The following is a 229,788-nucleotide window of genomic DNA, read 5'->3' on the forward strand; positions in this document are numbered from 1 at the left end:
GAACTCCTGCTTCGACCTCCAAGTCCCCACGACACCGAAAAGAACCTCATCGTTCTTCCAGCCGCAGGAGAGAAGCTCTCCCGGTCGATCGTTGTAAAGCTCTTCAACCTCCTCAACCGGCCCCCCGACCCCCTGTTCCACCGCCTCGATCGGGATCTCCGCGCACGGGTCGAATAGCGCGGGCCGCTGCTCGATCGGCAGATCCCAGGGATTGCTCGGCGACTCGGTGACGACCGGGCTCGTCGTCGTCGCCTGGTCGCCCCCCTGAACCGACGCGCACCCGGACAGCACCACGCACGCCGCGAGCGCGGCAGCTACTCCTCTGAATGTCCCCACGATCTGTATGACGCCCCGTCGAGCCGAGTGGTTCCACCCGATTCGTGGCGGCACCGCAGGAAAGTCCGACCAGCGATGGAACCGGTCCGCGCCCTGTCCCGTCGTACCTGTTGACGGAACAAAGGTCGCGGGAGGGCAATCGGGTGAGCTATTCGGTGGGCGCGGTGCGGCAGTGGGATACCGGTGGTGTGACGACGGCGAGTCTGGCGACCTCAGGCCGACACGACATTGCCGAGAAATCGCGGGAGGCTCTGTCCCAGGGTCGCCAAAACCTTGCAGCTGGATGGGAGGGCGTCGCCGCGGACGCGGTCCTGGACGCCGCCGATGCCGAGCACCGCCATGTCGCCGCGCTCGCCGGGCACCTCGATGAACTGACCCGGACTCTCGAACAGGCCCGCGACGCGCTCGGCCCCGCGGTGCAGGTGGTCCGCGACCGCCTCTCCCAGGCGCAGACGTGCGGCCTGGTCGTCGTCGAGGACTCCATCTCGCCCGCACCCGGCCGCGACGACATCACCGAGGCCGAAGTCAATGGCCACGCGGAGGCGATAGAGCAGGCGCTCGACGTAGTGGCGTCACTCGACCAGCTCTACGGGGGCCGACTCGACGAGATCGCCACCCGGCTACACGAGGTGATCCCACCGGAGGTCGACAAGGGGCCGATCCCGGGCCCGGACGATCCCTGGCCCGGTGTCGCAGTCGATGCGATCACCAGCGCCATGTCCAATGGCCATCCCAGGTTTGCCGATGAACTCGACCCCCTCACCCGCGGCCGGCACGTGCTCAACCCCGCCCCGGACGACTACGGCCGCCGGGCCAGCGCCGGGTTCCGCTTCGTCGGGAGGGTTGCGGGCCCCCTGGGCACCGGGATGACCTTGTACGACGGCCTGAATCGATACGCCCGTGGCGAAGTCGGCGCCGTCGAGGCCACGGTGGAGACCGGTGGAGCTCTCGGCGGCGGTGCGGTCAGCGGGACGCTGATCGGAGCTTCTGCCGGTTCCTACCTCGGACCGTACGGCGCGCTGGTCGGTGGCGGGATCGGCGCCGCGGCGGGCTCCCCGCTGGGCAAGAAATTCGGCGACCTTGCCTACGAATCCGTGACCCAACACCATGACCTGCTGCTCCGGCAGTATCACTACGCAATCTAGAGAGGACCCCAGGATGAACGACTACCAGGACGGAAGCGAACTCGCGGACGTTGTCGAAGGCGAGGAAACGGGCCTGGACGACGAGGCTGAGCGGAAGCGCCGAGCGAAGCTCGAGCGCCGGGAGAGGAACGTCAGACTGGCGTTCAAATCGGCCTTCAACCCCCACAACGTCACGGTCATCATCGCGTCGTCCGTGGTCTTCTATCTCGCGCTGGCCTGGTTGTTCATCTCGCCGATGATCGAGGCCTTCTGGCCCTGGTAGGGGCGGCCGGGTCGATCGAACCTCCCCTGAACTGCGTCAACGCACCGTGTCGTACCCAGATGATCTAATCGAACACATGAGCGAGAACGGTAATGGTGTCGCGGCGGGTGGCGAGATGGCAGCCATCCTTGCCGCGCTCGATCAGCACCTGCAACGCGACTGGCGAGACACGTCGCCGGCACAGCTGCATTCCGAGCTCGTCGCGCTCGAACAGGCCCAACGCCGGATCCGCGCCACCCAGGCCCGCGTCATGGCCGCGGCCCGAGAATCGGGCACCGCTCGCGAGATGGGCTTCATCAACGACCGCCAGATGCTCACCGGCGGCCTCGGCCTGGCCCCCGGGGAGGCCCGGGGACGGCTCGACGATGCCGGGATCGCCGATTCCGCCCGTATGAGGGCCAGCGGCACCGGCAGGGTGTCGGCCGGGCAGCTGCGGGTCATCGGCAAGGCGCTGGATGCGCTGTCCGATGAGTGTGACGACGAGGTACGCGCCCGCCTGGAACAGCAACTGCTCGCGGCTGCCGAGAAGTCCACCACCCGGCAGTTGCAGGCACACGCGCACCGGCTGCTCGACACCCTGGACCCGGGGCGCACCGAACGCGGGCCCGAGGAGCGGGCACGCCGCAGGTCGGTGTCCTGTGGCGGCCAGGGATTGGATCGGATGGCCAGCGCCAGCATGACCATGGACCCGCAGTTGGCGGCCCTGATGCGCGAGGTACACGCCCGCTGGGGCCAGCCCGGCCGACTGTGGCCCGACCCGGACTCACGAGACACCCGCACCGACGGCCAGAGAATGCACGACGCGATGGTCCACGCCTTGCAGCTGGCTCTGTCCGCCGACGCCCGCAAGACCGGAGCGCCGGCAGCGATCGTCGTGCGCATGAATCTCGACCAGCTCACCACCCTGGCCGGCTGCGGTAAGACCGACGGAGGGATCCGCGTCCCCGTGCCCCAGGCTCTGGCCATGGCGCGCGGGAACCACTGGTTCCTGGCGCTGTGTGACGACGAAATGCAGCTGAAGCTCTACCGCAGCCGCCGAACCGCCTCGCGCTATCAACGGCTCGCATTATTCGCCGCGTACGGAGGCTGCACCCACCCGGACTGCGACCAGGACGCCAGACACTGCGAAGCCCACCACAGCGGGAAACCCTGGTCAGCCGGTGGGCTGACGAACATAGACGAGCTTGCCCTGGCGAGCGGCGACTGCCACGCCATGATCCACGACACCGGCTGGTCCACGGTCCCCGACCGCAATGCACCTCAAGGGGTCAGGTGGATCCCGCCCGCGGGCACAGCGCGGTCCGCTCATCCACCACCGGCCAAGGCCGGACCGCCACCACTGTCACCGCTCGAGGCGCAGATCTTGCCCTTCGCGCTGCTCCACGACCTCGACCGGGCTATCCACGCGCGCCTCGGCGCGGCCAACATCAGCGAGGAGGCCGCGTGACCCCGAGGGCGGTGGGGCGCTGTCTAGATGGGCAGGGTGGTGTCCGAGATGGCGAAGTCGCGGAGCCAATCGATGAACAGGGCCCAGGCTCCGGAGAGCAACAGCAGGCCCACGATGATCAGCATGACGCCGCCGAACACCTGGATGGCGCGGGTGTGCTTCTGCAGCCACCCGACGGTCCGCATCGCCCAGGTGGAGCCGAAGGCCACCAACACGAACGGCAACCCCAGACCCAGGCAGTACGCCACGATCAGCAGCACGCCTCGGGCCGCGTCGACACCCGTGCCCGCGGCCACCGAGAGCGCCGCGGCCAACGTCGGTCCGAGGCACGGCGTCCAACCCAACGCGAACACGGCGCCCAGCATCGGGGCGCCGACCCACGTCGAGAGCGCCTTGGGCTGCATGCGCGTATCCCGCTGCAGGGTGGGCACCAAGCCGATAAAGACGAGCCCCATCATGATCGTCACCACACCGCCGAGACGCTGCAGAAGCTCCTGCTGCGGCGCCAGGTACTGCACGGTGCCCAGCACCATGGCGCTGAGCGCCACGAACACCACGGTGAAGCCGCCCACGAACAGCAGCGATGCCACCACCACCCGCGTGCGCGAGGCACGGCGGGTACGGCGTTCGTCCACGGTCAGGGTCGCCGTGGCGGCTCGCTGGCGTTCGGCGGCGGCCACGGTGACCGGGGGACGGTCGGCGCCCACCACGCTGGCCAGGTACGCCACGTAGCCGGGCACCAGCGGGATCACGCACGGCGAGGCGAAGGACACGAGCCCCGCCAGGACGCAGGCGCCCAGCGCCAACAGGATCGGGCCGCTGGCCACGGTCTGCTGGAATGTCTCTCCCACGCTCTGCGCGAGAATGATCATCTCCGGGTTCACACCGGCTCGACCTCCTCGGCCAGGATCGCGGACACGGTGTCCCGCAGACTGTCGTCGGTGATCTCCGCCAGGTACACGGCGGCAACCCGGTGCTGCTTGTCCAGGATGATCGTCGCCGGCACCACGGACGTCGGGAAGCCGCGCAGAGCGGCCACCGCGGCGTTGCTCGGATCCCAGATCGAGGGGAACGTGATGCCGTTGTCCTCCACGAAGTCGACGGGTTTCTGCCGGTTGGGGTCACGCAGGTTGATGCCGAACACGGTGGCGCCCTGTGGCTCGAACTCCTCCTGCAGCCGCTGCAGGTCGTCGGACTCGGCGCGGCACGGGCCGCACCACTGGCCCCACAGGTTCAGGATCACGACCTGCCCCTCGAAGTCCTCCTGGACGTTGAGAGTGCGGTCGGGGTCCAGCAGGTCCGGGCCGGTCAGTGTGGCGACGGGTTTGCGCTCGGCAGGGGGGTCGTAGTGGATCTCGAGCTGACCGTCCGGGCTGACGAACTCGAACGTCTCGGGGCCCGTCACCACGGCGTCGGTGCCGGTCGCGCACGCACCGGTGACCAGGGCGCCCGCGAGGAGCAAGGCACCGAGGGCCGCCTTGGGGCGTCGCATGGTTCAGGCTCCCGTCTGCGACGGGTCGGACGCACCCGCCGGCTCGGAGTAGACGATGTCGCGCAGCGTGGTGCCCTCGAAGACCAGAGAGGTGATCGAGGCCAGCGAGCACTGCCGCGACCGGGGGTCGTGCCACAGTCGCCGACCTTCGAGGAACCGACGCGTCGTGTACACGGGCAACTGGTGGCTCACCAGGACCGCCTCGTGGCCGCGGGCGGCATCGAGCGTGGAGTAGACGGCACCGATCATCCGGTGCGCGATCTGCAGGTACGGCTCACCCCACGACGGCCGCAGCGGGTTGATCAGGATCGGCCAGTACTGGGGGTTGCGCAGCGCGCCGCCCCGGCCGCCGACCTTGTTGCCTTCGAAGCGGTTGTCTGCCTCGATGATGTCGGCGTCGATCCCCACCGGCAGGCCCAGCGCCTCGGCCAGCGGGGCAGCGGTCTCCTGGGCGCGCTGCAGCGGCGAGGCCACGATCGACACGATGTCGTGCCCCTGCCCGAGCGTGCGGGCGACGGTCTCGGCCTGGCTGCGCCCCAGCTCGGAGAGCCGGAAGCCCGGCAGGCGGCCGTACAGCACGCCCTCCGGGTTGTGCACCTCCCCGTGTCGGACCAGGTGGACGATGGTCTGCGTCTCGGTCCCGCGCGCCGACGAGTCACGAGGTGCCGACGACGACGACGACGAGACCGGCTCGCCCGGAGCGGAGATCGTCCCCGGCTCTGCCCCGTACGCCTCGGCCCCCTCCTGCTGCTGCGGGGTGGAGACCTCCGCCGGGCGCGCGGAGGCCGCGGACCCGCCCAGCGACGGCGGCGCCTCGGCGGGTGCGGGGTGCTCTCCACGAAGGGGTATCGGCAATGAGGTGGGGCCCGTCGACGGGACGTCGAGACGCCCGCGCAGCCCTCGACCGCGCAGCCCGCCCCCTGACCGGCTCATCGGGTGGCCTCCGGGGCGGACGCGGCGGCAGCGGCCTCGGCGGCCACGGGCAGGGAATCCGAGAGGTGCTGGAAGTCGTCGTCGGTGAGCGCGGTGGAGACGAACCAGGTCTCGAAGGCGCTCGGCGGAGCGTAGATGCCGCGGTCGAGCAGGGTGTTGAAGAACGGGGCGTACCGGAACGTCTCGGCGGCCTTGGCCCCGGCGTAGTCGGTGACCTGCTGGTCGGTGAAGAACACGCTGAGCATGGTCCCGGCCCGCTGGATGGTGTGCGCCACCCCCGCGGCCTGCAGGGCGTTGCTCAGCAGTGCCTCGAGGCGGTCCGCGTTGGTCTGCAGCGTGTAGTAGCAGGAGTGGTCGGCCAGCCGGAGCGAGGCGAGGCCCGCCGCCACCGCCACGGGGTTACCCGACAGCGTGCCCGCCTGGTAGACGGGCCCGGCGGGAGCGAGGGCGGACATCACGTCGGCGCGGCCACCGAACGCGGCGGCGGGCAGGCCGCCGGACATGACCTTGCCGAAGGTGGTCAGGTCGCCGGCCACGCCGTCGATCCCCCACCAACCGCGGTCGCCGGCCCGGAAGCCGGTCATGACCTCGTCCATCACCAGCAGCGCACCGTTCTCGGAGCACAGGGTGCGCAGTTCCTCGTTGAAGCCGGGCAGCGGCGGGACGGTGCCCATGTTGCCGGCGGCCGCCTCGGTGATCACGCAGGCGATCTCGCTGCCGTGGTTGGCAAAGACCAGGCGGGCCGCCTCGACGTCGTTGTACGGCAGCACGATCGTGTCGTGGGCGCTCGCACCGGTCACGCCGGGCGAGTCGGGCAGGGAGAAGGTCGCGACGCCCGACCCCGCGTCGGCCAGCAGCGCGTCCACGTGACCGTGGTAGCAGCCGGAGAACTTGACCACCTTGGACCGGCCCGTGAACCCACGCGCCAGGCGCACCGCGCTCATGGTGGCCTCGGTACCGGAGTTGACCAGGCGCACCTCCTCGACGGAGGTCCGCCCCACGATCTCGCGGGCCAGGTCGACCTCGCCCTCGGTGGGGGTGCCGAAGCTCAGACCGCGGGTGGCGGTGTCCCGCACGGCCTCGACGATCGCGGGGTGGGCGTGACCGTGGATCATCGGGCCCCAGGAGCAGACCAGGTCGATGTAGGTGTTGCCGTCGACGTCCGTCATGCGGGAACCCCGCGCTTCACGCATGAAACGCGGGGTTCCGCCGACGGAGTTAAAGGCGCGGACCGGGGAGTTGACCCCGCCAGGGATCAGCTCACAGGCCTCGGCGAAGAGCTCGGCCGATCGGGTGGTGCCGGACAGGCCGGACGGGGTCGGGAAGGCATCGCTCGCAGACGTCACCCGTCCAGTGTCTCAAAGACCGGCCGTGAGTACCCCTTCGCGGTGTCAGCCCTGCGGCGGGGCGGGCTGTACGTGCGGTGCGAACATCGCCTTGACGGCGGTGTCGACCTGCCCGGCCACGTCCTGCAGAGCCTTCTCGGCCTGCTGGTGCAGCTCCTGCGGGGTGGGCAGCGGGGCCGGAGCCGGGATCACCGGCGCGGGGGCTGGCGCTGCGACGGGGGCGGCCGGGGCCGCCACGGACCCCGTCACGGGGGCGGGCGCGGCGGCAGCCCCTGCGTCACGATGGGTGCCGTACCAGTCGTCGGCACCGGCGACAGGGGCGGACATGCCCTGCTGCGCGGCGGCCGCACGCTCGGCCTGACCCCACCTGGGCAGCGGTTCCGGCGAGGGCTTGCCCTCGATGTGGCCCGGGGTGGCGGCGCCGGTCTCGAGGAACTCCATCACCACGGCGTCGACGGCCGCGTTTCCGGTGCGGAAGGTCCCGTGCTGGCCACCGCCGACCACGACCAGCGTTCCGTCGAGCGTCTCGACGACCCGGTGGGCGCCGGCGATCGGGGTGACGGCGTCGTTCTCCGAGTGCAGCACGAGCGGCTTCTGGTCGAGCGCGTCGCCGTTCGGCTGGATGGTCCGCGCGACCGGGGCCCAGCCCACGCAGTCGTCGCCGGCAGCCTCGGCCGCGGCGCGGGTGGTGAGCTTGTTACCGCCCGTGTACCGGTCCGCCTTGGCAGCCATGACGCCCAGCTCGTTGGACGGCGAGGCGGTCTCGTTGCACGTGATGATCGAGTTCATCTCGATGTCGGTGCGGAAGACCGGCGAGCGGCTCTCCTGCGCGGCGACGATCCGGGCCGCGGTCGGGTAGTCGACGCGGGCGATGTTGCCACCGTCGTTGTAGTACTTGAGCATGTGCGCCAGCATCGGCCACGCCTGCTCGGAGTACGTCGCGCCCACAGTGGCGTCGTACAGCCCGGTGGTGGCGTTGTTGGTCAGACCCTGCAACGCGACGGCACGGCCGAAGCCCTCGACGCGCGCGAGGGTGGGCGCAGTTCCGTTGATCGTGTCGATCGCGGGCCGCTCGAGCGCGGTGCCCCGCAGCTCGACGGGCAGGTCGCGGGTCTCGGCCGGCGGCGGGGTGAGGTTGGCGGGGCCCCCCACCTCCTGGTCGGTGACCCACTTCCAGGAGTGGAACACCTTGAGCGGGGTGTCCCCGAGTCCGTAGTAGTCGTCGCGCTCGGCGATCCACGCGAAGATGTCGTTCAGCCGCCGCTCCTGGGCCAGCGCGCCCTGCTCGGCCTGCTGGGACCACCGCCAGTCGGGGTGGGTGTTGGAGTCCAACACCATGCGGCCGGTCTGCTCGGGGAACAGAGTGGCGAAGTCGGTGCCGATCGCCGTTCCGTAGGACACGCCCACGTAGTCGATCTCGGCGAGCCCGAGCGATTCGCGGACGGCGTTCATGTCGCGGGCGGCGTTTTCGGTGGTGAACGAGGCCATGTAGGCCGGGTCGGTTCCAAAGCACGCGTCGTGCAGAGCATTGGCGGTGGTGGGGCCGACAAAGGCGACATCACAGGTCATCGGGTTGGAGCCGTACAGACCGCGGGGCTGCACGGCCACGAGATCGTGGTTCTCGTACAGGCCGGCGGGCGCAGTGCCGTCGAAGGCGGGGCTCCAGAAGTTGAGCGCGTAGTTGCCGGGGCCGCCGGGGTTGCCGAAGACGGCCGACCGGGCCTGCCCGGAGGAGGCCTTGATGCGGGTCAGCGCGACCTCGGTCTTGGCGCCGTCGGGCGCGGTGTAGTCGACGGGGACCTCGACGGTCCCGCACTCGAGTCCGGCCGGCACGTACTCGGCCTCGACCCCGAGCATCTCCGTACAGTCCTGCCACTGGACCGGGGCGGCGGCAGCCACTCCCGTCCCAAGAAGTGCGATCGCCCCGACGACCGCGGTGGTGCCAACGAAAGTGCTAGACGGCTGCACCGATCCCCGATTCCATGTTCTGTAGATGACTGCCATACAAATCGGACGCCGCGACCACTCAAGTTCACGAGCGTCACAAGCGTCCGAACCGCTCCAAATGTAGCCTGCGGCAGGGGCCCCGAAGTACCAACTCGCACCGACACAGGGAACCGTCATCCGATCGTTACCGCGCGCGTGGCCGGGGGTGAAAAACTGCAGGCAGAAGTAGATATATCACGGTCCCTGCCGGGAGCGACGCCCCAGAACGGCGAGCGTCGTCGACACCATCGCGAGGCCGGCCGACAGTGTCGCCGCCAGCAGCAGCCAGGGCTCGGTGTAGGTCCGCAGGATCACACCCTCGACGGGCGGGTCGACCACCGGCGGCCGGACGGCCACCAGGTCGCGCGACAGCCACCACAACACCACCGCCAGGACCGCCGCGGTGACGGCCAGCACGGCGTGGCGCCGGGCGGTCACGCCGGGTCCGCGGCGGTGCCCATGCCGGTGTCAGTGCCAGTGCCGGTGTCAGTACTGGTGCCAGTGCCGGTGTCAGTACCGCTGTCGGTACCCGGGCCGGTGCCGACGGAGCGGACCGCGGCCTCGAGGGCGGCGTGCAGGGCGGCGGGGTCGCGGGTCCAGGCCCGGACCTCGCCACCGGTGTCCAGACGTAGTCCCACCGATCGCCTGCGGCGCGGGACCTCGCGAAGCTCCCCCAGGGTGCGGGCGGTCTCCCACGACGCCTCGGGGCGGCCGTCACCGGGCAGCGGCAGAACCTCCTCGATGCGGTCCAGCTCGAGTTCCTCGGTTCCCTGGATGTACGTGTTCGGGGTGAGCCGGACGCGGCCGTGGACGCGGGTGGCGGCGATCATCACGCCGTGGCACATCGCCGAGGCGACCGCGCAGACGGTGAGCATGAGCCAGTGGACGGGAGCGCCGGTGGCCAGCTCGAACACTGCGGCGCTGGCACAGAAGAGCGGCGCGGCGAAGATCCACGCCCAGCTCCACCCGTCCTCCGCGAAGAGGACGGGGCCCTCGGGTTCCAGCCCGGGCCGCTCGGGTTCACTCGCCGGCACGCGCACCGCCGCCGGTCGTGAACTTCATGGCCTCGGCGGTGTGCTGGCGCCACACGGCGGTCGCGGCGCACAGCCCCGCGAGGATCTGGAGCGAGATGACGATAAAGGTGACGACCTCGCCACGCTCCCCCGCCACGGCGACGCCGCCGAACACACCGATCACCACGGAGACCGCGTCCACCACGAGGAAGATCGCGACGATGTCGAGCATCGTCCGGGCCCAGCCCTTGCCCGCCCGCAGCCGATAGGCCAGCCACACGGTCACAACGGAGACGAGCACCGCCAGGACCGCACCCACGATCCGGGCCATGCCGAACAGCACCTCGACGGAGATGTCCGTGGACCCGGCGGTCTCGACGGCGTCGCGGAAGGCGTCACGCGTGGCCACGGGCAGGTCACCGAACCGGGAGGTGGCGGCGTTGAGCAGCATCCCGATCAGAGCGAACCCGGTGGCGGCGAGCCACAGGCCCCAGGCCGAGTGGACGTCGTCGGGCACCGGTCCCGCGGGGCCCTCCGGCCGACCGTCGGCGCGCTCGGACATGCCGTCGGTCCGATCGGGTGGCCCGTTGGTCCCCTCGGTCTGGCCGTTGGTCCGCTCGGGAGGGCGCCACGGCCCGTTGCTGGTCACCGGGAGCCCCACCCGTCGGCGAGGAGGCGTGCGGCGTGCAGCGCCCAGTAGGTCAGGACGATGTCCGCGCCGGCGCGGCGGATCGAGGTCAGCGACTCCATCACCGCCGGGTCGTGGTCGATCCACCCGCGTTCGGCGGCGGCGGAGATCATCGCGTACTCGCCGGAGACCTGGTAGGCGGCCACGGGTACGTCCGAGATCTCGGCGGTCTGGCGCAGCACGTCGAGGTAGGACATGGCGGGCTTGACCATCACCATGTCGGCGCCCTCGTCCAGGTCCAACCGGACCTCGCGCAGCGACTCGCGCAGGTTGGCGGGGTCCTGCTGGTAGGTGCGCCGGTCGCCGCGCAGAGAGGATCCGACGGCCTCGCGGAACGGCCCGTAGAACGCGCTGGCGTATTTGGCGCTGTACGCCAGTACCGCTACGTCCTGGTAGCCCTCGCGGTCCAGCGCCTCACGGATGGCGACGATCTGGCCGTCCATCATCCCGCTCGGCCCCACCACGTGGGCGCCGGCGGCGGCCTGGGCCACGGCGAGATCGTTGTAGGCGGCCAGGGTGGCGTCATTGTCGACGATCTGCTCGCCGCGCGGGTCGGTGCCGAGGACGCCACAGTGGCCGTGGTCGGTGAACTCGTCGAGGCAGGTGTCGGCCATCACCACCAGGTCGTCGCCCACCTCCTCGCGCACTGCGGTGAGTGCGCGGTTGAGGATGCCGTCGGCCGCCGCCCCGCAACTCCCGGTGGCGTCCTTGTCCGCGTCGAGCGGGACGCCGAACAGCATGATCCCGCCGAGTCCCGCCTCGGCGGCGGCGACGGCCTCCCGGCGCAGCGAGTCGACCGTGTGCTGCACGACCCCGGGCAGCGAGGAGATGGCGTGCGGCTCGTCGAGGCCGTCGGCGACGAACACCGGCAGGACGAGCTGCCGCGGGGCGAGCGTGGTCTCGGCGACGAGCCTGCGCATCGCCGGCGTCGAACGCAGCCGTCGCGGGCGCACCAGTGGTGCCGGAACGGAAGCGGTGTCGGTCTCACGCGAAGTGGTCACGGGCTCCACTGTACGAAAGACGCCGGTGGCGCGGTGCGGCGCAGGTCGGTATCAGCGACGCCGGGCGCGACGACGCGGGGGCGGCAGCTCTCCGGCCTCACGCAGCTGGTCGGCGTGTGCGGCGAGCGCGTCCACCAGATCCAGCACCGACGCGTTCTCCGGCTGCACGTCCACGCGCAGTCCGAACTCGACGGCGGTCTCGGCGGTGCGCGGGCCGATGCAGGCGATCAACGTGCGGGCGTGCGGCTTGCCGGCGATCCCCACGAGGTTGCGGACCGTGGAGGAGCTGGTGAAGCACACGGCGTCGAACCCGCCGCTCTTGATCATCTCCCGGATCTCGGCGGCCGGCGGGGCCGCGCGGACGGTGCGGTACGCGGTGACGTCCTCGATCTCCCAGCCACGGCCGGTCAGGCCCTCGGCGAGGGTCTCGGTGGCGATGTCGGCGCGCGGCAGCAGGACCCGGTTGACGGGGTCCAGGACGTCGTCGTACGGCGGGAAGACCTCGAGCAGGCCCTGGCTGGACTGCTCGCCCGACGGCAGCAGCTCGGGCTGGATGCCCAGCTCGCGGACGCGCTCCGCGGTGCCCTCGCCGACGCAGGCGATCTTGACCCCGGAGAACGCGCGCGCGTCCAGACCGAACTCGCAGAACTTCTCCCACACCGCGCGGACGGCGTTGGAGGAGGTGAACACGACCCACTGGTAGCGGCCGTCGACCAGACCCTTGACGGCCCGCTCCATCTGGGCGGGGCTGCGCGGCGGCTCGACGGCGATGGTGGGGACCTCCACCGGGACGGCGCCGTGCTCGGCGATCCGCTCGCTCATCTCGGCGGACTGGGCCTTGGTGCGGGGCACGAGCACGTTCCAGCCGAACATGGCGCGCGACTCCCACCACTGGTGACGGTGGCGCTCGCCGGCGGACTTGCCGATGGTCACCACGAGGTCACCGTCCATCTCGCGCCCGACCTCGGCCATAGTGGCCAGGGTACCGTCGGCGGACTTCTGGGCACAGAGCGAACCGGCGCAGGTCACGGTGACCGGGGTCGCCGCCGCCAGGCCCTGCTCGGCCAGCCCGGAGGCGGCCTCGGCGAGGTGCCGGCCGGTAGTGCGCAGGACGATCGGGCCGGGCGAGTTGACCAGGGAGGCCCAGTCCACCTTGCCGCGGCCGTCGGCGAACACGTACCCGGACCCCAGCGCGATGCCGGCGAACGCGGGCACGGCGGTGGCCTCGGCGACACCCGGCACGACCTCGAACGACACCACGGTGCGTCCGACGGCCGCGATCTCGGTGACGGTGGCGTCGGTGGTCATGGGGTCACCGGTGACCAGCCGCACCACGTCGTGGCCCTTCTTGGCCTCGGCGACGAGTTGCTTGGCCACGGCGGCGGGCTCACCCAGGACGGGACGCACGTCCGCGGCGGTGGGCGCCGGCAGGGTCTTGAGACGCTTGATCTCCGCCTTGTCCTCGGCGGCGACGGCGGCGTCCATCTCGGCGCGGCGCGCGTCGAGCAGGTCCTCCGGGACCGGGACGTCGCCTGCGACGAGCGCGAGCACCTCGGTGGAGACGTCGGCGTCGGCGAAGACCAACGCGTTACCGGCGAGGACCTCACGGGCCCTGCAGGTGAGCATCCCCGCGTTGCCTGGACCGCCGCCGACGAAGCGGACGGTTCCGGGGCGGGTGGTGCGTGCTCGAGTCATTGTTCGTCTCTCCGTGGGGTGGGTGTCGCGCGCTGGCTGCGCGCGACGGGGAGCTTCAGGGGACATGGATCAGGTCTCGGTGACGGTCGGGGGCGCCGTCGTCGACTCCCTCGGTACGAGCGGGGCCCGTTCCTCGGGGGACTTCTCGGACATCAGGTCACGTGCGCCGCGGCCGAGCAGGTCCGCCGCGAGCCGGCGACCCAACTCGTCGGCCGCGGTGACGGGACCGTCGGGGTGGTCTGCGGTGGCGGCGGTGCCCTCGGTGCGCAGGACGGTCGAACCGTCGTGCGACGCGGCGACCGCGTGCAGCGTGAGGACTCCCCCGTCGAGTTCGGCGCGCGCCCCGACGGGAGCGGTACACCCGGCCTCGAGCTCGGCGAGCAGACGGCGCTCGGCCGTCACCCGGATCCTGGAGGGCAGGTGGTCCAGCAGCGCGATCGCCTCGGCGGCGCCGGCGTCGTCGGCCCGACATTCGACGGCGAGGGCGCCCTGCGCCGGGGCGGGGAGCATCTCGTCGATGCCGAACCGCTGGGTGGCCCGTTCACCCACGCCCACGCGGTCGAGCCCGGCGGCGGCCAGCACGACCGCGTCGAGATCGCCACTGGTCACGTAGGACATCCGGGTGTCGATGTTGCCGCGCAGCGGGTGCAGGTCCAGATCCGGCCGGAGCGCGGCGAGTTGCGACCGCCGACGGGGCGCGGAGGTGCCCACGCGGGCCCCGTCGGGCAGCGTGGCCAGGGTCAGCCCGTCGCGGGCGATGAGCACGTCCGAGGGGTCGACCCGCGGCGGCACCGCGATCGGGGCGAACCGGTCGTCGGGCGCGGTCGGGAGGTCCTTGTACGAGTGGACGGCGACGTCGCAGTCGCCACGTTCGAGCGCCGAACGCAGCTCCATGGTGAACACGCCCACGCCGATGCGCTCGACCGGAGCCATCACCACGTCGCCCTTGGTCCGCACGATCACCAGTTCAGCCGGGTAACCGGCGGCGATGAGGGCGTCCCGCACGTGCCCGGCCTGCGTGGTCGCGAGGTTGCTCCCGCGCGTGCCCACCTTCAGGGTCCTGCTCATGACGCCTCCTCGTCCACACTGGTCTCGGTCACACGGGTCTCGTCCAGGCGGTCCACGCTGTCCAGGTCGAACAACGTCCGTACGACCGCCGCCAGGTTCTCGCCGTCCGGTTGGGCCGCGAGCTCCTTGAACCTCACCGTCGGCGGGTGTAGCAGCTTGTCCACCACCCGGCGGACGGTGTTGGCCACCTCGTCGCGGACCTTGTCGTCCAGTTCGGGCAGCCGCGAGTCCAGCCGACGCATCTCGGCCGCGACCACCTGGCCTCCGCGGCCGCGGAGCTGGCCGATCAGCGGCCCGACCCCGGCCATGCGCTCGGCCTGCGTGTACGCGGCGAGCTCGGTGTCGACGATCGTGCGCGCGGCATCGGCGTCGGCGGCCGCGGCCGAGGTGGCCGGGTCGGCGTTGAGCTCCTCGATGCCCAGCACGGTCACTCCCGGCAGGCCCGAGACCGAGGGGTCGACGTCGCGCGGCATCCCCAGGTCGCAGATCACCAGCGGGCGGCCCGGTCCGCGGCGGGCGAGGGCCGTGTGCACGTCGCCCAGGGTCACGACCGCGCCCACGGCACCCGTACAGGTGAAGAGGATGTCGGCGGCGGCGATCCCGTCGGCCAGGTCCCCCATGGGGAACGCCGAGGCCGGGGTCCCGGAATCGCGGGCGATCTCCGAGAGGCGGTCGGCGCGCTCCGGGGTGCGGTTGGTGACGTCGATATGAGAGATCCCGGCCCGACCGAGGTGGGCGACCGCGAGTCCGCCCATCGCACCCGCTCCGAGGACGACCGCGCGGCGACCGTCGAGACGGCGGGACGGGCTCACGGTGTTCGCGGTGGACGACCCCGCGGGTCCGCCCTCGGCGAGGATCTCCGCCGCACGGTCCAGCGCCACCGACACCACCGACGACCCCGCCGAGTCGATACCGGTCTCGGTGTGGACGCGTTTGCCCACGTGGAGGGCCTGCTGGGCCAGTCGGTGCAGCGTGGTGCCGGCCGCGCCGATATCGGACGCGGACTGGTAGGCGGTGCGGATCTGGCCGATGATCTGCTGCTCGCCCACGACCATCGAGTCCAACCCCGAGGCCACGGAGAACAGGTGCTCGGCAGCCGACTCGGAGTAACGGACGTAGAGGTGGCGGCTGAGTTCGTCGGGCGAGAGCCCGGAGTGCCGCGAGAGCAGGCCCACGACGTCGTCGAGCGCAGGGTGGAACGCCTCCACCGCCGCGTAGACCTCCACGCGGTTACAGGTGGTGACGATCATCGCCTCGTCGACGTTGCTGCCGCTGATCAGGTTCTCGGTGAGGGAGTCGCGATCGGCCTCCGCGACGGCCACCGACTCCAACAGGGCGACCGGGGCGCTGTGGTGGGACAGGCCCACCAGGAGAATGCTCACAGCCGACCCCCGGACGCGAGTGCCGTAGGCGCCCATGCCAGAATGGACACCGAAGAGTCAACTCGGGACACCGGGAACGACGGGACGACACTGGACGCACACGCGGAACAGTGGTCCACAGTCGGTCGTCTCCTGTCGGTGTGCACGGCTGCATACAGGTCGATTCCCAGTGGAATCCCCTGCCGGGACGGCCGTGGCCTGAGCCTGCGATCGACCCGCAACGAACTCCACCGTAACCCGCATGGCACCCCGGGACAAAACCGTCGCCGGGGCGGATGCTATGCCCGGGCAACGCCGCGCGGCCGCCATGAGCAGCGCGGACCCTCACCGCCCCGAGCCCGGATCCCGGCGCGCGCGTGCAGCGGACAGCAGTGCGCGCGGGGTCGACGTACGGTTGCGCCGTGCCACCTCGCCGCAGATCCTCCTCCAGCATGTCCGCGGCGACACGCGCGCGCTACGCGAAGCGACGGCAACGGCGACTCTCCCGCGTCGACAACGACCTCACCACCCCGCAGTGGGCGGACCTCCTCCACGCCTGGGGCGGGTGCGCCTACTGCCTGGCGCCCGGCCCGAATCTGCAGCGCGACTGCGTCATGCCCGTGTCCCGCGGCGGGCGCTACACGCTGGCGAACGTGGTCCCCGCGTGCGCGTCGTGCAACGCGAGCAAACACAACAGCGAGGTCACCGGGTGGCTGCGGCGTAAGAAACTCGACGAGCGCACCTTCCTGCTCCGGCACGCGACGATCCTGCAGGTCCTGCTGGCCGAGGACTAGTCCCAGCCCCGGAACGGCTCGGGTGCTGCGAGGTCGGCGATCAGCTCGTCGTCGTCGACCTCCCAACAGGAGTGCTCGGCGCCGTCCACCAGGACCACCGGCAGGCGGTCGCCGTACTCCACCGCGAGCTCGGGGTCGGCCGCGCGGTCCACGTCCACCACCTCGAGCCGCGCGTGCGCCCGCGTGCAGAGCGGGATCAACTGCCCGTGGACGCGGACGCAACTTCCACAACCCTCGCGGGTAAGCAGGGTCACCGTGTGCACCATGCTCTGATAGTGCCCGACCCCCTCTGGGCTCCCCTAGGATGGGGTCCCACCCCCACTAGGAGGTCCACCCGGTGAACGACCACACCGACGCCACCGACGACTCCGACTCCGGGGGCAACCGTCTCCGGCTCCCCGGACGGGCGGACGTCACCAGTGCGATCGGCCGGCTGGCCTGGCGCCGGCGCAACGCCCGCGACCAGCGAGTCGCCGGCGAGGCCTCCGCGAGGAACGCCGTCAAGCTCGAGCCCGGGGCCGAGCCCGGCCCTCCGCTGGCAGACGCCACGGGCACCGAGGACGACGACGACCACGCGGCCACGCGGTTCGTCCCCGACCCGCAGGCGGCAGCGTTCTTCGACGTGGACAACACCCTCATCCAGGGCGCCTCGATCATCCTGCTGGCCCGCGGGCTGGCCAAGCACAAGTTCTTCACCGCGCAGGACGTCGCGGGGATGGCGTGGTCGCAGATCAAGTTCCGGGTCTCGGGCAACGAGAACGCCGACGACGTGGCCGCCGGCCGCGACAAGGCGCTGAGCTTCGTCAAGGGCCACACCGTCGCCGAACTGACCGCGTTGAGCGAGGAGGTCGTGGACACCTCGATGCTCGACCGCGTCTGGCCCGGCACGCGCTCGCTGGTGCAGATGCACCTCGACGCCGGGCAGCAGGTCTGGCTGGTCACCGCCACGCCGGTCATGCTGGCGAGGGTGATCGCGTCGCGGCTCGGGCTCTCGGGAGCGCTCGGCACCGTGGCCGAGGAGGAGGACGGTGTGTACACCGGCCGGTTGGTGGGCGACATCCTGCACGGGCCAGGCAAGGCTCACGCCATCTCCAGCCTTGCCGAGGCCGAGGGTTTCGACCTGTCCAAGTGCTACGCGTACTCGGACAGCTTCAACGACATGCCCATGCTCACGATGGTCGGCAACCCGGTGGCGATCAACCCGGACGGGCGGTTGCGCAAGTACGCCTCCGAGAACGGCTGGGACATCAAGGACTTCCGCACCGTGCGCAAGGCGGCCAAGAAGGCGATGCCCGGGGTCCTCGCGGTGGGTGGGCTCGCGGGAGCCCGGGCTGCGGTCCGCTCCTCGTACGGAGTGCGGACGATGGGGCAGATCCGCCGGATCTTCTGAGTCGGCCGGGCATGCGGGTGGCGCCGGCGAGCACGCGCCCCGCATGCCACGCATGGCCCGGACGCACCCCGGACGCACCCTGGACACGCCGAGCACGCGGCCGGCACGCTGCTCAGCCGAAGAAGACGCTCCCGCGGCGCGCGAGGTTCCTGAACAGCGTGTTCTGGATGGTCTCGCGGACCTGGTCGGTGATCTCGAAGACCACCATCGGGTCGTCGCCCGCGTCCGGACCCAGATGCGAGGTCTCGATGGGCTCGCCGAACTCGATGGTCCACTTGGTGGGCAGCGGGATCCCACCGAGCCCGCCGAGCAGCGGGAACATGGGCGTGATGGGCAGATACGGCAGCCCGAGCAGCCGCGCCAGTGGGGGGAACTCGCCGATCTTGGGGTAGATCTCCTCCGAGCCCACCACCGAGCACGGGATGATCGGCACCCCGGCGTCCAGTGCGGTGGACACGAACCCGCCGCGGCCGAAGCGCTGCAGCCGGTACCGGTCCGCGAACGGCTTGCCCAATCCCTTGTAGCCCTCGGGCCACACCGCCACCACGTGACCGCTCCCCAGCAGGCGTTCGGCATCGGCGGCGCAGGCCAGCGTGGCACCGGCCCGCCGCGCCAGTGGCGCGGAGACGGGCAGCGTCATGGCCAGGTCGGCGGCCAGGAGCCGTAGGGCGCGTCCGGCGTGGTCGTGGACGGCGACGGTGGTCATCATGGCGTCCAGGGGCAGGACGCCGGCGTGGTTGGAGACGATCAGCCCGGCGCCCTCGGCGGGGATGTTCTCGGCGCCGATCACCTCGACCCGGAACCAGTGCTCGAACAGCGGCCGCCAGAGGGGCAGCCACACGGTGCTGTGGAAGTGCTCGTCAAAGCCGAACTCGTCGACGTCGTAGCCGCCGGTGACGCGCGTGGCGATCAGTTCACCGGCCCCGTTGATGGCGTCGACCAGGCCCGACATCGCGCTGACGTCGCCGGTCGCGAGCATCACGTCGACGTTGCGCACGACCTCGCGGACGGGCCCCAGCATCTCTGCATCGACGGGCAGCGCCTCCAGCACCTGGCCGAGCGAGTCCCGCACGGAGGTGAGGAAACGGTCGACGATCCGGCCGATCTCGGTGGCGGCGGCGTCGCTGTGGCTGGTGGTGCCGAGGAAGCCCTCGCCCACGATGCGGTCGCTCCGTGAGTCGCGGCGGCCCTCCCCCCAGCGAGGCCCACCGAGTGGCTGGCTCAGGTCGAATTCAGGGCCCTTCACAGCGCCTCCTCCTCGATCGGGTCGGACTCGCTGGCGTGGGGCTGGTTCGGGACGTGCTCGCTCGGGTCGGGCTCATTCAGGTCGTTCTCGTCCGGGTCGTCCTCGTTCGGGCCGGGCAGAGCGCCGATCGCCTCGAGCTCGCACAGGGTGGTGTCCACCCCCGCGCGCAGCCGGTCGGCCACCGGCGCCGGGAGCATGGCCGCGATCTTGGCGGTCTTGCGTTCGAGCGTGGCGCGGGTGATCAGCGGTTCCGTGCCCGAGTCCACCAGGTAGGCGTGGAGTGCCTCCTCGGTGGTGTACCGGGGTGTGAATCCAAACTCGTTGCGCATGCGGGTGGTGTCCACTGCGCGGCCGAAGCGCAGGTAGCGCAGCTGCGAGGCCCCGATGTCGCGCAGCCCCTGACTGGAGAGCAGTCGCACGGCGAGCTTGAACGTCTGCGGCGGCACCGGCAGCGGGACGTGCCCGGCTCGCCGGATGGCCTGGGAGAGCGTGAGGATGCCGTCGCCGGCGATGTTGAACGTTCCCGGCGCGGCGCCCATCGTGGCGTGCAGGAGGGCGTCGAGTGCGTCTTGCGGGTGGAGCAGCTGGATGCGGGGGTCGTAGCCCCCCAGGACCGGGGCGATCGACGGTGCCAGCAGCTCGCCGAACACCGTGGGCTCGGGCAGTCCGAGGATCGCGGGGATCCGCAGGATCGTCACATCGATGTCCGGCCGCTTGCGGGACATCCCCCGCACGTAGCCCTCGACAGACAGGTGGTCCAGGGGGATGCCGCCGCTGGGCTGGCGGCGGGCGGCCATGTCCTCGGTGAACATGGCCGGGTCCACGCCCGAGGAGCCGTAGACGGTGGTCGAGGAGATCAGCACGAACCGCTTGACCGTCGCGGCCCGCCCACAGGCGGCGATCACGTGCATCGAGCCCATGATGTTGGACTCCTTGACGGCCGCGCGGCCGCCCGGGGCGAAGTCGGTGTGGTGCAGTCCGGCGTGGACCACGGTGTCGATGCCGGCATCGCGCAGGATGCCCTGCAGGCGCGGCGACTGCGGGTCGAGGCGGACGAACTCGGCGTCCCTCATCCGTCGGCGGTGCTGTGGCGACGGTTTGACGGAGTCGATGGCCAGGACTCGCTCGACGGAGTCACTCCGGAGCAGCATCCCCACCAGGTGGGCGCCGAGGTACCTGCTTCCGCCCACGACAGCGACCGCCCGGGCGGGCCGACGGGTTGGCGCTTCGGGGTTCACCCGGCCCACTGTAGTCGTGGACCCCCCGGCTCTGTTGCCCGGTACGCGTACCCCGGACACACCGATGCCCGCCACCGCTAGTGGGTGACGGGCATCTGCTGCAGGCGTGAGTCCGGGCGCTATCGAGGCGCCGCCGGACTCACTTACCGAGCTTGCGACGCTGCACGCGCGTCCGGCGGAGCATCTTGCGGTGCTTCTTCTTGGACATACGCTTGCGACGCTTCTTGATCACAGAACCCATATCGGGGGTCACCTACCTGTCGATTACTGGTCTGGGGCCTTACGGCGGACTTACTGCGCTCCGGCAACTAAGCGGGCTCGGAAGCCGGTACGGAACCCGTCCAGACTACCTGCAGGTGGGGCCGCGACGAAAACGGGCCCGGGGGCTGACTCGGAGTGGGTCAGCCGGCCGAGAAGTACGAGGTGTCCAGGTACTCGTGGACCGCCTTGGAATGCACGCGGAACGACCGACCCACGCGCACCGCAGGCAGTTCGCCCGAGTGGACGAGCCGGTACACCGTCATCTTGGACACGCGCATCAGCGCAGCGACCTCGGCAACGGTCAGGAACTGGGAACCCCCCGCCGCCTGTGCGCCGCCTTCGGTCTTGTCGGTAGTCGCCATCTCACAACCCTTCGTGGCACGCGTCGTGCCGCAGGCTTCCCCTCCTGCGGTACGGACACGCACGTGCTGGGTATGAGCCTAGCGTGAAGGGTGTGATCAATGCGACGGGAGTGGGTAAATAACTTTGACGACACGCCGTCCGACCGCTGCTTCACCCACCCTGATCAGGGCTTGTGCTAAATACGACGTCCCGCCAGGTGGCTCATGTCTCACCTGGCGGGACGGGTGGGCTCCGGCGCCCGGTTCTCGCGAACGGCGCTGCGGGCTATGGCGGGATGGGCGGTCAGTCGTCGCGCTCGTCGTCGTTGGCCTTCTGTGCCGCCCGGGCCAGCTCGAGCGACCTGGTCGCGGACGCTTCCACGGCGTCAGCCACCGCGGATCTGAAGCCCCCCGCCTCGAGTCGCCGGATCGCCGCCGCCGTGGTGCCACCCGGTGAGCAGACGGCCCCGCGGAGGTCGGCGGGTCCGTCCCCACCGGCGGTGAGCATGGCGCCCGCGCCCAGGGCGGTCCCGGTCGCGAGCCTCAGCGCGACGTCACGAGGCAGGCCCTGCTCCACCGCCGCGTCCACCATGGCCTCGGCCAGGAGGAAGAAGTAGGCGGGGCCGGAGCCCGACACGGCCGTCACGGCGTCCATCTTGGACTCCTCGACGACGACGACGGCGCCCACGCTCTCCATGATGTCGACGACCTTCTCCAGGTGCTCGTCGCGCGCGTAGCGACCCTTGCAGGCGGCCGAGACGCCCTGCCCCACGAGCATCGCCGTGTTGGGCATGACCCGCACCACCGGGGAGCCCGCGCTGAGCTTGTTCTCCAGCACCGCCGTGGGCACGCCGGCTGCCAGCGACACCACGATCGACTCGTGGACGCTGTCGGAGATCGCGTCGCCGATCCTGTCGACGACCGCGGGCACGTCGCCGGGCTTGACGGCCACCACGATCACGTCCGCACCCTCGCACCCGATGTCCAGGCTGGTCGAGAGGATGCAGTACTTCTTGGCCAGTTCGGCGGCGCGGGCCTCGACGGCTTCGATCACCACGATGTCCGAGGGCTCCGTCCCCGAGTTCCGGAGTCCTGCGATGAGTGCCTCGCCGATGCGTCCGCCACCGACCACTGCGATTCTCGTCATGCCCACCACAGTGCCACACGCCCGTGGTGGTCCTGCAGGGCTCGTCCTGCAGGGCTCGGCGGGCACCCGCGCAGACGACTCCGCCCGCACCGTGAGAGGCGCGGGCGGAGCGGGGCCGGAGCGGGGCCGGAGCGGGCGATCCGGCTAGGTGACCACTCTGAGCAGCAGCGGCCCGCAGGTCACGCCCAGTCCGACGATCACCGCGAGGGCGATGCTGACCATGTCGTTCGACCGCCGCAGGACGCGGACCATGGCGACCAGCCCCACGATCACCACGACCGCGAGGGCCATGGCCACCCACGGCAGGTCGCGCCACAGCAGCTGGAAGCCGACGAACAGCGCTGCACCCGCGACACCCGAGGCCAGCACCTGCGCCACGAGTACCAGCCACTCCGTGGTGGAGGAGCGCTCGGCCGGCTCGTCGCCGTGGGGAGCGTGATCCGGGTGGTGGTCCGGGTCGAGATCCGTCGAGGTGTCGGGCCGGGCCGACGCCCGGTGGTGGGCCGGGTCCGCCTGGGCAGGCGCACCCTGCGGCTGGGTTGCCTGCGCCGGGGTTGCCTGAGTGGGGGCGGCCTCCTCGGTCCGGGCCTGGCCGCTCGCTGCCAGGCCGGTCGCTGTCGCTGCAAGGCCGGTGGCTGCCAGACCGGGAGCGGTCTCCCCGGTCGGGGCGTCCGGTGCCCGATGGGCGGTCGAACCGCTGCCCGACGGAACACCCCAGCTCGCCGATTCGCCAGCGGGAGCGGTCTTCGGCGCGGACTTCGGCTCCGCGGTTGTCGACTCCGCGGGCTTCTGCTCAGCGGCCTTGGGGTCGGTGGGCTTCTGCTCGGTGGGCTTCTGCTCGGTGGGCTTCTGCTCGGCGGGCATTGACTCGGTGGGCTTCGGCCGCACTGGCGCGGACGTCGTCGCAGCTGCGGAAGCCGCCCCCGCGACGGGCGCAGTCGCAGTCGGTGCATTCGCAGTCGGTGTGGCCGCCGTCGGTGCTGATGCCGACGGTGTCGACGCGGCCGGCATCGACGCTGTCGGCGCGTCTGCCTTCTTCGCCGGCGCCGTCGGAGCAGTCCGGTCAGCGGCCGGTCCCGTCTGCCGCCCGGCGGTATCCGGCGTGACCGAACCGGACTTGCCCGCATCGGGCGTGGTTGCGGCCGCTCCCGCAGCGGCGGTCCCGGCAACTCCTGCCGCGGCGCCCGCGGCGATGCCGGGCGAGGTCTCCGACCGCCCCGCGGGGGCCGGACGGAAGGCGGGAGCGTCGAACTGCGCCCGCTCGGTGTCCTTGCCCTTGCGCTTGCGACCGAGCAGCCCGCGCAGGCCGCCCTTCTTTCCGGAGTCGGCGGACCGCTCGTTGCTGACCGGCGGCTGAGTGTGCTGCTGGGGCGGGGTCTGATGCGGTGGGGTCTGTTGCGGCGCGGCCGGAGCGGCTTGAGTCTGCGGCTGCGGAGCGGTCGGTGCTGCGGGGGCCTCCGCACGACGCTTCCCCGACGCGTCCGTCTCCGGCGCCCGTCGCCTACCCGGCGCATCCGACTCCGGCGCATCCGTCTCCGGTGCACGTCGTCTGCCCGGCGCATCGGCCTCCGGCGCCCGTCGCCTGCCCGGCGCCCCGGACTCCGGCGCCCCGGACTCCGGCGCATCCGTCTCCGGCGCCCGTCGCCTGCCCGGCGCCCCGGGAGCCGGGCTCGCGGCCGTGGGAGCGTCCGCGGACTTCGCCGGCACCTCCGCGGCGGGGGTCGCGGGTCGGTCCGCGGTCTTCTGCGGCTGCACGGGTGGGGAGGTGGCCGGCCTCGTCGTCGTCTCGGTCCCCGCGTCCTCGGCGGCCGACTCCTCCGCCTCGCGGGCCCGTCGGCGCGCGGCACGGCTGCTGAGTTCGGTGTCGTCGGTGATCCGCGGGATCTCGCCGGTGAGCTCAGAGACGCTCACGCCGCTACCGCTCTCGTCGGCCCGCCGGTGACGGCGACCTGTCGGTGCGGCCGCGGCCGGCTGCTCCGCGCCCATGCGCTTGAGCAGCTCCGCCACGGTGATCTGCTGACCGTCCTGATCCTCGGCCATCTCAGCTCCCCTTTCCGTCGCCGCCCGCGTCCCGGTCGAGACGCTGCAGAATGAGCCCCTCCCGCAGAGCCCACGGGCAGATTTTCACACTTTCCAACCCCAGAGCCCTCATCGACGCCTCCGCCACCAGCGCTCCCGCGACCACCTGATGGGACCGGTCAGAGCTGATGCCCTCCAACTCTGCCCTGTCGGCGGCCGTCATGCGAGAGATAAAGGCGATCACCTGCCGCAGACCCGACGCGGTGAGGATCCGCTCCACCCGCGGCCCCTCCGACGAGGGCGCCGCTCCGGTGAGCCGCGCCAGCGTGCGGAACGTCTTGGAGGTGGCGCAGGCCAGGTCCGGTGTGCCGGCCGCGCGCAGCTCCCTGGCGGGACCCTCCAGCTCGGCGTCGATGAAGTCACGCAACTGGTTGATGCGCTTGCGTTCCGGCGGATCGGTCTTGAACCAGTCGTGCGTCAGCCGGCCGGCGCCCAGCGGCAGGCTGTAGGCGTGTTCCGGCAGCTCGTCCTCGCCGCTCGTGAGTTCGAGCGACCCACCACCGATGTCGAGGTTGACGATCCGACCGGCGCTCCAGCCGAACCAGCGGCGGGCGGCCAGGAAGGTCATGCGCGCCTCGTCCTCGCCGGAGAGCACACGCAGCTCGATGCCGGTCTCCTTCTCGACCTTCTCGAGCACCGCGTCCGAATTGGCGGCGTCCCGCACGGCCGAGGTCGCCAATGCCATGACCTCACGGCACTTGGTGGCCTTGGCCAGATCGGCGGCCTCGTTGACCGCGTCGATCAGCCGGGCGATGCCGGTCTTCGAGATGTTGTCGTCCTCATCGAGGTACTCGATCAGGCGCAACCGGGTCTTGGAATCGTTCATGGGCGTGGGGTGCCCGCCCCGATGGGCGTCGACCACCACGAAATGGACCGTGTTGCTCCCGACGTCCAGGACACCTAATCTCACACGCCCACCCTAAACGGTCTACGGTCGCAGGTTGTGACCGCCACCGAACGCACCTCCACCCCGGGCGCGCCCGCCGCGGAAGTCCCCCTCGACTTCCCCCGCGAGTGGTACACGTTCCCGGACCCCGCGAACGACGAACACCTCGTCTCCGCGGACATGACCTGGCTGCTGTCCTCGTGGACCTGCGTCTTCGGCACCCCGGCCTGTCACGGCATCGAGGCCGACCAACCCGACTCGGGATGTTGTACCCACGGGGCGTTCCTGTGCGACGACGACGACCGCGAGCGACTGAAGGTCAACGTCGAGCTCCTGGGCCCCGGGGACTGGCAACACCGTGAGGCCGCTCTGGAGGCGGCAGTGGCCGAGGGCGGCGATCTGGAGCCGTGGCTGGAGGAGGACGAACTCACCGGGGACGACGGCGAGCCCGAGCCCGCTCTGCGTACCCGTCGCCACGGCGGCAGGTGCGTGTTCTTCAACGACGTCGACTTCCCGGCCGGCTCCGGCTGCGCCCTGCACCACATGGCCCTGCGGACGGGGCGGACCCTGCCCGAGTCGAAGCCCGACGTGTGCTGGCAGCTGCCCATCCGCCGCACGCAGGAGTGGGAGACGCGGCCCGACGAGGTGGAGGTCCTCCACACCCGTATCGGCGAGTACGACCGCCGCGGCTGGGGCCCCGGCGGCCTGGACCTCGACTGGTACTGCACCGGTTCTCCCGAGGCTCACGTCGGGGCCGAGCCGGTGTACGTCTCCCTGCGCGTCGAGCTGGTGGGCCTACTGGGGGCCGAATGCTACGAGGTGCTGGCCGCGGCGTGCAGGCGCCGTGGCCAGCTGGGAATCGTCGCCGTGCACCCCGCCACCGAGCGTGCGCAGGCCGGACGGGCCTGCGGCGCCTGACCTGGGAGCCCGGGCCGGGCGGGTCAGCCCTCGAACTTGTAGCCCAGGCCGCGGACCGTCACCAGGTGGACCGGCTTGCCCGGGTCCTGCTCGATCTTCGAGCGCAGCCGCTTGACGTGCACGTCCAGCGTCTTGGTGTCACCCACGTAGTCCGATCCCCACACGCGGTCGATCAGCTGACCGCGGGTGAGCACCCGGCCCGAATTGCGCAACAGGTATTCGAGCAGGTCGAACTCCTTGAGCGGGAGGGTCACGACCGACCCGCGAACGGTCACCGTGTGCCGCTCGATGTCCAGGCGCACCGGACCCGACTCCAGGACCCCGATGTCGTCCGGCTGGTCAGACTCCGAATCGGCGCCGCGCCTCAGGACCGCCCGGATGCGGGCGATGAGCTCGCGGGCCGAGTAGGGCTTGGTCACGTAGTCGTCGGCGCCCAACTCCAACCCGACCACCTTGTCGATCTCACTGTCCCGGGCGGTCACCATGATGACCGGGACGCTCGAGGTCACCCGCAGCCGCTTGCACACGTCGGTTCCGGACATGCCCGGGAGCATGAGGTCCAGCAACACGATGTCCGCACCCTCCGCGTCGAAGCTCTCCAGCGCGGTCGGGCCATCGGGGGCGATGGTGACCTCGAAGCCCTCCTTGCGCAGCAGGAACGCCAGCGGGTCCGCGAGCGAAGCCTCGTCCTCTACGATCAGCACCCTGGTCACGGCACCTGGTCCTCTCCTTGTTGGTCGTGCTCGGAAGGGGGCGGGGCCCCCTCGCCACCCGGCTCGACATGGGCCGGAAGTTCGAGTGTGAACGTCGACCCGGTCCCGGGTCGGCTCCAGATGGTGACGAGACCGTTGTGGTTCTGGGCGACGTGCTTGACGATCGCCAGCCCCAGGCCAGTCCCACCGGTGGCCCGGGACCGGGCCTTGTCCACGCGGAAGAAGCGTTCGAAGACGCGGGTCTGGTGCTCGGGCGCGATGCCGATGCCCCGATCGGTGACCCGCAGCATCACGGTGTCCCCGTCGATCGCCCGGGTGATCGAGACCGGGGTGCGCTCGGGCGAGTAGTTGACGGCGTTGGAGATGAGGTTGGTCAACGCGGTGACCAGCAGCGTCCAGTCGCCGGAGATCTCGAGCCCGGAGGGCGAGTCGGTGATCAGCTCGATCCCGGCCGCCTCCGCCGCGGACGCCGACCTGCGCATGGCCTCGTCTACCACGGCGTCCACGTCCACCGGCTCGGCGTCGCGGATCCGCTCGGCCCCCTGCAGCCGCGACAGCTCGATGAGCTCGGAGACCATCTTGCCCAGCCGGTGCGCCTCGCTCACGACGCGGCCGCCGAAGTACTCGACCGATTCCGGATCGTCCTTGGACTCCAGCAGCGCCTCGGCCAGCACGGCCATCGCCCCCACCGGCGTCTTGAGCTCGTGGGAGACGTTGGCCACGAAGTCGCGGCGGGCGGCCTCCATGCGCCGCTGCTCGGAGTCGTCGTCGGCAAACACCACCACGAACTGCTCGTGGTGGCCGCCGAGGATCTCGCTCCGCCCGCTCACCGAGGGGATGCGGCGGCGGCCGGTGATGATCTTGGCGGGCAGGTCGAACGCCGAGGGGTCGCCGTCGGTGAAGGTCGCGCTGGCGGCGCGCCACACCGGGTCCACCAGGAGTCGGTCGTCCACGATCCCCAACTCTGCGGCTCGACGGTTGTAGAGGACCACGTCCTGGTACCGGTCGACAACAGCGAGGGCGTAGGGCGCCTGGTGGTACACCTCCCGTAGGACCTCCAACCTGCTGGGCCCCTGCTGTTCGGCCAGCCGCAGCTCACGGCGGGCGTTCAGCCGGGGGACGACGAAGCCACCCACGACGAAGCCGACCACTGCGGCGATGATCGCGAGGGCGATCCCGAGACTGACCTGCACGAGGCAGATACTACGGTGCGGCGTATCGGCTTCCACAACGGCGAACCCCCGTCCATCTGCGGTAAGTCCGCAGGTGGACGGGGGTTCGCCGCGTGTTCACCGGCGCGACACCTACTTCTCGGCGCCCTGGCTGGCGACGGCCGCGGCTCCGGCGGCCGCGGCCTCCGGGTCGAGGTAGGTACCACCCGGGTTGGCGACCAGACCGGAGTCGTCGAAGCGGTAGACCAGCGGGATGCCGGTGGGGATGTTCAGGCCCGCGATGTCCTCGTCGGAGATGCCGTCGAGGTGCTTGACCAGCGCGCGCAGGGAGTTGCCGTGCGCGGCCACCATGACCGTCTTGCCCTCGGCCAGCAGCGGCGCGATCTCGGCCGCGTAGTACGGGATGAACCGGTCCACCACGTCCTTGAGGCACTCCGTCAGCGGAACCTCCGGCAGGTCCGCGTAGCGGGCGTCAGCGGACTGCGAGTACTCGTTGCCGGGGTCGATCGCCGGCGGCGGGGTGTCGTAGCTGCGGCGCCACAGCATGAACTGCTCGTCGCCGAACTCGTCCTTGATCTCGGCCTTGTTGAGGCCCTGCAGCTTGCCGTAGTGCCGCTCGTTGAGCTTCCAGTGCCGCACCACCGGGATCCAGTGCCGGTCACAGGCGTCGAGCGCGATGTTGGCCGTGGTGATGGCCCGGCGCAACAGCGAGGTGTACAGCACGTCCGGCAGGATGCCCTCCTCGGCGAGGAGCGTGCCGCCGCGGACGGCCTCCTCACGCCCGAGGTCGGTGAGGTCGACGTCGACCCATCCCGTGAACTGGTTGGATGCGTTCCACGTGGACTGCCCGTGACGCAGGAGGACGAGGGTTCCGTAAGCCATATCCTCATTATGGCCTGACCCCCACGGACTACGGTGCAGACATGACCACACACGCCGGAGACACCCCCGAACGACCGGACCGGCCGTGGACCGCCCACTACACCCCGGGCACCACGCACGACCTCGACTACGGCACCACCACACTGATCGACCAGTTCGACGACGCCGTGCGCACCTACTCCGACGAGCCCGCGACCGAGTTCTTCGGCCGCCTGACCCCCTACTCCGAGATCGGTATGCGGGTCCGCCGCGCGGCCGAGGGACTGCGCCGCCTCGGGGTGGGCAGCGGAGACCGGGTCGCCGTCCTGCTGCCCAACTGTCCGCAGGGGATCGTGGTGTTCTACGCGGCCCTGCGGATCGGCGCGATCGTGGTGGAGCACAACCCGCTCTACACCGCCGACGAGCTGGAGGGTCCGTTCGCCGACCACGGCGCCGAGGTGGTGGTGACCTGGAATGTTGTCGCCGGCATGGTGCGCGAGCTGGCCGACCGTCCCGGGACCGCGATCGAGCACATCATCGCCGTCGACCTGCTCGACGAGCTCCCCGCCACCAAGCGCCTGGCCCTGAAGTTCCTGCCCGTCCCCTCGCTGCGCGCCTCTCGCGCCAAACTCTCCGCACCCGCCCCCGGAACGCTGGACTGGCGCGGGTTCGAGACCGGGCCGGAGCTGGACTTCTCCCATCCCCGCCCGCAGCCCGACGACCTCGCACTGATCCTGTACACCTCCGGCACCACTGGCACGCCCAAGGGAGCCACGCTCACCCACGCCAACCTGGTGGCCAACGCCAAGATGGGCCAGGCGTGGGTGCCGGAGCTCGAGTTCGGGCGGGAGCGCTTCCTGGCGTCACTGCCGATGTTCCACGCCTACGGGGTGACCCTGTGCGTGGTGATCGGGATCGCGGTGGGCGCCCGGCTGCAGCTCGTGCCCGCGCCGGAGATGGACCTCATCATGCCGATCCTCGCCAAGGACCTGCCCACCTTCATCCCGGCCGTCCCGCCGATCTACGCCAAGATCCTCGAGGAGGCGGGGAAGCGGAAGATCCCACTGCACGGCATCCGGCACTCCCTGTCCGGCGCCATGAGCCTGCCGGAAGAGCTCATCGAGAAGTGGGAGGCCGCGACCGGCGGTCTGCTGGTGGAGGGATACGGCATGACCGAGACCTCACCCATCACCGTGGGGAACCCCATGTCGACGGCGAGGCGGGCCGGCAGCATCGGCGTCCCCTTCCCGGACACCGACATCCGCGTCGCCCACAAAGACGACCCCTCCACCGACGCGTCCCCGGGAGAGCCCGGCGAACTGCTGGTCTCGGGCCCGCAGGTCTTCCCCGGTTACTGGCGCAACCCCGCGGCCACCGCCGAGACCTTCCACGAGGGCTGGCTGCGCACCGGCGACGTGGTGGTCCAGGACGTCGATGGCTTCCTCCACGTGGTGGACCGCATCAAGGAGATGATCGTCACCGGCGGGTTCAACGTCTACCCCTCCGAGGTCGAGGCGGTCCTGCGCAGGGCCCCGGGCGTGGCCGACTGCGCGGTGGTCGGTCGACGCGGGCCGGACGGGGGCGAGCAGGTCGTGGCCGCGGTGGTCACCGAGCCCGGCGCCGAGCTCGACCCGGACGCACTGCGGGCCCACTGCAAGGCCTCGCTGGCCGGCTACAAGGTCCCGCGCGAATTCGTCCAGGTGGCCGAGCTGCCCACCAACCCGATGGGCAAGGTGCTGCGCAAGAAGGTCGCCGAGCAGCTCTGACCGCCTACTCACCGTCGAGAAGAGTGTTCCGCGCGTATCGACCGAGAAGGAGGTGTGCGAAACGCTCTTGTCGATGGGCGGGCGAGGCTACTCGGAATCCGGCTGGGGCAGGTCCTCGGTGAGGTGCCGGAACGCGTCGAGGTTGCGCATCGGCTCACCGCGCGAGACTCGCCACTCCCACTCGCGGCGGATCGAGGTGTGGAAGCCGGTCTCGAGCAGGATGTTGAAGTCGTGGTCCGCGGCCTCGAGGACCTGACCCAACACGCGGTCCAGCTCTTCCTCGGTCACCGCGATCAGCGGCATCCGGCCCACCAGGTAGATGTCGCCGTTGTTGTCCAGCGTGTACGCCACCTGGTACAGCCGACGGTTCCGCCGCAGCAGGTACTTGTAGACCTTCTCGAAGTCCTCGTCGGGTTTCCGGCAGACGAATGCCTCGACGCGCACGCTCTCCCGGTTCACGGTCAGATGGCAGGCGGTCTTGAGCCGCTTCTCCCCCGGCAGCTGCACCACGAAGACCCGTCCGTCGGCCAGCGTCGACTCGATGTCCCGCGACACCAGGAACTCGCGGATCCGCTCGAGGGTGGGGCCGTCGACGTCGGCGTCCCTGGTCTCATCGGTCATGGTGTGACTCCTTCGGCGATCGTGTGGTGCTGGGCGAGCGTGCGGTGCCGGGCGAGCGCGATGCTGGTCCACCAGGGGTTCGTCGTGTCGGGGTGGGTCGGATGGGTTTGGGTATCGCTCCGAGGGGTCGGGGTCGATCGGGCCGGTCGGAGTGGACGCCGCCCGCCAAGTGCGGTCAGGACGCCGCGGCAGCCTCCCGCCGGGCCCGGTAGGCCGCCATCGTGCCCGCGTACGAGGCGAGCAGTCCGTCGGCCGTGGAATCCCAGGAGAACGCCGAGGCATGAACCGGGGCGGCCCGCGACATCGACAGGCGGCGGTCGTCGTCGTCGAGCAGTCCCACCAACGTCTCCGCCCACACCCGCGGATCGTGACCGTCCACGGTGATCCCGGTGCGACCGTCGTCGACGGCCGTGGTCAACCCGCCCACAGCGGCGGCCACCACCGGCGTGCCACAGGCCTGGGCCTCCAGGGCGACGAGCCCGAACGACTCCGAGTACGACGGCACGGCCACGATGTCGGCGGCGCGGTAGACGTCCACCAGCTCGGACGGCGGACGAGGGGCGAGGAAGCACACGCGGTCGGACACGCCGAGCTCCTCGGCCAGATCCATGAGCGAGTGCGGGCGCTCCAGCCCGGACCCGCTGGGCCCGCCCACCACCATCAGGCGCACGTCGCGGTGAGGCTGGGTGCGCACGATCTCGGCCAGCGCGCGCACGATCACGTCGGGGGCCTTGAGCGGCTGGATCCGGCCGACGAACGCGATCACCTCCGACCGCTGCGACAACCCCAGTGTCCGGCGGGCACGCTCGGTCCCGCGCTGCGTGCCAGGGGTGTACTGCTCGAGGTCGGCGCCCGGGGGCACCACGTCGATGTGGGCGGGGTCGGCGTCGTAGTAGCCCACCAGCTCGTCGCGCTCGCCGGTGGTGTTGACGACGAGCCGGTGCGCGGAGTCCACGATCTGCTGCTCCCCGATGCGCCGGGATTCCGGCTCCGGGGTGTCGCCGTCGGCCAGAACCGCGTTCTTCACCTCCGCCAGGGTGTGGGCGGTGTGGACCAGCGGCACCCCCCAGTGCTCGGAGGCCACCAGCCCGGCCTGCCCGGACAGCCAGTAGTGGGAGTGGATGAGGTCGTAGTGCCCGGGCGCGTGACCGGCCTCCGCCCGCATCACGCCGGCGACGAACGGGCACAGCTGCGTGGGCAGGTCCTCCTTGCGCAGCCCCTCGAACGGCCCGGCCACGATGTTGCGCACCAGCACGCCGTCGCCGGCCTCCTCGACCGGCGGCTGCGAGGAGTGGGTGGCGCGGGTGAAGATCTCGACCTCCACGCCCCGGCGGGCCAGTCGGCGCGCGGTCTGCAGCACGTACACGTTGAGCCCGCCCGCGTCGCCCGTGCCCGGCTGGGCCAGCGGCGAGGTGTGGAAGGACAGCACGGCGATTCGTCGAGGGAGGGGGGCCTCGGTGCCGGTGCGGAGATCAGAGACGGTCACCCCACCGATTGTGCCCGCGACGACGACGAGGCGCACTCCGGCTGGGGAGGACCTCCCCGTCTCCGCGTCGCGGACAGGCGGTTACAGTCCGGCGGCGAAGGCGTCGAGTTCGGACAGGAACCGCGGCATCTCCTCGAGGAACGGCGCGTGCGCCGACTCTGCGAAGCCCACGTGGCGTGCGCCCGGGATCATCTCGGCGTTGGCCTGACCGGCGGACGGCAGCACCACCCCGTCGTGCTCCCCGTGCATCACCAGCGCGGGGACGGTCAGGCCGCGCAGGGTGTCGTCGTGGTCCACTCGCCGCGTGAGCAGCTTCTGCCGCACGGCGGGCGGCGTGGCCAGGGACAGCCCGAGGATCCGCTGCCGGTCGGTGCCACTGCCCGAGCGCATCATCGCCTCACCGAAGCTCGTGAACGCCTCGAGCGCGACAGAGGGCTTCTCGTCGAACGCGCCGCCCGAGGTGACCTCCTTCATCGCCGGCCCGACCGCCCCGCCGGCCGAGCGGGAGAGCGAGGTCACCGCGCCACACAGCACCAGGCCGGCGACCCGGCCCTCACCGCGCGAGGCCAGGTAGTCGGAGACCACGACCCCGCCGTACGACCAGCCAAGCAGGATCGCGCCGGCGTTGGTTCCATCCCCGCTACCCCCGCCCTCACCGATCCCGGCGGCGTCGAGCACCGCCTCCAGGTCGTCGGCCCACTGCTGCGACGAGTCGTACCCCGCCTCCGGGACGCCGGAGTGCCCGTGCCCGCGCAGGTCCACCGCCACCACCCGGAACCGCCCGGCCAGCGCCTCCAGCAATTCCGGCCCCCAGCAGGCGCTCGACTGGGCCCAGCCGTGGACCAGCACCAACGGGCGGGCGGCGGGGTCGCCGAGGACGCGGTAGGCGAGGACGGTGCCGTCCGAGGAGACAGCGGAGGCGAGGGCCGGTATGGGTGTGGGCGTGGGTGCAGAGCTCATGGGGCTCATCGTGCCAGCCGCACATCTGCCGGGAGGGCGGCTCGGCGGCGCCACCCCTGGGCCCGCCGGTACGGCATGTCAGTCCTGCTCAGTGCACCGAGCGAACACGCGGCCCACTCCACGCCGGGTGCGCTGCCGGAATGGGCCACTCGGCACCCGCAGGTCGGCCGAGGCTGAGCGTTCCGGCAGCGCGAGCCGGACCGGGGCGGCTACCGTGGGCCAATGGCAACCACCACCACCCAGATCGACGCCGACGTCGTGGTCCGCGACTTCTTCGACGCCCTCATCTCGGGCACCGTCCCCGCCGCCGCCGACCTGCTGGCCGACGACGTGTGGTGGGCCAACATCGGACTCCCGACCATCCGGGGCAAGCGCGACGTGGTCAAGGCGCTGGCGGCCATGGGCGCCAACGTGGACTTCGACGCGGAGATCCACCACCTCGCCGTGGGCGCACCGGCGGACCCGTCCGCCCCCGGATCACCGACGATCGTCCTCACCGAGCGCACCGACTACCTGGGGGTCGGGCGTTTCCGCTGCGGCTTCTGGGTCTGCGGGCGCCTCGAGGTCCGGGACGGCCAGATCTGCGGCTGGCAGGACTACTTCTCCAAGTCCGACATGGCCCTCGGCGCGGTGCGCGGCCTGGTGGGGATGGTCACCGGCCGGGGCCGCTGACCTCGTCGTCGTCCGACTGTTCCCCCCCGCGGTCGCGGTAGCAGGCCAGCCGCCAGACGTTGTCGCCCCCGCGTCGGCGGTACTCCAGCTCGTCGAGCGCCTCCAGCGCGATCGCCAGTCCCCGGCCGCGTTCGGCGAAGACGTCCGGCATCTGCACGGCACGCAGGTCTACCCGGGCGGGGCTGCCGTCGTCGGTGAAACGGGCCTCGAGTCGGTCCGGCGCCAGTTCCAGCACCAGGTTCAAGGTCACAGGAGCACCGTCCCCGGCGTGCTCGATGATGTTCGCGCCGATCTCGGCCACAGCCACTTCGAACCGCAGCCGGACCTCCTCCTCGACCCGGCCGGCCGAGAACATCTCCCCGACCAGATCCAGGACCGGGTCCAGCGTTCCCTCATCGGTGGTGAGGGTCAGCTCCCAGCGATCGTCAGTCGCCATCGAAGGCGGTGTTCGCCGACTCGTACGCCGTGAGCACCCGGTCGAGCCGGGTGAGCTTCAACACGCTGCGGACCTGCGTGTTCGGGGCGGCGATACGCAGGTCTCCCCCGGCCTGACGCGCGGCCTTGAGTCCGGAGATCAGCGCTCCGAGGCCGGAGGAGTCGATGAACTCCGTGGCGCTGAGGTCCACCACCACCCGGCGCGAGCCGCCGTCGACCAGGTCGCGCAGTTGGTCGCGGAGGCCGGGCGCGGCCACCATGTTCAGTCGACCGGTCGGCTGCACCACCACCGCGGTGCCGACCTCCCGGATGTCGTAGGCGGTCATGACGCTCCTTCTCTGTCGGGTCCACGGTAGCGAGCGGCCCGGATGACCACCGACAGAATGAACAGGTCGAACACCACCCAGACCAGATTCACCGTCACCCCCAGGACGGAGATTGCCCCCAGGTACAGGCGCACTGCACCGATGAGAGCCGCCACCACCAGGAACACCATGACGGTCAGCTGCGGCCGGAACAGGTACCACGGGGTCGCGCCCTCGCCCTGACGGGTCTTGGGAGTGACCGCGAAGTCGAGGGGCTTACCGAAGTACACATTGCGCGCGGCAGTCCAACACGCAGCGATCCACACCGGGAACAGGGCCAGACTGTACTGCTGGCCCCGCCACGTCGGGCTACCCCGGCCGGCGATGTAGAACAAGAGCTGACTGAGGACGAGGAACGGGATCAGTCGGGCGAAGAAGTCCACACTCCAGGCCTGGACGGGCAGTATCCCGAAGGTCAGGTAGATCACCGGGGCGGCGAAATACGCCAGGGCCGCGAAGCCCGACAGATAGCTCCACATGGTCGACCAGTACATCAACCGCTGGGCGAGTGTCAGACCCCGTTGCACCAGCGGGTTCTCGCGCAACATCACCTGGATCGTGCCCTGCGCCCACCGCAGGCGCTGGGTGAGCATCGTCTTGGGGTCCTCGGGCGCGAGGCCGTAGGCCAGGATCTCGTGGTGGTAGGCGGTCCGCCAGCCCGCGGCGTGCAGACGCATCGCGGTGGCCATGTCCTCGGTGACCGAGATCGTCGCCAGGGCCTGCGTCGGTTCCGCCTCGTCGGCCCGGTCGATGTCCACGGCGCGGATCAGCGCCCGGACCGACTCGAGCGCCCCCAGCGGCGACCACTCCCGATCCGACAGCTGGTCGAGCACCACCTCGTCGAGGACCATCGCGTCTGTCCCGTGCTCGTCCAGCGCCGCGATCGCCTCGAGGTCCGCCCGGATCGCACCCATGTCGGCGTCCACCACCGTGCGGGCGGCGGCGTCCACCGTCTGCTGGAACCCGTAGGTGATCTCCGCCAGGGACCCGCCCGCCTTGAGGTCGGCGCGGGCAGTGCGCACGGCCCGCCGGACGGACCCGAGCGCCGCCCCCACCTCCGGCTGGTCGGCCGGGACGTTGCGCTGCGCCCGCCTGATCACCCTGCCGGCCGTCCGCAGGGCGCGATCCACCCCGTCCTCGACCGCCTTGACGTACCCGGTGATGCCGAGCTGCATCAGCGCCTCGCGGCGCAGTACGGCGTTCGATCCGCAGAAGAACGCCGCGTTCCAGCCGTCCTTGCCCTGCTGGATGGGGCCGTAGAACAGCGGGGCCTGGCTACCCAGCGGGTCGGATCCGGGGACGTTGGTGAAGTACTGCGGCGTCTGGACCAGCGCCATCCCGTCATCCGTGAAATACCCGAGGGTCCGGTCGAGGATCTCCGGCTCCGGGATCTGGTCGGCGTCCAGGATCAGCAGGAACTCCCCGTCGGTGTGGAGCAGGGCGTTGATGAGGTTTCCGGCCTTGGCATGGCGGGGCTTGTTGGTCCAACTCGCCGACCGGGTGAGGTAGTCGACCCCCAACTCCTCGGCGGCGGCCGCCAGTTCCGGACGTGCGCCGTCGTCGAGGATCCAAGTGCGGTGCGGGTAGCGGATGCGCTTGGCCGCCGCCGCCGTCTTCAGCACCAGGTCGAGGGGCTCGTTGTAGGTGGTGATGAAGACGTCGACGCTCAACCCCTCCGGCGCGGGCGACGGCTCGGGGCGTCGCCTCAGCCGCCACATCGTCACGGCGAACAGAATCGAGTCGATCAGGCTGTACGTCTCCGCGAGCACCAGCGGGACGGCGATCCACCAGGCATCCCAGTTCACCGAGAACAACCACCGCCACACGATGTAGTTCAGCCCGACGATCACGGTCACCACGATGAGCAACCGCAGGTACGGCGACGGGTACTCGCTCCGCGGCACCGTCGGTGCCGGGACCGTGCTCATGCCGACTCTCTCCGGACCGCCACCACGGTCACGTCGTCCAGCGGAGGCCTGCCCGCCACCAGCTCGCGTGTCGCCGCTACCAGATCGCCCGGGCGCGTGTGAGGGGCAACGAACTCCCACAACGCCTCGCGGTCGCTGTTCTCGTCCAGCAGATCGAGCAGGCCGTCCGAGCAGATCACCACCATGTCCCCCGGCTCCAGCACGGCTTCGTCCGAGGTCCAGGTGGTCCCGGGGAGGATGCCGATCGGGGGACCGCCTTCCTCGAGGGGGTCGATGCGCCCGTCGGCACGCCGGATCAGTGCCAGGCCGTGGCCGGCATCGGTGTAGTGGATCGACCCGGTGGGCATGTCGATCGCCGCGAGGAGTGCGGTGACGAAGGTGGAGGTGTGCTCGCAGTCCTCGGTGAGGTGCTCGGCCGCGAGCGTCGTGACCGCACCGGTGTCATGCGCCCCGGCGGCCGGGCCGTACCGCTCCAGCACCCGCGACGCCCCACGCACCGAGGCGCGGACCGAGGAGGACAGAATCGCGGCCCCGAGCCCCTTGCCCATCACGTCGGCGACGGTGAGCATCAGGGCGTCCCCCCGACTGTAGTGGTCGAAGAAGTCCCCGCCCACCGTGAACGCCGGCAGGCAGGCGGCGGCCAACTCGTAGCCACGGAGCCCGACGAGGGGGCGCGGGAGCAGCTGCGTCTGGATCTCCGCGGCGCGGTCCAGCTCCGCGGTTCGTTCGAGTTCCCGTTGCGCCCACTCCGCGAGTTCGGTGAACGCCTCGATCTGCTGGGCGTCGAGGTGCCGGGGTTCGGTGTCGTAGACGCAGAAGGTACCCACGGGGTGACCGGTGGGACCATACAGCGGGTAGCCGGCGTAGAACCGGATCCCGTCCGGGCCTCCGATGCCGGGGATCTCCATGAACTCCGGGTCGGCGGCAGCGTCGGGGATCACGAGCACCGGGTCCTCGGGCCGGTTGTACGCCCGCGCGATGGTGGTGCGACAGACCGTCTTCTCCCTCGGCACCTCGTCGACCTCCAGACCCCGGATCGACTTCATCCACAGCCTGTCGCTGTCCATGAGGGCGAGCGACGCCGCCGGCACGCCCATTACCCGGCGGGCCATGCTCGTGACCTGGTCGAACCGTCCCTCGGGCGGGGTGTCGAGCATTCCGAGCCGCTCCACGTCGCGCATCCGCTCCGCCTCGACGGGGTCGGGGATGCTCCACGGGTGGGGGGTCATCACGGGCGGCCCTCCCTGGTCAGGGCGCCCGCCATGGCCTCGGAGGACTCAGGGCTGCTGGCCAGGCGCCAGTCAGTCTCCTTGTTGTGGTCGAACCACACGAACGCCGTTAACTCGTCTCTGGAGTCAAGATAGCCGACGAGGTCCCGGATCCACTCCGACTTGGACCCACCCGCCTCCGCGCCGGCCACCTCCGTGACCATCACCGGCAGCCCGGGAGCGAGGGTCTCCAGCTCGTCCAGGGTGGCGCCGAAGATCTCCTCCGGCCCCTGCCACGAGCTCCACTCCTGTGTGGTCCCCCAGTTGTAGCCGTCGACGCCCACTACATCCACGTAGTCCCCGCCCGGGTACAGCTCGGCGATCGGGCTGCTGCCCGGGTGGGGGACGTTGACGGTCCAGACCCACCTCACGTTGTGTACCCCCTTGTCCTCGAACAGGTCGTGGACGTGCCGCCACCCGTCCACGTAGGTCTGCGGCGGGGTCCCGCCCGCCGGACTCCACGGGTACCAGTCGCCGTTGGCCTCGTGCGCGAACCGCAGATACACCGTGTCGCCCCAGGCGGCCAACTCGTCGGCCCAGCGGTAGAGATGGTCGTCGTGGACCCCCGCCGCGATCTGCTCCATCGGGAACGCCGCCCGGTCGTACTCGCCGTCCGCGACCCACCGCCACGGCTCCCACGTGATGATCGGGTCCGCTCCCCACTCGCTCACCTGCGCGAGTTCGGCGATCGGGGGCGGGGCGGTGAAGTCCACGAACCACAACACCACGCTCGGCTGCGTACCCACGGTGTCGGCGACCGCCCGGAACTCCCCCGGTGCCGCCGGCCCGCCGGGGGTGCTCACGCCGAAGCGCGGACACGCCTGGCCGGGGGCGTCGAGGGGCGCCGCCACCGGGTCGGCGGCGACATCGCACTGCCGGGGGGATCCACACGCCACGCACATCGCCGCCATCACCACCGAGACCAGGACAATCCACACCGCACGCATCGGGGCCCATTGTCGCCGCCGCGCGCCGTGCCGGGCGCTGTTCTAGCCTGATCCCATGAGCTTCGATCACTCCGCCGCCCGCGAGCGCCTGGCCACCCTCCCCGCCCAGGCCGGGCACGAGCTCCCGCCAGCCAGCAGGTGGACATCCGCCACCTCGCCGTCAGCGTGCCGGGGCTGCGGCTGGCAGGACTACTTCTCGGGAGCCGACATGGCCCTGGGCATGGTGCGCGGTCTTCACCGGATGATGCTCGGTCAGTAGCGGCCCCGGGACCCCACAGACCGTAAGATGAGACGTTCTTAATCTGCGACTCGGGCTTCAAGCGACCGCCGATCTCCCCTCACCCCGTGCTTTTACACTGTTCAGTCTACCTAACAAGAATGTTGGATGAACGGTAGGCCACCACAAAACCATGGCCCCAGTCTAACGTCCTCAGGCAACACTCAACGTCGACTTACCAGTTTCGGTCGACACTCGAGGACAGGACTGATTGCAATGACCAACTCGGTGGCCCGGACGAACGGTCTCGCCCCCCACAGCGTCTCCCGACCCGTCCCCCGATTCGTCCGCCCCCGATCCCGGAGGACCGCCTCGGCGCTCCCGAGACTTCTCGCAGGGGTGGGCGCCGCGACGGCGATGGTGATCGCCTCCGCCGTCCCGGCCTCCGCCCAGTCCCCGACCACTCAGTCCCCGACCGAGGGGCCACTCCCGGTCCCGTTCGACATCTCCGCCGGGGTCCGGGCGGCGATCTTCCCGGAGATCGCCCCGCCCGGCGCCAACGATCCGACCTGCCGGACCACCCCCGAGCGCCCGCGGCCGGTCGTGCTGGTCAACACCACCGCCTCCACCCAGGCCATGGCGTGGCAGGCGGGCGCGCCGCTCCTGAAGAACGCCGGGTACTGCGTCTACACCTTCAACTATGGCAACGTCACCGGCCTCCCGGGGATGCCGATCCAGGCACTCGGCGACATCCGGGAGTCGGCCCGCGTCCTGCAGACCGTGGTCGACCGGGCGCTCGCCGAGACCGGCGCCCGGGAGGTCGACCTCGTCGGGCACTCCCAGGGCGGCGGCATCCTCTCCGACTACTACCTGAAGGTCCTCGGGGGGCACGAGAAGGTCCACACCAAGATCGCCATCTCCCCGTCGTCCGGCACCACGCTCAGCATGCTGGCCTACTTCCGGTCCCTGATCCCCGTGCTGGGGCCGATCGTCTACGGGAGCCTGGAGGATGCGACCCCGGGCCTCATTCAGCAGGTCGTCGACTCGCCGCTCGCGACGGAGGTCTACCCGGGCGGCGTCGTGAGCGTGCCCGGCGTCCGGATCTACAGCATCATCACCCAGTACGACCAGATCATCACCCCGTTCGTCCGCCAGTTCTACTCGGGCCCGGACGCGACGAACATCGTGCTTCAGGACGGGTGCGCGGCGGACCTGTCCGAACACGTGGCGACCATGTACAGCGAGCGGGCGCTGCGCCACGTCCTCAACGCGCTGGCCCCCGCCGAGGCCACGCCCGTGCCTTGCTTCCCCGTCGCCCCGTACGCGCCGTTCGTGAAGTGAGCGGCTGAGCAGCACGCGGGTGGCCGGGCGGAGCCGGCAGGTTCTGGATACGGTGAGACGATGACCTCCACTGAACACACCGCCGATGTCCGGGCCGCCCGCGAGCGCCTGGCCACCCTCCCCTCCGACACCCGCGTCGCGGTGGTGACCGGCGCCTCCTCGGGGATCGGCGAGGCCACCGCGCGCGAACTGGCGCAGCAGGGGTTCCACGTGATCGTCGGCGCCCGGCGACTCGACCGACTGCAGGCGCTGGCGGACGAGATCGGCGGCACCGCGATGCCCCTGGACGTGACCGACCCCGCCTCGTGTGAGGCGTTCTGCGCGGCCGTCCCGCGACTGCACGTGCTGGTCAACAACGCCGGCGGCGCCAAGGGCACGACCACCGTCATGGACGCCGACGAGGAGCAGTGGCGGTGGATGTGGGAGACCAACGTCCTGGGCACCCTGCGACTCGTGCGCGGCCTCATGCCGGTGCTCGTGGAGACCGGTGACGGTCTGGTGGTGACCATCACCTCGATCGCCGCTCTGGAGTCCTACGACAAGGGCAGCGGGTACACCACGGCCAAGCACGCGCAGGCCGTGCTGCACCGGACGCTGCGCGGGGAGCACCTGGGCCAGCCCGTGCGGTTCACCGAGATCGCGCCCGGCATGGTGGAGACCGAGTTCTCGCTCGTGCGGTTCGACGGCGACGACGACAAGGCCGGCGCCGTCTACCAGGGATTGACCCCCATGGTCGCCCGCGACATCGCGGAGATCGTGGGGTTCGTGGCGAGCCGGCCGTCGCACGTCAACCTCGACCAGATCGTGGTGAAGCCGCGGGACCAGCACTCGGCGATGCGCGCGCACCGGCGCTGAGCAGCGCGGTTTCTCTCTCGGCCGGATTCTCTCTCGGCCGGTCTCGCGGTGGCCGCCTCGCGCCCGTGCCCCTGAGGGTGCGGGGTGAGACCGGCCACCGCGTGCCCCCGCCAGGCGCTACTCGCCCGCCAGGCCCGCAGCCCAGTCGTACGACTCCAGATACGGATCGGGGTCGATCGCATCGTCGGACTCCCACACCGTGTAGATCAGGCCGTCGCCGCGGATCTCACCGATACGGGCGGTCTTGGTGATGTGATGGTTCTCGCCGTCCACGGTCACCTCACCGCTGGGGGCGGACACGGACACTCCGTCGGCCGCGTCCTGAACCGCACCGACGTCGAATGATCCGGCCTTCTCCACCATCGCCTTCCACAGGTACACGCCGGTGTAGGCGGACTCCATCGGATCGGAGGTGACCCGGGTGTCGCCGAAGCGGGACTTGAACTGCGAGACGAAGTCACTGTTCTCGGGACTGTCGATGGTCTGGTAGTAGTTCCAGGACGCCAGATGGCCCTCGACGTTCTGTGTCCCGATGCTCCGGACCTCCTCCTCCCCGACGCACATGGAGATGACCGGCATGTCGTCGCTGGTGAGGCCTGCGTTGGCGAACTCGCGGAAGAACGCGACCAACGAGTCGCCGACCACCACGTTGAACACCGCGTCGGCGTCTGCGGTGCGGATTTTGTTGATGATCGTCGAGAAGTCGGTGGCCCCGAGCGGGGTGTAGTCCTCTCCCAGGATCTCTATGCCGTTGGCCTCGGCGTACTCCTTGACGATCCGATTGGCGGTATGCGGGAAGACGTAGTCGCTCCCGACCAGGTAGAGCGACTTCACGCCCGTCTCCTTGAGGTAGTCCAGGGCCGGCACGATCTGCTGGTTGGTCGTGGCGCCGGTGTAGAAGATGTTCGGCGACGACTCCAGGCCTTCGTACTGTTGACCGTAGTAGAGCAGGGCGTTGTTGGACTCGAACACCGGCAGCATCGCCTTCCGGCTGGCCGAGGTGTAGCCGCCGAAGACGGTCGCGACGCAATCGGATCCGATGAGCTTCTCGGCCTTCTCGGCGAATACCGTCGGCTCGGAGGCCCCGTCCTCGGAGATGAGCTGGACCTGCTTGCCGAGGACTCCCCCGTCGGCGTTGATCTGTTCGACCGCAAGGGTGATGGAGTCGCCGATGACGGTCTCGTTGATGGCGGTGGCGCCGGACAGCGAGTTGATGGCGCCGACCTTGACCGTATCGCCGCTGGTGTCGACGCATGATTCGGCGGCGCTCGCTGTGTCGGTGGTCCTGCTCCCGCAGGCCGTCAGGAGCGCGGCGATGGTGATGACTCCGGTCGCCGTGACGAAGGGTCGAGTGAGTCGTGACATAAGGGTGCCTTTCGGTTGTAGAGCAACAACGGGATCCGGCTCGCGGTGTCGGAGCCGGATGGTCGGGAAGAGTGGGAGGACCTAGGTGCTGAACAAGCGTGCCGAGGTGGTCTCGTGACGCATCGCAGCGATCTCCAGCTCCGGGACGAACGAGCTCACCGTCGCGAGCGGCGCACATTCGGCCGTGCGTGCCAGGTCCGCGATCCACGGGGTGTCGTCGAAGATGAGCTGCTGCGCGCGCATCGGGCCCAGTCGACCGAGGCGCACAGCCGCCGAGAGCAGTCCCGAATAACTCGAGCGGATCGCGCCCGCGATCGCGCGACCACGCTCGATCCCCAGGGCACGTTGGACCACACCGTCGACGACCGCCTGGTTGCCGGGGGTGTGACCTGTGACCACGAGTCCGAGATAGTCACTGTCGGCGACCACCCTGAGCACGCGCCGTGCAACCGTCGCGAGCTGACCCCCGCAGGACTCGGAGGAATTGCGAGCCGAGCGGGTGATCTTGTGTGCCCGGTCCAGGTGATCGAGCCGGACAAGGGTCTCGGTCGAGTCCGCGAGCCAGGCGTGGCCGAGGACGACGGCGTCGAGGGTCGCCACGCTCCCGCCGATGTAGGCACGGACCGCGGCGTGGATCTCCGGCTCCCCTGCGGCGGGGTGAGACGCCAGCCACGCCTCCAGTCCGTTGGAGTGGACGAAGCGCCCCGAGGGGAACGCGCTGTCGTGAAGTTGGAGCCACGCCAGGTCGGCGAGCAGCGGTTCAGTGCCCATGGTCGCGCCCGTGTTCGTGCGCGTGCGCGTGCACGTGGTCGTGCGCGAGCGCGTGCACGTGGTCGTGGTCGTGCGCGTGCGCGTGCACGTGGTCGTGCGCGTGCGCGTGCGCGTGCGCGTGGTCGTCGTCGTGCGCGTGGTCGTGGCCCGAACCGTGACTGTGGTGGTGGTCTGCCGAGGTGTTGGTCCACCCGTGCGCGGCGAGGGCGACCGCGTCGACACGACCGTTCAGACGCAGATCGCGCAGCATCTCCTCGGCGGTACCCGCACTGGTCATGAGCGGCGTCCGGAGCTGGTGCGCAGAAACCTCCAACGGGGCGTGCTGGTTGCCCAGGATGTACCCGAAGACCAGCGCTCGCCGTACCGCGTCGACTCCCACGTTGTCGGCGAACTCCACGACCACGGCATCCTCGGCCGGCCGGGAGACGGCGACGATGGTCGTCCCGTCGTCGGCGATCACCGCCCCGTCGGACAGAAAGGTACCCCGCGGGAGAGTCAGGAACAGCTGCTGCCCGTCGAGGGTCGTCAGAACCTGTCGGTGCTTCCGCGCGTCGCCCCAGGGAACCAGGACGGTGTCGACCGATCTGTTCGCGTACTCGGGGTCGGTGATGTGTCCGAGGACCGTTGTCGCTTCCATGTCACATCCTTGGGTTGAGTGGTCCGAGCTGGAGAACTGATCGTCGGACGATGGTCCGGAGATCGTGGTGAGCCCGGTGGAGGAGGGGCGCGCGGTGTGCCAGAAGTCGTACGGATATCCCGAGTTCGCCAGGAAGTGCGCTCGCTGCCCCGCTGACGCCCGGAGCCGCATCCAGTGCGTCGTGGACGTCCCCGACGAGGCCGGAGAGATCGCGCCCGGGGGCGACGACGAGCATCGTGGCCACGTAGTCGTGTCCACCCAGTACGCCGGGGGCCCGCGGATCGCTGTCGGGGGGAGCCAGATGAACGGTGTCGCGCGCCATCAGCTGACCGTCGAGGCGGATATCCGTCTGGGCGGTGAGCGTGCGGTAGGAGAACCGTTCACCGCGGCCGATCCGACCCGAGGCGAACGCCTCCCACCCGATGTACACGGACGTGTCGTGGACGCTGACCTCGTTGAACTGGCGGTAATCGGAACCGGCGTGGGGGATGACCGTCTTCGAGTCGTACTCGACCACTGAACCGGCGCCGATGTCGATAGCCGTGGTCTGCGTCGCACCCGCCTCTCCCGCGAAGACCTGCGTGGCCGACTGGTAGGTGAGGTAGAGCCACGTGTCGTCACCGGTGGCGAATCGGGTGACGAGGTTGTCCCCCGGGAAGACACCGCCGGACGGGTTCTGAATGCACAGGAACGCCGCCGACGCGTTGTCCGGGTCCGCGTACATCGGCACGGTGATGCGCTGCGGGAACTGCTGCCGGAGCGAGGCGATCTGGGTCCTCCCCGTGCGCCCACGCACGAGCGAGCAGTCGAGCAGGCTCTCGGTGATGTCGTCGGTTCTCGTGGAACTCACGGCGCAGCGGCCATGTCTTCCAACATCGCGTCGCGCACGATGATCCGGAACAGGTCGTCGAGCCCTCCACCCGAGCCGAGGTCCGTGAACACCGACGCCTTGCCCGGTCGGGCGAGCTCGACATCCGACCGCATCCGCCCGAGATCGGCACCGACGAGCGGAGCGAGGTCGATCTTGTTGATCACCAGCAGGTCCGCCTGGAGCATCCCGATACCTTTCTTACGCGGGATGTCATCACCTGCCGCCGTGTCGATGACGAAGATCCAGTAGTCGACGAGGTCCGAGGTGAAAGTCGCCGCCAGATTGTCCCCGCCCGATTCGATGAGGACGACCTGGAGTCCGGGAAAAGCCCCCTCGAGTTGCGCGACCGCCGTGAGGTTCGCCGAGGGATCCTCCCTGATGGCGGTGTGCGGGCACGCGCCGGTCTCGACGGCGAGAACGCGCTCGGGATCGATCAGACCGCTGCGGCGCACACGCTGCGCGTCCTCGTCCGTCATGAGGTCGTTGGTGATGACCGCGATCTCGATCCCCGACGACTGGAACATCGGTAGCAGCCGCTCGAGCAGCCGGGTCTTGCCCGACCCGACGGGTCCGCCGATACCGATACGAATAGCTTCGGCCATGGTGAGCTCCTATTTGATGGTGTATCTGCGCCCGAGTGGGACGGTCGACATGGGAGTGCTGGTGCAGTGCTCTCCGTCCACTTCGACCCGGTAGGTATCCGGCTCGATCCGTATGTCGGGGCAATAGTCGTTGTGGAGCAGATCGCTCTTGGTCCTCGACCGGGCGTCTACGCACGGGACCAGGGGCGTATCCAGCCCGAGCCGGCCCCCCAGACCGTCCTCGATCGCCGCGCCGGCGACGAAGTTGACCGACACATCGGCCGGGGTCTTGCCGAACGCCGCCCACTGGGGTCGGTACTTGAGGGGCTCGCACGTCATGAGCGAGGCGTTCGCCTCTCCCATGACGGACCACGTGGGGAATCCCCCCTTGAACACGACTTCGGGGCGGATGCCGAAGAACTTCGGTTCCCACAGCACGAAGTCGGCGAGCTTCCCCGGCTCGAGGGATCCCACCTCGTGGTCGATCCCGAACATGCGGGCCGGATTGATGGTGATCTTGGCCAGATAGCGGAGGATGCGGTGGTTGTCAGCGCCGGTTCCCACGTCCTCCGGCAGTGCTCCACGGGTGGCGCGCATGTGGGAGGCGAGTTGCCAGGTCCGGGCGATGGTCTCCCCGATCCGGCCCATGCCCTGCGAGTCCGACCCCATCGCGGAGATCGCACCGATGTCGTGAAGGACGTCCTCGGCCGCGATGGTCTCGCGCCGGATACGGGACTCGGCGAACGCGACGTCTTCCGGAATCCGGGGATTGAGGTGGTGGCACACCATGACCATGTCGAGGTGCTCGTCGAACGTATTGATCGTGAAGGGATTCGTCGGGTTGGTGGACGACGGGAGGCAATGGGACTCACCCACCACCTGCATGATGTCGGGTGCGTGACCGCCACCGGCGCCCTCGGCGTGATAGGTGTGGATCGTGCGACCGGCGATCGCCCGCATGGTGTCCTCGTAGAATCCCGCTTCATTGAGGGTGTCGGAGTGGATCTGCACCTGCAGACCTAGTTCGTCGCCCGCGTCCAGAGACGCCCGTATCGCGGCCGGCGTCGCGCCCCAGTCCTCGTGGATCTTGTATCCGATGGCACCCGCTAGGCCCTGTTCGATGAGTGGCGCCACATGCGCGGCGCTGCCGTTGGCCAGGAATCCGAAGTTCACCGGGAACTGCTCCACCGCCCTGAGCATCCGGGCCAGGTTGGTCGGGCCGGAGCTGGTGATGCCCACGGTGACCGGTCCCAATCCGCCGCCGATCATGGTGGTGATCCCGCTGGAAACCGCTTCCTCGACCAAGCCGACACTGTCGAAGTGGACGTGCACGTCAATCGCCCCGGGAGTGACGATCATTCCTTCACCCGAGCGGACGTCTGTACCGGCCCCGATGACCAGATCGGGATGGACACCGTCCATCAGCCTCGGGTTCCCGGACTTACCGATCGCCGCTATTCGCCCGTTCTTGACTCCGATATCGGTTTTTCGAATGCCGAGTACCGGATCAATGAGAAGTGCATTGGTGATGACAAAGTCCAGAGCGCCCTCAGCATTGGTGATCGAATTGTGGACAGCCATGCCTTCACGCATGGTCTTGCCGCCACCGAATACGGATTCGTCTCCATAAACGGTGTCGTCGGCCTCGACACGGGCGAGCAATTCCGTGTCCGCGAGTCGTACCCGGTCCCCTGTGGTGGGACCGAAGAGTTCTGCATAGTGGTGTCGCGATACGCGAATAGACACTGGGTAATTCCCTTCGCGTGAGTGTCAGGCGGAAGTGGAGCGGAGGAAGCCCGCGTGATCGAGAGCGTCCAGGAGTTCCTCGGACGGGTGGTCACGCAGCGCCTCGTTGGTCATGTCGTTGAGTCCGTACAGTTCCCGGGTACCGCCGAAGTCCGTCAGCTGGACTTCTCGTTCCTCGCCGGGCTCGAATCGGACCGCTGTGCCCGATGCGATGTCGAGGTGCATTCCGTACGCCTCGCGACGATCGAACGACAGGGCCCGGTTGACCTCGAAAAAGTGGAAGTGAGAACCCACCTGAATAGGACGATCACCGGTGTTGACCACTGACACCGTCGCGGTCTTCCGTCCACGGTTCAGTTCGATCTCGCCGGGCTCGACCAGGATCTCGCCGGGTGTCACCTGTGGTTCGGTCGAGTCGGAGTGCGTTCCCGGGCGGATGGGATCGTGGATGGTGACCAGCTTCTGTCCGTCGTCGAAGAACCCCTCAACCTGGACGGTGCCCACGAGAGCCGCGACGCCCGGGAGCAGGTCGTCCTCGGTGAGCAGGTGGGCTCCTATCTCAGCCGCCTCCGCGACGGTAGAGCCGGCTCGCGCGGCCTCGACCACCTCGTCCGCGATCAGTGCGCGGGCCTCCGGATAGCTGAGTCTGAGGCCTTTGTCTCTATGGCGCCGTGCCAACTCTGCAGCAAGGAAAAGGAGAAGTCGATCCTCTTCCTTAGGGGTCAAGTGCACAGCACATCTCCTCTGCTACGGGAATCCTGACAAAGCCGCCCGGAACGTTGCGGCGTTGCCAGTGATCATTGTCCACCAAGGGTGAACAGATCAAGATGAATTACCCTCGAGGGCCAGAAGTTAAGTGATCGAAACAATGGCGACACATCGCGGCCGAAGAAGCCTATTAATCCCGTATTCGCGTTAACGTGGCCGCAAACAATCACGAATGTCCGTGGGGAGCGTCAGCCCGACTCGCGCCCGCCTCGCGCCCGGTGAGCCGAGCGGTGAACATCGTCTACGAGTGGGAGCGGCGGATCTGCAGTACGACTCTGCCGTACGTCGAACCCGCGTGACCCTCGGACTCTCGTCCGGCGAACCCGCTCAGCCGCTCAGCCGCGCACCCGCTCACCCGCGTACGCGTGCCCCTCGGACTCTCGTCCGGCGCACCCGCTCACCCGCCCGCCTCCGCGCACCGTCGGCCGCCTCCGCGCACCGTCGACCGACCTAGGTTAGGCTTACTGACCTGGCGAAACGCTGTGGGCCTGCATACGATGGTGACTCCCGGGCGGACGTGACCCCGGGCGAACCTCGACACCCGTCGAGGTCCCCGAGAGGAAGGGTGCCATGATCATGGCCAAGAAGTCTTCGTCGTTCACCGAACTCCTGTCCGCGCAGGTCGGACACGAGTTCGCCGCGAGCCAGCAGTACATCGCGATCGCCGTCTGGGCCGACGCCAAGGACCTGCCCCAGCTTGCGGGCCGCTTCTACCAGCACAGCCTGGGCGAGCGGAACCACGCCATGATGATGGTCCAGTACATGCTCGACCGTGACATCCAGGTGACCATCCCGGCCGTGCCCGGTCCGCAGGCCCACTTCGAGGGCCCCGTCGCCGCGCTGCACTCTGCCCTCGAGCAGGAGCGGCAGGTCACCCGACAGATCGAGTCGCTGTTCCAGGCGGCCCGCGCCGAGTCCGACCCGCTGGGCGAGCAGTTCATGCTGTGGTTCCTGCGTGAGCAGGTCGAGGAGGTCGCCAACATGAGCACCCTGGTGGCGATCGCCGAGCGCGCAAACGACGACTGGTTCCGCATCGAGGAGTACCTCGCACGCGAGACCGACTCGTCCTCCAACACCGGCACCCCGCCAGCCGTCGCCGGTGGCGCAGTCTGACCGAGCACCCTTGGTCGGCGGCGCAGTCTGACCGAGCGCCGCTGACCAGCCGGCTGCGCCGTGTGACTAAGCGCCGCCGACCAGCCGGCTGCGCCGCGTGACCGGGCCCACCCCGTTCGGTCGACATCGCGCCGAGATTGATTGACAGATTCCGCGTTCCGGACAAGTCCGGGCGCGATGACCGTCGACCAACCCCGGCGCGATGTCGCTCAGCCGCAGAGGAAGTGGTTCGGCACGGGGAAATGGCCGGTCAGGAGCGCGTGTACTCCACGTAGCTCACCCCACTCCCGAACTCCCGGCGCATCCGCTGAACCAGTGGGAGCGCGCGCACATCACCCCTGGCGTCGACGTCTCCTGCTCGTCCCCCACTTCCAGCGGGGCCCGCAACCAGCGGAATGCCGTCCCCCAGGACCACCGGGTTGACCTTGAGCCGGAACTCGTCGATCTCGTCCACCAACTCCCCCGCCAACGCCCCGCCGCCGCACAGCCAGATGTCGAGTGGTGAGTCCTCGGCCTTGAGCCGGCGGGCCATCGTGACGGGGTCCTCGTCGGACGCCGAGAGCCCCTCCTCCGCGGGCAGGTCACCCGGCCGGTGCGTCACCACGTACTGGCGAAGGTGCGGGTAACCGCTGGAAAGGCCCTCGTCGACCGCGATCTGATGTGTGGCACGGCCGAGCAGGACCGTATCGAACGCGCGCGGGGGCGTGTCCGACAGCCCGAGGGGGCCCCGGAAGTGCCCGGGGATCGTCTCCGGGTAGTGCTCGACGATCCAGGCCATGTGGTCGCCCTCGGCCAGGAAGAAGTCGGTCCGGCCATCAGGGTCTGCGATGAACCCGTCGACGGTCACGGCGATGTAGTAGATGAGCTTGCGCATGAGGTGTGTCCTTTCGTGGTCACCTGTCGGGTCGGGGGACGTGGGATCAGCCGAGCCGGATCACGTCGTCCACCCCCACCCGGTCGCAGAAGCCGTCGTCGTGCGTCACCAGGAGCAGCGCCCCGCGCCACTGCGCGAGGGCATCGGCGAGCACCTCCACGCCGGCGAGGTCGAGATTGTTGGTGGGCTCGTCCAGCACCAGAAGCTGCGGGACCGGCCGCGCGAACAGCCGTGCCGCCAGCGCGGCGCGCAGTCGTTCGCCTCCGGAGAGCTCGGCGAGTCGGCGGAACCCGGCGTCGCCGGTGAACAGCATCCGCGCCGCGTGGGCGTGGACCTGCTCGGGATCGGCGTCGGGGCGCACGGCCCGGATCGCATCCACCACCGACCACTCCGGATGTTCGACGCGCAGATCCTGCGGCAGCAGCGCCCAGGGCACGTGCACGACCTCGTCGTCGTCCGGCCCGCTCATACCCGCGCCGCCCACCGCCAGGCCTCCCGAGCCCGGCTCATCCATACCCGGGTCACCCACGAGCGGGGCACCCGCGCCCGAGTCGTGTCGGCCCAACAACCGCCGCAGCAGCGTTGTCTTGCCGCTGCCGTTGGGCCCGGCCAACCGCACCCGCGCCGGCCCCGCCAGGTAGACCCGACCCGCGACCGGATCGAGGGCGTCCAGCACGATCCGGCCCGCCGGCAAGCCAGGATCCGGCATCGGGATCCGCAGCAGTTCCTCGCGACGAACCGCGGCGTCGGCGTCCTGCATCCGTGCGCGCGCCTCCTCGACACCCTGCTCGTGAACCGCCCGCAACCTGCCGGCCGACTCCTGCGCGGAACTGCGGCGAGCGTTCATGAGGATCTTGGGCATCCCACCCGCCGCCTGCACCCGTCGCCCCTGCGCGGCCCGGTGGCTGGCCCTCTCCGTGGCCTCCACCCGGTCCCGCCGCTCGGCGCGAAGGTCCTTCCGGGCACCCGTCAGCGACTGCAGTGCTGCCGACTGCTCCGCGTCGACCACCTCGCGATAGTGCGGATACGGCCCCCCGAACACCCGGCATCTGCCAGCGCGCAGCTCCACCGTGGAGTCGACGCGCTCGAGCAGCTCCAGGTCGTGGCTCACCACGAGCGCGATACGCTCCCCGCCGGAGACGAAATGGTCGAGCGCGCCGAACAGACGCGCCCGTGCCCGCTGGTCCAGGTTGTTGGTCGGCTCGTCGAGCAGCAGCACCCGCGGCCCCGGAAGGAGTCGACCCGCCAGCGCGGCGAGCGTGCGTTCCCCGCCGGAGAGCGCCCTGAGCGGTCGATTCAGGTCCGTGGGCAGGCCCAACTCGGAAAGCAGCGCGACGGTCCGCTCGGCTACCGCCCAGTCGTCTCCGATCGTCGTGAAGTCGTCGTCGTCGCCCCTTCCCTCCTCGATCCGTTCGAGCGCCGCCAGGCGTGGGCCGACCCCGAGTTCGTCGGCGAGGACGCGCGCTACCGGGGCGTCCGCGAGCTGCTGCGGCAGGTAGGCCACGGCGGGCGGCCGGGCGGGCTCGGAGTCGACGCTGATCGCGCCGCGCGAGGGTGGGAGGTCCCCGGCGGCCAGGCGCAGCAAAGTGCTCTTGCCTGCGCCGTTTCGACCGACCAACGAGGTCAGACCGGGGCCCACCGCGAGGTCGAGGCCGGTGAATAGTGGGGTGTCGTCGGGGAACGCGTACGCGACGTCCGACAGGACGAGGGAAGACATGTGTGCTCCAGGGAGGTGGCGGATGGGCCGGGTCTCACCTGGGGTCGAGCACTGTCCTGGAGTCTCCTCGTCTCGGGTTCTCGGCTCACGCCCCTCGCCACCGAGATCTCTCCGCGGTCGCGCCGTGCGTCTGCCGACTTCCGATGTGCAGGCTACGCCCAGGGACGCGCGGCGGCAAGGGTGGAGAGGGACAGCCCGCAAAGCGACAGAGGCGGCGTACTGCGTGCACCGACGACTCGCGGGACCCATCGCGGGTGATAGGACCATCCGGTTTTGCGTGAGCAGGGTGGGCTCCGGGCCGGATACTGGTCGCAGCTAGCGCGGCAAATCGGCCTGATCACCTCGGCAACTGCAACCAGCGGCGCGGTGATTGCGACCACTTGAGGTTCGGTGCGGGCGGCGAGGCTGGGCGGGGAGGGTCGACGCGGGGCGGGGATGATCGCGAGCAAGTGGGGACGACGACGGGGTCCGCTACATGAAGGCGCTGGGGGGCAGGCCCTCGCGGCTGGACATCGGCAACTCCTTGTCCAGCTTCTCCATGAAGAAGTGCGACTGCACCGCGGTCCAGATGTTGTTGGTGAGCCAGTAGATGCCGATCGCGATGGGGAAGTTGAAGAAGTACGCGCCCACGATCGGGAAGAACGGGAACAGGTACATCATGATCTTCATCGACTGGTTCATCGACTCGGTCATGGACTCGGCGATCGACTGGAAGTCCTGCGGCTTGCCGGTCGCGCCCGCCGCGCCGGCCGGACTGACCGTGGCGGACGTCCCCGGGGTGCCGGCCGTGTCGTCCGCCTTCGTGGTGGTCGCGGGCTCGCCGTCGACCTCGACCACCTCGCCGTCGACGACGGGGCCACCGGCACGCTCCTCGGCGTCGACCTGCGCGATCGCCTCCTGCTCGGCCTTCTTCGCCGCGGCCTGTCGGCGGAAGGAGTTCCACATGTTGATGAAGGTGGCGATGCCGGCCAGCACGAACAGCGGCACGGCCAGCATGAGGATGTCCTCGCGCACGAGCCCCGGGTGCAGGGAGTCCATGACGTCCTGCGGCATCCGGATGTACGAGGCCAGCGGGACCCCGAAGATCTCGGCGTTGAGGAAGGAGGCAACCTGTTCGGGCTGGAACGCCCCGTTGGTCATCTGCGAGGCCTCCTCGATGGACTTGCCGGGAGGCGAGAAGTTCAGCAGCACGTAGTACAGGCCCAGGAACACCGGGATCTGCACGAGCAGCGGCAGGCACCCGGCGGCGGGGTTGACCCCGGCGTCGGCGTACAGGGCCTGCATCTCCTTGGCCTGCTCCTGGCGGTCCTCGGGAGACTTACGGTCCTTGTACTTGTTCTGCAGTTCCTTCATCTTGGGCGCGATCTGCGCCATCTTGCGCATCGAGTACTGCTGCCGGTACATCGACCGCATGAGCAGCAGTCGCACGGTCACCACCAGCAACAACACCGAGCCCACCCAGGCGATGCCCGAGTTGCCGTCCACGACGAAGCTCAACGCCCAGTGCCAGAACTTCATGACGAGCGACACCGGATACGCGAAGAGGTCCACGGGCGAATCTCCAGATGGGACGGTGGCGCCGGAGCAGGCGCACGGGGTGGGGCGGGACAGGGCGGGTCAAGACTAGAAGGCCGTCCCCCAGCGTGCCAGGGTCGGCGGCAATGGCGGGGGCCGGGGTCGGACGCGGCGGGTCAGATGCTGCAACCCACCCACACCGGCTCGGGGTGCAGTTCCACGCCGAACGCCTCCCGGACACCGTCGCGCACCTCGCGGGCCAGCGCGATCACGTCGTCGGCGGTGGCCGAGCCCCTGTTGGTCAGCGCCAGCGTGTGCTTGGTGGACAGTCGGGCGGGCGACGACGACGAGGGGTGCCCCTTGCCGAACCCGGCCCGCTCGATCAACCAGCCCGCGGAGAGTTTGACCCCTCCCGCCGCGGCGAACGCGGGCATCTGCGCGGCCTGCTCGGCCCCCAACCGGTCGGTGACCCGGGACCGCACGGTGGGGAGTTCGTCCTCGCGGACCACCGGGTTGGTGAAGAAGGACCCGGCGCTCCAGGTGTCCTCGTCGTCGTCGTCGAGCACCATCCCCTTGCCGCGACGCAGTTCCAGTACGGTGCGCCGCACCAGGGCGGGGTCGGCCCTCTCCCCGGGCGCGACACCCAGCCGGCCGGCGAGCTCGGCGTAGCGGATCGGTTCACTGCGACCTGCCGGGTCGAGGCGGAACTCGACCTCCAGGACCACGGCGCGGTCGGAGTTCTTGAGTACGGAGGTGCGGTAGGACAGCCCCAGCGCGGCCGGGAGGACCCACTCGTCGGTGCCGGTCCCACGGTCGTACCAACGCACGCGGTGCAGCACCTGGGCCACCTCGACGCCGTAGGCGCCCACGTTCTGGACCGGGGTCGCGCCCACCGAGCCGGGTATCCCGGACAGGCACTCCAGCCCGCCGTACCCGCGCCCGACGGTGTCGGCCACCAGGTCGTCCCAGTTCAGGCCGGCGCCCGCGCGGACGATGATCCCGCCGGACACGGACTCCCCCGGCCCGGTTCCGCCAGAATCCGCGCCGCCGGGGTTCGCCTGCCCCGGCCCGGCCTCGCCGGGATCAGCCTCGCGGTAGCCGACCTCGCTGTTGCGGACGGCCACCACCACCACGTCGAGGTCGCCGCCGGCCACCACCAGGTTCGACCCGCCGCCCAGCACGAGCACCGGCACGCCGGCGGCGTCCAGGGCGCCGACCGCGGCCGTGACCGCCTCGGCCGTCGCGCATTCCAGCAGCGCGCGAGGCCGACCGCCGATGCGCAGCGTGGTCAGATCGGCCAGGCGGGGGTCGGGGACCACGAGGAGATCAGCCACGGAGGACAGCCCGCGGATCACATCGTCTGCGTGGTCAGCGGCGCGGCGATCGGAGGAGGGCGAGAGCACCAGTCCGAGGGTAGCCGCCCCCTTGTAGTGTCTGGGTTCATGGCGACCCACTTCACCCACTCGGCCCACATCGACGCCCGTCTCGAGACCGTGTTCACCTCGTACGGCGACGAGGCCTTCTGGCGCGACCGATTGGCCGCCATCGGCAGCCCCCGGGACACCCTGGACGACTTCGCGACCACCGGAGACTCCACCACCGTGACCATCACGCAGCACATCCCGGACGAGGACATCCCGGACGTGGCCCGCAAGGTCCTCCCCGGCCAGCTGGTCATCGTGCGCACCACCACCTTCGCCGACTTCGACGGCGAGCGGTTCTCGAGCTCCGCCCGCGCGGAGGCCGCCGGTGGACTCGGCGTGATCAAGGGCGGCTCGGAGGCCGTCAGTGAGGGTGGCGTGGTGGTGGAGTCCGCAACCGGGCAGGTCAAGGTGTCGGTCCCGCTACTGGGCGGCAAGCTCGAGAAGCTGGTCGTCACCCACCTCACCCGCTTCTTCGACGCCGAGACCCGTCACCTCAACCGCTGGACCGCCACGCGCTGACACGCCTGCCGACCTGGGGTTCTGCGATCCGGGCCGGCTTCGGCGACAATTGGCGGAATGCACCCGCGGCACGACACCCAGCGATTCCCCGCCCACGACCGACCCGGCGTCCAGAACGCCGAGACCCAGCAGTTCGCCGCAGCACCGGGTGGTTCCGGGTACGGCGATTCCGCGTCAGGGGATTCCGGAACCCCTGGAACCGGTCGCTCTGACCGGGCCGACTCCGGCGGGCGACGTCGCGGTCCGATGATCGCCCTGATCGCCGCAGTCGCGGTGGTCGGGCTGGTGGCGGGCGTGGTGGGGCTCGAGTTCGGCACCCGCAACGCGGTCGAGAACCGGATCCAGGACGAGGTCACGGCCTCCCTTGGCAGCCCGGCGCAGGTCGAGCTGGGCGCGCGACCGGTACTCCTCACGTACTTCGGCGGCGACCTGGGCAGCGTCCGGATCACCACCGACGGCACCGCCGCGGAGGGCTCGAACGGTCCCGCCCCGGCGATCGACATCGCGGCCGACGGGGTGCGCGCGGAGGGCGACCTGACCTACGTGGACTCGCTGACCGGGACCGCCTTCGTCTCAGACCAGGCCATGTCCACCGCGGCGCAGCAGGAATCCACCGGCGGGATGCTCGGCGGTCTCGTCCAGGTTCAGGAGATCGTCTCCGACCCGGCCTCCGGCACGCTCCGGGTCTCCATCAGCGGCCTGGCCGAGGCGGTCGTGACACCCAGGCTGACCGGCGGAAACCTGGAGATGGAGCCTTCCCAGGCCACAATCCTCGGTTTCCCGCTGCCGTCCGAGCTGCTCGGGGGCACCGTCTCGATGATGGACTCCGCGCTCGCCGAACTCCCGGAGGGCGTCCAGCTGACCGGGGTGCGCGTGGTCCCGGGCGGCATGATCATCGACCTCAGTGGGCGCGACGTCGTGCTGGAGGCGGCCGGGTAGCTGGTCGGGCGCGGCACACTGGGCGCATGCGACTGTTGCTCCTGGCCGACACCCACGTACCGACGCGCGCCCGCGAGCTACCGAGTCAGGTGTGGGACGAGGTCGACCGCGCGGACGTGGTGGTCCACGCGGGCGACTGGATGGATCTCGCTCTGCTCGACGCGTTGGAGGAACGTTCCACGCGCCTGGTCGCATGCTGGGGCAACAACGACGGTCCGGCGGTGCGTGAGCGGTTGCCCGAGGTGGCTCGAGCGACGCTCGAGGGTGTGCGTCTGGCGGTGGTGCACGAGACCGGACCATCGGCGGGCCGGGACACGCGCATGGCCGCGGCCTACCCGCATACCGACGTACTGGTGTTCGGGCACTCGCACATTCCGTGGGACACCACAGCGCCGGGCGGCGTGCGCCTGCTCAACCCGGGGTCCCCGACCGATCGCCGTCGGCAGCCGTACTGCACCTACATGACCGCGACCGCCGCAGACGGCGTGATGAGCGGCGTCGAACTGCACCGGCTTCCGCGGAGCCGGTAGATCCTGCGGGGCGGGGTCCGGGCGGCGGGCGGCAGGGTCCGGGCAGTGGGCGGCAGCGTCCGGGCGACGAACAGCAGGGTCCGGGCGGCGGGCACCGGACGGCGGGCGCGGGATTCTGCCACCCTGGGACGTATGACCACAGAAGCCACCATGCGTGCCGTCACCCAGCAGGCCCTCGGCGAGCCGGACGTCCTCGTCGTCGCCGACCACCCGCGCCCCGAACCGCGTACCAACGAGATCCTGGTGCGCGTCAAGGCCACCAGCGTCAACCCCACCGACTGGAAGCACCGCGAGAACGGCGGCTTCCTCGGTCAACCGCCGTTCGTGCTCGGCTGGGACCTGTCGGGGGTGGTCGAGGCCGTCGGAATCGGAGTGGCCCGCTTCGTCCCCGGCGACGAGGTCTTCGGCATGCTGTCCTACCCGTTCGGACACGGCGCCCACGCCGACTACGTGGCCGCGCCCGCGGCCTGGTTCGCCCCCAAGCCCGCCTCGCTCGACCACGTGCAGGCCGCCGCACTGCCCCTGGTGTCGCTGACGGCGTGGCAGGCGCTCGTGGAGTACGCCGACATCCAGCCCGGGCAACGGGTGCTGATCCATGCGGCCGCCGGCGGGGTGGGGCACGTCGCCGTCCAGATCGCCAAGGCCCGTGGGGCGTACGTGATCGGCACCGCCAGCGCCGGCAAGCACGACTTCCTGCGCGAGTTGGGCGTCGACGAGGCGATCGACTACCGCGAGGTGGACTTCGCCGAGGCGGTCAGCGACGTAGACGCCGTACTGGACACCATCGGCGGCGAGACGTCCACGCGTTCCCTGCGCACCCTGAGGCCGGGAGGGATCGTGGTGTCGATCCTGCCGGTGGGGTCGAACGACTTCTTCCGCGAGGCCGAGGAACTGGGCGTCCGGGCGATCCGCATGCTGGTGGACGCCTCCCGCCACGACCTGGTCTCCATCACCGAGCTGGTGGAGCAGGGCGCACTGCAGGCCAGGATCGCCGACGTCTTCCCGCTCGAGCAGGCCGCGGAGGCCCACCGGCTCGGAGAGACCGGCCGTACCGCCGGGAAGATGGTGCTCACCACCGACTGACACCCGGGGCAGGGGCCGGGTCCTGGGCCTGGGCAGCGGGATGCGCGCTCCGGTCGAGCCAGCGCTCGAGCGGATCAGCCCTCCGGTCGAGCCAGCGCCCGGGCGGATCAGCCCTCCGGGAAGCCCTCCAGAACGGTGCGGCTACCGCTCAGCCCCAGGCGGGTGGCACCCGCGGCGACCATCGCCCGGGCGGTGTCGGCGTCGCGGATCCCGCCCGAGGCCTTGATGCCGAGCTGCCCGCCCACCGCCCGGTGCATCGCGGCGACGGCGCGCACGCTGGCGCCGCCCGCGGGATGGAAGCCGGTGGAGGTCTTGACCAGGTCGGCCCCCGCGCGGGCGACTGCGTGGCACAGCTCTTCGATCCGCTGGTCCCCCGCCTCCTCGCCCAGCGCCCGGTGGATGGCGGCGGACTCGAGGATCACCTTGATCACGGTGGGCGGGGGCACTGCGTCGCGCATCGTCAGCACGTCGGCCATCACCTCGTCGACCAACCCGGAGATCGCGGCTCCCACGTCGATCACCATGTCCACCTCGACGGCGCCCTGGTCCACCGCCAACCGCCCCTCCATCGCCTTGACCAACGAGTGGTGCTTGCCCGAGGGGAAGCCGGCCACCGTCGCCACTGTCAGGCCCTCCGCCCGCACCGGGAGCATCGCCGGGCTCACGCACACCGCCTTGACCCCCAGTTCGCGGGCCTCGTCCACACAGGCCTGAACATCCTCGCGGGAGGCGTCCGGGGAGAGCAGCGTGTGGTCGATCATCGCGGCGACGCGGCGCCGGGTCAGGCCGTCCGTCGGCGTGGTCGGGGCGCCCTGCTGCGGGACGTTCTGCGGGACGTTCTGCGGGACGTTCTGCGGGGCGTTCTGGGAGGCGTTCTGCGGGGCGTTCTGGGGGGTGGCGTCCATACCGGTCAGCCTAGCGGGGCTCCCCTGCACCCCCTGCTGGCACAATGACCGTTCATGCCACGCCGCTTCGTCCTCTCACTGGGTTGCCCCGACCGCATCGGCATCGTCGCCCGCATCGCCACGTTCCTCGCCGAACTCGGCGGCACCATCGTGGAGGCGGCCTACCACGCGGACGAGAACTCCAATTGGTTCTTCACCCGGCAGTCCGTGGACGCCGAGTCGATCGGCATGGAGCTCGACGAGTTGCGCCGCCGTTTCTCCCGGGTGGCCGCCGAGCTGGGCCCGGAGACGGACTGGCACATCGCCGACTCCGGCGAACCCAAGGACGTCGTCGTCCTGGTCTCCAAGGAGGGCCACTGCCTGCACGACCTCATGGGCCGGGTGGACAGCGGCGACTACCCCGCGCGCATCCGCGCGGTGATCGGCAACCACGACACCCTCCGCGGGATGACCGAGGCGCACGGCATCCCCTTCCACCACGTGCCGTTCCCGACGGATCCGGCCGAGCGGGGGCCGGCGTTCGAGGAGCTGGCCTCGCTCGTCGACGACATCGACCCGCAGGCGATCGTCCTGGCCCGCTTCATGCAGGTCCTGCCCGATGAGCTGTGTGCCCGCTGGGCCGGTCGCGCCATCAACATCCACCACAGCTTCCTGCCGAGCTTCGTGGGGGCACGCCCTTACCATCAGGCGCACGTCCGCGGGGTCAAGCTCATCGGCGCGACCTGCCACTACGTCACCGCCGACCTCGACGAGGGACCGATCATCGAGCAGGACGTCATCCGTGTGGACCACGCCGCGACAGTGCAGGACATGGTCCGGCAGGGCCGCGACGCGGAGAAGCTGGTGCTGGCCCGCGGCCTGCGGTGGCACCTCGAGGACCGCGTCCTGGTGCACGACGCCCGGACCGTCGTCTTCACCTGAGGAGGCTCAGCCCCGGGAGAATCCGTGGCGCTCGGTGAGAAGGGTCTCGGCGGCGGACAGGAAGATCAGCCGAGCGGCCGCGCCGGCCCGGGGCAGTACCGACCGGACCCGCTTCTCGAGCACGGCCTGGTCCCACCCGGCCGTGCGGACTGTCTCCACGAGCACGGTGATCGCCTCGGCCGCCGTGCTCTGGCCCTCCATGAACAGTCGACCGATCTTCTCGATCCCCTCCTCGTCGACGCCCAGGACGATCAGGTCGCGCAAGAGCTCGGACATGTAGACGTCGGAGAAGAAGTGGTCTGCGGCACCCGGTTCGGTGACCAGGCCGATGGACTCCCCCACGTCGACCAGCTCCTCCGGCATGTCGAATGCGGCGACGGCCTGGGATTCCGACCGGGTGAGGCGCCTCCGGGACCCCGTGGGCCTGCGCTCTCCCCGCACACTCTCGACCTCGAGCAGCTCCGCGAGCGTGAACCCGTGCCGCTCGGCGATGAGCAGTTCCTCGATCGTGGCGAACGTGTATCCCCGGTTGAGCAGACGAAGGATCAGCTCGAGTCGGCTGCGGTGATCGGGCCCGTAGAGCGCGGTCCGCCCCTGACGGATGGGTGGCGGGAGCAACCCGCGTTCCTGGTAGACGCGGATATTGCGAACTGTCGCGCCGGAGGTCTCCGCCAGCTCTTCTATGCGCTGCAGCGGCGCGGACCCCCTGGAACTCACCTGCGTCTACCGCCGACGGCGGGCCTGACGTCCGCGAAGAACACCCCGACCGCGACCATCGCGACTATGCCGAGGATGCCGAACGGCCGGATCGCGAAGAAGAGCGCGGCGCCGGCACAGATACCGATCCAGGCCGGCTTGGGCCACTTGCCCTCGATCGAATACGCCGAGGCGGGCGGCAGGACGGCCAACACGAGTCCGACCAGCGCCCACACCACGAGAGCTGCCTGTACCGCCAACTGAATCAGGCCCCAGGTTCCGGGCAACGCATCTATCACGGTGGCCAGTGTAGTCGGCCCCTCCGACAGCACCGGAATCGATGTTCACGGCGTGGAGTTGACGCGACACCCACACCCTCGACGAGAACCGCCCCCGGCCCGCTCTCATCGAGCGGGCCGGGGGCGGTTGTCTGCGGCCTCAGCCGCGGTGACTCACTTGTTGCCGGAGGATGCCGGCTTGTCGGCGGACGTCGAGGACGACGACGACGCGGACTTGCTCGTCGAGGACGGCGACGGCTTCGGAGCCGACGTGGACTCCTGCTTCGGCGCCGCGGACGACGACGTGCTGGCCGAGGTCGAGCCCGAGGTCGACTTGGTCGCCGAGGTCGAGGTCGACGTCGACTTGTTGGCCGAAGTCGACTTCGACGCCGCGGCCGGCTTGTTCGCCGAGGCCGACGTGGACTTGGAGGCCGTGGTCGACTTGGCGGCGCTCTTGGCGGGCGCCTTCTTGGCCGGAGCCTTCTTGGCGGGCGCCTTCTTGGCCGGAGCCTTGCTGGCGGTCGCCTTCTTGGCCTGGGCCGTCTGGGCCTCGACCTTCGCGGCACCGCTCTGGACCTCGTCCGACACGGCGTACGCGGCGTCCTCGACCCTGTCGGCGGCCTTGTCGGCCGTGGTGCCGGCCTCCTCGGCAGCCTGACGGGCGGCCTTGGAGACGCGGCCCGCGGCCTTCACGCCGATCGAGCGGGTCTGGCGGGCGACCGTGCCGAGGGCGTCCTCGCCGAGCTCGACCTGCTCCTCCATCGCGCCTGCGGCGCGGGCGACCTGCTCGTTGACCCGGGCGAGACCGGCCTCGAGCTGCGGGTTCTCCTCGCGCAGGCGGGACACCACGTCCTCGCCACGGGCGGCGAGCCCGCCGTAGATCCCGGCAGCGACCTCGACGTAGGCGTCGGCGACCTTGCGCAACTCATCGGGACGGAACCGGTTCACCAGCTCCTCCACCTCGGACGGCAGCGCCTGCACGCGGTCGGGGACCTCGGTGACGCGGGTCTGCACGCCGGCCACACGCTCCGTGACCCGGTTCTGCACGTCGGAGACGCGCTCGTTCACCCTGGTCTGGGCATCGGTGACGGCCTCCTCCGCACGACGACGGAGGTCGGAGACCAGACCGGACACCGCCTGCACCGCCAGGTCGTTGACGCCGACGTAGGCGTAGACCGGGGTACGCACGGCGGACAGTGCCTGACCCAGCGGGCCACCCGGGGCGTTGTCCTTCGGGTTGGACTGCGACTCGGCCTGCGCTGCGGCGGCCTCGGCGGGGGTCTTCTTGGAAACGGGCTTCTTCTGGCTCATGTCGACTCCTTGATCGTTGTCATGCAGGTGTTCTGGGGTGGGATGTCACGTGGCCCTCCCGGGCCGCCGTCGGACGGGCTCACTGCACGTCGACGACCTGTTCGGCGGCGGTCGCGTTGTTGGACCGGAACGACTCGTAGATCTCCACGAGCACCTCCCTCTGACGCTCGGTGAGGTCGGGCGCGGTGAGGATGGCATCCCGCACCGGACTCCCCACCTTCAGTTCGAGGATCCCGGCGCGGGCGTAGAGCACCTCGGCGGACAACCTCAGACCTCGTGCGATCTGACCCAGTACCTCAGCGGACGGCTTGCGTAGCCCCCGCTCGATCTGACTCAGATACGGATTCGAGACGCCGGCACGCTCCGCGAGCTGCCGGATGGACACCTCGGCGGCCTCCCGCTGCGAGCGGATGAACGACCCGATGTCCTGCGACTCGGACGAACGTTTGTCGTCGTCACCCTGTGGGGCGACGTCGCCGTGACGGGGGACCTCGCCTGTCGGCTTGGCCCTCCGCGCAAGGGTCGCGGCGGTCGGCTCGACCGTCGGCGCGGAGGTGGACTCGGTCTTGCGATCGCGCTCCCGGCCACGTTTCTCGGCCATGGAGTCCACCTCCTCTCGCCGTCCGTTTCACGTCGTCTGCAGACAACGCTAGCAACGAGTGCTAGCTACAGCAAGCGGTAGCGGCGGTGTGATGGATCACAGGCGTGTGGACTGCCGGGAGGTGGTGCGCGTCAGAAGACGAGCAGGGTGAACTGGTGGATCACCAGGCCCACGAGGGCACCCACGAGGGTGCCGTTGATGCGGATGAATTGCAGGTCCTTGCCGGCGAGCAGCTCGATCTTCTCGGACGCCTCGTCTGCGTCCCACCGCTCGACCGTCTCCGCGATGATCGAGGTCACCTCGCCGGAGTAGTTCACCGCCACATACGCCGCGGTACGGGTCATGTAGTCGTCGAGGCGCGCGCGGACCTTCTCGTCGTCGACGAGCAGGTCGGCCAACCGACGCAGGAGGTCGTCGATCTTGACGCGGAGGGTCGAGGAGGAGTCCTCGGTGGCCTCGACGATCATCCGCTTGGCGGCCGTCCATGCGGACGCCGCGGCCCGACGGACCTCCTCGCGGTTCATCACCTCCGCCTTGAAGACCTCGAGCTTGTCCATGGTGGCCGGGTCCTGCTGGAGGTCCCGGGCGAAGTCCTCGACGAACCCGATCAGGGCGAGGCGGACCGCGTGCTGCTTGTCGACCTTGATCTGCCAGGTCCACTCGACCAGTTCGCGGTACGCGCGGTCCGAGAGCAGTTCGTTGACGAATTGCGGCGCCCAGGTGGGCGCCTTCTCGCGGACCCAGCGGTCGACGGTCTCCGGGTTGGCCTCGACCCACCCGTGGGCGCGGTCGGCCATGAGGTCGAGCAGTGGGAGGTGGCGACCCTCGTCGAGGAGTTCGGCCAGGATGCGACCCGCCGGCGGGCCCCACTTCGGCTCGGCGATCCGCGCGACGATGGTCCGCTCGATGATCGCCGTGGCGTCCTCGTCACGCAACACCGCCAGGACGGACCGGATGGCCTTGGCCGCCTGGTCGGAGGCGATCTCGCGGTGGGCCTCATCCTGTAGCCACTCACCCGCCCGCGCGGGGATCCGGGCGCTGCGGACCTTCTCGCTCACCATGTCGGGATCGAGGAAGTTCTCCCCGACGAAGGTGCCCAGCGAGGTACCGAGCTGGTCCTTCTTCTTGGGGATCAGCGCCGTGTGGGGAATTGGTATCCGCAGCGGGTGCCGGAAGAGGGCGGTGACGGCGAACCAGTCCGCGAGCCCGCCGATCATGCCTGCCTCGGAGGCCGCGCGCACGTACCCGGCCCAGGCCCCGGCCCCGTTGGCCAGCGAATACTCGGCAAAGAGGAAGATGATCCCGGCGACGACCAGGAACCCCGTCGCGACGAGCTTCATGCGGCGGAGGGCAGACCTGCGCTCCGCATCGGTTGCCGGGTCGCCCGCCATCAGAGCGGGCCCGCCCGCCGCGGTGACCGGGTCGAGCGTCAGTGTGCGTCCTTGCGTCCGTACTTGCGGAATCCGATCATGCACACCGCGAGTCCGATGACGAAGACGACGACGGTGGCCACGACCGCGGCCACGACCAGACCCAGGGAGACATCCATGTCGTCGGTGTAGAAGGCGAGCGCCGTGATGGGCAGGCCCAGCATGCTCATGGCCAGCAGCATGATGGCCGAACCGGCGTAGATCTCGGTGGCGTACAGCGGGTAGACCGGCGCCTCGTCGGTCGCGTACTTGGGGTAGTACTCCTCGACGATGGCGGCACCAGTGTGCTCGAGGTTCTGACCGGCCATGATGTCGTCCTCTTTCGTCTACTGCCGATCCCGGACTCACGGCCCGGGAGTTGCTTGCTCCGATTCTATTGGAAGCTCAGGTCCCGCGGGCAACCGCCCGGCGGATTCGTCGAGCCGCGGTGACCAGGTTGCGCAGACTCGGCTCCAACTGCCACGTGTAGCGGGTCTTGAGCCCCCCGTCCGGTACGGCCCACAGCCGCTCGACCCCCACCGCCGCCACCGCCTCGAGCAGCCTCTCGTGCAGCAGGTCGATGTCCGGGACGAACCCCGACCTCGACTCGTAGACACCGGGGGCCACCTGCCGGGTGAGGGTGTGGTCGGTGAGGGCGTCCAGCACCCAGTCGATCGACCGGGTCGCGACGATCGCGGTCACGTCCGCGTCCAGACCCTCGATCGCCTCCTTCATCACCTGCAGCGAGGAGTAGCTGAGGTGGGTGTGGATCTGGGTGTCCGGCCGGGCCCCCGCCGACGCCAGGCGGAACGTGGCCACCGCCCACTCGAGATAGCCTCGCCTGTCCGCTCCGCGCCGCGGCAGCAGCTCGCGGATGGCCGGCTCGTCGATCTGCACGATCGCCAGCCCCGCCTGCTCCAGGTCCGCCACCTCGTCGCGGATCACCAGGGCCAGCTGGGTGGCCACCTCGGGCAGCGCGAGGTCGGTCCGGGAGAAGGACCGTGCGAGCATCGTCACCGGCCCCGTCACCATCCCCTTGACCGGGCGGTCGGTGAGCGTCTGCGCGTACCCCGTCCACTCGACCGTCATCGGCGCGGGCCGGGCGACGTCCCCGTAGAGGATCGGCGGGCGCACGCAGCGGGACCCGTAGGACTGCACCCACCCGTGCCGGGTCGCGGCGAACCCGTCGAGCAGTTCCGCGAAGTACTGCACCATGTCGTTGCGCTCGACCTCGCCGTGCACCAGGACGTCCAGGCCGATGTCCTCCTGCAGCCGGACCACCGAGGCGATCTCCTCCCGCAGGTACTCGCAGTAGCGCTCGTAGTCGATCCGGCCGTCGGCCAGGTCCCGGCGGGCCCGCCTGATCTGGACGGTCTGAGGGAAGGACCCCAGCGTCGCGGTGGGCAGGACCGGCAGCTGCAGCCGATCCGCCTGCAGGGGAGCCCGCTGTGCGTAGGGCATGCGGACCCTGTCGTCGTCGTCGACCCCCGACGTCCTGGACCGGACGTCCTCCCGGCGCGCACTGGGCCGCACCGGCAAGGGTCGCCAGCGCGGAGTGGGGCCGTCGACGAGCGCGTCGGCCAGCGACACCACCTCCGCGACCTTCTGTTCGGCGAAGGCCAGCGAGTCCTCGAGTTCCGCCGGCAGGTCCACCTCGGCCAGGACGTCGTAGGGCACGTGCAGCAGCGTGCAGGAGGTCGACACCACCAGGTCCTCGAACGTGGCCTTGAGTTCCCTGAGGTAGCCCAGGACCTCGAACTTGTCCGTGCGCCAGACGTTCTGGCCGTCGACCACCCCGGCGTAGAGCCGCTTGCCGGCCAGACCCGGGATCGCCGCGAGCTCGGCGGCGGGCCGGTACCCGTGCACCAGATCCAGGCCGATCGCCTCGATCCCGGTGGCCGCGAGCGCCGGCAGCGCCTCGCCCAGGTCCCCGTACTGCCCCGTCACCAGGATCCGGGGACGCGTGGGGACCGCGGACAGGCGGTCGTAGGCATGCCGCAGCCGCTCGATCTCGTGGGGCGTGCGTTCCATGGTCATGCACGGCTCGTCGAACTGCACGCAGGTCACGCCGGCCTCCGCCAGCGTCACCAGCACCGCCTCGTACTGGTCGAGCACCCGGTCCAGCAGCGCGATCGGTCTGAAGTCGGGAGCGGCGGTGGCTGCGGGCTTGCTCAGCAACAACAGCGACACCGGGCCGGTGATCACGGGCCGGATGTCGACCCCCAACTCGTGGGCGCGGGCCACCTCCGCCAGCAGTTCACCCGGCCGCAGCCCCAGGACGGAGGAGTCCTCGAACTCGGGCTGGCGGTAGTGGTACGGCGTACCCTGCAGGGCGACCAGTTCCAGTGGCGCCATGTCCGCACGCCCGCGGGCCAACGCGAACTGGGTGTCCAGCGGGGACAGCCCCTCGACCAGGTCGCGGAACCGCTGCGGTACGGCACCCACGAGCAGGGCGTCGTCCAGGACGTGGTCGTAGAAGGAGAAGGTGTTGCCCGGGATCTGCGTGAGGCCGGTGTCCTGCAGATCCTGCCAGGTCGACTCCCGGATCCGGCGCCCTACGGCCAGGAGCTCGGACCGGGTGCCGTCGCCGTGCCAGTACCGTTCCAGCGCGCGTTTGAGCTCGCGGCGCGGGCCGATCCTGGGGTAACCCAGCACGCTGGACGCGCGGCTGAGCGCGAGGTGCGAGCGTTCGAGCTCCGAGGGCCCCGGGCGCGAGCGTCCGGCTTCTCGCCGCGAGACGCGATCCGGCGGGGCCACGGCGGTCAGCGGGCGGTGCGGGTAGCCGCGCGGGGGACGTCGTAGCGGTAGAAACCGTGGCCGCTCTTCTTGCCCAGACGCCCGGCCTCGACCATGCGCAACAGCAGGGGCGGCGGTGCGTACAGCGGCTCCCGGAACTCGGTGTACATCGAGTCGGCGATCGCCTTGACGGTGTCCAGGCCCACGAGGTCGGCCAGCGAGAGCGGGCCCATCGGGTGGGCGCATCCCAGCACCATGGCCTTGTCGATGTCCTCCGGGGTGGCGAAGCCGGACTCGGCCATCCGGACGGCCGAGAGCAGATACGGCACGAGAAGCGCGTTGACCACCGCGCCCGAACGGTCCGCGGAGTGCACCACCTGCTTGCCCAGGACCTGTTCGGCGAACCGCTGCGCCCGCTCGCGGACGGCCTCCCCCGTCTCGAGGGTGCTCACCAGCTCGACCAGCGGGAGCACGGGGACGGGGTTGAAGAAGTGCATGCCGATCACGCGCCTGGGCTGCGCGGTGCACGTGCCGAGCTTCATGATCGGGATGGAGGAGGTGTTGGAGGCCAGGACCGCCTCCGGATCGGTGACCACCTCGTCGAGTTCACGGAACACGGCCGTCTTGGCCGCCACGTCCTCGACGATCGCCTCGATCACCAACTGCCGATCGGCGAAATCCCCGAGATCGGTGGTGAACCGAAGTCGCAGGGCGGCCTGATCCCGCTCGCGTCCCGTGATCTTCCCGGAGGAGACCCCCCGGTCGAGTGAGGCCAGGATGCGGGACCGGCCCGCCGAGGCGAGTTCCCGGGTGGATTCCCACACCAGCACGTCGACGTGGGCGCGGGCGCACACCTCGGCGATCCCCGCCCCCATCTGTCCGGCACCGACCACACCCACGCGGGTGATCGACCCCTGGCCGGGGGCTACCTCGCGGGTGGTGGGCATGTGGGACACGTCCTTCTCGAACCGGGGGATCGGTCCGGGCGTGAGCCCGGGTGTGCGCCCGGGTGTGCGCCGGACACGACCGGGGGCCGGGGCCGCCTCGACGAGACGGCCGCGGCCCCCGGTGTGTTCATGTCATGGTGCTGGCCGCCCTACGGGAGGGCGACCCTGGGGGTCAGTGGAACTGACCCTCTTCGGTGGAACCCTTCAGCGCCGCGGTGGACGTGTTGGGGTCGACCGTGGTGGCGATGCGGTCGAAGTACCCGGCGCCGACCTCGCGCTGGTGCTTGACGGCGGTGAAGCCACGCTCCTCGGCGGCCTTGAACTCGCGCTCCTGCAGCTCGACGAACGCGCTCATCTGGTTGCGGGCGTAGCCGTAGGCCAGGTCGAACATGCCGTAGTTGAGCGAGTGGAAGCCGGCCAGGGTGATGAACTGGAACTTGAAGCCCATCGCGCCGAGCTCCTTCTGGAACTTGGCGATGGTCTCGTCGTCCAGGTTCGCCTTCCAGTTGAAGGAGGGCGAGCAGTTGTAGGCCAGGAGCTGGTCCGGGAACTCGGACTTGACGGCCTCGGCGAACTTCTTGGCGTACTCGAGGTCCGGGGTGCCGGTCTCCATCCAGATGAGGTCGGAGTACGGGGCGTAGGCCTTGGCGCGCTCGATGCAGGGCTCGATGCCGTTCTTGACGTTGTAGAAGCCCTCGGCGGTGCGCTCGCCGGTGATGAACGGGCGGTCACGCTCGTCCACGTCGGAGGTGATGAGCGTGGCGGCCTCGGCGTCGGTGCGCGCGATGATGACCGACGGGACGTTGGCGACGTCGGCCGCGAGACGGGCCGAGGTCAGGGTGCGGATGTGCTGGTTGGTCGGGATGAGCACCTTGCCACCGAGGTGGCCGCACTTCTTCTCCGACGCGAGCTGGTCCTCCCAGTGCACACCGGCGGCGCCGGCGGCGATCATGGCCTTCTGCAGCTCGTAGGCGTTGAGGGCGCCACCGAAGCCGGCCTCGGCGTCCGCGACGATCGGGGCGAGCCAGTTCTCGACCGAGGTGTCACCCTCGATGCGGGCGATCTCGTCGGCACGCAGGAGCGCGTTGTTGATGCGGCGCACGACGGTCGGGACCGAGTTGGCCGGGTATAGCGACTGGTCCGGGTAGGTGTGGCCCGAGAGGTTGGCGTCGCCGGCGACCTGCCAGCCGGAGAGGTACACGGCCTCGAGGCCGGCACGGATCTGCTGCACGGCCTGGTTGCCGGTGAGCGCGCCGAGGGAGTTGACGAAGTCCTTGTTGTTGACCTTGTCCCAGAGGATCTCCGCGCCACGACGGGCGAGGGTGTGCTCCTCGACGACGGTGCCCTGCAGCTCCGCGACCTGCTCGGCCGTGTAGTTGCGGGTGATGCCCTTCCAGCGGGGGTTGGTGTCCCAGTCCTGCTGGATCTCTGCAGCGGTACGTGCCTTGCCGACGTTCGACATCGCGACTCTTTTCTGTCTCGGGGGCGGAGCCGACTTCGCATAGATGCGAGTGCGGCGTCCTGTACTTGGAAAGAATGCCACACCCATCGCAGCGCGTCTACCTGGGAATTGTGCGAATCTGGCGAGTTTCCTTGCGTTGCTTGCAAACTTTGCGAAGAATGTGTGGCACACCACCGAGCCGCGGGAGCCGCATATGACCGCCAACCACATGGGTGCTCGCCTGCGCCGCCTGCGCGAGGAGCACGGCCTCACCCAGGCCGCCTTCGCCGAGACGCTGGGCCTGTCGTCCAGCTATCTCAACCAGCTCGAGAAGGACGCACGCCCGGTCACCTCCCGGGTCCTGACCCGACTGTCCGAGGAGTACGGCGTCGACTCGACCTTCTTCGCCTCCGACGCCGACACCCGCCTGATCGCGGAGCTCACCGAGGCCCTGTCCGACCCCCAGGTGTCCGCCGGGATCCCCGCGGGGGAGGTGATCGACCTGGTCCGTGCCCACCCGTCTCTGGCGCGGGCCTTCGCCGTGTTGAACCAGCGCTACCGCAACTCCGCGGATCTGCTGGCGACGCTCACCGAGAGCCGCAACGCCCTGTCCGACGAGGTGGACCACTTCGCGCTGGCCATGCCGCACGAGGAGGTGCGCGACTACTTCTACCAGCGCCAGAACTACATCGACTCCCTGGACATCGCGGCCGAGGAGCTCACCACCCGCATCCGCATGAACCGCGGTGACGTCCGGGCCGAGCTCGAGAACCGGCTCTCCGAGACCCACGGGGTGCGCGTGGTGCGCCGCGTGGACCTGCCCGACGGGTTGTGGCACCGCTTCTCCGCCCAGGACCGCCGGCTCGACCTGTCTGCGCACCTGACCGGCGGGCAGCAGGCCTTCCGGGTGGCCTCGGAGCTGGCCTTCCTCGAGCACCACGAGCTACTCGACGAACTCGTGGCCGACGGCGCCTTCAGCTCCCCCGCCGCCAGCGCCCTGGCCCAGCGCGGACTGGCCAACTACTTCGCGGCCGCCGTGCTCATGCCCTACCAGCGCTTCCTCGACACCGCCGAGGACTTCCGCTATGACGTCGAACGGCTGATGACCTTCTACGCGACCGGCTACGAGACCGTGTGCCATCGCCTGTCCACGCTCCAGCGCCCGGGTGCCTCCGGGGTGCCCTTCAGCTTCGTCCGCGTCGACCGCGCGGGGAACATGTCCAAGCGGCAGTCGGCGTCCGGAGTCCACTTCACCACCTCGGGCGGCACCTGCCCGCTGTGGAACGTCTACGAGACCTTCTCGTTCCCCGGCAAGATCATGCGTCAGGTCGCGGAGCTGCCCGACGGACGCCTGCACCTGTGGGTCTCGCGGACCGTGACCACCCGGCCCATGCGCTTCGGTCAACCACGCAAGACGTTCGCGATCGGCCTGGGCTGCGAGGCCCGCCACGCCCACCGCACCGTCTACGCGCAGGGGTTGGACCTCGCCGACGCCGACGCCGCCACCAAGATCGGGTCCGGGTGCCGCATGTGCGAGCGTCCCGCCTGCCCGCAGCGCGCCTTCCCGCCGCTGAACAGGACGCTCAAGGTGGACGCCCACCGCTCGGCGCTCTCGCCCTACCTGCTCGACGAACCCCACTCCCCGGGCGTCTCGCCTGCCCTACCCTGACGGCCATGAGCCAGCCGCACAGCAGCAGCGACAGCACCCCTCGGGACCCGGTACCGCCCCGCATCCGGCCCGGCGGGTTCCGTGAGCTCGGACCGGTGGGCTGGGCCGTCAACCGCCTCGGCGCCCGCGTCACCGGCAGCCGCGACGTGCACCTGTTCGCCACGCTCGGCCACGCCCGTCGACTGTTCCCGGCGTGGTTGGCCTACTCCGGAATGATGATGCCGTTCGGCGTCCTGGACCGCCGGACCACCGAGCTGGTGATCCTGCGTGTGGCCCACCTGCGGGGCAGTGTGTACGAACGGGCCCACCACGAGCGGATCGGCGCGAGGGTCGGACTCGACGACGACGAGATCGCCCGGACCCTCCAGGACCCCGCCACCGCCGGGTGGACGGATCGGCTCGAGGCCGTGCTGTGCTCGGTCGACGAGCTGGTGCGGACCAAGGACATCGCGGACGACACGTGGGCGGCGTTGGCCGCCCACCTCACCGAGTCGGAGCTCGTGGGCTTCGTGCAGCTGGTGGCCCAGTACGACGGCCTGGCCACCTCCCTGCACACCCTGCGGATCCAACCCGACCAGCCCCGCTGACCACTCCTGCCACCCCGCCCAGCCCCGCCGGGGCCGAGCCGGGGCAGGGCCGGGCAGGGGCAGGGCAGGGCAGGGCGCCCGGGTCGGGCACTGCGCGGGCTGCGCGCCGGGTCGGGCACTGCCCGGGCTGGGCGCCCGCCTCCCTGCTCCCCCTCAGCTCTCCGACGCGGAGCGCTCGGCGCGGGACAGGCAGGCGCGGGCCCGCTCGTCCAGCCCCAGCGTCAGGGTCTGGCCGGCGGGCACCGTCACCGGCTGCCCCTGCACGGTGCACGCGAAGTCCGCACCGTTGAGGTTGACGATCGTGATCTCGGTGTGGGTGCACCGGACCCGCACGTGCGTGCCGCGCACGGTCAGCCGGAACGTCAGCGCGCCCCACTCGGCGGGCACCCGGGGGTCGAACGAGATCACGCCCCGGTAGTCGCGCATCCCGCCGAACCCGCTCACGAGCGCCGACCAGACGCCACCCGCGGAGGCCACGTGGATCCCGTGGGCGGCGTTGCCGTGTACGTCCGCCAGGTCCACCACGAGCGCCTTGGAGAAGTGCTCGAACGCCTCGTCGCAGTACCCGATCTCGGCGGCGATGATCGACTGCACGACCGCCGAGAGGGTTGAGTCACCGGTGGTGAGCGGGTCGTAGTACTCGAAGTTGGCCCGTTTCTGCTCCTCGGTGAACTCGTCACCGCGCAGGAACATCGCCAGCACCACGTCGGCCTGCTTGAGCACCTGATGCCGGTAGATCACCAGCGGGTGGAAGTGCAGGAGGAGCGGTCGGCGCGGGTGCTCCAGGTCCTGGTCCCAGACCTCCTTGGCCAGGAAGTCCTGGTCCTGGGGATGCACCCCCAGCGTCTCGTCGTACGCGATCACCATGTTCTCGGCGGCTCGCCGCCACTCGGCGATCTCGCTGTCGTCGATCTTCAGGCGCCGACAGATCCCCGCCCACCGGCCGTCACCCAGTTCGGCGATGCGCTTGCAGGCGATGGTCGCGGCCACCAGGTTGAACCGCGCCATGGCGTTGGTGAACAGGTTGTTGTCCACCACGGTGGTGTACTCGTCGGGCCCGGTGACGCCGTGGATGTTGAAGCAGCCGTCGTCGGCGAAGAACCCGAGCGAGACCCACATCCGCGCGGTCTCGACCAGCACGTCCACGCCCTCGCGGATCATGAACTCCTGGTCCTCGGTGGCCCACAGGTACTTGACCATGGCGTGCGCGATGTCGGCGTTGATGTGGTACTGCGCGGTGCCGGCCTCGTAGTAGGCGGAGGCCTCCTCGCCGTTGATCGTGCGCCACGGGTACAGCGCGCCGTTCACGGACAGGAAGCGTGCGCGCTCGCGGGCCTTGTCGAGCATCGAGTACCGGAAGCGCAGGGCGTTCCGGGCGAACCGCGGCATCGTGTAGGTCAGGAACGGCAGGACGTAGGTCTCGGTGTCCCAGAAGTAGTGACCGGAGTAGCCGCTGCCGGTGACACCCTTGGCGGGGATCCCGTTGGTCTCGGCGCGGGCGGAGGCCTGGGCCAGCTGGAACAGGTTGAACCGGATGGCCTGTTGGGTCTCGGCCGGGCCGTCCACCTCGACGTCCCCACGGTGCCAGAAGTGGTCGTACCAGTCACGCTGCGTGCGGTGCAGCTCGTCCAGACCGCGGTCGCGTGCGCGGGACAGGGTGCGCGCGCACCGGTCGGCCAGCTCGCCCGCCGGAACCCTCTCGGAGGTGTGGTAGGCCGCCAATTTGGTCAACTTGAGCACACGGCCCGGGGTGACGTGGGCGTGGTAGATGACCTTGGACGCGTCGTCGTCGACCTCCACGCTCATGTCGACCTCGTCCTCGGTCTCGACTTCGTGGTCCACGGCCACGGCGATCGTCATCCCGGAGTTGGCACAGCGGTAGCCGTGCACGTGGTAGCCACGCTGCCCCTCGGAGACCTTCGGCTCGAGCACACGGTGTTCCAACCCGTCCGAGCGCCGCGGGTCGAAGCCCTCGGGCACGACCTCGGCGGAGTGGTACTCGTCCTCGCCGTCCTGCCGGTTGAGCACCTGCGAGGAGATCACCACCGGCGCGGTCTCCTCGGGCAGTTCGATCTCGTAGGTCATCACCGCGAGGTGCTTCTCCACCATGGAGACCATGCGGGTGGTGCGGATGACCACCTTCTTGCCGGCCGGCGTGCGCCAGACCAGCTCGCGACGCAGGATGCCGTCGCGGAAGTCGATGCTGCGTTCGTAGTGCTCCAGGTCGGCCTCGCTCACCCGGAGTGGCTCGTCGTCCACGTACACGCGGATCGTCTTGGTGTCGGGGACGTCGACCATCGTCTGGCCCTCGCGCGCCAGCCCGAACGCGTCCTCGGCGTGCAGGATGTGCCAGGTCTCGTGGAATCCGTTGACGTAGGTGCCGTGCGTGTGGGAGTCGCGGCCCTCCTCCGGATTGCCGCGCATGCCCAGGTAGCCGTTGGCCACGGCGAACTGCGTCTCGGAGACCCCCAGCGGGGAGGCCTTGGGGTTGGTCTCCACCCAGCGCCACGGGTCCGCGGGGTGCGTGGAGCGGTTGATCTCCGGCACCTCGAGGTGGCTGCGGAGGTTGACGCCGTACGTCGTGCGGATGTTGCCGGGGACGGACTGTCCGATGGTGTCGTGGACCGGGCCGCGCCCGGGGGGGACCGGGTTCATGACCGTGCCCCCGTCAGTCCGGGGATCAGCTCGGCCAGGTCGACGACGACGAGGTCGGCACCCTCCCGGAGCAGAACGTCACGGCCCGCGCCGCGGTCCACGCCGATGACATGCGCGAACCCGCCGGCGGCACCGGCCTGCACGCCCGAGACGGCGTCCTCGATCACCACGCAGCGCTCCGCGGGCACGCCAAGCAGTTCGGCACCCCGCAGGTACGTGTCGGGCCGGGGCTTGCCGGGAATGCCCTCGGCAAGCGCCACCAGTCCGTCGACGACGATCTCGAAGCGGTCCCGCAGTCCCGCCGCCTCGAGCACCGCGGTGGCGTTCTTGGAGCTGGAGACCACGCAGGAGGCGATCCCGGCGGCGTCGAGGGCGTCGAGGTAGGCGACCGACCCCGGGTAGGCCTCGATCCCCTCGTCGAGCAGCTCACGGAAGATGACGTTCTTGCGCAGACCCAGACCGGTGATCGTGTCCGCGTCGGCCGCGTCGTCGTCGTCGCCCTCGGGCAGGGTGATGCCGCGCGCGGCGAGCATCGACGCGATGCCCTCCACCCGCGGTTTGCCGTCGATGTAGCGGAAATAGTCCTCGTCCGAGTACGGGTCGATCCCGCGGTCGGCGAAGTACGCGGAGAACATCCGGTTCCACGCCTGCATGTGCTTCTCCGCCGTCGGGGTGATGACCCCGTCGAGGTCGAAGAGCACGGCATCAATGCCGTCATGGTCCATGTCGAATCCTGCTTCCGGGTCGGTGGGCCGATCGGGCTCGTCCGGTGACGCATCAAGGGTAGACACCCGGCCGTCGTACCGAACCCCTCACCTCCCCCCCGTGCGGCCCATCTCACGCCCGCGCGGGCGTGATGTGGTGTCCACCTCGCCTCCACGCGGGGCGGAATGCACTGTTGCCGGGTGCCCGGTGGCACTATGGACGGTGACTCTGGACTAGAAGGAGAGAGATGCGACTTCGCACCCGCAATCCCCGCCGTGTCGCGATCGCCGGCCTCGCACTGGTCACCGCGGCCGCACTCACGGCCTGCACGTCGGACTCCGACGACTCCGGGAACGGCGACGCCTCGGGCGACACCCAGACCACGGCGACCGTCGACGAGTCCGCGCCCCAGGCTCCACTCGACCAGCTGGTGCTGGCCGAGGGCGAGGCCCCCGGCGGTGGTGTCGTGCAGGTGATCGAGCCGAATCTCCTCCAGGAGGCGGTCGACAAGCTGGTCTCGGACCAGGGCAAGCAGCTCATGGAGGACCCGGCGTGCGACAGGGTCTCCCGCCTGGAGACGGTGTCCAACTTCGCGAGCACCGACGGGCTGACCGCAGCGGTGCGGTACAAGCAGTCGGAGGAGGACGAGACCGAGCACCGCTTCGGGATCGGCCTCGTGAGCCAGAAGCTCGACGACTTCATGGACCGCTCGCTGTACGAGGCCTGCACCACCTCGCGTAGCTCCACGAACCCCGACGTCGAGCTCGTCATGACCGTGGCGGACGCCCCGGCGCTCGAGGGCACCGAGGGTTTCCGGGTCACCAGCGACTTCATCACCACCCGGCCGGACGGCACCCGCTCGCTGAGCCGCGCCGTCGCGATCCACGGTTTCACCCGCGACACCACCGTGAGCGTGGAGTACGCGGCCCGGGGCAACAATCCGGATGCCGATCCGGTCCTGCCCTCCGCGGCCGGCGCCCTGGACGCCATCTACGAGGCGCAGATGGCCAAGATCGTGGTGGCCGAGTAAACCGCCCCGAGCGTCGTCGACGCCCCCGAGGCGTAGACCCCAGCCATCGAAAAGAGCGTTCCGCGCACGTCGCCCGAGTGGCGGTGCGCGGAACGCTCTTCTCGTTGACCGAGGCCAGGCCCAGCCAGGGCCGGCGGCCTAGAGGTTGATCATGTGGCCGCTGACGCCCTCGACTGCTTCCTTCATGGCCTCCGACAGGGTCGGGTGGGTGTGCACGTTGCGTGCGACGTCCTCGGCGGTGAGGTCCCACATCTGCGCCAGGGTCAGCTCGGGCAGCAGCTCGGAGACGTCGGGACCGATGAGGTGCGCGCCGAGCAGTTCGCCGTGTGTCCCGTCGGCCACGACCTTGACGAACCCGACCGCGTGGCCGAGCCCGTGGGCCTTGCCGTTGGCCGAGAAGGGGAACTTGCCCACCTTGACGTCGTAACCCTCGTCGCGGGCCTGGGCCTCGGTCAGCCCGAACGAGGCCACCTGCGGCTGGCAGAAGGTGGCGCGCGGCATCATCCGGTAGTCGCCCAGCGTCTGGGTCTCGGCACCGGCCATGGTCTCGGCGGCCACGACGCCCTGCGCCTCGGCCACATGGGCCAGCTGCAGCTTGGCGGTGACGTCGCCGAGCGCGTAGATGCCCTTGACGTTGGTCCGCATGTTGTCGTCGATGGCGATGGCGCCGCGGTCGGTGAGCTCGACGCCGGTCTTGTCCAGGCCGTAGCCCTCGACGCGGGGCGCGAACCCCACGGCCATCAGCACCTTGTCCACGGTCAGGGTCTGGGACTTGCCCTCCTCACCGTTCTTCTCGACCTCCACCTCCACCGAGTCGCCGTTGTCGGTGACCTTGGTGGTCTTGTGCCCGGTCAGGACCTTCACCCCGAGCTTCTTGTAGTGCTTGGCGATCTCCTTGGAGACCTCCTCGTCCTCGTTCGGCAGGAGGCGGTCCATGAACTCGACGATCGTGACCTCGACGCCGTAGTTGGACATGACGTACGCGAACTCCATGCCGATGGCCCCGGCGCCGACGATCACGACCGAGTCCGGCAGCTCGCGGGAGAGGATCTGGTCCTCGTAGTCCACCACGTTCTCGCTCAACTCGATCCCGGGCAGCGTCTTGACCACCGAACCGGTCGCGATGATGCAGTTGTCGAAGGTGTACGAGGTGCCGTCGACGTCGATCGTCTTGTCGTCGGTGAACTTCCCGAAACCGTCGATCTCGGTGATCTTGTTCTTCTTCATGAGGAAGTGGACACCCTTGACGATGTTGTCCGAGACCTTGCGGCTGCGGTCGTGGGCGACCCCGTAGTCGAAGGAGACGTCACCGGAGATCCCGAACGTCTTGGCGTCACGCAACACCGTGTTGGCGAGCTCGGCGTTGCGAAGCAGCGCCTTCGAGGGGATGCAGCCCACGTTGAGGCACACCCCACCCCAGTACTTCTCCTCGATCACGGCCACCTTGAGGCCGAGCTGCGAGGCGCGGATTGCGGCGACGTAGCCGCCGGGGCCCGCGCCGAGGACGATGAGGTCGTAATGAGTGTCAGCCACGACACACAGGGTAGCGCTCCCGACGGCCGCTGAGCGGCGGAGCGGTGCGGAACTGCACCCGAAATGAGCGTCGCCGCCTCCTCCCGGGGGGAGGGGCGGCGACGGTACTCGCGTCGGGCGCGATCAGGACAGGTTGCCCAGGACCGACTTGAGGGCCGTGGCGATCAGGTCGCCGATGGTCTCGGCGATCTGGTCGGTGATGTTGTCGGTGGAGCTACCGGTACCGGTGGCCTCGCCGAGGGAATCCGTGAGCGAACCGAGGCTGAGTGAACCCATTGTGTGTCTCCGTTTATCTAGTGCATTCCCGACGAGCTCGGGAATGGCCGGGTCATTCGACCCCTGCATGCCGCTGATGGTACTTACGCTACGGCTCGGTAACAAGAGTCTGTGGATTTCTTACACCGGGGCGCCGCCCGTCCCGCCGGTCACGGCATCATCGGGGCATGACCGCATCCGCGACGCCCGACCCCTTCCTCCACCTCGAGGACGTCGACTCCGCCGGGGCCCTCGACTGGGTCCGCGAACGCAGCGACCGCACCGTGGCGGACCTGGCCTCCGGGCCGGCCGCCGAGTCCGCCTACGAACGCGCCCTCGAGATCCTCGACGCCTCCGACCGCATCGCCTGGCCCGTCCTGCGGGGCCGATACGCCTACACCCTCTGGCGGGACGCCGATCATCCCCGCGGGCTGTGGCGCCGGGTTCCGTGGTCCGTTCTCGCGGGCGGTGCACCAGGGGTGGACCACCCCGCCTGGGAGACGCTCGTGGACGTGGACGCCCTGGCCGCCGAGGAGGGAGTGAACTGGGTCTATTCGGGAACGGTGGTGCGGCGCCCCGCCGACGACCGGGCGCTCATCCGGCTGTCCCGCGGGGGTGCGGACGCTGTGGAGGTCCGAGAGTTCGATCTGGCCGCCCGACGATTCGTCCCGGCGTCCGAGGGCGGGTTCCGATTGACCGAGGCCAAGTGCTCGGTGTCCTGGGTGGACCGGGACACACTGCTGCTGTCCTCGCCGCTGGCCCCCGACGGTTCGGACGCCACCGAGTCCGGGTACGCCCGGTTGGCCCGGGTGTGGCGCCGCGGGACCGACCCGCTCCAGGCTCCGGTGATCTTCGCCGGGGAACCCGAGGACGTGGCCGTGGGCGCCTCGTACGACCTCACCTCGGGCCGGTACACGGCCAGCCGCGCCCCCGACTTCCACACCTCCCAGGAGTGGTTCTGGGCTCCGGGCGTCGACCCCACGACCACGCGACCCCACCTGCTGCCGGTTCCCGAGGACTGCCGGGTGGGGTCCTGCGGGGACTGGCTGCTGCTGCGACCGCGCACCGATCTCGAGGTCTCGGGCCGTACCCACGCCGGCGGATCGATCCTGGTCCTGCCGTGGGCCGCGGTCGACGACGACCCCGCGCGTCTGCCCGAGCCGGTGGTCCTGTTCTCCCCCACCCCCTCCACCACCGTTGAGGACGTGACCTGGGGCCGGGGCCGGATCCTGCTGACGATCCTCGACGACACCGAGTCCCGGCTCGAGGCGTTCACGATCCCCGACTCCGCGGACGGGTCGTGGGAGCCCCGACCCGTCGAGGGTCTTCCGGACCACGTCTCGGTGGACGTGCTGTCCTGCGACCGCCTGTCCGGCACCGACACGGGTGACGGTGAGGAGGGTGCCGACGACGAGCGCCCACATCCCGACGACGCCGTCCTGGCGGTCTCCGGTCCGATCGTCCCGCCGTCGCTGGTGCTGCTGCGCGCGGACGGCACCACCACCACGCTCGGGTCCACCCCCGACCGCTTCGACACCACCGGTATCGAGGTCACCCGGCACACGGCGGTCAGTGACGACGGCACGCTGGTGCCCTACACCGTGATGCGCGGTCCCGGCCCCGACGGGCCGAGGCCGACCATCCTCTACGGCTACGGCGGGTTCGAGGTGTCCATGCGGCCCTCGTACGCGGCGTTGCGCGGGGAGCTGTGGCTCACCGGCGGGGGCGTCTACGTGGTGGCGGGGATCCGCGGTGGCGGCGAATACGGGCCCGCCTGGCACAAGGCGGCCGTCCGCGAGAACCGCCCCCGCGCGTTCGAGGACTTCGCGGCTGTCGCCCGGGACCTCGTCGACACGGGCGTGACCACACGCGATCAGCTCGGCGCGACCGGCGGGTCCAACGGCGGCCTGCTCATGGGCGTCATGCTCACCCGGTACCCGGAGCTGTTCGGGGCGTTGGCGATCGCGGTTCCGCTCCTCGACATGCGCCGCTACCACCTGTTGCTGGCCGGGGCGTCCTGGATGGCCGAGTACGGCGACCCGGACTCCGCGGACTGGGACGACTTCCTCGGTGCGTACTCGCCGTACCAGCACGTCCGGCCCGCCTCGGAGGTCCGTTACCCGCAGGTCCTCATGACCACCTCGACCCGGGACGACCGAGTCCACCCGGGGCACGCCCGCAAGATGACGGCCGCGCTCGAGGCCGCGGGGCACGAGGTGGCGTACTACGAGAACGTCGAGGGCGGCCACGCCGGCGCTGCCGACAACTCGCAGGAGGCCCGGAAGGCGGTCCTCACCTACGAGTTCTTCAGGCGTCGGCTACCTCGTCGTCGTCCAGTGACGGACTGAGCGCCACCTCCCGGTCCATCCACGCCAGCACCCGGGCCACCACCTCGGCGGGCTTGCGCGCCCACGTGTTGTGGCCGAGCGCCTCCGGCTCCACCTCCAGGCTCGTCCGGGCGGCGGGCAGCATCGCCAGCAGGCCGCGGGCCGCGCTCTCGGGGGCGAGCGGGTCCTCGGCGATCACCACCGACAGCGCCGGGACCGTCACGCGGGCCAGGCCTGCCCGGTAGTCGAGGTCGGCGCGCGCCGGCTGCATGGCGCCCGTGGCCGCGAGGCGGGACCAGTCGCTGATGCGGTCGGCCGGGATCCTGCCGCTCGCGCCGAAGAACTGTCCCGGCACGTGCCCCGCCAACCAGCCGATGGCGGGGAGCAGGATCGCGCCCAGGCGCAGGCGCCGGCCCACTCGCCGGGGATATCCGCGGTGAAACGGGGACTGCGCCGCCACCGCCACCAGGCCCACCACGCGGGGATCGTGCCGCGCCAGGTGATAGACCCCGATCTGGGCGCCCATGCTGTGGCCCAGAAGCACCACGCGCCGCACCCCGAGCTCGCGCTGGATCGCGTCCAACGCCAGCGGGACGTCCTCGGCGGCGCTCTCGTGGTATCCCGCCGCTCCCCCGCCGCGGCCGATGCGGTGGGTGCTCTCGCCCTGCCCCCGCAGCTCTGTGATCGCCACGTCCACCCCCCGGGCGGCGAGCGCCCGGGCCAGCGGGAGGTAGTACCGGGCGCCGACGGCGATGCCGGGCAGGACCAGGACGGCGGGTCTGCCGGAGTCCCGCGCATCGGCTTCCACGATCAACAGTGGGCTCGTGCTGCCGTCCGCGTGCCGGAGTTCGATCCGGTGGGGGTCGTCGGTCTTGGTCATGTGTACAGGATGCCGCAGCCCCCTGCCCGATCCGCACTCGACCCGACCCCTCCGCACGCCGCCGCCCATCTCCACGCCGCTGCCCGCCCGACGACGACGGACCCCGCCCCACGCATGTGGTGGGACGGGGTCCGTCGGAGCCGGGACCGGAGAGGGGCCCTCGCGTCAGCCGATCAGATCGGGCCGTAACGCGCGTTCATCGCCTGGGCCATCATCGGCCAGGACTGCTTGAGGTCGTCCTCCCAGTAGCCCCACGAGTGCGTGCCGTTGGGCGCGAAGTCGAACTGGGCCGGGATCTGCAGCTCACCGAATCGGCGGGCCAGGTTGGCCGTGCAGTACTGCGTGGCCGCCTCGATGATTCCGCCGACGATCGCCTGGTTGGCGAGTGCCGGGATGCTGTTGCGCAGACGCCAGTTCTCCAGGGACTCGTGCGGGCCGGGCAGGCCGTTGCCGGTGGAGATGAACATGGCCGGCAGGGTGCCGTTGTCGCGCTGGGCGACGAACTTGTGCGCCTGGGCGACCGGGTCGTTGGCCACCCAGCCCGGACCCGGGTACGGGCCCCACATGTTGTCGAGGTTGGCGCCACCACGCATGCCGGTGACGATGTTGATGAACTGGTAGCCGATCGGGGTCGACGTCTCGGCACAGCCGGAGTACGACCCGATGGCCTGGAAGCGGCCCGGGTGGTTCTGGGCGATCGTCAGGACCGACGTGGCGGTCATCGAGATCGCGGCGAGGCTGCGCTTGCGGTTCTGGTAGTTGCCGCCGTATCGGCCCTCGAAGAGGTTCGGGAGCTCCTGGGCGAGGTAGGTCTCGAACGCCATCGGGCGGTCGGTCTCGCGGGCGTAGCGGGTCTGGACGTTGGGATCGTGACGCTGCCAGTCCGTGTAGTAGGAGAAGGCACCACCGATCGGGGTGACGGTCCATACGTCCTTGTCGGCCATGAAGGCCTTGACGTCGGACTGCGCCTGCCAGGTGGCGGAGTCCTCGCCGCCGCCGGCGCCGTTGACCAGGTAGAGGACCGGCGCGCCGGCGTTGCCGTCACGCGGGCGCTGCACGATGTTGGGAACCTCGATGGCCATCTTGTCCGACCACACCGACACGATCAGTCGACCGTCGGGGAGCTGGGTCTCGACGACCTTGTTCTGGGCCGTGGCCTTGGAGTACTGGATGCTGCCACCCTGGGCCTGGGCCGTGCCCGTGGCAACGACGGGGACCATGGCCGCGGCGATGGCCGCGGCAGCGACCTTGGTGCCCAACCGGCCGCTCTTGACTGAACGCATATTCCGACGCCTTACCTTCTCGTTGTTCACAGACGGACCCGGGCAGACCCTCGCTTGAAAGCTAACCCGATTCCCAGTAGTCACACAAGTCCCACTAAGCACAGCTTTTACTCAAGCATGCGTGCAGGACCGAGTCTTGCGCCCGCCGGGCACCCTCCGAGGATTCCATACCCGGGTGGCCCGCAGGTAACCGCGGAACCGCCCTTGCGGCTCACGTCAACATTATCGACGCTACCCGGCCGCCCGTTACCGATATGAACAAATCCCGATACACACTCCACAGGGCGGGTGCGGGCACCACGCCGGACGGGGTACGAGAAAGGGCCCCGGGCGTGGCCCGGAGCCCTTCCTCGTGCAGCCGTACGACTCAGGCCATGAAGCCGGCGTCGAAGGCCTCCTGGAAGTCACCGCCGGCGAAGTAGCCGATGCCCTTGACGACGTTGTTGACGGCGCCGAGCAGTCCGCCCGCGAGGTCAACGAGACCCTTCGGGCCGAGCAGCTCGCCGACAGAACCGAGATCGATACCCATGCTGTACTCCTAGAGAGGTGTGGTCCGGACAGATCCGGGCCGAAGTTGTTTTTCGGGGGGTCGGCTGCTTTACGCCGCAACCGGGGCGTTGGCCGTAGCGCTACGGCCGGAAGCCGATCAGAGAACGTCGACGTCGCCGCCGCCGAGGCTGCCGAGCGCGCCCAGCGCGTCGAGGGTGCCCTCACCCGTGAGCGAACCCGTGAAGCTGACGGCTCCGTCGATGAGGTTCTTGACCGCGGTGAGCGCGGCGCTGATGGCGCTGAAGTCAGGCATGTGTATCTCCCTTTGAAAGTGGTGCCCCGGCTCATGGGGCCAGGGTCAGCGTAATCTGAGTGGACCCGAAGTCAATTGTGACCTCGGTCTCGGTGGCGACCGGGGGACGCGAAGCCCGCTCAGAGCATCCATCGTGACCCAGATCACTGGATGCAAGGAAACCCTAGCACCTTGATCTGCCTGCGCAAATACTATTGAGTCATCGACTTAATCAGGCGCATTAACTTTCCCTCACCAAGTCCGGGGTCCGTCGATGTCGCCTGGTCACCTCTAGGTCGATAAACATTCATCTAGACAAGCGCCCACAACACAGCGGTGCGGCCCGCGCGAGGGAGATCGCGCGGGCCGCACTCGGGTCGCCGAGGGCATGGCCGCCCCCGGCTAGCTCGGGTCACATCATGAAGCCGCCGGTGAAGGCTTCGTCGAAATCGCCTCCGGTGAAGTAGGCCAGACCGGAGAACAGGTCTCCGAAGGCGCCGAGGAAGTCGTTGACATAGCCGAGGGCGCCGCTGACGCCGGCGAGGGATCCGAACTCGGGGAAGAACATGGTGTGCTCCTAGGTCTGCTGGGTGGGTATCCGGGTGATGGGCTGGCGTCAGTCGGCGCTGATGCTCGACACAGCCTCGAAGAAGTCGTTCATGCCCCCCTCGCCCCCCAGCGACCCGGTGAATGTGACGACGGCTCCGAGGATGTCGGTGATGCCTCCGAAGAGGTCGGACAGCTGACCGAAGTCGGGCATGGTGTTCTCCGTTCTCGTTTGCTCACGGCGCCCTCCGAGGCGCCTGAGGGCAACACTAAGAAGGACACACGTCCATGACAAGATCCGAAACCGGAGCTTTACCGCTGGTCACAGGCTATTTACGCATGGCCAATCAGATTACGTTCCTGTTACGGGCCCACCGGCCCCAACCGCGCCCCAACCGCGCGCTAGCCGCGCGCTAGCCGAACCCACAGACACGGAAATAGGCCGTGGCCCGCACCGGAGTTCTCCGGTGCGGGCCACGGCCCGGTGATCTGCGTGGGCTAGATCAGAAGCCCATGCCACCCATCTCGTCGCCACCCGGCATCGCCTGACCGGCGGGCTCGGGCTTGTCGGCCACGACGGCCTCCGTGGTGAGGAAGAGCGCCGCGATCGAGGCGGCGTTCTGCAGCGCGGAGCGGGTCACCTTGACCGGATCGTTGATGCCGGCCTCCAGGAGGTCCTCGTACTCGCCGGTGGCGGCGTTGAGGCCCTGGGCACCCGGGAGGTTCCGGACCTTCTCCGCCACGACGCCCGGCTCCAGGCCGGCGTTGAAGGCGATCTGCTTGAGCGGGGCGCTCAGCGCGAACTTGACGATCTTCGCGCCGGTGGCCTCCTCGCCCTCGAGGGACAGAGCATCGATGGCGACCTCGGACTTGACGAGGGCGACGCCGCCGCCGGCGACGATGCCCTCCTCGACCGCGGCCTTGGCGTTGCGGACGGCGTCCTCGATGCGGTGCTTGCGCTCCTTGAGCTCGACCTCGGTGGCCGCGCCCGCCTTGATCACGGCGACGCCGCCGGCGAGCTTCGCGAGACGCTCCTGGAGCTTCTCGCGGTCGTAGTCCGAGTCGGAGTTCTCGATCTCGGCGCGGATCTGGTTGACCCGACCCTCGATCTGACCCTGGTCGCCCGCACCCTCGACGATGGTGGTCTCGTCCTTGGTCACGACGACCTTGCGGGCCTTGCCCAGCATGGAGATGTCAGCGGTCTCGAGCGAGAGGCCGACCTCCTCGGAGATGACCTGGCCACCGGTGAGGATCGCGATGTCCTGCAGCATGGCCTTGCGACGGTCACCGAAGCCCGGAGCCTTGACGGCGACGGACTTGAAGGTGCCGCGGATCTTGTTGACGACGAGCGTGGACAGTGCCTCGCCCTCGACGTCCTCGGCGATGATCAGGAGGGACTTGCCCTCGCCGATGACCTTCTCCAGCAGCGGGAGGAGGTCCTTGACGGTGGAGACCTTGCCCGAGACGAGCAGGACGTACGGATCCTCCATGACCGCCTCCTGGCGCTCCGGATCCGTCATGAAGTACTGCGAGATGTAGCCCTTGTCGAAGCGCATACCCTCGGTGAGCTCGAGATCCAGGCCGAAGGTCTGCGACTCCTCGACCGTGATCACACCCTCCTTGCCGACCTTGTCCATGGCCTGGGCGATGAGCTCGCCGATAGCCGGGTCGGCGGCGGAGATGCCGGCGGTCGCGGCGATCTGCTCCTTGGTCTCGATCTCCTTGGCGGAGGCGATCAGGTGCGCGGTGACGGCCTCGACGGCCTTCTCGATCCCGCGCTTGATGCCCATCGGGTTGGCACCGGCGGCCACGTTGCGCAGGCCCTCGCGCACGAGCGCCTGGGCCAGAACGGTGGCCGTGGTGGTGCCGTCGCCCGCGACGTCGTCGGTCTTCTTGGCGACCTCCTTGACGAGCTCCGCACCGATCTTCTCGTACGGGTCCTCGAGCTCGATCTCCTTGGCGATGGAGACCCCGTCGTTGGTGATCGTGGGGGCGCCCCACTTCTTCTCCAGCACGACATTGCGACCCTTGGGGCCGAGCGTGACCTTGACGGCGTCGGCGAGCTGGTTGAGACCGCTCTCCAAGCCGCGACGGGCCTCTTCATCGAACGCGATCATCTTTGCCATTGGGTGAATCATCCTCCGGGTGTGGGGTGACACGTATGTGGTCGGCGTCGGCGCCCGCGACGGACGGTGCGGACCGTGTCAGATCCGCGCCTCACCTTGCGACCTCAATTCAGGTTCGTACTGGCACTCAGGGTAGCCGAGTGCCAACCGCTTTTCTAGCACTCGCCCCCCACGAGTGCAAAGGGTGCGCCCCGGTGTTCGCGACGGGCGAACGACACGCACGGCCGTGCCCGGTCCCCTACCATCGAGACGCCATCACGCCCGTCCCCGTTGGAAGGCCAGTCATGCCCACCGAGTCCACGCCCGTCGGCGCCATTGAGAGTTCGATCGAGATCGACGCCCCTCCGGCCCGGGTCTGGGAGGTCATCTCCGAGGTCCGCAACGCCCCTCAGTGGAGCAGTCAGGCACACAAGGTCGTCGCTCTCGGGGGCCGCACGACCGCCGGGACGAGGGCGCTCAACATCAACAAGCGCGGTCCGCTCTTCTGGCCCACCACCAGCCGCGTGGTCGAGTTCGAACCCGGTCGACGGTTCGCCAACCGCATCACCGAGAACACCACGGTCTGGGTGTTCGAGCTCGAACCCACCCCGGGCGGCGGCACCCGCCTCACCGAGCGTCGCGAGGTCCCCAGCGGACTGACCTTCATCTCCAAGTTCCTCACCGACAAGCTCTTCGGCGGCCAGCCCTCGTTCACCAAGGAGATGGACAAGGGCGTGTCAACGTCACTGAAGCGGATCAAGGCACTCGCCGAGCAGGGCTGACCGACATGTCCGGGGTGGGCGTGGGCGCGAGGGCCCGGTTCGGGTTCACGACCGTCCTCGCCGGCTCCCTCACAGTGGCGCTCACCGGCTGCGCGCTCTGGGCCGACGACGCGGACGGTCCCGCCACCCCCGACCGCGAGGAACCCGGCCCCACCCTGGCCGCGGGGCCGCCGCCCGGTGACTGGCAGGACGTCCGCAGCCCGACCGGTCTGGTCTACTCAGTCCCACCGGAGTGGGAACTGGGGGATCCGTTCGGTTCGCCCGACCCCGACGGTTCGGAGGTCCCGCAGGACGCGGGATCGGACTGGGGCTCGGGTTACGTCACCACGGCCAACGCGATCGCCGACCGCGGTTACTGCGCGTCGGCCGGGTTGTCGTTCCGCACCCTGGCCGGCATCAGCACGGTGCTTCCGGGCGACGCCCGGGAGCAGGCAGAGTCCGCCTCCAGGGCCATGGCGGACTCCATAGACCGACGCTTCACCAGGAACGGCGCTGACGTGCCCGTTCCCGAGGCGCGGAGCATCGGCGTCTCGGGCGTTCCGGCCTGGTACGTCTCGCTCCGCGGCGCGGTGCGGCCACCCCGCGACTCCTGCACCCCGCCGACCATCCGGTTCGACACGGTCGCGGTGTCCACGAGGGCGTCGGACGGGTCCCCGGCCTCGCTCGTGTTCGTGCTCATGTCCGACGAGGACGAGCCTGGGGTCCAGCCGGAGGCGACGATCGACGCGGTTGTGGCGTCTCTGCGCTACGACAACTCCGTCTGACCGCGCCGCCACACGGCCTCGGGACGCGCAGGAACTCAGGTCCGGACGACCCTGGGCCGACGGTCCTCAGGCCGCGGTGACCCCACCGGTCACCAGGGCGCCACTCGCGGAATCCTCACCCACCGCGACGTCGCTGATCTCCGTCGCGTCACTGATCTCCGTCGCGTCACTGTGGGGACCGCCCGCTGCACCGTTACCGAGTACACCGTCATCGAGCGCACCGATCCAGTCCCGGTCACCCCGAGCCCATGCCCAGCCGGCGGCGGCCACGTCTCCGGCACACCCGGTCGGCAGAGTCCGATCCACCGGCGGGACCCCGGGGCCGTCGGCGACCTGGATCAGGAGGGACGCCCCGGCCAGCTCGTACCGGAACCAACGGTCCTCGTCGACCTCCAGCTCCAACCGGTCCCCGTCCACCTCGAGCGCGCTCACCAGCTGATGCAGCAGTTCGTGGGTCACCCACGGCAGCGTCCCGTGCGGGCGACCGCGGACCGCGTGGTCGGTGATGCACGCGCCCGCGGTGGTCGGTCGGCGGTGGACGTCGACGTCGATCCGGACCCGCGGGTCGGCCACCAGGCCGAGTTCCGGCGTGGTCACCAGTAGTTGGTGGGGTGCCGCGAATCGCATGACGGCGTTGACCACGAGGGGGCGGGTGATCACCCCGGGGTGGATCACCACACCAACGCCCTCGATTTCCGGGCGCCGGGTGAGAGCCCCGGTCTCGCCCACCGCGTCCGCCTCGGGGAAACGCGCACTGACCTGGTCGCGGAGTTCCTCGAGGTCGGTCCGGACGCGCTCGGGGAGATCGTCGAGGTGGGCCGCGCCGCGGAGATCCGGATCGGCCGGGGTGACGACAATCACATAGCTCATGCCGACTACTCTACTTCATCCCCGGTTCATCTGCCGTTCATGTTCTCAGGGAGTGTCGCACCGCGGATCTAGGCTGACCCCATGTCCGACCCATCCCCGTTCTCCGCCCCGCATCCGGTTCTGGCCCCTCTCGCCGAGGCGGTGGCCGCGCAGCTCGACCGCGCGCGCTCCGACCTCGCCGACCTGGTGTCCCTGCCCTCCGTCCACGGCGCCGAACCCGAGGCGTGCGCGCGGGCCTGTGAACTGGTGCGCACCCTGTTGAGCGAACTGCCGGTCCCCGGACTCGGCCCGGACGCGGTCGAGGTGGTCGAGACCTCCGACGGTTCACTGGCGGTGTTCGCCCATCGGCCCGCCGCCCCCGGCCGCCCCACCGTGCTGCTGTACAGCCACTACGACGTGCAGCCCTCCGGCGATCCCGGCGAGTGGACCACGTCGCCGTGGGAACTGACCGAGCGCGACGGCCGGTGGTACGGCCGCGGGGCCGCCGACTGCAAGGGCAACCTGGTCGCCCACCTCACCGCCCTGCGCGCCCTGGCCGCCCCGGGCGAGCCCGGGCCGGGTGCGACCGGTCACCGTGCGGGTGACGACGACGAGGCGACCCCCGGCCCCGCGGACCCGCTGAACGGTCTGGGGATCAGGATCGTGGTGGAGGGCTCGGAGGAGACCGGCGGTGGGGGCCTGGACGATCTCGTGTCGTCTCGGCCCGACCTGGTGGCCGCCGACGCGATCCTCATCGCGGACTCCGGGAACGTCTCGGTGGGCGTCCCCACGCTCACGACGAGTCTCCGGGGGATCGCGAACCTCGTCGTCGTGGTGGACACCCTCGAGGCCGGGGTCCACTCGGGCCAGTTCGGCGGCGCGGCGCCCGACGCACTGGGCGCACTCGTCTCGATCCTGGCCTCGCTCCGGGACCCCGGGACCGGCGCCACGACCGTCGACGGCCTGGATTTCACCGGCGAATGGGCCGGACAGCCGTATCCCGAGGAGACCTTCCGCGCCGACGCCGGGATCCTCGACGGGGTGGATCCGTCCACGGCGGCCCCGGTCGCCGACCTCGTGTGGTCGCGCCCGGCGGTCACCGTGCTGGGAATCGACTGCCCGCCGGTCGAGGGGGCGATCGCCGCCGTCCAGCCCCGGGCCCGCGCCCTGGTCAACCTCCGCGTGCCGCCCGGGATGGACCCACTCGAAGCGCAGGAGCTCCTCGCGGCGCACATCGAGCGGCGCCGACCATGGAACGCGCGCGTGACGGTGGAGAAGGAGACGGTCGGGTATCCGTTCAGTTCGATTCCCGCAGGCGGCTCGGACCCGGTGCACGACCTTCTCTCGGAGTGCCTGGCGCAGGCGTACGGCGCCGCGGAGGTGGCGCAGGTCGGCTCCGGCGGGTCCATCCCGCTGTGCACGGCACTGCGCGAGGCCCATCCGCGGGCCAGCATCGCACTGTTCGGCGTGGAGGATCCGGCCGCCGCGATCCACTCCCCCGACGAGAGCGTGGACCCGCGGGAGATCGAGCGCATCGCGCTGGCCGAGGCGGCGTTCCTGCAGCGCTTCCGCTGACCCGGGGCGCTGCGCCCGCACTGACCCGGAGTGCTGCGTCCGCACTGACCCGGGGCGGCGGAATGCGGTGCGCGGCGCTGCCGGAGCGGGATCGGCGATACGCTCGCACGCGTGAACCACCGCCCGGATCTGGATCTGACCCTCCGTCTCTCGGCGTCCGCCGCCGACTCCCGCCGAGGGATCGTTCGCGCGCACCCCGAGGTGATCCTGGCGCTGGGGATGCGCGAGTGGGATGCGATCGAGATCGTGGGCGCCCGCACCACCGCGGCCGTGGTCGCCAAGACCGGATCCCGGGCCCCCAGCGGAATCCTGGTGGTGGACGAGGTCATCGCCGCCAACTGCGGCCTGGGCGAGGACGCGCGGGTGACCGTCCGGGCCGCCCGGGTCACGGGTGCCCAGTCCGTGGAGGTCCAGGGTCTTCCCCCCGCCGGCCGGGGCGTGGCCGAGCGGGTGCTGCGCTCGGCGCTGCTGGGCAAGGTGGTGCGCGTGGGTGACTCGGTCACGCTGCTGCCCCGCGACCTGGGCCCCGACTTCCCCACCGCCGACACCTCCCGCACCCTGCGCAACACCATGGGCGTGCAGTGGAGCACCGAACTGCTCACCGTCACCGCGACCGTGCCCGACGGGGTCGTCTCGGTCCAGCCCACCACCGCGGTGGTCGCCACGGGCGCCTCGCTCCCCGGTTCGGGGGCGACGACGACGGGTCCCGCCGCCCCCGCCGCGAGAGCCGCCGCGGGCTCCGGCGCCGGCGCGGGCACGGGTGTCGGCGCGGGCACGGGCACGGGTGTCGGCGCGGGCTACAACGCCGGCATGGGCACCGGCGTCGGTGCCACCTCAGGCGGCGGGGAGCAGTCCTCTGCGGGCGCGGCGATCACCGCGGTCAGCCGCGACGACCTGGTGGGCGTTGTCGACCAGGCCGAGGTGTTGGAGCAGTGGCTCTCCCTGGCTCTGGACCGGGCCGAGCTCCTTCGCACCCTGGGCGCCTCCCCGCACCTCGGTGTGCTGGTGGCGGGTCCGCCCGGGGTCGGCAAGGCCACGCTGGTGCGGTCGGTCGCCGGTGACCGACGACTCGAGGTGCTCGACGGACCGTCCGTGGGGTCTCTGGACCCGGCGGGCCGACTCGAGGCCGTCCGGGCCGCCGCCGAGCGCGCCCGCGTGAACGGCGGGATCCTGCTCGTCACCGACGTGGACGCCCTACTGCCCGCGCAGACCGAGCCTGTGTCCACGCTGGTGCTGGACCGGTTGCGTTCCGTCGTCGCGAATCCGGGTTCGGTGCTGGTGGCCACGTGTGTGCGCCCCGAGGACGCCGACGCCCGGTTGCGGGATCCCGACGTCTGCGACCGCGTCCTGGACCTGCCCCTGCCCGGCTCGGCCGACCGTGCCGCCCTGCTCGAGGTGCTCCTGCGGGACGTGCCCACCGGGGAGCTGGACCTGTCCGCCGTCGCCGACCGGACACCCGGATACGTGGCGGGAGACCTACGGGCGCTGACCCGCGAGGCCGCGCTGCGCGCTGCCGGCCGCGCCGCCGGCAACAGCAACGGCAACGGAGCGGGCAGCGGCGGGGGCGGGGTCGGAGTCGGCGAGGGCCGCGAGGGCAGCGGCAGCGGCAGCGGCAGCGGCGAGGAAGGTGGCGGCGAGAGCCACGGTCGCGCCGATAGCGGGCCCGAAGCCGTCACGGTCCGCCTGGAGCAGGACGACCTCATGGGCGCGATCGCCGTGATCCGGCCACTGTCACGCTCGGGAACCGAGGAGCTGAGCCTGGGATCGATCACCCTCGACGACGTCGGCGACATGGAGGAGGTGCGCCAGGCCCTCACCGAGACGGTGTTGTGGCCGCTCCAGCACCGCGAGTCGTTCGAGCGCCTGGGGGTGCAGCCCCCGCGCGGGGTCCTGCTCTACGGCCCACCCGGCTGCGGGAAGACCTTCGTGGTCCGGGCGCTGGCGGCGAGCGGACGGCTGACGGTCCACATGGTCAAGGGCGCCGAGCTCATGGACAAGTGGGTCGGCTCGTCCGAGAAGGCGGTGCGGGACCTGTTCCGCAAGGCGCGGGACTCGGCACCGTCGCTGGTGTTCCTCGACGAGATCGACGCCCTCGCCCCACGTCGCGGCCAGTCCGGGGACTCCGGGGTCGGCGACCGCGTGGTGGCGGCGCTGCTCACCGAGCTCGACGGCGCCGAACCACTGGGCGACGTGGTGATCCTCGGCGCGACCAACCGCCCCGAGCTCATCGACCCGGCGCTGCTGCGGCCGGGGCGGCTCGAGAAGCTGGTCTTCGTCCCGCCGCCGGACGCCGCGGCGCGGGCGGACATCCTGCGCGCCGCCGGTCGGAACGTCCCGCTCGCGGAGGGCGTCGACCTGGTCGACCTCGCCGGGGACCTGGACGGGTACTCCGCAGCGGACTGCGCCGCACTGCTTCGGGAGTCGGCCCTCACCGCCATGCGTCGCGACATCGACGCCGCCGAGGTCACCGCGGACGATGTGGCCCGCGCCCGACGGGTGGTCCCGCCCTCGCTCGACCCCGGCCAGGTCGAGAGCCTGCGGCTGTACGCCGAGCGACGCGAGAACTAGACGCAGGGGGGCACTCGGGGCGGAAGGATCTATGCGCGCTGAGCGACTGGCGTGCGGAGCGACGGGCCGGGAGTCCGGTCACGTCGGGTTGCCGTGGTAAGTCACCGCCGTCTACAGTTCTCCGTCATGCGGAAGATTCTCGTAGTAACCGGACGTAACGGGGCCTGAAGACCGGCACCCCCGTTGCGTGGTTGCACGAACTCCGTCGGTCCCCACACCGACGTCAGAGGCGAGAACACCATGCACACCACCACACCGAGCTCCACCAGAGGCTCCACTGAAGGCTCCGCTGAAGCCACCACCCGGTCCACCACCCGGTCCACCACCCGTTCCACCACCGGGTCGATCCCCTGCCCCTTCGGCGACCGGTTCGGTCGTCGGTTGCCGCGCGGTTTCGCCGACGAGGCCGCGGGGATGGACTGGCGCACCCTGATCGACACCTACGCGCCGTCGACCGACCACTTCCACCTGGCCGACCTCTCGCGCCGACCGCTGGGCCGCGGGATCACCGCCTACGAGGCGATCCTGGCCACCCGGGACCCCTCCGCCCCGGGCGAGTTCACCGCGCACCGCCTGACCACCGAGTCCTGCGGCGACCTCACCGCCATGTCCGAGATGCTGGGCCGGATCGGGGCCCGCGTGGAGATCGAGCGATTCCACCAGTACGAGGGCCACGCGTTCGGCCAGACCGAGTCCTGGTGCACGATCCTGCGGGCCACCTGCGGCCGCCGCGCGACGTGGGCGCTGGGCTTCGGCGGGTCCCCCGCGGAGGCCTCGATCGCCGCTCTACTGAGCGCGGCGACCCTGCTCCACCTGCGCTGAGAGAGTTCACGTCGGCCGCTTTCTGTAAAGTGATCGACGAACCCCGATCCTGGTCGACCACCGGCATCCCGCCCCTTCCGGCGGGGGTGTCCGTGCGTCGTCGTCCGGGCTACACGTCGTCCGGTCCACACAATGAGAGGAGCCGCCGGTGATCGCGATCCTCTCGGCCCACGCCGTGGCCGCCCTGATCGCGATCCCGCTGGTGCTGCGGTTCGGCCGCCGCGCGTTCCTGGCCCTCGCCCTGGTGCCGGCAGCGGGCGCGGTGTGGGTGGCCGCCAACCTGGGTCACGTCCCCACCGAGTCCATCCAGTGGGCGCCCGGCATCCACCTCGCGCTCGACCTCCGGATGAACGCGCTGTCGGCACTACTGGCACTCATCGCGCTCGGCGTGGGCGCACTGGTCCTGGTGTACTGCACCTGGTACTTCAAGGACGACGAGCCCCGCCTGCACCTGTTCGCCGCCGAGCTCGTGGCCTTTGCCGGCGTCATGTTCGGCCTGGTCGTGGCCGACAACATGATCCTCCTCTACATCTTCTGGGAGATCACCTCCGTCCTGAGCTTCCTGCTCGTCGGTCACTACGCCGCGCGGGCCTCGGCTCGTCGCGCGGCCACCCAGGCCCTGCTCGTGACCACCCTCGGTGGTCTGGCGATGCTCGTCGGGATGATCATCCTCGGCCAGGCCGCGGGCTCCTACCTGATCAGCGACGTGGTGGCGGCGCCGCCGTCGGGGCCGCTCATCCACTGGGCCCTGGTGCTGGTGATCATCGGCGCGGGCAGCAAGTCCGCCATCGCCCCACTGCACTTCTGGCTCCCGGGCGCCATGACGGCCCCGACGCCGGTGAGCGCGTACCTGCACTCCGCGGCCATGGTCAAAGCCGGGGTCTTCCTCGTCGCTGCCATGACCCCGGGGCTGTCGGGCTCGTCCACCTGGCAGCTCCCGCTCATCGTGCTGGGCCTGGTCTCGCTCCTCATGGCCGGGTGGCGCGCACTGCGCGAGACGGACCTCAAGCTCGTGCTCGCGTTCGGCACCGTGAGCCAGCTGGGTTTCCTCCTCGTCCTGGTGGGCATCGGCTCGCGCGACACGATGCTCGCGGGGCTCACGATGCTGCTCGCGCACTCCCTGTTCAAGTCGGCGTTGTTCATGTCCGTCGGCGTGATCGACAAGACCACCGGCACCCGGGAGATCCGGGATCTGTCGGGGTTGGGGCGCCGGCGGCCCGCCCTCGCGGTCGTCTTCACCCTCGCCGCCGCCTCGATGGCCGGGCTGCCGCCCTTCCTCGGGTTCGTGGGCAAGGAGGCGGCGTTCGCCACCGTCCTGTCCGAGGAGCGACTGCACGGGATGCCGTCGCTGGTCGTCACCGCGGGTCTCGTGGCGGGGTCCGTCCTCACCTTCTCCTACACCGCGCGCCTGGTCATGGGCGCGTTCCGGTCCAAGCGGTCTTTCCCCGACGGCATCAGCCCCGCCGTCGCCCGATCCCGGCCGGCGGGGCCGCTGTTCCTCTCCGTCCCCGCGGTCCTGGCGGTCTCCGGCCTGGCACTGGGGCTGTGGAGCGCACCCGTCGAGGACATCGTCGCCCGGTACGTCGACGTGGCGTTCCCACCCGGCAGCCCGTGGCGCGACCCCGAGGCCTACCACCTGGGGCTGTGGCACGGGATCGGCGTCCCCCTCGCGCTCACGCTGGTGGTCTACGTGCTGGGCACCCTGCTCTACGTGGCGCAGCGGACCGTCGAGAGGATGCAGTTCGAATCGCCGGCGCTCGGTAACGCCGACCGCATCTACGACGCGGTCCTGAAGTTCTTCGACGTCCTCTCGCTGCGCCTGACCGCGAGTATCCAGCGGGGATCGCTGCCGCTCACCCTCGGGATCATCCTGGTGACGCTCGTGGTGTTCCCGTTCGTCTCGCTCCTGGCCGGCACGCGCGAGGGCCTGCGGATGGAGCTGTCCGCCAACCCGGTCGTGCTGATCGTCACGATTCCCATGGCCCTGGCCGCCGTGGCCGCCACGGTGCTGCGCAACCGCCTCGCCGCGGTGATCTGCATGTCCGTCACCGGATACGGCCTCGCCGTGATCTTCGCGTTCCACGGAGCCCCGGACCTCGCACTCACCCAGGCACTGGTCGAGACGCTCCTAATGGTCGCGTTCGTCCTGGTCCTGCGCACGATGCCCGCCGAGGTCCCGCTCTCCAACGGGTTCCGCCGGCTCCGGGCCTGGCTCGGGATCGGCGTCGGGCTACTCGTGGTGGTGACCGGCGCGTACGCGATCAACGCTCGTCAGCACCCCGCCGTGTCCCTGGTCTTCCCCGACATCGCCTACCGGATCGGCAACGGCGCCAACGCCGTCAACGTCACCCTGGTCGACATCCGCGCGTGGGACACCCTCGGTGAGATCACCGTCCTGCTGGTCGCGGCCACCGGTGTGGCGAGCCTGGTGTTCCGCAACCGGCGCTACGGATCCGGACCGCGCCTGGCCGACGTGGACAAGACCCGCTCCGGTCGGCGCGGCGTCGAGGCGGCCCGGATCGTCATCGACGCACCGGGGGCCACTCCGGGCCGGTGGCTGGTCGGCGCCACCGTCCGCGACCCGCGCGCGCGATCGCTGGTCCTCGAGGTCACCACCCGGCTCGTCTTCCCCACCATGATGATCCTCAGCCTGTTCTTCTTCTTCGCCGGCCACAACAACCCCGGCGGCGGGTTCGCCGGCGGCCTGGTCGCCGGCCTGGCCCTGGTGCTGCGCTACCTCGCCGGCGGACGCTACGAGCTCGGCGAGGCCATCCCGATCGACGCGGGCCGCATACTCGGCCTCGGCCTGCTCCTGGCCGCCGGCACGGCCACCGCCTCCATGTTCTTCGGCGCCCCCGCCCTGTCGAGCGCCACGTTCGAGGCCACGCTCCCCGTGTTCGGCGACGTCAAGTTCGTCACGGCACTCCTCTTCGACGCCGGCGTCTACCTCATCGTCGTGGGTCTGGTCCTGGACATCCTGCGCAGCCTGGGCGCCCGTCTCGATCTGGACGCCGAGGATCTCGAGGAACTCCGCGCGATCTACGTGGACGCCACCGCGCTGCCGTCCACGGCCGCTCTGCGCAGCGTCCCCGGCGTGGACGCCGACGGCGCGCGGTCCGACCTGGCCGCCCACCGCGCCGCCCGCCGAATGGCCGCCGAGAACCAGGGCACCACCTCCGGGGGGAAGCCATGACCGCGGACTTCGGACTGCTGATGCTCGCCGGGCTCCTCTGCGCCACCGGCGTATACCTGCTGCTGGAGCGGGCGATCATCAAGATCCTGTTGGGGATCATGATCTTCTCCAACGGCATCAACCTGCTCCTCCTGGCCGCGGGAGGTCCGCCCGGCAGCCCACCCATCATGGGTCGCGGCCGGAGCCCGGACGCCGCCGACTCGGACCCGCTGTCCCACGGGATGATCCTCACCGCGATCGTCATCACCGCCGGCGTCGGAGCGTTCATCCTGGCGCTGGCCTACCGCTCCTACCAGTTCACCACCGTGGACGAGGTCGCCGACGACGCCGAGGACACCAAGATCGCCAAGCGCTCGCCCGCCGACGCCTGGTCCGCACCCGACCGGGATCTGTCCGACGACCACACCACCGGTCAGCCCACCGAGTTGGGAGACCACGTCGACTACGACGACGAGGACCTGGAGGAGGCCGAGGCGGAAGCCGAAGCGGAGGCCCGCGCGAGGGCCGTGGCCAAGGCACGCTCCCGCCGACAGGACAAGAACCCCGACGACGACAAGGAGGGTGGCCGGTGATCTCCCCCGAACTGTTCGGCTTCCTCATCCCGTCCGTCGTCCTGATCCCCCTGCTCGCCGCAGCCCTCTGCCTGGTGGTCTCCCGCCGGCCCCGGGTGCAGAACATCATCACGATCGTCACCCTCACCGGGGTGCTCGTCATCGCGGGCGTCCTGCTGGTGCTCACCGACCAACACGGCGTACACACCGTGCAGGTGGGCGGCTGGGACGCGCCCGTGGGCATCACCCTGGTGGCGGACCGGCTCAGCGCGCTCATGCTCTGCGTGTCGGCCATCGTGTTGTTGACCGTGATCATCTACGCCGTGGGCCAGGGCGTCCGAGACGGTGACGGCGACCAACCCACCTCGATCTTCCTGCCCACCTACCTGGCGCTCGCGGCGGGACTCAACGCCGCGTTCATCGCCGGGGACCTGTTCAACCTGTTCGTCGGGTTCGAGATGCTGCTGGCGGCGTCCTACGTCCTGCTCACGCTCGGCGCCAGCCAGGAACGGGTCCGCGCGGGTGTCTCCTACACCGTCGTCTCGATGGTGTCCTCGATGGTGTTCCTGCTGGGCATCGCGCTGACCTACTCGGCCGCGGGCACGCTCAACCTGGCGCAACTGTCCGTGCGGATGGCCGAGGTCCCCGAGGGGCTGCGGAACACGATCTTCGCCGTCTTCCTGGTGGCGTTCGGCATCAAAGCCGCCGTCTTCCCCCTCTCGACCTGGCTCCCCGACTCCTACCCCACCGCACCCGCACCCGTCACCGCGGTGTTCGCGGGCCTGCTGACCAAGGTCGGCGTCTACGCGATCATCCGCTTCCACACTTTGGTGTTCCCCGGCGGCTCCATGGACGGCGTCCTGCTGGTGGCGGGGCTGCTCACGATGGTGATCGGCATCCTCGGCGCGATCGCGCAATCGGACATCAAACGAATACTGTCCTTCACGCTGGTCAGCCACATCGGGTACATGATCTTCGGCATCGCCTTGTCGACCGGGTACGGACTGAGCGCGGCGATCTACTACGTCGGCCACCACATCATCGTGCAGACCACCCTGTTCCTGGTGGTCGGTCTGATCGAGCGGCAGGCCGGGTCGTCCTCCCTGCGCCGCCTGGGGTCGCTCGCCGTGGCCAGTCCCGTCCTCGCCGTCGTCTTCCTCATCCCGGCCCTCAACCTCGGCGGAATCCCGCCGTTCTCCGGCTTCATAGGGAAGCTGGCGGTGGTCCAGGCCGGAGCCGAGGTCGGTGGCCCACTCATGTGGGTCCTCATCGCCGGAGCCATGGTCACCAGCCTGCTGACGCTCTACGTCGTGGTCCGCGTGTGGTCCAAGGCGTTCTGGCGGCCCCGCGCCGACGCCCCCGAGGGCGCCGTTGCCCTGGCCAAACCGCTGGCCCTGCTGCCCTCGGACGAGTACGTGGAGTTCGACGAGCGTGAGGAGGTGGGCAGGATGCCGTTGAGCATGCTCGCGCCCACCATGGCCCTCATCGTGGTCTCCTTGTTGATGACCGTGTTCGCCGGCCCGCTACTCGGGGTCACCGACCGGGCTGCCGAGAGCCTGATGGAGCGGCACGACTACCTGGACACCGTCCCGGTGGACTCCACGCCCGAACGCTACGTCGACTCCGTGACGGGGGTGCGCTGACATGGCCCGCAAGGTCAGGGACCGTGTCGATCCACGGGTCATCGGTTCGCGCGTCTTCATGCTGCTGTGGCTGACGATCGCCTGGGTCATGCTGTGGGGGCCGATCGAGGTCGGCACGATCGTTGCCGGGGTGCTCGTGTCGATCGTGGTGATGGTCCTGCTCCCGCTGCCCCGCGTCCCCGTCGAGGGCCTGGTCCGACCGGTGTCCACCGCGTGGCTGGTGATCGTGGTGGCCTACTATCTCGTCCGCTCGTCGATCGCCGTGGCGTGGTTGTCCGTCCGGCCCCAGGCGCCGCCCCGTTCCGCCGTGCTCAGGGCCCCGATGCGGCTGAAGTCGGACTTCACCCTCGCGCTGGCCGTCAACACCCTGAACCTCATGCCCGGCGGCATCGTCGTGCGCGTCGACCCGGTGGCCCGGTACGTGTACATCCACGTCCTGGACGCCGGGAGCCCCGAGGCGGTCGAGAGGTTCCGACGCCAGACCGCTCACGTGGAGCACCTGTACGTCCGGGCGTTCGAGCGACCCGAGGACTGGAAGCCCAGCCCCGAGCACTACTCCGCCCCGGCCGAGGAGTACAGGAGTCGCGTCCCCGACCGCGTCAAAGACCGCGCACCAGAACCCGTGCACGACAGCGAGGAGCACCGATGAGCCTGTCACTGCTGATGTGGAGCGCCGCCGTCGTGGCGCTGACGCTCGCGCTGTTCACCACCATGATCCGCCTGATCGGCGGACCCAACACCCTCGACCGGCTGATCTCCCTCGACATGTTGGCGGCCATCGCGCAGTGCGGTGTCGGTGTCTACATCGCGTGGTCCAAGGACACCACCGCCGCGGCCGCCCTCGTGGCGTTGGCCCTGGTCGCCTTCCTCGGATCGGTGTCCGTGGCCCGGTTCCGGGTCAGCGACTCCACCGGAGTGCACAAGGAGGCCCTCACATGACCGACGACCTCAGGGAGATCATCTCGGCGCTGTTCGTCCTCGCCGGGGCGTTGCTGACCCTGGCCAGTGCCATCGGCCTGGTGCGCTTCCGCGACACCCTCAGCCGGATGCACCCCGCCGCCAAGCCGCAGGTGCTGGGCCTGGTGCTCGTACTGTTCGGGGCCAGCGTCCGGATCTTCCCCCACATCGACCTGGGAATGCTCCTGCTGGCCGGGATCGTGGCGGTGTGCACCGCGCCCGTGATCGCCAATCGTGTGGGCAATCTGGCCTACCACGAGAGCGTCGAGGACGGCACCATCACCCACGAGGCGCCGGTGCTCGAGAAATTCCAGGCCAGCGAGGCCAACCGGAAGAACGAACCCTGACGGCACCCCGGTCCCGCAGGACCCGGCATCCGCTCCCGCGCCACCGACGACTCGAGCCCCACTCCCCTCGCGGGGTGTGGGGCTCGTTCGGTGGTGCTCGTTCGGTGGTGCTCGTTCGGTGGTGCGGCGCTCGCCGGTTGAGGACTGGCCCTGGCGCGGCGCCGGCTACCGGGGAAGGCGTCGGCTACAGGGAGTTCAGTGCGCCGGGTCGACCGGAGATCAGGGGGCGGGCTGCGCGGGCGGGGCGGCGGGATCGGCCTGGCCCTCGACGGGCTGCTCCTCCACCGGGACCTCCACCACGACGACTTCCTCGCCGTCGACCGCGGCCTCGTCCTCGGCATCCTCGACCGCGGCCTCTTCAGCATCCGCCTCTGCCTCGGACCCGGGCTCCTCCGTGTAGGTGGGCAGGGTGTACGGGGCGTCGGGATCGGCCGGCTGCTCGTTGGGCGGGGTGCACGCGCTCACGGCGAACGCGAGTGCGAGTGCGGGAACCGCGACCATGAGGCGGCGGGCGGTCTGACGCGGGGCCATGAGGGCTCCTTCGATCTCGGAAAGCTGCAGGTCGCAATGAGCACGCGTCCCGCTGGGCGGAGTGCGTGGGCTCATCATATCCTCAGGCGTCAGCGGTCGAGGTCCTGGGTGACGATCACGATCACGCCGGGGGCCCCCACCTCCAGGTCGGCCGGCCGGGGCAGGGCGGGGATGCCCAACTGGGCCGCGACGGCCTGCGCGGCCTGCTGCTCACCGGCGCCTGTACCGAAGTAGACGGTCGACTCGGACACCACCGGCCGGTTCGAGGGCAGGTTGGCCACCTCGCCGACGGCGAAGCCGGACTCGCGGAGGGCTTCCCCGGTCCTGCCGGCGAGTCCTGAGACGTTGCTGTTGTTGAACACCTGCACGGGCACCGAGGTCACGGCCGACGCGGCGCCGGGTTGACCGGCGGGCGGCTGCTCTGCGGGTTGCGCGGGCTGCGCTGGCTGTCCGGGCGCCGCCTGCTCCTGGGGCACACCCTGCGGGTCCTGGCCGGCGGGGGCGTCCCCGGGTTGGCCGGGTTCGGCGGCCTGGCCCGGCTGCTCGGACTGCTCGACCTGCGACGTCTCCTCGTCGGTGGCGGTCGGCGTCTCGTCGTCGCCCCCGAAGAGCTGGACGAGCCCGATGCCGATCGCCAGGACCACAGCGGCGAGGAGCACCATCGCGATGGCCCGGTAGGGCGGACCGGTCGGCTCATCCGGGTCGGGACCGGCGCCGGGTTCGCCACCGGGCGCGCCCGGGCCGTAGGGATCGTACTGCGAGGTTTCGGGCTGGGAGCTCACGCCGGTGAGTGTAGGTCAGTCGAGTCGCATTCCCAGGTTGCGCGCCGCGCGTGCCTTCTGACGGCTGCTCCGCATGCGACGCAGGCGCTTGACGAGCAGCGGGTCCGCGGCCAGCGCTTCGGGGCGATCGATGAGGTCGTTGAGGATCTGGAAGTAGCGCGTGCCGGACATCTCGAACTTCTGCCGGATCGCCTCTTCCTTGGAGCCGGCGAACTTCCACCACTGGCGCTCGAACTCGAGCATGGCCTGGTCACGGTCGGAGAGGACCGGGTCGGCGGCGTGCAGTTCGGACGCACCCTGTTTCCCGACCTCGACCTGCAGCTCGCGTGCCGCAGTAGCTGATCGACCCATGCGCGCGCCTCCTGTGATGTCGGTGCCGGTCTGTCGGTGCTGGTCTGTAGGTGCCGGTCTTTCGGTGCGGGAGTGAGGATCACACCGTTGTGATTCCCCCGTAGTGAACCACACGGATCCGACACACTGCCAGGTGCGCACTAGGATCGTCTGCCATGGCCGTCCTGCCCATCGTCATCCTCGGCGATCCCGCCCTCCACGCCCCCACCGAGCCCGTCACCGGGTCCCCGGAGGAGATCCGCGACCTCGTCCGCGACCTCTACGAGACGATGGACGCCGCCAACGGCGTGGGGCTGGCCGCCAATCAGGTGGGCGTGCGCAAGCGGGTGTTCGTCTACGACTGCCCCGACCTGGACACCGAGGACGGCGAGGGCGTCTCCCGCGAGGATGTCGAGGCCCGCGGCGGCTGGATCACCCGGCGCGGCTGCGTGGTCAACCCGGTGTTGGAGACCTCCGAGATCCCGGAGACCATGCCGGACCCCGAGGAGGACCTCGAGGGGTGCCTGTCCGTCCCGGGCGTGAACTTCCCGCGTGGTCGCGCGTGGTGGGCCCGGGTCACCGGTACCGACGAGAACGGCGAGCCCGTCTCGGTGGAGGGCTACGGCCTGTTCGCGCGGTGCCTACAGCACGAGGTGGGCCACCTCGACGGCTTCCTCTACACCGACCACCTGATCGGCCGGAACCGCAAGGCCGCCAAGAAGCACATCCGCGACGCCGGCTGGGGCGTGCCCGGGCTGAGCTGGGACCCCACCACCGATCCGGATCCGTTCGCCGACGAGGAGGACGAGGACGAGGACGGATGGGACGGGCCGGACGGCCACGGCGACAACCGCGACGACCACAACCACGACGACGAGGCCATCCCCTTCCATGGCTGAGCAGGACCGGGGCCTGGCGGACCGGTCCCGGTGGAACGCCGGCCGACGCGTGGAGGTGGGCGAGCGCGTGGTGGTGCGTCGTCACCTGGAGGCCGGGCAGAGCTCGCACCTCTATACCGACGTCATCGGGCACGTGATCGCGCTGGATCCCGAGCTGGTGGTGCGCCGTGAGTCCGGCGAGGAGGTGCGGATCCCCGACCCCGACATCGCCGTACTCAAGGTGTTGCCGCCCCGGCCGGTGCGGGCCCGCGACATCCGGGCGCACGAGTACGCGGGAGCCCTGGCGTGGCCGGGGACCGAGTTCGAACTGGTCGACGGCTGGTTCTGCCGCGCTGGGGACGACTGGTCCTACCGCGGGAACTCGGCGGTCCCGGTGTTGCCGTGGGCCAGCTGCGGGGAGCTCGACGGGGTCCGCGACTGGTACGCCGCCCGCGGCCTGCCGTTGCGCCTGGTGGCCGTGGACCGGTTGGTCGACGCCGACCGGATGATGCTCGACGGTGTGCCTGTGGATCACTCCCGGGTGAGGGCCGACCGGGAGTTGCTGCTGTGCACCGCCGACAGCCGCGAGTTGCTGGCCCGGGTGGACGCCACGGTCCCCGCCGACGCCCGCCCGGAGGTGGTGCTGGCCGACTCCCCCGACGACGACTGGCTCGCGCTGTACCACGCCACCGCCGGTCTGGACCCCGAGCGCGTGCGGCCCGCGATGCTGGCGACAGCGGGGCTGGGCGGCACGGCACCAGACAGTGTCGGACCCGGCGGCGTGGGACCAGACAGCACGGCACCAGATGGCACGGCACCAGACAGTGTGGGAACAGACAGTGTGGGAACAGAAAGCGTGCGACCTGTCGGTGGCGAGCCGGGGCCCGGCGGGCACGTGGTGTTCGCACGGGTCGAGCACGGGGGCGACCTGGCCGCGATCGCCCGGGGCGCCGTCACCGCCGGGCCCGACGGGGAGCCCCGGATCGCGGTCTCGTGCGTGCAGACCGCCGACGCCCACCGTCGCCGCGGGCTCGCCGAGGTGGTCACGGGCGCGCTCGTCGACTGGGGGCGTTCGCTGGGCGCCGAGGAGTGCCACCTCCACGTGTTCGCGGACAACTCGGCCGGCCGCGGCCTGTGGGCCAAACTCGGGTTGGCCCCGCACCATTCGATGCGTCACCTCGTCGTCGTCGAAGGTTCTACTCCGCGGTCCGCGCGATCCGACCCGGGGTAATAGACTGCTCGCCATGCGCCTGGCCACCTGGAATGTGAACTCGATTAGGGCTCGACGGGACCGCGTCGTGGCCTGGCTGGAACGCTCGGACGTGGACGTCCTGGCGATGCAGGAGACCAAGTGCAAGGACGACCAGTTCCCCCACGAGGCGTTCGAGGAGATCGGGTACCAGGTCGCCCACCACGGACTCAGCCAGTGGAACGGTGTGGCCGTGGCCTCACGCGTGGGGCTCGACGACGTCCGGCTTGGCTTCGACGGCATGCCCGGCTTCCACAAGGACCCCGAGGTCACGCAGGATCCTGAGGCGCGCGCCATCTCGGCGGTGTGCGACGGCGTCCGGGTCTACAGCCTCTACGTGCCCAACGGTCGCGAGCTCGCGGACCCGCACTACACCTACAAACTCGAGTGGCTGGCCCGGCTCCGGGACCACGCCGCCGCCGAACTCGCCGCCGACCCGGCCGCGCAGGTGGCGCTGGTGGGTGACTGGAACGTGGCGCCGCACAGCGACGACGTGTGGGACATGGAGGTCTTCGACGGCAAGACGCACGTCTCGGAGCCCGAGCGCCAGGCCTTCGCCGCCTTCGACGGAGCCGGATTCCGCGAGGTCACGCGCGAGTACACGCCCGGGCCCGGTGTCTACACCTACTGGGATTACACCCAGCTGCGCTTCCCCAAGAAGCAGGGCATGCGCATCGACTTCCAGCTGCATTCGCCGGAGTTGGCGGCGCGGGTGACGGGCGCGTCCATCGACCGTGAGGAACGCAAGGGCAAGGGCGCCTCCGATCACGCCCCCGTCGTCGTGGACCTCGACTAGTACCGCCACCCAGCCCCACCACCAGGAGCTCTCACCGATGTCCACGTTCCAACTCCGTCACTACATCGACCGGCTGCGCGCCGAGGGTTTCACCGTCCGCGACGACCACGGTGAGGACCCCGACCTGATCGACATCAACGGCAGGGCCGTGGACACCTGGCGGGAGAACTACCCCTATGACCACCGACTGGACCGCAACCAGTACGAGGTGGAGAAGTACCTGCTGCAGATCGAGCTGCTCAAGTTCCAGAACTGGCAGGCCGAGTCGGGCCACCGGCACGTGATCGTCTTCGAGGGACGGGACGCCGCCGGCAAGGGCGGGACGATCAAGCGGTTCACCGAGTACATCAACGTGCGCCAGGCCCGCGTGGTGGCACTGATCAAGCCCACCGAGACCGAGCTGTACCAGTGGTATTTCCAGCGCTATGTCCATCACCTGCCCACCCGTGGTGAGCTCGTGATGTTCGACCGATCCTGGTACAACCGGGCCGGCGTCGAGCGCGTGATGGGGTTCTGTACGGACGCGCAGTACGAGTCGTTCATGGAGCAGGCGCCCAACTTCGAGAAGATGCTCGTGGATTCCGGCATCGGGCTGACCAAGTTCTGGTTCTCCGTCACCCGGGAGGAGCAGAAGACCCGGTTCGCCATCCGTCAACTGGACCCGGTCCGCCGGTGGAAGCTCTCCCCCATGGACCTCGAGTCCCTGGACAAGTGGGACAAGTACACCGCCGCCAAGGAGGAGATGTTCCGGCGCACCGACACCGATTGGGCGCCCTGGATCACCATCAAGTCCAACGACAAGAAGCGGGCGCGCATCAACGCGATGCGCCACTTCCTCAACCAGTTCGACTACCCGGAGAAGGACACGCAGGTCGTGTTTGATCCCGACCCGAAGATCGTCCGTCGCGGCAAGGACGCCGCCGGGGACTGATCCCCGAGGTAGCGGATCTCTGGCCCGCGGGCGGTCGCCGGCCCGGTCGAGCGAGTGCGCCTGGGGAATGTCTCCGCGCCGGCGCGCCTTGCACTGGGTATGAGCCACACGAATGATCCGACCGTCATCAAGCGCCTGCTCTCGGACTGCGGGCGGTGGGCCGTGGTGGGCCTGTCCGCGAATACCGGACGCACCGCGTACGGGATCGCCGCCTACGTCCGGGACCTGGGCCACGAGATCGTGCCGGTCCATCCCAAGGCGGAGGCGGTCCACGGTCAGCAGGGGTACCCGGATCTCGCGTCGGTACCCGGTGAGATCGACGTCGTGGACGTGTTCGTCAACTCGCAGCTCGCGGGCGGCGTGGTCGACGACGCCATCGCCCGTGGGGCGAAGGCTGTCTGGCTACAACAGGGCGTGATCGACGAGGACGCGGCCCAGCGCGCCACGGACGCCGGGCTCGATGTGGTGATGGATACGTGCCCGGCGATCGAGGCGCCGCGGGTGGGACTGATCTGACGATCAGAATCCGGATGCGGTCAGTCCCACCATGGCGATGATGAAGACGAAGTAGAGCACGACGAGCCCCCCGAAGACGGCGAGCGAGATGAGACCCAGCTTCTTTGCGGAGGCGCTTGCGGCCTCGGCCTCGGCGTGGTGCCCGGCCGCCCACAGCGGGTAGACGTCCGCGGCGCGGGTCATCGCGACGAACGACAGCGGCCAGAAGAACAGTAGGGAGGCCACCGCCCACCCGATGTTCGACGGCGGGCCGGGTCGAGTGGCTCCGGGGGAGCCGGTGAACGCCCCTGTGCCCTGACCCCCGTAGCCGGGGTTCTGGCCGTACGAGGGTGCGCTCTGGCCGTAGGACGAGTCCTGCCAGTAGCCGGACTCCTGTCCGTGGGACTGGCCCGCCCCGAACGGGGAGTCGGAGGGGGAACCGGGGTAGCTCGGGTTCGTCATGACCGAATCGTATCCCCGGAGTGAGGTCGGCCGATACACCCTCCTACCGAACGGATGGCCCCCATCCTGACGGTGCCGGGCGCGCCACCGTCAGGTCGGATGTCTGCGGTACGCCCGGTCGATCCCCGTCGACTGCGCCTTGGTCAGCGGAGCGAACGGCGCGGCCTCGATGCGTCGCCGAGCGCCCGAGCCCACTGTCTTCCACGTGGCGATCACGTGGGCCCTGTGCACCACGGTCCGCCGGAACACTCCGTTGTTGCCGGGAACGATCAGCTGAGCATGATCGGGCGCCACCGCATGGGACCGGTCGCCGTAGCCGAGGAGGTACTCGTCGAAGCCCGGAAGCAGGAGCACGGCGTCGGCGGAACGACCCGCAGTGGCCAGCCGGTCGGCCGCGCCCGGGTCCATCCAGTAGGTGGCTCCGTCGAACGACACCGCCTCGAGACGCTCTGACACGGCCTCCAGAGCTGGGCGGATGTCCCTCAGCGGGAGGGTGGTCCACCGCCGGAAGTCCTCGGCACGCGCGGGTCCGTGCGACCGCAGGAACCTCTCCAGCCACTCCGCGACGGCCTGATCCCGGGTGGGTGTGCGTGGGGTGATCCCGTGCGCTGCCAGCCACCGCTCGTGGTGGGCGAAGCCGTGCACCACACCGCCGGACCCGGTGCCGCCTGAATCGGTGCAGCCGGACCCCGTGCCGCCTGAATCGGTGCCGCCGGACCCCGTGCCGCCGGACCCCGTGCAGTCCACCTGGCTGACGAGCCCGTCGACGACGAACAGATACAGCAGGTGATAGCCACGTCCCCCCGACACATCCAGCCCCTCGGCCCGCCAGCGCTCCTGCAGCTGTTTACGACTGCGGACACGGGTCCCGGCGACCTCCTCCATGAGTACCCGGTGGGCGCGGTCGATCTCGTCGTCGTCGACCCCGAGCGCGGCGAGCCGCGCGACCTGTGCAGAGCGCGACCGACCTGCGGCCAACCGAACCATCCACCCGAGGTCCTCGCCGGGCACGAGGTGGAGGGTGCCCCGCATGGGCCACGAGCGGACCACGGAGCCATCGGCGAGGGCGGCGCGGACATCGGTGATCGTGGCGGGAGTGCCGGCCGGACCGAGTGAGCGCAGCGCGACCGACTCCAGGGCGCCGGGCAGGTCCTGTCCCTGCACGCACGCCATCCACCGCACCGCCTCGGCGGGCGAGGTGCAGCGTTCACCCACGAGCCGCTGGGAGGCCAGGCGGAACCGGGCGAGATCGCGGCGGGTTATGGGAGTGGGGCCGGACGCCTCCCTCACCGACGTCAGCGGGGAGCGACGAGCAGTTGGTACTCGGGGAAGCGGATGAGGAAGCGACGGACGTAGCTACACACCGGGCGGATCTTGCGACCGTCGAGCCGCATCCGGGTGAGGACCATACTCACCAGCAGTCGGGCGATGCCCTGCTGGCCGAAATGCTCCTCGATGACGGTGTGGAGCAGGATGTAGACCTCGCCGTCCTTCTCGTACCCCACCAGGCCCATGAAGGTCTCGCCGTCCCACAGTTCGAACCGGTCTCTATCGGTGTTGTGGACCAACACCAGTGACTTCTCTCCGGACATGGGACTCCTTCGGGCAGGGTGTGTTCCACCTGCGATGCTACGCGCCGGGGTACGCTCGGCCGGCACAATTCCATAGTCATCCACACGGGAGTCCGCATCGGAGCGCGGGCTGAGAGGACGACCAGCCGGGTCGTCGACCGTAGAACCTGTCCGGGTCATGCCGGCGTAGGGAGATCAGAGAACACCATGGGTACACACGCGTCCGCCAACGGCACCGACACCGCCCCGATCGGGGCCGTGACCTGCGGACCCATCCAATCCAGCACCAAGTCCTACCTCGAGATCCAGGCCGAGGACTGCACTCTGCGCGTGCCCGTCCGTCGGATCTCGCTGACCGACGACACGACGTTCGACGTCTACGACACCTCCGGCCCGTACACCGAATACTCGGCCGCGGACGAGTGCCATGACCTCGCCTCCGGTCTGCCGCCCACCCGCGACGGTTGGGCCCGCCCGGACGCCGTCCCCGCCTCGGCGGACGACCCCACCCGGGTGCGCACCCAGCTGGCCTGGGCCCGCGCGGGCCACATCACCCCGGAGATGCGCTTCATCGCCGCGCGCGAGGGGATCGACGTGGCGGTGGTGCGATCCGAGGTGGCCGCCGGCCGTGCGGTGATCCCGGCCAATCACCGCCATCCGGAGAGCGAACCGATGATCATCGGCAAGCGCTTCCTGACCAAGATCAACGCCAACATCGGCAACTCCGCGGTCACCAGCTCGATCGCGGAAGAGGTCGAGAAAATGGTGTGGGCCTCCCGGTGGGGCGCGGACACCATCATGGACCTGTCCACCGGCCGCGACATCCACGAGACCCGCGAGTGGATCCTGCGGAACTCCCCCGTCCCCGTGGGCACGGTGCCGATCTACCAGGCACTCGAGAAGGTGGGCGGCGATCCCACCGCGCTGACCTGGGAGCTCTACCGGGACACCGTCATCGAGCAGTGTGAACAGGGCGTGGACTATATGACGGTCCACGCGGGGGTGCTCCTGCGGTACGTGCCTCTCGCCGCGAAGCGCGTCACCGGGATCGTCTCGCGGGGTGGCTCGATCATGGCCGCATGGTGTCTGGCGCACCACCGCGAGTCCTTCCTCTACACCCACTTCGCCGAACTGTGCGAGATCCTGGCCCGCTACGACGTGACGTTCTCCCTCGGCGACGGACTCCGGCCGGGATCGATCGCGGATGCCAACGACGAGGCGCAGTTCGCCGAGCTCCGCACACTGGGGGAGCTCACCAGGATCGCCAAGAGCCATGGCGTCCAGGTGATGATCGAAGGCCCGGGACACGTTCCGATGCACATGATCGTCGAGAACGTCCGGCTCGAGGAACTCTGGTGCGAGGAGGCCCCGTTCTACACTCTCGGTCCCCTCGCCACGGACATCGCGCCCGGCTACGACCACATCACGTCCGCCATCGGGGCCGCCCGGATCGCCGAGGCGGGCACCGCGATGCTCTGCTACGTCACCCCCAAGGAACACCTGGGCCTACCGGATCGCGACGACGTCAAGACCGGCGTGATCACCTACAAGATCGCCGCCCATTCGGCGGACCTGGCCAAGGGCCACCCGGGCGCCCAGGCCAGGGACGACGCGCTGAGCACCGCACGGTTCGAGTTCCGCTGGCGGGACCAGTTCGCACTGGCCCTCGACCCGGACACAGCGCTCGCCTATCACGACGCGACACTGCCCGCCGAGCCCGCCAAGACCGCCCACTTCTGCTCGATGTGCGGGCCCAAGTTCTGCTCGATGCGGATCTCGCAGGACATCCGGGACTACGCCGCCGAGCACGGGATGGAGACGGTCGAGGCGATCGAGGCGGGGATGGCCGAGAAGTCGGCGGAGTTCGCCGAGCAGGGTGGACGTGTCTATCTTCCGATCAGTCAGCAGTGACCCGCTGATTCGGCGTCGGAACTGAGACGCTGAGGACCAGGACGCTCAGGCGCTGCCGCCGCAACGTGAGCCGACCCGGGAGTGCGTGCACTCCCGGGCCGGTGAGACCTACTTCCTCAGGCGTCGCGGCCGGCGAGGTCACCGGGCCGAGACATGCTGCCTCAGGCGTCGCGGCGCAGCGTGATCACCAGGCCCACGGCCCACAGCGCAACGCAGACCGTGGCGAACCAGGCGAAGGCCGGCCACTCGCCCCACGTGATGAACCCGCGCACGGACTCGCCCTGGGTCCAGTAGTCGCCGTTGGCGAACGGCATCCAGGCGGCGATGTCCTGCCCCACCCGGGGGATCAGGGAGACCATGCCCTCCAGGGCGAGTGTCCACACCAGGAACAGCGAGATGGTGCCGGCGGCGTTGCGCATGATGTACGCCAGGCCCATCACCGCGATGGTGCCCAACCCCGCGTAGACGGGGAACCGCAGCAGGTACGTCAGGCCATCGCCCGAGAACGGGGTCCATGAGTCCTGCCCGGACAGCGCACCGGCCACCAGCAGGGAGATGACCACCGCGACGGCGGTCACGACCATGGACATCACGGTGAACAGCAGCGTCTTGGCGAGCACCGCCGGCCACCGCGACGGCGAGGCCAGGAAGGTGGCCTTGTTCGTGTGGTAGCGGAACTCGCCTGTCACGGCGACGATCGCCGCGATCCAGGCGAGGATCACGGTGAACGCGCCGACGCCCAGGATCGCGAACAGCGGGTCGCTGCCGCCGCCGGGTGCGCCGACCATCGGGTCCCCGGATGAGGTCTGCTCGAACTGGCCGATGATCACGGCCAGGCCGATGGCGAGGGCGATCCCGAGGCCGTACAGCCAGTACGCGCTCTTGGTCGTGGTGACCTTGATCCACTCGGATTTCAGCAGGTTCATCGGGTGGTCTCCTGACCGTGGTACTCGACGTCCTGGTCGGTGAGCGCCATGAAGGCCTCCTCGAGCGACGCCCGCTTCTCGTGCAGTTCGTGGACGGTGATCCCCAGGCTCGCGGCGAGCTCCCCGACCTTCGGGGCCGGCAGATCCTCCACCAGGAACACACCGGCCTCGGGGTCGAAGGTGGCGGTGATGCCCTCTTCCCGAGCGGCGGCGGTGAACTCGTCGACGTGCGGCGTCCGGAAGACGACGGAGGACGTGGCGGCGGAGAGGAACTCCTCGACGGAGGTCTGGGCGCGGAGCACCCCTCGACCGATGACGACGAGATCCTGCGCAGTCTGTGCCATCTCCGACAGCAGGTGGCTGGAGACCAGCACCGTCCGGCCCTCGGCCGCGCGAGCGTGCATGAAGCGGCGGATCCAGAGGATTCCCTCGGGGTCCAGACCGTTGACCGGCTCGTCGAACAGCAGCACCTCGGGGTCTCCGAGCATTGCGGTGGCCAGACCGAGCCGCTGGCGCATGCCCAGCGAGTAACCGCCGACCTTGCGGCCGGCCACGTCGGTCAGGCCGACCAGCGACAAGACCTCGTCGACGCGGGTGGCGGGCAACCCGCCCGCGGCGGCGATCATCTTCAGGTGTGAACCCGCGGACCGGTTGGCGTGGGTCCAGGACGCGTCCAGCAGGCACCCGACGGTGTGGGTCGGGCGCTCGAGTTCCCGGTACGGCCGGCCGTTGATCAGCGCCTCACCGGAGGTGGGGGTGTCCAGGCCGACGATCATGCGCATGGTGGTGGATTTTCCGGCCCCGTTGGGGCCGAGGAAGCCGGTGACGACGCCCGGCCGGACCACAAAGCTGAGGTCCTCGACCGCCGTAGCGGCGCCGAAGCGTTTGGTGAGATTGCGTACCTCGATCATGATCACCAGTGTGCCTGCCGGGGCGCGAGAAGCGGGCTCCTCCCACTCAGCTCCCGTACAGCTGTGACAGGGCTTACCCTCGTGCCATGGATGACGCCCGCCCTGATCCCGGTCCCGACCTACCATCGATCCGCGCCTCTGACCACGAACGTGAGGCGACGGCGAGGTTCCTCCAGGGGGCGTTCTCGGAGGGCCGACTGACCCTGGCCGAGTTCGATGAACGGACCACCAAAGCGTACGGAGCTCTCTTCCAGTCCGACCTGGCCGAGCTCACCCGTGACCTGTCACCCGCCCGCCGCGAGTTCGAGGTCAGTCCCGCGACACACCACGATGCGGCACCCGCGCGCCGGGTCACCGGCGGGAGCGGGCCGTCGACGTCCCTGGCGTTCATGGGCGGGTGCGAGCGCAAGGGCGTGTGGACACTGCCGGCCGACCACACCGCGTTCGCGATGATGGGCGGCGTCGAGCTCGACCTCCGCGAGGCTGCTCTGCAGGCCCACGAGACCACGATCCGCGCCTTCGCGATCATGGGCGGGATCGAGATCTATGTGCCGGACGACATCCACGTCGTGGTGGAGGGCCTCGGCCTGATGGGCGGATTCAGCGAGGAGGCGGGGAGGTGGAAGCCCGACCCCCGGCCGGTCCGCCAGGCTCCCCCGGGCGCACCGGTCGTGCGGGTCACCGGGCTCGCGCTGATGGGCGGCGTGGAGGTGCGCCGGGTCCCCCGCGCGAAGTAGGCGCACCGGGTCAGTCCACCGGAGCCGTACGGGCTCAGTCCACCGGAGCCGTACCGGGTCAGTCCACCGGCGGGCTGGACGCCTGTGCCCAGAACCGTTTGGGGATCCGCCCGGCCAGTCGAGCGGCGTGACCTGCGCGGACGGCCTCGCGCATCGCGGCCGCCATGAGCGGCGGGTTCTCGGCGCGGGTCACCGCGGTGGCCAGCAGGACTCCGTCGCAGCCGAGTTCCATCGCCAGGGCGGCGTCCGAGGCGGTGCCGATCCCGGCGTCGCAGATCACCGGGACCCCGGCGCGCTCGACGATCATCTCCAGGTTGTGCGGGTTGCAGATGCCCAGCCCGGTTCCGATGGGGGCGCCCAGGGGCATGACGGCCGCGCAGCCCACGTCCTCGAGACGGCGGGCCAGCACCGGATCGTCGGTGGTGTAGGGCAGGACCACGAACCCGTCGTCGACCAGGTCCTCCGCGGCCTCCACGAGTTCCAGGGCATCGGGCAGGAGGGTGCGCTCGTCGGCGATCACCTCGAGCTTGACCCAGTTGGTGCCCAGCGCCTCGCGGGCGAGTCGCGCGGTCTTGACCGCCTCGGCGGCCCCGCGACAGCCCGCGGTGTTGGGCAGCGGACGGATGCCGAGTTCGCGCAGCAGCCCGAGCAACCCGAGCCCGTCCGACCCCAGTCGTAGGTCGACCTTCCGTATGGACACGGTGGTCAGGGCGGTCCCGGAGGCGACCAGTGCCTCGCGCAGCACCTCCTGGTTGCCGGCCCCGCCGGTGCCCATGATGAGGCGGGAACCCAGCTCCTCGCCGGCGATGACCAGTGGGGAGTCCAGCACCACGGCAGGTGAGGTCGTGGGCGACCCGATGACGGGGCTTCCCGCGTCGCAGACGCGGCCGGACTCAGCCACCCTGGACCGCCGTGAGGACGTCCACCTCCGCGCCTGCGCCCAGTGCGGCCTCGTCCCAGCCCGAACTGGGCACCACCACGCCGTCGACCGCCACGGCCACGCCCTCCTCGGGCAGGTCGAGCTCGGTGACGAGTGCGCGGACGGTCGCGCCGTCGGCGAGCGTGCGGTCCTCGCCGTTCACGGTGACGATCATGGGGCCTCCTGCTTCACTGTCGTGACGTCCTGAGGTCGTGACGTATGGCTCCACCGTAGTCGCCGGCGTCGGAGCTCTCACCCGCGCGTGATGCCCGGCGCGGCCGGGGCTCTCACCCGCGGCTGAAGCGGTCCGGTGCGGCCGCGCGCGCCGCCGCCGGGACGGGCACGGAATGCAATTCTGCCCAGACCGCGGCCACCGTGACCGGTGTCAGTGCGATGCCGTTGCGGCCGTGCCCGGTGGCGTGGATGAGGCGCGGGTCCGTGGCGTCGACACCGAGGAAGGGCAGGTTGTCGGGGGACATCGGTCGCAGCCCGGCGATGGCCTCGGTCAGCTCGTACTCGCCCACCCCGGGGAAAATCGTCTCGGCGTCGGCGAGCAGATCGCGCACCCCCGCGACGGTCACCTGCCGGTCGTCGCCGTGTTCGTACTGGGTCGCACCCACGACCAGGCCACCCTCGCGCGGGACCAGGTAGACAGGCCGGCCGCGCACGAACGCCCGCACCACCCCGCGGGGTGGGTCCTCGCAACCGGGCCGGGCGCGCAGCCGGAGCACTTCACCTTTGACCGGGCGCACGGGCAGCCCTGCCAGTTCGGCGGACCCGGCGCCCGCGGCCAGGACGACGCGGTCCGCGTCGACGTCGTCGAGCGAGGTCACCGCGTTGCGCTCCCACGTCACCCCCTCCGCGCGGCAGGCGCGGGTCAGGGCGGCCAGCAGGACGCGGTTGTCGACGGCCCCCTCGGAATCCATGCGGTAGACGGCCCGGGCGACGCGGGCCAGTGACGGCTCGGCCTCGCGGAGTTCGCGCCGGGTGACCCGGCGCAGGTCGGCCCCGGTGATGGCGGTAGTGGCACCCGGGTGGGAGCCGGAGCCGGGGCCGACGGCGTCTCGGGTGGGGTCGGGTTGGCGGGCGGCCCAGTTTATGGCCATGTCGAGGTCGCGTGCGTCGGCCTCGTCGACGGCCAGCATGTGGGTGTGGGTGGCGGTGCGGACGGGCGGGCCGGGCGGGACGTACGGCTCGAGGGCGCGCAGGAACTCCGGCCAGCGGCGGAGCGAATCCACACCGAGCGCGAACACCGCCTCCTCCCCCGGCCATGCCTCGCTGAACGGGGCGAGCATGCCGCCGGCCACCCACGCCGCGGCCGAGGCGGGCACGCCGTCGGGCCCGGAGTCGTCGGGCTCGTAGACCACGACCTCCCGAGCCAGGTGGGTCCTCGCGATGGACCACGCGCAGGCCAGACCGATCACCGACCCGCCGACGACCGCCACGCGACGGGCGCCGATACGCGCGATACCGGCGTCGGCGGCCCCCTGGGCCGCGACGGCAGCAGCACCGGCAGCGACACCGGCACCGTCAGCGGCGGGGCGGGAACCGTCGTCGGTGGCGGCGTGCTCGGTCATGGCGGCCAGCCTAACGGGGGCATCGCCTACGGTGACAGGCATGACCGCTCGCGCCGACCGCCTCCGCTCCCGCCTCGCCGACGCCCGCCTCTACCTCTGCATCGACGCGCGCCGGCATCTCGACGATCAGGCCCGGACCGAGGGATGGTCCGGCGAGTTCCCCGCGCTGCGCAGGGACGTGGACGCGGCGCTGGCCGGCGGGGTGGACATCGTTCAGCTACGCGACAAGAACTCCTCCGGCGAGCGCGAACTCGGACCGCTCGAGGCCGCCCACGAACTGCGTGCGCTCGCGGTGATGCGGCAGGTGTGCGACGAGCACGGCGCGCTGCTGGCCGTCAACGACCGGGCCGACGTGGCCGCCGCCTCCGGCGCCGACGTGCTGCACCTGGGCCAGGACGACCTGCCGCTGGACTGGGCGCGCCGCATCGTGGGTGACGACGTGGTGATCGGCCGCTCCTGCCACGCGGCCGGGGAGGTCGACACTGCGGCGGCTGACCCACGCGTCGACTACTTCTGCACCGGACCGGTGTGGCCCACGCCCACCAAACCCGGTCGCCACGCGCCGGGTCTGGACCTGGTGCGCCATGCCGCAGACCTGGGCGGCGAGCAGAGCGCGACGCTCCACGACCCCGCCGGGAAGCCCTGGTTCGCCATCGGCGGGATCGACCGGGACAACCTCCCCGAGGTGCTGGCCGCGGGCGCGGGGCGGGTGGTGGTGGTCCGCGCGATCACCGGCGCGGTCGACCCCACGGCCGCCGCCCGCGAACTCCGCGCGGAACTGGTCTGAACGGCCGGAGTGGCGGGAGAACCCGGTGATCAGTCGGTGAGCTCCTTGGTCAGGGTCCGGCGCAACACCTGACGAGGCTTGGCGTCGAGGTCGTCGCCACCTCCTCGTCGTCCTCTCCGGCCCCAGGACTCCGGCGCCAGGCCGGGCAGCAACGTGAGCACCCGCCCCAGACCACCTGCGGGCCACTCGACGTGGGCGTGCTCGACCTTGACGGTGGCGCGACGGCCGCGCATCACCAGGGTCATGACCCCGTTGTGGAACCAGATCCCGTCGGTGACCGCCCACCTCACCTGCGGCTCCCGCACGCCCACCGCACGGGAGAGCCGACGGGTCAACGCGGGCACGGGTTGCCGCACCGAGATCCGGTTGACCATACGGATCGACTTCTGTAGCGGATTGCGGAACGGCGACATGACCAGTTGGTGCACCCGGGTCGTCGAGTCGGAAACCCGCGGTGCGGTGAGCTCGACCTCCTCCAGGTACGAGCAGTGGACGTCGCCGCCCAGCATGAGGATCGAGGCGGGCGCGCGCCCGTGGTCACCGGCGGCCACCTCGGTGAGCAGCCCGATCAGGTCGTCGAAGCTGTTCCGGAAGGCCGCCCAGTGCTCGAGGTCCACGGCCAGTCGGATCCGCTCGCCGACCCGCGCGCTGAGCGGCTTGTCCGGGCGGTCGCGGCTCACGGCCTCGTTCCACCCCTCGAGGTGATGCAACGCCGGCAGCATGAACGCGGGCAGGGACGAGGCGATCACCAGGTGGTCCACCTCGGCGCCCAGACAGGCATCCCGCGTCCACTCCCACTCCTCGGGATCCATCACGCGCCGGTCCCGGGGGTCCAGATGTCGGGAGGCCCGCACGTCGAGCATCACCACCCGCACCCGCCCGAAGTCGCGTTTGAAGCTCCACTGCGCGGTGCCTCGGTCGGCGTCGGCGGACAGGGCGAAGTCGGCCAGGATCCGTTCACGTTCGGCATCGGAATCGGCCGCCCGCAACGCCAGGTACACCTCGTTGTTCTCCAGCTCCTGCGGCGCGAGGTTGCCCAGGTGCTGGTAGACGAAGTAGCTGGCGAACGCCCCCCTCACCCGGTCGGGCCACCAGGGCTGGGCGGTCATCTCGCGGCGCCAGGCGAACGAGGAGTTCCAGTCGTCCCGCAGGTCGTGGTCGTCGAGGATCATGCAGCTGGGGACGGTGGACAGCAGCCAGCGCACGTCCGGGTCGCGCCACGACTCGTGGTACAGCCAGGAGTACTCCTCGAAGTCGCAGATCTCGCCCGAGACGTCGCGGTCCCCGCCGGCCCCCGCCGAGTCGCACACCGACCGCGGACCCTCTCCGGCCCGACGGCGCGCGGCCAGGCGCTCGGTGATCTGGCGACTGGGGATGTCGGCGTACACCTGGTCGCCCAGCAGCAACATGGCGTCGGGCCAGTCGGCGTGCGAGGTGTGGGCCATCTGGTGCGCGAGGGCCACCAGGGCGTCCGCGCCGATCCTGCGCAGCGCCACCGGAGTCTGGCTCTCGCCGCGGCGGCAGGACCCGAAGGACAGGCGCACCGTGTCGCCCGCCCGCGGGGTGCGGATGACGCTGGGGCGATCCGGCTCCAGGGGCCAGGCGGGCACGTCGTCGAGCGTCACCTCGTACGGCGTCGCCTCGCCCGGCTCGAGCTCGCGCAGGTGCAGCACCGCGAAGTGGTGCCCGTGGACACCCCACGACTGTTCGGAGACCTCGCTGCTGCCGGCGCGGATCGTCACCCGGCAGGGTGCGGACACCTCGACCCACACCGTCGCGTCGGTGCTGTCGACGTACCGCAGCATGGGGCCGACCAGGATCTCGGGCGCCGTGGGGGGCTGACTCATTGCACCAGTGTGCACGCGGTCCGGCGGGTGCCGTGGGCGACGGGTCCGGAGAACGGTCGTCCGATCTACCCCAGAAGGGTCCGGGGCCCGACGACGACGACGTCCTCCGGCAGCCTGGCCCGCAGTCCCCGGTCGGCTGTCACCACCACCACCCGGCGGGACCCGCCGGATACGGATGGGTCGGACGGGACGGGCCCGGCGGGGTCGTTCGCGGCCACACTGCCGGGGTCGCCCGCGGCCAGACCGGCGGGGTCGCCCGCGTCGCCCGCGGCCAGTCCGGCAGCCAGCTCGACGATCGCGTCATCGCCCGAACCGGGCGCGCGGTGGACGACGAACGGACCGGAGTGCTCGGCCCGGCGCGCCGCACCCTCGATCACGGCGTGCGCGCGGGCCACCCAGCCGAAGCCGTCAGGCAACTCGACCGTCCGTGGCATGGCCGCGCTCAGCTCGTCGAGCAACTTGGTGGTGGCGCCGGGCCGGTCGCGCCACCACCCGTCCGGCCGGGAGCCCAGGACATTGGCCACGTCCACCACGAGTTCCACCGGTCGCGAGCGGAGCCCGTCCGCCCAGGCCTGCGCGAACGCGGGCATCAGCGGCAGCTCGGCGACCCTGGACTCGGGCACCCAGCGCAGTTCCAGACTCTCGTTGTTGGGCACTGTCTCCAGCGCCCGCGGGGCGTCGGCCACTACGGTCGTGTAGGTCCACTCCACCGCGTCGGGCGACTCCTGCACCAGCGGGGGGATCGTCCGGCCGCGGGCCCCGGGATCGTCCGAGTGTTTCTGGTCGGGACGCAGGCGACGCATCATCTCGGCCACGTGCCGCATGTCCAGGCCGGGCCGGTGCCACACGGTGCCCGGCATCCTCGAGGTCACGCGCACGGCCCGGACCACCACATCGGCGGGTTGGATCTCGGCCTCCTCCTGGGTCTCCCGGAGGGCCGCCTGCGGCGCGTCCTCGAAGGAGTCGCGGGCGCCACCGGGCAGCGCCCAGGTGTCGCCGGAGGCAGTCCACACCGCGCGGTGCTGCAGCAGGACCAGCGGGGTGTCGGGGTCGGTCGGATCCGCCGCGCGCAGGAGCAGCCCCGCGGCCCCGAAGCGGCCCCACCGCCGATCACCGCCGGCAGACACCACCCAACCGTTTCCGTCACCCTCGTTCGTGGCCACTGGTCCTCCACTCCACCGGACGCCACACCGGACCGGATCCGCCCCGGATAGGGCGGAACTGCGTACTCCTCGACCAGTCTGCCCGACGTCGCCCCGCCACTTCACTAACCTGGGACACACGCCCACCGGATCCTCAGCACCGGCGGCCGAGAATCGGGAGGTGAGACACGAGATGGGCCTCCCGACTCTCACGAAGAGCCGCGACGCCGACCCGGGTTCACGTTCCGGTTCCGGCCCGGGTTCACGCTCCGGCTCGCGCTCCGGCCCGGGCAACGGTTCCGGCACCGGCTCGGGTTCGGGTTCGGGCCGGGGTTCGGGGATGTCCGGCGGCTCCGCGACCGAGGACATCACCATCAGCCCCCGGCGACCGGTCCGCCGCCGGGCCGCACGTTTCTGGAACGACGTCCTCACCACGCCGGGGCGGATGTCGGTGTTCGCGGTCCTGGCGATCGTCACGGTGCTGCTCGGCGGGACCGTGGCCTCGCAGACCATCACCATGCGTCAGAGCCACCACGAGACACTGCTGGCCGAGGTCGAGCCCGTCGCCAACGCCTCGCAGACGCTGTACAGCTCCCTGACCATCGCCGACTCGGCGGCCAACACCGCCTTCATCACCGGCGGTATCGAACCCGCCGAGCTGAGGGAGCGCTACCTGCAGGCCATCGCCACCTCGTCGGCGTCGATCATCGCCGCCTCCCAGGGCCTCGACCGCTCGGACGAGGAGTCGGTCAACCAGCTGGCGGACATCAACGCCCAGTTGACCACCTACACCGGCCTGGTGGAGACGGCGCGGACCAACAACCGGCTGAACAACCCGGTCGGTTCGGCGTATCTCGCGTCGGCGTCGACCCTCATGCAGGACACGATCCTGCCCGCGGCGGCAGACCTCTACGACCGCCAGTCCACCTCGGTGGGCGAGTCCGACCGCGAGTGGTCCTCGCCGCCGTGGGGTTCCTTCATCCTGCTGGGGATGGCGATCGCGGTGCTGGTGCTGCTGCAGCAGTGGTTGTGGAAGATCACCGGACGGCGGGTCAACCCCGCGTTGGCACTGGCCTCGCTACTCATGGTGGCGACCTTCCTGCTCACCATGATCGCCGGGTTCCTGGCCGCCAACAACAACGCGCGCGGCCTGTCCGAGGGTGCGGCGCCGATGAACGAACTCACCCGGCAACGGATCAACGCCCAGAAGGTACGCGCGCAGGAGACACTCAACCTGGTGCGCCGCACCGATCCCGAGGGGTCGGCGGCCGAGCGGGCGGCCACCCTCGGCGACGTCCGCGACTCGTTGACCGTCTACCTCGACCCGGACGAGCAGTCCCGCAGCCGCATCAGCCTGGACGGCGACGGAGCCGTCACCAACGCGATCGAGGCCCTGGACGACTGGATGGCGGCCCAGAACCGCGCCGATTCGCTGTATCAGCAGGGCGACTACCAGGGGGCCATCACCATCTCCTCGGGGCAGGACGAGGGCGATTCCGGTGCCGCGTTCGACGAGTTCGACGAGTCCATGCAGGACGCCATCGAGGAGGCCCGCGACACGCTGCGCACGCGCATCGACAGTGCACGGCGCACGTCCTCCAACGGGCCGGACCTGATCATCGCGCTGTCCGCCCTGGCCGCGTTCGCCGTGGTCGTGGGGATCGCGCCCCGGATCAGGGAGTACCTGTGAGCCCGCGGATTCTTTGGGGAGCAGGGCGGCGGGCCGCCCGCGTGGTGACCGGGGGTGTGGTGGTCGCCGCCCTGGCGATCGGTGGCGCGTGTGGGGTCGACGACGAGGCGCGCGGTGGCGACGGCGGGCCGGACCGGGACGCGATCGCGGCGGCCACGGAATCCGATCACGTGGGCATCCCGGAGGTGTCCGCGGTGATGCCGCTGCCGGCGGGCGCGGTGGTCGGCACGGAGGGCCCGTCCGGCCTCCCCCAGGTGACCCCCGACGAGTCGTGCGACCCGCTACCGAGCCTGCGCCCGGACGACGCCTCACCCGAGGAGCGCGTCCCCCGCATCAGGCAGCGGGGGCGGTTGATCGTGGGGCTGGACCAGGGCTCCAACCTGTTCTCCTTCCGCGACCCGGGCACCGGCCAGCTCACCGGCTTCGACGTGGATCTGGCCCGCGAGATCGCCCAGGACATCTTCGGCGATCCCAGCCAGGTCGAGTTCCGGTCACTCACCTCGGTCAACCGGATCGAGGCGTTGGAGAACAACGAGGTCGACGTGGTGATCCGGTCGATGTCCATCACGTGCGCGCGTCGCGAGCGGATCACCTTCTCGGCACCGTACTTCCAGGCCTACCAGCGGGTGTTGGCCGTCCGGGGCTCCGGGATCACCGAGATCGAACATCTCGAGGGCCGGCGGGTGTGCGTCGCTGCCGGCACCACCTCGGCCTCACGCCTGTGGGCGGAGCTGGACCGGCTCACGGTGCTGTCGGTCAACACGTGGGCCGACTGCCTGGTGGCCATCCAACAGAACCAGGTGGACGCCATCACCACCGACGACGCCATCCTGGTGGGTATCACCGCGCAGGACCCGTACCTGGAGATCGTCGGCCCGCAGCTCAACGCGGAGCCGTACGGGGTGGGAATCGCCAAGTCGACCCCAGACGACAACACCGACGGGCTGGTCCGGCAGGTCAACTCGACCCTCGAGCGGATCAGGACAGACGGCACGTGGAACCGCATGTACTCCACGTGGCTCTCCGGGCTCGGCCCGAGCCCCGGGATGCCGGTACCGACATACGTGCCGGAGGAGCCGCGATGAGCTACCGGAAGTGGGACGACGGGCCCGCAGTCGACGAGCCGACCGCCGGGACGCAGGCCACCTTCCGGACGGAGGCGGTACCGGTCACCGGCGCGCTCGAGGTGACGGGAGCGACGGAGGAGACCGGGCCGACCGAAGAGACCGGGTCGATGGAGGCCACCTCGGCGGTCGCGGCCACGGGGGCGATCCCGGCCACGGGGGCCGTCTCCATGACGGGGTTCCTCGACGACACCGCGGGGTCCGCGACGGAGGTCGCGGGCAACTCTGGCGCAGCCGGCACCAGCGGCGCGTCCGGCAGCTCTGGTGCGTCCGGCATCTCTGGTGCGTCCGGCAGCTCGGACACGGGCGCCGTCGAGGCTGTGGCCATCACCGGGCCCGTGGACAGAGGGGACGACGACCCCGAGTCGAGCACCCGGTCCGTCCCCGGGGTGCGGCCCTCGGCCCGGACCGGCGAGGTCACCAGCGGTGACCGCAGCACCTCGGCACCGTTCCGGCTGCGTCAGCCCAGCAAGCCCGAGGACCGGCCGAGCCCTGCCTCCGAGGGCCTGGTGGACCTGCCCTACATCATTCCGGTGGACCCCAACTCGGCCATGCTCTCACCGGAGGAGATCGAGGCGGAGTGCGAGGCCTCCGACGGTCGTCTGCCACGGCCCGAGCTACGACCGGACGACATCGTGGCCGACCAGTACGAGGTCCGCGGCGCCCTCGCCCACGGCGGGATGGGCTGGATCTACCTGGCCGTGGACCACAACGTGTCCGACCGGTGGGTGGTGCTCAAGGGACTGCTCCACGCCGACCAGGCGGAGGCGCAGGAGGTGGCGGTGGCCGAGCGGGAGATCCTGGCCGAGCTCTCCCACCCGTCGATCGTGCGTATCTACAACTTCATCCACGACGACTGGGCCACCTCACCCACGCACGGCGGGTACATCGTCATGGAGTACGTCGGCGGGCCCAGCCTGCGGGACGTGCGGCGCTCGGCGCCCGGCCGGGTCCTGCCCGTGGAGAAGGCGATCGCGTACGTCCTCGAGGCCCTCACAGCGCTGTCCTACCTGCACTCGGTGGGACTGGTCTACAACGACCTCAAGCCCGAGAACATCATGCTCACCGAGGACCACGTCAAGCTCATCGACATGGGCGCCGTCTCGGGCGTGGGCGACTACGGGCACATCTACGGCACACCGGGTTTCCAGGCGCCGGAGATACCGAAGACCGGCCCCACCATCGCCTCCGACCTGTACACGGTGGGGCGCACCCTGGCGTCGCTCATCGTCCGACTGCCGGTCGTCGACGGCCGGTACGCCGACGGGATCCCCTCCCCCGTCGAGGAACCGGTGTTCAGCCGGTACGACTCGCTCTACCGATTCCTGCTCCGCTCCACCAACGAGGACCCGAGCATGCGGTTCCGCAGCGCCAACGGGATGGCCGGGCAGCTCATGGGCGTGCTGCGCGAGGTCCTGGCGCTGCGCACCGGGATCCCGCACCCCGCGTTCTCCTCGGTGTTCTCGCCCCAACGGTCCACCTTCGGCACGCTGTTCACGGTGGAGCCGACCGACTTTCTCGTCGACGGCCACGCACGCGACACCACCCTGACCGGCGCCGAACTCGTCGACGCCCTACCCGTGCCGCTGATGGAGTCCTCCGATCCCGCCGGGCGCATCCTGGCCGCCACCTCCTACACCTCGGTCGAACAGCGGATCGACACTCTCCGCGAGTTGTACTCCGACTCCGAGTCCGAGGCCCACGAGAGCGTGGGCGTGATCATGTCGCTGGCCCGCGCGTACCTGGAGAGCGGCGACCTCGCAGCTGCCGAGGCGCTGCTGGAGGAGAACGCCCACCGACTGCGCTCGGAGTGGCGACTGGTCTGGTACGTCGGGGTGATCGCGCTGCTCAAGGGCGACCCCGTGGGCGCATACCCCATGTTCCAGCAGGTGTTGTCGGCGATGCCGGGCGAGAACGGCCCCAAGTTGGCGCTGGCCGCGACCGCCGAACTCATCCTCGACGTGTGCCCGGAGGGCGACCGGACCCGATGGGCGCGCTCCAGCGAGCACTTCTACCGCACCGTGTGGTCGGTGGACCGGTCGGTGGTCAGCTCCGCGTTCGGCCTGGCGCGCCAGTTGCAGCGACGCGGTGAGGTGACAGCCGCGATCGAGGAACTGGACCGGGTGCCGCCCAATTCGCGCTACTCGGCGCTGGCCAACCTCACCGCGATCCTCCTGCTGTGCCACGGGCGGCCGCTGAAGGAGACCGAGGAATCCCACCTGCGCGAGGCCGCACGGCGAGTCACCAACCTGTCCGCAGGTGAGCACCGGGCGTTCCAGATCCGCCTGACCGTGCTGACCACCGCGCTCGCGTGGATCCAGCTGCCCGGCAACGAGCCCTCGCCCTCACCGTTAATGCGCGGGGTGCCGTTCACCGAGTTCGGGCTCAGGTCGGGAGCCGAGACCGTGTTACGGACCCTCGCCCGATCCACGGAGACCCGTCAGCAGCGTTTCCGGCTGGTGGACCAGGCCAACAGCATCCGGCCGCGAACGTTGTTCTGACGCCTGCGGGTGGCGGACGCTCACCCCTCGGGGTCGCCGCGCCGTCGTGAGGCCAGCAGGATCAGTGTCACACCGGCCGCGGCGGCGGTGAGCGCCCACAACAGCAGGTCAGTCGCTCCTACACCCGTCTCCGCCAGGGATCCGCGGACCTGCGAGTTGGCGCGTGCCCACTCCGACGACGGCGCACCCTCGCGCGGTGTCACAGAGTTCACGGCGACCTGACCGGTGCCCTCTATGCCATCAGGGCTGGCGGATTGCGACGGGGGACGCGGCGTGGTGGCGGGCGTCGAGGTGGCGGGGGTCGAGGTGGCGGGGGCGGCCGGGACCGAACCGGATCCGGTCGAGCCTCCCGGGCCGAACAGGCCACCGAGCAGGTCCCCTGCCGCACTGCCGGAGGAACCGCCGAAGGGACCGCTCCAGGACCAGCTCGAGGACCCGCCGAACAACCCACCGAGCGATCCGCCGATCGAGTCTCCCAGGGATCCGAGCCCCGGCCCGAGGATGATCCCGATCACCCCGACGATCACGACCGGCCAGATGAGGTCGGGAAGATCCGATGAGCCGCCTCCCGACCGGGAGTCGATCACCACCCGTCGTACGGAGGTGTACGGGGCACCGCCGGGCATGGTGACGGTGAACTCGACGTCATAGGTCCCGGCTCCGGTGGGTGTGCCCACCAGGACCCCGTCCTCGAGCCGCAGGCCCGGCGGCAGGGTCGCGAGATCCACGGCGAGCTCTGTCCCCTCGGGCGTGAGCGGCAGGAACGGCTCGGGCCCGAAGCGCTGGCCGACGGTGCCGCCGGGCAGTCGGTTGAGAGGGTCAGTGGGGTCGGTGCCGATTTGGTTCTCGACGAGGTCGGGCAGGCCGTCCCCGTCGGTGTCCACGACCCCGATGTCGGAGAAGGACACCCAGATCATGGGGCTCACGCTCTGGCGCTGGGCGTAGTTCTCCACGTCGAGGGGAACGGACACCTCGTCGACGACCCTCGCGGCCTGCCCGGGCGAGAGGTCGAGCGCGGCCACCGTACTCCCGCGGGCCGGACTGTCGGTGGCCTGAGGAGTGTCGGCGCCGTACAGGGTCACGGTCCGGGAGTCGGTGCCGACCGATCCGGTGATGGTGCTGCTCACGTCGAATTCAGCTTCGCTCGAGACGAGGTACTCGCCGACCCCCACCGCGTACCGGCCGGTCCGACCCGTGTCGGTGGCGTTGCGAACGTAGTAGGTCCTGTCGATCGACTCGCCCGGCGACATCGAGCACGGATCCACCTCGGGGGTACCGCTGATCACGCCCTCGGGGTCGGAGAGAGCGGTCCCGCCGGCCAGGTCACAGCCCCACGATCCCAGGACGACGTCCGGAGCATCCGACCAGGTGGCGCCGTCGAGAGAGAACTCCAGGTCGGCGTGGGCGTCCAGCGGCGTGGCAGTGACGGCCCGGGCGACGGATGCCCCGCCGAGTATCAGCGTGACCGCTGTCGCGAGCGCGACCGGGATCAGACTCGTCTTCCGACGACCTCGCGACCGGCCGGGCCGCGTACCGCGGACGGGCTCGGTGTCACCTGGAGATCGTGTGGGGTTCGGCATCGACCAACTTCGTCAGGCCCGAGCTGGACCCGGGGGAGGCCCCAACTGTAAGTGTAAGTGTGTTCTTAAGTAAAGGCCGTCCGGCTACTCCCCCAGCCCCAGAACCTCATCGCACGCCCGGGCGATCGCTAGTTCCTCGTCCGTCGGCACCACCAGTACCGTGACGCGGCTGTCCGGGGTGGAGATGACGCGTTCCCCGGAGCCGTTCTCGTTGGCTTCCGGGTCGAGCTCCACCCCCCAGCTGCCGAGGGTGGACAGCGCGTCGGCTCGCAGTCGGGCGACGTTCTCGCCCACTCCGGCGGTGAACGTGATGGCCCCGACCTCGCCGAGGATCGCCCAGTAGCCGCCGATGTAGCGGCGGAGGCGATGGATCACCACGTCGTAGGCGAGCACGGCGTCGTCGTCGCCGTCGTCGACCCGTGCGAGAAGCTCCCGGAAGTCACGGGCGCCGGCCAGCCCCTCCAGCCCCGACTTGCGGTTGAGCAGGGTAGACACGTCCTCGGGCGACATACCGCGGTCACGGATGAGGTGGATGATCAGTCCGGGGTCGAGGTCGCCGGGGCGGGTGCCCATGACCAGACCCTCGAGCGGGGTCAGTCCCATGGAGGTGTCAACGGCCCGGCCGGCCGAGATCGCCGAGGCCGACGCCCCGTTGCCGAGGTGCAGCACGATCTGGTTGAGCTCGTCGTACGGACGGCCCAGGACCTCGGCGGTGCGGCGCGAGACGAACTCGTGGCTGGTGCCGTGGAAACCGTACCGACGCAGGTCCCATTCGCTCGCCACCGCGCGGTCGATCGCGTAGGTGTGAGCGGCGGCGGGCAGGGTGTGGAAGAACCCGGTGTCGAACACCGCCACGTGCGGGAGGCCGGGTAGAAGCTCGCGGGCCACGCGGATCCCACGCAGGTTGGCGGGGTTGTGTAGCGGGGCCAACAGTTCGAGCTTCTCGATTCCCGCCTCGACCTCGGGCGTGACCTCGACCGGTTCATGGAAGGCCGGCCCGCCGTGGACCACCCGGTGGCCGATCGCCTCGACCCCCAGGTCGGTGGGGTGGGCGTCGAGCTCGCCCGCCAGTTCGAGGACCCGGCCGAGCGCTGCGGTGTGGTCGGGGAACGCGGCCTCCGCGGTGCGCTCCTCGCCCGGCGAACCAGGCAGGTCGCTGCGGCGCACGGTGAGGGTGCCGACGGGCTCACCGATGCGCTCGACCAGCGCCCACGCGAGCTCGGTCTCGACTGCGGTGTCGAGGATCTGCAGCTTGAGCGAGGAGGAGCCGGAGTTGATGACGAGGACGCGGGTCACGAGTCGCCTTCCCGGTCGTCGGTGGTTCCCTGCGCTTGAACGATTGAGCCCTGCGCCTGAACCGCTGAACCCTGCGCTTGAACAACTGAGCCCTGCGCCTGAACGGCGGTGATAGCGACCGTGTTGACGATGTCCTCGACCAGGGCGCCGCGCGAGAGATCGTTGATGGGCTTGCGCAGTCCCTGCAGGACCGGCCCGATCGCGACGGCGCCGGCGGTGCGCTGCACTGCCTTGTAGGTGTTGTTGCCGGTGTTGAGGTCGGGGAACACCAGCACAGTGGCGCGGCCGGCGAGCGGTGAGTTCGGCATCTTCTTGCGGGCCACGGTGGGGTCGACGGCGGCGTCGAACTGCAGGGGCCCGTCGACGACGAGGTCCGCCATCGGGTCCCCCTCGGCGGCCTCGGCGATTCGCGAGCACACGATCTCGGTGGCCTCACGCACCTTGTCGACATCCGCCCCGGTGCCGGAGTCGCCGGTGGAGTACGAGAGCAACGCGACCCGCGGGTCCACGCCGAACCGGGAGGCGGTCTCGGCGGAGGACAGCGCGATGTCCGCGAGCTGTTCGGCGGTCGGGGTGGGCACGACCGCGCAGTCGCCGAAGGCCAGGACGTGGTCGGACAGGCACATGAGGAACACGCTGGACACGGTCTTCACACCCGGCCTCGTCCGGATGATCTCCAGCGCCGGCCGGATGGTGTGCGCGGTGGTGTGCGCGGCACCGGACACCATGCCGTCGGCGAGGCCGGTGTGCACCATCATCGTGGCGAAGTAGGAGATGTCGAGCATCCGGTCGCGGGCCACGTCGAGGGTCATGCCCTTGTGCTCGCGCAGCTCGGCGTATTCCCTGGCGAACCGTTCGGCGTGCTCACTGGTTCGGGGGTCGAGGATCTGCGCCGCGGACAGGTCTATGCCCAGTTCGTCCGCGCGGCGGCGCACGGCTTCGGGATCGCCGAGGATCGTCAGGTCGGCCACATCACGGCGCAGCAGTCGGCCGGCGGCGTGCAGGATGCGGTCGTCGTCGCCCTCGGGCAACACGACGTGCCGCTTGTCGGTGCGGGCGCGCTCGAGGAGTTGGTGCTCGAACATCTGCGGCGTCATCACGTCGGGTGTGTCCACGCGCAGGCGGGCGAGCAGCTCCTCGGTGTCGACGTGCTTCTCCATCAGGCTCAGGGCCGTCTCGACCTTCCGTCCGGTGCCGGAGTAGACCCGTCCTCGGGTATCCGCGGCCAGCCGGGCGGTGTCGTAGGTGCCGTGGGAGGTGCAGACGATCGGCAACGTCGACCGCATCCCGTGGACCAGCCGGTCCATCGCCGCGTTGGGCATCAGGCCGCCGTTCCAGATCATCCCGGCCAACGAGGGGAAGCCCTCCGCGGCGTGCGCGGTGAGCACCGCGAGCACGGCGTCGGTCCGGTCCGCCGGGACGATGACGACCATGCCGTCCACCAGCCTCTCCAGGATCCGTTCGCCGGTCATCCCGCCCACCATCAGGGCCATGACCTCCCGGTCCAGTAGGGCAGGGTCTCCGGAGTAGAGGGTGCCGTCCACGGCCTCCACCAACTCGCCCATCGTCGGCGCGGTGAGAAGAGCCTGGCTGGGCAGCGTCCAGGCGGGCAGGTCCAGGGGCGCGAGCTCGGACTGGATGGCCTCGAGCGCTTCGGGGTCGCACCGGTTGACCACGATCCCCACCGGGTGCGCGTGCTCCACACGCAGCTCTTCCAGCGTCAGCCGGGCGTTGGTGCCGATCTCCCCGGGCGTGCGGTCGGCGCCACGGATCACCAGGAGGACTGGTGCCCCGAGGTTGACGGCGAGGGTGGCGTTGAAGTCGAACTCGGTGGGGCTGGGCACGCCCGTGTAGTCGGTCCCGAGGATCACCACCACGTCGCACTGCCCGGCCACCACGTGATACCTGTCCACGATCTCCGCCAGCGCGGAGTCGCGGTCCTCGTGCACCCGGTCGTTGGTCACGCCGATGCAGTCCTCGTAGTCGAGGTCGACGGTGGTGTGCTGGAGCAGCATCTCCACGATGCGGTCACGAGCGGGCTCGGTGGCGGAGCCCGAGTCGGTGTCGGAGCCTGAGCCTGGGCCGGAGCCCGTGTCGCTGCCGGCGCCAGAGCCGGTATCGGTGCCGGAGCCGGTGTCGACGAGGCGTGGCGCGACGGTGACCGGGCGGAACACTCCCACTCTCTGCACGGTTCCGGCGAGGATGCGTAGGAGGCCGAGTGCGACGGTCGACTTCCCGGTGTCGCCCTCGGGAGCCGCGACGTAGACCGCGGACGACGAGAGGGGCACGCCGGTCACAGGGGACGGAATCGTGGGTGCGGCGGACTCGGGCGGGAGAGTCTCGGAAACGGGGGAATCGGGCACGTGGGCATTGTGACAGCGCGAACCGTCCGGCACACCTCGTACACCCCGTGGGGACCCATCACCCGCCTGACGCGAACCGGCACGCACCGGCGCTGCCGAGCTCATGGGAGGTCTCGGGTCAGACATCGGAGAGCCTGTCGACTCCGGGTGGCAACCATGTACAGCGACCCGGCGAGTCCGGATTCGCGACGGTCTTCCACGCCGACGGCCCGTCGCCGACGAAGGCGTGGTGCACGGGACACCCCAACGCGCCGTTTCCGACTGTCGTGGGTCCGCCTCGGGACCATTCCTCAACGTGGTGGAACTGGCTCCTCCTGGCCGGTGCGGTGCATCCCGGGAAGGTGCACCCGCCGTGCGCGGCGTAGAGGACCAGGCGCTGGATGGCGGAGGCCAGGCGCCGCTCGGGGTGGGCGTCGACGTCTATCCGGTGCAGTTCTTCGCGGCCGCCGCGCAGCATCGAGACGAACCACGGCATCGACCCGGCCATCGAGACGGCCTGGCGGACGCTGAGCTGCGTGCCTGAGTCGGTCTCCACGAGAGCGTCGGGCTCCTCGAGTTGCTCCGGCGTCACGCGCACCACGATGGAGGCGATTCCCTTGGGCCGGGCGGGGTCGACGGTCGAACCGAGGGCCCATTGGTGCACGAGCGCGTCGTGCGCCCGCTGCTCCGGGGCGCGCTCGTCCGACCCGGGTTCACACGGCACGGCACCGCCGGGTCCGCCGAAGTCGCACAGCGCGCGCTCGACCAGCGCCCGGGCGCGTGGCGTCAGCGTCATGGTCAGGGTGCTCGTGCCGTCGGGCCGAACCGCGCCGAGTCGGGCCGAACGCTGCCGCTCCTGGTGCTCCTCACGGCCCTGCCCACGGTCGGGACACAGTGCGGCCACCCGACGGGCGGCTTCCGCCCGCAACTCCGCCGGGGCGACCGCGCGCGCGAACTCCGTGAGCGCCTCTGCGAATCGGGCCTTGGCCGTCCCGCCTATCGTCCCGGGCAGCCCGGAGACCGCCTTGGCGATGATCCGCTCGTGCTCGGCGGTGATCTCCCCGACCGCCGCCGCCCGCCCGGCAGGGGTGGCCCGCCTTCCGCCCGCCTCGATCCGCCCGTGCACCACGCCTCTGGCCAGGCCCAACTTCTCCGCCAGCATCGTGGCGACTCCCCCGGCGGAACGACCCTTCTGCCGGTGCAAGCCAGCCAGTTCGGCCGTGGCGCGCGATCCGGCGGCCTCCAGCCGGCGGGCCACGATCTCGGCACGCCCCACGGCGTCGACCAGCTCGTCCGCGTCATGGTCCGACCAGTCGACCTCGCACAGTGTCTCCACGGAGGCCTCGAGAAACGCGAGAACGTCAGCCAGTGGGGCCGTCTCCGACCCCTGCTCCGACGCGTCCCACACTCCCTGTTCCATGGCTCGAATTATAGAACACATGTACGACACCGAACGGGCGTCGACGCGGGACAGCCGGTTCAGAATCCGCGGGAGACGGTCGGTGCCGACGAGAAGCCGCCGGGTCAGAACCCAGGGGATACTGCGGGAGCCCGCGGGAGACGGGCGGGGCGACACGCCTAGTCGACGACGACGAGGGCCAGCCCGAAATCTCCGGCCGCATCGGTCCAGACCGCCTGTCCGCCGAAGCCGTGCCCCGCGAGCTCGTCGACGAGGGCGTGGGGCTCAAACTTCCGGGCGATCTCGGTACGGATCCCCTCACCTGCGGCAAGGGTCCGCACGCGCCCCAGGGTCGGGAAGTCGATCCGCACGTCGCGCACCGCGCGCAACCACATCTCGACCCGGCTCTCCCCGGCGTTCCATACGGCCTCGTGCCGGAAGTCGCGGCGGTCGAGTCCCGCACACTCGACGGTCCGGGCGATCACGTCGAGCATGTTGAGGTCGAACTCGGTGGTCACGCCGGCGGCGTCGTCGTATGCGGCCACCAGCCGCTCAGGACTCTTGACCAGGTCGAATCCCAGCACCAGCCGGTCCCCCGGGTCCATGATTCCGCGCAGCATGGAGAAGAACCCGGCGCGCTGCGACTCGCTGAAATTGCCGACGGTGCCACCGAGGAACAGCACCAGCCGCCCGCCCGGCTCACCCGGTAGTGGACCGTCCAGAGCGGTGAGGTCGCCGATGACCGGGTCGATCCGCACGCCCGGATACTCCTGAGCGAGCGCGCGGGCGGACTCGAAGAGCATCTCGGTACTGATGTCCACGGGCACGAACCGCGCCTCGCCCGGCCCCGCCTCACCCTGCCCCGTCTCGCCCGGCGCCTCCGCTCCCGGCGCCTCCGGCGTTCCCTGTGTCCCCGCCGCGCGCCCGGCCGCCAGCACGTCGAGCAGCACCCGCGTCTTCTCGCAGGTCCCCGCCCCGAGCTCGACCACCGTCGACGAGGCGCCCACGATGTCGACGGCGCGGGCCCGCAGGATCTCGGCCTCCGCCCGGGTCGGGTAGTACTCGGCCACCCTGGTGATCTGGTCGAAGAGCAGGCTGCCCTTCTCGTCGTAGAACCAGCGCGGCGGCACGGTCGGCGGGTCGGAGAAGAACCCCTCGCGCAGGTCCGACTCCAACGCGGCGGTGTCGGGGTCGGTGTCCGGCGGCGTTGTCGTCATCGTCGTTGTCGTGGTTGTGGTCGTCGTCGCTGCCGTCGTCGTCGGATTCTCGGAGCCGGTCATCGGGCGAGCCTCACTCCCGTGGCCGCCCACCGCGACGAGGCGGGGAAGAAGTTGCGGTAGGTGGGCCGCGTGTGGCCCGCCGGTGTGAGGGCGCTGCCGCCGCGCAGGACGTGCTGGTCGGACATGAACTTGCCGTTGTACTCACCGGCGGCCCCCTCCTCGGTGACGAACCCGGGATACGGCAGGTAGGCGCTGGCGGTCCATTCCCAGACGCCGCCGATCGCCCTCTCGGCGGCAGCGCGCGGGTGGCAGCGGTCGGGGTCGAGTTCGTCGCGCGCCTCCCAACCGGTGGTGGCGACCTCCCACTCGAACTCCGTGGGCAGGCGCGCGCCGGCCCAGCGGGCGTAGGCGTCGGCCTCGTAGAAGGAGACGTGACAGACGGGTTCGGCGTCCACGACCGGCCGCCGGCCCGAGAGGGTGAAGGTGGTCCACTCGACGGCGGCGGCGGCGGACGCGCCGCCCGAGGCGCTACCGACGTCATGGCCCTCGCGCCGCCAGTACCCGGGCGCGTCCCAGCCCTCGGTCTGCACGGCGGCCCACCCGTCGGAGAGCCACAATTCTGGGCGGGTGTACCCGCCGTCGGCCATGAACTGCTTCCAGTCGGCCACCGTGACCTGGCGGGTGGCCACCTCACCGCCGGGGATCCACACGCGGTGACGCGGGCGTTCGTTGTCGTAAGAGAAGCCGTCGTAGGAGACGCCGTCGCGAGAGACTCCGTCGCGGGAGCCGCCGTCACGGGTGAACCCCGCACGGTGGGCGGGGTCCGCGGCGCCGACCTGCGCGACCCCCTCGACGACGACGATCCAGTCCGTCTCCCCCCGCACCGCGGCCACCGGGTCCGCGGGCCGGTCCACGTAGACCGGGTCTGTCGGATTGTGGGCGAACAGGTGCTTGGCGTCTATGAGCATCAGCTCCTGGTGCTGCTGTTCGTGGTGGCAGCCCAGCTCGAGCAGTTCCAGCCCACGCTCGTCGACCCGGCCCGCCTCGAGCGCGGCCACCACGGCCTCGTCCACCCGCGCCCGGAAGTCGCCTATCTCCGCCACCGACGGGCGGGTGATGAGCCCGCGCTGGGGCCGGGGCTGACGCGGGCCGACGGCCTCGTAGTAGGAGTTGAACAGGAACCGGAAGATCGGCTCGGGCGAGGAATAGCCGGGCAGCCCGCCCAACACGAACTCCTCGAAGAACCAGGTGGTGTGCGCGCGGTGCCAGGCCGCGGGACTGGCGGCGGTCATGGACTGCGGGATCTGGTCCTCGGGGCTGAGCCGGGAGGCCAAGAGGTCGGTGAGCTCGCGGACGCGCAGGAACTTCTCGATCGCACTCTGGGGGCGCGTGCGCGCGTCCGGGCCGGGCTCTGCGGTGACGTCTCCGACTGTCATGGTTCCCCCGGGGTGTCGTGGTCGGCGGTCGGACTGCCGCCAGATTAACCACGGTGTAGTTCGGAGCCCACCGCTATTCGGATGCCACCGCCATTCAGGTGCCACAGGCCACCAGGTGCTGCAGCACTTTCGAGTGCCACGGGCCTTCAGGTGCTGCAGCTTCTCACGTGCCATAGCCGTCTAACCACGGTTGCTGAACGGCACCGGCGCGGCGGCGGTGAGGTTGCGCCGCTCGTGCTCGAGGAGCCGGAGGCGGTACTCGGGACAGTTCCCCATCCCGCCGTCGGCGCGGATCACCCGGTGCACCGGGATGACGAACGGCACCGGCACCAGGGTGCACAACCGCCCCACCCGGCGGGCGTTGCGCGGCCTGCCGGCGTCCAGGCTGATCTGTCCGTAGGTCGAGGTCTCACCGTAGGGGATGCGCTGGATCTCGAGGTAGACCTCGCGCGAGAACTCGTCGTGGACGCCGGCGGCCGCCCAGTCCACGGGGACGTCGAACTCGCGCAGTCGGCCGGCGCAGTAGGCCTCGAGCTGATCCGCTACCCGGTCAAGGTGCTCAGCGGCCGCGCCGGGCTCGGAGTCGCCCACCTCGTCGTCGTCATCAAGGTGGGTCACGGTGAACCACGACGCGAGGTCCTCGTCCGCGACACCCTGGTCCGGACCCACCTGGTCCAGTCGTGCCAGGCCACGCGGGGTGGCCTCGGCGACCATCCGACCGGCGGCGGTGTCGAGCACCCGCACGGCCCTACCGTCGGTCCTGCGGGGCGACGCCACGCCTCACACCACGCTCGGCCGGTCCGGGTTGGTCACGTCGGCGTCGGCCGTGTCGAGAAGCTCGAACAGTGCGTCGGCGCCGTCGCGGGCCACCGAGGACATCTCGGCGGTGGTGATGGGCACGGCCTGGAGCCGCGTGAGCAGTGGTCCGGTGCCGTCCGGGCCGCCGGTCTCGTCGACGACCTGCAGGTCGGGCCACAGGAACGGCGGGGTCAGGACCAGGTGCTCGCAGCGCCGGCCGGAGTCGACGAGACCCACCGCGTTGGGTATCACCGCGCCCGGCGCCACGTGGATGGACCCGGTGGCCACGGCCAGCGCGCACGCGTCCAGCACGTCGGCCATGGCGCGGTGCCCGGTGCGGCCGACGGTGACGAACTCACTGCGGATCTGCCGCCCGTCGGGCGTCGTGACGTTGGTGGGGAGCTCCCGGGCGCCGACGGTGGCGTAGGTGGTGAATCCGGGCGCGGGGACGTTGTCGACGACGACGATGTCGCAGTGCCACTCCGTGGTCTGACCCTCCTCGTCGGCTTCCGTCTCGTGCGGGTAGCGCAGGACACGAACCGACTCGGCCACGTCGAGAAGGCCTTCGAGGCCGGAGAGGTCAGCCTTGTCCGGGCCCGGGACGGTGCTACCGCCGCTCACGCCAGGTCACGCAACCGCGGCTCGAGGTCGGTCTTGAACAGGTCCAGGAACCGCTTCTGGTCGTGGCCCGGCGCGTGGAAGACCAGGTGGTTCAGGCCCGCGTCGACATACTGCTTGACCTGCGCCACCGCATCGTCCGGGTCGGAGGCGACGATCCACCGCTTGGCGACCTGCTCGATGGGCAGCTCGTCGGCCAGGCGCTCCATCTCCCGCGGCGAGTCCACAGAGTGCTTCTGCTCGGGGGTCAGCGACAGCGGCGCCCAGAAGCGGCAGTTCTCCAGCGCCGCGGCCGGGTCGGGGTCGTAGCTGATCTTGATCTCGATCATCCGGTCGATCTGGGAGGAGTCACGGTCGTTGATCCCCGCGCCCTCCTCCACGGCCGGCAGGAGCTTGTCGGTGTAGAGCTCCATGCCCTTGCCCGAGGTGCAGATGAAGCCGTCGCCCACGCGGCCGGCGTACTTGGCCACCACGGGACCGCCGGCGGCGATGTAGACCGGCACCCCGTCGGAGGGCACGTCGTAGAGGAAGGCGTCCTTGGTGGTGTAGAAGTCGCCGTCGAAGTTGGTGGTCTCGCCGGTCCACAGCTCGCGCATGAGGCGGACCGACTCGCGCAGGCGGGCGAACCGCTCCTTGAACTCGGGCCACTGCCCCTGGTGGCCCGTCGCGATCTCGTTGAGCGCCTCTCCGGTACCCACACCGAGGAAGATGCGACCCGGGTAGAGGCACGCCATGGTGGCGAAGGCCTGCGCCAGCACTGCCGGGTTGTAGCGGAACGTGGGCGTGAGCACGGAGGTGCCCAACTGCAGGCGCTCGGTGCGCTCCCCCACCGCCGTCATCCACGCCAGGGAGAACGGTGCGTGGCCGCCGTCGTGGCGCCAGGGCTGGAAGTGGTCTGACACCGTGGCCGAGTCCATGCCCGCCTGCTCCGCCAGGACCGCGTACTCGACCAGATCACGCGGGCCGAACTGCTCGGCCGAGGCCTTGTAGCCGAGCTTCAGGGCGGAGGTGGGGGGCATCGACGACTCCTCATGGGTTGTGTGAGTGATTTCACCGACGCGGTGGTCGGGCACTACATCCGAGTATGCCAGTGCACCCCAGAGGTCCGTCCGGGCTGGACAACGGGACGTAAACAATCGCTGACCACCGGGGATGCGGAACTACACATAAGAAACTCTACATAACCCTCATGTTTCGAACCTGATCTTTCGACCAGCTAACGATCGACTTTTCGTTAACTTGAACTTACTTCTGCTGTTCAAGACGCTTTTCAATTGGAAAAGATTCTGTAACATTCGGTCGGGTCACAAACTGGGCCCGGTGTCGATCAGCGTCCAACTTCATGTGCGAGGCCGACACACCAAATACCTCTGGGCCCAATCGGCGGCCCCCATGGAAAGGCGCGACGCTTGAACGCCAACGACCCCATCACCCCAGACGCCCAGCAGAAGCAGGACCGGGCCCGCAAGCGCAAGGCCATCCTGGCCGGCGGCGTGGTCCTCGGCCTCGGCGCCGCGGTGACCCTGGCCGCGTGGTCGGACGATGTGTTTGCCGACGGCATCTTCAATACCGGTTCGTTCGAACTCCAAGGCTCGCTCGATGGAACGACGTTCCTCGACTACGACGGGCCGGCGTACGACCCCACCGAATCGGCGTCTCTCGAGTTCCAGCTAGAGGCCGAGGAGATGGCTCCCAGCCAGACCGTATACGCGCCTTTCACCATTGGCACCGAGGAAGACACCTCCCTTGACGGCACGTTCACACTGCAGAGCGTCTCTTCAAGTGGCACCTACGCGGGCGTGCTCTCCTACCAGATCTTCGAGGTCAATTCACACTCCGAGAACTGCAATCCCGACGATGCTGAAAACCTCCCGACGGTCGCATGGGTTGGCGGGCCAACGGCGAAGGTCAACGAGACCACCGTCACCGGCCTCAATGACCCGCTGGAAGTCGTTGCCGACAACCAGGCCCCGTACCAACACCTTTGCATCGCCGTGACGTTGGGGAACGTGTCAGCCACGGCCACTGAGAACCAGGCTGCAGTACTCGCCGCAGGCGTTCCCGCCGCAGCAACTACCGTCTCGTGGGTCTTCAACGGCCAGTCCACCGACGCCTGATTCCTCGCGAAACCCGCGGCACAGTTCTGAATCAAAAAGGGAACGTCGAGCAGTCGCTAGCGCACTCCCGCTTCAGTCAAGAATCGACCAATTAACGCCGCCCTGAGCGGAGCGGCTGCTGCCGCTCCGCTCACCGCGTCCACCTCGAACTGTCAAAGGCACCTCAGTGACCGAATCCAACCTCAGTTCCACCGACCACCGTCGTCGCGTCCGCGCGCTTCTGGCTGGTGGTCTCGTGTGCGGAATCGGCGCCGCCATGACGCTCGCTGCATGGTCGGACGACATCTGGGTCAATGGTCAGTTCCGGGCAGGCCAGTTCAACGTCCAGGGAAGCCCGAGTACCACCTCCACTCACACGTGGGGCGAGTACTCGACGCAGGGGAATAGTGCGCCCCTCGCTTTCTCGTCAGTGGTACCCACGATTGTCTCGCCGGGGACCAGCTACTACGCACCGTTCAGTCTGGCAATAGACTCGACCAAGGCCGACTTTAACGGAAGCGTCCGAATCACTGAGTACCTCGGGACGGGCGATCCAGCGCTTCGCTCCAAGCTCACGTGGAGCGCCGCCGTCGTCCCCGGTCCCAGCAACTGCACTGAGGCCGGGTACCTTGCCGGCACCACGCTCGTACCCAGTGCTCAGGGCCCGGCCACGGACATGCTTCAGCCGGTCTCCCCTGCTTCCGGCACGGTGACTCTGGACAAGACGCTGAACACCACGGCCACCACTCCCAAGACGGTGTGTTTCAAGGTCACGGTGGCGCCCCAGGGCTCGGGCGTCGATCCGTCGACCAACCCGTATGGCACTGGGTCCGCTGGGCTCGTCTGGCACTTCACCGCGACTTCTGTGTAAGTACCTGTCGCCAATTCGCAGTTCGGAGGGAGGAGCGGGATGAGCACACACTATCGTTGGTGGCGCCAGACCCGTGTCCTCGCCGCAGCGGGCCTCGTGCTGGGCTTGGGCTCGCTGGCTACCGTCGCAACCTTCCAGGACGGCACATGGGCGAACGGCCAGTTCGCCTCGATTCGCGGCGGGATCGAAGGATCGACGACCTCGACTAACGGGGCCAACGGGACATGGAGCAACCACTTCACCTCCGGCAGTGCCGCGGTGATGGAGGTGAACCCCTCCACAGGCCTGGTTCCCGGCGCGACGGTGTATTCCAAGTTCGCCCTGCGGACAAGTTCTGGCGTGACGAATCCGGCCACGGTCACCATGGGGACCGGCGTTGTGGCCTTGAGCGGCAATTCGACCCAGACAATGGTCGACGCGGTTCGGTTCCGTGCGTACCTGTCGGGCAACCACACCTGCAACTCCACCACGGTGACCCAACCCGGGGGAGTCTCCTATCTGCGGGGCACCGCCACGACCTACACCACCGCAGGAGCGTCAATCACCGGGCCTACGATCACGCTCCCGAAAGGGACGGACACCACCGCCGGCCCGGGCCGCACCGTCTGCTTTGAATTCAGCCTCGCCAACGACGCGACCGCCGACGCTGCGAACGGCGCCGACTTCTCGGTCACGTGGCCATTCACCACCTTCATCGGAACGTGACGACGTTGACCCACACCACACTCGGCCCTCGACACGCGGCTCCGACGACCCCACGCGGTACCCGCATCGGGAGGTGGATCGGCGAGCGAATTCTCGACCTGCTCGCGCTCGGTGGAATCATCTGCATCATCGCTGTGGTCGCAGCGTTCGCGTTCAACATCTCGCTCATCATGTTCAAAACCGGCTCGATGAGCCCCACCATCACGACGGGTTCCCTGGCAATCGTCCGCGAGATACAGGCCTCGGAAGCAGAGGTCGGGGACGTCCTCACCATCGACCGCCCCGGGCAGCTCCCCGTTACACACCGCGTCGTGTCGACTACCGAAGTTGGTGGCGGCAAATACTCCATCGAGATGAAGGGCGATGCCAATGACAACAAGGACCCCGCCCCTTATCAGGTGACTCAGGCACGAGTGGTGATCTTCTCGGTCCCCAAGCTTGGTTACTTCGTTTCCAGGGTTTCTAATCCCCGCGTCATGGCGGGCACGACCGTCGCCATGACACTGCTCGTCACCTGGTCATTCTGGCCACGGAAGAGGAGGACCTGATGTCCGTCCACACCCGATTCCGCTCCCTTGGCCTCGCCACCCTGGCCGCCGCCACCGCACTGTCAGTGGTCTCCGCGAGCACCGGTGATGGCCTCATCGCACAGACCGAAGCCGCCTACACGGACAGCGAATTCGCCAGGGCGGACGTTGCCGCACAGTGGCCGCTTGCTTTCGCCTCCGTCGTCGCAGGGTCGGCGAAGTCTTCCAGTGAGACGGTCACTGGGGGTTTTGGCAATATGACCTACGAGGCCAGCTCCCAGTGGACGCAAGAGTTGACTGGAAGCGCAAACACAACAGACACCACCACGGCGTGGCCTTCGTACTCCCGGAAGCTCAATCAGCGCACTCGCGGACCGCAGTTAATCTCAGATGCTACCGCGAACTTTCTTCCCAAGGATTCCACTTCGCTCGCACTCTTTAATGCCTCAGCTGTCCGGGCTTTCACCAATCCGGGTACACAATCTGACCCGCAAAACTTCCGCTGCATTGTAATCAACGAGAGCTACGGGCCGGCCAGCAATGATTCACGGTGCTCACTCGGAAACAACTTCGTCGCAGCAACGAACAACACGGCGGCTTATGGATTCTCCGCCGACATAACTGATACCTACCATGGTTTTCTAAACTCGGCGGACATAAGGACGGCGGTCCGTTGCGGATTGAATTCGGCGGACGCAGACCCTCCGACAGGTCGAGTTGACCTTGGCCGAGAAATCACGGTATTTGGCAATACCTACCTTCGCTATAACAACACCGACTCACTGCGAACAATCTGGGCCAACGGGATCGATCGAAATCCAGAAGGGTTTTCAGCTGCTGAGCTAGTTAGTGGGCAGATATCTCCGATGTACAGAATCGGGGTCTTGAGTACCGAGATGCATGCCAGAGTCATGCCGGTGATCACACGCACATCGCAGACCTCTCCCCCTTATGCAATATCGGAGGTCGCCGTGTATGTCGAGTACTACGACAACAGCAATAGCAACTCGCTTCGACTAAAAATGTACTTCGTCCTATCCCGCTCGGAATGCGGCGTGAAGCGCACGACCGATGCCACTCTTCCGTCCAAACGTCCGGTGTTCCCGGCGACGTTGCCCGGTGGCAACGGCCTGACCCCGTACTCGGGTACGGGCTTCACCGTGGCCTCCGCGCCTGCGCCCGTGAAGCGCATGGCACTCCAGGACAATCCCGAGACCACCGCCACTACCTCGCTCCCTCCGACCATCACTCTGACCTCTCCGCTTGAGTCCGCCACCGCTGCGGTCACCACGACCTCTGCACCTCCGGACCCGTCGGCATCCGACCCCACCGAGTCCTCCGGAACCATCACCGCGACGTCCACCAATCGCGAGTCCACCGCAACAACGAACGACACCACCACCGTGCTGACCGCCTCCACGACGTCCGCACCGCCAACGATCGTCATCCCCACCGACCCCGGCACACTGTCACCGACCGCGCAGACCGAGAAGGTCGGAACCGTCGAGGTGGACGGCACCGCGACCGACGTCGTCGTCAAGGGCAGCGCCGCCCCCGCCGACTCCCGCACCTCCGAGCAGGCACTGGACACCTGGATCAACGAGGGCACCCGCCTGGCCGGCGACTGGAAGACCTTCACGTCGACCGACCCGGACTCGGACGGTTGGCGCTGGGCCGCCATCAACCAGGAGACCGGCACGGTGGTGTACGTCCGCTGACACAGAGGTCGGCCGGGTCGCGCCCCTGCCGGCTGGCGCGCGTCGACACACCGCCACAGCACGCGGGATCGAGTGAGATTCGCCACTCGCCGAAGCCAAATGTAACGATTCGGCCACTGGCGGCCATACCCTGAATGAACCGGCGATCATCGCGGGCCAGCCCGCGCCGGAGTCCCCTCCTCCGGACCGATCGCCGTGTGACGGCTTTCGGAGGAGCTATGCGGATACGACACGCGGCCACCGCGCTGGTCGCCCTCGGTTCCACCTCCGTCTGCGCGCTGGGCGCCACCCTGGTCCTGCAGGACCGCGAGGACGACGCCCGGGAGTCGGAGCTGCGCAGCTCCTCCTGGTCAGTGCAGGCCTCCACCGACTTCGGCACCACCTGGACCGCGCCCATCTCCACCTACGGCGGACACTTCCCCGTCCGGGTGGACACGGCCGGTCTCCGTAACCGCTCCGCCTACCAGCCGCTGACCCTCCGGACGAGCGTCGACTCCCGCTCGGAGGCCCACGTGATGATCGGCGAGGGCATGCTGGTGGACGGCGACCCCACGACGGCCGCCGACGTTCGGATCCGGGCCGTCACCACCAGCGGAGGCGCGTGCGCCGCGCCCACGTTCACCAGTGGCACCCCCAGCATCCTGGCCGGCGACGGCATCCGTCCCGAACCCGTGGACGCCGCCACCGCCGACGAGCCCCTGGTCCTTCCCGCCGCCACCCGCACCACCCCGGGAGCACCCGTCACCGTGTGTCTGGAGTTGAGCATGGACTCGGCGTCCCCGGCCCCCGACTCGGTGCTGATGCTCGCCTGGCCCATCGAGATCACCCGCGCGGACGCCGGAACCTGACCTGGTCGGGGCCCGACCGACCCCGGCGCGCACGCCGGAACCTGATCGGCGCCCGGGTCATCCTCACGCGCCGTTCCGGCTCGCCTTCCTCGTGCGGGCGGCCATCCGGTACACCTGCTCGTGGGCGGCCATGATCTTCGTCGGATCCGCGCCCTCGACGCGTGGCGGCGCCGACCGGGGTTCGTCGATCGCGGTGCGCACCGCCCAGGTCAAGGTGCCGGGGTCCCGGGGGTCGTACACCTCGCCGGAATGCTCGTCCGGATCACAGCGATCGAACCACTGCTCGCGCAGGAAGCCCACGGCCGGGAGCACCGGCGTCACCCCCAGATCCCGGCACAGCTCCAGCCAGGTGGAATGGGTGGCGAACCGATACGGCAACACGCACACGTCCAGGGCGGCGAACTCGGCGAGCACAGGCCCCAGGTCCCGGGCCTCGTAGCGGATCAACCGCACCGATTCCCATCCGCCCTCCGCCGCGAGCTCGGCGACCAGGTGGTGCCCGCCGCTCTCGCGGTCCTCACCGCACGCGTCCCGCCACGCCTGCGCCTCCACGACGATCCGCAGGTGCGCGCCCCGCCGACCGGTCGCCACGGGTGCCAGCAGGTCGAGGAGTTCGGGCCCCTCGATGTTCTCGCCCATGCGTTCCAACAGGACGCCCACGATGGTGTCCCCGTCGCCCCTGAGGTGCTTGGAGGCGCGGACGGCAGAGGAGATCTCCGCCTCGTCGAGCAATCGCGGATGCGGCACCACCATCGACTCCACACCCCACCGGACCCACAGTTCCCGCGCCGCGACCTCGGTGAGCGTGAGCACCTGTGACGCAGCCCCGACAAGCGTGCCGGTGTTACCCCGGTGCGGCTGCGAGTCCTCATGCGAGGGGTAGACGATGTCGTGCACGGTCAGCACCATCGGGACCCCGGCGCGGGACAGGTGCTCGGTCACGTCCCGGGCACTCTCCGGATCCAGGTAGTCGTAGCCGAAGTGCACGTGGGCCACGTCCACGTGCTCCAGGTCGCGGTCGAGGATCGGGGCGGGGCCCTTCACGTAGGTACCCGGGTGGGATTCCCCGTTGACCACGCCCGGCCGCACCGGGACCAGCTCCACGTGGCCCGACCACGCCAGTCCCGTGATCCGGCGGACAGCCGGATGGGCCGCGGGTAGCACCGCCACCCGGGTCCGGGACGCGCCCACATGTGACCGCATAAAACTTAGTTTAGCCCCCTACGCAAGTCCTCGATGAGGTCTCCGGCAAACTCCAGCCCCACCGAGAGGCGGACCACGTTGTCGGTGATGCCGACCGCGGCACGGGCCTCCGGCTCCATGGACGCATGGGTGGTGGTCGCGGGATGGGTCACCAGCGACTTGGCATCCCCGAGATTGTTGGAGATGTCGATGACCCTCAGCGCGTTGAGGAGTGAGAAGCAGCGTTGCTTGCCGCGATCCGCCTCGTCGTCGTCGTATTTCAGACCGAACGTCACCACCGACCCACCACCAGACATCTGGGCCTGCGCCAGGTCGTACTGCGGGTGCGAGGGCAGCATCGAGTACCGGACCCAGTCCACCGCGTCATGCGACTCGAGGAACTGCGCCACCTCAAGCGCGTTGGCGGACATCCGCTCAACCCGCAGACTCATGGTCTCCAGGCCCTTGAGCAGCACCCAGGCGTTGAACGCGTTCATACCGAAACCCGCGTGACGCATCAGGTTCTGCACGGGCCCGGAGATGTATTCCTCGGTCCCCAGCACGGCGCCGCCCAGGACGCGGCCCTGGCCGTCGATGTGCTTGGTGGTGGAGTAGACCACGATGTCCGCGCCCAGCTCGAGCGGCTTCTGGTGCAGGACGGTGGCGAAGACGTTGTCCACCACCACCTGCGCGCCGGCCGCGTGCGCCAACTCGCAGACCGCGCGCACGTCGACCAGCTCCTGCATGGGGTTGGAGGGGGTCTCGAAGAACACGGCGTCGGTCGGCTCGCTGAGCGCCTCGCGCCACTGGTCCAGGTCGGCGCCGTCCACGAACACCGTCTCCACGCCCCAGCGCGGCAGGATCTCGTTGCAGATCACGAAACAGGAGCCGAACAGCGCCCGCGAGGCCACCAAACGGGAACCGTTGCCCAGGAGCGCCGCCAGCGACACGAACACCGCCGACATGCCCGAGCTGGTGGCGAAGCACGCCTCGGCGCCCTCGATCTGCCGCAGGCGCTCCTGGAACATCGCCACGGTGGGGTTGCCGTAGCGGGAGTACACGAACCGCTGGATGTCCCCGTTGAACGACGCCTCGGCCGCCTCGGCCGACTCGTAGACGTAGCCGGAGTTGAGGAACATCGGCTCGGCGGTCTCCTCGAAGCCGGTGCGCATCTGCCCGGCCCGCACGCCCAGGGTTTCGGGGTGGAGACCGTCGGGGAGCTCGTTGTTTCTCATCCGCTGCTTTCTTGTGCTGTCGGTGGTGCGGGTGGCGGGATCGGGCCGGGTCAGGACTGCCGCCAGGCCAGGCCCGCGACCTTCCACCCGTTGACCGAGCCGCGGTGACCCGCCGCGTCAGGGTCGCCCTCGAACCCCTCGGCCACGTTGTAGGCCGGGCCCAGGCCGGCGGCGGTGGCGGCGCTCGCGGCGGCGGCCGACCGGGCCCCGCTGCGGCACAGGAACAGCACCGGCGTGTCGGCGTCCACGCCCGCCTGGCCGAGCTGCTCGAGGAAGCGGTGGTTGGGCTCGCCCGCCGAGGTCATCCACTCGATGCCCACCGCGCGCTTGCCCAGCTCCGACAGGTCCGCGCCACCGACCCACTGCCACTCGGCGCTGGTGCGCACGTCCACCAACACCGCGGAGGGATCGGAAGCGAGCAGATCCCAGGCCTGCTGTGGGACCAGATCCCCGGCGTAGTCACTCATGGGCCCTGATTATGCTCCTCCTGCCACGAGTCCGTCCGGTCGAGGTCCGCCGGGCGCGCCCCCGTGTCATGATCGGGCCATGTCCCCCACCCCCTCCGCCGCCCCCGTCCGAGTGGCCGTCGTCGGATCCGGACCGGCGGGCGTCTACGCCTGCGAGGCCCTCCTGGCGTGGGCTGACCAGCACGGCAGGGACATCGTCGTGGACTGCCTCGACAAGCTGCCCGTGCCGTACGGCCTGCTGCGCCACGGCGTGGCCCCGGACCATCCACGGATCAAGGGCATCGCCCGCACGCTGGAGTCGATCGTCACCGACCCGCGGATCCGCTTCCTCGGCAACGTCGAGTTCGGGCGTGACCTGACCCTGGACGACGTGCCCCGGCTCTACCACGCCGTCATCCTGGCCACCGGCGCCCTCGCCGACCGCGAACTCGGCATCCCCGGCGAAGACCTCGAGGGCTCCTACGGGGCCGCGCAGTTCGTCACCTGGTACGACGGCCACCCGGACGCCGACCGCAACTGGGCCCTGACCGCCGAGCGCGCCGCGGTGGTGGGCGTGGGCAACGTCGCGCTCGACATCGCGCGGATGCTGGTGCGTACCCCCGAGCAGCTCGAGGCCACCGACATCCCGGCGCACGTCCGCGAGGGCTTCGGGACCAGCGCCACCCGCGTCGTCACCGTGACCGGCCGCCGCGGCCCCGCCTACGCCAAGTTCACCCCCCTGGAGTTGCGGGAGATGGACAAGGTGGAGGGTGTCACCATCGTGGTGGAACCGGCCGACCTGAAATACGACGACGAGGCCCGCGACCACCTGGAGAACGATCGCCGAGCCGGGCAGGTCTGCGATCAGCTGGCCAAGTGGGCGGCCGCGCAGGCGGAGGCGGGCCACGAGTCCGCCGACGCGGCCGAGGAGGCCGCGCTCGCCGCCGGCGGTCGCGTGGTGCGTTTCCGCTTCCACCGCAGCCCCGTCGAGGTCCTCGGCCCCGACGGGTTCGTCACCGGCCTCCGGCTGGAGCGCACCGAGCCGGACGGAACCCGGGTGCGGGCCACCGGCGAGTTCGAGGAACTGGCCGTGGACGCCGTCTACCGGGCGGTCGGCTACAAGTCCGACCCGCTCGAGGGCGTGCCCTTCGACGAGACCACCTCCACCATTCCCAACGACGGCGGACGGGTGCTCACCAAACCCGGTGGCGAGCCCGTGCAGGGGCTGTTCGCCACCGGGTGGGTCAAGCGCGGACCGACCGGGGTGATCGGCACCAACCGGCACTGCGCGGTGGACACGGTGCACGCCCTCACCGACGACATCGAGGCCGGCACCCTGTTCGACCCCGCCGACACCGACCCGCAGTCCGTCCGCGATCTGCTCGCCGAGCGGGGCGTGGCCGTGGTCGACGGCACGGGGTGGGCGGCGATCGACTCCCGCGAACGCGCACTGGGGCAGGCCGCGGGCCGCGAACGCACGAAGCTCGGGGGGCGGGAGGAGATGCTCGCCGCGGCCCTGGAGTCCCAGCCCGGCCCCCTGGACTCCCCCGTTTCTCCCGTCTCCCCCCAACCCTGAGTCCTCTGGGTCAGTCGGTGTCCGCCACGAGCCTGCCGATCTCCTCCAACGACACCGTCCCGCGGTCGAAGTAGGTCGAATGCGCGTCCCGGGTCGATCCCGGTCCGGAACCCGGTTCGGTCACGTCCACCGCGAGCCCGCCGAACTCCTCGGTCCCCGGCCGCTCGCCCAGCACCCCGGTAGTAGACCACCACGGCACCGGATCCCACCGCGTGGCCACACCCACCACCTCGTGATGAGCGGCCTGCCGCGCGGTCCCGCCCTCGTCTACCCGTTGCTCCGCCAGTGAGTCGACGGTCGCACCGGGGCTGCCCACGTGGATCATCCGGTCCGCGGCCAGCCCGCTCGGGTCCGCCGACGCCGCACCCAGGACAGCTGAGCCGTAGCTGTAGCCCACGACGGCGTGCGGGGAGTCCCGACCGTCCATGCTCTCGACCGCGTCCAGGCCCGCCGCGAAGGTCCGCAGGTCCTGCGCATGCTCGCGCGCGGATGCGGTGGAGAACCCGGCCGCGGCGACGTCGTCCGGGGCGTCGTAGCCCTGCCACGACACGGACACGCACGACCCGGCGGTCGGATCGCCGGGACCGGCGTCAGGACGTGCACTCGCCTCGCACACCGCTCCCGCGCGATCGGCGGTGCGATCGATCGACTCCAACGACGAGCCCGTGCCGGGGATCAACGTGACCACGCTGTCCGCGCCGTCGGGATCACCACTCGCCACCACCGCCCGGCCGTCCGGGTGCAGCGCGAGCAGGTGACGGGCGGGGTCCTCGGCCAGGTGCGCGGTCAGTTCAACGAGCCCCGGGCCCTCACCCGCCTCGAGCAGCCTGCGCAGCCGCGTCCGGTTGATCGCGTCCCGCGTGGCGGAGGAGACCCCGGCGACCGACCCCAGTTCCGGGTGGTCGCGCGCGAGTCGCTCCCGTTCTGCCGGGCCGAGCGAGTGCCAAAGTTCGGCGACGTCGCGGGGATCGTCGTCGGTCGACCCTGAGAGATCGATGCAGGCCACTGTCTCGGCGTCCGTGTAGCCGGCGAGTGATTCCGCCGCTTCGCGCAGTCGGACCGTCAGGGCCAGATCGGCATCGGCGACCGCCGTGACGTCGCCCCGGCCCGGGCGCACCCGCTCGTCGTCAACCCAGTTGATCAGCGCCCTCGACAGTCTCGAACCCTCCACCCTCAGGACGTCCGCCAGGTAGAGGCAGGCGCCGGAGACCATTCTGGCCTCGGCGGCCGCGTCCCCCACGCGGCTGCGGGCCTGCGCCCCCGCGTGGCCCGACCAGCCGCCGCCGACCGCAGCGTCTCCCTCAGAACCTGTACCTCCTCCGAGCCTGCGGGCCACCGAGTCCAGGTCAGCAGCCGTGTCCGCAACCGCCCGGCCCACCGCCGCGGCCCGGGACTCGGCGTGGTCGAGGGCCACAACCAGCGCCTCAACCCGCTGCGCCGGCGACACGGCGGGCCACCTCCTCGTCGGTCTCCAGCAGTAGCTGCGCCGCACTCTCCATACGCTCGGCGATCTGCTCGGTCTCCACAGCCGAGTCCTGCGCCCTTCGTGCCAGCAGCGCAGCGCACTCCTCCAGCGCCGCCCCGCTGAGCACTCCACCGGGCGGCGCGGCACCGGCCCCTCCCGCCGCGGCGGACGCCTCACCGAGCGCCGCGGCCAGCGAGCTGGTCTCTCCGAGCACGGCGGCCAGCGATCCCGCCTGCTCCGCCGCACGCACCCCGGCCTCACGAACCCGGGTCGCCTCGGCCACCACCGCGACCCGCTCGAACGCCACCAGCGCCGCCGCGACCGGCCCCACTCCCGCTCCCGCGACTGATCCCGGGCCCACTCCCGCTCCCGGGCCTGCTTCCGGCCCTGCTCCCGCGACCGGCCCCGCTCCCGCTCCCGCGACTAATCCCGCCATCAACCCCGCCCCCTCCCGGCCCGACAGTCCGGGCCGCTCGGGACCTCACGCTAGGTGCACGGCCGGGCCGGATGCGGCCCGTGAGAGGGGTCGGTGGATTGATCGGACGACCATCCACAGGCTCAGTCCAGGACGCGGTGGACGCGCCTGCCGGGGGTGCGCGTGAACCCGAACCGGGCATAGGCCCCGGCGAGCGACTCGTCGGCCGCGACCGCCACCACCACGTCTCCGGCGGGCAGTGACGCGATCAGCCTGCGGGTCAGGAGCAGTGCCGAACACCGCGTCCCCGGGCGCTGGGCCAACGCCATGATCGCCCACCGGCGACCATCCGGGGTGTCAGGTCCCACGGCATCCGTAGGAGACAACCCCACGGACATCAGCAGTGCCCCGGCCAGGACCACTCCGAGGATCCCACCCAGGACCACCAACACCAGGGGACGGTGATCGAACTCCGCCACGAACGCGCTGAACCCGAGACCGAAGAACGCCAGCCCAAGCACTGTTGCCACCACGACGTCGAGGACGGGCCGGTACCGGCAGAAGATCACCATCCCGTCCCGGTCCGCCGATTCGTACACGGCCCGGCGCAGCACATACGGGGCGATGGTCGCCAGCGCCGCGGCCCAGGCGAGTGCCGCCGCGGGACGACTGCGGGTGTATGCCCTGGCCACGAGCCAGGCCAGGGCACCGGTGTGCCACCAGGGTGCCGGATCACCGGGTGCAGACGTCACGGCGGGGTTTCCTCTTTCCGGGCTCAGAGCAGGTGGGAGCTCAGAGCAGGTCGGGCTGTTCGGCGTACCGGCTGCCGGCGTACATGCGCACCATCACCGCGACGATCCCGGCGCCGAACACAGCCAACCCGCCGAACAGGAACTCCTCCGGCATCCGCTGATCCGGAGTCTCGGCTGCGCGCACGATCCCCACCTGCATCGCCACCAGCAGCGCCAGGGTGACCACCGTGATCAACCACAGATCCTCACGCAGTAGCCGCTCGAACCGGCGAAGCCTCGGCGCCGTGGCCGTCCACCACTCCTTGTTGGGTCCGTTGATGAACTCAGGCGCCCGGAGAACGATGAGCGTGGTCAGCAGCGGGAGAGGCAGCACCATCAGCAGCGGCAACAGCGCCGAGAACGCCAGAGCGCCGGCTTTGCTGGACCAGCCGTCAGGCTCCCCGCCAGAGCGGAAGTGAATAGGGACGCGCTCCGGCAAGACCACCACCTGCCAGGCCAGCACCGCCAGCCAGACCACAACCGTGGCCACGACCAGGATCAGGATCCAGGTGCTGGTCGGTTCCTTCGGGAGGTCGCGGGCCTCGTCGGCAACCGAATTCGTCGTCGTCATGGCACTCTCGTCGTCGTCATATGGCGGGCCGTCCCGCCCCGGGGGCGGTGCGGTGCACGCCTACCTCACCACCGTCACACGAGAGGCGGCTTCGCGGGCCCGCCCACGGGCGGTCTCCACGTCCTCGGCGGTGGCCACGGCCACGCCCATGCGGCGGAACTCGCTGGCCGAGGGCTTGCCGAACAGCCGCAGATCCGTCTCCGGCACCGCGAGCGCGCGGGCCACACCCTCGAACCCGACCCCCGCGGTGGTCCCCTCGCCCGCAGAGCAGCCGCCCCCGGTGCCCTCTCCCCCGGCGCCGTCCCCGTTGACACCGTCTCCGTTGACACCGTCGTCGCCGATTCCGGCGCCGCCGTAGATCACCGCCGACGCGCCCGGGCTGGACATGGTCGTGACCACCGGTAGGCCCAGGACAGCCCGCGCGTGCATGTCGAACTCGCTGAGTACCTGACTGCGCAGCGTCACCAGACCGGTGTCGTGGGGCCGCGGGCTGACCTCGGAGAAGTACACGTCGACCCCCTGGACGAACAGCTCCACGCCGAACACGCCTACCCCGCCGAGCGCGCCGGTCACGCGCGCCGCCACCGAGCGCGCCGAGTCGTAGGCGTCTTGCGTCATGGCCTGCGGCTGCCACGACTCCACGTAGTCCCCGCGTTCCTGGCGATGACCGATCGGCTCGCAGAAGTCGGTCCGGATGCGCCCCGTCTCCGGGTCCACGCTGCGGACGGTGAGCAGGGTGATCTCGTACTCGAAGTCCACGAACGACTCCACGATCACACGCGCCCCCGCCACCCGCGCGCCGGACTGCGCGTAGGTCCAGGCGCCGTCCACGTCCTCGGGGCCGTGGAGGGAGGACTGCCCTTTGCCCGACGACGACATCGTGGGCTTGACCAGGCACGGGAACCCGATCTCGGTGCACGCCAGCTGCAGTTCCTCCAGGGATGAAGCGAACGCGTACCTGCTTGTGGGCAGGCCCAACTCCTCGGCCGCCAGGCGCCGGATGCCCTCGCGGTCCATGGTCAGCTGCACGGCCCGGGCGGTGGGCACGACACGAGCCAGGCCGTCCTGCTCGATCTGCGCCAGCGCCGCCGTGGCGATGGCCTCGATTTCCGGCAGGATCACCTGCGGCTTCTCCAGTTCCACCACCCGGCGCACCTCGTCGGCGTCCGTCATGTCGATGGTGTGGCTGCGGTGCGCGACCTGGTGGGCGGGGGCGCCGGCGTACCGGTCCACCGCGATCACCTCCACGCCCAGGCGCTGCAGCGCGATCGTCACCTCCTTACCGAGCTCACCCGAGCCCAGCAGCATCACGCGGGTGGCCGAGTCCGAACCCGGCGTCCCGAAGCGGTCGACGACTGGCGGGGCGAGGGGATCGTGCGCTGCGGTCATGCCGCCCACGCTAGTAGACCTGCGGCGACTGCCGGAACGCGGATGATCAGACGCCCGGGCCCGACACCGTGGAGGTGCCGGGCCCGGGCGGTGACGCGACGAGGAGAACCGGAATCACTCCACGGTCTCGACCGGGATGTCGCCGTCGTCGGTATCGTCACCGGCGTCGCCGAGTGAACCCAGCAGGGTCGCACCCGTCTCGACGCTCCCGCCCGAGATCATGTCGGGGCTGACGATCTCGAGGGAGCCGCCCGGGATCCGGCCGTTGATCTGGTCGGCGACGACCTGCGGGTCGATGCCGAAGCTCACGTCGAGGCCCTCCTCGTCAGCGCCCGGCGGAACACAGATCGTCGCTGCCGCCGCGGCCTCGGTGGGCGTCGGGGCAGTCCACGTCACGTCTCCGTCTGCAGCGACGGCGACCCCGCCCGTACCGAACAGCGCGAGCGGAGCCACTGCGCCGACGACTCCACCGTTGTCCACTGTGCCCTCGTAGGCGAGGGGATCGCCGTCGCCGTCAACGCCGAGAACCGACACTCCGCCTGCACCTTCGATCGCGGTGATCAGGTCGATCGCCGCGACCAGATCGCTGAGATCCAGACCGGAGGGGTCGACGCCAAGCGTCTCGACTGTGCTGTACGGCATCGTGAAGCCCAGACACTGCTGATCGACACCCGTCTCATTGGTGTACGTGACCGTCGGACCGCCTTCGGCGTTCCCGGAGACGGTCACGGGGCCGTTGAGCGCGGTGGCGGCGAGTCCGAGGTCGGCTGCGATCTCGGACGAGCCCTGGGCACCTGCGATTCCGGCGCCCGCGAGGACTGCTCCGGAGGCCAAGGCCACCGCGGATGCGCCGGCGACGAAGCGGGTACGTGAGAACATGGATGCTCCTTGGAATGAGGGGATTCCACCGCGTTGAGGACCGCGGTGACACTTGCGGACGTTCGGGGAACGCCTGAGCGGAGTGTCACACAGATCACAGCTACGTTTCAGGTAAGCGGCGAAAACTTCCTCGAGAGTGAGTTCATACTAACTTTCTTATTAACCCTGGCCACAGCCGCACCAAGAGCAACATCGCCGTCACATCGGACCGCACCACGACCGAAGCGATAGCGTGTGTGCAAAGCCACACGAAAGGGCACACCTGTGACCACTGCCTCCTCCGGCCCCCTGGCCGGCATCCGCGTCGTCGAACTCAACGGCATCGGCCCCGGCCCCCACGCCTGCATGATGCTCGCCGATCTGGGCGCCGACGTCGTGACCGTCATGCGCCCCGGCGAGCTCGCCAAGTCCGCCGACGGCTGGGCGCACATCACCCGACGGGGCCGGACCGTGGTGGAGGCCGACCTCAAGAGCGAGGACGGGCTGGCGCAGGTCCAGGGCCTGATCGCCAAGGCCGACGTGTTGGTCGAGGGCTTCCGCCCCGGTGTCACCGAGCGCATGGGCCTCGGTCCCGACGAGTGCCTCGAGTCCAATCCGCGGCTGGTCTACGCGCGGATGACCGGCTGGGGCCAGTACGGCCCACTCGCGCACACCGCCGGACACGACCTCAACTACATCTCGCTCACCGGGCACCTCAACGCCACCGCCCGCAAGGGCGAGCGCCCGGTGCCGCCGCTCAACCTCGTCGGCGACTTCGGCGGCGGCTCGATGTTCCTCATCCAGGGCATCCTCGCCGCGATCATCGAGCGCGCCACTTCCGGCAAGGGCCAGGTCATCGACACCGCCATGACCGACGGCGCTTCCGTGCTTGGCCAGTTCCAGTGGGCCATGCGCGCACGCGACCAGTGGTCGGACGTCGCCGGGACCAACATGCTCGACACCGGGTTCCCGTTCTACGACGTCTACACCTGTTCAGACGGCAAGTTCATGGCAGTGGGCTGCCTCGAGCCGCAGTTCTACGCGGAGTTCGCGCGACTGCTGGGTATCGACGGCGAGGGCATGCCCGGCCAGTTCGACATGGACCGCTGGGACGAGCTGCGCGAGGTCATCGCCGGCAAGTTCGCCGAGAAGACCCGCGACGAGTGGGCCGAGCTCTTCGACGGCACCGACGCGTGCACGACCCCGGTGCTGACCTACACCGAGGCCCTGTCCCATCCCCATATGACGGCGAGGGAGACCTTCGTCGAGGTCGGCGGGGACATGGGGCCGTCGCCCGCTCCGCGATTCTCGCGCACACCGGCCGGTGTGCCGGTCGCGCCGCCGCATGAGGTGACGTCCGTCGATCAGGTCTGGGCCTGAGCATGAGCGAGCCGGGTGCTGCGGCCGGGGCGCAGGGCGCTGACCCCCGCGGCCCCGGCTCGGCCCCGGCAGCGGCGGGCACTGCTCCGGCAGCGGTGGGCTCTGCTCCGGCAGCGGTGGGCTCTGCGCCGGTGGCGCGCGGCTCGGCCCCGGTAGCGGCGGGCTCTGCGCCGGCGGCGCGTGGCTCGGCCCCGGCAACGGAGGGCTCTGCGCCGGCCGCGCGCGGCTCCCGGGTGGCCGGAATGTCTCTCGCCGTGGACCCCGCCTCGGCTGAGCCGCCGTTTCGCCAGCTCAAGGGGCAGATAGTCGAGGGTGTCAAGCGGGGCGCGCTGACCCCGGGGACGCGTCTGCCCGCTGTGCGGAAGCTCGCGGAGGAGGTCGGTGTCTCCACCGCCACCGCCGCGAAGGTCTACCGCGAACTCGAGGAGTCGGGGGTACTGGAGGGCCGCGGCCGCTCGGGGACGTTCGTCTCGGCCGCCGATCTACCCGGCTCTGTGCTGGCCCGAGCCGCGGAGGAGTTCGCGGAGCGTGCCGCGGGCTCGGGTTTCGGTGCCGAGGAGGCCGTGGCCGCGGTCCGCAACGCCTTCGGGAATCTCGGCTGACCGGGCTTGGGCTTGGGTTGCGGATTGGGCTTGGGTTACGGCTTGGGCTTGGGTTACGGATTGGGCTTGGGTTTCTCGAGCCCACCGATCCGGCGCGTTCCTGGATGCATCGGCCGAGTAGATGCGTCCCAGATAGTGACGGATCTGCACGAAACGCAACCGATTTCCACGGAACGCGATCAGCTCAACCTCGGCGCCCGGCCCCTTGGCCATCCCACCCCTGCTTCTCGAACGCCCCGCGGACGAAGCGGGTCAGCGTCTGAGGGGTGTGGAGCATCCCCTGCGTCACCCGCCTCACCTCCCACCCCAGGGCGGGGAGCCGCAACATCGCCACCGAGTCCCCGTCCCGGCGGGCCCGTGTCAGATGCTCATGGCCGTCGTACTGCAATCCGACCTTCCATTCTCGATTCCCGAGATCCAGTCGAGACACCAGGGCGCCGACCCCGTCACGAACCTCCACCTGTGACTCGAGTGCCGGGAGATCGGTAGACCTCATGATCAACCTCAGCTCGGATTCCTTGGGCGATTCGGCCAGTGGATCCACTCTCGGCAGCAGCTCCAGCACGCGACGGACTCCGACCTGACCCGACATCGTGAACGCCTCTGCTGCGATCGCATCCGGATCAGTCCTGCCGGTGCGGCACATGGAATCCAGAGCGGCAACAGCCCGAACATCTGAGGTCAGGTGCCGCGCCAGGTCGATCGCCGTCCGGGCCGGAGTCGTCACTGCCATGCCGTGGTACTGCACCCATTCCGGAGCGCTGGACCACTTGCGGACCACAATGCCGGCCGGTGCGTGTCGCCACGTCGACCTCCACAGTTGAACCTCGTCGTCGACGAGTTCTTCCCCGAAGTACTCCTCCCCGGTCAGATAAGCGGCAGCACCGCCGCAGATGACGGAGCCGGAACCGCCCCACAGCCAGGCCGCGCGAATCTTCTGCGCCGGGCTCAGCTCGGTCGACTTCCGCACATAGACCCTCGGATGGACACGCCGGAATCGCGAACGAATGTCCTGACGGGTGAGAATCCCTGCGTCTAACGCGATCTTGACGAGAAACGGCTCGCCGCCGTGGACTGCTCTGACGAACGCCGCCTCTCGCCGTTGCGGTGGTGTCGCTCGGTCTGTGCTTCTCGCGGGCATGTGGGCATGGTGCTACGAGCGTGGCCTCCGACAGCCGGAGGATGAACCCAGTGTGGAAGAACTGCGCGACTCTCCACAGCCCCTGAACAGCGCACACCGTGGTCGAGCCAGAAGATCGAGCCAGAACCGTGGAAATTCGGAGCCGATCGAAGATCCCCGGCACGCTCCGGGACGGGCTCACTCAGCCGATGCATCCGGAAACGCGCTCAATTCCGGAGCTGCACGCGCGAGTGGCAACACCGTCGGTAATGCAGGATCGCCGGGGAACGATACGGAGGCATGACCATGACCAATTCGCGCCCTCTCCGCTCCGCCGCAGCGGCTCTCGCGCTCGCCACGGCGACCTCGGTGGCGGCCGTCCCCGCCCACGCCGCACCCGCCCACGCCGCACCTGCCCAGGGAGGTCACGTCGCCTACGTGGCGCAGGCGTCGGGGTCTGCAGACGGCGGCTCCATGGACAACCCGATCGTCGGGGCCGGCCTGATCATCCTCGCGGGCGTGGGCGTCTCGATCGCTCTGGCTGTCAGTGCAGGAGTGGCCGGCGGGGCATTCGAGCTCCCCCAGATCCCGGGCCTCCCACTCTGAGCTGACACCCGATCGCGGACCGCGAGGAGACTCAACCTGCGGGCCCTCGACGGGTCCCGCGATTCACGTCGCAGGGCCGATCAATTCACGTCGCGGGGCCGATCGATTCACATCGCGGGGCCGATCGAGCCGTGGGCGCCGGACGCGATGCTGGACACCGGCGGTGACGTCAGCGAGCGAGAGACCCGAGCTCCAGCGATCCTCCCGCAGCGGACTCGTACGCGAACTCGTACACGTAGAGATAGTCGTGTCCGCACAGTGCCATGGCGCCTGCGTCGAAGTCTGCGGTGGCGGAGAGCTCGACTTCCCATCTGCCGGCTTCACCAGCCGAGAGCCCGAGGAGATCGATGCCGACGGCCCCCGCACTCGTCGCGGCCGCGAGCGCATCCTCGTACCCTGCCGGTCCGTCCATTCCGCCCCCGGCTGCGAGGTGCTCCTCGAGACTGCGTATCAGCGGGGCCGGACCCACGAGCACTTCGCACTCGACGTCCACATCGGTGTTGTTGACCAGCATGCCCGCGGCACCGTCCGCGCCCGCAGAGGCGAAGGACAGTGACAGGGCCCTCTGGGCCTCCGACGCGGCACTGAAGGAACCCGTGTCGAGCGATTGTGCCTGGGCTATCCCGGCTCCACCGACGAGGGAGGCGGCACCGAGGGCGACTGAGGCTGCGATGGACGCTATGGACGCGAGGCGATTGACTCGCATGGGGGGTGTCCTTCCGTCCGCGATAGACCGGCGAGGGTGGATCCCGTGGGGACGACCGCTCCGAGCGGCCGCCTCACCCGTTGGCCGTAGGCCCGGACTCTGGTGAATATAGCCCCGCTTCCACAGCTGCGCGGAGGATGCGAGGGCAGCGCCTCGTCCCACGCCGTTCTGCCACGTCACCAGCGGGACTCGGACCCCTCAGACATGGTCGAGCCCCGGCGCAGGTTGACCCGCGACGGGGCTCGACCGCGAACTCGTGGTCCGCCGCTGAGGTCAGCTCATCGACCCGAAGACGCCCTCGATCGATCCGATGATGCCCTCGTCGTCATCGTCCCCGCCGCCGGCATTCGTGCCTTCATCGACGCGCTCGATCTCGATGTAAGTGGTCTCGGTGATCGTCGCGGTGCGGTCTACACCGTTGAAGCAGGTGACGATCCCACCTGCCCGCTCGCCCTCCGGGAGGGCCTCGTCCATCGTCGCAGTCCATTGCGCTGTCGCACCATCGTCCACGAAGTTCACGAGGTTCTGGTTCACGAAGCCCGGCCCGAGACCAGGGAAAACGACCTCGGCGTGCTCGAAGTACTCGTCAAGGAGCTCCTCGATCTGCTCGTCGGTGTAGTCGTCGTCGTCACCCATCTGCCCCAGGAAGATGACCCGCATGTAGTCCCGGTAGCTCAGGCCGTCGTCTCCCACAGCCATCGCGATGTGGCCGTTCTCCACCGCCTCCTCGTACGCTGCCTGCAGTTCGGGACTCAGCTCCGCTCCACCGGCCTCCGGGTCCCCCTCGTCGTCCCCGGTTCCGGGGAACAGTGCGCCGGGCTCCTGCATCTCCTCGTAGAGCCCTTGGGCGACCGCGCGTGGCAAGACCATGGCGGCGCAGGCGAGGTCCTGACCGGAGCGATTGGTGTAACCGACCCGGTAGATGCCTTCGCCCAGAGGTGTGAGAGCTCCCTCGCTCTCCGAGTCGAAGACCGGAACGACATCACTGCTGCCTGCGGCCCCGAGACTGCCCTGGGCAGAGGCCGCGCCGGCACCGCCGAGGACCAGAGCCGAGGCGGAGGCCACGGCGGCGAGGAATGTGAGGCGCTCGGATACAAGCATTGATGAGACTCCCTGTGCAGTGAATCGCCGGCCCCATTGACCGACCCCTCGGAGTCCATCTCGTTTCCCTGCGGCGCGGTATCCGATGTTCGCACGACATGTGTCGTCCGTTCACATGAAACTCCGCCTACGACGTCACAAAGGCCCCACGCATCCCACACGTGCCACACCCGCAGCGGGCCCCTCAACGAGAAGAGCGTCCCGCACACGCCCACTCGGGCGATGTGTGCGGAACGCTCTTGGCGACGGGCAAAGCGGCGACTCAGCCCAGGATGTCGCGCCGCACCACGTTCTCGTCGCGCCCCGGCCCCACGCCGATGTAGGACATGTGGGTGCCGGCCAGCTCTTCGAGCCGCAGGACGTAGTCGCGGGCCTCGGGCGGAAGATCGCCGAACGTCCGCGCCCCGCGGATGTTGTCCTCCCAGCCAGGCATGGTCTCGTAGATCGGCGTGGCGTGGTGGAAGTCGGTCTGCGTCATGGGCATCTCGTCGTGCCGGACACCGTCGACGTCGTAGGCCACGCAGATCGGGATCTCGCCGATGCCGGTGAGTACGTCGAGCTTGGTGAGGAAGTAGTCGGTGAAGCCGTTGACGCGGGCGGCGTACCGGGCGATCACGGCGTCGTACCAGCCGCAGCGCCGGGTGCGGCCGGTGTTCACGCCCACCTCGCCGCCGGTGACCTGCAGGTACTCGCCCCACTTGTCGAAGAGCTCGGTGGGGAACGGCCCGGCGCCCACGCGCGTGGTGTACGCCTTGACGATGCCCAGCGAGTGGGTGATCTTGGTGGGCCCGACGCCCGACCCCACGCAGGCGCCCCCGGCGGTGGGGTTGGACGAGGTGACGAAGGGGTAGGTGCCGTGGTCCACGTCCAGCATGGTGGCCTGGCCGCCCTCCATCAGCACGGACTCGCCGCGCTCCAGGGCCTGGTTGAGCATCAGGGTGGTGTCGCTGACCATGGGCCGGAGCCGGTCGGCGTATCCGCGGAAGTACTCGACCATCTCCTCGACCTCGACCGCACGGCGGTTGTAGATCTTGACCAGGATCTGGTTCTTGAGGTGCAGCGACCCCTCGATCTTCTGCCGCAGGATGGATTCGTCGAAGACGTCCTGCACGCGGATCCCCACCCGCGAGACCTTGTCGGCGTAGGTGGGCCCGATGCCGCGGCCGGTGGTGCCGATGGCCTTCTTGCCCAGGAACCGCTCGGTCACCTTGTCCAGCGCCTGGTGGTAGGGGGCCACCAGGTGGGCGTCGGCGGAGATGCGCAGCCGCGAGGTATCGGCGCCGCGGGCCTCGAGGCCGTCGATCTCCTCGAACAGCGCCTCCAGGTTGACCACCACGCCGTTGCCGATCACGGGCACGGCCGTGGGCGAGAGGATGCCGGCGGGAAGGAGCTTGAGCTCGTACTTCTCGCCGCCCACCACCACGGTGTGGCCCGCGTTGTTCCCGCCGTTGGGCTTGACCACGTAGTCGACGCGGCCGCCCAGGATGTCGGTGGCCTTACCCTTGCCCTCGTCGCCCCACTGGGCGCCGATCAGGACGATCGCTGGCATGGTTTGCTTTCACCTCGAAAAGAGTCGTCTTTCGGTGAGGGACGAAAACCGGCCCGCAGGCGGTGATTCCGCGCACACCAACGGTCCACGGTACTTGGTTCCGCCTCGCACACCCTAGTCGGTCACTCCGACACCCTCCGGAAGCTCACCGGCGCTCCCGGCAGGAGCTGCGACAGCGCGTCCGACGACCGCGAGGTCAGCACCCCGATCACCGGGTAGCCGCCCGTGACGGGGTGGTCGGGCCCGAAGACCACCGGTGAACCGTCCGCCGGGATCTGCACCGCGCCGCGCACCATGCCCTCGCTGGGGATCTCGCCACCTCCCAGCCGGGGGACGGGCCGCGCCGGATCGATGCGCACCCCCACCCGGTCCGCGTGCCCACTGACGTGACCGGTCTCCGCCAGGACCTGCCAGGCCCCGGGTGGGAACAGGTCGTCGCGCGGGCCGGGGATCACCTCCAGGACGACGGGGGCCGGTCCCCTACCCCTGCCGTCCGATCCCATGCCCACCCGCGGACCGATCCCACCGCGCGGAGCCCCGCCCGCCGCGTGCCAGTGGTCCGCCCAGGGGGCCACCACGGAGTCGCCGACGGCCAGCACGTCGCCGGCCACGACGGGCGGCGGTCCGAGCCCGGACAGCGTGTCCCGCGAGCGGCTGCCCAGCACCCGCGGCACCTCGATCCCCCCGCGTACTCCCAGGTAAGTGCGCACCCCGGCATCGGGCCGACCGATCTCGAGCGTCGAGCCGGCGTCCAACCGCAGCACCTCGCCGGTGGCGGCGGTACGTCGGGAACCGGAGGGGGTGGTGACGACGACGAGGCCCCGCGCCCCCGTCACCGCGACCACTGCCGGGGCGTCCGTCATCAGCACGAACCCACCCAGCAGCAACTCGAGGACCGCGGCCCCGGGGTGGGTCCCGAGGCAGCGCAGAGCGAGCGCGGCGGCGGCGCGATCCGCGGCGCCCGAGGCGGTGACCCCGAGTGAGGCGTGGCCCGGCCTGCCCAGGTCCTGCACCAGCGCCGACGGGCCGGCCCGGAGGATCATCAGGCTCATCGCGTCGGGTCCCGCGGTCCAGCGGCCCGGAACCGGACGCGATCGCCGGGGGCCAGCAGCGCCGGGTCCGGCCGGTCGGAGTCCCAGAGCACGGCATCAGTGGTCCCGACGAGTCGCCAACCTCCGGGTGAGGCCCCCGGGTAGACGGCGCAGAAGCGGTCGGCCAGGCCCACCGACCCCGCCGGGACCCGCGGCCTCGGAGACCCCAGCCGCGGCACGGACGGCAGCGGCTCGGCGACACCGCCACTGCTGCCGCCGCCTCCCTCGATAGCGTCTCCGTCGCCACCCGCGCTCCCCACACCGGCGCCACCGCCACCGTCGCTGCGGACCCCCGCGCTTCCCTCCAACTCCCGCTCGTCCACCAGATAGAAGAAGCCGGGCGCGAACCCCCCGAACGCCGCCCGCCAGGTGATCGAGGTGTGCCGACGCACCAGTGCCTCGGTCGAGACGCCGACGAGGTCAGCGACGGCGGCCAGGTCGGGGCCGTCGTAGCGGACGTCGAGAACCACCTCCCGGACCGCCGCCTGCGCCACCTCCTGCGCCACGTCTTGCGCCACCTCCCCCGGATCTTGGGCCGGATGGCGGGGCGGACCTTGGGCCAGCAGGTTCTCCACCCTCCGACGCAGCGCCGGCACCGCCGAGGCGTCCCGCGCGGTCACCAGGACGGTGCGGGCCGCCGCGACCACGTCCACGGCCTCCGGGCGCAGGTGCTCCACCCGCCCGGCCAGCGCGACGGCCTCGGCCAGATCGGCACAGTCGAGCAGCAGCGCGGCTTCTCCGCAGCGGCGGATCCTCGTCGTCGTCACCCCGAGCCCGTCCCCCCGACAGGACCGGAACCCGGCCCTCCGACCGGCCCGGACATCGGCCCAACCGGCCCGGACGTCCGGGCGGTCGGCTGCACGAACGGCGCCACCTCCACCCCGGCCACCTCGAGCGCGTGGCGGATGCGGCGCGCCAACCCGAGCGCACCGGGGGTGTCGCCGTGCACACACACCGACTCCGCGGACACCACGACCCGGGTGCCGTCGTCGGTGCTGATCTCCCGGCCGCTCGCCATGGCCACCACGCGGTCGGCGACCTCGTCCGCGTCGGTGAGCACCGCTCCGGGGCGACCGCGCGGCACCAGCGTCCCGTCGGCTCGGTATCCGCGGTCCGCGAAGGCCTCCGCGACGGCGGGGATGCCCACCGATCGGGCGTGCGAGAGCACCATCGAACCGGGCAGCCCCAGGATGGGCAGGGGCTCCTCGCCGGCGAGTTCGGCGTAGCGCAACACGGCGTCCACGACACCGGCCGCCTGCTCGGAATCGTGGACAATACGGTTGTAGAGGGCACCGTGGGGTTTGACGTACCGGACCCGCGTGCCGCGCCGACGCGCCGCCATGTCCAGCTCCACAAGCTGGAAGTGCACGTGGTCGGCCAGCTCGGCGCGCGAGACCTCCAACTCCGTCCGCCCGAAGTTCGCCGCGTCCCGGTAGGAGGGGTGCGCGCCCAGGGCCACGCCCCGCTCCGCAGCGGCAGCGGCGGTCGCCGACATGGTGGGGCGGTTGCCCGCGTGGAAGCCGCACGCGACGTTGGCGGAGGTCACCACGTCCAGCAGCGCGGCGTCACCGGGGTCCGCCCCGGATCGCGCGGCCAGCGACTCCGACCACCGCGGGGTACCCCGGCGGGCCTCACCGAGGTCGCAGTTGAGGTCGATGCGGTGCACCCTGTCCATCCTGCCGTCATCGTGCCCCAGGTTCGACCCGGCGAGGCCGGTGAGTCCATGATGGATGCATGATCGTCATCCGCTGCGGCTCGGCTCCGGTCCCGACCGTCCTCGGCGAGCACCCGCGCGTGGAGTGCAGCGAGGTCCCCACCAAGGACGATGTGAACCGCGCGCTCTACGAGATCGGCCCTCGTCGGCGGGTGCTGGTGTGCGGCACGGACGCCGGACTGGCCGCCCTGCTCACGCGGCTGATGCGGACCGAGAACCTGGACATGGAGATCGCGTACGTCGCCGAGGACCCCACGCCGGCGACCCGCGCCTACGACCTGCCCACCGGGTCGGCCGCGGCGAAACTCGGGGTGCGGGGTGAAGCCCGGGAGGTGCCGCTGATCCGCGACGAGACCGGAACCGTCCTGGTGGGCGAGGCCACCGTCACCGGGCCGGAGGGCACCCAGCTGGTGGGCGAGGCCTATGCCGACGACGACCGGATCTTCTCCGGGGGGATAGACAAGCTCACCGTCCGCCCGACCCCGGAGATGCCGGGGATCCGCGCCACCGCGGCACGACCCCGCAGGGTGCTGCGGCGGTCGTGGTTGCCGGCCCGCGCGGTTCAGCTGGGCACGGAGGCGGGGGTGGTCACCCGCGACGGCGTGACCGGTCGGCGGGCGGTCAAGAGGACTTCTTTCTATCGCCATACCGAGCCATGGAAGCTCGTGTCGCCCTGAGCGGAGGCATGACGGTGGCCGGCCGGTCCGGGGATTCGGGCCACTCCTCCAGCTGTTCCGGTTCCACCGCGGGCGTGCGCACCGTGGGTGGCAGCGTGGCCAGCGCCGAGATCTTGCTCAGGCCCGCCACCTGCATCATGTCCACCAGGATCGACCGGATCTGGGCCAGCATCACGGTCTCGGTCAGGCCGGAGCCCGGCACCAGCTCGCGCTTGGCCCGGGACGCCACCGCGCGCAGGGCACGGTGGACCTCCGCGTCGGTGGGCGCGTCCGGGTCCGCGGCCACGCGCCGGGTGAGCAGCTCCAGCGCCTCTCCCAGGCCGGCGATCAGTGAGCTCAGGGCCGGCGGGACGTCCACCTGGTCGTCGACCGCCACGATCGCCCGCCGGGCCAGGACGCGGATGTTGCGGATGCCGTTGTCCAGTGGGTTGAGGACGCTGGTGAGGACGATCTCCTCCGGCCGGCGGCGGCGGTAGAACGGCGAGATCCGGACCAGCTCGCGTGCACCTGCGAGCTGCTCGGAGATCTCGTCGACCGCCGGCTGCGTGTCGCGGGCGTCCTGCAGGGCGGAGCGGATGAGATCGGAGTCCCTGCGGTCCAGGCCGTCCGCGACCTCCGCCAGCACCGACGAGGCCACGCCCAGCAGGGACGCCGCCTCGCGACGGGCGCGGCGCAGCGGGTGGACGGGCATCAGCGCCATGGCCACCAGTGCCACCACACCGCCGACCGCGGCGTCGACCATCCGCTCGTACCCGCCCGCGCTGCCCGGGGGCAGGAGGGTGGCCACGAGGATCGCCGACGACGCCGCTTGCGTCCCCACGAGCGCCCCGCGGTCGAGGAACACCGCCGCGGACATGGCCAGCACCACCACGGCGGCGATCTGCCACGGGCCGGAGCCGATCTGGGCGATCAGCAGATCGCCCAGTCCCACGCCCACCACGACGCCGATCACCAGCTCGATGCCGCGGCGGATCCGCCGCCCCATGCCGGTGCCCAGTGCCAGGGCGGCGGCGATGGGCGCGAAGAACGGCGCGGGGTGGCCCAGTACGTCGTGGGCCAGGAACCAGGCGATGCCCGCGGCGAGGCCGCACTGCAGGATCGGGAGGAACGCGTACGCCAGTCGTCGCGTCCGCGTCCTCAGCGGGACCGGCAGCGCGCCGTAGACGCCCTGCGTGCGGGCGTCTAGTCGGTCACGCCAGGCCGAGAGGCGCGGCGGCGTGCGGGTCTGACTCATTGACCAGGTCCAGGCAACGGATGTACTCCTCCTCTTCGCCGATCGACTGCGCGGCGCGGGCCAGAGCAGCCACGCACCGCAGGAAGCCGCGGTTGGGCTCGTGGTCGAACGGCACGGGGCCGAAGCCCTTCCAGCCGTGACGACGCAGCTGGTCCAGACCACGGTGGTAGCCGGTGCGGGCGAAGGCGTAGGCGCTGATCACGTCATCGGCGTCGAGTGCGCGCTCGGCGAGTTCGGCCCACGCGATCGAGGCCGTGGGGTGCGAGGCCGCCACGGTGCGGGGATCCTCCCCCGCGGCGATGGCGTCCTCCGCCTCCGGGTCGCCGGTGAGACGGGTGGGCGGGGGGCCGAGGAGATCTCCGAACTGGGTCATTCCCCCATTGTCCACTAATCGGCTCCACCCCTGCCGGGGAGGGCGTTTGCTAAGGTGAGGGCATGCGGCGTCCCGCCTGGGGCGCCGTGCTCACGTTGCGGCGGGCCCAGAAGAGACCGCTCGGACGGAGCGAAAATCGTCGACCCGGTGTCGAGGCCCCGTACGCGGATGAACGTCCCGCGTCGGATGAGCTTCCACCGCCTGCGTCTGACGAGAAACGACGTGTGGCCGACCACGGCCGGGAGGACATCTGTGTCTAGACAGCGAATCGCGATCATCGGAGCCGGACCGAGCGGGATGGCGGCTTTGCGCGCCTTCGAATCGGCGCAACGAGCCGGGGCGAAGATCCCGGAGATCGTCGCGTACGAGAAGCAGGACGACTGGGGCGGCCAGTGGAACTACGACTGGCGCTCCGGCACGGACAAGTACGGCGAGCCGGTGCACTCGTCCATGTACCGCAATCTGTGGTCCAACGGGCCCAAGGAGGCGCTGGAGTTCGCCGAGTACACCTTCGACGAGCACTTCGGTCGGCCGATCTCGTCCTACCCGCCGCGCGAGGTCCTGTGGGACTACATCGACGGCCGTGTCCGCAAGTCCAAGGTCAAGGACAAAGTCCAGTTCTCGACCGCGGTCCGTTGGGTGGACTACGACCGCGACCAGGACATCTTCACCGTCACCGTGGAGAACCTCAGGTCCGGCAAGACCACCAGCTCCGAGTTCGACCGGATCATCGTGGCCACCGGCCACTTCAGCTTCCCCAACGTCCCGGAGTTCGAGGGCATCGACTCGTTCCCGGGAACCGTGCAGCACGCCCACGACTTCCGCGGGGCGGAGAAGCTCGCGGACCAGCGCGTACTGCTGATCGGCGCGTCGTACTCCGCCGAGGACATCGGCGTGCAGGCCTTCAAGATGGGCGCCCGCTCGGTGACGATGTCCTACCGCACCGGCCCCATGGGTTACGACTGGCCCGACGGCATCGAAGAGTTACCGCTCGTCGACCGCTTCGAGGGCCAGACCGTGCACTTCACGGACGGTGAGACCCGCGAGTTCGACTCCGTGATCCTGTGCACCGGCTACCTGCACAAGTACCCGTTCCTGCCCGGGGAGCTGGCCCTGTACTCCCCCAACAACATCTATCCCGCGAGCCTGTACCGCGGGGTGGTGTGGCAGAAGAACCCCAAGGTCTACTACCTGGGGGCCCAGGATCAGTGGTTCACCTTCAACATGTTCGACGCCCAGGCCTGGTATGTCCGCGACCTCATCCTCGGCCGGGCGGCGTTGCCGTCCGCCGAGCAGCGTGCCGCCCATATGAGGCAGTGGCGCGATCGCTTCCAGGAGCTGGACGGGGACGCGGACGACGTGCGATTCCAGGCCGAGTACATCCGGGACCTGATCGACGCCACGGACTACCCCATGTTCGATCTCGACGAGGTCGTGCGGATCTTCCTGGCCTGGAAGCAGGAGAAGAAAGAGAACATCATCACCTATCGGGACAAGTCGCACCCCTCCGTCATCACCGGCACGATGGCCACGACGCACCACACCACGTGGCTCCAGGAGCTGGACGACTCCCTCGAGCGGTACCTCTCCACACCGGAGAGGTCCGAGGTGGAGGCGATAGTGGTCGGTACGGAACCCGATGCGGAGAAGGACGAGGCAGCCACGCAGGAGTGAAGACCCGGTGACCAGTCGGGGCATTCGCTTCCGCCCGATCAGGGAACCCGTCAAGCTGAACACATGACCGTGTCTTCATCGCCCGGGACCCCCCGCACCGTCAGCGGCCTCGCCCGTCGCACCGTCCTCAAGGCGGGAGCTCTGGCAGGAGCAGCGGCGGGCACCAGCGCCCTGGCGGGCCGGTCCACCCTCGCCTCCCCGGTCGCCTCCGCAGCCGAGGGTGTCTTCCGGCACGGCGTCGCGTCCGGCGACCCGATGCCCGATCGCGTCATCCTGTGGACGCGCGTCACGCCCTCCCCCGAAGCCGTCCCCGGGTCCGGTCTCGGCGCCCCCGTCGTCGTCAGCTGGGAGGTGGCCCTCGACCCCGGTTTCTCCCAGGTCGTCCGGTCCGGTTCGCTCGTCACCGACGCCGGCCGCGACCACACCGTCAAGTTCGACTGCACGGGCCTGGCTCCCGACCGCTGGTACCACTACCGTTTCCGGGCACTCGGGCAGACCTCGCACACCGGCCGCACCCGCACCGCCCCCGCCGACGGCGCGCTCCCGGCCACCGGTCGTTGGCGCATCGGGGTGGTCTCCTGCTCCAACTGGGAGGCGGGGTACTTCTCCGGCTACCGCCACCTCGAGGCGCGCGGTGACCTCGACGCGATCGTCGAACTGGGCGACTACATCTACGAGTACGGCCGGGGCTATTACACCGGCAAGTTCGGCGCGGTGCGGCCCCACGATCCGGCGCACGACATCGTGACGCTGGCCGACTACCGGATCCGCCTGGCCCAGTACCGCACCGACCCGGACCTGCAGTCGCTGCACGCGCACGTGCCGTGGATCTGCACCTGGGACGACCACGAACTCGCCAACGACTCGTGGTCGGACGGAGCCGAGAACCATGAGCCCCACCAGGGGCCGTTCTCCGACCGCAAGGCCGCCAGCTCGCAGGCCTACTTCGAGTGGATGCCCGTGCGGCCGGAGTCCCTGCGCGACGGCGGGCACCTCTACCGGCGGCTGCGGTGGGGTTCGCTCGCCGAGATCAGCATGCTCGACCTGCGCTCCTACCGCACCGAGGGTCCGGATCGGTTCGACGGCCACGCGATCGACGTCACGGGCACCATGACCGGCGCCGTGCAGTTCGACTGGCTGGCCCGGGGGCTGAGTTCGTCGACCGCCCGCTGGAACGTCATCGGGAACTCGGTGATGATCACGCCCGTGCTCCTGCCCCCGCTCGAGCCCCGCACCACCGCCGCACTCACCGAGTTGCTGGGCGTCCCGCGCGAGGGCATCACCTACAACCCCGACCAGTGGGACGGCTACGCCGGCGAGCGCCGCAGGTTGATGGAGGTGATCCGCACCGCAGGCACCCGCAACACCGTCTTCCTCACCGGCGACATCCACACCTCGTGGGCCAACGAGGTGCCGTTCGAGCCGGCGAACTACCCGGGCGCGGGCGTCGGGGCGATCGAGTTCGTAACGCCGTCGATCACCAGCAACAACATCGACGACATGGTCGGTCTCCCCGAGGGCAATGCGCTGTCGCAGACCGCGCAGGGGGCACTCACCCAGGTGAACCGCCACGTGCGCTGGGTGGACCTCGACCGCCACGGTTTCACGGTGGTCGAGTTCACGACCGACTTCGCCCACGCCGACTACTGGGCCCTGGTCTCGCGCGAGGACCCCGCCAGTGGCGCCTACCCCATCGCCAGCTGGCGCGTCCGGCACGGCACCGACCAGCTGGAGCCCGCCGGACCTCTGCCCTGATACTGCTCCCCCCGGGACTGCGGGGGGCGGCACGCACAGCCGGTTCACGACTTCGTGGACTACGGTGGCGGGTCGATGCGCCCCGTCCGGGGGCACGACGCGGTACCGGGAGTGATGGATGACGACGACGAGTCAGCAGCCGCCGGCAGGCGAACCCGAGCCCGGGGATCACACGGGCGGGAGCCCGGGGGGCACGAGCTCGACAGGTGCGGGCTCCACAGGTGGGTCACGTGCGGTCGATGGTCGGCGGGGCGGTCTCCGTGTGGCGCTGGTGGCGGCGGCCGTCGTCGCTGCCGTGGTGGTCGCTGCGCTCGTGTGGCTGGTCGCGGCCGGGCCGATGTCGTCGTCGGCTCGAGCGGAGCGCGCGGTCGAGCAGACATTGCGCGAGATGACCGGCTCGGACTCGTTCTCCGAGTTCAACAGCCATCTCTGCGAGGAGAACCGGGTTCCGCAGGACCTGGTGGACAACATCACCGCCTCGGGTGAGCAGACCGGCACCGATCTCGACGCGATGCTGCGAGAGTCCATCGCGGGTTCGTTCCCGCAGGATCTCGAGGTCACCGGTGTCGAGATCGAGGGCGACGTCGCCACGGCCACAGTGGAGTCGGAATCTGACGATTCCGCGCCTGAGCAGGTACGGATGCTCAACGAGGACGGCGCCTGGAAGGTGTGCGAGCCCGGTGTGGGAATGGGCGCGGTGCCTCAGGGCGATCAGCCCGGCTGAGTCCCCGACGGCCGCTCGCCCTGAGCCTCGCGGGCAGACTACGCGCCGCTCAGCCGGATCGACCCGTGGCAGCTGTTCCGCTCGGAGCCTGGTGGGTTGGTGAGGTGGCCGTCGTCGGCGATGAGGCGGTCGAGGTGTTGTCGCCATCGGTGGTCGAGGATCCGGTCGCGTGCCTGGGCCAGTGGCCCGTGTGGGGTGGTGCGGTGTTCGTGTCCGGTTTCGGTGATGATGGTCAGTTCGCCGAGGGGTCCGGGCTTGTAGGCGCAGTGGCCGAAGGTCTTCTCGCGGTGGTGCTTGCGGCACAGGCAGATCAGGTTCCACTCGGCGGTCGGTCCGCCCATCTCGGGGCGCAGGTGGTCGAAGGCGATGATGTGGTCAATTTCGCAGTCGTGGGCATCGACGGTGCATCCGGGGTGGCGGCAGGTCCCGTCACGAAGCCGGATCCGCTCGGCCAGCGCAGGGGTGATGAAGTACTTGAGTACCGCGTCCGGTTTGTCCAGCACGCCCGGCTGCGGGTCGATCAGTTCGAACCGCACCTTGGCCTCGCCGCCGGAGAGCAGTTCCTCGCACAACCAGTCGAAGCTCGAGTAGGCGCCGTTGACGAACTGGACGCGGTTGGGCAGCCCCTGGGCGATGCTGTCGATGATCGAGATCCGGATGGGTTGTTCGGTGCCCCACGACGCACCCGGTCGCGGCCTGGCCGAGCCGGCGGCGGCGGGGTCGGCGGGGTCGGCGTGACCTGAGCAGTCTGCGCCGCTGTCGGCGCGACCGACGTGATCAGCGCGGTCGGCGGGGTCGGTGGCGTTCTCTGCGTCGTGCAGGGCCGTGCCGATGTCGTTGGTGTTCGGGTCCCCGAGCGCGCACAGGGCGTCGGCGCGTAGTTGGTCGCGGGTGCGGGGATGGCCTGCCTCGGAGGCGGCGCGGGCGGCGGCCTCGATGCGGCGGCGCAGCTTCTCGGCGGCGCCGCTGGGCAGGGTGGCCCACATGCTGGTCATACCGTCGCGGCCGGGGCGGAACCGGACGGTGCGCTGTTCGACGGCGGCGCCCACTGCGTCCTCGGCGGCCCGGGGATCGTGGCGTTCTCTCGCTGCGTCGACCGCGGTGTCCAGGGCTGTGCGGCTGGGCCGGTGGCCCCCGTCCAGGTCCCGGGCCAGGGCGCCGACGATCTCCGATTCCACTGCCGCGATGATCTGGTCGGGGACCTCGGCCAGCCGGCAGGCGGTGTCGATGGCCAACTGTTCGGGCAACAGGCCCCGCTCGACGGCTTTGCGCAGAAGCGGAAGGCGCGTGTGGATCTGCACGCCGGCGGTGACCAGACGCGCGGCGTGCCACCCGGTCAGGGACATGGCCGCGGTCAGGTGGTCACGAGCCCGATCGGCCGGGTCCAGGCGCGCGTAGGCAGGACGAGAATCGGCGGGGCGGGAATCGCCAGGCTGCCGACAGGGGTCCGGCCCATGCGCCTCACGGTCGAGCCGCCCCATCGCCTCGACCAGCAGGTGCGCGGCCTGCAACCGGGTGGCCGCGGCCAGGTTCTGCGCCACCGTGGCCGACCGCGCCACCTCGCTCAACGCCTCGGCGCCCAGGGTGTCGAGAGCCTCCGGCACGGCGCGCAGCGCCCCGAACGCCGCCGAGCTCGTCGTCGTCATCATCGGATCCACCACCACACCCCCCGCCACTAATCGAACGTGTGGTCTATTCTATCGGCAGCGAGTAGATAGCACAAGAGTTCGAAAGCACTTCCTCCGGATATGCACCCAGGCCTCCTGGCCATCACACGACAGCGGCGCCCCTCCGCTGAAGGAGGGACGCCGCTGGTGCACCGATCCCGTCGGGTCGCCGTGAGTCAGATCAGGCCGGAGACTCTGTTCAGGCAGACGCACCCTTGGACTTGCCGGCCGACTTGAGGTCGTTGCACGCCTCGACGACGCGCTCGGACATGGCCTGCTCGGCCTTCTTCAGGTACGAGCGCGGGTCGTAGAACTTCTTGTTGCCCACCTCGCCGTCGACCTTGAGCACGCTGTCGTAGTTGGCGAACATCTGCCCCACGATCGGGCGGGTGAACGCGTACTGGGTGTCGGTGTCGACGTTCATCTTGATGACGCCGTAGCTCAGCGCCTCCTCGATCTCGCTCTTGGCCGAGCCCGAGCCGCCGTGGAAGACGAAGTCGAACGGCAGGTCGCCCTGGTCCAGTCCGAGCTTCTCCACCGCGACCTCCTGGCCCATCTTGAGCACCTCGGGACGCAGGACAACGTTGCCCGGCTTGTAGACGCCGTGGACGTTGCCGAAAGTGGCGGCGAGCAGGTAGCGCTGGCCCGTGTTGCCGGCACCGAGGGCGTCGATGGTGGCCTCGAAGTCCTCGCGTGAGGTGTAGAGCTTCTCGTTGATCTCGTTCTCGACACCGTCCTCCTCGCCGCCGACGACGCCGATCTCGATCTCGAGGATCTGGTTGGCGCTGGCCGTCTTCTCGAGCAGCTCCTTGGCGATCTCGAGGTTGCGGTCGAGCGGGGTGGCCGAGCCGTCCCACATGTGCGACTGGAACAGCGGGTTCTTGCCGGCGTCGACGCGCTCCTGGGAGATCTGGATGAGCGGGCGGACGAAGGTGTCGAGCTTGTCCTCGGGGCAGTGGTCGGTGTGCAGCGCGACCAGTACATCGTACTTCTCGGCCACGATGTGCGCGAACTCGGCGAGCGCGACGGCGCCGGTCACCATGTCCTTGACGTTCAGGCCGGAGCCGAACTCGGCTCCACCGGTCGAGAACTGGATGATGCCGTCGGAGCCCGCATCGGCGAATCCCTTGATGGCCGCGTTGATGGTCTCCGAGGAGGTGCAGTTGATCGCGGGGTAGGCGAAGCCCTCCTTGCGAGCCCGGTCGAGCATGTCTTTGTACTGCTCCGGGGTGGCGATAGGCATTGACGATCCTCCAGTTTTCGGCGCTGTGACTGACCCCATCCTACGAGGCCTGTCGAGGTCGCGGGCCCGGAGGAGCAGCGGGGGCACAGCTTCAGCGGTTTCCCAGGAGTGCGGGTCTACGATTCCCGAGGTGATCACGCACCTGTTGGCCGACCAGGCCCAGCACGTCCTGTCGCTCGGCCCCGGATTCATGGACCCCGAGTTCTGGCTGTCCGGCGACGGTCCGTTCGGCAGCGCCATCCTCCCGGCCCTCCTCGCCGTGGTCTTCATCGAGTCCGGCCTGCTGTTCCCGTTCCTGCCCGGCGACTCGCTGTTGTTCACCGCGGGACTGCTCACCCAGCAGGACAACCCGTTCGCACCGCTGTGGGTGGTGTTGGTGGCCGCCCCGATCGCGGCGTTCCTCGGCGACCAGGTGGGCTACTTGATCGGCAACAGGTGGGGCCATCACCTGCGGGACCGGCCCGACGGCCGGATCTTCAAGCAGGTCTACATCCGCGAGGCCCACGAGTTCTTCGACAAGTGGGGGCCGGCCACCATCATCCTGTGCCGCTTCGTGCCGATCGTGCGAACCTACGCGCCGCTGGTCGCCGGCATGGCGGGGATGCGATACCGGGTGTTCGTCACGTTCAACGTGGTGGGTGCCGTGCTCTGGGCCGCGGGGGTGACGTCACTCGGCGCGTGGCTGGGGCAATTCGCCTTTATCAAGCAGCACATCGACCTGATCCTCATCGGGATCGTGCTGGTGTCGGTGCTGCCGATGGCCGTCACCGCCGGGCCGAAGCTCGTCGACCGCATCCGCAACGGGCCCTCCGCCCCGGCGGCCTGATCTCGACTCCTACCGGTGCCGACCGCCCCGCCAGCGGAGGGCGGTGACGGTCGCGCCGATCACCACGATCACACCTGCCCCCTGGAGACCCGGCGAGTCGTCCGCACCGCCGTAGACGATCGCCGCGCCACCGAGACCCAACACCGCCAGCACCCCGACGAGGACCAGGACGAACTCCGCTGCGTTCCTCATTCCTCCACCCACTCCAACAGGTCACCGGGTTGGCAGTCGAGCACGCGGCACATGGCCTCGAGCGTGCTGAACCGCACCGCCTTGGCGCGCCCGTTCTTCAACACCGACACGTTCGCGGGCGTCAGCCCCACCCGTTCCGCGAACTCGCCGACGCTCATCTTGCGTTTGGCGAGCTCGACGTCGATCCTCACGATGATCGGCATCAGACCACCGTGTCCAACTCGGAACGCAGCTCGGTGGCCTGCCGGAGCAGCGCGCGCATGACCACCATGAGCAGCGCCGCGACGGTGACGATGACGACGACGAGGAAGAGCAGCAGCGGCAGTCCGGGATCATCGGCGTTGATGCCCACGAGCACCAGGACCAGTAGCAGGACCGCCCACGCCGCGACGATCGCCCCCAGGATCACGTCGACCCACACCAGTGACGCCTGGGTGAAGATGCGGCCGGCCTCGACCAGCGAGAGCAGCTTCCAGGTGGCCACCACGACGACCTGGATGCACACCACCCAGTAGATCGACACGGCGGTCAGCGGCCACCGCAGATGAGCGGCGTCCGGGGTCGTCTCGGCCATATGGGCGAACTGCCCCGGCAGCGACATCGTCTGGAACAGGATCAACACCGCGAAGAGCAGGACGAGGAACACCCTGAGCGGAAGGACTGCTCGTCTTTCGATCTTCATATGGCGACTATGGGCCATAATCTATCGAAAATCAATACATTACGAGGGGCGGGCGCGGTCAACCGTCGCCCGGGGTCGGTCATACTCACGGTGGCAGGGCGCACCGCTGTGTCAGGGCGCACCGGTTACTGGTGGAACAGTTCCGCGAGCTCCGAGTCGGCCCGGGCGAGATCTCCACGGTCGTACGTCGAGGTGGACGCCATGATCTCGTCGGCCCCGGTGCGCTGTGCGAGTCGGGCGAGCTCTCCGGCGACCCGCTCGGCGTCCCCGTGAACGGTCCCTGCCATCCACTCGTCCATACGTCGGAGCTGTTGCGGACGGAGTATCCGGTCCCGGATCTCCTCCGGGGACCGTAGTGGCCCGAACTCCCCGGTCTCCCGGGACTCAGCCATCGCCCACCCCTCCGGAAGCAGCAACTCCCTCGCTGCGGCCGTCGAGTCGGCGATCATCACCTCCAGGCTCACCACCACGTAGGGCTCCGACATTGCCCCGCTCGATCGGAACGAATCGCGGTATCGGTCCAGCGGCGACGGGTCGGCGAGAAGTCGCGGTCCCCCCACGACGACCGGCAGGCCGGCACGCGCAGCACTCTCCAGGCCTCGGCCGGTGGCCAGGACGAACACTGGGGGCGGGTTCTCGAGGACCGGCAGCGCGGTGACGGGACCGCGGCCGTTGAGGAAGTCCTGCACGGCGGTGATGTCGCGGCTGAACGTGTCAATGTCGTATTCCGTGACACCGAGCGCCTCACGGACAGGTGCGGTGAACCCGAGGGACCGTCCCACCCCGAGGTCGATACGGCCCGGGTACAGGGCCTCGAGCATGGCGAACTGCTCGGCGACGACCAGTGGCCGGTGGTGGGGCAGCATCACGCCGCCGGAGCCGAGTCGGATCCGCTCGGTGCGCGCCGCGGCGGCGGCGATCAGCAGTGGTGGGCTCCCGCTCGCGATGCCGGGGACCGCGTGGTGCTCGGCCGTCCAGAATCGGTGGAAGCCCAACGTCTCGGCATGTTCTGCGCGACGCAGCGTGGCCTCGAGCGCGGCGGCGTGGGTCTCGCCGTGGCGGGTACGGGACCTGTCCAGGAGGGACAGTCGGAGCGTCTCCGGCAGGTCGATAGGAGCCATCGCCCCACCGTAGTGCCGTCAGTTCGGGGGCGGCCCCGCGTGCTGCCGGACCCACGCGTGCATCGCGATCCCGGCGGCCACGCCCGCGTTGATCGACCGGGTCGAGCCGAACTGCGCGATCGACACGGTCCTGGCCGCCCGCAGTCGCGCGTCGGCGCTGACCCCGGGACCCTCCTGGCCGAAGAGCAGCACGCACTCGTGTGGGAGCCGGACGGTCTCGAGAGGCTCGGCGCCGGGGAGATTGTCGACGGCGACCACCGGCACTCCCTCGGACTCGGCCCAGTCCATCAGCGCGGCCACGTCCTCGTGGTGGCGCAGGTGCTGGTAGCGGTCGGTGACCATCGCCCCGCGGCGGTTCCAGCGCCGCCGCCCCACGATGTGCACCTCCGCCGCGAGGAATGCGTTGGCCGTGCGGACGACGGTGCCGATGTTGGAGTCGTGGCCGAAGTTCTCGATGGCCACGTGGAAGGGGTGTCGACGGGTGTCGAGGTCGGCCACGATCGCCTCGCGCCGCCAGTAGCGGTAGCGGTCGACCACGTTGCGTCGGTCGCCCGAGTCGAGCAGGTCCGGATCCCAGCGGTCGCCTGTGGGCCGCGGCTCACCGGGATGCTCGAGTTCCCACGGTCCCATCCCGACCAGGCCCTCGCCCCATTCGGTCGGCCCCGCCGCGGGATCGATAGACCCGGCCGCGGGGTCGGACGCGGGGTTGACCGACCCGGCCGCGGGGTCGGACGCGGGGTCGACCGACTTGGCCGCAGGGTCGGACGCGGGACCGCTCACGAGGTCAGGCGCTGATTGACCAGCCTGATGACCCGACCCGGACCGACCTGGGACGCCAGGTACATGGCGGTGGCCTGCTTGCCGACCGGACGATGGACCTCGCGACCAAGGGAGCCTCGGATCCTGCCGAGCAACCCGGATGGCGTGCGGCGCGTCTGCTCCGCCAGGTCGAGGATCTCGCCGGCCACGTCGGCCTCGGTCAGGCGCACGCCCATGTTTCGCATTCCCGCGGTGTTGACGCCTTCCAGCATCCCGGTCCCCACGTACAGCGGCCACACCGAGCACACGCGGATACCCTTCGGGCCCCACTCCAGGTCCAATGCCTCGGTGATACCGCGGACCGCGAACTTGGTGGCCGAGTACACGGCCATCTCGGCCTGGCCGTAGATCGCCGAGGCCGAGCAGAGGTTGACGACGGTCGGGGTCTGGGCCTTCTCCAGATACGGGAATGCCGCCCGGCACCCGTACATCACGCCCTTCACGTTGACGTCCACCAGCGCGGAGTCCCGCTCGTAGCTCGCGTCCGTGAACGGCATCCCGTACAGCAGCCCGGCATTGTTGACCAGAACGTCCAGCGCGCCTCCCGAGCGGGCCGTCAACTCCGCCAGAGCCGACTCCCAGGCGGCGGGGTCGGTCACGTCCAAGGAGCCGGTGACCACGCGGTCGTCACCCCGGGCCCACTCGCACGGCTGCAGGTCGTACGCGCCCACCAGGTAGCCGGCGTCGGCGAACCTGCGTGCGGTGGCCTCGCCGATCCCGCGGCCGGCGCCGGAGATCAGAACCGTGGGCATCGCGGATCCGTTCTGTGAGCCCGCCCCGGCGGCGCTCATGCCGACTGCCCTGCGGTGCGGGCCGCGGCCGCGCGGGCAGCGGCCGCGGTGCCCGTGAGCAACAGCAGCGCCGCGGTGGCGTAGGTGTCGATCACGCCGACGTCCAGGGCACGCGCGAGTGCCGACCCGCCCTCCGTCCTGCGCCGGACCAGGATCAGCGAATCGCTCAGCAGGAACACCGGTCCCGCCACTGCCAGCACCGAGGCCGCCGGACCGGAGCTGCGGTCGACCGAGGTCGCCAGCGCCGACAGCGCCGCCAGCAATCCTCCGTACGCGGCCAGCGGGGCGTTGGAACGGTCCTCCGACAACAGGATCGCACCGGCAGCGCCGGCCACCACCCCGTGAACCGCGGACTGGACCGGCTTGAATCGCAGGCCCGACCGGAGCATCAGCCCGCCGAGGGCGAGATGCCCCACCCCGAACGCAGCCGCGCCCGAGACGAGTCGGGACCCGGAACGGCTGGCGTGCCCCCCGCCGAGCATGAGGATCACATCGCCGGTGGTGTACGCGACGCCGGTGGCCGAGAGCAGCGCGGTGTCGACAGGCCCGAGTCGGCCGTCGCGCAGCCCCCCGTCACGCAGCCCCCCGTCACGCAGTGCGATGGCCAGCGCGGCCGGGACGATCAGCGGCTTGCAAATCTTCTCCAGCGGACCGAACCCGGTCGCCTTGGCGACCTCCGTGCCCGCGGCCGCGGCGAGGAACGCGGGCCCCTCCGGGCGGGAGGTGTCCGTGAGCGAGACCACCCGATCCCTCAGCGCCTGCGTGAGTCGGGTGGCGAACGTGGTCGTCGTCGTCATCTTCCCTCCAGTCCCAGGTCGGCCAGGCCGAGCAGGGCGCGGTACTCCACGCCCTCGGCCCGGATCACGTCATCGGCGCCGGTGGCCCGGTCGACCACGGTCGCCACGCCCACGACCTCGGCGCCCGCCTCGCGCAGCGCGGCCACCGCGGTGAGTGGTGAGTTGCCGGTGGTCGTGGTGTCCTCGACCACCAGGACTCGCCTGCCCACGATGTCCGGGCCCTCGATCCGGCGCTGCATCCCGTGCTTCTTGGTCTCCTTGCGGACGACGAACGAGTCGATGGGCCGCCCGGGTGCGTGCATGATCGCGGTGGCGACGGGATCCGCACCGAGGGTCAGACCACCGACAGCGTCGAAATCCCAGTCCGCGGTCAGTTCACGCAGCAGACGGCCGATGAGTGGCGACGCCTCGTGATGCAGGGTCGCCCTGCGCAGATCCACGTAGTAGTCGGCCTCGCGTCCCGAGGAGAGGGTGACGCGGCCGTGGACGACGGCGAGCTCGGCGACCAACGCCGCCAACCGTGCTCTGGACTTCGCATCGACGGTGGTGGGGGCGGGCATCGGGCTCCTCTGATCGGCGGGCGGCGAGATCGGCTCGGAAGCAGCATCGGCGCATTCGTCGCTGGATTCGTCGGTGGACTGGTCGGTGTCGGCTTGGGTGTAGGTGTAGGTGTTCGGGGGTGCGCCGACACCATCGCTGACGACTCTAGACGGCAGGCCCGACACACGCGGACGGGTCGGTCGCGTGATGCGACCGACCCGTCCGGTCCCGGTGTCCACGTCGACTGTCTGTGTCGACTACCCGGGCCCACCTCCGTCAGTGTTCAGCTCCCGGGATTCACCCGTCGGCGTTGTCGTCACCAGTCCCGGTGTCGTCACCAGTCCCGGTGTCGTCACCATTTCCGGTGTCGTCACCGCCACCTTTCTCGTCGTCCTCGACGGGGCCGTTGCCACCCATGCTGCCGGCCGAGCCGGTGTCGCCCTCACCTGAGCCGAGCGCACCCGCGCCGAGACTGCCCGTGCCGGGCTCGGGCGGCGGGACGTCCTCGTAGGCCGCGAACGCGTAGTGCGGGCCGGCCGAGGCCCCCACCCGGCAGACGAAGATCACCCCGAGCGGGTCGGTTCCGCGCTCGCCGATGGACGGCGGGCTCAGAGTGGTGCTCCAGTTGGCCGTGGTGCCGCTATTCACCGTGAAGGTGCCGATCCGGCCCACCATGCCGCTCATGAGCGCATCCTGGTTGGCGTTCGCGATATCGGCCGCCTCGGAGACCCCGTCGTTCAACGAACCGGCAGCGCTGCCCGACGGCAACAGCTGGAAGAGGGGCCAGAACGGCACATCGATCCCGGCCTGGCCGAGGAACGGGATGCTACTGCCCGCGGCCACCTGGCCGGGTTGCGTGTTCTGGAAGCGGGTGTAGTAGTCGATCGACCTCTCGACCACATCCGCGGTGCTCACCGTGCCGCCGCGGACCGTGGTCGGGTTCGCGTCCGGCGAGGTGCAGTTCAGGTTGCTGCCGAAGGTGTTGGCGAAGGTCCCGGTGACCGCACCGGTCTCTCGGTCGATCCCGTCGATGGTGATGGTCACACCGTCACGGTTGGTGAAGATCGTCTGCCGGGGATCGGTGTCCCCCGGGATGACGTTCTGCGCCGACGCAGCGGCGAGACCACTCACCACGAGTCCGGTGGCGGCCACTGTCGCGACGGCGGCGCGGCGTAGGGAAGAGGGCATGGCTTTCCTCGAATGATCGGGGGTCGGGGTGGGGTGGGGTGTCCGGAACCCGGGCAGGCGCATCACAGCACCCCGGGCTCTTCGTTGTTCTCGAATCCGGCGAAGACGAAGTTCTCCACCGGGTTCGAGGTGTGGCGGCAGAAGAACATCGCCGCCGCCTGCCATTCGCCGCGGTCGCCGGTGCCCGGCACCGCGAGGTCGGCGACCCAGTCGGACGACTGCCCGGCGCCGAGGGTGAAGGCCGTCGAGGCTCCGACCCGCGGATCGCCGGTACGCCCCGCGAGTCTCGCCGCGGCCTGCATATCGCGGATCTCCACCAGCTCGGCCGTGGAGTCCCCGAGCACGGAACCGCCGATGCTGCCGCCGGGGAGGATGTCGTAGAGGCTGCCGGCGAACACGGGGCCGCCGCCACCGATCGGGATCGCGAAGCCACCGGGCGCGTAGATGTGGGTCGCGTAGTAGTTCATGGCCCGAGCGACGACGCCGGCCTCGGTCACCTGGCCGGGGTACTCGGCTCCGTCGAGCCCCGGTGTGGCGCACCGGAGCGGGCGGTCACCGGTGTTGGTGATGCTTCCGGAGATCTGGGTGGGCGCCTCGCCCTTGTCGTCGACGGTGACCTCGACGAGGTCGCTGTCGGTGATCACGACGACGCCTTCGTTGTCGGCACCGGGGATCTGTGCGGCAGCCACTCCGCCGGCGAGGACGGTCGTGGCTGCGAATGCGACTGCGGCGGCCGCGCCGAGAACAGTCTTGGTGGGAGTCTTCATTCGGTCTTCTCCTGAGAGTCCGGCCTGTGCCTGGCCAGGTGGGGGTGGTGGCTGCTTCCTGGATTCGACGTCAGCATCGGGGGATCAGCTGCCCGGGAAGCGACCGGTGTCGCCGCTGGGGTCCGGGATGACGGCCGGGCGACCGTTCTCATAGCCGTGGAAGACGTATCGCTGGCCGTCGAGCACGCAGGTCACGAACACCCCGGTGCTGAAGTCCTGCCACCCCCCGACGCTGGGCCGCGGGAGTTGGACCGTGAACGGCTGACTGGTGCGGGCCGGGACCGAGAGGGAGGTACCCATCGAGACGGCCTGGCCCGCCAGGCGGGCCGCGTCGTAGGACTGCGCGATGGGCGACATGGCAGCGAGATCGGGCCACAGCATCTGCGCCAGGCTGGCCGGGGCGGAGCCGACCGCACTGCCGAGATCGAAGACCTGGTCGTCGAAACCCGGACCCTGGACTCCCAGAGTGAACGGTTGCAGCGGCGAGTAGGGGAACTGGGCGTAGAAGTCCACACTCTGCGCCACGATCGTGTCGCGGGTAACGGTTCCTGCTGGACTACCGTCCACGCCAGTGCATGTGAGGTTCGAATCGGTGTTGTTCTGGATGCTGCCGCTGACGGATCCGGTGGCCGTGTCTGGACCCTGTACCGCCAACTGGATTCGACGGTCGTCCACGGGGAAGACCTGGGTGGCACGGTTCTCGCCGGGAATCTGCGCGGACGCGACCCCACCAGCGGCGATAGCCGCCAAGGCGGTCAGCGTGACCGCTGTAGCGCGGCGTACCGACGTGTGGCGTGTGGGCATTGTGAGGGCTCCTCGGGGGTGGGGTGAACATGCCCGGTCTCAGAGGCCAGCCCGGGCGGGGAAACTGAAAACAAGAGTAACGGAACTCTCACTGAAGTGTTACAGATCACAACAATTACTGCTACCGTTTTTTCAGTCCCCCTAACGTCTCCCGACCATCGTCGGCCCCACGATCGAAGGATCCCAAGCCCCATGTTGATGAAAAGACTCACGTCGGCACTGGCCGGCGTCTCCATGGCCGCGGTCACGGCGGTCGCCGTGACGCCGACGGCCAACGCCCAAGCCGATGTGATCGACGACACCCGAACGGTGACGTTCACGTGCCAGGGCACCGACGTCGGACAGGCTCTCGTCTCGCCCACCGAGTTCGACGTGACCTTCCCCGAGGAGGTGGCCCCGGGTGAGTTCTTCTCCGTGACCCTCCAACCGGGCCAGATGCGCAACAACAACCGCGCGCTCCAGCGCATCACCTTCGACTACGCGCTCCCCGCCAACGCCTCGATCATCGGTCTGAATCTGGGTTCCGACGGCCTCAACGTGGGCGGGACCGCCCAGGTCGGCCGCGTCGACGCCACCTCCAAGACCACCAGCGCCAATGGCGGCGTGGCTCGGATCTGGGGCGGGGTTTCGGCGAGGTACGGCACCTCCAACAGCACCAACGGCACCGGCGGTCTGACCGTCAACGCCAGCACCGACTTCCGTCTTCCGTCGCTCGAAGTCGTCATGCGCGCTCCCGCCACGGTGGGTGAGGAGATCTCGATCGGACTGCCCGGGGCGAACCTCACCGGCTTCAGCGCCGCGTCCACCGACTTCCAGTGGATCAAGGCCCGCACGAGCTCCTTCAGCAACAACGCGGTGGCCAACGAGTGCACCTCCGGGGCCGACGCCGCCGAGCTCACCACGACCACCGTGGGCGACCTTGACCCGGTCCTGCTCGACACCACCACCACCGTCACCAGCTCGGTCGACGTGCTGGGCCCCAACCAGCCGACCACACTGACCGCCCAGGTCGGAACGCAATACGGGGTGCTGCCGCAGATCGCCAGTGGCGATGTCACGTTCCGTGACGCCACCTCGGACGAGATCCTCGGTACCGCGACCCCCGATTCGAGCGGAGTGGCGTCCATCCAGCACACGTTCGACCCGCTCACCCCGGGGCAACCGGATGAGACCCGCACCGTCGTGGCGGAGTTCTCGGGTGTCGACGGTGACCTGACCGGCAGCACGTCCACGCCAATCACTGTGACGCTCACCGGAGACCCGACCGTCACCTACACCACGACGTTCAACCTCACCGCAGTGCTCAACCAGGAGGATGAGGGCTTCGTGCCGGTCACCATCAACGCCTCCATCGTCCGTCCGTCCGGCACCACCATTCCTGACGGCTTCCGGGTTCAGCTCTTCCGGGGCAACACCGCCATCGGCGAGCCCATGGCCCTGCCCGAGGGCAACACGATGAGCTGGACCGACAGCATCGAGCGTCTCCCCCAGACGAGGACGCAGACGTACCGAGTCGAATCGGTGCCCTTCGTCGAGGACTTCGAGGAGTGGGCAGGCACCTCGCCCGCACCGGTCACCGTGACCGTCAACGGCACCGACCCCTCACTCGACCCGCCGATCGTTCCCGGCACCGGGAGCCTGGGTGCACTCACGGGCAGCCTCGGTTCACTCACCGGCAGCTGACACCCCGCACAAACGAAGGACCCGTCCGCGCATCCCGCGCGGACGGGTCCTTCGTCGTCGGTCGTCAGTCCCGGATGTCCGGCGGCATCTGGATGCGCGTGGTCTGTTCGACGTCCGGTTCCACGCCCGGCCGCTCCCGACCGGAAGCCGTAGTGTCCGAGGCCGCAGCCGGAGAACCGGTGTCGGGGGCCTGCTCGACCTCAGGCTCCTCACGCCGATGCTTGCCGCTGCCGGCCCTCGGGGGCGCGGGTGTCACCTCGGGTCGCAGCCACACGGGGGTCTCGTCCTCCGCCGGCTGGGCGTGACGCCCACCGGTCCCCGCGTCCAGATCCGACCCGCCGTCGATGCGGGCCGCGTCGAACCGCTCCACCTCGGTACGGATCTCGTCCTCGTCGTCCTCCGAACCGAGCGGCTTGATACCGGACCCGCCCGTGGACAAGCCCGCGGCCAGCGGCGGGACCGAGGCGTCCTCGGGATAGGCCTGGCCGGCGCCGCGGGTCGGCCGGGACAGGGGCGGCCTCGGGGCCAGATGGTCTGCGGCCACGTCACCGCGGGCCGGAACCGGCCCTGCGGGCTCCATGATCTCGGCGAAGGGGTCGGGCTCCTCCGCCACGGGTTCCTTCGCGGGGAGATCCTCGATGCCGGGCACGGTGTCCCCCGCCGGCTCCGAGTCGGCTGCGGATACGGGGTCCGGCCCCGTTTCGGAACCGGGGTCGTCGCCGGTGTCTCCGCGGTCGGCCACCACGGGGACGTCGGCGAGATCGCGTGCACTCTTGCGCTCGGGCACCAGTCGAAGGTGCCCGGCCCGCCGGGGCTCGGTTCTCTCCGGGGAGTGGCCCTCGTCCGGGAAGTGCTCCTCGTCCGGGGACTGTTCGCCCCGGTCCTCGACGGCCGTGGCCTGCGCAGGGGCCGCGACCGGTGTCTGCTGTCCGAGGACGTCTCCGGACGGGGGATCCGGGGTGGCCGCCGGAGCGGTCAGTCCGTGCGTACCGGTCCCGACCTCACCGTCCATACCCACCGTGGGGTCCGCTTCCGGGCCGTCCGCCGCCCCCGGCGCGCCCGGGTCGATCTCGAGGGGCAGGGCGCGGGCCCGGCCACCAATGGGCGGGAACGGGGCCAGCACGTCCGCCGCGGCATGCAGGGCCACCACGACGTCGTCCCAGGTGGACGGGTCGTTGACACCGTCGATGGTCGCCGCCACCCACTCGCCTTCGGCCCAGATGCGTCGCACGCCGGCCGGGACCTCGCTGACAGCGCTGGTCAGACGATCGCGGTCGATCAGGTCGAGCCGCCCGTAGTCGGAACTCCGCGCCTCGAGGGACGCGACCTCACCGGCGTCGTGGAATCCGGGTTCGGCATCGACGTCGGCGCGGCTCAGGTCCAGCACCACATCGGAGGCCGTGTCGCGGCGCAGTGCCAGGACCGTCCGACCACCGGAGACGCCCATGATCGCCCTGCGACCGCGGAACATCCCGTGCGAGACGGTGCCCAACGCGCTGAGGCCACCCGCGAAATCGCCGTGCCGGAACTCCGGCGCCGGGGTGGGGGTGGGCTCGAACTCGCGGTCCTCCAGCCACCGCACCACCGGCGAGTCGGCGAGCGGGTCCGCCGGGGGCGCCGCCGCAGGCTCGGGTGGGCGCCCGGTCTGCCGGCGCGCCGGGAGGAAGCCCCGGACCCGATCGAGCAGACGCGGCGACGACTGGGCGGTGGGCTCAGCGGCGCGCGCCGTGGTGCGCTCGTCGGTGGGCGGGTCGACCGGCTCGGTGGTGCGCTCGGGATCGGGCCCGGCGACGCGCTCTGACATCTCGGGGGCGGAGGCCCCGGCAACGACGTGCCCGGGGTCGACCCCGCCGGTGTCCGACACCCCGGAGTTCACCCCGCCCGCCTCCGGCACCACCGGGTCCTCCGACATCCCTGCGATCTCCGGCTCCTCCCGGAGATCCGCTCCCCCACCGGGATCCGGTTCGTCGACGCCCGGATTCTCTGCGCCCAGTTCCCCCGCGCCCAGGTCAGTCGCGCCGTGGTCAGTCGCGCGCTGGAACGGCGCGAGCTGCGGAACCCCGGATTCGTCACCGCGCTCCGCCTGGTCCGGGTCGACCTCACCCGCCGGCGGGGCGACGGGAGGGACCTCGTCGTCGTCGTCGGATCGGGCCTCCTCACCCACCGATCCGGCGCCGACCGCCGGCGGGGTCTCGCGAGACGCGGAACCCCCGCGTTGCCTGGCGTCCAGGCGTAGGAGGATGAGCGCCGCCGCGAGCAGCGCGAGGGCCAGGAGGAACCAGAACACGACCATGTCCACAGAGGGTAGTCAGCGCTGGTGGGGTTGCCCGCCAGGCTCTGCGGCGCTGCGTGACCTGGACGCTCCCGGAGAGCCGCGCCCGGCCATGCACCCGGCGACACGCGCCCGGGGCCCGGTGGCCGGACGGGGTCCGGGCTACCGGGGGTTCTCGCCCAGCGCGATCGGCCGCTTTCGGTCCGCTGACCACTGCGACCACGAACCGGGGAACAGTCGCCCCGCCTCGATCCCGGCGATCTCCATCGCCGCGAGCGCATGGCACGCGTGGATACCGGAGCCGCAGTAGACCACCGTGTCCCTACCGCTGGTCACGCCCACATCGGCGAACATCTGACGGAGGCGCTCGGCGGGTAGGAACCGTCCGCTCCCGTCGAGGAACGACGCGGTGGGCAGATTGACGGCGCCCGGGATGTGGCCGGCCCGCGAGTCCATCGGCTCGGTGTGTCCGGCGTACCGCTCGGCCGCGCGGACGTCGATCAGAACACCCTCGGCGGGGCTGACCTCCGTCTCGTCGATGTCGGCCGTGCGCATGTGGTCGAGCGCAAAGGTGAAGTCGCCGCGCTCGACCGGATTACCCGGCCCCACTGCCAGGTCCTCGCCCTCGGCGATCCACGCCTTGAGGCCGCCGTCGAGGAGGTAGACGTTCTCCTTGCCGGCCCACCGCATCAGCCACCAGGCGCGCGCCGCGGAGGTGTTCCCGGAGTCGTCGTAGATCACCACACGACTGTCGTTGTGCACCCCGGCACGGCGCAGTGCCTCCTCGAAGTCGTCGTGTGAGGGCAACGGATGGCGGCCCTCCCGGACGTTGCGCTGGCCCGAGAGTTCCGTGGGGAGGTCGATGTACTGCGCACCGGGGATGTGACCGGAGTAGTAGTGCTCCCGGCCGCGGGCATCGCCGAGCCGCCAGCGCACGTCGAGGATCACGGGGGTGGGAAGACTCGCCACGTCGCTGATCAACTCACGCGCCGTGACGAGAAGGGGACTGACCTGGGTGTCGGGGACGGGGGCGGGGTTACTGGTCACGGTTCGAGGATAGTCCCGATGACGACGACGTGGTTCCCTCCTTCCTGGCTATCCCGTCACACCGTGGTCGCCGGGGGTGGACACCCGGCGCCGGGGCGGTCACACATAAGACTCATGGACTCAGTCCACGGCCGATGCGGCGATCCTCTCGGGCGGCCTCGCCTGCGTCACGGATGCACGGAAGTGATCAGCGTCCGCGGCCCGAGCTCGCCGCCGCCCACCCAGTCGACGTAAACCTGAGTACGGTCGACACTCTTCGTGACGGAACCACCTCCGGACGAGCCACACGTCAACCGAACACCACGGCGAGCGCACGGACGAGGGCCGCCTGGACCGGGGTGTTCACACCGAAGCGGGCCCGGCCACCACACGGGTGACCGGGCCCATTCGATATTGGGCGAATCAGCCCAGGCTCAGCGACTCGCCGTCCTCTGCCAGCGAGACCCGCACGGTGTCACCGTCGCGGATGTCGCCGCCGAGCAGAGCCCGGGCCAGCTTGTCGCCGATCGCCTGCTGCACCAGCCGGCGTAGCGGGCGGGCGCCGTAGGCCGGGTCGTAGCCGCGCCGGGCCAGCCAGCCCTTGGCCGCGTCGTCGACCTCCAGGACCAGTCGCCGACCCTTGAGACGCCGGGCGAGCTCGTCGACCTGGATGTCGACGATGTGCTCGAGCTGCTCCTCGCTGAGCGAGTCGAACATCACCACGTCGTCGAGCCGGTTGATGAACTCCGGTTTGAAGGCTCGCTTGACCGCGTCCATCGTCTGCTCCCGCGACCCGCCCGCGCCCAGGTTGGAGGTGAGCACGAGGATCGTGTTGCGGAAGTCCACGGTGCGGCCCTGGCCGTCGGTGAGCCGGCCGTCGTCGAGCACCTGGAGGAGGATGTCGAACACGTCCGGGTGCGCCTTCTCGACCTCGTCGAGCAGCACGATCGTGTACGGACGCCGCCGCACGGCCTCGGTGAGCTGCCCGCCGGCCTCGTAGCCGACGTACCCCGGAGGGGCACCCACCAGCCGCGAGACGCTGTGCTTCTCCGAGTACTCGCTCATGTCGATCCGGACCATGGCGCGCTCGTCGTCGAACAGGAACTCCGCGAGAGCCTTGGCCAGCTCCGTCTTGCCCACGCCCGTCGGACCCAGGAAGAGGAAGGAACCGGTGGGCCGATCGGGGTCGGCGACCCCCGCACGCGACCGGCGGACAGCGTCAGACACCGCCTGGACAGCATCACGCTGTCCCACCACGCGGCGGGCGATCTCGTCCTCCATGCGCAGCAGCTTCTCGGTCTCGCCCTGGAGCATCTTGCCCACGGGGATCCCGGTCCACGCGGAGACGACCTCGGCGATGTCCTCCGGGCCGACCTCCTCCTTGAGCATGGCGTTGGATGCGGCGTCGTTCTCCTCCGCGCCCGCGAGTTGCTTCTCCAGCTCGGGCAGCCGGCCGTAGCGGATCTCGGCGACCCGCGCATAGTCGCCGTCGCGCTCGGCTTTCTCCGACTCGGTGCGCAGCGCGTCGAGTTCCTCCTTGACCTTCTGCACGCCCTGGATGGCGGTCTTCTCGTTCTGCCACCGCGCGGTGAGCTCGGCGAGCTTCTCCTTGGAGTCGGCCAGCTCGGCCTGGAGCGCGACCAGCCGGTCCTTGGACGCGGCGTCGGTCTCCTTCTGCAGCGCCACCTCCTCGATCTCGAGTCGGCGCACGATCCGTTCTGCGGCGTCGATCTCCTCCGGGCGGGAGTCGATCTCCATCTTGAGCCGGCTCGCGGACTCGTCCATCAGGTCGATGGCCTTGTCGGGGAGGAACCGCTGGGTGATGTACCGATCCGAGAGCGTCGCGGCGGCGACCAGCGCCGAGTCGGTGATTCGCACGCCGTGGTGCACCTCGTACCGCTCCTTGAGCCCGCGCAGGATGCCGACCGTGTCCTCGACGCTCGGCTCCCCCACGTAGACCTGCTGGAAGCGGCGCTCGAGGGCCGCGTCCTTCTCGATGTACTTACGGTACTCGTCGAGCGTGGTGGCACCGACAAGGCGAAGCTCGCCACGAGCGAGCATCGGCTTGATCATGTTCCCGGCGTCCATCGACCCCTCGCCGGTCGCGCCGGCGCCGACGATGGTGTGGACCTCGTCGATGAAGGTGATGATCTGGCCCTCGGAAGCGGTGATCTCGTCGAGCACGGCCTTGAGCCGCTCCTCGAACTCGCCGCGGTACTTGGCGCCCGCGACCATTGACCCCAGGTCCAGCGAGAGCAGGGTCTTACCCCTGAGCGACTCGGGGACGTCGCCGTCCACGATCCGTCGAGCGAGCCCCTCGACGATGGCGGTCTTGCCCACGCCGGGCTCGCCGATGAGCACCGGATTGTTCTTGGTGCGTCGGCTCAGGACCTGGACCACGCGTCGGATCTCCGAGTCGCGGCCGATGACCGGGTCGATCTTGCCCTCACGTGCTCGCGCAGTGAGATCTGTGGAGTACTTCTCCAGGGCCTGGTACTGGTCCTCGGGGTTCTCGGTGGTCACGCGGGTGTTGCCCCGGACCGCGGCGAACGCCTGCGTGAGCGCGTCCTCGGTGGCACCGAGCTCGTTCAGGAGCTTGGCCGCGTCACCTCCCTTGTGGCCTGCGGCGATGCCGACCAGCACGTGCTCGGTGGAGACGTAGTCGTCGCCCATCTCGGACGCGAGGGTCTGGGAGGCACTGATGACGGCGAGGGCGTCGCGGTTGAAGTTGGGGGCGGCCAGTCCCGAGCCGGACGCGCTGGGGTAGCTCGCGGTGAGGCTCTTGGCCTGGGTGAGCGCGAGCTGCGGGTCCACCCCGCAGGCCTGGAGCAGCGGCGTGGCGATCCCGTCCTGCTGTTCGAGCAGCGCCACGAGGAGGTGACCCGGACGGACATCCGGGTTCCCTGCCGCCGAGGCGGATTGGACTGCGGCCGACAGAGCCGCCTGGGTCTTGGTCGTGGGGTTGAACTGGCTCATCAACCGGTCCTTTCTTCGACGTGTTATTGAGCGTACTCGGATCAAATTCGGCCTGGTTGGGGCCGGACAATCTGTACAACTACCGAACAGTTGAGTCTATTCCGCTCAAGTCGATGGATTCCGGTGTGAGTGCCGACACCATATGAGTACGCTCTGACGAATCCGGACGGCCCCCTCCCGTCCGACCGGCGCACGATCCGACCGTCGCACCCGAACCCCAGGCAGGCCCGTGAAGACCCACCGAACCGTTCCCTCGGGTCTCACCCTCCTCGCCTACCTGGTGGCATTCGCCGTACCCGTGGTCCTGGGAGTGGCGGCGGTCGGATCCTCCCCGTACCTGCTGTCCAAGGTGGTCCCGGAGGAACACCGCGAGACGGTGGCCTCCTTCGGCACGGCTGCGGCGAGTTTGTCAGGAGCGGGTGGGGGTCTGTTCAGCCCGGCGGCGGAGATCGGAGAGCAGCGCTACACGATCCCGGGCACCCCTGTCGCCCACGAGGGAGAGTGGTCGCCACGACTGGCCGACGACTACCCGGCGCCGGAGGGACTGGTCCCCGGAGTCGACTTCGCGGTCGAGATCGTCGACGACACCTACATCGCCCACTGGCCCTGCCGACACGACGTCCCCGTGTGGTCCTTCGACGCGCCGCCGGGCAGCGAGGCCGACCTGGCCTGGGCCGTCGAGACCCTCGCCTCGGCCAGCGGACTCGCCCTCAGATACGCGGGACCGGGTTCGGAAGAGGACAGGGAGAGCCGGGGAGCCATCTCCGTGACCTACGGGGATCATCCGATGTTCCACAACGCGGAGGTGGCGGGAGTCGGCGGTCCGGCCATCTGGCCCGAGGGACTGATCCTCCAGGGCTCGGTGACCCTCCGGCCCGACCAGATAAGTCCCGTCCCGGGCGACCCGTGGTCCCGTGCCCTGACGATGCACGAACTCATGCACGCGGTGGGGGTCGATCACGCCGCCCGGCACAGCCGGGAGATCATGGCGGAGAGGCCCGGACCCGACCCCCAGATGCACCTCGGCACCGGCGACCGGTTCGCTCTCCACCTGGTGGGCTGCCACTGATCCCGAGCGATCCCCGATACCTCGGGCACACCCGGCCCGGCGGGCCTACGCTCACCTCATCGTCGTCGTCTTCCCCGGAGGTCTCCCGTGCCCACCCGAACCCGGCCCGCGATGCTGGTCGCCCCCCTCGCCACCGCCGCCCTCGCCCTGGCGTCACTCACCGGCTGCAACGCGATGGACCCGAACCAGGGTGGCGACACCACCTGCGGCGACTACATGGAGATGCCGCCCGAGGACCAGCGCGAGGTGATCACCACCTTCCTGGACGAGAAGGGTCAGGAGGATCCCGCCGGTATGGAGGTGACGCTGAACCAGGAGTCGGCCAAGCTCTACTGCAGCACCGTGGGCCAGACGAGCGACCCGATCCGCAATATCGACACCGGCTAGTACCCCACCACACCCAAAAACCCGCCCGCTACGAACTATTGGTGACAATGGTCGGTGTGGAACGGGAGGCGATCTGATGAGGAACGGTGTCGTCGTCGACATCGGCGGCAGTGGGACGCGGATCGGGGCAGTGCTCGACGGCCGCGTCGTGGGGGTCCACGGGGCCGAGGTGGCCACCGCCGAGGATCTGGCCGCGGCGATCCGGGCCGTCGACCCGTCCCCCAACGGGGTCGGGGTGTCGGTCAGCGGGCACGTCGACGCGGACCGCGGGGTGATCGAGGCCTCCCGCGCCGCCGCCTGGGCCGAGGGATCGATGCGCTCGCTCCTCGTCGCGCTTCTCGATGCGCCGGTGTCCGTGATCGGTCACGGCGACGCCCACGCTCTCGCGCTGACCCAACTGCCCGACGTCGAGTTCGGCGGCATCGCGATCTCCCTGGGCACCAGCCTGTCCTTCGGCGCCCTCAACCGCCACGGTGCGCTCATCCACCCGTGCGGGCCCACCGGGTGGGACCTCGGGCACTGGCGCCTGGTCGTGGACGGCGGCACCACCGAGGCGTGGTGGGGCCTGGGCGGGCACGGGCTCTACGACCTGGAGCGGGAACACGGCGACGGCGCCGCCGAGATCTACGCCCACCGGCTGGGCTCCTTCGTGGTGGACGCCGTCCAGCTGTTCCGGCCGCGCACGGTCCTGCTCACCGGCGGGATCGTGGTGGGCCTGGGCGAGGCGCTGCACGGGCCCGTCGCCGAGCAGCTCCACACGCTGCCGCACACCATCTCGGCGCCGCGGGTCGTCTTCTCGCCGTCGCGGGATACCGCGCTGTTCGGGGCCGCGGTGGCGGCGGGGCTGGCGATGCCGGCGGTGCGGTGATCCGGCAGGTGCGTCCGGCCGCGCCGGCGGTGCGGTGATCCCGCTACTCGATCAACCCCCGCAGGTCGTCGGCCGTGAGCGCCGCGGAGAAGTGCTCGCCACTGTCCAGCACGGAGGCGAAGAGTTCGGCCTTGCGTCGCTGTAGTTCGACGACCCGTTCCTCGATGGTGTCGCGGGCGACCATCCGGTAGACCAGCACGGGCCTGGTCTGGCCGATCCGGTGGGCCCGGTCCACGGCCTGGGCCTCGGTCGCCGGGTTCCACCACGGATCCAGCAGGAAGACGTAGTCGGCGCCCACCAGGTTCAGGCCCACGCCCCCGGCCTTGAGGCTCAGGCAGAACACCTGCGCGCCGCCCTCCGTGAACCTGCCGACGGCTCCTGCCCGGTCGGTGGTCTTGCCGTCGAGGTGAGCGACCGTGATGCCCTCGGCGTGCAGCCTGTCGACCACCGTGTCGAGGTAGCTGGTGAACTGGCTGAACACCAGCGCCCGGTGTCCCTCGGCCACGACCTCACGCAGCGACGCGATGAGCTCATCGGTCTTGGCGGAGGGGATCGACGCATGATCGGGGTCCACCAGCGAGGGGTCCAGGCACAGCCGGCGCAGCACGGTCAGTCCGGCGAGGATGCTGATGCGGTTGGAGTCGAAGTCGTCGAGCAGCGCCAGCAGCGATGCCCGCTGCCGGGCGAGTTCGCGCTCGTAGACCCGCCGGTGCGCGGCCGAGAGTTCCACCTCCATCACCGCATCCGTGCGCGGTGGCAGCTCGCCGGCCACCAGCTCCTTGCGGCGCCGCAGCAGGAAGGGGCGCAGTCGGCGGCGCAGGCGATGCAGCGCCTCGGCGTCGCCGTCCTTCTCGATGGGCGTGCGGAACAGCGACCGAAACTCCTTGGCGTCGGGCAGCACTCCACGGCAGGACAGGGCCGCGATCGCCCACAGCTCGGTGAGGTTGTTCTCCATGGGGGTGCCGGTCACCGCGAGCAGGAAGTCCGCGCGCAGACCGGCCAGTGCGGCGAACAGCTTGGACGCCGGGTTCTTCGCCTGCTGGGCCTCGTCCAGGATCACCCCGGCCCAACCGATCCCTGCGTACGCCTCGGCGTCCAGGCGCAGGACGGTCGCGGAGGTGACCACGATGTCGTGGGCGGCCGCGTCCTCGGCCACGGTGGTGGGCGACTTGCTCTCCGTGGCCGAGCGTCGGGCCACGCGCAGCGAGGGCACGAACCTCCGGGCCTCGGCCTCCCAGTTGGGCACGACCGACGAGGGCGCCACCACGAGGAACGGCCCCGGCGAGGCGCCCGCCGTCTCGGCACCGGCACCGGCACCGGCACCGACACCGAGCGAGTGGGTCTCGTGCACGTGGGCGATCAGGGCCAGCGCCTGGACCGTCTTGCCGAGCCCCATGTCGTCGGCCAGGATCCCGCCGATCCGGTGTCGCCACAACATGGCCAACCAGCCCAACCCCTGCTGCTGGTACGGCCGCAGCTCGGCCTCCAACGTGGCGGGGACCGGGACCGGCTCTGGAGTATCCGAGGCCAGCTCGAGTAGTGCCTGCGCCCGCCCGGTGGGTGGCGCGAGGTCGTCGGCCAGCTCGGCCAGGTCCGCCCACAGTCCCGCCTGGCCGAGCCCGATCCGGATGTCGCCCGGGCCCGGTGCCGTGCCCGCCCGCGCAGCCGAGGCCGCGAGCGCCTCGTCGAGCAGGGTGCGTAGTTCACCGAAGCGCTCGAGGTCCACGGGGACCAGGACGCCGTCCTCGGTGACGAACTCCGACTGCCCGCTCACCACCGCCCGGAACACGGTCGCGAACGGTACCGGACGCCCCTCGACGGTCACGCCCACCGACAGTCCCAGCCAGTCGATCCCGGACCGGTCGTCCTCGGCCGCGACCGTGATCCGCGGCCCCTCGCTCGCGCGTCGTATCTCCGGGACCCCGTCGCGCACGGTCACCCGGACCCCCTCGAGGGCGCGCAACGCGGCCACCCCGTCGGCGAGCAGTACCGCGGCGTCATGCCCCGTGACCCGCCAGGGCCCGGGCGTGACGACCCATCCCCACCCGGTCTCCTCTGCAGTAACGGCGAGGTCGAGCGAATCGGGGTCCGCGAGGATCGGGCCCGCATCCCCCAGGTCCCCGGCCGTCAGTGGACGACGCCGAACCGTCTCGGTACCGTCGCTCATCCGCATCACGTCGAGCCGGTACCACTCCGCGACGAGGTCCGGCCCGTCCGAGGAGTCGGGCCCGGCGTAGCGGCGGATCACGAGTTCGAACTCCACGCGGTCCTTCTCCGGCAGCTCCAGGCGACCGGCGCGGTCGATCACCGGGAACGCGTCGACGAGGCCGGGGAGGAACTCGCCGCAGAACTCGGGCACGGCCTCGTCCGGAATGGTCAGCTCTCGCCATCGGCGCAGATCACGGGCCACCCCGGGGTCGAGTCGCCCGACCGGGCACAGCTCCAGCACCCGGCCCCGGACCACCGCGACGAGGTCCCCGCGTTCCCCCACGAGGGCGCCGGGCAGGGGGCGGTCGAGCTCCTCGTCGTCGTCGGGCATCGTCCGGGCGCCGTCGGAGTCCGGCAGTATCTCCGCCGCGGCGGTGACCACCACCTCCCGGCCGTCGGGTGACCACGCCGTGAGTCCCACGCGTCGGCGCGGCCCGGGCCGGACGTCGTGCAGACCGTCATCGGGGACGATCTCCACTTCCGCCTCCGCAGCAGTGGAGATGAGCGGCCACAGCGCGGGCACCTCGGCATCGCACAGGTCCAGCCAGACCCTGGCCTGGCGACGACTGCGGGCCAGCGCGTCCATGGCGCGGAACCAGCTGGTCTGGGCGGCGTTCATGTCCGCGGTCCACCCGTAGCGCAACCGGTCCCATTCCACGCCCGCCGACTTCCACCGCCCGCCCCGACCCGGGACCACGATGCGCGCGCGGAGTCGGTTGCCCAGCCCCGGGCGCAACCCACCGGCCCACCCGTCGTCGACGGTCTCGTCCGCCACCATCGACAGCTGCAGCCCGTAGACCTCGGGCTCCCGCGGCGGCGACTGCGACCCAGTTGCGTGCAGCAACTCCTCGACCCGCTTCCGCCATTCGGGAACCGGTTCGGTGCCGCCGTCCGCGCCTCCGTCCGCGCCGCTGTCCAGTCCCGCGCCGGCGAACAGCATGAGCGCCGCGGCGTGCTTGCACCGCATCGCCACCGGGCACGTGCACGTGCTGAGCTTCGGCCGGGACCAGCCGCTCGGATCGGGTGTGCCGAAGGCGACCTCGGTCCGGTACCAGCGGCCACCGCTGCCATTGACCAGGGCCGACAACGTCCGCGACTCCGGGGTGTAGTCCACCTCGCGAATGGCGTCCGGGGTCGCGTACGGACGCGAACGGGCCAGCGCCGCGGACCCCACGAACCGCTCGACCTCGGACTCGGGGACCCACACGCTCGACCGCACGCACCCAGGGTAGGGGCCACCCACGACAAGACGGCGTGCGAGTTCGGCCACACCATTGACATCCCTGCCGCCCCGACCTAACGTGAAACCAAATGGTTTCATATCGCACGCACGAGGTGTCTCTCGATGACGATGAGGTGGACCGATTGTTCCGGGCGCTGGCCGATGCCACGCGCCGGGACATCGTCCGTCGCACGCTCACTGACGAGTCCTCCATCTCCGACCTCGCCCACCACTACGACATGTCGTTCGCGGCGGTCCGGAAACACGTCAACGTCCTCGAGGAGGCCGGACTGGTGACCGACGACCGCCACGGACGCGAACGCCGGATCCGGGGCAATCCCGAGGCGATCCGCAGGGCCCAGCGCCTGCTGGACGGCTACGAGCGCCTCTGGAGGGGGCGCATCGACCGACTCGACGCCCTGTTCGCCGACGACTGACCCGGCCTGACCCGACCCCACCCGCACAAGCCCGAACCCGAACCCAATACCGACACCGACACCGACACGACACCGAACCCAGCACCATCCGCAGACCGCCGCAACGAAAGAGGCCGATCATGCCAGTGACATCCGTGGACAAGGACCTCGAGGGGTTGACGATGACCATCGTCGCCGACTTCCCCGTGACGGTCCGCCGGCTCTGGGACGCGTATGTGGACCCGCGCCAGCTGGAGAGGTTCTGGGGGCCGCCGGAGTGGCCGGCCACGTTCACCCGGCACGACATCTACCCCGGCGGCCGGTCGGAGTACTACATGACCGGGCCGGACGGGAGCAGGAGCGGTGGCTACTGGGAGCACCTGGCGGTGGACGAGGGCAACTCGTTCGAGATCCTGGACGGCTTCACCCACGAGGACGGTCGCCCCAACACCGAGCTGCCCACCATGCGCGCGACCTTCGCGTTCGAGGAGACCGACTCCGGGGCCCGCCTGACCACCACGACGTACTTCAACAGCCTCGACGAGCTGGAGAAGCTCCTGGCAATGGGCGTGGAGGAGGGCACCCGGTCCGCGATGGCCCAGATCGACGACGTACTCGCCGACCTGCGCTCCTTCGCCGCCGACCGCGCGACCGCCGCGCAGCTCCTCAGCGACACGCAGGTCCGGATCAGCAGGGTCCTGCGCGGGACGCCGCAGCAGATCTGGGACGCGCACCACGACCCGGCGCTCCTCCGACTGTGGAGCTTCGGACCGGACGGCTGGTCGATGACCGTCTGCGAGCCGGCCGCGGCACCGGGCGAGAGGCACCGCTACGAGTTCTCACCCGAGCAGGGCGTGGAGGGAGAGACCTTCGCCCTCACCGGCGAGCTCCTGGAGTCCGATCCCCCGTACCGGGAGGTCTTCACCGAGACGATGGAGGGGGTCGACGGCCCACCCACGCACAACGAGCAGACCCTCACCCCGGTCGAGGGCGGGACCCTGGTCTCCCTCGTCGTCACGTACGCCGACAAGGAGATGCGCGACATCATCCTGGGCACGGGCATGACGGACGGCATGGAGGCGGGCTACCGGCGGCTGGAATCGGAGGTCCTGTCCCGGGCCTGAGCGGCCACCGGATCGCATCCCCACACCACCAGCGCACACCGGGAGGACCCACATGCGCCCACTCATCATCACGGCCTTCATGTCGCTCGACGGGGTCATGGAGGCTCCCGGCGGCGAGGAGGGCTATCGCAACGCCGGTTGGACGTACAAGGACGTGGCCTACGACGAGGCCGCGTACGAGATCAAGGGCCGCGAGCAGGACCAGGCCACCGCGCTGCTGCTCGGTCGACGGAGCTACGAGGCGTTCTCACCGATCTGGCCGGAGATGACCGAGGACTTCGCCCGGTACAACGAGCTCCCGAAGTACGTGGTGTCCTCCACCCTGACCGCCGACGATCTCGTGGACAACTGGGGACCGACGACCATCCTGCGCTCGGTCGACGAGGTGGCCCGGCTCAAGGAGACCGAGGGCGGCCCGATCCTCGTCCACGGCAGCGCGACGCTGGGGCACGCCCTGTCCGACGCGGGCCTGGTCGACCGGTATCACCTGCTGGTGTTCCCGGTGCTGCTCGGCGCGGGGAAGCGACTGTTCAGCGCGGCCGACGTCGATGCCACCGCACTCGTCCTCACCGAGCACGAGGCCTACGGCAACGGCGTCCAGAAGATGGTCTTCGATGTCGCCCCTCCGGAGGCGACCTGACGATCGGCCCTGCAGGGGCCACCTGACGATCAGCCCAGCGGGGACGGTCGCCCGGCGGTTCCGGCTACTCGCGGTCCTCGAGCGCGGTGACCCGCGGGTCCGGGTCGGTGGTCGCGGCCTTGTCGGCGAACACCCGCTCGACCGCCAGGACTATCACCACCACGACGACGCCGACGGCGGCCGCGGCCAGGACCATCGGCCAGTCGGAGCCGGGGGCCAGCACGTCGGCCTCCTCGGTCTGCCAGGGCCACAGCGCCCGCAACGAGCCGAGCATCAGGCCCGCCATGGCGATCAACGTGGGCTTGCGGAAATCCTCGAGCAACCGGTCGAGCACCTTGACGAACAGCGAGATACCGAGGAGCGCGCCGAGCGCGAACACCCCGAGGTAGGCGAAGTTCCGGTCGTCGACGGCGCCGAGTGTCGGCGCGTAGAGCCCCATCGCGAGCAACAGGTACGACCCCGACACCCCGGGCAGGACCAGCGCGCAGATGGCCACCGCCGCGGCCACGAACACCAGCAGGTAGGACGGATCGCTGATCGACCCGCTCGGCAACCCCGACAGCACCAACGCCAGCGCCGCGCCGCCGGCGAAGATCAGCCCCAGCACCCAGTTCCGTCCGCCGGGTGTCGCCCGTGCCATCCCGAGCGGTACGGCGATACTCGCCGCGACCATCCCCAGGAACAGTCCCCGCGCGATCTCCGGGCTGCCCTCGACGAATCCCTTCATCACGCCGGCCATGGTGAAGACCATCGCCAGCATGCCCACCGCGAGCGGCAGCAGGAGCCACCAGTCCACGTGCCGGAAGGCCGCAGCCGTACGCGCCCGGCGCTCCGGGCCCAGGGCGGCCGACCGCATCCCGTCCACCACGTGCGCGCCGGAGTCCAGCAGTCGCGGGTACACGCCCGTCACCAGCGCCACCGTGCCCCCGGAGACGCCGGGCACGAGCTCGGCCATGCCGATCAGCGCGCCGCGGAGACCGTTGCCGAGCACCCCGAGCGGCCCCGGAGGGGCGGGGACCGGCGAGCGCGGATCCAGATCGGAGTCCGCGACGGGGTCGTGGTGAACCGACTCCGCCGCCGCGCCGGGGGGCGTTTCTCCCGGTTCCGGAGTGGACGCAGGCCGTGGTGACTCGACAGACATCCCTCTACTTTCCCCGACGACACGCCCCTACGCCCAGTCACCACCCCGCCCACGGGCTATTCCTGTGACCAACCCGTCACGTCGCGGCCGACTAGAATCGTCCGGACCGGGGCGACGATCCGGGGTTTTCGACCGGTCGACGAAGGGAGCGCGTCATGCCGATGCACTACCCGCCGCTCGACGACGGCACCTACCGCTATGGCGATCCACCCCGGCCCCTGCCCTCCCCGGTCCCGGGGCCCGAGTCGACGGGGCCCGAGTCGACGGGGCCCGGGTCAGGGAGTGGGTCGGGGAGCGAGGCGGCCGGACCAGCGTCCGGGCGCGAGAACACCTGGCCGCACCCACCCGGCACTCACCTCCAGCCCGGGCCGCCCCCGCCGGACGGCCGACCCGGCCAGGGCACGCCACCGGAGGACGACCCTCGGAACGACCGCAGGAGCGGCAGGACTGCAGCCGCGGCGATCGTCGGGGGGTTGGCCCTCGTCGTCGTGGTGGTCCTGGGTTTCGCGCTGTTCGGCCCCGGCGCCGACTCCGGCCGCGGCCCCACCGACCAGCTGCGCGGGCCGCTCCCACCCCAGGCCGCCCCGCCCGCCGAGCGCCCGCCGGGGGCGTTGTTCACCGTCGAGGGCCGCTTCACCGTGATGTCGTCCCCGGGCGAGCCGGTCTCGGGCGACGGATCCGGCTGCGACCTGCCGGTCACCCTCTCCGACATCGGCGAGGGCACGCGGATCACGCTCACCGAGGGCGTGTACACCACCCTCGGCAGCACGGTCCTCGCCTACGACGGGGGCGACCTCTCCTCCTGCACCTTCACCTTCGACTTCGGTGAGATCCCCTCGGGCGCACCGTTCTACCTGATCGAGATCCCCGGCCGGGGGCAGCTCACCTACACCGAGGACGAGCTCCGCGCGGGAGTGGACATCACCCTCGGCCGGTGAGCCGGCCGGGCCCTCCGCACCCGAACCCGAACCCGAACCCAAACCCGGCGAACCGTTGACCCCGTGAACCGTTGACCCCGTGAACCGGGCTCCGTACACTCCCAGGTGCCAACCGGACGCTTGTCCAGAAACGCTGATCCCGGGAGCCGCCGTGAACCGCCCGCCCGTCCTCGCCCGAGCCGCAGGCGCCATCGCGCTCGCCACGGTCACCGCCCTCGGCGGTGTGGTCGCCCCACCGACGGTCTCCGCGGCCACCGTCGAATCGCCGTACGTGAACCCTGCCGAGGGCCTGCGCAACGTCCTCTGGGTGGGCAACAACTGGGAGGGCACCGCCGACGCGGTACACCCGGACGGCGACTTCCATCGGATCGCCCGGATCAACATCATCCCGGACCGCAACGAGCGCCTGGTGGAGATCCACCGCGACCCCGCCCGCCTCGCCCTCTACTACGGCATCCGCCAGATGGTCGGCGAGGGCCACGACCAGTACGTCGACGACATGTACTCGACCAAGGACGGCCGGAACCTCATCGTGTCCCGGCCGAGCTTCGCCGATGTGGTCTCGATCGACATCGTCACCGGTGAGATCGCCTGGCGCTTCCCGGTCCAGGGGTTCCGTTCGGACCACATGGCGGTGAGCCCCGACGGATCTCAGGTCGCCGTGAGTGCCTCGACCGCCAAACTGGTGCACGTCCTCGACACCGCGACGGGCCGCGAGATCGGCACCTTCCCCTCGGGCGACAACGCCCACGAGAACACCTACATCAAGGGCGGCACGCAAATCGTCAACGAGTCGATCGGCAACGTCTGGACGCCGCTCGACCAACCGTGGGCCGACGTCACCAAGGGCGAGCGGGTGTTGCAGTTCGTCGACGCCGAGACGCTGCAGGTCATCAAGCGCGTCGATCTGCGCGCCCGGCTCGCCGAGGCCGGCCGTCCCGAGCTGAGCATCGGGGTGCGGCCGATGACCTTCTCCCCGGACTACCGCTTCATGTACTTCCAGGTCTCGTTCTTCCACGGCTTCATCGAGTACGACATCGACGCCGACGAGATCACCCGGATCGTGGACCTGCCCATCACACCCGCCGGCGACGTGCCCCGCGAGGCCCATCTGCTGGACTCCGGACACCACGGGATCTCCATGAACCCCCAGGGCACCAAGATCTGCGTCGCGGGCACGATGAGCGACTACGCCACGGTGGTCGACCGGGACACCATGCAGCACGGGCCGCTGGTCTCGACCGGGCTCAAGTCCTATTGGGTCACCACCGACCTCACCGGGGAACACTGCTTCGTGTCCTGGGCCAAGAGCGACAAGGTGAGCGTCCTGTCCTTCGAGACCGGTGAAGAGGTGGCCCAGATCCCCGTCGGGTACCACCCCCAACGCATGCGTATCGGCGTGGCACCGCAGGACTGGAGCGGCAACCCGGTTCCGCTCCCCGCCCCGGGAAGCCCCCTCCCCGTGTTCTCCTGACCGCCGGGACCGGCGCCGGCCGCTATCCTGGGGCACCGGCGGACGCCGACGGTAGGTGAGCAGGTTGGAGGCGCGGAGGTGGTCAGAACTTCAGGGAAGGACGCCGACGACGCCTCCTCCCGAGCCGCGGACGTCGAGCGCCTCGTCTCGGACATCGACCTCGCGCCGTATCTCGGCCGGGTCGCCGACCCCACTGCGACCCCGCTGACCGACCCCGTCCCGGTCTCCGCGGACACTCCCCCGCTGCTCGCGTTACGCGACCTCGTCGCCGACCCGCGCTTCGTCGACATGTTCGCCCGCGCCCTGCGTGAGGCAGACCCGGATTTCCGCGAGTTGTTCCCCCGCGACGCCTCCGGGGTGCTCGGCAGGTTCGTCCGCGCCATGACGTGGGCGCTCGAGACCGTCGAGAACGCCCGCGGAGACGAGGCCAAGGTCGCGGAGGTGGTGGAGTTCGCCCGTCATCTGGGTGCCGACCACCGCAAACTCGAACTCTCCCCCCGCCACCACGAGCGATTCGGCGAGGCCATGACCGACACCCTGCGCCACCTGGCCGGCCGCGGTTGGGACGACCGGCTGGCCACCACCCTGGGCACCACGTACCGGGTGCTCTCGACTGCTCTTCAACAGGGTGCGGCCGCAGCTCAGGGGCCCGCGAGGGTCGGTGCGACCGTCGTGGAGGTGCTCCGGCCGACCCGCGACGTGGTGGTGGTCAGGCTGATCTCCGACGTGATGGTGGACTACCACCCGGGCCAGTACCTGAGCGTCCTGACCCCGTACACCCCGGGCGTGTGGCGCCGGCTGAGTCCCTCGATCCCGGCCAACCCGGCGGGCCAGATCGAGTTCCACGTCCGCGACGTCCCCGGCGGGGCGCTCAGCGGGTCCCTGGTCCGGGGCGTCGGCGTGGGCGACCGGTGGGTCCTGGCCAGGCCGCTCGGGCTGCTCGAGGTGGACCGCACCGAACCCGTCCGGGATGTGCTGATGGTGGCCGGCGGCACCGGCATCGCCCCGCTGCGCTGCCTGCTGTTGGACATGATGCGGCACGGCTTCAACCCACGCGTGCACCTGTTCTACGGCGCGCGTCACCCCGGCGACCTCTACGACCTGCCGACGCTCGTCGACCTGGCCGCCACCGCGCCGTGGCTCACCATCCAACCGGTCTCCGAGCAGGACGCCGACCCGTGGTGGGCCGGCCCACGACAGGAGCTGCCCCGGACCCTGCACCGGAGGCAGACCGGGACGCTGGTCGACGTGGTCACCGGTTGGGGTTCGTGGGCGGACCGCCAGGTCCTGGTGTCCGGGTCACCGGAGATGCTGCGCGCGACCGTCAACGGCATGGTCGCCGTGGGCACCCCGCGGGAGAACATCCGCTACGACCGGCCCTGACCCGCTGCCGTGCCGGCTCCGGGATCAGGACTCCTCGGCGTCCCCCTCGGCACGGTCGCCGGCGTCATCATCGTCCACGGAGGCATCGTCCGCGGAGTCATCGCCTGCGGCTGCACCCTCCTCGACCCCACCGGCGCCCGGGTCCGCCGGCGGCGCGGGGGGCGTGGTCACGGTCGTGGGAGCCGTGGGCGGGGTCGGGCTCGCAGGCGTGGTCGCCGGGGTGGTCGGGCTGGGTGTGGTCGGGCTGGGTGTGGGCGCCTCACAGGGCTGGAAGACGCGGCGGAACTGATCCGGCACGCCAAGCTGCTCCAGCTGCTCCCGGCACACCTCGGATGACGGCTCGGCCAGGAACTCCCAGGTGTCCTCTCGCCACGAGAGCAGCTCGAGATCGCCGTCCTCGCCGCTGACCAGCAGGAACCGCCCGTCACACTCGCGCACGGTCGTGTCGTCGCCCAGCTCTTCGGCCACGAACTCCGGGGAACAGCGCTCGGCGACTCCGGGCGGGCCGGTCGTGGTGGGTGTGGTCGGTCTCGGCGTGGTGCGCGGTGTCGAGGTCGTCGTGGCCGTGGTGGTCGTGGGTACGGTCACGGGGTCGCGATCGTCTCGGCCCGAGTTGACCAACCACACGATCAACCCGGCCACCAGCACCACCGCCAGCAGTATCGCGACGATCATCCACGGGGTCGGACTCCCGCCGCGCCCGCTGCCGTCCCAGCCGTCGTCGCCACCGTCGACCGGGGGAGGGACATCTCCCGGCGGAGGCACGTGGGCCTGCGGGGGAACGTCGCCGGTCGGGTAGCCGCCGGTGGGGCTACTGCCCGTGGGTGCCGCCATCGCGGGGCCGGCGGGGTACTGCGACCACGCGGTACCGGTCCCTTCGCCCTCCACCGGTGGGAGGTGCTCGGTCGGCGGATCAGCGGGCGGGATCTGTTGGGTCGGCGGGTCCGCGGACGGGTTCGGCTCGGTGGGCGGGTCCGCTGACGGCATCTGCTCCGTCGGCGGGTCCGCTGACGGGTTCGGCTCGGTCGGCGGGTCGACCTCGCGCCCGCCGCCACCGTTGCCGGCGTCCCTACCGGCACCGCTGCCGTCGCGCGGCCCGGTCACCGTACGACCTCCGCGGCCCGGTCCTCGGTGATCCTGCCGTTCGCGAGCACGGGGATCTTCTTCCGGATGTCGGTCACCTCGTCGTCGTCGATCTCGAACAACACCAACCCCGCTCCGGGGCCCGCCTCGTCGCGCACGGTCCCGTCCGGTCCCACGAGCATGGAGTGGCCGATGCCGGTCGGGGCGCCACTCTTGACCTGCACACCTTCGGCCTCGGGGTCGGCCTGGCCGACAGCGACCAGGAACGTGGTGGCGTCGAGCGCGCGAGCCCGGGACAGCAGTCGCCACTGGTCGACCTTGCCGGGGCCCGACCCCCACGACGCGCTGCACAGGGTGACGCGGGCGCCGGCGGCCGCGAGTGCACGGAACTGACCGGGGAAACGGATGTCGTAGCAGACGCTCAGCCCGATCCCCACGCCGTCGACGGTCACCACGCGCGTGGCGTCTCCGGGCTCGACGGTGTCGGACTCGGCGAACCCGAACGCGTCGAACAGGTGGATCTTGTCGTAGCCCAGGTGGAGGTCCCCAGCGTCTGCGCCGTCCCCGCCGGCCCCACCGTCCGCGCCGCCCCCACCGTCCGAGCTACCCCCGGCGGGGCCGGTGACCAGGAGTGTGTTGCGCACGCGGCCGCCCTCGCCGGGCGTGAACATGCCGACGACGACGAGGACCCCGTGTGCCCGAGCGATCTCGGCCACCGCGGTCGCCCACGGGCCGTCGAGGGGCTCGGCGATCTCGTCCAGCCGGCCGGCCCCGAAAGCCCGCATGGTGGCCTCGGGCAGCACCACGATCCGGGCCCCACGGGTGGCGGCCTCGGCCACGGAGTCGCGGACCAGCCGGAGATTGTCGGCGGGATCGCGTCCGGACAGGATCTGGGCTGCGGCGATGCGCACGGCGGTCCTCCTGGGGCTCTCGGGGTCGGGCGGCCTCCGGCCGGGTGCTCGTCCCCCGACGCTACCCGCGCCGGAGCGCCAAGGCCGCGCGCGGTGCGGACCGCCGGACCGCCCGGGCACCCCGTTCCCAGAGCACCCACACGAGCAGGCCGACGGCTATCGACGCGGCGAACGACAGCCACACGTGGCCGGCGTCGCGGATCGGCGGGTAGACGAGGAAGTGGGTGAGGTAGATGAACAGCGACGCCGCGGCGAGCGGGGTGATCACCCGGACCACCGGGCGCGGCAGGCGGACCGACGGGATCCAGATCAGGGCGAGCAGTCCGGCCGTGATCACGACCTCGCGCCCCGGGTCACCGAACCACCCCGGCGCACACAGCAGCGCGACCACCGAACACGCGATGCGGAGCCACACCGCGTGCGCGGGAGAATCGGAGCGGCCGGGCGCGGCGGATCGCGCGATGACCCAGCCCAACCCGAACAGCCACAGCACTGCCGGCGCCGAGTACCAGACCTGAGGGCCGCCACCCAGGTCGATCAGCCCGAACCTCACGGTGAGCCCGGCTGCGACGAACGCGGCCGGCAGCGCCAGCGGCCACCGGCGGTCGAGGCGGCTCACCGCGGGCACGGCCATGAGCGCCGCCACGAGCAGCAGCCCGTAGACCACCGCCTCGATGAACCACATCTGCCACGGGTTCCACCAGCGGTCCTCCCACCACGACCGCGGCCCGAACAGGTTGGTGGCCAACAGTGGCGAGTACCAGTGATAACGGCTGGTCAGTGGCGTGACGATCAACAGCCAGAGCACCGCCGGCACCGCGATCCGCCCGGCCGTGCGCAGGACCCCGCGGGCGCGGTCGCGGGCGTCCGTGGCGTGGAGTCGGAACCGCGCCAACGAATAGCCGGCCAGGGCCACCAGGACGTGGGCGCCGCCGATGATCGCGATGGCCCGCGTGTGGGAACCGACTATCGCGAGGATGAACAGCGCGCGCAGCACGATGGAGGTGTCCACCCGCGCCCATGCCCGCCACGGCGCCCACCACCGGGCCACGGTGGGAACGCAGGCGCGGGCCAGTTCGTCGAGCTCCCCGACCGGACACAGGTGCCAGTCCCGCGGCAGGCCCGGCACCCGCTCCTCGAGCTTCGTGGACAGCACCACGTAGGTCAGCGAGTCGCCACCGAGGTCGACGAAGGTCGCATCGGGGTCGAGCTCGCGGGCGTCCAGGCCGAGGGCGTGCGCGATGAGCTCACCGGGCGACCCGGCGGCGTCGTCGGCCACCGCCCGGTTCCTCGCGGCGACGAGCTCGCGCAGCGCCATCTGGTCGATCTTCCCCGCCGGGGTGCGCGGCGGTTCGTCCACGACGAGGACCTCGACAGCTGAGGCTGGCAACCCCGATGAGGAGGCGGCTCCCGCTCGTGCGTCCTGCGTCCGATCGGCGTCCCTGGTCACCACCACCAGTCGATCCGGCTCGCCCACACACCACGCGTCCACTCCGCGGTCGGCCAGCGCGGCCTCGACGCGCCCGAGGTCGATCCGGTGGCCGAAGATCTTGGCCTCGCGCCCCATGCGGCCCACGATCTCCACGAGGCCGTCGTCGGCGATCCGCGCGAGGTCCCCGGTGCGCAACTCTGTCAGTTCGGGGCCGCGGGCGAGGTCGGCCGAGTCGCGGGCGTAGCCCATCATCACGTTGGGACCGGTGTAGACGAGCTCACCCGGGGCATCGGGATCGGAGCCGTCGGACTCCGAGGAGTCGGGATCCGAACTGTTCGGCCTGTCCACCCGGAATGCACCGCCGGGGATCGCGACGCCGATCGCCCCGGCCCGGCTGCGCGCGAGGTGTGGTGGCAGGTAGCCCATGCGGGCGGTGGCCTCGGTCTGGCCGTACATCACCACGAGCTCGGCGCCCCTGGCCTCGAGCCGCTCCGCGAGCGAGCGCACCTTCTCCGGGGCCAGTCGGCCGCCGGCCTGGGTGAGGTAGCGCAGGCGGGTGAGGTGGTCCAGCCGGTCCAGCCCCACCCGTTCGAGCAGTTCCACCGTGTGCGGGACGGCGGCGAAGGTCGTCACGCCGTGGGCGCCGGCGCGCTCCCAGAACTCGGGGGTCGCCACGGAGTCCTCGTTGAGCACCACGGAGGCGCCCACGAGAAGGTGACTGTGGATCACCGACAGGCCGTAACAGTAGTGCGGCGGGAGGGTGGTGATCGCGCGGTCGCCGGGCACGATGCGCAGGTACTCGGCGATCGCCGCGGCGTTGGACAGCACCGCCTGACGCGACTGGCGGACGAGCTTGGGCGACCCGGTGGAGCCCGAGGTACTGAGCAGCAGGGCGAGGTCGGGGTGGAGCTCGTGGCGCGGCGGGGTGTGGTGCGAGGAGCTCGGGATCGCCTCTCCCGCACCCGCCACGACGTCCGGGGTCCACGAGTCCACGAGGCTTCGCGTGGCCGGGCTCTCCGGCGGTAGGAGCAGGATCGCGTGACCTGCTTCGTGCGCGGCGAGATAGTCGACCAGGAAGTCGCAGGTGTTGCCCGCGACGAGGCCGATCATCCGCCGCCCCGATGCCACCGCCGGGTATTCGGTCGCCCGGTCGTAGACGCGAAGGGCGAGGTCGGTGTAGGTGAGTGTGGTGTCGTCGTCGATCACGGCCACGGCCCGGCCGCGGGCCGCGAGGGCCCTCGCGAGTCCCCCGACCTGCCCGGTATGCCCTACCTGCGTGATCGTCACCCGACCACTGTAAAAGGTAAGGCTATCCTAGGACAATTCGACGTGTGCTCGGATGCGGCCCTCGCGGGGCCCGGTCGTGGCCCGGGCCCCGCGACCGACTACGCGGAGGAGCCCGCGAAGAGCGACCTCAGGGCGGTACCGATCGTCCCGAAGACCCCCGAGACCGAGCCGGTGCCCGGCTCCTGCGGATCGGTGGGCTCCTCCGGATCACCCGGGTCGCCGTCACCGGCGAGGTCGAGGCCCACGAGGACGGGGTCGTGGTCGGACGCACGGTAGGCGTCAGGCGCGTAGATCGCGTCCTGGGCGTCCTTCTTGAACTCCATGGTGTAGTCGATCAGGTCCGGCTCATCGGCGTTGTTGGTCCACACGGCGACGTCGGTGACGTGTTCGGCGAGCCCGGCGCTGGCCAGGGCGTGGTCGAGGTAGCCGAGCTGTCCGTCGAAGACATAGGTGTACGCCTCGGGGCCGACGTGCTGGCGGATCACGTCCACGTAGCCGGCCTCGTTCAGGGCGAGGATCGGGTCCTCCTTCGCGTACGCGTTGAGGTCACCGATCACCAGCGAGTGGCCCGAGGCCGACAGCCGCGGGTGGTCGCCGAGCCAGTCCGCGAGCGCCCGGGCGGCATTGGTCCGCACACCGTTGCAGTTGCCCTGGCCGTTCGGGTCCTCCGGGTCGCCGAGATCAGCGCAGGCCGAGCCCTTGGACTTGAGGTGGTTGACCACCACGGTCACGTCCTCACCGGAGGTCTTGTCGGTGAACACCTGGGCCAGGGCCGGTCGGTTCTTGCTGGTGACGAACCGGGGGTCGACGGTCTCGTCCAGGACCTCGACGGCGCCGTCTGGGCTCACCGCGGCGGGCTTGTAGATGAACGCGGTGGTGATGGCGTCGGTTCCGAGCCGGCCGGTCTCCAGTGCGCGGTAGGTGCCCTCGCCGACCCGTGCGTTGAGCGCGTCGACCAGTCTGCGGAGGGCGACGTCGTCGTTGTTCTCGATCTCGGTGAGTCCCACCACGTCGGCGTCGAGGCCGGCGAGCATGGCGACGATCTTGTCCTCCTGGCGCGCGAACTCGGTCGCGTCCAGCGCGCCGCGGGCGTTGCGGTCGTCCGATCGCAGGGTGGTGAAGTAGTTGAGGACGTTGGCCCCGGCCACGGTGAGCGGTGCGTCGACGACCGGCGCCGTCGGACGCGGGTTGGCGACGGTGTGGGTGGCGCCCTGCGTGGGCTGGATGGCCCAGGCTTCGAAGCGGTAGTCGAGCACGCCGGTCACACCGTCGAGGTGGTCACCCATGCGGAAGCGGTGGTCGATGGTGAAGTCCGCTCCGTCCGGATGGATCGCCGGGTCCGGATTCTGGGTGCTGCGGCCGTCGTCGATCAGGATCCGGTCCGCCGCGTTGGCCTCGGCCAGCGCGCGCGCCTCGGATGAACCCGCCTCGAACTGGTTGGTGGGCTGGAACTGCCGGCCGGTGGAGACGGCGATCTGACCGTAGCGGTCGTAGTTGAAGGCCTCGATGATCGTCACCTGCTGCGGCAGCGTCACCCGCATGCCCTCGTACTGCTCGAGCGAGTCGCGGTCCGCGATCGGCAGGGCCACCTCGATCGGGGCGGGGAGGTCCTGGCCGGTCGCGCACACCTCGGTGGCGGTCGGCTGGATCTGGGTCATGCCGAAGTACTCGGCGACCGTCCCGGTCAACCGCACCCGGTCCCCCACCGACACCGCGGGGGTCTCGGTGTAGACGAAGACGCCGTCCGAGGTGGCGGCGTCGCCGTCCCCTGCGTCCTGCAGGTAGAAGCCGCGGAAGCCGCCGGTCTGCATGTCGCCCACCACGATGCCCTCGACGGTGGCGGACTGACCGACCATCGGGGACTGCGCACCGGGGCCCTGGACGGCGCCCACGGCGGTGGCCGCCTCGCCACACGCACCCACGGGCTCCTCGTCGCCCGGATCGCCCGGATCGCCACCGGAGTCGTCGTCCGGCCAGTTGCCGAGGCCGTCGAAGGTGTCCACGGGCATCGAGGTCCACTGCGCGGCGGGGTCGAACACGTTCGACGGATCGGTGTCCGGGGCACTACCCACGATGCGTCGCAGTGTGCGGTCGACGGTGCTCACCTCACCGGAGGTCCACGCGGTGCCGGGGTCGAACCCCACCTGGCCGAACGAGTCCACGACGCCTCCGTCGGTGGAGCGGAGGACGATGGCGTCGTCGCCGTTCCACAGGCCGGCCCCGGTGCCCTGGTCCACGGTGAAGCCCGCGCGAGAGCTGCCGTAGACGAACGAGGATCCGGGCGCCAGTGTCCCGGCCAGACGGTCGTTCGAGGAGGTGGAGGTGGAGCCGTTGCTGTACACCTCGACGGAGTATCCGGCCAGGTCGACCGGCGTGACGCCGGTGTTGGTGATCTCGATGGCCTTGTTGAACGAGGTGCCCTCGACGTACTCGGTGATCAGCAGGGCGTGCGCTGCCTGAGCGGAGACGACGGGGGCGGCGGCGATCGGCGCGAGTGCCGCTGACACGACGACCGTCGCGGCCAGGGCGACCGCCCTGCGGGGGCGGCCGACAGCAAAGCGTTCCATTCGGGGACTCCATTTCGAGGGCGAACCCGGCCGTGCGCTGACATCGGGAGCGATGACATGTCCCGACCCGGGCGGGGCCACCATATGGGCGAAAGGAGTTGCGCAGACGGTGCCCAGGAGACGCCCGGGTGAACCTCAGGCAGCATCTCCTGTCCGGTCCCCGGGGGTCCTCTCAGCGGCGGTCCTCGCGCTCGTGTCGGGGACGCCAGACCACGACGGAGGTGGACCTCGGTACGTGGACCAGCTCCCCACCGACCCGGCCTCGCGCCGGCCCGGCGCGGAGTTCCGCGAGTTCGTCGACCAGCTCGCGGACCCGCGACTGCAGGGCGTCGACCTGGTTGGTCAGCTCGATGATGCGTTTGATGCCGGCGAGGTTGACCCCCTCGTCCTGGCTGAGCCGCTGCACCTCGCGGAGCAGGGCCACGTCGCGGAGCGAGTAGCGACGTCCGCCACCGCTGGTGCGTTCGGGCGTGACGATGCCCAGCCGGTCGTAGGTACGCAGGGTCTGGGCGTGCAGTCCCGACAGCTCCGCGGCCACGGAGATCACCAGGACGCTGTCGTCAGGGCCCAGGTCCCCGACGTCCCGCCGGGGGCTCATGCCGACCCGGCCCAGCCCGACCGTGGATCGAAGCCGGCTGCGCGCAACGCGTCGTCGTAGGCGGCGAGCTCGGCCTCGGCCATACCGGCGGGGGGCGTGGCCACCCGGAGAGTGACCTTGAGGTCACCGGTCCCGGACTTGCGTGCGATGCCGCGTCCCCGGACCCGCAGGATCTGGCCGTCGCGAGAACCGGCCGGGACCTTGACGGTCACCCGGCCGGTGAGCGTGGGCACCGACACCTGCGAGCCGCGGACGAGTTCCGGGTAGGAGACCGGCAGGTCCACGAGCAGGTCGGCGCCGTCGCGGTCGAACACGGCGTCCTTGGACACGGTGACGGTGACGTACAGGTCGCCGGACGGCGCGCCGCGGAACCCTGCCTCACCCTGGCCCGAGAGCCGGATGCGCTGGCCGTCCTGGACCCCTGCGGGCACCTTGACGTTGATGGTGCGGGCGCGGTCGGTGACGCCACTGCCGGTGCAGTCCGGGCACGGGTCGTCGATCTTGGACCCGGTGCCGCCGCAGTCCGTGCACGGTTCGGCGAACCCGAACGCACCCTGGGTGCGCTGGGTGACCCCGGCCCCGTGACAGGTCCCGCACACCTTGGGGCTGGTCCCCGGGCGGGCGCCGCTGCCGTGGCAGGTCAGGCACGGTGAGGCGGACGAGAGTCTGATCTGCACCGTCTCGCCCAGGGCTGCCTCGCGGAACGACAGGGTGAGGGCGGTCTCGACGTCCTGCCCGCCCTGCGGCCGCTGGGCCCGACCGCGTCCCGCTCCGGCCCCGCCGCCACGGCCCTGGTTGAACAGGCCGCCGAACAGGTCGGAGAAGCCTCCGGCACCACCGGCTCCGCCGGCACCCGCGGCCCCACCGAAGAGGTCGCCGATGTCGAAGTCGCCACCGGTCGTGGTGTACCTGCCGCCACCGGGGGGTGCGAAGCCGCCGAACCCGCCCGAGGAGACCTGCGCCCGGAACTCGTCGTACTCCTTGCGCTTGGCGGGGTCGCCGATGACGCTGTTGGCCTCACCGACCCGCTTGAACTTCTCCTCGGCGGCCTTGTCACCCGGGTTCTTGTCCGGGTGGTTGTCGCTCGCGAGCTTGCGGTACGCCTTGCGGATCTCGTCCGCGGTGGCGGACTTGGAGACGCCCAGTTCGGCGTAGTAGTCCTTCTCGACCCATTCGCGCTGACTCACCAGACGCCTCCTTCCTCTATCGGGTCCTGCTCTTCTGAAGTCTCATTAGTCTCATTTTTCCACTTCGGCCGCCGGTGTGCGGGTGTGACCGCCCAGGCACTCGCACCTACACGGTCACACCCGACCGGTCACACCCGCATTCCGGCGGGATGGATCAGCGGACGGTGACCATCGCCGACCGCAGGGTCCGCTCGCCGTGGCGGTATCCCTTGCGCAGGATCGTGCCGAGCACGGGCTCGGAGCCCTCGGACTCGTCCTGCACGGCCTCGTGCACGGCCGGGTCGAACGCGTCGCCCTCCTCGCCGAAGGATTCGACCCCCTGGGAGGCCAGGACCGCGTGGACCCTGTCGGCGAAGACCTTGAGCGGCCCCTCCTCCAGGTCCCCGTGCGCCCGTGCCCGCTCCAGGTCGTCGACGATCGTCAGGAGCTCGGTGAGGACCGAACCCTTGGCGGTGTCGATGATGGCCTGCCGGTCCCGCTCGACGCGGCGGCGGTAGTTGGCGAACTCCGCCGACACGCGCTGCAGATCCGCGGTCCGCTCGTCGAGCTGGGCCTGCAGTGCCGACGTGGTGTCGTCCGACGACGGGTCGCCGGTGGTGGCGGCGCCGGCGGTGGCGGCAGCGGAGTCGTCGTCGACGATCTCGCCCTCCACCGTCTCCGCCGGAGCGGCCCCGGCCTTCTCGTCCACCGCCTGCGCGGCGGCCACGTCCTCGGCGTCTCCGCCGGCCCAGGCGGCCTTGTCCGTCTCCGGACCGTCAGCGTGTGGTGTGGTCACTGGAACTCACCCCTGGCTGTCTCGTCGTCTTCGGCGGCCGCCTCGACCTCGTCGGGCGCGACGCCGGCCGCACCCTCGGCCACGATCTCGGCCTCGGGGGCGACGGGGGCGTCCTGGACGAACTTCTCGTCCACGGCCTCCTCGTCGGTGACCTCCGGGTTGCCGGGATCAGGGATTCCGGTCGCGTCCGTCACTTGTTCTCCCCCTTGGGCTCGTCCTCGTCCACGACCTCGGCGTCGACGACGTCGTCGTCAGCCGACCCGTCGGACGAGGGGTCTCCGGCCTCGGCGCCCTCGGCCGCAGCGGCTTCGTAGATGGACTGGCCGACGGCCTGGGCCTCGGTGTTGACCTTCTCCACTGCGGCCTTGATGGCGTCGACGTCCGAGCCCTCGAGTGCGGACTTGGCCTCGGCGATCGCGGCCTCGAGGGACTCCTTCTTGTCCGCGGGGACCTTGTCCTCGTTCTCCGAGACGAACTTCTCCGTCTGGTAGATCGTGGACTCGGCCTGGTTGCGGGCGTCGGCCTCCTCGCGGCGCTTGTGGTCCTCCTCCGCGTGGGCCTCGGCGTCCTTGATCATCTGATCGATCTCCTCCTTGGACAGGCCCGAGCCGTCCTGGATCACGATCGTGTTCTCCTTGCCGGTGCCCTTGTCCTTGGCCGTGACGTGGACGATGCCGTTGGCGTCGATGTCGAAGGTCACCTCGACCTGCGGCACGCCGCGCGGTGCGGGAGCGATCCCGGCCAGCTCGAACGACCCGAGCAGCTTGTTCTGCGCCGCCATCTCGCGCTCGCCCTGGAAGACCTGGATCTGCACCGACGGCTGGTTGTCGTCGGCCGTGGTGAAGGTCTCGGACCGCTTGGTGGGGATGGTGGTGTTGCGCTCGATAAGCTTGGTCATCACACCGCCCTTGGTCTCGATGCCCAGCGACAGCGGGGTCACGTCGAGCAGGAGCACGTCCTTGACCTCGCCGCGGAGCACGCCGGCCTGGAGCGCGGCGCCCACGGCCACGACCTCATCCGGGTTGACGCCCTTGTTGGGCTCCTTGCCGCCGGTCAGCTCCTTGACCAGGTCCGACACGGCGGGCATGCGGGTCGAGCCACCGACGAGCACCACGTGGTCGATGGTGGAGACGGCGATCCCGGCGTCCTTGATGACGGCCTGGAACGGCTTGCGGCACCGGTCGAGCAGATCCTGAGTGATCTTCTGGAACTCCGAGCGCGAGAGCGTCTCGTCCAGGAAGAGCGGGTTCTTGTCCGCGTCGACGGTGATGTACGGCAGGTTGATCGAGGTGGACTGGCCACTGGAGAGCTCGATCTTGGCCTTCTCGGCGGCCTCACGCAGACGCTGGAGCGCCATCTTGTCCTTGGTGAGGTCGATGCCGTTCTGCGCCTTGAACTTCTCGACCAGCCAGTCGACGATCCGCTGGTCCCAGTCGTCGCCACCGAGGTGGTTGTCGCCGGAGGTCGCGCGGACCTCCACGACGCCGTCACCGATGTCGAGAAGGGAGACGTCGAACGTGCCGCCACCGAGGTCGAAGACCAGGATGGTCTGCTCCTTGTCGCCCTTGTCCAGCCCGTAGGCCAGCGCGGCCGCGGTGGGCTCGTTGACGATGCGCAGGACGTTCATGCCAGCGATCTGGCCGGCGTCCTTGGTGGCCTGACGCTGGGCGTCGTTGAAGTAGGCGGGGACGGTGATGACGGCGTCCGTCACGTCCTCACCGAGGTAGGACTCCGCGTCTCGCTTGAGCTTCTGCAGCGTGCGTGCGCTGATCTCCTGCGGGGTGTAGTTCTTGTCGTCGATCGAATCCGACTTCCAGTCCGTGCCGATATGGCGCTTGACCGAGCGGATGGTGCGGTCGACGTTGGTGACCGCCTGGTTCTTGGCGGGCTGGCCCACGAGGACCTCGCCGTTCTTGGCGAACGCGACCACCGACGGGGTCGTGCGTGACCCCTCGGCGTTGGCGATGACGTTGGCCTCGCCGCCCTCGAGGACGGCGACGCAGGAATTGGTGGTGCCGAGGTCGATACCGACTGCACGTCCCATGATGAACTCCTTCTCTCCGCGCTCTCATCGCGCGGACGGGGTGTGGTCCGAAACTCTGTTGTTAAGCAGACCCGGCTCAAGGCTCGGATCAGTGACTCCACCCTGCCTGTCGCCGGGGGCGCCGTCAACCCAAGTTGAGTCCGGATCGCTGAGGTTTGACGCACTGTACAACTGGGGACCGGCCCGATCAATTCCCGACGTGATCCAACTCACACCAAAACTTGAGCAAACCCGACTCAACAAGAAAAGCGGGGCGACGACGACGAAGGGACGCCGCCCACCCAGGGACGGATCAGATGACGCGCTGCACTAATCAACGCCTTGCACTTCGACGCCTTGCGCTGGATAGCGCCCTGCGATGGATAGCGCCCCGGGCTAGATGACGCCCTGGGCCAACATGGCATCGGCGACCCGGCGGAAGCCGGCGATGTTGGCACCGGCCGCCAGGTCGCCGGGCATCCCGTACTCCTCGGCGGTGGCGGCCGTGGTGGCGTAGATGTTGGTCATGATGCGGTCGAGCTCGGAGTCGACCCGCTCGAAGTCCCACTGCAACCGGCCGGCGTTCTGTCGCATCTCCAACCCACTGGTGGCCACACCGCCGGCGTTGGCGGCCTTGGCGGGGCCGAAGAGGATGCCCTTCTCGTGGATCACCTCGACGGCCTCCTCGGTGCACGGCATGTTGGCCCCCTCGGCCACCAGCCGGCAGCCGTTCGCCGCCAGGGTGCGGGCGGCGTCGCCGTCGAGCTCGTTCTGCGTCGCGCAGGGCAGTGCGATGTCGCACCTGACCTCCCACACCGGACGCCCCTCGACGAACTCGCAGTCGCCCCGCTCCTGCGCATAGACGGAGAGCCTCTCGCGTCGGACGTCCTTGACGTCGGCGAGCAGGTCCAGGTCGAGGCCCCTCTCGTCGACCACGTACCCGGAGCTGTCCGAGCAGGCCACGACGGTGGCCCCGAGCTGGGTGGCCTTCCTGGCCGCGTAGAGGGCCACGTTGCCGGAACCGGAGACCACCACGCGGGAACCCTCGAGGCTGAAGTCGGTCTCGCGCAGCATCTCGCGGACGTAGTAGACGAGTCCGTAGCCCGTGGCCTCGGTCCTCGCCCAGGAGCCCCCGTAGCCGATCCCCTTGCCGGTGATCACTCCCGCCTCGTTCCGGCCGGTGACCTTGCGGTACTGGCCGTACATGTAACCGATCTCGCGGGCGCCCACGCCGATGTCACCGGCCGGCACGTCGAGATCCGCCCCGATGTGATGGGCGAGTTCGGCCATGAACGACTGGCAGAAGCGCATGACCTCGCCGTCGCTCCTACCGTGCGGGTCGAAGTCGGAGCCGCCCTTACCGCCACCGAGACCGAGGCCGGTGAGCGCGTTCTTGAAGACCTGCTCGAACCCGAGGAACTTCAGGGTGTCCTCGTCGACGGACTTGTGGAAGCGCAGACCACCCTTGTACGGACCCAGGTCGGAGCTGAACTGGATCCGGAACCCGCGCTGGACCTGGATCACTCCCGAGTCGTCGACCCACGGCACGCGGAAGGACACTACGCGCTCGGGCTCGATGATCCGCTTGAGGATCCCGCCCTCCACGTACTCGGGGTGCTGCTTGACCACGGGGGCGAGTGACTCCAGCACCTCGTGCACTGCCTGCCGGAAGAGCCTCTGTCCGGGGTTTCGGGCCACCACGGTCTCGAGCGCGTCGTGCAGTGCGGCGTCGGCGTCGGACATGGGACCTCCGGTCTAAGGATGACAAGTACACGGGTGACCCGCTCTGGGCGATACCTCGTACCGAGGTTCCGGAGGTGGGTGCCACGGCCACAACCACGTCGCCGCCGTGCCGCAGCCTAGCGTCTGTTCAGGGAGATCACCGAGTCAGGCTGCGGCCGACCCCCGCCACGAACTCCCCCGGGGGAAACTCTCCGCCGGGGCGGATCCGGCCATACGATCAGGCGGATCCGGCCATACGATCAACGGTCACGGGCCCGACCGGTCCCTCCCCGTGCTGAGAGGAACAGTCACCCACATGCGACACCTCCCCCGTCCTCGTCTGTGGAGTATCGGCGCCCTGCTCGCCGTGGCGGTGGTCACCGCCCCGGTCGCGGCCCAGGCCCAGCCACGCGACGGCTCCCCGATGGTGGATGAGTCCCGCGCGACGAGCGCGATCGAGCACGATTCCCTCGAGGACGCGCTCGCGGAGGTTGGGACGACACGAGGCGGCTTCCGGTCGCAGTCCGAACTGGCGGACCGTCTGGCGGCCGCCTCGGACGACTACACCAGCCGGTTCCCCACGGCCTTCGCCGGCGTCGGGATCGTCGGTACCACCGGTCAGGTGGCGGTGGTCCGGGACGCCGACCGGGCGGACCAGCTGATCACGGACGCACGATCCCGCGGTTTCTCGGTGCACTCCGCCCCCTCCCCGGCCCGTCAACTGGACCAGAGGGCGGAGCGGGCGCAGGCCTGGGCGGATTCCCTTCCCCCGGGCCAACGGGACGGGGTCACCGCGATCGACGTGGACCCCTCGAGCGGCGACGTCACCGTGGTCGTCGAGGACTCCGGGGCCGCGCCCGTTCCCCCCGCCGACCTCGGGGCGGGCGTGCGTACCGCGGGCTTCCGCCCCGCCCAGGGCTCGCTCGGGTCGGGCGCGGCAACGCTGCCCGACGCCCCACCCGCCCTGCTGCCGAACTCGATGGTGGGCGGGACCCGTATGTATGTCCTCTCGCCCTCCCGCACCGTCGCCAACTGGTGTTCCCTCGGCTTCAACGGGATCCGCGACGGTCGGGTCGTCAACATCACCGCAGCCCACTGCAGTTCTTTCACCGAGCCGACCACGGGCCAGTCCGTCTTCCGGCCCGGCACGGTCTCGGAGAGCGGCTCCACCCCGAGGCTCGGGGCGTTCACGTCCGGCGAGGCGGATGAGTCCCTCGACGCGGCGCTGGTCACCGTCGATCCCGAGGACACTCCACGCTTCAGCAACTCCCACGTCCTCGCCGGCGGCGCGGAGCCCCTCGCACTGACCGGCACCCAGTCCCCGGTCAGGGGTCAGATCCTGTGCAAATACGGTCAGCGGACCGGGTACACGTGCGGGAGGGTGTCCGGCATCGACTCCGCCTCTCCCGGTGGCGTCAGGAACGTCACGGTCGAGCTGTGCGCGATCGCGGGGGACAGCGGCGGCGTGGTGTTCTCCGAGACCCGGGCGGTGGCGGTGACGAGCCTGTCCAACGCCTTCGACCAGTACGACCAGCCCTACCCGAGCTGCGAGGCGGCCCGGACCGACCTCGCTCTCCGCGGGGCGGTCCCCATGATGGTCGGGGTGACCGTCGGTGCGATCTCGGCCCGCTTCCCGGGTCTCCAGGTGGGCGCGACATGACACATGAATCCCACTAATCACACGTGTCACACTGGACTCAGTAATCACATCTCCGTAATCTTGGCCGCAACTGGTCGACCTGAAGTCGTCCACCGTGCATCACGGAAGGCCACAATGCGCACCACCTCTAAGCTCGCCGCACTCACCGCCGCCGCGGCCCTGGTCGTCACCGCCGCCCCCGCCGGCGCGGCCCCCTCCCCGATTCCCACCACACCGGCGCCGGCAGCCGCCCAGACGCTGCCCTCCCTCGACGGCGCCCTCGGATCGCAACTGACCTCCCTGGTCGAGGCCCTTCGTCGGGATCTCGGGCTGACCCCCGAGCAGTTCCTGGACCAGGCCGGGATCGGTGAACGCCTGGCCGAGTCCGGTCCCCGCTGGGAGCAGGCGTTCCGCAACTCGTTCGGCGGCGTCTGGCTGGACGAGCAGGGCACGGGCCTGGTGGGCGTGGTCGCCGGCGAGGCCGGCGACCTACTGCGCGCCGAGGCCACCGACGCCGGGTTCACCGTCCAGGACGTGGCCCTGACCACGGAGGAACTCACCGCCCGCGAGCGGCAGGTGGGCAAGATCGTCGAGGACCTCCCGGAGGACCTGAGAGCCCTGGTCACCGGGGTGCGGGTCGATCCCACCCGCAACGCGGTGGTCGTGGAGACCCGGGGCGGGGAGGCGGCCCAGCTGGGCAACCTCACCGCACGGCTCAAGGACCTCGCCGAGATCGACATGACCGAGGCCCCCGACCCCGCGGGGGACACCGCACCGTTCGGCAGCGAGGGCGGGACCCAGTCCGACGGCGAACCGACCACGGACGGGATCGAGCCCGCCACCACGCGCGCCGGCGCCCAGGCCGAGGCCGGCACCGGCGGAGACTCCGGCTCCCTCGGCAGCCTGGCCCTGCTCAACCAGACCGGCGTGATCCCGGAGGGCCCGATGCGCACGATCGTCGAGCTGCTCTCCGGCCTGACCCCCGGCACCGGCTCCATCATCGACGGGATGAGCCAGACCATGTCCGACCCCGTCACCCCGGTCCCCGAGAACCAAGCCCGCGCCGACGGCCCGGCCCCGACCGGACCCATCCCGGGAGGCACCGCCTACTCCGTCGCGGTCCCGGGCGGGATCCTCGAGTGCTCCACCGGGTTCAACGGAGAACTCGACGGTGCACCGGTCGTCGTCACCGCCGCCCACTGCGCCGGCGCCGACGGCACCCGCGCCGCGCTCGCCGACGGCGAGGAGTTCGGCACCATGACCCGGACCGAACGTGACGGGATCGATACGGCGCTCGTGGCCGTGGACCCCGAGTTCACCGACCGCTTCCGCACCAACCTGGTCGGCGCCGGTCCCGACACCACGCAGGCGATCACCGGGACCGCCGACCCGGTCGTCGGGCAGAAGGCCTGCAAGACCGGATTCCGCACCGGATTCTCCTGTGGCACCGTCTCCGAGGTCGGCGCGATGATCGACGTGGCCGGTTCCCGCACCATCGCCAACGCGTTCACGGTGGACCTCTGCGCCCTCCCCGGCGACAGCGGCGGCGTGGTGTTCTCGGGCGACAAGGCGCTGGGGATCTCCAGCGCGTCCAACGTCGCCGAGACCGGAACCTGCACCAACGCGGACACCGTGGCCAGGGAGAACGGCTACGTCCCGCGCCTGTCGGCGGTCCCGATCTCCGACGTCCTGGCCGCGCATCCCGGACTGACACTGCGCACCAACTGATCCCGAACGACCCGCGGGCCCCGTCCCACGAGTCGAGCGCGCTCCGCTAAGGGCGACCTCAACTCGTGGGACGGGGCCCGTGTGGCTTACCTTTAACGACAAGACCGTCGGCGGGCACCCCAGGGGTCGTCAAGTGCTCGTGCGTCGAGAAGTGCGACGAAAGGCCGCGAACCATGTCAGGCGTGACCATCACTCTCGGGACGATCGGTGTCCTGCTCAGCCTCTTCTGCTGGGCCTCCTTCATCGGGGGCGTCTCCAGGATGGTGCGGAGCATCATGTTGGGCCAGAAGGACGGATTCAACCGATTCGGCCCGGTGTTCGCACGGATGAAGAACACGATCGTCGAGGTCGGCGCACACACCAGGATGGCCAGGAAGCGGTCGGTCGGCTTCTTCCACTGGTTCGTCATGATCGGCTTCATGCTCGGCTCGATCGTCTGGTTCGAGGCCTACATCCAGACGTTCAACCCGCGCGGCGGCTGGCCGTGGCTGTCCGATCAGGCCTGGTACCACGGCGTCGACGAGTTCCTCGGCCTGGGCACCGTCATCGGTATCACCGTGCTGATCATCATCCGCCAGATCAATCAGCGTCGGGGCCTCAACCGCTTCACCGGCTCGGACCGCCGGGCCGCGTACTTCGTCGAGACCGTCGTGCTCCTCGAGGGCCTGGGCATGATCTTCGTCAAGGCCGGCAAGCTCGCGCTGTACCGCGCGGAGGGCCAGGACTTCCACTGGTCCACCGACTGGGTCTCCGGCCCGCTGTCGACGATCCTGCCGGCCAACGAGCTCATGGTCTCGGTCTTCGCCCTGATCAAGCTGCTCACCGGCATGATCTGGCTGTACGTGGTCGGCCGCAACATCACCTGGGGCGTCGCCTGGCACCGCTTCTCCGCCTTCTTCAACATCTACTTCAAGCGCGAGGCCGACGGTCGCACCGCGCTGGGCGCCCTCAAGCCCATGACCATGGACGGCGAAGCGCTGACCATGGAGAAGATCGAGGAGCGCACCGAGGCCGACGAGGACTTCGAGCCGGTCCTGGGTGCGGGCGCAATCGAGGACTTCTCGTGGAAGGGCTGGCTGGACTTCTCCACCTGTACCGAGTGTGGTCGCTGCCAGGAGCAGTGCCCCGCCTGGAACACCGGTAAGCCGCTCAGCCCCAAGCTGATGATCATGGCCCTGCGTGACCACGCCCACGCCAAGGCCCCGTACCTGCTCGCCGGTGGCAAGACCACCATGGGCGAGGAGACCGGACTGGTCGACGCCGACGGCAACCCGGATGAGAAGCGTCTGGCCAAGATCCCCGAGGCCTCCCGCCTCGAGGCCCAGCGCCCGCTGGTCGGCCACACCACCGCCGACGTCTCCGACGACCCGATGCTCGCCGGCATCATCGACCCGGAGGCCCTGTGGTCCTGCACCACCTGTGGCGCCTGCGTCGAGCAGTGCCCGGTGGACATCGAGCACGTCGACCACTTCATCGACATGCGCCGCTACCAGGTGCTCATCGAGTCCGAGTTCCCCACCGAGCTCGCCGGCCTGTTCAAGAACCTCGAGAACAAGGGCAACCCCTGGGGCCAGAACAACTCGGGCCGCGACGACTGGATGAAGAACCTCGACTTCGACATCCCGGTCATCGGTTCGGACATCGAGGACTTCTCGGACACCGAGTACCTGTTCTGGGTCGGCTGTGCCGGCGCCTTCGAGGACCGCGCCAAGAAGACCACCCAGGCCGTGGCCACCCTGCTGCACACCGCCGGTGTGAAGTTCGCCGTGCTGGGCCAGGGCGAGACCTGTACCGGTGACTCCGCCCGCCGCGCGGGCAACGAGTTCCTGTTCCAGATGCTCGCCGAGCAGAACATCGAGACCATGAACAACGCCTTCGACGGCGTGCCCGCCGGGCAGCGCAAGGTCGTCGTGACCTGTGCCCACTGCCTCAACGCGCTCAAGAACGAGTACGGCGACTTCGGCGGCGACTACCAGGTGGTCCACCACACGCAGCTGCTCAACCGCCTCGTGCGGGAGAAGCGGCTCGTGCCGGTCGCCCCGATCGACGGCGGCGTGACCTACCACGACCCGTGCTACCTCGGCCGGCACAACAAGGTCTACGAGGCGCCGCGCGAGCTCATGGACGGTTCCGGCGTGACCCTCACGGAGATGCCGCGCCACGGCCAGCGCTCCATGTGCTGTGGCGCCGGCGGCGCACGCATGTGGATGGAGGAGACGATCGGCAAGCGCATCAACGTCGACCGTGTCGACGAGGCGCTGTCCACCAAGGCGACGAAGATCGCCACCGGCTGCCCGTTCTGTCGGGTGATGCTCTCCGACGGCGCCACCGCGCAGACCGACGGTACCGAGCTCGAGGGTCAGGTCGAGGTCGTGGACGTGGCCCAGCTGCTGCTGGAGTCCGTCACCCGCGACACCGGTCTGCCGGAGCCACGCGAGGCCGCGTGGCTGGAGCAGCCGAAGCGCGAGAAGACCTCTGCGGAGAAGGCGGCCGCCGAGGCCGAGGCCGCCACGTCGGCCGAGGCCAGGACCGCGGTCGCCGAGCCCACCGAGACCGAGTCCACCACGGTCGAGTCCACCAAGGTCGAGCAGGCCCCGGACAACACGGTGATCGACAAGGGCGAGGGCGCCGAGGTGGCCGCGGCCGGCACCGCAGGTGCCGTCAGCGCCGCCGAGTCCGGCCCCTCAGCCGCTGACTCGACGGGGAAGCCCAAGTCGGGTGGCCTCTCGCTCGGCGGTGGCGGAAAGGCTCCCGGCGGTCCCAAGGCCCCCGGCGGTCCCAAGGCCCCGGGTGGCGCCAAGGCGCCCGGCGGCCCCAAGGCCCCGGGTGGCGCCAAGGCGACCGGTGAGTCCACGACCGAGGCGCAGTCCGCGGTCAAGGACGCCGAGCGCACCGAGGAGACCAGGGAGGCGGCCGCTGGTTCCGCGCCGGCCACCACCGGAGCTCCGAAGGCCGGCGGTCTGACCCTCGGCGGCGGCGCCAAGGCCCCCGGCGCCCCGAAGGCACCTGGAGCCCCCAAGGCCCCGGGCGCCCCGAAGGCGGCGGCGCCGGCTGCCACCGAGCCCGAGCCGACCGAGGCCACCGCGGCGGAGCCCGCCGGTGACGCGACCGGCAGAGCCGAGCCCGCGACGCCGGCCAAGCCGGCCGTCGGCCTCGGACTGAAGGGCGGAGGCAAGGCCCCCGGCGCACCCAAGGCCCCCGGCGCTCCGAAGGCGGCGGCCCCGGCCGCCGCAGCACCGGCCAACGACACGCCGGCGGAGCCCGCGTCCGGGTCCGGCTCAGAGCCCGCGTCGGCGCCGGACACCGCTCCGGAGTCAGACACCGTGACCGAGGAGCAGAAGGCCGACACCACGGTCCCCGAGACCGACGCCCCGTCGGCACCCGGGAAGGGCGGTTCGATCCCCCGCTCGACGAAGCCCGGCGGCTACGGCCTGTCCCTGGGCTGACCCCCGCCGGACGCCACTGCGGCCCGTGATCGGAACCTCGATCACGGGCCGCAGGCCATTTCCGGGCGCCGCCCTCAGCAGGTGTGATGCGCCTCCTGGACCCGGTACACCGGGGTCGGGATCCCCTCCATCCTCGCCTTGAGCTGCAGCGCGAGGTATTTCGAGTAGTGGCGGGACTGGTGCAGGTTTCCACCGTGGATCCAGAGCTGATCGACGTTCGTCGGCTTCCACATGTTGCGGAGCTCGCCCTCCCAGGGGCCCGGGTCCCGCGTGGTGTCCGAACCGTAGCCCCAGACCTTGCCCACCTTGTCGGCCACCTGCTGCGACACCAGGTCGGTCAGCCACTGGTTCATCGAGCCGTAGCCGGTGGCGTAGACGATGATGTCGGCGGGCAGCGTCGCTCCACCGTCCAGCTCGACCGCGTCGGGCAGGATCCGCGTCACCTGGCCGCGCTCCAGCGCGACCTCGCCGTCGATCACGAGCTGGCTCGCACCGACGTCGATGTAGTACCCCGACCCGCGCCGGAGGTACTTGAGGAACAGGCCGGACCCGTCCTCCCCGAAGTCCAGCTCGAACCCGGCCTCGCGGAGTCGGCGGTAGAACTCCGCGTCCTTCTCCGCCATCTGCTCGTACACGGGGATCTGCACGTTGGGCAACAGTCGGTACGGCCACGAGGCGAACAGCATGTCCGCCTTCTCGGTGGTCACGCCGGCGTCGAGCGCGTCCTCGGAGTACAGGGGTCCGAGCGCCAGGGACATCAGGGACTCGCTCCGCGCGATGTGTGTCGAGGAGCGCTGCACCATGGTCACCTCGGCCCCGTGGTCCCACAGCGCGGCGCAGATGTCGTGGGCGGAGTTGTTGGACCCGATCACCACGGCGCGCTTGCCCTCCACATCCCCCTCCCCCGTGAACTCGGAGGAATGCCACTGCTCCCCGGTGAAGCTCTCCGTGCCCTCGAAACGCGGGATGTTCGGGTACCCGGAGACGCCGAGGGCGAAGATCAGTTGGGTTGGTCGGAGCTCGACCCTCTCGCCCTGCCGGTCCACCTCGACCCGCCAGGTCCCCGACTCGTCGTCGAAGTCGGCGTTCAGGCACCGGGTCCCGGTCCAGTAGTCGAGCTCCATGATCGCGGTGTAGTGCTCGAGCCAGTCCCCGACCTTGTCCTTCGAGGGGAACACCGGCCAGTCCTCGGGGAACGGCAGGTACGGGAGGTGGTCGTACCAGACGGGATCGTGGAGGTGGAGCGACTTGTACCGCTTGCGCCACGAGTCTCCGGCCCGTTCGTTCTTCTCGATCACGATGGTCGGTACGCCCAGTCGCTTCAGCCGCGCGGCGAGCCCGATGCCACCCTGGCCGCCGCCGACGATCACGGCGTAGGGCTGTTCGCTGTAGCCGAGGGTCTCCTGACGCTCGGCCTTCTGCTCGAGCCAGGTCTTGCGTCCACGGCGGACCACGTGCTCGACCCCCTGGTCGCGGGTCCGGCGCTTCTTCTCCTCATGGCCCTTCAGCTCCTGCATCGTGGTCAGCAGCGTCCACGCCTTCCCGTCGCGCAGTCGGAGGTGGGCCCACCCGCGACCGGCCGCTGTCTCGAAGGTGACCCACGACTCGACCACGCCGTCGGAAACGGTGGCGGGTTCGTCGAGTGACCAGTCCGAGGGAGAGATCTCCGCGGGCTGGGTCTCGAGCATCCGGCGGATCTCCTCGCGGCCCTCGAGCGTCCGCAGGTTCCAGGTGAAGGCGACGAAGTCGCGCCAGTACCCGTCGGCTTCGAAGAGCTCAGCGGCCCGGTCCGGCTGTCCGTCGCGGAGGGCCTGATCGAAGGCCGCGAGCCAGTGCTCGACGGCGGAGTCCGCGTTCACCGGGTCGTCGTCGACGCCCCCGCCGGCACGGTCGCCCCGACCCCGCTCGGTCGGGGCTGCTGTCATCTCGGTCATGTCCACTCCCTCGTGCTCGTGTAGCTTCTGCAATGACGTAGATCACACTTTCTCCCCAAGGGGGTGGCAAGGTCGTTGCATCCGACGTTGCGCTTCTCCGACCCGCGGGCCTTCGCGGCGCGCTCGATCGAGGCCCACGGGGTCGCGTTGGCCGGGGGCACGACCTCCGTTCTGGACTCGAGGGTTCTTCGTGCGTGGCGTCGCAGCGGGGCGGCCGGGATCTCCCCGGATCAGGAGCACCCGACGCGCGTGCTCTCCCGCGACCAGATCACCGACGCGCGCGAGATCACGCCCCTGCGCCATATCGCTGCGGACGTGGTCTCGTCGGTGTCCGACACCTCAGCAGCGGGCCGGCACCTGGTGGTCCTCACGGACTCGCGGGGCTGCCTGCTGTGGCGGTCGGGGAGCGCCCAGGTCCTCCGGCGCGCGGATTCGATCGCGTTCGCCGAGGGTGCCGACTGGTCCGAGAGGGGGATCGGGACGAACGGCATCTCGTTGGCCCTCGAGACGGGCGCCCTGACGCACGCCACGGCCGGCGAGCACTACGTCCGTGCGCATCACGGCTGGACGTGCACGGCGAGTCCGATCAGGGACGCGCGGGGATCGATCGTCGGCGTCCTGGACGTCTCACACCCCCTGAGGTACTCGACCGCCGAGACGGCGTCCCTGGTGCGATGCGGTGCCCGGCTCGCCGAGACCCTCCTCGCCGCCCGGTCCGGTGAGGACGGCGATCCCGCAGCCAACCCGGTCACCGAGATCCGTCTGCTCGGCTGGAAGCCCTCGCTGACCCGTGCTGACGGGTCGACGATCGCCCTCACCCCGCGGCGCGCCGAACTCCTCGCCCTCCTGGCGTCCCGTGAGGCGTGGACGGCGCGGGCCCTGGCCGAGGCGCTGTACGGCGACCCCTCGGCCACGACCACCGTCCGGGGCGAGGTCCGTAGGTTGCGGCAGCTCACCGGACTATCGATCGACTCGCAGCCGTATTCGCTGGCCCCGCACGAGCGGCGTTGTGTGGACTTCCTCTCGGTGGAGCATCCGGACGAGCTCCTGCCCGACTCGGAGATTCCCGCCATCAACGATCTCCGCTACGGGATCTGAGCCGGAGGTCACCTCGGCCGGACCCCGGCCGGAACCGGCGGGGGTGGCACAATCATCAGGTATGACGCCTGAGACCCCGGGACGCGAGCTCCGCCAACCGCGCACGCTCGACCAGTCCTCCAAGCTCAAGAACGTCCTCTACGAGATCCGCGGCCCGGTTCTCGCGCGAGCCAACCAGCTCGAGGCGGAGGGTCACCGGATCCTCAAGCTCAACATCGGCAACCCCGCGCCGTTCGGGTTCGAGGCGCCGGACGTGATCATGCGCGACATGATCGCCGCGCTCCCCCACGCTCAGGGTTACTCGGAGTCCAAGGGCATCCTGTCGGCCCGCCGCGCGATCTTCACCCGCTACGAGTTGGTCCCGGACTTCCCCCACCTCGACGTGGAGGACATCTATCTGGGCAACGGCGTGTCCGAGCTCATCACCATGACGATGCAGGCGCTGCTCGACGACGGCGACGAGGTCCTGATCCCGGCCCCTGACTATCCGCTGTGGACCGCCATGACCTCACTCGCGGGCGGCAAGCCCGTCCACTACCTCGCCGACGAGGACGACGACTGGAACCCGTCGCTCGAGGACATCGCCTCGAAGATCACGCCCAAGACCAAGGCGATCGTCGTGATCAACCCCAACAATCCCACCGGGGCGGTCTACTCCCGCGAGGTCCTGCAGGGGATCGTCGACCTCGCCCGCGAGCACAGCCTGCTCATCCTGGCGGACGAGATCTACGACCGGATCGTCTACGACGAGGCCCAGCACACGTCCATCGCCACGCTCGCCCACGATCTGCTGGTCCTGACCTTCAACGGTCTGTCCAAGACGTACCGGGTGGCGGGGTACCGGGCGGGCTGGATGGCGATCACCGGCCCCAAGGCGCACGCGGCCGGGTTCCTGGAGGGGTTGGAGCTGCTGGCCTCGACTCGGTTGTGCCCCAACGTGCCGGCGCAGCACGCGATCCAGGTGGCCCTCGGCGGTTACCAGTCGATCAACGAGCTGATCGAGCCCGGCGGGAGGCTGCACGAGCAGCGCGGCATCGCGTGGGAGAAGCTCAACTCGATCCCCGGCGTGAGCTGCGTCAAGCCGATGGGCGCCCTGTACGTGTTCCCCAAGCTGGACCCGGACTTCCACGAGATCCGCGACGACCGGCAGTTCGCGCTGGATCTGCTCGAGCGCGAGCGCATCCTGGTCACCCAGGGCACCGGGTTCAACTGGCCCGACCCGGATCACTTCCGCGTGGTCACGCTGCCCGCCGGCCGTGACCTGGCCGTGGCGATCGAGCGGATCGGCAACTTCCTGTCCTCGTACCGCCAGTAGGCCCGTCCCGTCAGAAGTCCCGTCCCGCCAGTAGGCCCGTCCCGTCAGAAGTCCCGTCTCGCCAGTAGGCCCGTCCTGTCAGTGGCTCGCGCCCACGGTCGCCCGGTCCAACTCCTCCGGGGTCACGTCGCGGGAGAGCCACACCGCTGCAGCGGTGGTGAGCGGTACGCACAGCGCGAGCGCGATCGCGCCGACCAGCGACCGCATCAGCTCCACGGCCACGACGTCGGAGGTGAGGATCGACAGCGGCGAGCGGGTCCCCAGCGAGAACAGGAGCAACAGCGGCAGCGCCGACCCGGTGTACGCCAGGACCAGGGTGTAGACCATCGAGGCGACGTGGTCGCGGCCGACTCCCATCGCCGACCGGAACACCTGGACGGGACCGGCGTGCGGGTCGAGGTGGCGCATCTCGAACACGGTCGCGGACTGGCTCACGGTGACGTCGTTGAGCACGCCCAGGGCGCCGATGATGAAGCCGGCGAGCAACAGTCCCGTCAGCGAGACGTGCTGCACGAACACCTGGACCTGTGTCGTGGAGTCGCCGCTGAGTCCGGTGATCCTGGTGGTCTCGATGACCACCCAGCTCAGTAACGCCGCCGCCAGCATCGCCGACAACGTGCCGAGCAGCGCGGCGTGGGTCTTGAGGTTGATCCCGTGGACCACGTAGATCACCAGGTAGAGCACGGCGGAGCCGCCGACCACGGCCACGAGGATGGCCGGGTTGCCGTCCAGGATCGAGGGGAGGACGAACCCCACGACGACGACGAGGGCCACCGCGATCCCGATCAGGGCCCGCAGTCCCTTCCACCGCCCCACCGCGACCATCACCACGGCGCCCACGAGGAGCCACAAGGCCATGGGCACGGTCCGGGTGAAGTCCTCGAAGGCGTAGGTGTCGGTGGCCCCCTGGGGTGAGCGCCCCAGCTGGATCTGGTCGCCCGCGCCGAGGTCCGGCGACCCGGGGCCGGGCGGAATCTCCAGCAGGACCTCTCGGCCGGCGTCAGGGCCGGTGTCGAGTCGCACGATCGAGCGCGGACACTCCGGGCCGGGGAACCGGGGGTCGAGCGGCGGCCCGGGCAGCACCCGCCCGTTGTCCGGGGAACCACAGGGGGCCACCTCGGTGGACACGACCTCCCCGCGCTCGGTGACCACCGAGGAGCCGGACGACTGGGCGAAGTACGGGTCCAGTTCGGGGTCCTCGAAGGTCGGCCACAGCAACGCCACCCCCGATCATCGTCGCGACCGCACCCAGGATCAGACCCACCACCGTGATCCGGCCGGCGCTGCCGGAGGGCACGAGGTAGGACCCGCGTGGGGGGCGCTCGACCCGGTGCCGGTGCCGGGGAGGGGTCGCTGGCCGGTCGCTCACGCCGGTAACCCTAACCCGGCGGACCCCGCCGCTCAGGCCGTCGGCACCCCGCGGCCCAGTGCGCGGTAGGTCCAGCCGGCGGCGCGCCAGCTGTCGGCGGGCATGCAGTTGCGGCCGTCCAACAGGATCCGCCCGCGCGCCACCCCCGTCACGGCCACCGGGTCCAGTTCCAGGAACTCGGCCCACTCGGTGGCCACCAGCACCACGTCCGCGCCCTCACACGCCTCGATAGCCGAGTCGGCGTACGCGAGCGTCGGGAACAACGCCCGAGCGTTGTCCAGCGCCTGCGGGTCGTAGACCACCGCCTGCGCTCCCTTGAGGGAGAGCATCCCGGCCACGTTCAACGCCGGCGAGTCACGCACATCGTCGGAATCCGGCTTGAACGCCGCCCCCAGCACCGCGATCGTCTTGCCGATCAGCATCCCCCCGCACGCCTCAGTCGCCAGGTCGACCATCCGCTCCCGACGCCGCATGTTGATCGAGTCGACCTCCCGCAGGAACGACATCGCCTGATCAGCACCGAGTTCCCCGGCGCGGGCCATGAAGGCCCGGATGTCCTTGGGCAGACACCCCCCACCGAATCCCAGGCCCGCGCCCAGGAAGCGCCGCCCGATCCGCGGATCCATCCCGATCGCGTCCGCCAACACCGTCACATCCGCGCCCGCCGCCTCACACACCTCCGACACGGCGTTGATGAAGCTGATCTTGGTGGCCAGAAACGCGTTCGCGCTGACCTTGACCAGCTCGGCGGTCGCCAGGTCGGTCACGATCACCGGACACGGATCGGCCTCGAGGATCGGCGCGTACGCCCCGCGCACCACCTCCTCCACCGCACCACCCGGCTCACGTAACCCGATCACGATCCGGTCCGGCGTGAGCGTGTCGACCACCGCGAAACCCTCCCGCAGGAACTCCGGGTTCCACACCACCTCCGCCCGCACACCCTGCCGAACGTTCTCGTCGGCGATCTCCTGCAACCGCGCCGCCGTCCCCACCGGGACCGTCGACTTGCCCACCAACACCGCATCCCCCCGCAGCAACGGCGCCAACCGGGCCACCACGTCCTCCACATACGAGGTGTCGGCCGCGAACTCGCCCTTGCGCTGCGGGGTACCCACCCCGATGAAATGCAGGTCCGCGAACTCCGCCGCCTCGGCATAATCCGTGGTGAACCGGACCCGACCGGCCTCCACCTGCCGCAGCAGGATCTCCGGCAACCCCGGCTCGTAGAACGGCACCTCACCGGCCCGCAGGCGATCGATCTTCGCCTCGTCCACGTCCACCCCCAGCACCTCATGACCCAACTCGGCCATACAAGCGGCATGGGTGGTCCCCAGATACCCGGTCCCGAACACGGTCATACGCATAGCGCCGTTCTACCGTCCCCGAACGACCTCGCGGGAACACCGGGGTGAACGCAGGACGAGCGTCCTGTTGCGGGGCCCGGGTCGGGACAAGCCCGGTTCGGCGTCGGGCCCGGTTCAGCGTCGGGCCAGGTTCAGCGACAAGCCGGGGTCAGCGGAAGTTCAGGTACGCCTTGGAGGCCGTCGGGCCGCGTTGCCCCTGGTACTTGGAGCCCGTCGCGGCGGTGCCGTACGGCACCTCGGCGGGACTGGACAGCCGGAACAGGCACAACTGGCCGATCTTCATCCCCGGCCACAGCGTGATGGGCAGGTTGGCCACGTTGGACAGCTCGAGGGTGATGTGGCCCTCGAACCCCGGGTCGATGAACCCGGCGGTGGAGTGCGTGAGCAGACCGAGACGTCCGAGTGAGGACTTGCCCTCGAGCCGGCCCGCCAGGTCGTCGGGCAGCGCCAGTCTCTCCAGGGTGGCGCCCAGGACGAACTCGCCGGGGTGCAACACGAACGGGTCCCCCTCGGCGGGCTCGACCAGTTCGGTCAGGTCGTCCTGCTGTTGCGCCGGATCGATGTGGGTGTAGCGCGAGTTGTTGAACACGCGGAACAGACTGTCGAGGCGGACGTCGATGCTCGACGGCTGGATCAGCGAGGAGTCGAGGGGGTCGATCGTGAGCCGCCCGTCGGCGAGCTCGGAGCGGAGGTCACGGTCGGATAGCAGCACGGTCTAGAGGGTAACGCGACCCCCCGGCGAGCAGTCGGAGCTGGGTGCCCAACTCCGTGACGTTGACGCACGCCTCGGCGAAGGGCAGTCGCTCCCGGTGGATGCGCCCGTCACGCCCGACGAGTTCGATGTCCACCCCGGCGCGGTCGATGCCGACCAGCAGCGGGCGCTCGGCCGGGAGGCAGCGGCACACGCGGAGGGCCATCCGCGGCACCACCTGACAGCGCGGGTCGTTGAGGTGGTCCAGCCAGTGCCCCTCGAGGTCGGCGAAGGGGTCGGGGCCGGAGGTGGCCAGGTCCTCGGGGTCGATGTCGGTCACGCCGTCGTCGTCGGTGAGGACGACCCGGTCAGCGCGGAGCCGCACCAGGGCGACGCCGGTTCCCACGTCCAGCAGGACGGGGTCCGGGAGGTCGCGGGCGATCTCCCCGGCGGTGCTGCGCTGGGCGCGCACGCCCGGAAGTTCCACACGACCCTCGACGACGACGATGCGGCGACAGCGCCCCTCGGCCGCTCCCCCGATGATCTCGTCGAGGACCTCGAGCCGCGCCCGCACACCCCCGACTCCGATCGTGACCGCGTCGGCCATCGGTAGCGCCACCCAGAGGTCGGCGGTCCCGGGCACCTGGTGCACCAGGCTCACCTCGGGAGGGGGCACGGCGGCCGTGACGGACGGAAGACTCAGTGCGGCCCGGGGGCACCGGCGCAGCGCCGAGCTCACTCGTTCCGCGGGTTCCGGGATCGGCCCCACCAGTGATCGCATGCCAACTCCTCGTCGTCGTTCCCGCACCGTTCCGGCGCCTCAGGGGAAGGCGCCGGAACGGTCCGGGGGCGGGGACGTGACTACCCGCAGCGACTAACTTAGGTAAGGCTTACCTCTAAAGCAAGGGTTTTGTGCGAACCGGTCAGAACCGGGCTCACCCGGCGAGTGAGGTGAGCTCTCGTCGTACATCCTCGGAATCACGAACGACCTGCGCGAACGGGATCCGGACGACCTCTCTGACCCCGGTCGCGGAACCGACCGAGAGGTCCAGCCCGAACCTGTCGATGCCCACGATCCACGGGCGGGTGCCGGCGATCTGGCGGCCCGAGCGCAACGCGAGCCGCGCCGCGAGGCCGGTGTCGGAACCGAGGCGGCGCAACCACGCCTGCTCGTCGATGCCGATCGGGTCGACCGCCGCCGCCGCGAGGTCGCCACGGGGGATCACGTACGCCCCGTCGGCACACAGGTAGGAGACGTCGAGCGGCTGCAGTTCGCTCAGACGCAGCGATCCCGCCTCCCCGTTCGGGCCCGACCCGCCCCCGTCGGCGGCGACCAGCCTGCGCCGCCTCGTCGCCGAGGACGCGGTGACGATCCCCGAGATGGTGACCACTCCGCGAGCCACGGCGCAGTCGTCGTCACATGGCGTGACCCGACCCCCTGCGCGCGGACTCCCCGAGCGCGGGCCCCCCGAACGCCGGACCTGCGCCGAGGGCCGGCCGTCGACCGCGAAGGACGGCCCCCCGCCGGACTCACGACACCGGCCGGTGCACACCGTGTCGACGATCTCGACCGACGCCGAACCGCCCGCCGACGCGACTCCGGCCGACTCCCCCGCTTCGCGGGACATGCCTCCGACGTCCACCACCAGCACGATCACACCGTCATCGCGGACCCGCGCCGACCGCAGCGGTCGCGTCAGGAGCCCCGCCCCGACAGTGCCGGCGGCGCCGCGCGCCAGGACGGTCCGCACACGCTCGGCGATCGGCCGCTCCGTCACGTCG

General features: G+C 70.2%; 211 protein-coding genes and 1 pseudogene (2 of these 212 cut by a window edge). 73 read left to right on the plus strand and 139 right to left on the minus strand.

Going from position 1 to position 229,788, the window contains the following annotated elements; genetic code table 11:
• Positions 1-336: the 5' portion of a DUF3558 family protein gene (locus A6048_RS14320; RefSeq protein WP_159110334.1), read on the minus strand. Its footprint begins 261 nt before the window's first position; 336 of the gene's 597 nt are visible here — the first part of the coding sequence; the start codon lies at positions 334-336; its stop codon lies off the left edge, out of view.
• A 143-nt stretch (positions 337-479) separates the two neighbouring features.
• Here A6048_RS14320 and A6048_RS14325 point away from each other — a divergent pair, with 143 nt between their 5' ends.
• The 3 genes from A6048_RS14325 to A6048_RS14335 all read left to right on the plus strand — a co-directional run bounded on the left by A6048_RS14325 (position 480) and on the right by A6048_RS14335 (position 3,190).
• The gene (locus A6048_RS14325; protein WP_107745704.1) at positions 480-1,481 is read left to right on the plus strand and encodes a hypothetical protein; all 1,002 of its coding nucleotides are present in this window, start codon (positions 480-482) and stop codon (positions 1,479-1,481) included.
• A 13-nt stretch (positions 1,482-1,494) separates the two neighbouring features.
• A complete protein-coding gene (locus A6048_RS14330) occupies positions 1,495-1,743 on the plus strand; it encodes a hypothetical protein (RefSeq protein ID WP_107745702.1) in 249 nt (82 codons plus the stop codon).
• A gap of 76 nt (positions 1,744-1,819) precedes the next feature.
• Entirely contained in the window at positions 1,820-3,190 is a 1,371-nt protein-coding gene (locus A6048_RS14335; RefSeq protein WP_107745700.1) for an HNH endonuclease signature motif containing protein, read from the plus strand.
• A gap of 23 nt (positions 3,191-3,213) precedes the next feature.
• On the opposite strand, the gene A6048_RS14340 is transcribed toward A6048_RS14335, so the two are convergent.
• From A6048_RS14340 to A6048_RS14395, 12 genes are all read right to left on the minus strand, one after another.
• On the minus strand, positions 3,214-4,074 hold the full coding sequence (locus A6048_RS14340; RefSeq protein ID WP_107745698.1) for a cytochrome c biogenesis CcdA family protein: 861 nt from the start codon (positions 4,072-4,074) through the stop codon (positions 3,214-3,216).
• Positions 4,071-4,682, minus strand: coding sequence for a TlpA family protein disulfide reductase (locus A6048_RS14345; RefSeq protein WP_107745696.1), 612 nt, complete (start codon positions 4,680-4,682; stop codon positions 4,071-4,073). The genes A6048_RS14340 and A6048_RS14345 overlap by 4 nt, the downstream gene beginning before the upstream one ends.
• Before the next feature lie 3 nt (positions 4,683-4,685).
• Positions 4,686-5,615, minus strand: coding sequence for a histidine phosphatase family protein (locus A6048_RS14350; protein ID WP_107745694.1), 930 nt, complete (start codon positions 5,613-5,615; stop codon positions 4,686-4,688).
• A complete protein-coding gene (gene hemL / locus A6048_RS14355) occupies positions 5,612-6,961 on the minus strand; it encodes a glutamate-1-semialdehyde 2,1-aminomutase (RefSeq protein ID WP_412523685.1) in 1,350 nt (449 codons plus the stop codon). Before hemL ends, A6048_RS14350 begins: the two co-directional genes overlap by 4 nt.
• A 45-nt stretch (positions 6,962-7,006) precedes the next feature.
• A complete protein-coding gene (locus A6048_RS14360) occupies positions 7,007-8,860 on the minus strand; it encodes an alpha/beta fold hydrolase (RefSeq protein ID WP_107745692.1) in 1,854 nt (617 codons plus the stop codon).
• Between the two features lie 282 nt (positions 8,861-9,142).
• Complete coding sequence (locus A6048_RS14365) at positions 9,143-9,385, minus strand: hypothetical protein (RefSeq protein ID WP_107745690.1); 243 nt, start codon at positions 9,383-9,385, stop codon at positions 9,143-9,145.
• Positions 9,382-9,981: a hypothetical protein gene (locus A6048_RS14370; protein WP_235027351.1), complete on the minus strand. Its 600-nt coding sequence runs from the start codon at positions 9,979-9,981 to the stop codon at positions 9,382-9,384. Before A6048_RS14370 ends, A6048_RS14365 begins: the two co-directional genes overlap by 4 nt.
• A complete protein-coding gene (locus tag A6048_RS14375; protein ID WP_107746606.1) occupies positions 9,968-10,609 on the minus strand; it encodes a hypothetical protein in 642 nt (213 codons plus the stop codon). The genes A6048_RS14370 and A6048_RS14375 overlap by 14 nt, the downstream gene beginning before the upstream one ends.
• Positions 10,606-11,649, minus strand: coding sequence for a porphobilinogen synthase (hemB, locus tag A6048_RS14380; RefSeq protein ID WP_107745688.1), 1,044 nt, complete (start codon positions 11,647-11,649; stop codon positions 10,606-10,608). The genes A6048_RS14375 and hemB overlap by 4 nt, the downstream gene beginning before the upstream one ends.
• A 51-nt stretch (positions 11,650-11,700) precedes the next feature.
• Entirely contained in the window at positions 11,701-13,344 is a 1,644-nt protein-coding gene (locus A6048_RS14385; protein WP_107745686.1) for a bifunctional uroporphyrinogen-III C-methyltransferase/uroporphyrinogen-III synthase, read from the minus strand.
• A gap of 69 nt (positions 13,345-13,413) precedes the next feature.
• Complete coding sequence (gene hemC / locus A6048_RS14390; protein WP_107745683.1) at positions 13,414-14,412, minus strand: hydroxymethylbilane synthase; 999 nt, start codon at positions 14,410-14,412, stop codon at positions 13,414-13,416.
• Positions 14,409-15,794, minus strand: a complete 1,386-nt coding sequence (locus A6048_RS14395) for a glutamyl-tRNA reductase (RefSeq protein ID WP_211310051.1) — start codon at positions 15,792-15,794, stop codon at positions 14,409-14,411. Before A6048_RS14395 ends, hemC begins: the two co-directional genes overlap by 4 nt.
• A 431-nt stretch (positions 15,795-16,225) precedes the next feature.
• Between A6048_RS14395 and A6048_RS14400 the strand changes: the two genes are divergently transcribed.
• Positions 16,226-16,567 (plus strand): HNH endonuclease, encoded by a 342-nt coding sequence (locus tag A6048_RS14400; RefSeq protein ID WP_107745679.1) that lies wholly within the window; start codon positions 16,226-16,228, stop codon positions 16,565-16,567.
• Here the strand turns inward: A6048_RS14400 and A6048_RS14405 are convergent.
• A complete protein-coding gene (locus tag A6048_RS14405) occupies positions 16,564-16,833 on the minus strand; it encodes a glutaredoxin family protein (protein ID WP_107745677.1) in 270 nt (89 codons plus the stop codon). The genes A6048_RS14400 and A6048_RS14405 overlap by 4 nt on opposite strands.
• Positions 16,834-16,904: 71 nt before the next feature.
• Between A6048_RS14405 and A6048_RS14410 the strand changes: the two genes are divergently transcribed.
• Positions 16,905-17,957: an HAD family hydrolase gene (locus A6048_RS14410; RefSeq protein ID WP_107745675.1), complete on the plus strand. Its 1,053-nt coding sequence runs from the start codon at positions 16,905-16,907 to the stop codon at positions 17,955-17,957.
• Between the two features lie 112 nt (positions 17,958-18,069).
• Here the strand turns inward: A6048_RS14410 and A6048_RS14415 are convergent, their stop codons facing one another.
• From A6048_RS14415 to A6048_RS14450, 7 genes are all read right to left on the minus strand, one after another.
• Positions 18,070-19,203, minus strand: coding sequence for a lysophospholipid acyltransferase family protein (locus A6048_RS14415; protein WP_107745673.1), 1,134 nt, complete (start codon positions 19,201-19,203; stop codon positions 18,070-18,072).
• Positions 19,200-20,441 carry an NAD-dependent epimerase/dehydratase family protein gene (locus A6048_RS14420; RefSeq protein ID WP_235027620.1) on the minus strand — a complete coding sequence of 414 codons (1,242 nt, stop codon included), beginning with the start codon at positions 20,439-20,441 and terminating at the stop codon, positions 19,200-19,202. Before A6048_RS14420 ends, A6048_RS14415 begins: the two co-directional genes overlap by 4 nt.
• 139 nt (positions 20,442-20,580) lie before the next feature.
• Positions 20,581-20,682 carry a 30S ribosomal protein bS22 gene (locus A6048_RS14425; RefSeq protein ID WP_003855542.1) on the minus strand — a complete coding sequence of 34 codons (102 nt, stop codon included), beginning with the start codon at positions 20,680-20,682 and terminating at the stop codon, positions 20,581-20,583.
• 160 nt (positions 20,683-20,842) lie between these two features.
• Complete coding sequence (locus tag A6048_RS14430) at positions 20,843-21,064, minus strand: helix-turn-helix domain-containing protein (RefSeq protein WP_017837771.1); 222 nt, start codon at positions 21,062-21,064, stop codon at positions 20,843-20,845.
• A 283-nt stretch (positions 21,065-21,347) separates the two neighbouring features.
• A complete protein-coding gene (gene proC / locus A6048_RS14435) occupies positions 21,348-22,190 on the minus strand; it encodes a pyrroline-5-carboxylate reductase (protein WP_107745669.1) in 843 nt (280 codons plus the stop codon).
• Between the two features lie 144 nt (positions 22,191-22,334).
• Positions 22,335-24,230: a hypothetical protein gene (locus A6048_RS18330; RefSeq protein ID WP_107745667.1), complete on the minus strand. Its 1,896-nt coding sequence runs from the start codon at positions 24,228-24,230 to the stop codon at positions 22,335-22,337.
• Position 24,231: 1 nt separating this feature from the next.
• Complete coding sequence (locus A6048_RS14450; protein WP_107745665.1) at positions 24,232-25,179, minus strand: Ppx/GppA family phosphatase; 948 nt, start codon at positions 25,177-25,179, stop codon at positions 24,232-24,234.
• 33 nt (positions 25,180-25,212) lie between these two features.
• On the opposite strand from A6048_RS14450, the gene A6048_RS14455 reads away from it, so the two are divergent.
• A complete protein-coding gene (locus A6048_RS14455; protein ID WP_107745663.1) occupies positions 25,213-26,073 on the plus strand; it encodes a DUF3109 family protein in 861 nt (286 codons plus the stop codon).
• 23 nt (positions 26,074-26,096) lie between these two features.
• Here the strand turns inward: A6048_RS14455 and A6048_RS14460 are convergent, their stop codons facing one another.
• The 3 genes from A6048_RS14460 to A6048_RS14470 form a co-directional block, all read right to left on the minus strand.
• On the minus strand, positions 26,097-26,786 hold the full coding sequence (locus tag A6048_RS14460; protein WP_107745661.1) for a response regulator transcription factor: 690 nt from the start codon (positions 26,784-26,786) through the stop codon (positions 26,097-26,099).
• Complete coding sequence (locus tag A6048_RS14465; protein WP_107745659.1) at positions 26,783-27,979, minus strand: sensor histidine kinase; 1,197 nt, start codon at positions 27,977-27,979, stop codon at positions 26,783-26,785. Before A6048_RS14465 ends, A6048_RS14460 begins: the two co-directional genes overlap by 4 nt.
• A 111-nt stretch (positions 27,980-28,090) precedes the next feature.
• Positions 28,091-28,840: a phosphoglyceromutase gene (locus A6048_RS14470; protein WP_107745657.1), complete on the minus strand. Its 750-nt coding sequence runs from the start codon at positions 28,838-28,840 to the stop codon at positions 28,091-28,093.
• A gap of 41 nt (positions 28,841-28,881) precedes the next feature.
• On the opposite strand from A6048_RS14470, the gene A6048_RS14475 reads away from it, so the two are divergent.
• Positions 28,882-30,585, plus strand: coding sequence for a long-chain-fatty-acid--CoA ligase (locus A6048_RS14475; protein ID WP_107745655.1), 1,704 nt, complete (start codon positions 28,882-28,884; stop codon positions 30,583-30,585).
• Between the two features lie 87 nt (positions 30,586-30,672).
• Here A6048_RS14475 and A6048_RS14480 read toward each other — a convergent pair whose 3' ends face one another.
• From A6048_RS14480 to A6048_RS14490, 3 genes are all read right to left on the minus strand, one after another.
• A complete protein-coding gene (locus tag A6048_RS14480) occupies positions 30,673-31,206 on the minus strand; it encodes a type III secretion system chaperone family protein (RefSeq protein WP_235027263.1) in 534 nt (177 codons plus the stop codon).
• Between the two features lie 175 nt (positions 31,207-31,381).
• The gene (gene mshA / locus A6048_RS14485; protein WP_235027264.1) at positions 31,382-32,692 is read right to left on the minus strand and encodes a D-inositol-3-phosphate glycosyltransferase; all 1,311 of its coding nucleotides are present in this window, start codon (positions 32,690-32,692) and stop codon (positions 31,382-31,384) included.
• Positions 32,693-32,773: 81 nt separating this feature from the next.
• On the minus strand, positions 32,774-33,661 hold the full coding sequence (locus A6048_RS14490; protein WP_107745651.1) for an alpha/beta fold hydrolase: 888 nt from the start codon (positions 33,659-33,661) through the stop codon (positions 32,774-32,776).
• Between the two features lie 213 nt (positions 33,662-33,874).
• Between A6048_RS14490 and A6048_RS14495 the strand changes: the two genes are divergently transcribed.
• Positions 33,875-34,324, plus strand: a complete 450-nt coding sequence (locus tag A6048_RS14495) for a limonene-1,2-epoxide hydrolase family protein (protein ID WP_107745649.1) — start codon at positions 33,875-33,877, stop codon at positions 34,322-34,324.
• Here the strand turns inward: A6048_RS14495 and A6048_RS14500 are convergent.
• From A6048_RS14500 to A6048_RS14520, 5 genes are read right to left on the minus strand one after another with little or no spacing between them, the layout of a single operon-like run.
• The gene (locus A6048_RS14500) at positions 34,305-34,760 is read right to left on the minus strand and encodes an ATP-binding protein (RefSeq protein WP_107745647.1); all 456 of its coding nucleotides are present in this window, start codon (positions 34,758-34,760) and stop codon (positions 34,305-34,307) included. The genes A6048_RS14495 and A6048_RS14500 overlap by 20 nt on opposite strands.
• Entirely contained in the window at positions 34,750-35,085 is a 336-nt protein-coding gene (locus A6048_RS14505) for an STAS domain-containing protein (protein ID WP_107745645.1), read from the minus strand. Before A6048_RS14505 ends, A6048_RS14500 begins: the two co-directional genes overlap by 11 nt.
• Positions 35,082-37,052, minus strand: coding sequence for a glycosyltransferase (locus A6048_RS14510; RefSeq protein WP_107745643.1), 1,971 nt, complete (start codon positions 37,050-37,052; stop codon positions 35,082-35,084). The genes A6048_RS14505 and A6048_RS14510 overlap by 4 nt, the downstream gene beginning before the upstream one ends.
• The gene (locus A6048_RS14515) at positions 37,049-38,281 is read right to left on the minus strand and encodes a PP2C family protein-serine/threonine phosphatase (RefSeq protein WP_107745641.1); all 1,233 of its coding nucleotides are present in this window, start codon (positions 38,279-38,281) and stop codon (positions 37,049-37,051) included. The genes A6048_RS14510 and A6048_RS14515 overlap by 4 nt, the downstream gene beginning before the upstream one ends.
• A complete protein-coding gene (locus tag A6048_RS14520; protein WP_107745639.1) occupies positions 38,281-39,267 on the minus strand; it encodes a glycoside hydrolase family 26 protein in 987 nt (328 codons plus the stop codon). The genes A6048_RS14515 and A6048_RS14520 overlap by 1 nt, the downstream gene beginning before the upstream one ends.
• 55 nt (positions 39,268-39,322) lie before the next feature.
• Between A6048_RS14520 and A6048_RS14525 the strand changes: the two genes are divergently transcribed.
• From A6048_RS14525 to A6048_RS14535, 3 genes are all read left to right on the plus strand, one after another.
• The gene (locus tag A6048_RS14525) at positions 39,323-39,526 is read left to right on the plus strand and encodes a hypothetical protein (RefSeq protein WP_107745637.1); all 204 of its coding nucleotides are present in this window, start codon (positions 39,323-39,325) and stop codon (positions 39,524-39,526) included.
• Positions 39,527-39,760: 234 nt separating this feature from the next.
• Complete coding sequence (locus A6048_RS14530; RefSeq protein ID WP_235027265.1) at positions 39,761-40,825, plus strand: esterase/lipase family protein; 1,065 nt, start codon at positions 39,761-39,763, stop codon at positions 40,823-40,825.
• Between the two features lie 60 nt (positions 40,826-40,885).
• A complete protein-coding gene (locus A6048_RS14535) occupies positions 40,886-41,680 on the plus strand; it encodes an SDR family NAD(P)-dependent oxidoreductase (protein ID WP_107745635.1) in 795 nt (264 codons plus the stop codon).
• 117 nt (positions 41,681-41,797) lie between these two features.
• Here A6048_RS14535 and urtA read toward each other — a convergent pair whose 3' ends face one another.
• From urtA to A6048_RS18720, 7 genes are all read right to left on the minus strand, one after another.
• A complete protein-coding gene (urtA, locus tag A6048_RS14540) occupies positions 41,798-43,045 on the minus strand; it encodes an urea ABC transporter substrate-binding protein (RefSeq protein ID WP_107745633.1) in 1,248 nt (415 codons plus the stop codon).
• Positions 43,046-43,126: 81 nt separating this feature from the next.
• A complete protein-coding gene (locus A6048_RS14545) occupies positions 43,127-43,816 on the minus strand; it encodes an urease accessory protein UreF (RefSeq protein WP_107745631.1) in 690 nt (229 codons plus the stop codon).
• A complete protein-coding gene (locus A6048_RS14550) occupies positions 43,806-44,453 on the minus strand; it encodes an urease accessory protein UreE (protein WP_107745629.1) in 648 nt (215 codons plus the stop codon). The genes A6048_RS14545 and A6048_RS14550 overlap by 11 nt, the downstream gene beginning before the upstream one ends.
• Position 44,454: 1 nt before the next feature.
• Positions 44,455-45,303: an urease accessory protein UreD gene (locus tag A6048_RS14555; protein ID WP_107745627.1), complete on the minus strand. Its 849-nt coding sequence runs from the start codon at positions 45,301-45,303 to the stop codon at positions 44,455-44,457.
• Entirely contained in the window at positions 45,300-45,926 is a 627-nt protein-coding gene (gene ureG / locus A6048_RS14560; protein ID WP_107745625.1) for an urease accessory protein UreG, read from the minus strand. Before ureG ends, A6048_RS14555 begins: the two co-directional genes overlap by 4 nt.
• 9 nt (positions 45,927-45,935) lie before the next feature.
• On the minus strand, positions 45,936-47,651 hold the full coding sequence (ureC, locus tag A6048_RS14565; protein ID WP_107745623.1) for an urease subunit alpha: 1,716 nt from the start codon (positions 47,649-47,651) through the stop codon (positions 45,936-45,938).
• 24 nt (positions 47,652-47,675) lie between these two features.
• On the minus strand, positions 47,676-48,383 hold the full coding sequence (locus tag A6048_RS18720) for an urease subunit beta (RefSeq protein ID WP_107745621.1): 708 nt from the start codon (positions 48,381-48,383) through the stop codon (positions 47,676-47,678).
• 606 nt (positions 48,384-48,989) lie between these two features.
• On the opposite strand from A6048_RS18720, the gene A6048_RS14575 reads away from it, so the two are divergent.
• A complete protein-coding gene (locus tag A6048_RS14575) occupies positions 48,990-49,532 on the plus strand; it encodes a ferritin (RefSeq protein ID WP_372450552.1) in 543 nt (180 codons plus the stop codon).
• Positions 49,533-49,782: 250 nt separating this feature from the next.
• On the opposite strand, the gene A6048_RS14580 is transcribed toward A6048_RS14575, so the two are convergent.
• The 4 genes from A6048_RS14580 to A6048_RS14595 all read right to left on the minus strand — a co-directional run bounded on the left by A6048_RS14580 (position 49,783) and on the right by A6048_RS14595 (position 55,041).
• Positions 49,783-50,406: a dihydrofolate reductase family protein gene (locus A6048_RS14580; protein ID WP_107745619.1), complete on the minus strand. Its 624-nt coding sequence runs from the start codon at positions 50,404-50,406 to the stop codon at positions 49,783-49,785.
• 46 nt (positions 50,407-50,452) lie between these two features.
• On the minus strand, positions 50,453-52,123 hold the full coding sequence (locus tag A6048_RS14585) for an ATP-binding cassette domain-containing protein (protein ID WP_107745617.1): 1,671 nt from the start codon (positions 52,121-52,123) through the stop codon (positions 50,453-50,455).
• A gap of 471 nt (positions 52,124-52,594) precedes the next feature.
• Positions 52,595-53,674 (minus strand): membrane protein insertase YidC, encoded by a 1,080-nt coding sequence (gene yidC / locus A6048_RS14590; RefSeq protein ID WP_107745616.1) that lies wholly within the window; start codon positions 53,672-53,674, stop codon positions 52,595-52,597.
• Between the two features lie 140 nt (positions 53,675-53,814).
• A complete protein-coding gene (locus tag A6048_RS14595) occupies positions 53,815-55,041 on the minus strand; it encodes a UDP-N-acetylmuramate dehydrogenase (RefSeq protein ID WP_107745614.1) in 1,227 nt (408 codons plus the stop codon).
• 39 nt (positions 55,042-55,080) lie between these two features.
• Here A6048_RS14595 and A6048_RS14600 point away from each other — a divergent pair, with 39 nt between their 5' ends.
• The 4 genes from A6048_RS14600 to A6048_RS14615 all read left to right on the plus strand — a co-directional run bounded on the left by A6048_RS14600 (position 55,081) and on the right by A6048_RS14615 (position 58,133).
• Positions 55,081-55,581, plus strand: a complete 501-nt coding sequence (locus tag A6048_RS14600; RefSeq protein WP_107745611.1) for a DUF2505 domain-containing protein — start codon at positions 55,081-55,083, stop codon at positions 55,579-55,581.
• 57 nt (positions 55,582-55,638) lie between these two features.
• Positions 55,639-56,520 carry an LmeA family phospholipid-binding protein gene (locus tag A6048_RS14605; protein ID WP_107745609.1) on the plus strand — a complete coding sequence of 294 codons (882 nt, stop codon included), beginning with the start codon at positions 55,639-55,641 and terminating at the stop codon, positions 56,518-56,520.
• Between the two features lie 26 nt (positions 56,521-56,546).
• Positions 56,547-57,050 (plus strand): metallophosphoesterase family protein, encoded by a 504-nt coding sequence (locus A6048_RS14610; protein WP_107745607.1) that lies wholly within the window; start codon positions 56,547-56,549, stop codon positions 57,048-57,050.
• Between the two features lie 132 nt (positions 57,051-57,182).
• On the plus strand, positions 57,183-58,133 hold the full coding sequence (locus tag A6048_RS14615; RefSeq protein WP_107745605.1) for an NADP-dependent oxidoreductase: 951 nt from the start codon (positions 57,183-57,185) through the stop codon (positions 58,131-58,133).
• 107 nt (positions 58,134-58,240) lie between these two features.
• Here A6048_RS14615 and deoC read toward each other — a convergent pair whose 3' ends face one another.
• Positions 58,241-58,894, minus strand: a complete 654-nt coding sequence (gene deoC / locus A6048_RS14620) for a deoxyribose-phosphate aldolase (protein ID WP_235027450.1) — start codon at positions 58,892-58,894, stop codon at positions 58,241-58,243.
• A 198-nt stretch (positions 58,895-59,092) separates the two neighbouring features.
• On the opposite strand from deoC, the gene purU reads away from it, so the two are divergent.
• Entirely contained in the window at positions 59,093-59,959 is an 867-nt protein-coding gene (gene purU, locus A6048_RS14625) for a formyltetrahydrofolate deformylase (protein ID WP_107745603.1), read from the plus strand.
• Positions 59,960-59,965: 6 nt separating this feature from the next.
• Here the strand turns inward: purU and A6048_RS14630 are convergent, their stop codons facing one another.
• The 9 genes from A6048_RS14630 to aceA all read right to left on the minus strand — a co-directional run bounded on the left by A6048_RS14630 (position 59,966) and on the right by aceA (position 69,399).
• A complete protein-coding gene (locus tag A6048_RS14630) occupies positions 59,966-60,676 on the minus strand; it encodes a MerR family transcriptional regulator (protein ID WP_107745601.1) in 711 nt (236 codons plus the stop codon).
• A complete protein-coding gene (locus A6048_RS14635; protein ID WP_162845650.1) occupies positions 60,673-60,954 on the minus strand; it encodes a DUF2516 family protein in 282 nt (93 codons plus the stop codon). Before A6048_RS14635 ends, A6048_RS14630 begins: the two co-directional genes overlap by 4 nt.
• 153 nt (positions 60,955-61,107) lie before the next feature.
• Positions 61,108-62,244: a hypothetical protein gene (locus A6048_RS14640; protein ID WP_162845649.1), complete on the minus strand. Its 1,137-nt coding sequence runs from the start codon at positions 62,242-62,244 to the stop codon at positions 61,108-61,110.
• 79 nt (positions 62,245-62,323) lie between these two features.
• The gene (locus tag A6048_RS14645) at positions 62,324-62,845 is read right to left on the minus strand and encodes a helix-turn-helix domain-containing protein (RefSeq protein WP_107746600.1); all 522 of its coding nucleotides are present in this window, start codon (positions 62,843-62,845) and stop codon (positions 62,324-62,326) included.
• Positions 62,846-62,976: 131 nt separating this feature from the next.
• Complete coding sequence (locus A6048_RS14650) at positions 62,977-64,185, minus strand: DUF445 domain-containing protein (protein ID WP_107745599.1); 1,209 nt, start codon at positions 64,183-64,185, stop codon at positions 62,977-62,979.
• An 89-nt stretch (positions 64,186-64,274) separates the two neighbouring features.
• Positions 64,275-64,583 (minus strand): hypothetical protein, encoded by a 309-nt coding sequence (locus tag A6048_RS14655; RefSeq protein WP_107745597.1) that lies wholly within the window; start codon positions 64,581-64,583, stop codon positions 64,275-64,277.
• 76 nt (positions 64,584-64,659) lie between these two features.
• Entirely contained in the window at positions 64,660-66,909 is a 2,250-nt protein-coding gene (metE, locus tag A6048_RS14660) for a 5-methyltetrahydropteroyltriglutamate--homocysteine S-methyltransferase (RefSeq protein WP_107745595.1), read from the minus strand.
• 107 nt (positions 66,910-67,016) lie between these two features.
• Positions 67,017-67,937, minus strand: a complete 921-nt coding sequence (locus A6048_RS14665; protein WP_107745593.1) for a 3-hydroxybutyryl-CoA dehydrogenase — start codon at positions 67,935-67,937, stop codon at positions 67,017-67,019.
• Between the two features lie 172 nt (positions 67,938-68,109).
• Positions 68,110-69,399 (minus strand): isocitrate lyase, encoded by a 1,290-nt coding sequence (gene aceA, locus A6048_RS14670; protein ID WP_107745591.1) that lies wholly within the window; start codon positions 69,397-69,399, stop codon positions 68,110-68,112.
• Positions 69,400-69,592: 193 nt separating this feature from the next.
• Here aceA and ramB point away from each other — a divergent pair, with 193 nt between their 5' ends.
• Together ramB and A6048_RS14680 are read left to right on the plus strand one after the other, a co-directional pair.
• Positions 69,593-71,047 (plus strand): acetate metabolism transcriptional regulator RamB, encoded by a 1,455-nt coding sequence (ramB, locus tag A6048_RS14675; protein ID WP_107745589.1) that lies wholly within the window; start codon positions 69,593-69,595, stop codon positions 71,045-71,047.
• Between the two features lie 5 nt (positions 71,048-71,052).
• Positions 71,053-71,634: a carboxymuconolactone decarboxylase family protein gene (locus tag A6048_RS14680; RefSeq protein ID WP_107745587.1), complete on the plus strand. Its 582-nt coding sequence runs from the start codon at positions 71,053-71,055 to the stop codon at positions 71,632-71,634.
• Positions 71,635-71,787: 153 nt separating this feature from the next.
• Here the strand turns inward: A6048_RS14680 and A6048_RS14685 are convergent, their stop codons facing one another.
• Positions 71,788-74,289, minus strand: coding sequence for a glycoside hydrolase family 65 protein (locus A6048_RS14685; RefSeq protein WP_107745584.1), 2,502 nt, complete (start codon positions 74,287-74,289; stop codon positions 71,788-71,790).
• Positions 74,286-75,014, minus strand: coding sequence for an HAD family hydrolase (locus A6048_RS14690; RefSeq protein ID WP_107745582.1), 729 nt, complete (start codon positions 75,012-75,014; stop codon positions 74,286-74,288). The genes A6048_RS14685 and A6048_RS14690 overlap by 4 nt, the downstream gene beginning before the upstream one ends.
• A 227-nt stretch (positions 75,015-75,241) precedes the next feature.
• On the opposite strand from A6048_RS14690, the gene A6048_RS14695 reads away from it, so the two are divergent.
• Positions 75,242-76,024: a hypothetical protein gene (locus tag A6048_RS14695; protein WP_107745580.1), complete on the plus strand. Its 783-nt coding sequence runs from the start codon at positions 75,242-75,244 to the stop codon at positions 76,022-76,024.
• Between the two features lie 138 nt (positions 76,025-76,162).
• On the opposite strand, the gene lpdA is transcribed toward A6048_RS14695, so the two are convergent.
• Both lpdA and A6048_RS18435 read right to left on the minus strand, forming a co-directional pair.
• On the minus strand, positions 76,163-77,557 hold the full coding sequence (lpdA, locus tag A6048_RS14700) for a dihydrolipoyl dehydrogenase (RefSeq protein WP_107745578.1): 1,395 nt from the start codon (positions 77,555-77,557) through the stop codon (positions 76,163-76,165).
• 123 nt (positions 77,558-77,680) lie between these two features.
• Entirely contained in the window at positions 77,681-77,833 is a 153-nt protein-coding gene (locus A6048_RS18435; protein WP_162845648.1) for a hypothetical protein, read from the minus strand.
• 155 nt (positions 77,834-77,988) lie between these two features.
• On the opposite strand from A6048_RS18435, the pseudogene A6048_RS14705 reads away from it, so the two are divergent.
• Positions 77,989-80,160: pseudogene (locus A6048_RS14705) on the plus strand (prolyl oligopeptidase family serine peptidase); the annotation flags it as partial.
• Here the strand turns inward: A6048_RS14705 and A6048_RS14710 are convergent.
• From A6048_RS14710 to groL, 7 genes are all read right to left on the minus strand, one after another.
• Positions 80,120-81,019, minus strand: coding sequence for an alpha/beta fold hydrolase (locus A6048_RS14710; protein ID WP_107745574.1), 900 nt, complete (start codon positions 81,017-81,019; stop codon positions 80,120-80,122). The pseudogene A6048_RS14705 and the gene A6048_RS14710 overlap by 41 nt on opposite strands.
• A 173-nt stretch (positions 81,020-81,192) precedes the next feature.
• Complete coding sequence (locus A6048_RS14715) at positions 81,193-82,302, minus strand: alpha/beta hydrolase (RefSeq protein ID WP_107745572.1); 1,110 nt, start codon at positions 82,300-82,302, stop codon at positions 81,193-81,195.
• A 367-nt stretch (positions 82,303-82,669) separates the two neighbouring features.
• Positions 82,670-82,831, minus strand: a complete 162-nt coding sequence (locus tag A6048_RS18440) for a hypothetical protein (protein WP_162845647.1) — start codon at positions 82,829-82,831, stop codon at positions 82,670-82,672.
• Between the two features lie 117 nt (positions 82,832-82,948).
• Complete coding sequence (locus A6048_RS18445) at positions 82,949-83,104, minus strand: hypothetical protein (RefSeq protein ID WP_162845646.1); 156 nt, start codon at positions 83,102-83,104, stop codon at positions 82,949-82,951.
• Positions 83,105-83,495: 391 nt separating this feature from the next.
• Positions 83,496-83,651: a hypothetical protein gene (locus tag A6048_RS18450; RefSeq protein ID WP_162845645.1), complete on the minus strand. Its 156-nt coding sequence runs from the start codon at positions 83,649-83,651 to the stop codon at positions 83,496-83,498.
• A 48-nt stretch (positions 83,652-83,699) separates the two neighbouring features.
• Positions 83,700-83,843, minus strand: coding sequence for a hypothetical protein (locus A6048_RS18455; protein WP_162845644.1), 144 nt, complete (start codon positions 83,841-83,843; stop codon positions 83,700-83,702).
• A 289-nt stretch (positions 83,844-84,132) separates the two neighbouring features.
• A complete protein-coding gene (groL, locus tag A6048_RS14720) occupies positions 84,133-85,755 on the minus strand; it encodes a chaperonin GroEL (RefSeq protein WP_107745570.1) in 1,623 nt (540 codons plus the stop codon).
• A gap of 284 nt (positions 85,756-86,039) precedes the next feature.
• Here groL and A6048_RS14725 point away from each other — a divergent pair, with 284 nt between their 5' ends.
• Both A6048_RS14725 and A6048_RS14730 read left to right on the plus strand, forming a co-directional pair.
• Complete coding sequence (locus tag A6048_RS14725) at positions 86,040-86,516, plus strand: SRPBCC family protein (protein WP_107745568.1); 477 nt, start codon at positions 86,040-86,042, stop codon at positions 86,514-86,516.
• A 5-nt stretch (positions 86,517-86,521) separates the two neighbouring features.
• Positions 86,522-87,280, plus strand: coding sequence for a DUF8017 domain-containing protein (locus tag A6048_RS14730; protein ID WP_107745566.1), 759 nt, complete (start codon positions 86,522-86,524; stop codon positions 87,278-87,280).
• A gap of 66 nt (positions 87,281-87,346) precedes the next feature.
• On the opposite strand, the gene A6048_RS14735 is transcribed toward A6048_RS14730, so the two are convergent.
• A complete protein-coding gene (locus tag A6048_RS14735; protein WP_235027590.1) occupies positions 87,347-88,150 on the minus strand; it encodes a hypothetical protein in 804 nt (267 codons plus the stop codon).
• An 81-nt stretch (positions 88,151-88,231) separates the two neighbouring features.
• Between A6048_RS14735 and A6048_RS14740 the strand changes: the two genes are divergently transcribed.
• The 9 genes from A6048_RS14740 (at position 88,232) to A6048_RS14780 (ending at position 99,785) form a co-directional block, all read left to right on the plus strand.
• Complete coding sequence (locus A6048_RS14740) at positions 88,232-89,704, plus strand: dipeptidase (protein ID WP_107745564.1); 1,473 nt, start codon at positions 88,232-88,234, stop codon at positions 89,702-89,704.
• A gap of 111 nt (positions 89,705-89,815) precedes the next feature.
• Positions 89,816-92,272, plus strand: coding sequence for an AAA family ATPase (locus A6048_RS14745; RefSeq protein ID WP_107745562.1), 2,457 nt, complete (start codon positions 89,816-89,818; stop codon positions 92,270-92,272).
• Between the two features lie 240 nt (positions 92,273-92,512).
• Entirely contained in the window at positions 92,513-93,094 is a 582-nt protein-coding gene (locus A6048_RS14750; RefSeq protein ID WP_235027442.1) for a hypothetical protein, read from the plus strand.
• Between the two features lie 148 nt (positions 93,095-93,242).
• A complete protein-coding gene (locus tag A6048_RS14755; RefSeq protein ID WP_107745560.1) occupies positions 93,243-96,287 on the plus strand; it encodes a Na+/H+ antiporter subunit A in 3,045 nt (1,014 codons plus the stop codon).
• Positions 96,284-96,859 (plus strand): Na(+)/H(+) antiporter subunit C, encoded by a 576-nt coding sequence (locus tag A6048_RS14760; RefSeq protein ID WP_107745558.1) that lies wholly within the window; start codon positions 96,284-96,286, stop codon positions 96,857-96,859. The genes A6048_RS14755 and A6048_RS14760 overlap by 4 nt, the downstream gene beginning before the upstream one ends.
• Positions 96,856-98,481, plus strand: a complete 1,626-nt coding sequence (locus A6048_RS14765) for a Na+/H+ antiporter subunit D (protein ID WP_107745556.1) — start codon at positions 96,856-96,858, stop codon at positions 98,479-98,481. Before A6048_RS14760 ends, A6048_RS14765 begins: the two co-directional genes overlap by 4 nt.
• Position 98,482: 1 nt before the next feature.
• The gene (locus A6048_RS14770) at positions 98,483-99,130 is read left to right on the plus strand and encodes a Na+/H+ antiporter subunit E (protein ID WP_107745554.1); all 648 of its coding nucleotides are present in this window, start codon (positions 98,483-98,485) and stop codon (positions 99,128-99,130) included.
• Entirely contained in the window at positions 99,127-99,420 is a 294-nt protein-coding gene (locus tag A6048_RS14775; RefSeq protein ID WP_107745552.1) for a monovalent cation/H+ antiporter complex subunit F, read from the plus strand. Before A6048_RS14770 ends, A6048_RS14775 begins: the two co-directional genes overlap by 4 nt.
• Entirely contained in the window at positions 99,417-99,785 is a 369-nt protein-coding gene (locus tag A6048_RS14780) for a cation:proton antiporter (protein ID WP_107745550.1), read from the plus strand. Before A6048_RS14775 ends, A6048_RS14780 begins: the two co-directional genes overlap by 4 nt.
• A gap of 219 nt (positions 99,786-100,004) precedes the next feature.
• Here the strand turns inward: A6048_RS14780 and A6048_RS14785 are convergent, their stop codons facing one another.
• The 3 genes from A6048_RS14785 to A6048_RS14795 all read right to left on the minus strand — a co-directional run bounded on the left by A6048_RS14785 (position 100,005) and on the right by A6048_RS14795 (position 101,449).
• Complete coding sequence (locus A6048_RS14785) at positions 100,005-100,316, minus strand: hypothetical protein (RefSeq protein ID WP_107745548.1); 312 nt, start codon at positions 100,314-100,316, stop codon at positions 100,005-100,007.
• 89 nt (positions 100,317-100,405) lie between these two features.
• The gene (locus A6048_RS14790) at positions 100,406-101,098 is read right to left on the minus strand and encodes a LytR C-terminal domain-containing protein (protein ID WP_107745546.1); all 693 of its coding nucleotides are present in this window, start codon (positions 101,096-101,098) and stop codon (positions 100,406-100,408) included.
• 15 nt (positions 101,099-101,113) lie between these two features.
• Positions 101,114-101,449: a nucleoid-associated protein NapA gene (locus tag A6048_RS14795; protein ID WP_235027443.1), complete on the minus strand. Its 336-nt coding sequence runs from the start codon at positions 101,447-101,449 to the stop codon at positions 101,114-101,116.
• Positions 101,450-101,604: 155 nt separating this feature from the next.
• Between A6048_RS14795 and A6048_RS14800 the strand changes: the two genes are divergently transcribed.
• From A6048_RS14800 to A6048_RS14820, 5 genes are all read left to right on the plus strand, one after another.
• A complete protein-coding gene (locus A6048_RS14800) occupies positions 101,605-102,327 on the plus strand; it encodes a peptide deformylase (RefSeq protein ID WP_235027444.1) in 723 nt (240 codons plus the stop codon).
• Entirely contained in the window at positions 102,320-103,537 is a 1,218-nt protein-coding gene (locus A6048_RS14805; RefSeq protein ID WP_107745544.1) for a GNAT family N-acetyltransferase, read from the plus strand. Before A6048_RS14800 ends, A6048_RS14805 begins: the two co-directional genes overlap by 8 nt.
• A gap of 13 nt (positions 103,538-103,550) precedes the next feature.
• Positions 103,551-104,351 (plus strand): exodeoxyribonuclease III, encoded by an 801-nt coding sequence (locus A6048_RS14810; RefSeq protein ID WP_107745537.1) that lies wholly within the window; start codon positions 103,551-103,553, stop codon positions 104,349-104,351.
• Between the two features lie 37 nt (positions 104,352-104,388).
• A complete protein-coding gene (ppk2, locus tag A6048_RS14815) occupies positions 104,389-105,282 on the plus strand; it encodes a polyphosphate kinase 2 (protein ID WP_107745535.1) in 894 nt (297 codons plus the stop codon).
• Positions 105,283-105,381: 99 nt separating this feature from the next.
• Positions 105,382-105,798, plus strand: coding sequence for a CoA-binding protein (locus A6048_RS14820; protein WP_107745533.1), 417 nt, complete (start codon positions 105,382-105,384; stop codon positions 105,796-105,798).
• A 3-nt stretch (positions 105,799-105,801) separates the two neighbouring features.
• Here A6048_RS14820 and A6048_RS14825 read toward each other — a convergent pair whose 3' ends face one another.
• The 3 genes from A6048_RS14825 to A6048_RS14835 all read right to left on the minus strand — a co-directional run bounded on the left by A6048_RS14825 (position 105,802) and on the right by A6048_RS14835 (position 107,831).
• Positions 105,802-106,239 carry a CD225/dispanin family protein gene (locus A6048_RS14825; RefSeq protein WP_107746597.1) on the minus strand — a complete coding sequence of 146 codons (438 nt, stop codon included), beginning with the start codon at positions 106,237-106,239 and terminating at the stop codon, positions 105,802-105,804.
• Between the two features lie 90 nt (positions 106,240-106,329).
• Complete coding sequence (locus tag A6048_RS14830; protein WP_146166321.1) at positions 106,330-107,529, minus strand: winged helix DNA-binding domain-containing protein; 1,200 nt, start codon at positions 107,527-107,529, stop codon at positions 106,330-106,332.
• Between the two features lie 5 nt (positions 107,530-107,534).
• Positions 107,535-107,831 (minus strand): GNAT family N-acetyltransferase, encoded by a 297-nt coding sequence (locus A6048_RS14835; RefSeq protein WP_107745531.1) that lies wholly within the window; start codon positions 107,829-107,831, stop codon positions 107,535-107,537.
• Between the two features lie 186 nt (positions 107,832-108,017).
• Between A6048_RS14835 and thiC the strand changes: the two genes are divergently transcribed.
• Positions 108,018-109,721: a phosphomethylpyrimidine synthase ThiC gene (thiC, locus tag A6048_RS14840; RefSeq protein ID WP_107746595.1), complete on the plus strand. Its 1,704-nt coding sequence runs from the start codon at positions 108,018-108,020 to the stop codon at positions 109,719-109,721.
• Positions 109,722-109,882: 161 nt separating this feature from the next.
• On the opposite strand, the gene A6048_RS14845 is transcribed toward thiC, so the two are convergent.
• Together A6048_RS14845 and A6048_RS14850 are read right to left on the minus strand one after the other, a co-directional pair.
• Positions 109,883-110,647 (minus strand): ABC transporter permease, encoded by a 765-nt coding sequence (locus A6048_RS14845; protein ID WP_107745529.1) that lies wholly within the window; start codon positions 110,645-110,647, stop codon positions 109,883-109,885.
• Entirely contained in the window at positions 110,644-111,558 is a 915-nt protein-coding gene (locus A6048_RS14850) for an ATP-binding cassette domain-containing protein (RefSeq protein ID WP_107746594.1), read from the minus strand. Before A6048_RS14850 ends, A6048_RS14845 begins: the two co-directional genes overlap by 4 nt.
• 86 nt (positions 111,559-111,644) lie before the next feature.
• Between A6048_RS14850 and A6048_RS14855 the strand changes: the two genes are divergently transcribed.
• Positions 111,645-112,295, plus strand: coding sequence for a DUF1707 SHOCT-like domain-containing protein (locus A6048_RS14855; protein ID WP_107745527.1), 651 nt, complete (start codon positions 111,645-111,647; stop codon positions 112,293-112,295).
• 58 nt (positions 112,296-112,353) lie between these two features.
• Here the strand turns inward: A6048_RS14855 and thiG are convergent, their stop codons facing one another.
• The 3 genes from thiG to A6048_RS14870 form a co-directional block, all read right to left on the minus strand.
• Positions 112,354-113,124 (minus strand): thiazole synthase, encoded by a 771-nt coding sequence (gene thiG, locus A6048_RS14860; protein WP_107746593.1) that lies wholly within the window; start codon positions 113,122-113,124, stop codon positions 112,354-112,356.
• 64 nt (positions 113,125-113,188) lie between these two features.
• Complete coding sequence (gene thiS, locus A6048_RS14865) at positions 113,189-113,389, minus strand: sulfur carrier protein ThiS (protein ID WP_107745525.1); 201 nt, start codon at positions 113,387-113,389, stop codon at positions 113,189-113,191.
• A gap of 112 nt (positions 113,390-113,501) precedes the next feature.
• A complete protein-coding gene (locus A6048_RS14870; protein WP_107745523.1) occupies positions 113,502-114,791 on the minus strand; it encodes an FAD-dependent oxidoreductase in 1,290 nt (429 codons plus the stop codon).
• A 40-nt stretch (positions 114,792-114,831) separates the two neighbouring features.
• Here A6048_RS14870 and thiE point away from each other — a divergent pair, with 40 nt between their 5' ends.
• Complete coding sequence (thiE, locus tag A6048_RS14875; RefSeq protein WP_107745521.1) at positions 114,832-115,578, plus strand: thiamine phosphate synthase; 747 nt, start codon at positions 114,832-114,834, stop codon at positions 115,576-115,578.
• Positions 115,579-115,607: 29 nt separating this feature from the next.
• On the opposite strand, the gene A6048_RS14880 is transcribed toward thiE, so the two are convergent.
• Both A6048_RS14880 and A6048_RS14885 read right to left on the minus strand, forming a co-directional pair.
• Complete coding sequence (locus A6048_RS14880; RefSeq protein ID WP_107745518.1) at positions 115,608-117,425, minus strand: alkaline phosphatase D family protein; 1,818 nt, start codon at positions 117,423-117,425, stop codon at positions 115,608-115,610.
• A 65-nt stretch (positions 117,426-117,490) separates the two neighbouring features.
• Positions 117,491-118,588: an NUDIX domain-containing protein gene (locus A6048_RS14885; protein WP_107745516.1), complete on the minus strand. Its 1,098-nt coding sequence runs from the start codon at positions 118,586-118,588 to the stop codon at positions 117,491-117,493.
• 172 nt (positions 118,589-118,760) lie between these two features.
• Here A6048_RS14885 and A6048_RS14890 point away from each other — a divergent pair, with 172 nt between their 5' ends.
• Genes A6048_RS14890 through A6048_RS14900 form a run of 3 tightly spaced genes read left to right on the plus strand, consistent with a single transcriptional unit; the run spans position 118,761 to position 123,882 of the window.
• Positions 118,761-120,257: a hypothetical protein gene (locus tag A6048_RS14890; RefSeq protein ID WP_107745514.1), complete on the plus strand. Its 1,497-nt coding sequence runs from the start codon at positions 118,761-118,763 to the stop codon at positions 120,255-120,257.
• Complete coding sequence (locus A6048_RS14895) at positions 120,254-121,342, plus strand: glutamate ABC transporter substrate-binding protein (RefSeq protein ID WP_235027535.1); 1,089 nt, start codon at positions 120,254-120,256, stop codon at positions 121,340-121,342. The genes A6048_RS14890 and A6048_RS14895 overlap by 4 nt, the downstream gene beginning before the upstream one ends.
• Positions 121,339-123,882, plus strand: a complete 2,544-nt coding sequence (locus A6048_RS14900) for a serine/threonine protein kinase (RefSeq protein WP_107745510.1) — start codon at positions 121,339-121,341, stop codon at positions 123,880-123,882. Before A6048_RS14895 ends, A6048_RS14900 begins: the two co-directional genes overlap by 4 nt.
• Before the next feature lie 20 nt (positions 123,883-123,902).
• On the opposite strand, the gene A6048_RS14905 is transcribed toward A6048_RS14900, so the two are convergent.
• From A6048_RS14905 to fgd, 9 genes are all read right to left on the minus strand, one after another.
• On the minus strand, positions 123,903-125,462 hold the full coding sequence (locus A6048_RS14905; protein ID WP_107745508.1) for a thrombospondin type 3 repeat-containing protein: 1,560 nt from the start codon (positions 125,460-125,462) through the stop codon (positions 123,903-123,905).
• A gap of 84 nt (positions 125,463-125,546) precedes the next feature.
• Positions 125,547-126,758, minus strand: a complete 1,212-nt coding sequence (locus A6048_RS14910) for an acetate/propionate family kinase (protein ID WP_107745506.1) — start codon at positions 126,756-126,758, stop codon at positions 125,547-125,549.
• Positions 126,755-129,055 (minus strand): phosphate acetyltransferase, encoded by a 2,301-nt coding sequence (gene pta / locus A6048_RS14915; protein WP_412523686.1) that lies wholly within the window; start codon positions 129,053-129,055, stop codon positions 126,755-126,757. The genes A6048_RS14910 and pta overlap by 4 nt, the downstream gene beginning before the upstream one ends.
• A 184-nt stretch (positions 129,056-129,239) precedes the next feature.
• Positions 129,240-130,520: an HNH endonuclease signature motif containing protein gene (locus A6048_RS14920; RefSeq protein ID WP_107745502.1), complete on the minus strand. Its 1,281-nt coding sequence runs from the start codon at positions 130,518-130,520 to the stop codon at positions 129,240-129,242.
• Between the two features lie 158 nt (positions 130,521-130,678).
• Positions 130,679-131,716, minus strand: coding sequence for an L-histidine N(alpha)-methyltransferase (locus tag A6048_RS14925; protein ID WP_235027537.1), 1,038 nt, complete (start codon positions 131,714-131,716; stop codon positions 130,679-130,681).
• Between the two features lie 59 nt (positions 131,717-131,775).
• Positions 131,776-133,155 (minus strand): ergothioneine biosynthesis protein EgtB, encoded by a 1,380-nt coding sequence (gene egtB, locus A6048_RS14930; protein ID WP_107745497.1) that lies wholly within the window; start codon positions 133,153-133,155, stop codon positions 131,776-131,778.
• Positions 133,156-133,335: 180 nt separating this feature from the next.
• The gene (locus A6048_RS14935; RefSeq protein ID WP_235027538.1) at positions 133,336-133,932 is read right to left on the minus strand and encodes a methylated-DNA--[protein]-cysteine S-methyltransferase; all 597 of its coding nucleotides are present in this window, start codon (positions 133,930-133,932) and stop codon (positions 133,336-133,338) included.
• Positions 133,933-133,935: 3 nt separating this feature from the next.
• Entirely contained in the window at positions 133,936-134,574 is a 639-nt protein-coding gene (locus tag A6048_RS14940; RefSeq protein WP_107745493.1) for a suppressor of fused domain protein, read from the minus strand.
• Positions 134,571-135,590 (minus strand): glucose-6-phosphate dehydrogenase (coenzyme-F420), encoded by a 1,020-nt coding sequence (gene fgd / locus A6048_RS14945; protein WP_107745491.1) that lies wholly within the window; start codon positions 135,588-135,590, stop codon positions 134,571-134,573. The genes A6048_RS14940 and fgd overlap by 4 nt, the downstream gene beginning before the upstream one ends.
• A 390-nt stretch (positions 135,591-135,980) precedes the next feature.
• Here fgd and A6048_RS14950 point away from each other — a divergent pair, with 390 nt between their 5' ends.
• The 6 genes from A6048_RS14950 to A6048_RS14975 all read left to right on the plus strand — a co-directional run bounded on the left by A6048_RS14950 (position 135,981) and on the right by A6048_RS14975 (position 141,336).
• On the plus strand, positions 135,981-136,688 hold the full coding sequence (locus A6048_RS14950) for a SipW-dependent-type signal peptide-containing protein (RefSeq protein ID WP_235027539.1): 708 nt from the start codon (positions 135,981-135,983) through the stop codon (positions 136,686-136,688).
• Positions 136,689-136,854: 166 nt separating this feature from the next.
• On the plus strand, positions 136,855-137,538 hold the full coding sequence (locus A6048_RS14955) for a SipW-dependent-type signal peptide-containing protein (protein ID WP_159110343.1): 684 nt from the start codon (positions 136,855-136,857) through the stop codon (positions 137,536-137,538).
• Positions 137,539-137,643: 105 nt separating this feature from the next.
• Positions 137,644-138,243: a hypothetical protein gene (locus A6048_RS14960; protein WP_146166320.1), complete on the plus strand. Its 600-nt coding sequence runs from the start codon at positions 137,644-137,646 to the stop codon at positions 138,241-138,243.
• Entirely contained in the window at positions 138,240-138,791 is a 552-nt protein-coding gene (locus A6048_RS14965; RefSeq protein WP_235027540.1) for a signal peptidase I, read from the plus strand. Before A6048_RS14960 ends, A6048_RS14965 begins: the two co-directional genes overlap by 4 nt.
• A gap of 896 nt (positions 138,792-139,687) precedes the next feature.
• Positions 139,688-140,488 (plus strand): hypothetical protein, encoded by an 801-nt coding sequence (locus tag A6048_RS14970; RefSeq protein ID WP_146166319.1) that lies wholly within the window; start codon positions 139,688-139,690, stop codon positions 140,486-140,488.
• 218 nt (positions 140,489-140,706) lie between these two features.
• Entirely contained in the window at positions 140,707-141,336 is a 630-nt protein-coding gene (locus tag A6048_RS14975; RefSeq protein ID WP_107745483.1) for a hypothetical protein, read from the plus strand.
• A 63-nt stretch (positions 141,337-141,399) separates the two neighbouring features.
• Here the strand turns inward: A6048_RS14975 and A6048_RS14980 are convergent, their stop codons facing one another.
• Genes A6048_RS14980 through A6048_RS14990 form a run of 3 tightly spaced genes read right to left on the minus strand, consistent with a single transcriptional unit; the run spans position 141,400 to position 144,220 of the window.
• Positions 141,400-142,539 (minus strand): glycosyltransferase family protein, encoded by a 1,140-nt coding sequence (locus A6048_RS14980; RefSeq protein ID WP_235027541.1) that lies wholly within the window; start codon positions 142,537-142,539, stop codon positions 141,400-141,402.
• A gap of 5 nt (positions 142,540-142,544) precedes the next feature.
• Positions 142,545-143,753: an O-succinylhomoserine sulfhydrylase gene (locus A6048_RS14985; RefSeq protein WP_107745481.1), complete on the minus strand. Its 1,209-nt coding sequence runs from the start codon at positions 143,751-143,753 to the stop codon at positions 142,545-142,547.
• A 50-nt stretch (positions 143,754-143,803) separates the two neighbouring features.
• On the minus strand, positions 143,804-144,220 hold the full coding sequence (locus A6048_RS14990) for a rhodanese-like domain-containing protein (RefSeq protein WP_107745479.1): 417 nt from the start codon (positions 144,218-144,220) through the stop codon (positions 143,804-143,806).
• 79 nt (positions 144,221-144,299) lie between these two features.
• On the opposite strand from A6048_RS14990, the gene A6048_RS14995 reads away from it, so the two are divergent.
• Complete coding sequence (locus A6048_RS14995; RefSeq protein WP_107745477.1) at positions 144,300-145,775, plus strand: FAD-dependent oxidoreductase; 1,476 nt, start codon at positions 144,300-144,302, stop codon at positions 145,773-145,775.
• Between the two features lie 10 nt (positions 145,776-145,785).
• On the opposite strand, the gene A6048_RS15000 is transcribed toward A6048_RS14995, so the two are convergent.
• The 6 genes from A6048_RS15000 to A6048_RS15025 form a co-directional block, all read right to left on the minus strand.
• Positions 145,786-147,222: an alpha/beta hydrolase gene (locus tag A6048_RS15000; RefSeq protein WP_107745475.1), complete on the minus strand. Its 1,437-nt coding sequence runs from the start codon at positions 147,220-147,222 to the stop codon at positions 145,786-145,788.
• Positions 147,200-147,601, minus strand: a complete 402-nt coding sequence (locus A6048_RS15005; RefSeq protein WP_146166318.1) for a hypothetical protein — start codon at positions 147,599-147,601, stop codon at positions 147,200-147,202. Before A6048_RS15005 ends, A6048_RS15000 begins: the two co-directional genes overlap by 23 nt.
• Positions 147,602-147,798: 197 nt before the next feature.
• Complete coding sequence (locus A6048_RS15010; RefSeq protein ID WP_107745470.1) at positions 147,799-148,407, minus strand: hypothetical protein; 609 nt, start codon at positions 148,405-148,407, stop codon at positions 147,799-147,801.
• Between the two features lie 40 nt (positions 148,408-148,447).
• Complete coding sequence (locus tag A6048_RS15015; RefSeq protein ID WP_107745468.1) at positions 148,448-149,017, minus strand: DUF1648 domain-containing protein; 570 nt, start codon at positions 149,015-149,017, stop codon at positions 148,448-148,450.
• Positions 149,018-149,077: 60 nt separating this feature from the next.
• Positions 149,078-150,406 carry a formate-dependent phosphoribosylglycinamide formyltransferase gene (purT, locus tag A6048_RS15020; RefSeq protein WP_107745466.1) on the minus strand — a complete coding sequence of 443 codons (1,329 nt, stop codon included), beginning with the start codon at positions 150,404-150,406 and terminating at the stop codon, positions 149,078-149,080.
• Positions 150,407-150,520: 114 nt separating this feature from the next.
• Entirely contained in the window at positions 150,521-151,285 is a 765-nt protein-coding gene (locus tag A6048_RS15025) for a hypothetical protein (RefSeq protein ID WP_107745464.1), read from the minus strand.
• A 264-nt stretch (positions 151,286-151,549) separates the two neighbouring features.
• On the opposite strand from A6048_RS15025, the gene A6048_RS15030 reads away from it, so the two are divergent.
• The gene (locus tag A6048_RS15030; protein ID WP_107745462.1) at positions 151,550-152,644 is read left to right on the plus strand and encodes a CaiB/BaiF CoA transferase family protein; all 1,095 of its coding nucleotides are present in this window, start codon (positions 151,550-151,552) and stop codon (positions 152,642-152,644) included.
• A 2-nt stretch (positions 152,645-152,646) separates the two neighbouring features.
• The gene (locus A6048_RS18825; RefSeq protein WP_280523812.1) at positions 152,647-153,246 is read left to right on the plus strand and encodes a GntR family transcriptional regulator; all 600 of its coding nucleotides are present in this window, start codon (positions 152,647-152,649) and stop codon (positions 153,244-153,246) included.
• A gap of 184 nt (positions 153,247-153,430) precedes the next feature.
• Here A6048_RS18825 and A6048_RS15040 read toward each other — a convergent pair whose 3' ends face one another.
• Positions 153,431-154,216, minus strand: coding sequence for a hypothetical protein (locus A6048_RS15040; RefSeq protein ID WP_235027554.1), 786 nt, complete (start codon positions 154,214-154,216; stop codon positions 153,431-153,433).
• 456 nt (positions 154,217-154,672) lie between these two features.
• Between A6048_RS15040 and A6048_RS15045 the strand changes: the two genes are divergently transcribed.
• Positions 154,673-154,972: a hypothetical protein gene (locus A6048_RS15045; RefSeq protein ID WP_107746588.1), complete on the plus strand. Its 300-nt coding sequence runs from the start codon at positions 154,673-154,675 to the stop codon at positions 154,970-154,972.
• Positions 154,973-155,141: 169 nt separating this feature from the next.
• Here A6048_RS15045 and A6048_RS15050 read toward each other — a convergent pair whose 3' ends face one another.
• The 6 genes from A6048_RS15050 to A6048_RS15075 all read right to left on the minus strand — a co-directional run bounded on the left by A6048_RS15050 (position 155,142) and on the right by A6048_RS15075 (position 161,094).
• The gene (locus A6048_RS15050) at positions 155,142-155,678 is read right to left on the minus strand and encodes a hypothetical protein (protein ID WP_107745460.1); all 537 of its coding nucleotides are present in this window, start codon (positions 155,676-155,678) and stop codon (positions 155,142-155,144) included.
• A gap of 273 nt (positions 155,679-155,951) precedes the next feature.
• A complete protein-coding gene (locus tag A6048_RS15055; protein ID WP_107745459.1) occupies positions 155,952-156,779 on the minus strand; it encodes a hypothetical protein in 828 nt (275 codons plus the stop codon).
• A gap of 262 nt (positions 156,780-157,041) precedes the next feature.
• Positions 157,042-158,328, minus strand: coding sequence for an adenylosuccinate synthase (locus A6048_RS15060; RefSeq protein WP_107745457.1), 1,287 nt, complete (start codon positions 158,326-158,328; stop codon positions 157,042-157,044).
• Positions 158,329-158,450: 122 nt separating this feature from the next.
• Entirely contained in the window at positions 158,451-159,380 is a 930-nt protein-coding gene (locus A6048_RS15065) for a 5-oxoprolinase subunit C family protein (protein WP_107745455.1), read from the minus strand.
• Complete coding sequence (locus tag A6048_RS15070) at positions 159,377-160,186, minus strand: 5-oxoprolinase subunit B family protein (RefSeq protein ID WP_244911016.1); 810 nt, start codon at positions 160,184-160,186, stop codon at positions 159,377-159,379. Before A6048_RS15070 ends, A6048_RS15065 begins: the two co-directional genes overlap by 4 nt.
• Positions 160,183-161,094, minus strand: coding sequence for a LamB/YcsF family protein (locus A6048_RS15075; protein ID WP_342352589.1), 912 nt, complete (start codon positions 161,092-161,094; stop codon positions 160,183-160,185). Before A6048_RS15075 ends, A6048_RS15070 begins: the two co-directional genes overlap by 4 nt.
• Before the next feature lie 59 nt (positions 161,095-161,153).
• Between A6048_RS15075 and A6048_RS15080 the strand changes: the two genes are divergently transcribed.
• A complete protein-coding gene (locus tag A6048_RS15080) occupies positions 161,154-161,810 on the plus strand; it encodes a hypothetical protein (RefSeq protein ID WP_107745453.1) in 657 nt (218 codons plus the stop codon).
• Here A6048_RS15080 and A6048_RS15085 read toward each other — a convergent pair.
• Both A6048_RS15085 and A6048_RS15090 read right to left on the minus strand, forming a co-directional pair.
• A complete protein-coding gene (locus A6048_RS15085; RefSeq protein ID WP_107745451.1) occupies positions 161,755-163,044 on the minus strand; it encodes an FUSC family protein in 1,290 nt (429 codons plus the stop codon). The genes A6048_RS15080 and A6048_RS15085 overlap by 56 nt on opposite strands.
• Complete coding sequence (locus A6048_RS15090) at positions 163,001-163,417, minus strand: DUF3151 domain-containing protein (protein WP_107745449.1); 417 nt, start codon at positions 163,415-163,417, stop codon at positions 163,001-163,003. The genes A6048_RS15085 and A6048_RS15090 overlap by 44 nt, the downstream gene beginning before the upstream one ends.
• Before the next feature lie 252 nt (positions 163,418-163,669).
• Here A6048_RS15090 and A6048_RS15095 point away from each other — a divergent pair, with 252 nt between their 5' ends.
• From A6048_RS15095 to A6048_RS15105, 3 genes are all read left to right on the plus strand, one after another.
• Positions 163,670-165,091, plus strand: coding sequence for an NAD(P)-binding domain-containing protein (locus tag A6048_RS15095; protein ID WP_107745447.1), 1,422 nt, complete (start codon positions 163,670-163,672; stop codon positions 165,089-165,091).
• A gap of 63 nt (positions 165,092-165,154) precedes the next feature.
• The gene (locus A6048_RS15100; protein ID WP_107745445.1) at positions 165,155-166,846 is read left to right on the plus strand and encodes an alkaline phosphatase D family protein; all 1,692 of its coding nucleotides are present in this window, start codon (positions 165,155-165,157) and stop codon (positions 166,844-166,846) included.
• A 118-nt stretch (positions 166,847-166,964) separates the two neighbouring features.
• Positions 166,965-167,570 (plus strand): Rv0361 family membrane protein, encoded by a 606-nt coding sequence (locus A6048_RS15105; RefSeq protein ID WP_107745442.1) that lies wholly within the window; start codon positions 166,965-166,967, stop codon positions 167,568-167,570.
• Between the two features lie 38 nt (positions 167,571-167,608).
• On the opposite strand, the gene A6048_RS15110 is transcribed toward A6048_RS15105, so the two are convergent.
• Both A6048_RS15110 and fbaA read right to left on the minus strand, forming a co-directional pair.
• Entirely contained in the window at positions 167,609-169,216 is a 1,608-nt protein-coding gene (locus A6048_RS15110; RefSeq protein WP_244911017.1) for an HNH endonuclease signature motif containing protein, read from the minus strand.
• Between the two features lie 220 nt (positions 169,217-169,436).
• A complete protein-coding gene (gene fbaA, locus A6048_RS15115) occupies positions 169,437-170,480 on the minus strand; it encodes a class II fructose-bisphosphate aldolase (protein ID WP_107746686.1) in 1,044 nt (347 codons plus the stop codon).
• A gap of 133 nt (positions 170,481-170,613) precedes the next feature.
• On the opposite strand from fbaA, the gene A6048_RS15120 reads away from it, so the two are divergent.
• Positions 170,614-171,306 (plus strand): DedA family protein, encoded by a 693-nt coding sequence (locus A6048_RS15120; protein ID WP_412523700.1) that lies wholly within the window; start codon positions 170,614-170,616, stop codon positions 171,304-171,306.
• A gap of 9 nt (positions 171,307-171,315) precedes the next feature.
• Here A6048_RS15120 and A6048_RS15125 read toward each other — a convergent pair whose 3' ends face one another.
• The 11 genes from A6048_RS15125 to A6048_RS15175 form a co-directional block, all read right to left on the minus strand.
• Positions 171,316-171,498, minus strand: a complete 183-nt coding sequence (locus tag A6048_RS15125; RefSeq protein ID WP_107746688.1) for a hypothetical protein — start codon at positions 171,496-171,498, stop codon at positions 171,316-171,318.
• Positions 171,495-171,701 (minus strand): helix-turn-helix domain-containing protein, encoded by a 207-nt coding sequence (locus A6048_RS15130; protein WP_069390469.1) that lies wholly within the window; start codon positions 171,699-171,701, stop codon positions 171,495-171,497. The genes A6048_RS15125 and A6048_RS15130 overlap by 4 nt, the downstream gene beginning before the upstream one ends.
• Positions 171,701-172,180: a DUF2975 domain-containing protein gene (locus A6048_RS15135; RefSeq protein WP_107746689.1), complete on the minus strand. Its 480-nt coding sequence runs from the start codon at positions 172,178-172,180 to the stop codon at positions 171,701-171,703. Before A6048_RS15135 ends, A6048_RS15130 begins: the two co-directional genes overlap by 1 nt.
• A gap of 125 nt (positions 172,181-172,305) precedes the next feature.
• On the minus strand, positions 172,306-173,301 hold the full coding sequence (locus tag A6048_RS15140) for an MsnO8 family LLM class oxidoreductase (protein ID WP_107746690.1): 996 nt from the start codon (positions 173,299-173,301) through the stop codon (positions 172,306-172,308).
• 18 nt (positions 173,302-173,319) lie between these two features.
• Positions 173,320-173,931, minus strand: a complete 612-nt coding sequence (locus tag A6048_RS15145) for a TrmH family RNA methyltransferase (protein ID WP_107747204.1) — start codon at positions 173,929-173,931, stop codon at positions 173,320-173,322.
• Between the two features lie 146 nt (positions 173,932-174,077).
• Complete coding sequence (locus A6048_RS15150) at positions 174,078-174,911, minus strand: SDR family oxidoreductase (RefSeq protein ID WP_107746691.1); 834 nt, start codon at positions 174,909-174,911, stop codon at positions 174,078-174,080.
• Positions 174,908-175,708: a lysoplasmalogenase family protein gene (locus A6048_RS15155; protein ID WP_235027667.1), complete on the minus strand. Its 801-nt coding sequence runs from the start codon at positions 175,706-175,708 to the stop codon at positions 174,908-174,910. Before A6048_RS15155 ends, A6048_RS15150 begins: the two co-directional genes overlap by 4 nt.
• Positions 175,705-176,268 (minus strand): orotate phosphoribosyltransferase, encoded by a 564-nt coding sequence (gene pyrE, locus A6048_RS15160; RefSeq protein WP_107747206.1) that lies wholly within the window; start codon positions 176,266-176,268, stop codon positions 175,705-175,707. The genes A6048_RS15155 and pyrE overlap by 4 nt, the downstream gene beginning before the upstream one ends.
• A gap of 277 nt (positions 176,269-176,545) precedes the next feature.
• On the minus strand, positions 176,546-177,436 hold the full coding sequence (locus A6048_RS15165; RefSeq protein ID WP_107746692.1) for a hypothetical protein: 891 nt from the start codon (positions 177,434-177,436) through the stop codon (positions 176,546-176,548).
• A gap of 62 nt (positions 177,437-177,498) precedes the next feature.
• Positions 177,499-178,203: a hypothetical protein gene (locus tag A6048_RS15170; RefSeq protein WP_107746693.1), complete on the minus strand. Its 705-nt coding sequence runs from the start codon at positions 178,201-178,203 to the stop codon at positions 177,499-177,501.
• 84 nt (positions 178,204-178,287) lie between these two features.
• Entirely contained in the window at positions 178,288-179,007 is a 720-nt protein-coding gene (locus A6048_RS15175; protein ID WP_107746694.1) for a hypothetical protein, read from the minus strand.
• Positions 179,008-179,199: 192 nt separating this feature from the next.
• On the opposite strand from A6048_RS15175, the gene A6048_RS15180 reads away from it, so the two are divergent.
• Positions 179,200-180,690: an Ig-like domain-containing protein gene (locus A6048_RS15180; RefSeq protein ID WP_107746695.1), complete on the plus strand. Its 1,491-nt coding sequence runs from the start codon at positions 179,200-179,202 to the stop codon at positions 180,688-180,690.
• A gap of 64 nt (positions 180,691-180,754) precedes the next feature.
• On the opposite strand, the gene A6048_RS15185 is transcribed toward A6048_RS15180, so the two are convergent.
• From A6048_RS15185 to clpB, 3 genes are all read right to left on the minus strand, one after another.
• Positions 180,755-182,983: a hypothetical protein gene (locus A6048_RS15185; protein ID WP_244911018.1), complete on the minus strand. Its 2,229-nt coding sequence runs from the start codon at positions 182,981-182,983 to the stop codon at positions 180,755-180,757.
• Between the two features lie 141 nt (positions 182,984-183,124).
• On the minus strand, positions 183,125-184,009 hold the full coding sequence (locus tag A6048_RS15190; RefSeq protein WP_107746696.1) for a sulfurtransferase: 885 nt from the start codon (positions 184,007-184,009) through the stop codon (positions 183,125-183,127).
• A 402-nt stretch (positions 184,010-184,411) separates the two neighbouring features.
• Entirely contained in the window at positions 184,412-186,964 is a 2,553-nt protein-coding gene (gene clpB, locus A6048_RS15195) for an ATP-dependent chaperone ClpB (protein ID WP_107746697.1), read from the minus strand.
• A 229-nt stretch (positions 186,965-187,193) separates the two neighbouring features.
• On the opposite strand from clpB, the gene A6048_RS15200 reads away from it, so the two are divergent.
• From A6048_RS15200 to A6048_RS15210, 3 genes are all read left to right on the plus strand, one after another.
• Positions 187,194-188,033, plus strand: a complete 840-nt coding sequence (locus tag A6048_RS15200) for a hypothetical protein (RefSeq protein ID WP_107746698.1) — start codon at positions 187,194-187,196, stop codon at positions 188,031-188,033.
• Between the two features lie 87 nt (positions 188,034-188,120).
• A complete protein-coding gene (locus A6048_RS15205) occupies positions 188,121-188,420 on the plus strand; it encodes a hypothetical protein (protein WP_146166338.1) in 300 nt (99 codons plus the stop codon).
• Positions 188,421-188,496: 76 nt separating this feature from the next.
• Complete coding sequence (locus A6048_RS15210; protein WP_107746700.1) at positions 188,497-189,288, plus strand: ROK family protein; 792 nt, start codon at positions 188,497-188,499, stop codon at positions 189,286-189,288.
• A gap of 43 nt (positions 189,289-189,331) precedes the next feature.
• Here the strand turns inward: A6048_RS15210 and A6048_RS15215 are convergent, their stop codons facing one another.
• Complete coding sequence (locus A6048_RS15215; RefSeq protein ID WP_235027572.1) at positions 189,332-192,715, minus strand: DEAD/DEAH box helicase; 3,384 nt, start codon at positions 192,713-192,715, stop codon at positions 189,332-189,334.
• Positions 192,716-192,807: 92 nt separating this feature from the next.
• Here A6048_RS15215 and A6048_RS15220 point away from each other — a divergent pair, with 92 nt between their 5' ends.
• The 3 genes from A6048_RS15220 to A6048_RS15230 all read left to right on the plus strand — a co-directional run bounded on the left by A6048_RS15220 (position 192,808) and on the right by A6048_RS15230 (position 194,898).
• Complete coding sequence (locus tag A6048_RS15220; RefSeq protein WP_107746702.1) at positions 192,808-193,155, plus strand: ArsR/SmtB family transcription factor; 348 nt, start codon at positions 192,808-192,810, stop codon at positions 193,153-193,155.
• A gap of 119 nt (positions 193,156-193,274) precedes the next feature.
• A complete protein-coding gene (locus A6048_RS15225) occupies positions 193,275-194,258 on the plus strand; it encodes an SRPBCC family protein (protein WP_107746703.1) in 984 nt (327 codons plus the stop codon).
• 52 nt (positions 194,259-194,310) lie between these two features.
• Positions 194,311-194,898: a dihydrofolate reductase family protein gene (locus tag A6048_RS15230; RefSeq protein ID WP_107746704.1), complete on the plus strand. Its 588-nt coding sequence runs from the start codon at positions 194,311-194,313 to the stop codon at positions 194,896-194,898.
• 64 nt (positions 194,899-194,962) lie between these two features.
• Here A6048_RS15230 and A6048_RS15235 read toward each other — a convergent pair whose 3' ends face one another.
• Positions 194,963-196,039, minus strand: coding sequence for a DUF368 domain-containing protein (locus tag A6048_RS15235; protein WP_235027573.1), 1,077 nt, complete (start codon positions 196,037-196,039; stop codon positions 194,963-194,965).
• 155 nt (positions 196,040-196,194) lie between these two features.
• Here A6048_RS15235 and A6048_RS18335 point away from each other — a divergent pair, with 155 nt between their 5' ends.
• The 3 genes from A6048_RS18335 to A6048_RS15250 all read left to right on the plus strand — a co-directional run bounded on the left by A6048_RS18335 (position 196,195) and on the right by A6048_RS15250 (position 199,834).
• Entirely contained in the window at positions 196,195-196,977 is a 783-nt protein-coding gene (locus tag A6048_RS18335; protein ID WP_146166339.1) for a hypothetical protein, read from the plus strand.
• A gap of 151 nt (positions 196,978-197,128) precedes the next feature.
• On the plus strand, positions 197,129-198,451 hold the full coding sequence (locus A6048_RS15245; RefSeq protein WP_200837355.1) for a YncE family protein: 1,323 nt from the start codon (positions 197,129-197,131) through the stop codon (positions 198,449-198,451).
• 78 nt (positions 198,452-198,529) lie between these two features.
• On the plus strand, positions 198,530-199,834 hold the full coding sequence (locus A6048_RS15250) for an FAD-binding oxidoreductase (protein ID WP_107746707.1): 1,305 nt from the start codon (positions 198,530-198,532) through the stop codon (positions 199,832-199,834).
• A gap of 24 nt (positions 199,835-199,858) precedes the next feature.
• Here the strand turns inward: A6048_RS15250 and A6048_RS15255 are convergent, their stop codons facing one another.
• From A6048_RS15255 to gdhA, 10 genes are all read right to left on the minus strand, one after another.
• Positions 199,859-200,938 (minus strand): hypothetical protein, encoded by a 1,080-nt coding sequence (locus A6048_RS15255; protein WP_107746708.1) that lies wholly within the window; start codon positions 200,936-200,938, stop codon positions 199,859-199,861.
• Positions 200,935-201,828 (minus strand): carbon-nitrogen hydrolase family protein, encoded by an 894-nt coding sequence (locus tag A6048_RS15260; RefSeq protein ID WP_107746709.1) that lies wholly within the window; start codon positions 201,826-201,828, stop codon positions 200,935-200,937. The genes A6048_RS15255 and A6048_RS15260 overlap by 4 nt, the downstream gene beginning before the upstream one ends.
• A 61-nt stretch (positions 201,829-201,889) precedes the next feature.
• On the minus strand, positions 201,890-204,547 hold the full coding sequence (locus A6048_RS15265) for an AMP-binding protein (RefSeq protein ID WP_107746710.1): 2,658 nt from the start codon (positions 204,545-204,547) through the stop codon (positions 201,890-201,892).
• A gap of 98 nt (positions 204,548-204,645) precedes the next feature.
• Positions 204,646-207,114, minus strand: a complete 2,469-nt coding sequence (locus A6048_RS15270) for an ExeM/NucH family extracellular endonuclease (protein ID WP_159110208.1) — start codon at positions 207,112-207,114, stop codon at positions 204,646-204,648.
• Between the two features lie 172 nt (positions 207,115-207,286).
• On the minus strand, positions 207,287-207,712 hold the full coding sequence (locus A6048_RS15275; protein WP_107746712.1) for a heat shock protein transcriptional repressor HspR: 426 nt from the start codon (positions 207,710-207,712) through the stop codon (positions 207,287-207,289).
• Positions 207,709-208,899: a molecular chaperone DnaJ gene (gene dnaJ / locus A6048_RS15280; RefSeq protein ID WP_107746713.1), complete on the minus strand. Its 1,191-nt coding sequence runs from the start codon at positions 208,897-208,899 to the stop codon at positions 207,709-207,711. The genes A6048_RS15275 and dnaJ overlap by 4 nt, the downstream gene beginning before the upstream one ends.
• Positions 208,900-209,053: 154 nt before the next feature.
• The gene (gene grpE, locus A6048_RS15285; RefSeq protein ID WP_107746714.1) at positions 209,054-209,674 is read right to left on the minus strand and encodes a nucleotide exchange factor GrpE; all 621 of its coding nucleotides are present in this window, start codon (positions 209,672-209,674) and stop codon (positions 209,054-209,056) included.
• Positions 209,671-209,868, minus strand: a complete 198-nt coding sequence (locus A6048_RS15290; RefSeq protein ID WP_107746715.1) for a hypothetical protein — start codon at positions 209,866-209,868, stop codon at positions 209,671-209,673. Before A6048_RS15290 ends, grpE begins: the two co-directional genes overlap by 4 nt.
• Positions 209,865-211,718, minus strand: a complete 1,854-nt coding sequence (gene dnaK, locus A6048_RS15295) for a molecular chaperone DnaK (protein WP_107746716.1) — start codon at positions 211,716-211,718, stop codon at positions 209,865-209,867. Before dnaK ends, A6048_RS15290 begins: the two co-directional genes overlap by 4 nt.
• A 375-nt stretch (positions 211,719-212,093) precedes the next feature.
• Positions 212,094-213,440 (minus strand): NADP-specific glutamate dehydrogenase, encoded by a 1,347-nt coding sequence (gene gdhA, locus A6048_RS15300; protein WP_107746717.1) that lies wholly within the window; start codon positions 213,438-213,440, stop codon positions 212,094-212,096.
• Positions 213,441-213,735: 295 nt separating this feature from the next.
• Here gdhA and A6048_RS15305 point away from each other — a divergent pair, with 295 nt between their 5' ends.
• The 3 genes from A6048_RS15305 (at position 213,736) to A6048_RS15315 (ending at position 220,232) form a co-directional block, all read left to right on the plus strand.
• On the plus strand, positions 213,736-215,079 hold the full coding sequence (locus tag A6048_RS15305) for a S1 family peptidase (protein WP_235027325.1): 1,344 nt from the start codon (positions 213,736-213,738) through the stop codon (positions 215,077-215,079).
• Between the two features lie 114 nt (positions 215,080-215,193).
• Positions 215,194-216,786 carry a S1 family peptidase gene (locus A6048_RS15310; protein ID WP_107746718.1) on the plus strand — a complete coding sequence of 531 codons (1,593 nt, stop codon included), beginning with the start codon at positions 215,194-215,196 and terminating at the stop codon, positions 216,784-216,786.
• Positions 216,787-216,959: 173 nt separating this feature from the next.
• A complete protein-coding gene (locus A6048_RS15315) occupies positions 216,960-220,232 on the plus strand; it encodes a (Fe-S)-binding protein (protein WP_244911019.1) in 3,273 nt (1,090 codons plus the stop codon).
• A gap of 74 nt (positions 220,233-220,306) precedes the next feature.
• Here the strand turns inward: A6048_RS15315 and A6048_RS15320 are convergent, their stop codons facing one another.
• The gene (locus A6048_RS15320; RefSeq protein ID WP_107747210.1) at positions 220,307-222,166 is read right to left on the minus strand and encodes an NAD(P)/FAD-dependent oxidoreductase; all 1,860 of its coding nucleotides are present in this window, start codon (positions 222,164-222,166) and stop codon (positions 220,307-220,309) included.
• Between the two features lie 87 nt (positions 222,167-222,253).
• Here A6048_RS15320 and A6048_RS15325 point away from each other — a divergent pair, with 87 nt between their 5' ends.
• The gene (locus tag A6048_RS15325) at positions 222,254-223,264 is read left to right on the plus strand and encodes a helix-turn-helix domain-containing protein (protein WP_107746719.1); all 1,011 of its coding nucleotides are present in this window, start codon (positions 222,254-222,256) and stop codon (positions 223,262-223,264) included.
• Positions 223,265-223,325: 61 nt separating this feature from the next.
• Positions 223,326-224,579: a pyridoxal phosphate-dependent aminotransferase gene (locus A6048_RS15330; RefSeq protein ID WP_107746720.1), complete on the plus strand. Its 1,254-nt coding sequence runs from the start codon at positions 223,326-223,328 to the stop codon at positions 224,577-224,579.
• Positions 224,580-224,657: 78 nt separating this feature from the next.
• On the opposite strand, the gene A6048_RS15335 is transcribed toward A6048_RS15330, so the two are convergent.
• From A6048_RS15335 to A6048_RS15355, 5 genes are all read right to left on the minus strand, one after another.
• Positions 224,658-225,803, minus strand: coding sequence for a YibE/F family protein (locus tag A6048_RS15335; protein WP_108835179.1), 1,146 nt, complete (start codon positions 225,801-225,803; stop codon positions 224,658-224,660).
• 177 nt (positions 225,804-225,980) lie between these two features.
• Positions 225,981-227,315, minus strand: coding sequence for a UDP-glucose dehydrogenase family protein (locus tag A6048_RS15340; protein ID WP_107746722.1), 1,335 nt, complete (start codon positions 227,313-227,315; stop codon positions 225,981-225,983).
• A 148-nt stretch (positions 227,316-227,463) separates the two neighbouring features.
• Positions 227,464-228,027, minus strand: a complete 564-nt coding sequence (dcd, locus tag A6048_RS15345; protein WP_107746723.1) for a dCTP deaminase — start codon at positions 228,025-228,027, stop codon at positions 227,464-227,466.
• A complete protein-coding gene (locus A6048_RS15350) occupies positions 228,008-228,787 on the minus strand; it encodes a hypothetical protein (RefSeq protein WP_107746724.1) in 780 nt (259 codons plus the stop codon). The genes dcd and A6048_RS15350 overlap by 20 nt, the downstream gene beginning before the upstream one ends.
• 154 nt (positions 228,788-228,941) lie before the next feature.
• On the minus strand, positions 228,942-229,788 hold the 3' portion of the coding sequence (locus tag A6048_RS15355) for a DUF2470 domain-containing protein (RefSeq protein WP_107746725.1). The gene runs 5 nt beyond the window's last position; the window shows 847 of its 852 coding nt (coding positions 6-852); the start codon falls outside the window, past its right edge — the gene reads right to left on this strand; its stop codon occupies positions 228,942-228,944.

The organism is Dietzia psychralcaliphila (genome assembly GCF_003096095.1).
Lineage (GTDB): Bacteria > Actinomycetota > Actinomycetes > Mycobacteriales > Mycobacteriaceae > Dietzia > Dietzia psychralcaliphila.

Coding starts and splice junctions, on each gene's coding strand:
- A6048_RS15185 (WP_244911018.1), bottom strand. CDS start 182,983: ATGGTCGTGTTCTGGTTCCTCCTGGCCCTCGCGCTGCTCGCGGCGGCG.
- A6048_RS15305 (WP_235027325.1), top strand. CDS start 213,736: ATGCGACACCTCCCCCGTCCTCGTCTGTGGAGTATCGGCGCCCTGCTC.
- A6048_RS14845 (WP_107745529.1), bottom strand. CDS start 110,647: ATGAACCTGCTGAAATCCGAGTGGATCAAGGTCACCACGACCAAGAGC.
- A6048_RS14740 (WP_107745564.1), top strand. CDS start 88,232: ATGTCCGACCCATCCCCGTTCTCCGCCCCGCATCCGGTTCTGGCCCCT.
- A6048_RS14770 (WP_107745554.1), top strand. CDS start 98,483: ATGGCCCGCAAGGTCAGGGACCGTGTCGATCCACGGGTCATCGGTTCG.
- A6048_RS14880 (WP_107745518.1), bottom strand. CDS start 117,425: ATGAGTCAGCCCCCCACGGCGCCCGAGATCCTGGTCGGCCCCATGCTG.
- A6048_RS15270 (WP_159110208.1), bottom strand. CDS start 207,114: ATGGAACGCTTTGCTGTCGGCCGCCCCCGCAGGGCGGTCGCCCTGGCC.
- A6048_RS14600 (WP_107745611.1), top strand. CDS start 55,081: ATGGCGACCCACTTCACCCACTCGGCCCACATCGACGCCCGTCTCGAG.
- A6048_RS18440 (WP_162845647.1), bottom strand. CDS start 82,831: ATGGGTATCGATCTCGGTTCTGTCGGCGAGCTGCTCGGCCCGAAGGGT.
- A6048_RS14780 (WP_107745550.1), top strand. CDS start 99,417: ATGACCGACGACCTCAGGGAGATCATCTCGGCGCTGTTCGTCCTCGCC.
- A6048_RS15175 (WP_107746694.1), bottom strand. CDS start 179,007: ATGCCCACACGCCACACGTCGGTACGCCGCGCTACAGCGGTCACGCTG.
- A6048_RS15350 (WP_107746724.1), bottom strand. CDS start 228,787: ATGCGATCACTGGTGGGGCCGATCCCGGAACCCGCGGAACGAGTGAGC.
- A6048_RS14515 (WP_107745641.1), bottom strand. CDS start 38,281: ATGACCCCCCACCCGTGGAGCATCCCCGACCCCGTCGAGGCGGAGCGG.
- A6048_RS15130 (WP_069390469.1), bottom strand. CDS start 171,701: ATGCCGATCATCGTGAGGATCGACGTCGAGCTCGCCAAACGCAAGATG.
- A6048_RS15315 (WP_244911019.1), top strand. CDS start 216,960: ATGTCAGGCGTGACCATCACTCTCGGGACGATCGGTGTCCTGCTCAGC.
- A6048_RS14775 (WP_107745552.1), top strand. CDS start 99,127: ATGAGCCTGTCACTGCTGATGTGGAGCGCCGCCGTCGTGGCGCTGACG.
- A6048_RS15060 (WP_107745457.1), bottom strand. CDS start 158,328: ATGCCAGCGATCGTCCTGATCGGCGCCCAGTGGGGCGACGAGGGCAAG.
- A6048_RS14535 (WP_107745635.1), top strand. CDS start 40,886: ATGACCTCCACTGAACACACCGCCGATGTCCGGGCCGCCCGCGAGCGC.
- A6048_RS15140 (WP_107746690.1), bottom strand. CDS start 173,301: ATGGCTCCTATCGACCTGCCGGAGACGCTCCGACTGTCCCTCCTGGAC.
- A6048_RS14730 (WP_107745566.1), top strand. CDS start 86,522: ATGTCCGGGGTGGGCGTGGGCGCGAGGGCCCGGTTCGGGTTCACGACC.
- A6048_RS14520 (WP_107745639.1), bottom strand. CDS start 39,267: ATGCGTGCGGTGTGGATTGTCCTGGTCTCGGTGGTGATGGCGGCGATG.
- A6048_RS14795 (WP_235027443.1), bottom strand. CDS start 101,449: ATGGGTCGATCAGCTACTGCGGCACGCGAGCTGCAGGTCGAGGTCGGG.
- A6048_RS14580 (WP_107745619.1), bottom strand. CDS start 50,406: ATGCGCAAGCTCATCTACTACATCGCCGTGACCGTCGACGGGTTCATC.
- A6048_RS14345 (WP_107745696.1), bottom strand. CDS start 4,682: ATGCGACGCCCCAAGGCGGCCCTCGGTGCCTTGCTCCTCGCGGGCGCC.
- A6048_RS15225 (WP_107746703.1), top strand. CDS start 193,275: ATGCCAGTGACATCCGTGGACAAGGACCTCGAGGGGTTGACGATGACC.
- A6048_RS14475 (WP_107745655.1), top strand. CDS start 28,882: ATGACCACACACGCCGGAGACACCCCCGAACGACCGGACCGGCCGTGG.
- A6048_RS14980 (WP_235027541.1), bottom strand. CDS start 142,539: ATGCGGTCACATGTGGGCGCGTCCCGGACCCGGGTGGCGGTGCTACCC.
- pyrE (WP_107747206.1), bottom strand. CDS start 176,268: ATGCCCGCCCCCACCACCGTCGATGCGAAGTCCAGAGCACGGTTGGCG.
- A6048_RS18450 (WP_162845645.1), bottom strand. CDS start 83,651: ATGTTCTTCCCCGAGTTCGGATCCCTCGCCGGCGTCAGCGGCGCCCTC.
- A6048_RS15165 (WP_107746692.1), bottom strand. CDS start 177,436: ATGCCCTCTTCCCTACGCCGCGCCGCCGTCGCGACAGTGGCCGCCACC.
- aceA (WP_107745591.1), bottom strand. CDS start 69,399: ATGTCGAACGTCGGCAAGGCACGTACCGCTGCAGAGATCCAGCAGGAC.
- ramB (WP_107745589.1), top strand. CDS start 69,593: ATGACCGCCAACCACATGGGTGCTCGCCTGCGCCGCCTGCGCGAGGAG.
- A6048_RS15310 (WP_107746718.1), top strand. CDS start 215,194: ATGCGCACCACCTCTAAGCTCGCCGCACTCACCGCCGCCGCGGCCCTG.
- A6048_RS14585 (WP_107745617.1), bottom strand. CDS start 52,123: ATGTCTTCCCTCGTCCTGTCGGACGTCGCGTACGCGTTCCCCGACGAC.
- hemC (WP_107745683.1), bottom strand. CDS start 14,412: ATGAGCAGGACCCTGAAGGTGGGCACGCGCGGGAGCAACCTCGCGACC.
- A6048_RS15230 (WP_107746704.1), top strand. CDS start 194,311: ATGCGCCCACTCATCATCACGGCCTTCATGTCGCTCGACGGGGTCATG.
- A6048_RS14550 (WP_107745629.1), bottom strand. CDS start 44,453: ATGGAAGCGACAACGGTCCTCGGACACATCACCGACCCCGAGTACGCG.
- A6048_RS15155 (WP_235027667.1), bottom strand. CDS start 175,708: ATGACGACGACGACCACGTTCGCCACCCGACTCACGCAGGCGCTGAGG.
- A6048_RS14495 (WP_107745649.1), top strand. CDS start 33,875: ATGGCAACCACCACCACCCAGATCGACGCCGACGTCGTGGTCCGCGAC.
- A6048_RS15170 (WP_107746693.1), bottom strand. CDS start 178,203: ATGAAGACTCCCACCAAGACTGTTCTCGGCGCGGCCGCCGCAGTCGCA.
- A6048_RS14510 (WP_107745643.1), bottom strand. CDS start 37,052: ATGAGCACGGTCCCGGCACCGACGGTGCCGCGGAGCGAGTACCCGTCG.
- groL (WP_107745570.1), bottom strand. CDS start 85,755: ATGGCAAAGATGATCGCGTTCGATGAAGAGGCCCGTCGCGGCTTGGAG.
- A6048_RS14505 (WP_107745645.1), bottom strand. CDS start 35,085: ATGACCGCCTACGACATCCGGGAGGTCGGCACCGCGGTGGTGGTGCAG.
- A6048_RS15025 (WP_107745464.1), bottom strand. CDS start 151,285: ATGTTCTCACGTACCCGCTTCGTCGCCGGCGCATCCGCGGTGGCCTTG.
- A6048_RS15105 (WP_107745442.1), top strand. CDS start 166,965: ATGACGACGACGAGTCAGCAGCCGCCGGCAGGCGAACCCGAGCCCGGG.
- A6048_RS14680 (WP_107745587.1), top strand. CDS start 71,053: ATGAGCCAGCCGCACAGCAGCAGCGACAGCACCCCTCGGGACCCGGTA.
- fgd (WP_107745491.1), bottom strand. CDS start 135,590: ATGCCCCCCACCTCCGCCCTGAAGCTCGGCTACAAGGCCTCGGCCGAG.
- A6048_RS14500 (WP_107745647.1), bottom strand. CDS start 34,760: ATGGCGACTGACGATCGCTGGGAGCTGACCCTCACCACCGATGAGGGA.
- A6048_RS15220 (WP_107746702.1), top strand. CDS start 192,808: ATGGTTTCATATCGCACGCACGAGGTGTCTCTCGATGACGATGAGGTG.
- deoC (WP_235027450.1), bottom strand. CDS start 58,894: ATGATCGACCACACGCTGCTCTCCCCGGACGCCTCCCGCGAGGATGTT.
- A6048_RS14715 (WP_107745572.1), bottom strand. CDS start 82,302: ATGCGTTCAGTCAAGAGCGGCCGGTTGGGCACCAAGGTCGCTGCCGCG.
- egtB (WP_107745497.1), bottom strand. CDS start 133,155: ATGACAGTCGGAGACGTCACCGCAGAGCCCGGCCCGGACGCGCGCACG.
- A6048_RS14490 (WP_107745651.1), bottom strand. CDS start 33,661: ATGAGCCCCATGAGCTCTGCACCCACGCCCACACCCATACCGGCCCTC.
- A6048_RS14750 (WP_235027442.1), top strand. CDS start 92,513: ATGCACACCACCACACCGAGCTCCACCAGAGGCTCCACTGAAGGCTCC.
- fbaA (WP_107746686.1), bottom strand. CDS start 170,480: ATGCCTATCGCCACCCCGGAGCAGTACAAAGACATGCTCGACCGGGCT.
- A6048_RS14990 (WP_107745479.1), bottom strand. CDS start 144,220: ATGAGTGACTACGCCGGGGATCTGGTCCCACAGCAGGCCTGGGATCTG.
- A6048_RS14785 (WP_107745548.1), bottom strand. CDS start 100,316: ATGGCCCCGCGTCAGACCGCCCGCCGCCTCATGGTCGCGGTTCCCGCA.
- A6048_RS15150 (WP_107746691.1), bottom strand. CDS start 174,911: ATGAGCGCCGCCGGGGCGGGCTCACAGAACGGATCCGCGATGCCCACG.
- gdhA (WP_107746717.1), bottom strand. CDS start 213,440: ATGTCCGACGCCGACGCCGCACTGCACGACGCGCTCGAGACCGTGGTG.
- proC (WP_107745669.1), bottom strand. CDS start 22,190: ATGACGAGAATCGCAGTGGTCGGTGGCGGACGCATCGGCGAGGCACTC.
- thiS (WP_107745525.1), bottom strand. CDS start 113,389: ATGATCGTCACCGTGAACGGCGAGGACCGCACGCTCGCCGACGGCGCG.
- A6048_RS15145 (WP_107747204.1), bottom strand. CDS start 173,931: ATGGGACCGTGGGAACTCGAGCATCCCGGTGAGCCGCGGCCCACAGGC.
- A6048_RS15180 (WP_107746695.1), top strand. CDS start 179,200: ATGTTGATGAAAAGACTCACGTCGGCACTGGCCGGCGTCTCCATGGCC.
- A6048_RS15275 (WP_107746712.1), bottom strand. CDS start 207,712: ATGAGCCCCCGGCGGGACGTCGGGGACCTGGGCCCTGACGACAGCGTC.
- A6048_RS15090 (WP_107745449.1), bottom strand. CDS start 163,417: ATGACCCAGTTCGGAGATCTCCTCGGCCCCCCGCCCACCCGTCTCACC.
- A6048_RS14385 (WP_107745686.1), bottom strand. CDS start 13,344: ATGACTCGAGCACGCACCACCCGCCCCGGAACCGTCCGCTTCGTCGGC.
- A6048_RS15330 (WP_107746720.1), top strand. CDS start 223,326: ATGACGCCTGAGACCCCGGGACGCGAGCTCCGCCAACCGCGCACGCTC.
- A6048_RS18330 (WP_107745667.1), bottom strand. CDS start 24,230: ATGGCCGAGGATCAGGACGGTCAGCAGATCACCGTGGCGGAGCTGCTC.
- A6048_RS15340 (WP_107746722.1), bottom strand. CDS start 227,315: ATGCGTATGACCGTGTTCGGGACCGGGTATCTGGGGACCACCCATGCC.
- A6048_RS15085 (WP_107745451.1), bottom strand. CDS start 163,044: ATGAGTCAGACCCGCACGCCGCCGCGCCTCTCGGCCTGGCGTGACCGA.
- A6048_RS15050 (WP_107745460.1), bottom strand. CDS start 155,678: ATGCGAGTCAATCGCCTCGCGTCCATAGCGTCCATCGCAGCCTCAGTC.
- A6048_RS14920 (WP_107745502.1), bottom strand. CDS start 130,520: ATGGAACAGGGAGTGTGGGACGCGTCGGAGCAGGGGTCGGAGACGGCC.
- A6048_RS14805 (WP_107745544.1), top strand. CDS start 102,320: ATGGCTGAGCAGGACCGGGGCCTGGCGGACCGGTCCCGGTGGAACGCC.
- A6048_RS14855 (WP_107745527.1), top strand. CDS start 111,645: ATGGATGACGCCCGCCCTGATCCCGGTCCCGACCTACCATCGATCCGC.
- A6048_RS18435 (WP_162845648.1), bottom strand. CDS start 77,833: ATGGGTTCACTCAGCCTCGGTTCGCTCACGGATTCCCTCGGCGAGGCC.
- A6048_RS15045 (WP_107746588.1), top strand. CDS start 154,673: ATGACCAATTCGCGCCCTCTCCGCTCCGCCGCAGCGGCTCTCGCGCTC.
- A6048_RS14820 (WP_107745533.1), top strand. CDS start 105,382: ATGAGCCACACGAATGATCCGACCGTCATCAAGCGCCTGCTCTCGGAC.
- A6048_RS14480 (WP_235027263.1), bottom strand. CDS start 31,206: ATGACCGATGAGACCAGGGACGCCGACGTCGACGGCCCCACCCTCGAG.
- A6048_RS14690 (WP_107745582.1), bottom strand. CDS start 75,014: ATGGACCATGACGGCATTGATGCCGTGCTCTTCGACCTCGACGGGGTC.
- A6048_RS18445 (WP_162845646.1), bottom strand. CDS start 83,104: ATGCCTGACTTCAGCGCCATCAGCGCCGCGCTCACCGCGGTCAAGAAC.
- A6048_RS14525 (WP_107745637.1), top strand. CDS start 39,323: ATGAGCTTCGATCACTCCGCCGCCCGCGAGCGCCTGGCCACCCTCCCC.
- A6048_RS14470 (WP_107745657.1), bottom strand. CDS start 28,840: ATGGCTTACGGAACCCTCGTCCTCCTGCGTCACGGGCAGTCCACGTGG.
- A6048_RS18335 (WP_146166339.1), top strand. CDS start 196,195: ATGCCGATGCACTACCCGCCGCTCGACGACGGCACCTACCGCTATGGC.
- A6048_RS15110 (WP_244911017.1), bottom strand. CDS start 169,216: ATGACGACGACGAGCTCGGCGGCGTTCGGGGCGCTGCGCGCCGTGCCG.
- A6048_RS14425 (WP_003855542.1), bottom strand. CDS start 20,682: ATGGGTTCTGTGATCAAGAAGCGTCGCAAGCGTATGTCCAAGAAGAAG.
- ureG (WP_107745625.1), bottom strand. CDS start 45,926: ATGGCCGAAGCTATTCGTATCGGTATCGGCGGACCCGTCGGGTCGGGC.
- A6048_RS14825 (WP_107746597.1), bottom strand. CDS start 106,239: ATGACGAACCCGAGCTACCCCGGTTCCCCCTCCGACTCCCCGTTCGGG.
- A6048_RS15100 (WP_107745445.1), top strand. CDS start 165,155: ATGACCGTGTCTTCATCGCCCGGGACCCCCCGCACCGTCAGCGGCCTC.
- A6048_RS14530 (WP_235027265.1), top strand. CDS start 39,761: ATGACCAACTCGGTGGCCCGGACGAACGGTCTCGCCCCCCACAGCGTC.
- A6048_RS15015 (WP_107745468.1), bottom strand. CDS start 149,017: ATGACGACGACGAATTCGGTTGCCGACGAGGCCCGCGACCTCCCGAAG.
- A6048_RS15125 (WP_107746688.1), bottom strand. CDS start 171,498: ATGAGGAACGCAGCGGAGTTCGTCCTGGTCCTCGTCGGGGTGCTGGCG.
- A6048_RS14615 (WP_107745605.1), top strand. CDS start 57,183: ATGACCACAGAAGCCACCATGCGTGCCGTCACCCAGCAGGCCCTCGGC.
- A6048_RS14710 (WP_107745574.1), bottom strand. CDS start 81,019: ATGACCAAGACCGACGACCCCCACCGGATCGAACTCCGGCACGCGGAC.
- A6048_RS15075 (WP_342352589.1), bottom strand. CDS start 161,094: ATGGACAGGGTGCACCGCATCGACCTCAACTGCGACCTCGGTGAGGCC.
- A6048_RS14835 (WP_107745531.1), bottom strand. CDS start 107,831: ATGTCCGGAGAGAAGTCACTGGTGTTGGTCCACAACACCGATAGAGAC.
- A6048_RS18825 (WP_280523812.1), top strand. CDS start 152,647: ATGAGCGAGCCGGGTGCTGCGGCCGGGGCGCAGGGCGCTGACCCCCGC.
- ppk2 (WP_107745535.1), top strand. CDS start 104,389: ATGTCCACGTTCCAACTCCGTCACTACATCGACCGGCTGCGCGCCGAG.
- A6048_RS15065 (WP_107745455.1), bottom strand. CDS start 159,380: ATGAGCCTGATGATCCTCCGGGCCGGCCCGTCGGCGCTGGTGCAGGAC.
- A6048_RS14695 (WP_107745580.1), top strand. CDS start 75,242: ATGCGACTTCGCACCCGCAATCCCCGCCGTGTCGCGATCGCCGGCCTC.
- A6048_RS14810 (WP_107745537.1), top strand. CDS start 103,551: ATGCGCCTGGCCACCTGGAATGTGAACTCGATTAGGGCTCGACGGGAC.
- A6048_RS15320 (WP_107747210.1), bottom strand. CDS start 222,166: ATGACCGAGATGACAGCAGCCCCGACCGAGCGGGGTCGGGGCGACCGT.
- A6048_RS15210 (WP_107746700.1), top strand. CDS start 188,497: ATGAGGAACGGTGTCGTCGTCGACATCGGCGGCAGTGGGACGCGGATC.
- A6048_RS14985 (WP_107745481.1), bottom strand. CDS start 143,753: ATGAGAAACAACGAGCTCCCCGACGGTCTCCACCCCGAAACCCTGGGC.
- A6048_RS14760 (WP_107745558.1), top strand. CDS start 96,284: ATGACCGCGGACTTCGGACTGCTGATGCTCGCCGGGCTCCTCTGCGCC.
- A6048_RS15235 (WP_235027573.1), bottom strand. CDS start 196,039: ATGTCTGTCGAGTCACCACGGCCTGCGTCCACTCCGGAACCGGGAGAA.
- A6048_RS14405 (WP_107745677.1), bottom strand. CDS start 16,833: ATGGTGCACACGGTGACCCTGCTTACCCGCGAGGGTTGTGGAAGTTGC.
- dnaK (WP_107746716.1), bottom strand. CDS start 211,718: ATGGGACGTGCAGTCGGTATCGACCTCGGCACCACCAATTCCTGCGTC.
- A6048_RS14400 (WP_107745679.1), top strand. CDS start 16,226: ATGTCCGCGGCGACACGCGCGCGCTACGCGAAGCGACGGCAACGGCGA.
- A6048_RS14735 (WP_235027590.1), bottom strand. CDS start 88,150: ATGAGCTATGTGATTGTCGTCACCCCGGCCGATCCGGATCTCCGCGGC.
- A6048_RS14975 (WP_107745483.1), top strand. CDS start 140,707: ATGCGGATACGACACGCGGCCACCGCGCTGGTCGCCCTCGGTTCCACC.
- A6048_RS14430 (WP_017837771.1), bottom strand. CDS start 21,064: ATGGCGACTACCGACAAGACCGAAGGCGGCGCACAGGCGGCGGGGGGT.
- thiC (WP_107746595.1), top strand. CDS start 108,018: ATGGGTACACACGCGTCCGCCAACGGCACCGACACCGCCCCGATCGGG.
- A6048_RS14725 (WP_107745568.1), top strand. CDS start 86,040: ATGCCCACCGAGTCCACGCCCGTCGGCGCCATTGAGAGTTCGATCGAG.
- A6048_RS14545 (WP_107745631.1), bottom strand. CDS start 43,816: ATGGGCACTGAACCGCTGCTCGCCGACCTGGCGTGGCTCCAACTTCAC.
- A6048_RS14655 (WP_107745597.1), bottom strand. CDS start 64,583: ATGGCCGGTCAGAACCTCGAGCACACTGGTGCCGCCATCGTCGAGGAG.
- A6048_RS14995 (WP_107745477.1), top strand. CDS start 144,300: ATGTCCCCCACCCCCTCCGCCGCCCCCGTCCGAGTGGCCGTCGTCGGA.
- A6048_RS15055 (WP_107745459.1), bottom strand. CDS start 156,779: ATGCTTGTATCCGAGCGCCTCACATTCCTCGCCGCCGTGGCCTCCGCC.
- A6048_RS14335 (WP_107745700.1), top strand. CDS start 1,820: ATGAGCGAGAACGGTAATGGTGTCGCGGCGGGTGGCGAGATGGCAGCC.
- A6048_RS14905 (WP_107745508.1), bottom strand. CDS start 125,462: ATGCCGAACCCCACACGATCTCCAGGTGACACCGAGCCCGTCCGCGGT.
- A6048_RS14800 (WP_235027444.1), top strand. CDS start 101,605: ATGGCCGTCCTGCCCATCGTCATCCTCGGCGATCCCGCCCTCCACGCC.
- A6048_RS15080 (WP_107745453.1), top strand. CDS start 161,154: ATGATCGTCATCCGCTGCGGCTCGGCTCCGGTCCCGACCGTCCTCGGC.
- A6048_RS14640 (WP_162845649.1), bottom strand. CDS start 62,244: ATGAGCCAGAAGAAGCCCGTTTCCAAGAAGACCCCCGCCGAGGCCGCC.
- A6048_RS14925 (WP_235027537.1), bottom strand. CDS start 131,716: ATGACGACAACGCCGCCGGACACCGACCCCGACACCGCCGCGTTGGAG.
- purT (WP_107745466.1), bottom strand. CDS start 150,406: ATGACCGCAGCGCACGATCCCCTCGCCCCGCCAGTCGTCGACCGCTTC.
- A6048_RS14605 (WP_107745609.1), top strand. CDS start 55,639: ATGCACCCGCGGCACGACACCCAGCGATTCCCCGCCCACGACCGACCC.
- A6048_RS14610 (WP_107745607.1), top strand. CDS start 56,547: ATGCGACTGTTGCTCCTGGCCGACACCCACGTACCGACGCGCGCCCGC.
- clpB (WP_107746697.1), bottom strand. CDS start 186,964: ATGAGCCAGTTCAACCCCACGACCAAGACCCAGGCGGCTCTGTCGGCC.
- purU (WP_107745603.1), top strand. CDS start 59,093: ATGCCACGCCGCTTCGTCCTCTCACTGGGTTGCCCCGACCGCATCGGC.
- A6048_RS14890 (WP_107745514.1), top strand. CDS start 118,761: ATGGGCCTCCCGACTCTCACGAAGAGCCGCGACGCCGACCCGGGTTCA.
- A6048_RS14870 (WP_107745523.1), bottom strand. CDS start 114,791: ATGACCGAGCACGCCGCCACCGACGACGGTTCCCGCCCCGCCGCTGAC.
- A6048_RS14665 (WP_107745593.1), bottom strand. CDS start 67,937: ATGCCCACCACCCGCGAGGTAGCCCCCGGCCAGGGGTCGATCACCCGC.
- A6048_RS14330 (WP_107745702.1), top strand. CDS start 1,495: ATGAACGACTACCAGGACGGAAGCGAACTCGCGGACGTTGTCGAAGGC.
- A6048_RS14575 (WP_372450552.1), top strand. CDS start 48,990: ATGATCATGGCCAAGAAGTCTTCGTCGTTCACCGAACTCCTGTCCGCG.
- A6048_RS14900 (WP_107745510.1), top strand. CDS start 121,339: ATGAGCTACCGGAAGTGGGACGACGGGCCCGCAGTCGACGAGCCGACC.
- A6048_RS14350 (WP_107745694.1), bottom strand. CDS start 5,615: ATGAGCCGGTCAGGGGGCGGGCTGCGCGGTCGAGGGCTGCGCGGGCGT.
- A6048_RS14850 (WP_107746594.1), bottom strand. CDS start 111,558: ATGATCGAGGTACGCAATCTCACCAAACGCTTCGGCGCCGCTACGGCG.
- A6048_RS14645 (WP_107746600.1), bottom strand. CDS start 62,845: ATGGCCGAGAAACGTGGCCGGGAGCGCGATCGCAAGACCGAGTCCACC.
- A6048_RS14650 (WP_107745599.1), bottom strand. CDS start 64,185: ATGAAGCTCGTCGCGACGGGGTTCCTGGTCGTCGCCGGGATCATCTTC.
- A6048_RS14685 (WP_107745584.1), bottom strand. CDS start 74,289: ATGAACCCGGTCCCCCCCGGGCGCGGCCCGGTCCACGACACCATCGGA.
- urtA (WP_107745633.1), bottom strand. CDS start 43,045: ATGTCACGACTCACTCGACCCTTCGTCACGGCGACCGGAGTCATCACC.
- A6048_RS15135 (WP_107746689.1), bottom strand. CDS start 172,180: ATGAAGATCGAAAGACGAGCAGTCCTTCCGCTCAGGGTGTTCCTCGTC.
- thiE (WP_107745521.1), top strand. CDS start 114,832: ATGACCGCTCGCGCCGACCGCCTCCGCTCCCGCCTCGCCGACGCCCGC.
- A6048_RS18455 (WP_162845644.1), bottom strand. CDS start 83,843: ATGCCCGACTTCGGTCAGCTGTCCGACCTCTTCGGAGGCATCACCGAC.